Below are 225,636 nucleotides of genomic sequence, written 5' to 3' on the forward strand. Positions count from 1 at the left end.
CGGCGACGGCGCGGAGCGCGCGGCCAGGTTGACCGCCGCGGTGCGCGAGCGCGGCCCGGGCGTCTCGATTCTCGATGCGCTGCAGGCGTTCCTGACCACGCGCGGGCCGTTCGACCCGGCCCGGAGCCCGGAGTTCCGCCGCAGCACGGACCTCGTCATGCGGACGCCCGCGCTGCGCGCCTACGCCAGGACACTGTGGACCGGGAACGAGGCCGTACTGGCCGGCGTGATCGCGGAAGAGGCGTCGCGGCCGGCGGACGACCTCTCGGTGCGGGTGCTGGCCCGGTACGTCCTGGAGGTCCCCGACCTGGCCGCCCTGGAACCCGACCCGCGCGACGCGCTGAAGACCGCGTTCGACCACCTTCGGCGGGGCTGGCCGGGCTTCTGAATTTCGATATTTACATGATTAATCCGGCACGTTAACGTCGCTTTCATGAATACGGCGATCGCGGTGGCCGATCCGGCGCACCTGTCCGGCTTGGTGGATTCCGTGCACGAATTGTTCGCCGAAGACGGCGGACGGCACGACGACCGGATGGACCTCGGCTGGCCGGAACATGACGGACGGCGGTACTACTCGGCGCTGCTCGCCGACGATAACGCGCTCTGTCTGGTGGCCCAGCAGGGGAACGCCGTGGTGGGCCACCTCGTCGGCCGGCTCGGCGGAGGTCCGCCGCTGCGCGCGGATGCCGTCACGGCGGTCCTCGAGAGCGTACGGGTCGCGCCGAAGGTCCGGCGGGCGGGGGTTGGCTCCGCGCTCGTCGCGCGATTCGAATGGTGGGCGAGAACTCGCGGCGCCCGCCATTTCTCGGTGACCGCCTATTCGGCGAACACTTCCGCGATCGCCTTTTACCGGCGGCACGGATTCCGCGACCTGTCCGTCACATTGAGGGCTTCGCGGTAGGGCTGGCGCACCTTCGGCGGCAACATCCAGTTCCCGCCCTCTGCTGAGAAGACCTCATGGGGCGTTGTGGGCGGCACAGCCAGGTGAAGAAAGCGGTATCACGCGACGCTATCCGGCCTCGGGGGTTGCTCACTATGTGCCGGGGTCAGGCGGCTGCTTCGTGCCTGGTGTCACCGGCGGCGCCTTTCGTCCGGTTTTCTTGTAGTGGTGGCGGTGTTGTCGGGTACACCCGTCCCGTCGGTGTGGTGATCGTGCCGTCGCCGCCGGGTGCTGTGGTGTAGGTCCAGCCGGGTTCGTCTTTGAGACGGTGGTGCCGACGGCAGTACGGGGCCAGGTTCTCTTCGGCGGTGTGGCCGCCTAGCGCGAAGTCGTGGGTGTGGTCGATGTCGCTGTACTGCGACGGGCGGTGACAGCCGCAATACCACTAAGTTAAGCCGCTGGAGGCCGTAGGGTAATGGTCGGCGGGCCGGCGTGTCGGATGCTGTGGTCGGTGGGTTTTTTGACTCTGTAGCGGTTGTATCTGAGTCTCCTGAGGGCGCGTGGGTTTGTTCGGTGTCGCCGCGGCCGGTGGCGACGTTCAAGAATTTCAGTCGTCGTCTCCGCGCGTGCCTTTTTCAGTTTTTGAGGGGGAAAAAGCCGCCTGGCTTGTGACCTGGCGGCGGATGACGCGGAGAGTGCGCATGAACGACAATCGGTCGGGATCGACATCGGCTTCGTCGGCAGCCCGGCACATGAGCGCCCGTATGCTGTAGTGAGTCAGCAGCAACGCCCATATTTCTTGCCTGACCATCTCCGGCGATTGAGACCTCAGCACTCGCCCTGGCCCGCGTTGATGAGTCTTGACCTCATCAAGCAGGCTTTCGTACTCCCAACGCTCACTATAGGCAGTAGCTAACTCGATAGCAGGTATGTCTTCAGGGTCGAGTATTGAGGTGATCAGGCGAATGGTGTCATGTTCCTCGGTTCGCTCACGGTCGGGAATCTCGTATTCGACGACACGCACCACCATGGCCTGAGTCGTGTGCGGCATGGCACCGTCTCGGATCCGTGTGAGGATTTCCTTCTTGTGGTAGTTGCGTAATTTCGGCGGGAACACGGCCGAGAGGTAGGAACCGTCCGGCAGGACACGCGCGACCGGCAGCAGAAGATCCGACTTCACCCGCCACAGGGCATCGGCGCCGGTCTCGAGCGTCTCCTGCCAGGCAGGGAAGCTGTAGAAGCTGCGGTCGGCGGTGATGAGCATGTCTGCCTCGAACGAGCGGGTCAGCTCCTTGGCCAGGGTCGTCTCTCCGACAGGCGCACCGCCAAGCGCGGCATCGACGAGGACATGTGAGCCGCATTCGCCAAGCCCGACGACCCGCACGATCGGGTAGGCACTCGCATTCGGACCGTTGTTGGACCGATCAAACTCGGCGACGTTGGCCGCAGTGTCCGGAATATTCAACGCGCACCCGTCAATCGACATCAACCGCCACGATCTCAGCCATGCGCCTTTCGTGCCCGGGCCCGCCACGGGAACCGCTATATCCTCGAACAACTCCCGCAACGGCTCATCGCCCAAACGCCGCCGAGCCTGAGTGATCGCCGAGGTCGAAGGAACATGCCACGAATCCGACCACGATCTCATATCCTTCAAAGATCCCACGAGCTTACGCATCACTTCCTCGTAGTCATCATCGAAGAACAAGCACATCGCCATACAAAAACGAACCATCACATGGGCTGGCAACAGTCGAGATCGCTGCTCGCGACGCCCAGTTCTATTCAGCACGTCCTCAATGAAATCTCTCGGCACCACATCAGCCAAGACCCCCAGTGAAATCCGGTCCGTCAACCGAACGCCCGCTCCACCGTTTCCCAGCAATTTCACATGCCCAGTTCGACTCACCACTCAATACTACTCAATCCCGATACCCAAGGAAAGCAATTGCCAGGCGTGTTGCCCAATCATTTCCACTGCGCAGACACCCTTAACTTAGTGGTATTGGTGACAGCCGGGGTACCGGCACACTCGGTCCCGCGCCTGAACCAGATCGACGAGAGCCGCTGGTGGCCGGTAGCGGGTGCGGCCAACGCTGAGGACCTGCCCGGTGTCGGGCTCGGTGATGATCCGCCGCCACACCGGGGCGTGTCATGACAACCGTGTAAGTCAGAGGTGTACCAAGATCGACTCGCTGGTTTGGCGGTCGGAAAGGACACCGAGTGACTCAGGACACATCGTCTCGTGAGGGTGACGAGACGGCGGCGCGGCGGCTCGCGGACGCGTTCTCGCCGTCCACGATTGACGCGTTGCTGAAGGACGCGAAATCGGCCGGCACGCCGATCGACGGCGTGGACGGCCTGCTGAATCAGATGACCAAAGCGGTGCTGGAACGCGCTTTGCAGGCCGAGTTGACCGACCATTTGGGCTACGATGCCGGTGACCCGGCAGGCCATGGGTCCGGTAATTCTCGTAACGGAAAGTCCCGGAAAACTGTGTCGACCACGAATGGCCCGGTCGATATTGAGGTACCTCGTGACCGGAATGGCTCGTTCGAACCGGCTATCGTGCCGAAACGAGCACGGCGTATCGGCAACATTGATGACATGATCCTGTCGCTCTATTCGCGCGGTATGGCGACACGTGATATCGAGGCGCATTTACGTGAAGTGTATGGCGTGAACGCGTCTCGGGAATTGATCTCGAATATCACCGACGTGGTGGTCGACGAGATCAAAGCATGGCAATCGCGCCCGCTGGACGAGGTTTATCCGATCCTGTATGTCGACGGAATCCGGATCCGGGTCAAGGACAACGGGGTCGTCACCACCAAGGTCGCTTACCTGGCCATCGGGGTCGACGTGGACGGCCGCAAGCACGCCCTGGGATGCTGGATCCAGGACACCGAAGGAGCGAAGTTCTGGCAGAAAGTCTTGTCCGACCTGCGTAACCGAGGTGTCAAGGACATCCTCATCGCCTGCTGCGACGGACTGACTGGCCTGCCCGACGCGATTCACGCGATCTTCCCGGACACTGTCGTGCAGACTTGTGTTGTGCACGTCATCCGCAACGCGATGCGATTCGTGTCCTACGGCGACCGCAAGAAGATCGTCAAAGCGATGAAAGAAATCTATACCGCACCCACTCTCGAAGCAGCCGAGCTCGGCCTGGCCGAATTCGACAAACAATTCGGTACCCAATACCCGGGCGCTGTCGACGTGTGGCACAACGCATGGGACGAGTTCATCCCATTCCTCGACTACCCACCCGAACTCCGCAAAATCGTCTACACCACCAACGCCATCGAGTCTATCAACTTCCAACTCCGCAAAATCACCAAGAATCGCGGCCACTTCCCCGACAAAGACGCCGCAATGAAACTTCTCTACCTCGGACTCCGCAACATATCCAGTCAACGCGGTGGTGAATCAGGAACCGGAACACGCGGCTGGAAGGTGGCACTCAACACACTGATCGACATCTTCCCCGGACGCATACTCTTCTGATAACCTACAAATGTAAGCAATCACCTCTAGCTTACACAAAAAACGTGACAGGCTCCCACGCCGAGTTCGAGTCCGCCGCGAGTTCCCGTGCCAGCCACGCCGGGACCGTGCCACCACCCGAAAGTTCGGCGGGATCCTCGTTCAGTCCAGCCAGCGTCACCAGGTCCACATACAGGTAGACCACGGGTTTGATACCGCTGTCACCTGATGACCGGTTCAGCAGCCGATCGACCAGGACATCCGCACGCAACTGATCCAACGTCCGGACCTCATCGCCGCGACGGAGCTTCCGTGCTTGGTGGTCGAGGGAGGTGTAGATCGCCGATGCTTGTTCCACGGGCAGATCACACAGCAAGGTGGACATCGTCTCGTCCTGATGGACCAGGCAGATGTTACGGTCGCGCCGCCGCGCGCGGGATCTTCGCTCATATCCTTCGGCATCCACTTTCTGCACCACCCGATTCACGGCGGCCCGTAACGACGACGGATTCTTCCCCGCCAACCGCGTCGCGACAATCGCATCAACCTGACCGACCATCTCATCAGAAAGAGCTATCGTCGGCTCGAAAACCATCCGCGCCTTGAAACCGTCGATCTCTCCACGCCGAAATGCTGCGAACGTCTCCGGCAACCGGGTCGTCAGCGCCTGCGCCAACGCGACATCAGCCCCAGCGCGCCGCTCTGTCACCGACAACTCCAACGCCAGCTCGGCCACCACCGACCGGGCAGACCCACCCGCCGCCGCGAACAACGCGACATCAGCAGCCTGTTCGGCCTCCAACTGTGCAACTCGGATGGCCCGTTCATGAATCCGGGACAAAACATCGACGGCGTCATGTAAAGAAGAATCCCCATAACAACTCACCCCACAATTTTACCGACACCACCCACCAAAAACCTCACCGAATCGAGTGAACAAGCACCTTCATATCAACTATTAGGTCGCGGCTCATTCCGTCGAGATGTCCAGCACCGCCTGGCCGTCGAGCAGAGCCGTCACACGGACACTGACGGTGTGCCCGGCCGTGCCGAACTTGCCGCTGCCGCCGACGCCCAGGACGATTTCGCCGGTGTCCTGCCGCAGACGCACGGAATTCGGACTAACCGAGACGGTGAAGGGCATGCCGCTGACCGTCACGTCGGCGACGCCGGACACCTGGACCTGGCACTTGCCCGCCTGGCACGCGCCGAGGTCGGTGCCGTTGGCGGCCGCGGGCAGTGACGGGGGCGGCGAGCCGAGCGGCCGGCAGTTCGGCGCGACGTTGTAGGAGTTCGCCAGCACCTTGCTGCGCCCGGCGGCGGTCGGCAGGTCCGGGGTGGGCACGGTGATCGTCGCGAGTACGTCGATCACCTGCTGGGCCTGCGGTTTGAGCTGGTCCACCGACTGGAACGACAGGTCGGCCATGCCTTGGCCGTGCGTCGAGGGGAGCTTCGGCGCCACCGCCTGCAACGCCGCGAGCAGGCCGGTCCGATAGGCGTCGGCCTCCTTGACGCCGGTCGGCGCGAGCGGGGTGAGGGTGGCCGTCAGCTGCTCGACCTGGCTGCCGGCCGAGCCGATGAAGTTGCCCAGCTCGAACCCGCCGAAGCTCGCGAACCGCGGGTCGTCGCTGGCGATGTCGCCCAGTTTCTGCGCGCGCAGCGAGGTCACGGACGCGGTGGCGCTGCACATCGCATCGGACCAGGTGACCAGCGCGGGCGTGGGCGAGGCCGCGTCGACCGGGCCGAACTGGCGCACCGGCGCGCAGCCCGGCGCGACGTTGAACGACGCGTTCAGCTTGGCGTCCCCCCGCACCGCCTTCTGCAGGTCCGCGGCCGTCGGCTTGAGCGCGGTGGCCGCCTCGGCGACCTCACGGGCCTTGGCCAGCGGCTGCTTCGTGGTGGTCGGCGGAACCTTCTTTTGCAGTTCCCCCAAGGCTTTGTCGAGCGAGGCCACGTACGCGTCCGCGCCCTTGACCCCGGACGGCGGCACGTCCTTCAGCTGCCCGCGCACCTGCTCGGCGCCGGAGCCGGTGCGGCTGAGGTAGGAGTCGATGCTCGAGTCGAGGAAGTTCGCCTGGTCCGGGTCCGCGGCCGTGTGGTTCACCTCGTCGATCCCGGTGCGCAGGCCGTCGGCCGCCGTCACGGCCGCGCACACGGCCACCGACCAGCCGACCAGCGCCCGCGTCGCGGCGGGCACGGCAGGCAGCGGCGCGGGCAGCGCGTGCCCGCCCGTCGTGCACGCCGCCGCCGAGAATCCCAGCAGTGCCACCGCCGCGGCGGCCTGGCCCCTGACCCGCATGCCGTTCCCTTCCCTCGCCGAATGCGGGTCAGGTTAGGCGCGCCGGTCCGGGAGGGGTCCCGGACCGCAACGGCTGTTCAGCGCGCCGGTGCGAAATGCCGGTCCAGCTCCGCGAGCCGGGGCGCCAGCGCCTCGGAGGTGAGGGACGGGCGGCCGCCGGGGTGGGCGAGGGCGACCCCGGACGCGGCGACGGCCAGCCGCGCCGCGCGGCGGGGGCCCTGGCCGCGCGTGAGGCTCCATGCCAGGGCGGCGGTGAACGCGTCGGCGGCGGCGTCGGCCGGCGGGCCGCCCCGATGCGGCAGGAGCAGGTGCTGGTCCGCCCAGACGAACAGGCAGCCGAGCTCCGCCAGGTCCAGCACGACCAGCGCGGGGCCGAGCCGCAGCAGGCCGTCGGCCGCCCGCAGCGCGGCCTCCACGGTGTCGAGCGGGTACCCCGCGAGGAGCGCGCCGCTGGGCCGGTCGAGGCGCAGGACGTCGGTCGCGGCCAGCAGCCGGGCACGCATCAGCGGGTCTTCGCCCGGGCGGCCGTCGAGCACCACGCGCCGTCCCGCGGCCTGCGCGCACTCCGCAGCGGCGAGCGTCGCGTCGGCAGGCTGTTGCGGCTGGATCACCACGGTCCCGGCCGAGGCCAGCAGCGGGCGGGCCTCGGTGACGTCGTCCGGGGTCAGCCGGACGGCGCTCGGCACGTCTTCGAGGTAGCGCCACCGGCCGTCTTCGCCGCGCGCGTCGACCATCAGCCCGGTGGTGGTGCCCCGGCGCCGGATCACCCACCCGGTGTCGACGCCGCCGGTGCCGGCCTGCCGCAGCAGCCGCTCGGCCGGCTCGTCGTCGCCGACGACCCCGAGCAGCCCGACCGACGCGCCGAGCTGCGCGAGCCCGACCGCGATGTTGGCGCCCTTCCCGCCGAGCAGCTCCCGGCGCTCCCGCACGGGCGCGCCCTCGGACCGGCCGGAAACGAGCACCACCAGATCGCGCGAGATCTGGCCGACCACGGCCACGTCAGCTGTCATGGGCGGGGGAGTACCCGCCGCCGCGGGGTTCAAGCGTCGATTCATGGGCCTGTACGGGTGGTTTTCGTGCCGCCGGACGGCCGATTCCCGCCCGTTCGGCCGCGGCCGCTCACCCGGCCGCGAGCCCGGCGCCCGGGTCGCGGGAGGGGGGCGGGTTTACAAGATCGGCCGGGGTTCATAGGATCCGGCGGCCGGACGTGCCGCGGGTGCCCGCGGTCCCGGCAGGGTGGAGGTCTGCATGGCTCGCACGGAGCCCGGCGACAACAGTGACAACAGCGATCTGGATTCGGTCGCGAAACTGGTGAGCCTGTCGATGACGGCCCCGATGCCGCGCATCTCCGGGGAAGAGCCGCCGCTCGTCGCCACGGGCGGACCGGCCGAGCCGTCGACCCGGCCCCAGCCCGCCGTCGGCCAACTGCCCGCGGAGCTGGACGCGCTGATGGGCGCGCCGGAGCCCGGCGGGCGGGCCGCGACGGCACCCCCGGAAACCGGGAGGCGGCCGGCTCGGCGTTTCGTGATCGCCGGTGCCGCGGTGGTGGCGCTGGCCGGTCTCGGCACCTGGGCCCTGTGGCCCGCCCCGGTGAACGGGACGGCGGGGAAGCCCGCCGAGGTGCCCGCCGCGCCGTCGTCGTCCACCGCGCCGCCCGCGATCGCCACGATGAGCGCCAGCCCGGAGCCGCCGGCCGCGTCCGACGAGGTCTCGCACACGACCGTGCGGACCACCGAAGCGCGGCGTGCCCCGAGCAAGGCCCCGGGCGGTGGCGCGCCCGCCTCCAAGACCACTTCGGACGATCCGCTGGCCGACTACTTCAGCTCGGCCGTCAACTCCTACATCCAGCAGTGGAGCGACCAGCAGGGCCCGCCGCGCCGCCACTAGTGATCTCCGGTGCGGCGAAAGCGCTGGTGCGGCCGGTTCCCGTAACGCGGCGCCGCTGAATGGGCGACCTCGCGTAACCGTCGGGTGCCGGAGTACTACTCTGGGTGGGCCAAAGCTGCCCCCCGAGCCTGCCTTGCGAGGTCGCCATGTCCACCGCTCCGCCGTCCACGCTCTCGCCCAGCCAGGTCCCGGTCGGAGTGGATCCCTCCCGGCCGAGCGTCGCGAGGATCTACGACGGCTTCCTCGGTGGCAACCACTACTACGAGGTCGACCGCGCGGTCATGGACAAGATCAGCGCGGCCGTGCCCGAGGCCGTGCACATCGCGCGCGGCAACCGCGGCTTCCACAACCGCGCGCTGCGCCTGCTGGCCAACCAGACCGACATCCGGCAGTTCCTGGACTGCGGCTCCGGCCTGCCGACGGCCGAGAACACCCACCAGATCGTGCAGCGCTCGCACCGCGACGCGCACGTGGTGTACGTGGACAACGACCCCGTGGTGCTCGCGCACGGCCGCGCGCTGCTGGCCGAGAACGACTACACGCACATGGTCGAGGCCGACATCTTCCGGCCGTCGATGGTGCTGGAGAACGAGACCGTGCGGGAGTACATCGACTTCTCGCAGCCGGTCGGCCTGCTGCACATCGGCACCATGCACCACTACGAGGGCGACGGCGCCGTCGAGGTGATGCGCGAGTACATCGACGCGCTCGCCCCGGGCTCCTTCGTGGCGCTGGCGCACTTCTACGACCCCGAGGTCGAGGAGCTGACCGCGGTCGCCAAGCGGATCGAAGAGATCCTGGTGTCCGGCCCGCTGGGCGCCGGCCGCTTCCGCACCAGGGTGGAGATCGAGGCCATGATGCCGGGCCTGGAGCTGCTGCCCCCGAACGCGACGTCGGGCCCCGGCCTCTCGGTCGCCGACGAATGGTGGCCGGACGGCCCGCGGCTGACCGCGCTGAGCGAGTCGGCCCGGTGCGTGGCCGGCGTCGTCGGCCGCAAGCTGTAACCAGCCTTTCCCTCGATCCCCGGTGGCCCTGAGCTGCCGGGGGATCCGGTGTGTCCGGGGCCGGAAAAAAGTTCGGACGGTCAGGTCGAGAACCCGTGCCCGGCTCCGTCCCCGCTGTGAACGTGACCAGAATGGGTCGCACCAGCACCGAGGAGAACACGATGGCCAAGTACCTGTTGCTCAAGCACTACCGCGGCGCTCCGGCTTCGGTCAACAACGTGCCCATGGACCAGTGGACCCCCGACGAGATCTCGGCGCACATGCAGTACATGCGCGACTTCGCGACCCGGCTCGAGGGGACCGGCGAGTTCGTCGACAGCCAGGCGCTGGCCCCCGGGGGGACGTTCGTCCGGTCCGACGGCGAGGGGCGCCCGCCGGTCACCGACGGCCCCTTCGCCGAGACCAAGGACGTCATCGCCGGCTGGATGGTGATCGACGTCGACAGCTACGAGCGCGCCCTCGAGCTGGCCGGGGAGCTGTCGGCCGCACCCGGGGCGGGCGGAAAGCCGATCCACGAATGGCTTGAACTGCGCCCGTTCCTGACCGAGCCGCCCACCGTCACGGAGTGACAGAGTTGATGGACGAGGCCCTGCTCCGGAGCCTCACTCCGAGTGTGCTGGGCATCCTCGTCCGCCGCGGAGCCGATTTCGCGGCGGCCGAGGATGCCGTGCAGGACGCGTTGATCGAAGCCGTCCGCGTCTGGCCCGACGACCCGCCGCGGGACCCGAAGGGCTGGCTGGTCACTGTGGCCTGGCGCCGGTTCCTCGACGCGACCCGGGCCGATGCCGCCCGCCGGCGGCGTGAGGACGTCGTCGACGAGGCCGGCTCGGATGCGCCCGTGTCCGGGGTGGACGACACGCTCCAGCTCTACTTCCTGTGCGCCCACCCTTCGTTGACGCCGTCGTCCGCGGTCGCGCTCACGCTGCGCGCCGTCGGCGGGCTGACCACCCGTCAGATCGCCCAGGCCTACCTGGTGCCGGAGGCGACGATGGCGCAGCGCATCAGCCGGGCCAAGCGGACCGTCTCCGGCGTGCGGTTCGCCCAGCCGGGCGACGTCGCCACCGTGCTGCGCGTCCTGTACCTGGTCTTCAACGAGGGCTACTCCGGTGAGATCGACCTCGCCGCCGAGGCCATCCGGCTCACTCGCCAGCTCGCGGCCTCGATCGACCGTCCCGAGGTGGCGGGGCTGCTCGCCCTGATGCTGCTCCACCACGCCCGGCGCGCCAGCCGGACCGCGCCCGACGGCAGCCTGATAGCGCTCGCCGAGCAGGACCGCGGCCGGTGGGACACCGCGTTGATCGCCGAGGGCGTCGAGATCCTGCAGGCGGCGCTGGCCCGCGACCGGCTGGGCGAATTCCAGGCCCAGGCCGCGATCGCGGCCCTGCACGCCGACGCGCTCACCGCCGAAGAGACCGACTGGGTGCAGATCGTCGAGTGGTACGACGAACTCGTGTGCCTGACCGAAAGCCCGGTCGTCCGGCTCAACCGCGCGGTGGCCGTCGGCGAGGCGGACGGGCCGCGCGCCGGGCTGGCGGCGCTCGCGGAGCTGCACGACTCGCTGCCCCGCCACACCGCGGTGGCGGCGTACCTCCACGAGCGCGACGGCGACCTCGCGACGGCGGCCCGGCTGTACGTCGAGGCGGCCGGGAAAGCGCCCAACCTGGCCGAGCGGGATTACCTGACGCGCCAAGCCGCCCAGCTCAACACCCGCCGGAGCCACTGACGGGAATCAGCCGGACAGCGTGCGTGGCGCGGTGGCGAGCACGTGCCGCCGGAACGTTTCGCTCGCCGGGGGCAGGTCGCGCCCGGCGGGCCAGGCCAGCCCGATGTCGCGCGCCGCGTGGACGTCGGTGAGGCGCAGGTGCGGCACCGGGTACGCGGCGGGCGAAGGCGCGAACGTCGCGGTGTGGGGGAGCGGCAGCAGCGAGACGCCGAGGCCCGCCGTGACGAGCCCGCGGAGCGTTTCCACTTCTTCGCCCTCGAACCCGACGCGTGGGCTGAACCCGGCCTCGGCGCACAGCCGCTCGGTGGTGTCGCGCAGGCCGTATCCGGGGCGTAGCAAGATGAACGTCTCCTCCGCGACGTCGGCGAGCCGCACCTGCTTGCGCCGCGCGAGCCGGTGCCGGGGCGGCACGGCCAGCAGCAGCGGCTCCTCCAGGATCCGTTCCCACCGGATCAGCGGGTGGCCCGGGTCGCCGCTGGTCAGCACCAGGTCGGCGGTGCCGTCGAGCAGCTCGCGGACCAGCCCCTCCTCACCGTGCTGGCGCAGCTCGAAGCGCGCCCTCGGGTGCTGGGCGCGGAAACTGCCGAGCACCGGCGGCACCAGCCACGTGCCGAAGGTGTGCAGGAACGCGAGCGGGATCAGGCCCGCCTCCGGGTCGACCGCTTCGGCGATGGCGCGCAGGCCCTCGTCGTAACGCTCCAGGATCGCGTCGACGTGCCCCGCGAACGCGTGTCCCGCCGGCGTCAGCCGCAGCGCGCGGCCCGAGCGTTGCAGCAGCTGCGCGCCCGCCTCCCGCTCGATCCGGTGCAGCGCCCGGGAAAGCGCGGGCTGGGTGAGCCGGGCGCGCGCGGCCGTGTCCGTCACGGTCGCGCCGCGCGCCACCTCCTGGAAGAGCCGCAGTACGTGCAGGTCCATGCGATCCATACTGCCACGGCATGTTTTCCAGGAAAATCAGGCATTGGACGCATGGCAGCGGATCGGCGACGCTGGAGGCAGGGATAGCGGACATCAGGAGGACGACATGGCCACTGTGGCCGAACAGCTCGTGCGGACGCTGCGGGACGCGGGCGTCGAGCGGATCTACGGCATCGTCGGCGACAGCCTCAACCCGGTGGTCGACGCGGTGCGGCGCACGGACGGCATCGAGTGGGTGCACGTGCGCCACGAGGAGACCGCGGCCTTCGCGGCCGCCGCCGAGGCCCAGGTGACCGGCAAGCTCGCCGTGTGCGCGGGCAGCTGCGGACCGGGCAACCTGCACCTGATCAACGGCCTGTTCGACGCCCACCGCAGCGGCGCGCCGGTGCTGGCGATCGCGTCGCACATCCCGTCCGCGCAGATCGGCACGGGCTTCTTCCAGGAAACGCACCCGGAGCAGCTGTTCACCGAGTGCAGCCACTTCAGCGAGCTGGTCTCGCAGCCCGAGCAGATGCCGCGCCTGCTGCGGATCGCGATGCAGACCGCGGTCGGCAAGGGCGGGGTGTCCGTGCTGACCATCCCGGGCGACGTCGCGGACCGCAAGGCGCCGCAGGCCGGTGTGGAGAACGTCCGGCTGGTGCCGCCGTCGCCCGCCGTGCCGCCGGCCGACCAGATCGAGGAGCTGGCGCGGCTGCTGAACTCCGGCGAAAAGGTGATGCTGTTCGCCGGCGCGGGCACCCGCGGCGCGCACGACGAGGTGATGGCGCTGGCCGAGCGGCTCGCCGCCCCGGTCGGGCACTCGCTGGGCGGCAAGGAGTGGATCCAGTACGACAACCCGTTCGACGTCGGCATGAGCGGGCTGCTGGGCTACGGCGCCTGTTACGACGCGATGCGCTCGGCCGACCGGATCGTGTTGCTGGGCACCGACTTCCCGTACGACAACTTCCTCCCGCAGGCCCGCACGATCCAGGTCGACCGCGACCCGGCGCACCTCGGCCGCCGCACCCCGCTGGAGCTGGCCCTGCACGGCGACGTCAAGGAGACGATCAAGGCCGTGCTGCCGCTGCTGAAGGAGCGCGCCGACCGCTCGTTCCTGGACCGGATGCTGCGTGAGCACGTCCGGAAGCTGGAGAAGGTCGTCGACGCGTACACCACGAAGATCGAGCACCGCCGGCCGATCCACCCGGAGTTCGCCGCGTCGGTGCTGGACGAGCTGGCCGACGACGACGCCGTGTTCACTGTGGACACCGGCATGGGCAACGTGTGGGCCGCGCGCTACCTCACGCCGAACGGCCGTCGGCGCGTGATCGGGTCGTTCCGGCACGGCAGCATGGCCAACGCGCTGCCGCACGCGATCGGCGCGCAGTTCGCCCAGCCCGGCCGCCAGGTCGTTTCGCTGTCGGGCGACGGCGGGCTGGCGATGCTGATGGGCGACCTGCTGACGCTGTCCGCCTACGACGTGCCGGTGAAGGTGGTGGTGTTCAACAACGCCACCCTCGGCATGGTCAAGCTGGAGATGCTCGTCGACGGGCTGCCGGACTTCGGCACCGACCACGCGCCGGTGAACTTCGCCGCGATCGCGCAGGCGTGCGGCATCCACGCCACGCGCGTCGAGGACCCGCGGGACGTGAAGGACGCGCTGGCGAAGGCGTTTGTCCACCCCGGACCGGCGGTGGTCGAGCTGGTGACCGACCCGAACGCGCTGTCGATCCCGCCGCGGATCACCGGCGAGATGGTGCGTGGGTTCGCGCTCGGGGCGGGCAAGACCGTGCTCAACGGCGGGGTCGGCAAGATGGTGGAGCTGGCCCGCACCAACCTCCGCAACGCGCCGCGGCCCTGAGTTTCACCGCGCCCCGTCCATCAGATCCCAGAGCGACGCCCACTGAGTGGCGGTCAGCGAACGGGGCAGGGTGGCGGGGCGCAGGCCGTTCGCGGCCAGCCACGCGTTCGCGGCGCGGCGGCTCAGCCGGCCCGTGCGGGGCAGGATCCCGGCCAGCCCGTGGCCGCGCCCGGTGAAGACCTCGCGCACGAACTCTTGGTACGGCGCGGGTTCCGCGACCAGCGGCGCCGGCCGGCGGCTGATCGTCAGCACCCCGCCGTCCACCCCGGGCACCGGGTGGAACGCGCGGGCCGGCACCCGCGCCAGCACCGCGAACTCGTACCACGGCCACCACGCGGCGGTCAGCTGCGTGGCGCCGCCGATCCCGGCGCGGCGGCGGGCGACCTCCCACTGCACCAGCAGCGCGGCAGTGTCCCAAGTGGACTGGGCGAGCAGCCGGCGCAGCGCCGCGGTGGTGAGGTGGAACGGGATGTTGCCCACGACCGTGTGCCGTTCGCGGGGAAAGCGGTGGCGGAGCAGGTCTCCGGTGACGACCGTGACGTTGCCGCCGGTTCGCGCGGCCAGTCGCCGGGCGCGGCGCGGGTCGAGTTCGACCGCGGTGATCTCCCGGCCGGAGCGGCTCAGCGGGACGGTCAGCGCGCCGTCGCCGGGACCGAGTTCGACGATCGGGCCGGTCGTGGCGCGGACGGCCGCGCAGATCGTGGTGATGGTGGCGCGGTCGACCAGGAAGTTCTGGCCGAGCTCGTGCCGTCCGCCGACGGGTGAGGCAGGCATGGGGGTGCACTCCACAGTGGAACTAGGTCCGGGGGGACAAAAGTGGAGCCGGGCAGCACGAGGAGCCGCACCGGCTGGGGCCGGAGTGCGGCGGAGCAGGCCGAACGAGGAGTCGGGTCCGCCGCTCAGGAGCAGCGGATCCGGATCATTGCGAAGACACCCATGGCGCGGACGTTAGCAAGCCGGGGGCGGTGGGCGCGCGCCCTTTTCCGCCGTCCCCGGCCGGCGGGGAATGCGCCCCAATGTGGCGTTGGTTGCGTTGGACGCACCGAACGCCACATTGGGTGCGCTGGACGCACCGAACGCCACATTGGGGCGGACCGGAGCAGGCTCAGTCGGTGAAGGCGACCGAAGCGGCGAGGTCCTTCTGGGTTTCGAGCGCGGCGAGGCGTTCGGTCAGGGCGGCGTGGACGGCGTCGTAGGAGTCGGTGCCGAGGGTGAGCCGCAGCGGTGGGACCGGGAGCCGGGTGGTGTCGTAGACGGCGGCCGCGACCTTGGCCGGGTCACCGGTGAGGATGCCGTCGTTCTGCAGCCAGCGCCGCATCTCGCCGACCGGGGTGTCGCGGTAGGCGTCCGTTTCGGTGGTGTACTGCAGGGCCGAGACGAAGCCGGTGCCGGTGCCGCCGGGCTCGACGAGGGTGAAGTGGACGCCGAACCCGGCGACTTCGCGGCTGACACCCTCGGTGAAGCCCTCGAGCCCCCACTTGCCCGCGTGGTAGGCGCTGGAGATGGGGGCGCCCATCTGGCCGCCCATGCTGGAGATCTGGACGATCCGGCCGCCGCCCTGTTCGCGCATCGGCTTCAGGAACGCCCTGGTGATCCGGATCGGCGCGTGCAGCAGGGTTTCGAGCTGGTGCTCGACCTGCTCGTGGGTCATCTCCTCGGTGGCGCCCATGACGCTGTAACCGGCGTTGTTGACCACGATGTCGACCGGCCCGGCCGCGAGCACCCGGCCGATCACCGCGTCGATGTCCGCCGGATGGGTCACGTCGAGGATCTCCACGGTCAGGCGGTCGCCGTATTCGTCGCGCAGGTCGTCGAGCGCGGTGGGACGGCGGACGGTCGCGGTGACGCGGTCGCCTTGGCGGAGGGCGTGTTCGGTGAGCTGACGGCCCAGTCCGCCGGAGGCTCCGGTGATGAACCAGTGGCGTACGGCCTTGTCCGCGAGCGTGGGCATGGGTGTCCTCGGCTAGAGTGGATTCGGAATGCGTTCCGCTTCAGCTTAAGCGGAATGCGTTCCGGAATGCAACCGCGCCCCGGCCGTTCGAAGGACCCCGCATGCCCCCAGCACCCCGCCGGACCAGGAGTGACGCCCGGCAGAACCGGGAACGCCTGCTGGAGGTCGCTGCGCAGGTCTTCGCCGAGCAGGAGCTGGACGCCGCGCCGGCGGCCATCGCCAAGCGCGCGGGCGTCGGGGTCGGCACGCTGTACCGCCACTTCCCGACGCGGGAGGCGCTGATCGACGCGGCCTACCAGCGTCAGCTGACCATGGTGTGTGAAAAGGCCGCGGAACTCCTGCCGGGCCGGACGGCCGCCGAGGCCATGCGCGAGTGGATGGAGCACTTCGTCGCCTACGCCACGGCCAAGTACGGCATGGCCCAGGCGCTGAACACGGTCATCGCCTCGGGCACTGACCCGTACGCCGACAGCCGCGCGCTCCTGACCGATGCCGTCGGCACCCTCCTGGCGGCCGGTGCCGCTGACGGGAGCCTGCGCACGGACCTCACCTCGGAGGACGTGCTGCTGTTCATGGGCGGCATCGCCCAGTCCGCGGGCCAGGCCGGCAGCCGGGAGCAGTCCGCGCGGCTGGTCGGCCTCCTGCTGGACGCGCTTCGGCCGTTCGAAGGGGGACGACGTGCGTGAACTGGCCGGCCGGATGCGGGCGGTCGACCCCGGCGCCGGGGCGGCGTTGCAGGTGGTGGCCCATTTCGACGCGCTGGTGGAGGCGCGCGCGGGTCTGGAGGTGACCGTCCGGACGGCCGCCGTACTCGCCGGCTGCCCAGCGGGCCTCGCGGTCCCGGCGCGACGGCTGCTCCTGCGGGTGGAACCGGACGGCCGCCGCGCCGACGGCGAGCCCGGGGGAGTGGTGACCCCGGTGCCGGGGCACGAGGGCGCCGTCACGTGGCTGGAACGCGAGCCGCCCGGGGACGCGGAGTTCGACCGGGTCGTGCTGGATCGGCTTGCTGCCACGGCGGGGATTGTCTTGGACCGCACGGGGACTGGGGTGTCCGAAGTGGACCCGGGTGCGGTGGAGGTGGTGCTGGACGCGGGCGCGGGCGAGGCGGCCCGGGTGGCTGCGGCGCGGCGGCTGGGGCTCGCGGTGGACGGTGAGTTCGTCGTGACGGTGGCTGTGGGTGTGGCGGGGCAGCGGCCGTGGACAGCACGGCTCGGCGACGTCGAGGCGACGATCGAGCCCGCGGGCCAGGTCCGGCCGCCGCGGGGGCAGCGGTCGGCGACCGGGCCCGTTGTCGGGGTGCGGGAGTTGCCGTTGTCGTATCAGCAGGCGCGGGTCGGCTTGCGGCTCACCGGCGAACCCGGTCCGTCCCATGTGGACACTGCGGCGCTGGGCGGTTTGCTGGCGCTGGCAGACGGCTGTGACTCCCCGTCGGCCGTGGCCGAGGTGGCGTTGCTGGAGCGGGTGACGTCTGCGTACTCCTGGGCATTGGCGACGCTCACCTCCGTCGCGGCCGAAGCCAGTCTTCGTAGCGCGGCCGGGGTGCTGCATGTGCACCACTCGACCCTGCAGAGCCGGGTCGAGCTGGTGGAGCATCGGCTCGGCTACGCGGTGACCACGCCCGCCGGCCGGACTCGGCTGACGATCGCGCTGGCGTTGCGGCTACTGCGCCGCAACCGCTGAACCACCATCGGACGCCAAACCGCCACGAGGCGGGAAAAAGCCGCCACCCGACGGCTGCCCCGCCACCCCGCGCACTCCTACCGTGATCCTGCCCCAGAGCCACCGAGGAGAACCCCCATGCCACATCCCCCGTTCGACCCCGAGATCGCGGCGGCGCTGGTCGCGATCAACGCGGCCCTGCCGTCGTCGATCACGCCGGACCTGGTCGGGCAGCTGCGCGAGCTGACGGCGGCCGGGCACACACCGTCGCTGGACGAGATCCGCGACCGGGTGGACGTCGAGGAGACGAGCGCAGGCGACGTGCCGTTGCTCGTGCTGCGGCCGAAGAACACAGACCCGGCGATCCCGTTGCCCGGCCTGTACTTCCTGCACGGCGGCGGGATGATGGCCGGCACCCACCGCACCGGGATCGACTGGGTGCTGGACTGGATGGCGGAGATCCCGATGGTCGCCGTCAGCGCCGATTACCGGCTCGCGCCCGAGCACCCGCACCCCACTCCCGTCGAGGACTGTTACGCCGGGGTGTGCTGGGTCGGCGACCACCTCAAGGAACTCGGCATCGACCCCGCACGGCTGGTCGTCGCCGGGGGCAGCGCGGGCGGCGGGCTCGCGGCGGGCACCGCGTTGCTGGCGCGCGACCGGGGCGGCCCGGCGTTGCGCGGCCAGCTGCTCGTCTGCCCGATGCTCGACGACCGCGCGATCACGCCGTCCAGCACGGAGCTGGTCGGCGAAGGCGTGTGGGACAGCGTCTCCAACGCCACCGGCTGGTCGGCCCTGCTCGGCGACGCGGCGGGCGGCGAAGGCGTCTCCCCGTACGCCGCGCCCGCGCGCGCCGCCGACCTCTCCGGACTCCCGCCGGCCTTTGTCGAGGTGGGCGCCGTGGAAACGTTCCGCGATGAGGCCGTCGCCTACGCGTCGCGCCTCTGGCAGGCGGGCGGCCAGGCCGAACTGCACGTCTGGCCGGGCGGCTGCCACGGGTTCGACGAGGTCGTGCCGCACGCGCCGATGTCCCGCGAAGCCCGCGCGTCCCGCGTCAACTGGCTGCGGCGCGTGCTCGCGGAGTGAGCGCTACCGCCGTGACGTGCGCGAGGCCTTGAGGAACTCGCGGTTGAGGTTCGCGATGCTGGTCAGCGGGATGCCCTTCGGACAGGACGCGACGCACTCACCGGTGTTGGTGCAGCCGCCGAAGCCCTCGGCGTCCATCGTGTCCACCATGTCCAGCACGCGCTGCGCCCGCTCGGGCTGCCCCTGCGGCAGGGTGTTGAGGTGCGCGACCTTGGCCGAGGTGAACAGCATGGCCGAGCCGTTCGGGCAGGCGGCGACGCAGGCCCCGCAGCCGATGCAGGTGGCGTTGTCGAAGGCGAGGTCCGCGTCCGGCTTCGGCACCGGTGTCGCGTGGGCATCCGGGGCGCTGCCGGTGGGCGCGGTGACGTAACCGCCGGACTGGATGATCCGGTCGAAGGCCGACCGGTCGACGACGAGGTCCTTGATCACCGGGAAACCCTGGGCCCGCCAGGGTTCCACGTCGATCACGTCGCCGTCGGCGAACGAGCGCAGGTGCAGCTGGCAGGTGGTGGTCCGCTCCGGCCCGTGGGCCCGGCCGTTGATCACCACGCCGCAGGAGCCGCAGATGCCCTCGCGGCAGTCGTGGTCGAACGCGACCGGCTGCTCGCCCGCCTCGACGAGGTCCTCGTTGAGCACGTCGAGCAGCTCCAGGAACGACATGTCCGGGCTGGCGTCGGAGATCGGGTAGTCGACCAGGCGGCCCTCGGCGTCCGGTCCGGCCTGGCGCCAGACGCGCACGGTGAGTTTCATGTGTAGCTCCGCTGAATCATGTGTAGCTCCGCTGGGTGGGGTGGACGTGCTCGAAGGTCAGTTCTTCCTTGTGCAGCACGGGTTTCTCCCCGTACTCCCAGGCCGAAACGTGGCTGAAACGCTCGTCTTCGCGCCGGGCCTCGCCGTCGGGGGTCTGGTACTCCTCGCGGAAGTGCCCGCCGCAGGACTCCTCGCGCACGAGCGCGTCGAGCAGCAGCAGTTCGGCCAGCTCCAGGAAATCGGCGACGCGGTTCGCCTTCTCCAGCTCCTGGTTCAGCTCCGCGCCGGTACCCGGAACACGGATCTCCCGCCAGAACTCCGCGCGCAGCTCGGGCACGCGTTCGAGCGCCTTGCGCAGGCCCTCCTCGGTGCGGGACATGCCGCAGAACTCCCACATCAGGTGGCCCAGCTCGCGGTGGAACGAGTCGGCGCTGCGGGTGCCGCCCACCGACAGCAGCCGGTCGATCCGCGCGCGGACCTGCGTCTCCACTTCGGTGACGGCCGGGTCGGCCTGGCCGACTTCGGCGAACCCGCCGCGGGCGATGTAGTCGTTCAGCGTGGACGGGAGGACGAAGTAGCCGTCCGCGAGGCCCTGCATCAGCGCGGACGCGCCGAGGCGGTTGGCGCCGTGGTCGGAGAAGTTGGCTTCGCCGATCACGAACAGGCCCGGGATCGTGGCCTGCAGGTCGTAGTCGACCCACAGGCCGCCCATCGTGTAGTGGATGGCCGGGTAGATGCGCATCGGGACCCGGTACGGGTCCTCCGCGGTGATGCGCTGGTACATGTCGAACAGGTTGCCGTACTTGGCTTCCACGGCCGGGCGGCCCATCCGCGCGATGGCGTCGGCGAAGTCGAGGTACACGCCGAGCCCGCCGGGGCCGACACCGAAACCGGCGTCGCAGATGTTCTTCGCGGCGCGCGAGGCGATGTCACGCGGGACGAGGTTGCCGAAGCTCGGGTAGATCCGCTCGAGGTAGTAGTCGCGCTCGTCCTCGGGGATCTCGCCGGGCGGACGCGGGTCGCCCGCCTGTTTCGGCACCCAGATGCGGCCGTCGTTGCGCAGCGACTCGCTCATCAGCGTCAGCTTCGACTGGTGCTCGCCCGAGCGAGGGATGCACGTCGGGTGGATCTGGGTGAAACACGGGTTCGCCAGGTACGCGCCGCGCTTGTGGGCGCGCCAGATGGCGGTCGCGTTGGAGCCCTTGGCGTTGGTGGACAGGTAGAACACGTTGCCGTAGCCGCCGCTGGCCAGCACCACGGCGTCGGCCAGGTGGGTGGTGACCTCGCCGGTGACGAGGTCGCGCGCGACGATCCCGCGCGCCCGCCCGTCGACCACGACCAGGTCGAGCATCTCCGTGCGCGCGTGCAGCTCGACGTTCCCGGCGTCGATCTGCCGCGACAGCGCCTGGTACGCGCCCAGCAGCAGTTGCTGGCCGGTCTGGCCGCGCGCGTAGAACGTGCGCTGCACCTGGACGCCGCCGAACGAGCGGGTGTCGAGCAGCCCGCCGTACTCCCGGGCGAAGGGCACGCCCTGCGCGACGGCCTGGTCGATGATCTGCGCGGAGACCTCCGCCAGCCGGTACACATTGGACTCCCGCGAGCGGAAGTCGCCGCCCTTCACGGTGTCGTAGAAGAGCCGGTACACCGAGTCGCCGTCGTTGCGGTAGTTCTTCGCCGCGTTGATGCCGCCCTGCGCGGCCACGGAGTGCGCCCGGCGGGGCGAGTCCTGGAAGCAGAACTGGATGACGTGGTACCCCTGTTCGGCGAGCGTGGCGCCCGCCGAGCCGCCGGCCAGCCCGGTGCCCACGACGATCACGCGGTGCTTGCGCCGGTTCGCCGGGTTCACCAGCTTCGCGGAGAACTTGCGGGCGGCCCAGCGGCTCTCGATCGGGCCGTCCGGCGCCTTGGCGTCGGCGATCGGCTCGCCCACGGTGTATTCGAGCATCTCAACTCACCCATCCCGTCATGACGGCGATCGGCACGATCATGAAGCCGCCGGTGATCACCACGGCGAGCACGCTGCCGACCGTCTTGAGCGTCCGGTCCCGCGAGGCGCTCGTGATGCCCAGGGTCTGCGCCGCGCTCCAGAACCCGTGATTGATGTGCAGGCCCAGCATGAGCAGCGCCACGAGGTAGATGACGTCGACCCACCAGACTCCGAAGTCCGCGACGACGTTGTGGTACGGCTGGTCCGCCACGAAGTCCCGGTTCGCCACGCCGACCGTCAGGTCGAGGATGTGCCAGACGATCTAGATCGCCAGCGTCGCGCCGCCCCACCGCATGGTGTGCGTGGCGAACGTCGCGCGCGGCCGCTGCCCGTGGACGTACCGCACCGGCCGGGCCTTGCGGTCCCGCCGCGACAGCTGCACCGCCGCCATGACGTGCAGCACCAGCGCGACGACGAGCACCGCCCGCTGGATCCAGAGGAACCAGGAGTACGGCAGCACGGGCTCGCCGATCGTGCGCAGCCAGCTCGAATAATGGTCGAACGTGCCCGCGCCGAAGAAGATCTTGAGGTTGCCGGCCATGTGCGCCAGCAGGAAGACGACGAACAGCAGGCCGGTCGCCGCCATCACGACCTTCTTGCCGATCGTCGAGTCCCAGAAGTGCCGCAGGGCCGGCTTGGTGCGCCGCGCCGTCGCGAGTTCACGTGCCACGCGTTCGACGGTAGGTCCGGTTCGATCAGAGGGCAAACACATGATTTCTCTTGTCACGAGAGTCTGTGACTATGATGGTGGTGTGCAGTTCCAGCAGCTGGCCTACTTCGTCGCGGTCGCGGAGACGCGCCACTTCACGCGTGCGGCGGAGCAGGCGCGGGTGGCGCAACCCTCGCTGTCGCAACAAGTTCGGGCACTGGAGCGCGATGTCGGCGCCACGCTTTTCCACCGCATCCGCGGCAACGTGACGCTCACGGAGGCGGGGGAGACGCTGCTGCCGATCGCGCGCCGCATCCTCGCCGAGACCGAGACGGCGTACCGGGCGATCCGCGAGCTGGACGAGCTGGGCCGGGGCCGCGTCCGGCTCGGCGCGACCCCGAGCCTGTGCACCGGCCTGCTGCCGGCGATGCTCGCCGCGTTCCGCCGCGCGTACCCGGGCATCGAGCTGGTGCTGCACGAAAGCGGCTCGCGCGACCTGCAGACCGAGCTGTCCGAGGGCGCGCTGGACCTGGCGATGATCGTCGACTCCCGGGTCCACGACGACCCGCGGCTGTCGAGCACCCCGCTGTTCGTGGAGGAGCTGGTGGTGATCTCGCCGAAGAGCGCGCGGCCGCCGGTGCGCGGCCGGCTGGCGATCGGCGACCTGCGGGACCGGCCGCTGGTGATGTTCCGGCGCGGGTACGACCTGCGCGAGGCGACCGTGAACGCTTGCCGCGCCGAGGGTTTCGACCCGGTCTTCGCGATCGAGGGCGGTGAGATGGACGCCGTGCTGGAGCTGGTGCAGGCGGGCATCGGGCTCGCCGTGGTGCCGAGCACCGTGGTGGGGGACCGGTTCCGGATGACGCAGTTCACCGAGCCCGGGCTCAGCCGCGTGGTGCGGCTGGCCTACCGCCGTGACGTCGAGCAGCCGCGCGCGGTCCGGGCGCTGCAGGACGGCATTGTCCGGTTCCTGCACGGCGAAGGTGGGGTTGGTCACCTTCCGCCGGGCACGCGGTCCCTCGTCGGAGCATGATCGACTCGGGTCGCCGAGAGAGGGAGATGCCGGAATGGCAGGAGCGCTGAACGAGCAGTCGGCCGTGCGGGTGCTGGTCTCAGGCGGGGTCCGGCTCACCTACGTGGTGGACGGCGCGATGGGACTCACCCCGGCCGGGTTCTTCCCGGAGGTGCCGGAGTCGTACTGGACCGAGCACCCGGAGGCCCTCGACAGCGCGGGCCGCGTCGCGATGTCGGCCGGCGGCCTGCTCGTGGAGCGCGACGGCCGGGCACTGCTGATCGATGCCGGGCTCGGGGTGGTGAGCCGGGAAATGGGTGTCGGCGGCGCTTCGATCGGCTTCGCGGATTCCGGGGCACTGCCGGAGACGTTGGCGGCGCTGGGAATCGCGCCGTCGGACGTCGAGGCGGTCGCTTTCACGCACCTGCACGTGGACCACGCCGGCTGGGCTTTCGAGGACGGTCAGCCGTTTTTCCCGGCCGCCCGCTACCTGGTCGCGGCCGAGGAATGGGCGCCGCACGGGCGCGGCGAGACGATCCCGGGCGCGCCGTCGCGTGAGGCCGTGCTCGGCCCGCTCGAGGGCCGGCGCACCGAGATCGCCGACGGCGAGGAGGTCTTCCCGGGCGTGCGGGCCCTCGTGACGCCCGGCCACAGCCCGGGCCACACCTCGTTCGTGATCGACGCCGGGCCGCTCCGGGTGATCGCGTTCGGCGACGTTTTCCATTTCCCGGGCCAGATCGCGCACCCCGAGTGGCCGTCGCGCCCGGACGTCGACGCCACGGGCGTGCTCGCCGCCCGCCGCCGGCTGGCCGCCGAACTCGCGCTCCCGGACACGGTCGGCTTCGCCTGTCACTTCGGGGACCAGGTGTTCGGCCGCGTCGTCCCCGGGCCGGACGGGCTGCCGTCCTGGCAACCGGTGGCGGCGGAAGCGGTCCTGCCCGCGCCGCGGGTCCTGCCGGACTGAACGTTTCCCGGACTCCTGGGGAAGAATGGCGGGATGCCGGAGATCTCTCGGTTGCCGCCCGCGGCAGCACTGGCTTGGCTGGCGCTGCTGCTGGCCGGGTGCAGCACGCCGTCCGGGCCCGCGCAGCCGTCCGGGCCGGCGCTGTCCGCCGCCGACGGCACCAGGCTCGACGCGTGCGCGAACGGACGGTGCGAGGTGGTGGTGCGCGCCGCAGACCAGGTCCCGCTGCCGTCCGGCGCCGGGTTCCGGGTGCAGAGCGTCGGCGCGGACGGGGTGACCATCGCCGTCTCCCGGGACGTCGCCGTCCAGACGATGTGCCTGGCCGGGTGCACCCAGTCGCAGTCGGCGGCCGACGACTACTTCCAGCTCGACCCCCGGGCCTCGGTCGAATTCGGCGGTCGCTCGATCTCGGTCGAAGCCGTCTCCGGCGACACGGCGAAGCTTTCCGTCCTCGGCGCTTGAGCGGGACGGGGCAGACCGGGATCTCAGACGAGGTCGGTGACGGTGCCCCGGATGCCGAGCAGCGACTTCCCGTACACCTCCGCGCTGACCTCGGGGTTGACGATCGCGTGCCGGCTGCCGGTCTCGCTGTCACGCCAGATGCGCTGCAACGGGTTGGCCTCGGCGAAGCTGCCCGCGCCGTGGACGGACATCAGGATGCGGATGGCCTCGCGGGCGTTGACCGCGGCCACCCCGGTGTCCATCCGCATGCGGGCGCGGGCGTCGTAATCGGGATAGGTGCCGCGCGCGGCGGCCTCGTCGATCTCGGCGGCGGCCCGGTAGGCGTGCAGGTGCGCGGAGTCGATCAGCGACGCGGCCTGGGCCACGGCGAGCTGCGTGGTGGGGGCGACGGCCTGGTTGTCGTAGAAGGTGTAGGTCATGGTCCGGCGGGGCGCCTTCTCCACGACCAGGTCGAGAGCGGCCTGGGCCAGGCCGAGCTGCGGGCCGGCGAGCACCAGCGCGGACACCGGGATGAAGGCCGAACGATAGACCGCCTCGTCGGTGTGGGGCGTCGCGTAGTGGCCCTCCACGGCGTCCGGCATGGCCAGGTAACGGTGGCCGGGAACGAAAACCTCGTCGGCGACCAAGGTGTTGGACGCGGTGCCCCGCATGCCGGTCACGAACCAGGTGTCCTCGACGGCCAGCTCCGGCAGCGGGACCAGGATCATCCCCGGTTCGCGGTCGTCGCCTGTCCCGCGGAGCACACCGAGAATCGCCCACTGGGCATGGGCCGAGCCCGACGCCGGGCTCCAGCGGCCGCTGACGACGAAGCCGCCGTCGACCTCGCGGGCGGTACCGGTGGGTGCGAGGACACCCGCGATCCGGGTGCCCGGATCCCCGGCCCAGATGTCGTCCTGGGCCTGGCCCGGGAAAAGCCCGGCATACCACGAGCACACGTTGAGCAGCGTCGTCGACCAGGCCGTCGACCCGCACGCTCGCGCGATCTCCCGGGACACCTCCAGACAGGTCCGCAGGTCGGTCTGCAGACCGCCGTAGCGGGCCGGCTGCAGGATCGACAACAGCCCGGCGCCGGCGATGGCCTCGATGTTCTCCTCCACCACCAGCCGGTCGCGGTCCGTGCGGCCGGCGTTGCCGGCCAGCAGCGGGAGCAGCTTCGCGGCGCGATCCACCAGCTCGGCACGCAGCTCACGGTCGGCGGCGGTGGCTCCGGGACGGTCCAGGGCGATCTGCATCGGTGCACTTCCTTCGGCTGGGGCGGTCATACCGCCGTCCCGGCGTGAGCACGCCGAGGCGGTCGGAGTTCCCACCCAACTCCCGGGCCGGGGGATTCGCTTGGTCCCCGGGTCCAACATCCGGTGGCCGGGCTGGACGCCGGGGCCTGGCCCGATTCCGCGCACGGGCGTAGCACCTCTGGATCGGCAGCCGGGTCACGTGACCGGCGAGCCGGGCAGCGGCCGGTGCTGATGGCGCTCCGCGGGCGTGGCTCCGAGGACCGCCTCCCCGATCTCTTCGGCCAGGAGCAGCGCGGCCTGGAGCCGGAAGCCGCGATCCGCGATCTCGCCGCCGATGACCTCCTGCGCCCGCTTGACGCGGTAGGCCACCGTGCCGCGGGCGATGTGCAGCTCCCGGGCGACGCGGACGAGGCTCCGCTCGGCGGACAAGTAGTGCAGCAGCGTGGTGCGGAGCGCCTGCATCATCTCGCCGGGGCCGGTCAGCGCGCCCAGCTCGCGGCGCGTGAACTCCCTGGCCGCCTCCAGGTCGGCACTGAGCAGTACCGGCAGGACGACATCGTCGTAGCCGGTCACCCGCGGGCGATCCGCGCCGTTGACACCACGCAGCCACTCGGTGCGGGCTGCTTCCCGGTGCGTCCGGCAGAAGCCCTCGACCCCGGCGGCCGGTGCGCCCAGCGCGGCTCGAAGCCCTTCCGCGACATCGAGGTGCCGGTGCTGTACCGAGCTTGTCGAAGCTGGGCCTGCCGAAGCTGAGCCTGCCGAAATCGTTCCCCAGGCCCAGACCCGGCCCGCTCCGACCGGCACCACCAAGGTGGTGCCGGCGCCGCTCTCACGCAGCAGCTCCTCGGCCGCCGAGTGCAGCCGGGGGTCCTCGGTCGGGGCTTCGGCCCACACGATCGCCCCGACGTGGGTGCCGGCCAGGTTGTAGCCGAGTGTGCGGGACGCCGCCGCGGCATCGGTGGCCTCACCGGCCAGCAGCGCGCGGACCGTCGCCGCGCGGGTGGCGGCCGCGCTGGTGACCCAGCGGTCGTATTCCGCGAGGTACTCCTGGGCCATGCCGTCGGAGAGCCCGTCGACGAAACGGAACAGCTCATCGCTGACCTGCTTCATCTCCTGGCTGAGCCGTTCCGGCCCGACCAGCTGTTCACAGGCCCGCAGATACGCCTGTGCCAGCTGGGCGTGCCCGATCCGGATCGCCCGCAGGACCCGGTCCAGCGGGATGTTCCGGCGCACGAAGTCCCGGATCCCGGCCAGCGACGCGTCGCTGACCGGCGCGAGATTCGCGGACGGCTCGGCGAGCACCAGCAGCGCCTGCAGACTCGCGGCCTCGCTGCCGCGTCGCAGGACCTCGTCCGCGGTGCTGCCACCGGTGAACGGCGGAATCTCCGCCAAGATGCGAGCGGCGGCGATCCCGCCCTGCTCGATGGCCCAGCACACCGGCTGCTCGCCGACGCGTGCCACCGCGCCGGCCACGGTCACGGCCGAGCTGGCCGCCTGGGCCAAGCCGATCCCCTTCGACGGGACCAGCGAGGCCAGCCACGCACGTTCGCCGTCCACGATCTTCACCATCCTCACTATGTCTGTGGTCGCGCCGACCAACGGGCGAACGGGATCCTGAGCTCGCGGACCAAGCGGCCGCCCCGCGGGCCGGAGTTGACTTCGTGATGGCCGGACGCGGTGATCCACGCATCCGGACCGGCGGACTCGGACACACTTGGGAGGCGCGTGATGATCGACCGGGAGACCTTCGTCGAGCTGATGAGCGGGGTGTGCGCCCCGGTCACCGTGGTGACGGCGACGACCGCCGACGGGCGACCGCACGGCAGCACGGTGTCGAGCTTCGCCTCGCTCTCGCTCGACCCTCCACTGGTGAGCTTCGCCCTGGACCGCGCCTCGGGGCTGCTGGCCCACCTCCGGCCGGGCGGCCGGGTGGGGGTCAACATCCTTGCCGCGCACCAGCAAGAGCTGGCCTCGGCCTTCGCCCGGCCGCACCGGGGACCGGGCCTGAAGTTCGACGGCGTCACCTGGGCCCTCCGCGCCGGACTGCCCTACCTGCCCGGGTCCGCCGGCTGGACAGCGGGACGGGTCGAACGCCATGTGGACGGCGGTGACCACGTCCTGCTCGTCGTGCGGGTCGAGGAGGCCGAGCCGACCTCCACCGCCCCGTTGATCTACGCGCGCCGGGTCTTCGGCACGCACTCCCGTCTCGCGGTCGCGAGTTGAGCACCTCCTGCCGGGTTTCCTCGTTATGGGCGTGTCAGCCGGGCCTGGCCGGCCTGGTTCGGCTCGTCGGTCGCGACGCTGATGAGCAGCTGGGCCGTGTGGGCGATGTGGTCGCGCAGCAGTGCCGCGGCGCGGTCGGCGTCGCGGGCCACGGCGGCGTCCAGCAGTGCCTGATGTTCCCCGGTGAGGTCGCGGTCGGGTTCCTGGCCGAACGAGACCGACCACTGGAGGTAGAGCTCGGCCTCTTCGCGTAGCCCGGTGGCCGTGGCCAGCAGCCGGTGGTTGCGGCACCCGGCCAGCAAGGCGGTGTGGAACGCGGCGTGCGCGGCGGACCACGCGTTCGCCGGGGGGCCCGCGTCGTCCTGGGTCAGGAACTGCGTGCGCTTGAGGAGGTGGTGGGCGGCGACCGCGGCCGCTTCCCAGGCCATGTCGCCGTCGCGCACCGACAGCCGCAGCACCAGCGATTCGATCTCCAGCCGGGCGTCGGTCAGCTCCGCGAGGTCCTCGTGGGACAGCGGCATGACGCTGAAGCCGAGGTTGGACTGGGTCCGCACGAAGCCGTCGGCGACCAGGCGGGTCAGCGCTTCCCGGGCCGCGCCGACGCTGGTTTCGTACCGCTGGCACAGATCCGGGAACTTCAGCCGCTCGCCGGGGACCACGCGGCCGCCGAGGATGTCCTGGCGCAGGCGCTGGTACACGCCGTCCGCGCGGGTCGAACCGGTGCCTGTCATGCCGGCCACCCTACCAAGATTCAACTACCGATGTCAGATTCGAAAGTTCATTGACATCTCGAACGTGGGCGCGTAGTCAGGAAGTACCTCGAACGAAGCGGGCGGTATGGACACAGTTCACGATGTGGTGGTCGTCGGCGCCGGCCCGGTGGGGCTCGCCGCGGCCAGGATGCTGGGCGGGCGCGGGTTTTCCGTGCTGGTGCTTGAGCGATGGCCGGAGCCGTACCCGCGGCCGAGGGCCGTGCACTTCGACGACGAAATCGGCCGGGTGTTCCAGAGTCTGGGCCTCGCCGAGCCGGTGCGGGCGATCTCCGAGGCCGTGCCGGACCACTACGAGTGGCGTAACGCCGCCGGCGCGTCCCTGGTCCGGATCGACTGGTCCGGGCGCGGGCCCGGCGGCTGGCCGACGGCGAGCTTCTTCTCTCAGCCCGACCTGGAGAAGGTGCTCGCGGACGCCGTCGAGGCGATGCCGAACGTGACCCTGCGCCGCGGGGCCGAAGTCGTCGGCGTCGAGGAACAGGCCGAGGACGTCCTGGTGACGTACACGACCGCGGCCGTCAAGCACCGCAGCGCGCGGGCCCGGTTCGTGATCGGCTGCGACGGCGCGAACAGCTTCGTCCGCGAGCGCCTGGGCGCGGCCTTGCACGATCAGGGTTTCTTCTACGACTGGCTGATCGTCGACACCATCCCCCTCGACGAGCGGGACTGGTCGCCGCAGAACTGGCAGCTGTGCGACCCCGCCCGGCCGACCACGATCGTCTCCGGCGGCCCCGGCCGGCGCCGCTGGGAGTTCATGCGGCTGCCCGGCGAAACCCGCGACGAGCTCAACACCGCCGACAAGGCCTGGGAACTGCTTGAACCCTGGGGGCGCACGCCGGAGAACTCACGCCTGGAACGGCACGCCGTCTACACTTTCGCCGCCCGCTGGGCCGACCGCTGGAACGGTGGCCGCCTGGCGATCGCGGGCGACGCGGCCCACCAGATGCCGCCGTTCGCGGGACAGGGCATGTGCTCGGGTCTGCGCGACGTCGCCAACCTCTGCTGGAAACTCGAGCGGGTGTTGCGCGGCGAATCGGGTTTCGCCTTGCTGGACACCTATACCTCCGAACGCAGCGTCCACCTGCAGCACGCGATCGCGATGTCCGTCGAGTTGGGACGCGTCATCTGCGTCCTGGACGAGCAGCAGGCCGCCGACCGCGACGCCCGCATGATCGCCGGAGACGCCGACCCGGCTCGTGTCCTTCCCGTCTCTGCCCTGCCCGTGCTCGGCGACGGCGTGCTCGCCGACAGCCCCGCCACCAGCACGCTGCGCGGCACTCTGGCTCCGCAGTTCCCGGTCGGGCGCGACGGTCATCGAGCGCTGCTCGACGACGTGACCGGCTACGGCGCCGTGCTGCTGACCCGCGCCGAGGTGAGCGACAACTTCGGCGGGCGCGCCTTCACCATCGGCGCCGGCCTGGGTGACCCGGACGGGGCGTGGACGCGCTGGTTCGAAGCCCACCACATCCAGGCGGTGCTCATCCGGCCCGACCACTACGTCTTCGGCGCCGTCACCGACCTCGCCGACACCAAGGAACTCATCACCCGGTACGGCGACCTCGTCCGTGCCCGGACCACTCCAGGAGAACGGATCTCATGCGTCTAGCCAACATCGACCACCGGGCCGCCCTCGTCATCGAGCAGGACGGTACCGAGAAGTTTCTCGACATCGCCCACGCATCGGACGGCCGATGGGGCCCGGGCCTGCCGGAGGTCTTCCAGAACTGGGCCGACGTCACCGCCTGGGCCGCCGGACCGAACGTGCCGGCCGGTCAGTGGGCGCCGGTCGACCGCACCCGTCTCGGCGCGCCTTCGCCCGCGCCACGGCAGGTTTTCGCGGTCGGGCTGAACTACCACGCGCACGCCGCCGAGTCCGGGTTCACCGCGCCCACCGAGCTGCCTCCGGTGTTCACCAAGTACGTGTCGAGCTTCTCCGGGCCCGACACCGAGGTCGCGCTGCCGCCCGAGGGTGACGTCGACTGGGAGATCGAACTCGTTGCCGTCGTGGGGCGGGAAGCACGCGATGTGGCCGAAGCCGATGCCTGGTCGTACGTCGCCGGGCTGACCGCGGGCCAGGACCTGTCCGAGCGGATCACGCAGCTGCGGGGCCCCGCGCCGCAGTTCGGCCTCGGCAAGTCGTTCAACGGATTCTCCCCGCAAGGCCCCTGGCTGGTGACCCCGGACGAGTTCGCCGACCCCGGCGACCTCGAACTGGGCTGCGCGATCGACGGCGAAGAGGTCCAAAAAGGACGGACCCGGGACCTGATCTTCGGCATTCCCCGGCTGATCGCCGCGCTGTCGGAGAACGTCACGCTCTACCCGGGGGACGTGATCTTCAGCGGCACCCCGGCCGGCGTCGGGATGGGCCGCGAGCCGAAACGGTTCCTGCGGTCCGGCGAGCGGCTGGACAGCTGGATCGAGGGCATCGGCGAACTGCACCAGACGTTCGTTTCCGCCCCGGCCGCGAAGTAAGGAGACCGTCATGGCACTGCACGGGCTGGGCCAGGTCGTCATCGGCGTGCCCAACGTCGCGGAGACCATCGCCTACTACACCGACTTCGGGCTCCAGCACCAAGGGGACGGCGCCTTCGCGACCCTCAACGGGGGCGACCAGCTCCGGATCGTCCACGCCCCGACCCGCCGGCTGGTGGAACTGTCCATCGCGGCCGACGACCCCGACGACATCGCGGCGATCGGACGGCGGCTGCGCGCCCACGACCTGCTCGTGGAAGAGACGGACACGGTCGTGCGCACCGTCGAGCCGGTCACCGGGACGAGGGTCCGCGTCGCGGTGCGCCCCCGGATCGTCGTGCAACCCCCGGTACCGGCGACGCTCTACAACGGCCCGGGCCGGATCGACCGGTGGGGACGGGCGCCGTTCATCGCCCGGACCGGGCCGGTGCGGCCGCACAAGCTCGGCCACGCGGTGCTCGGCAGCACCGACCTGGAGACGACGATGCGGTTCTTCACCGAGGGAATCGGCTTCAAGGTCAGCGACTACATGGGTGACAAGGCCGCGTTCCTGCGCTGCTCGGTCGAGCACCACAACGTGCTGGTGATGGCCGCGCCGGTCAATTTCCTGCACCACACCAGCTGGCAGGTCGACGACGTCGACGACGTCGGCCGCGGCGCGCACGCGATGCTCGAAGGCAACCCGGAACGCCACATCTGGGGACTCGGACGGCACTACGCGGGCGCGAACTTCTTCTGGTACCTCAAAGACCCGGCCGGCAACTTCTCCGAGTACTACTCCGACATGGACACCGTCCCCGAGGACGAACTGTGGAGCCCCGAAGTACTTCACGGCCTGCAAGGGCTCTACTCCTGGGGACCGCCGCCACCCCCGTCGTTCCTCGAACCCGACGACCTCGCGGCCCTGATGACCGGAGCCCATTCCGCCGGCTCACGGTGACACGGGGCCAAGGAGCTGACCGGCGGGCGTGCGGCGAGGGTCGGGAATCCTCGCCGCACGCCCGTTTTCCGGTCAGCTGCGGCCGAGCATTTCGGCGGTCAGGATATTGCCGCCCAGGCCCCAGCCGCCTTCGGTGACCTCGTCGACCAGGACGAGGGTGGTGGCGCGGGCGCGCTCGCCGTACACGTCGGCGTAGGCGTCGGTGACGGCGTCGATGAGCTTCTTCTTCGACTCCGGGGTCAGGGTGTCGGCGGGGACCTTCAGGTTGGCGAACGGCATGACCGATGTTCCTTTCGTACGGGGTGATGGGATTTTCGTTGTGCGGCGTTGGGGGACAGCGGGTCCTCGATGCCGACGGCCGTCAGATGATCCCGCCGTTGGCCCGCACGACCTGGCCGTTGACCCAGCGCCCGCCCGGTCCGGCCAGAAACGCGACGACCTCGGCGATGTCGGCCGGGGTGCCGAGCCGTTCCAGCGGCGGCTGCTTGGCCAGGCGTTCGATGGTCGCCTCGTCTTTGCCGTCGAGGAACAGGTCGGTGGCGGTGGGGCCGGGAGCGACGGCGTTGACGGTGACGTCGCGGCCGCGCATCTCCCGCGCCAGGACGAGGGTCATGGCCTCGACGGCGCCCTTGCTGGCGGCGTAGGCGCCGTAACCGGGGAACTGCAGGCCGACGACCGAGGTGGACAGCATCACGATCGCGCCGCCCGGGCGGATCCGGCGCGCGGCCTCGCGGGCCACGACGAACGTGCCGCGGATGTTGGTGCGGTGCAACGCGTCGAGGTCGGCGAGATCCAGGTCGGCGATCGGGGACAGCGACAGGCGGCCGGCGGAGTTGACGACGATGTCGACGCCGCCGAAGGACTGCGTCGCGGTGTCGAACAACCCGGCGACCGCGTCCTCGTCGGCGATGTCGGCCCGAGCAGCCACGGCCTCCCCGCCGGCCGCGGTTATCTCGTCGACGACCTGTTTCGCCGCCGCGTCGTGGCCGGCGTAGCCGACGACGACGGCCTGTCCGGCGGCGGCCAGGGTGGTGGCGATGGCGCGGCCGATGCCCCGTGAAGCGCCGGTGACGACGGCGACTCGTCGGTCGGTCATGAGTCTCACCTCCAAGATCAATAGTGGCGATAGCGTGATTTCGTTTCGCCGATATGGCCAAGGTAGCAGAGGGTTCCGATCGTCGCTAGCGATGTGACGTATCATTGATTTCATGAGCGATGCCTCCCGCCGCCGGCCCGGTGCCACCGGCCCGGCCGACGACCCCGCCGTCCGTGCGGCGCTGATCGGAGCCGCCGAGCGGCAGCTCGCCGCATCCGCGGACGGTGACATCGCCACCCGCGCGGTCGCCGAGGAGGCGGGGGTGACCCAGCCGGTGCTCTACCGGCTCTTCGGTGACAAGCGGGGCCTGCTCGACGCTGTCGCCGACACTGGTCTTGAGCGCTACGCACTGCGGAAGACCGAACTCGAGGCCACTGACGACCCCGTCGCCGACCTGTACGCCGGCTGGGACGATCACATGGCCTTCGCCGCCGACAACCCCGCGCTCTACCAGCTGATGTTCACGCCCCGCCCGCAGTCGGCCGCGACGACCTACCAGCGCATCCTGCACCTGCTCGAGGCCACCCTGCTGCGCTGCGCCGCCGTCGGCGCCTTGACGACGACGCCGCGGCTGGCCGCCCAGCTGATCCTGCCCGCCAACATCGGCGTCGCCCTCGGCCGCATCGCCCAGCCCGGGCTGTTCGACGATCCGGCACTGTCGCACCGGGCCCGCGACGCCGTCTTTTCCACCATCCTCACCGACCCCGTGGCGCTGAGCGGACCGGACCCTGTCCGCGCCGCCGCCCGCCAGCTGCGCTCCCAGCTCTTGCTCACCGGAACTGACCGGCTGGAACCGGTGGAGACCGCCCTGCTGGACCGCTGGCTGGACCGCATCGACCAGCCCAGCTGACCACCGTCGGCACCGTGCAGTCCGGGCACGAGAAGGCGCCCGTTTGAGCCGGACGGGGCAGACCCGTGGACACCACCCACCACCGGTGCTATAACCGGACTACTCCATACTGCATACAACATACTGTCGAGTGGGTGACGTGATGTCCGAGCCCCAGACCGTCCTGCCGGTGCGAGAAACGCGAGAGACGCCCGAGGTGCGAGAAGTCCGCGACGTCTACGGGCGGCGGTACCGGGTGGGGGAGAGCGACCGGCAGCTGATCGGCCGGTCGCGGACCTGGATGGTGTGGCTCGGCGGGGCGGCGATGTTCGCGGCCGGGGTGCAGCAGTACGGGTTCGGCGTGATCGCGCCGGTGCTGACCGGCGCGCACGGCTGGACGTTCGCCGAGGTCGTCGTGTCGCTGGCGCTCTGGGCGGTGTGCCAGGCGAGCGTCGCGTTCCCGGTCGCGTGGCTGCGTGACCACGGCAAGCTCCCGCCCGCCGTGGCGGTCGCCGTGGGCGGGGCGCTGTGCGCGACCGGGCTGGTGACGCTCGGGAACGCCTCCAGCCTGACCACGGTGTTCCTCGGCTACTCCGTGCTCGGCGGCATCGGCACCGGGCTTGTGTACGCCACCTGCGTCGGCGCCGTGATGAGCTGGTTCCCCGACCGGACGGCCGCCCGCGTCGGCGCGGTGAGCGGCGCGTTCGCCTACGGCAGTGTCCCGTTCGTGCTCGTCGCGGGCTTCGGGCTTTCGATCGGCAACCGCGCGGTGCTGCTCGACGTCACGGCGGCGGTGGTGCTCGTGGTGATCGCCGGGGCCGGCGCGCTGCTGCGCTTCCCGCCACGTCACTGGTGGCCCGCCGAGCCGGACCCGCGTGTGTGGGCGCTGGACAAGGTGCGCAACCGCAGCGTCTCGGCCAACCGCCCGGCGGTGCGGCACTACCGGCCGGCCGAGTTGTTTCGTTGTGGCACAACGCTTTCGCTGTACCTGACGGTGGTGCTGGCAGCCGCCGTGCTGCTGTTCGACCTCGCCTACCTGGCCACGTCCGTCGCCGAGCAGGGCGGCGGGCCGGGCCTCGCCGCGGTCGCGCTCGCGGTGCTGGCCGGGGTCACCGGCACCGGCCGGGTGCTGCTCGGCTGGCTGTCCGACCGGTTCGGCCGCCGCCGCGTCCTGCGGCTCGCGCTGGTGGCCGGCGGGATCGGGCAGCTGGTGCTGTCCTACTCCGGCGAGCACCACCACGCCGCCGGGCTGGTGCTCGGCGTCGCGCTCGCCGGCCTCGGCAACGGCTGCTGTTACACGCTGCTCGTCGGGCTCGTGCGCGAGTACTTCGGCGAGGAGTCGATGATGCAGAACTTCGGCGTGCTCTACAGCGCCAAGGCCGCCGGCGCGGTCCTCGGCGTCGGCCTGGCCGCGATCGTGGTGACCGCACACGGCTACTCCGGCGCGTTCGCCGTGGCGGCCGCGCTCAGCCTGGCCGGCGCCCTGCTCACCGGACGGCTCACCCAGCCGGGCCGGCCGAAGTCCTTGCTGCCCGCGGATTACCGGGGCTGAATGACCAGTCCTGGGCGGCCGGGTTGGTCCCCGGCCGCCCACCGCCCGTTAGCTCGGGCGACCGGCCCCGATGCGGTCGAAGGTGAACGGGCGCAGGGTTTCCGGCCGTTCCCCCTTCAGCGCCCAGTCGGCGAACGCTTCGCCCACGGCGGGAGCGAGGGCGAAGCCGTGGCCGCTCCAGCCGGTGCCGACGAAAACCGAATCCAGGCCGGGCACCGTGTCGATCACCGGGATCAGGTCGATCGTGCTGGTGTCGGCCCGGCTGTTGTCGACGGCGAGGACTTCCGCGCCGTCCAGCGCCGGGAGAGTGGCGGACAGGTCGGCCAGCGTGCCGCGCAGGACGGCGGGATCGGTTGTGCCGACACCGGTGGCGGGGTCCCAGCCGCCGGGCCGGCCGCCGGAGAGCATCACCGAGCCCTCGTCGGTCATCTTCACCGACAGCGACCGCCGGGCGTGACCGATCTGGTGATTCAGCGCGAACCCGGGCGGCGGGCTGACGAAGGTGATCTGGGTTGCCTTCTCCCACAAGGGCAAGGTCAAGCCGACCGCGTCGCCCAGCAGGCGCGGGATCGCCCGGTTCGCCGCGAGGATCACGCCGCGAGTGGCGCGCAGGCGGTCGCCGGTCTTCAGGCGCAGGACGACCGAGCCGTCCTCGTCCGGTTCGATCCCGGCCACCTCGGTGTGCTCGCGGACGGTGGCGCCCAGACCCGTTGCCGCCGCGGCGAAAGCCCTGGTCGTCGCGGGATGGTCGGCGGTGCCGTCATGCGGTGTGTAGAGCCCGAACCGCACGTCGTCGGCGATCCCCGGCTGCATCTCGTCGAGCCGGTCCCGGTCGGCGATCTCGCACGCCACCCCCGCCGCCCGCTGGGCCTGGACCCGGGCGGGCAGGCTCTGCCACCCGGAAGCGCCGGCGATCTCGACGTCGTAGAGGGTGAGCCGGCCGTTGCAGTGGTAGCCGGTCGGCTCTCCGAGGAGCGCGTCCAGTTCGGGCCACAGGTCCTGGGCGCGACGAGCGAGCGGCAGCTCCCGGAGATCACGCCCGCCGACGCGGACCCCCCGGCGCCCGGGGCCACCGGAGGCGCCGGACGCGAGTTCGTTCGCTTCCAGCAGCGTGACCTCGGCGCCGCGGCCGGCGAGGTTCCAAGCGGTGGCGGCGCCTACCACGCCGCCGCCGACGACGACGTATTCGACCGAATGCACGAGCGATCCTTTCATGTCAGCTGACCCTTTCCAGAAAACGGCGGGTCCGTTCGTGGTGCGGGGAATCGAGAACCTGCCCGGCCGGGCCGTGCTCGACGATTCTTCCCTGGTCCATGAACACCACGGTGTCCGCGACCTGGCGCGCGAACCCGATTTCGTGCGTGACCACGATCATGGTCATTTTGTTGTCGGCCAGGTCGCGCAGTACGTCGAGCACTTCGCCGACGAGTTCGGGATCCAGCGCGCTGGTCGGCTCGTCGAACAGCATCAGGTGCGGTTGCATGCACAGGGCGCGCGCGATCGCGACCCGCTGCTGCTGGCCACCGGACAGCTGGGCCGGGTAGTCCGCGTGCTTGTCCGCCAGGCCGACCCGGCCGAGCAACGTCCTGGCCCGCTCGATCGCCTGGTCACGCGGGGTGCCCTGAACGTGGATCGGCGCCTCGATCAGGTTCTGCAGCACCGTGAGATGGCTGAACAGGTTGAACTGCTGGAACACCATGCCGATGTGCCGGCGCGCCCGGCGCGTCTGCCGCGGCGTGGTCTCCACCAGGTCCCGGCCGACCCGGCGGTAGCCGACCAGCCCGCCGTGCACGTGAATGGTCCCGGCCTGGAACTTCTCCAGATTGTTGATACACCGCAGCAGGGTGCTCTTGCCCGATCCGGACGGGCCGATCAGGCAGACGACCTCGCCGGGCGCCACCACCAGGTCGACCTCGTGGAGCACGTGCAGGGAGCCGTACAGTTTGTGTACGCCGCGAATTTCGACCGCGGGCAGTTCGGTCATCGTCCCGCCTCCAAGGTGAGCCGCGACAGTTTCCGGGAAGCCGCCGCGGGAATTCCCGCCCTTCCCCGATTGAAGTACTGCTCGACATAGTGCTGCCCGACGGTCAGGAGCGCGGTCAGCACGAGGTACCAGAAGGTCACCACGAGTAGCAACGGGATGGTTTCGTAGGTCCGGGCGTAAATGATCTGCGCGCTGTAGAGCAGTTCCGGCATGGAAATAACGCTGATGATCGAAGTCGTTTTCACCACGTTGACGAACTGGTTGGTCAACGGCGGCACAATCGCCCGCATGGCCTGCGGGAGAATGATGCGCCGCATCATCAGGACGCTGGACATGCCCAGCGCTTCGGCCGCTTCCCGCTGGCCGTGCTCCACCGAGACCAGCCCGGCCCGGAAGATCTCCGCGCAGTAGGCCGCCTCGTGCAACGTGAGCCCGATGATCGCGGCGCCGGCGACCGTGATGACCGCGTTGGTGCCCACGGTGAACAGGCTGGGGCCGAGCGGGATGCCGAGGGAGATCTCCGGGTACAACGCGGCCAGGTTGTAGAGCAGCAGCAACAGCACGAGCAGCGGGGTCGCGCGGAACAGCCAGATGTAAGCGGCCGAAACCGCGTTGAGCACCTTGTTCTGCGACTGCCGCATGACGGCGAGGATGATCCCCGCGACGATCGACAGCGCCATCGCGATCACCGCTATCTCGACGGTCCGGCCGAGGCCGGCCAGGATCGCGGGGTCGAACAGGTAGTGGCCGAAAGCCGGCCAGGCGAAGTTCTCGTTGGTGAAGGCCGACCTGAGCACCAGGGCGACGACCAGGACGACCACCACGCCCGCGGCCCAGGTTCCGTAGCGTTTCCGGGACAGGATCCGGGCCGGGGGATCGGCGGTTTCCGGGGAGGTCACGGGATCCGGCATCGTTTTCACGACCTTCCCTTCAGGATTTCCGTGGTAGCGAGATCATTTTCCTGGAGGTCCCATTTCTCGAGGATCCTGCGGTAAGTGCCGTCGTCCATCAGTTTCTGGACGGCATCGTGGACGGGGGCGGTCAGGGGTGAGGCCTTCGCGAAGGCGACCGCGACGAGCGCCCGCTTGTACTGGCCGGCGAGGCGGAACTGCGCCGGCGACTTGTTCGCCACGTACTGGGTCAGCGAGATCGAGAAGTACAGGACGTCGATCCGGCTGCTGCGCAGGGCCAGCACCGCCGCGGTCCCGTCCGGGAACAGGCTGAGCTGCCAGCCGGGGCGGCCGGCCTTGGCGCAGGTGCCGTCCGCCTGTTCCAGCTGGCCCTGCTGGACGGACCCGATCACCACGCCGACCGTGCGCCCGCAGAGGTCCGAATAGGACTTCACCGGGAACGTGCTGCTGCTCCTGGTGAGAAAACCCTGCCCGCCGTGGTAATAGGTGACGAAGTCGGCGTTCTTCCGCCGCTCGTCGGTGGGGCTCAGCGACGCGAGCACCATGTCGTAGCGCCCGGCGGCGAGGCCGGGGACGATCGCGTCGAGGCTGGTCGGGACGGGGTCCGCGGCCAGGCACAACACGTCGGCGATCGCCTGGCTCATGTCGCGGTCGAGGCCGACGATCGTCTTGTTGTCCTCGGCGTGGTACGCCATGGGCGGCGTGCTCGGGACCATTCCGACCAGCAACGCCCCGCGCTGGCGCAGCGGTGCGGGCACGGTCGCGGCCAGGGCCGGATCGCAGCGGCCGTGCGGACGGGTCGTCAGCGCCGGGTCGGCCGTACCGGACAGGCTCAGCCCGCAGCCGGTCAGCGTCAGGGTCAGTACCAGGGACCACACGATGGCCCACCGGGTTCGTCGCATTTCACCACCACCTCCGCCGCCGAGTGGCGTCGTCCGGGTCTGCGTGATGTAGTGTGTACTTCATGAACTCACGAAAGTCTAGTGGTGACTAGATGGAGCCTTCGTTGATGAAGCGGATCGCCCAGGTCCGGGACCAGCTGGGCGCGGGTGGTTTGCGGGTGGTCGACTTCTTCGCCCTGCACCCCGCCGAGGCCTCGGTGTTCTCCGCGCAGGAGATCGCCCGCCAGGCGGACGTCAGCGACGCGACGGTGATCCGGACCGTCAAGCAGCTGGGCTACGGCGGGCTCGGCGAACTGCGCCGCGCGGCGGCCGCCGTGCTCAACCCGGTCCGCGACCCGGAACAGACCCTGGCCGAACACCTGACCCAGTCGGACGACAGCAGCCAGCTCCTGGCCAAGATCAGCCTCGACGCCGCGCAGATCGCCCGCGCCCTGCCCCGCACCGTCCCGGCCGAGGCCCTCGAGACCGCCGCCCGGATCCTCGCCGCCGCCGCGCACACGCTGGTCGTCGGTTACGGTTCCGCCCGCCCGGTGGCCGATTCGCTGTCGCTCGGCCTCCGCCGCATCGGCCGGGTCGCCGCCGCGACCGGCCTGACGGGCTACAACTTCGCCGACGAGATCGGCCAGCTCCGCGCCGACTCGGCGTTGGTCGTCATCGCGCCGCTGCGCCACGTCCGCGAGCACGACGTCGCGATCAGCGAGGCGGCCCGGATCGGCTGCCCGATCGTGCTGATCACCGAGGTGCTGGCCAGCCATTTCGCCGACCGGGTGGACACCATCCTGGTCACCCCGTCCACGGAGAACCTGTTGCCCAGCGCGCACATCGGGCACCTCCTGCTCGTGGACGCGCTGCTGCTTTCCGTCGCCGCCACCGAGCCGGACCAGGCCCTGGACAGCTGGAAGACGACCAACCGCCTGCGGGCCGAAATCGTCGACGGCTACCTGGACGTGCCGCTGAGCCGGTCCACCGCTTCGCGGGCCACCCAGCCGCGTCCCGGCAATACCGTGGATTGAGCCGAGTGGCACGTCGCCCGAAACGCGGCGTGCCACTATGTCCGGATGTCACAGCCTCCGAGTGCCGTTGCGGTGACCGAGCTGGGTTCGGCCCGCGGCGTCCGTTGTGAAGTAGCGCGGACAGCTGAGCCGTGGCTGCTCGGCACCCCCGCCGAAGACCGCGACCCGGAGATCTCCCGGAGGCTGCGCGACACCGTGATCGACTCCCTCACCACCGGCCCGGCTCCCGTCACGGATCCTGGCCTGGCGTCCCGGGCCCTCGCACTCGACGCCGCCCTCGCCGCCACCGAGCGGCCGCCCCTCCGCCCCGCCGAAACCGCCCTGCTGCGCGACTGGCTCGACCAGCTCGCCCGCTGACCCTCGGCGAGAGCCGGTTACGACAGAACTGCGACCCGACGGGGACAGCGCCCCGACACCGGAGCAGCAGGGTCGAGGGCATGACTTCAGTTCAGCCGGTCCAGACCGCCCGGCCGGCCGCCGGTGGCAAGACGCACCTCTCCGCGTTGGACGGGTTGCGGGGCCTGGCCATCCTGGGGGTCCTGCTGTTCCACACCGGACACCTGCCCGGCGGTTTCCTCGGCGTCGACCTGTTCTTCACGCTGTCCGGTTACCTCATCACCGACCTGCTGCTGCGGGAAGTGCGCTCGACCGGCGGCGTGTCACTGGTCGCCTTCTGGGGGAGACGGGTCCGCCGGCTGGTGCCCGCGCTGGCGGCCATGCTCGTCGGCGTCACCGTGCTGGTCTGGGTAGTCGGGCCGCCGGACCTGGTGCGCACCACGCTTTCCGACGGCCCGTGGGTGCAAGCGAACCTGGCCAACTGGCACCTGCTCGCGGAGTCGGCGAGCTACTGGGACCGGTTCGGCTCGCCGCGGGTCTTCGAGCACCTGTGGAGCATCGCGGTCGAGGAGCAGTTCTACCTGGTGTGGCCGTTGTTGCTGCTGATCATCGTCCGATGTGGACGCCGTAGGCTGGACTCCCGGGTCCTGATGCTCGCGGGCGTGGTCTCGGCGGTGTCGTTGCTGCTGATGATCATGCTCGTCGACCCGGCGGACCCGACCCGCGTCTACACCGGCACCGACACCCGGGCGTTCTCGCTGGTGCTGGGCGCGATGGTCGCCACCCGACCGGTGCGCGCCCTGCTGGCCCGGGTGACCGGCCGGTGGGCGGGCGTGGTGACGGGCGTGCTGGTGGCGGGAATCGGTACGGCGTGGGCACTCGTCGACGGCGACGGCTCGTTGTGGCTTTACGAAGGAGGGCTCTTCGCGCTGTCGGCGGCGGCCGCGCTGCTGATCGGGCTGTGCGTGCAGACGCCGGACTCGGCGGTCGCCAAAGCCCTGGCCTGGCGGCCGGCACGATGGCTGGGGCTGGTCTCCTACAGCCTCTATCTGTGGCACTGGCCCGTGATAGTGCTGCTGTCCCCGCAGCGGACCGGGCTGACGGGGTGGGCGTGGACCGCGGTGGTGTTCGCCGTGTCGATCGGCGTGGCCGCGGTGTCGAAGTACTTGATCGAAGACCCGATCCGGTTCCGGGCCGGGTGGGCGAAGGGGCGAACCGGGCTGCTGGCGTTCGTGGCGCTGATGATCGGGCTGGCCGTGCTGTGGCTGGCGCTGCCCGCTCCGGCGCCGGTCACCATCGACCTCACCCGGCTGGGCTAATCAGCGGACAGGTCCGCTCCTGGTCCGATTCCGGGGTGGGCCGCGTGAACCGCACCTGCGCCTTGGTGGCCTTCGATTCCCCGCTCTGCCGGGAAAGGCCCAAGGCGGTGCACACGATCTGGTCGATGCCCAGCGGCGTCACGTCCTCGATGGTGAGCGGGACCGTCAGCCGGATCACGTCGAACGCGGTGGCCGCCCCGGCCTTGGTGGTCCCCGCCGACGCGATCTCCGTGTGCAGCGGGGCGTCCGATCCCGGTCCGTCCAGCAGCAACGCCATCGCCTCGGGAATCGTGCCGAGGCTGCCCGTCGGCCGGAACTGCGGCTGGAGCCGCTCGTGCGCGTCGACGAAGTACAACGTCACTCCGGGCGCCAGGCCGGTCGGCGCCTGTCCCGCGTCGGTCACCCCGGCCGGCTGGACCCCGCAGCCCGCGAGCAGGCCACCGCCCGTGAGCAGGAAAACCGCCGCCGCCCACCAGGTTCGCTTCACCGGTCCTCCAGATCCCTCGGCAGGTGCAGCACGAACCGCGCCCCGCCTCCTTCGGCGTCGCCCGCGGTGAGGTCGCCACCGTGCAGGCGGGCGTTCTCCAGCGCGATCGCCAGCCCGAGCCCGCTGCCCGGGGTGCGGCTGCGCGCGGCGTCGGCCTTGTAGAAGCGGTCGAACACGTGCGGCAGCACCGATTCGGGCAGGCCCGGTCCGCGGTCGGTGACCTCGATCAGGACTTCCTCGCGGGTCGCCGAGACCTGCACGCGCACCGGCGGTTCGCCGTGCCGCACCGCGTTGCCGACCAGGTTGGCCACGACGACGTCCAGCCTCCGCCGGTCCGACCGCAGCCGGAGTTCCTTCGGTGCCACCAGTTCCACCCGGTCCAGCCAGCCGCGGGCACGCAGGCAGTCGCGCACCGCGCCGGCCACGTCGACCTCCTCCAGCCGCAGCTGCGCGGTGCCGGCGTCGAAGCGGGACACCTCCATCAGGTCTTCGACGAGCCGGACCAGCCGGTGTGTTTCGGCGATCGCCAGCTGCGCGGACTCGCGGGCGTCTGGTTCGGCTTCCTCGGTCGTGTCAGCCAGCACCTCCACCACCGCGGTCAACGTGCTCAGGGGAGTGCGCAGCTCGTGGGAGACGTCCGCGGCGAACCTCCTGGCGTCGGCCTGCATCCGCTGCATCGCCACCATGGAAGTCTGGACGGACTCGGCCATTTCGTTGATGGTGACGGTCAGTTCGGCCAGCTCGTCGACGCCCTTCGGCGGCGACCGCGCGTCCAGGTCGCCGGCGGCCAGCTTCCGCGCGGTGTCGCGGACCTCGCGCACCGGGCGCAGCACACTGCCCGCCGCCAGCAGCGCCAGCAGGACCGCCAACGGCACCGCCACCGCCGCGGTGATGCCCGCGGACCGGGTGAGGCTGTCGATCTGCTGCTCGACGCCGGTGAGGTCGCGCACGGCGTACACCTCGATGCCCGACGGGGTGCGCGCACCGTCCGGCGCGGTGATCACCATCGGCGTGCCGACCAGGAGCCAAGGCGTGTCGCGGGCGACGATCCGCTCCGTGACCAGCCGATTCCGGCCGCGCACCGCGTCACGCAGCCCTGCGGTGACCAGATCGGTGTCGGCGCCGTCGGCGGCTCGCAGGTTCTGGTAAGTGACCAGCGTGTCCGGGCCGACGGCCGCGCGCAGCTGGTCCAGGGTGCCCTGGTTCGGCGGGTAGGTCAGCTGGGGCGTGATCGCGGCGATCTGGCCGGTGAAGGCCGAGGTGAGCTGCTGCTGGGTACTGGTGACCAGCGCGGTGCTCGCCGACCTGGCGCTGGCCCAAGCCGCCGCGGCCGCGCCGAGCACGGTGACCAGGACAAACGCGACCAGCAGCCGGGCGCGCAGCCCGCGTGGCCACAGGCGTCTGCTCACAGCGGCCCGAACCGGTAGCCGAACCCGCGCACCGTCTGCACGTACTCCGGGTTCGCCGGATCGGCCTCGATCTTCGCGCGCAGCCGCTGCACGCAGTTGTCGACCAGCCGGGAATCGCCGAGGTAGTCGTGCTCCCACACCGTTTCCAGCAGCTGCTGCCGGCTGAACACCCGTCCGGGCGCGCCGGACAACGTCAGCAGCAGGCGCATTTCGGTCGGCGTCAGCGGCACGGGCTCGCCGTGCATCGAAACCGTCAGCGACGCGGTGTCGAGGCGCAGGTCGCGGTGCACCCGCAGGCCGTCGGGGGTGCCGGGGCCGCGGCGCAGGACCGCGCGGATCCGCGCGTCGAGCACGGTGGGCTGCGCGGGCTTGACCACGTAGTCGTCCGCGCCCGCCGCCAAGCCGCCGACGACGTCGAAGTCGTCCCCGCGCGCGGTCAGCATGATCACCGGCACCTCGCCGGCGGCCCGGATCCGGCGGCACACCTCGAATCCGTCGATGCCGGGCAGCATCACGTCGAGCACCACCAGGTCCGGCCGGGCCGCCCGCAGCTCGTCCAGGCCGTCCTCGCCGGTGTCGGCCGTGCGGACGTCGTGGCCGTGCCGCCCCAGCGCGAGCTGGAGCCCGCGCCGGACCAGGGGATCGTCCTCGATCAACAGGATCGCTGCCACCCGTCCAGTATGGACAAAGCCGCGACCGCCCGCCGACCGCGAAGGCCTCCTGCGACACAACCGGGACACGAACGCGGAGGCGCCGGGACACGGCGACGGCACCGTCGAAGCCATGACCAAGACACGAAACCTCGTCTTCGGCCTGGCCGGGCTGTCGCTCCTGCTGGCCGGGGCCTGCTCCGGCCAGCCCGCCGCGCCCACCGGTGCCGCCGGCGGCACCGGCGCCGGGCAGCCGAAAGTGCTCTTCACCGGCGACTCCATCGCCGCCGACGAGGCACTCGCCCTGACCGCCGCGTTCCAGGCCGGCGGCACCCCGTTCGAGTCGATCGCCGAGGACGGCGGCGGGAACGTGCTCGGGCCGTTCGCCGACAAGAACTGGGAGAAGCTGCCCGGCCAGATCGCCGCCGCCAAGCCGGCCGTGGTCGTCTACCAGATCACCACCTACGACTGGGGCAGCCAGCCGGAGCAGCAGGCCGCCTACGACCGGCTGCTGACCACGGCCACCGGGGCCGGCGCGAAGCTGGTCTTCGTCACCATGCCGCCGATCCGGCCCGACGACTTCTACCAGCCGCGCATGGCCGACCTCGGCCACGCCAGGGCCGCCGCCCAAGCGGTCGCGGCGGGCTCGTCGGGGCGGGCCACGGTGCTCGACGCGAGTGCCGTCTGGGGCAGCGCCTACCAGCAGACTCGCGACGGCAAAGCCGACCGCAGCTCCGACGGGATCCACCCGTGCCCCCAGGGCGCGGCCCGCTTCACCAGCTGGCTGCTCGGCGAGCTGGCGAAGGTGAACCCGGGTATCACCCCGCCGTCGGCGGAGTCCTGGGCCAACACCGGCTGGGCCGCCGACGCCCGGTTCAAGGGCTGCTGAGCTTCGATCCGGAGGTGAGCCGCGCCAGCAGCGGCGCGGCGATCTCCTCGACGGTCTTGCCGTCCCCGCGGCCGCGCGCCAGGATCCGGGCGGTCAGCTCGCCCGGTCCGGCCCGCAGACGGCAGAGGGTGAGGTCTCCGTCCGGAACGGCCCGCACATACCGTTCCAGGGCAACGGATTCCCCGACATCGCCGACGAGGTACTCGGCCCCCTCGGCCCGGAACGTGGGCCAGATCGCCGCGAGGTTCCGCGCTTTCGTCCGGTGGTTGCCCGGATCCTCGGCCGGTTCCGGCCGGACGAAGCCGAGCTGGTCGAGGTCCGCATAGGCCACAGTGGACTCCGAGGCGGCGATCGTGGCGAACACCTGTGGCTGACCGGACCGCACGGAACCTCGCCGGGATGGTGCCGAACTACCGCGACGCCGGCGTCCAGCTGACGGCTGAGGAGGGCGAGCTGCGAAGCGGTTCCTCGGCCGGCCGGCTCACTCATCTGGTGGACGCGGCGGTCCAGGTGCCGGCGGAGCTGGGCCGGGCCGACTTCGCGGATCTGCGCCTCGACACGGTCACGGTGCCTGCCCGTGATTTCGTGCCCCCTGCGGTCCGACCCGGCCAGCCACCCGTCGCGACCGGGCCCTTCCCCATAGCCGGGAAGGGCCCGGGCGCGGTCAGCGGTTGGTGGAGTACGAGTGCGCGCCGGTGCCGGCGAGCTTGCCGCCGTCGACGATCAGGTACTCGTCGCGGATCGGGGTGCCGTCGAACCACGACTCGAGGATCTCGCGGGTGCCCGCGGCGTAGCGCGTCTGCGCCGAAAGCGACGAGCCCGAGATGTGCGGCGTCATGCCGTGGTGCGGCATGGTGCGCCACGGGTGGTCGGCCGGGGCGGGCTGCGGGAACCAGACGTCGCCCGCGTAGCCGGCGAGCTGGCCGCTCTCCAGCGCGCGCACGATCGCGTCACGGTCGGCGATGCGGGCGCGGGCGGTGTTGATCAGGTACGCGCCGCGCTTCATGGTGGAGATCAGGCTGTCGCCGAACAGGCCCTCGGTCTCCGGGTGCAGCGGGGCGTTGACGGTGACGACGTCGCAGTGCGGCACCATCGCGGCGGCGTTCTCGTGGAAGGTCAGGTTCAGCTCGCGCTCCACCTCCGCGGGCAGCCGGTGCCGGTCGGTGTAGTGCAGGTGGACGTCGAACGGCTTGAGCCGCTTCAGGACCGCCAGCCCGATCCGCCCGGCCGCGACCGTGCCGACGTGCATGCCCTCCACGTCGTACGAGCGGGCCACGCAGTCGGCGATGTTCCAGCCGCCGTCGAGCACGGTCTGGTACGACGGCAGGTAGTTGCGCACCTGCGACAGGATCATCATCACCACGTGCTCGGCGACGCTGATGCTGTTGCAGTAGGTCACTTCGGCGACCGTGACGCCGTGTGCGATCGCCGCGTCGAGGTCGGTGTGGTCGGAGCCGATGCCGGCGGTGACCACCAGCTTGAGGTTCTTGGCGCGTTCGAACCGCTCGGCGGTCAGGTAGGCGGGCCAGAACGGCTGGGAGATCACGATGTCGGCGTCCGGCAGCTCGCGGTCGAAGACCGAGCCGTCCCCGTCCTTGTCGGACGTCACGACGAGCTGGTGGCCCTGCGACTCGAGGAACTTCCGCAGCCCCAGCTCGCCGGAAACGCTGCCGAGCAGCTGTCCCGGCGTGAAGTCGACCGCCTTCGGGGTCGGCAGGGTCTGGCCGCCGGGGTAGCCGCCGAGCTGGGGGAGCCCGTCACGGGCGTAGCTCGTGGGGTACCCGTCCGCCGGGTCGTCGTAGAGCACGCAAAGCACCTTTGCCATGATGTGTCTCCCGAGAGAATTCGTTGGCATTCAATGGCTTTGACCCTCCTCTCTCGCGCGCGGGAGGTCAAAGCGTTCGTGCCTATCCGGGCATAGGCCGCGGCTATCAAGCGGGCCCGAGGAAACGCGCGAGGACACGCTCCAGCGTCCCCCGGACGTCGGCTTCGGCGGTCACGTCGAGCAACGCGCGGGCGAGGATCGGCTCGGGGTCCCGGTCGGCCAGCACCAGCCCGATCTGCGGTGAGTGCGCCGGTTCCTCCAGCGGCACCACGCGCATGCCCGGCGGCACACCGAACATGTGCAGCCAGGCGTGGGAGATCACGCTGGACCACCGCCGCGACGCGACGTGCGCGTAGAGCGCGGAGACGGTGTCGGTCTCGATCGCCGGCACCACCGTCGCGCCGGCGGTGGCGAACAGCCCGTCGAGCACCCGGCGGTTGCGCATCTGCCGGCCCAGCAGGCACAGCGGGAGGGTGGCGACCTCGCCCCAGCGGACGACGTCGCGGGCGGCGAACTCGCCGTCCCGGGGCGTCAGGAGGAGGTAATGCTCCTCGTAGAGCGGGAAAGTCCGGACGGCGCCCAGCTCCTCGTCGTCCACATAGGTCAGTGCGATGTCCAGCTCGAACTCGCCGAGCCGCCGCGTGATCTCCCGTGAGGACAGGGATTCGAGCGTCACGCGCGCGTGGGGGTGGCGTTCGCAGAACGGTGTGGTCAGCAACGTCGCGGCGGTCAGCGCGGTGGGGATCGCCCCGACGCGCAGCACCCCGGAAAGGCTGTGGCGCATGGTCGACAGGTCGTGGCGCAGCCCGTCGCACTCGGCCAGGATGCGGTGGGCCCAGAGCAGCACGCGCTCGCCTTCGGGCGTCAGCCCCTCGAACCGCCGCCCCCGCCGCACGATCGCGGTGTCGAGTTCCTGCTCCAGCTTCCGGATCCCCGCCGACAACGACGGCTGCGACACGTGGCACGCGTCAGCGGCCCGCGCGAAATGCCGCTCCCGCGCAAGCGCGACGAGGTACTCCAGCTGACGCAGCAACACTCCGCCGATCATGCCCCACCACCCGCGGAACGGGAAGCGTCACCCCAGCACCCGCGGAACGCGGAAACGTCATTCCAGCACTCGCAACACCGCGGCGACGGCCGGGGAAATCTCTCCGCCCGCCCACCACGCGGCCACGTCCCACCGGGGCCCGCCGCCGGCGAACCGCCGCACCCGCAACTCCGGAAACCGCCCCGCCACCGACTCCGGCAGCAGACAGCCCCCGAAGTCGTGCCGGACCAGTTCCGCCGCGGCCTCCACCTCACTCACCTCACACGAAACCACCCGCGCGACGCCCGCCTCGCGAAAAGCCCGGTCAGCGACCGCCCGCACCGCCCACCCCGGCGCGAAATCCACCACCGCCAGCCCGGCCGCCTCGGCGACCGTCACCGCCCCGCCCTCGGACGAAGGCGCCGTGACCAGCACCATCTCCTCCCGCCGCAACGACCGCCTTACCAGCCCGTCAGTGGAATCCCCGGCAACGGAAACCCCCATCATCACGTCCACAGTGGACTCCCGCACCGCCGCCCGCAGCTCGTCCGGATGCGCCATCCGCACCTCCGCCCGTACCCCCGGATGCTCGCGCCGCAGCTTGGCCAATGCCCGGTGCGGCTCGGCCCAGCACCCGGGCACCACACCGACCCGCACGCAGCCGCTGACCTTCCACCGCGCCCCGTCGACGGTCGCCCTGGCCTGTTCGGCCGCCTCCAGCGCGGCGCGGGCGGCGGGCAGGAACGCCGTGCCGGCGGGAGTCAGCGCGACCCGGTGGGTCGTGCGTTCGAACAGCGCCGTGCCGAGGTCCCGCTCCAGTGCGCGGATGACCGTCGAGACCGTTGACTGCACGGTGTGGAGGCGCAGCGCCGCGGCGGTGAATCCGCCTTCCTCGGCGACCGCCACGGCGATCTCGAGCTGCCGCAGGTCCATCCGTCCTCCCGGGGTTCGGTCCCGCTCAGGAGGGGAGCGGGAGCAGTTCGGCCTCGCCGCCGTCCCACTCCGGCGGGATCACCGCGAGCGCGTCGGCCAGCGCCGCGCCCCACAGCGAGCCCGGCCGGTCGTGGCCGGTGGGGGTGGCCGTGGAGCCCGACCGCGTGACGGCGACGAGCTTCGTGTCCTGATGGTGCGGCGTGACCGGCCCGGTCAGCCGCGCGGTGAGCGGGGCCGGCACCCGGTGCCCGCCGAGCGTGGCGAGCAGCGGCGCCAGCAGGGTCAGCCCGGCCGCCAGCGCGGCGAACGGGTTGCCCGGCAGGCCCACGACGCACCGGCCGTCCAGCAGCACCGCGAGCAGCTGCGGGTGCCCGGGACGGCACGCGACCCCGTTCACCCGCACGTCGGCCCGCAAGGCTTGCAGCACTCCACGCAGGTGGTCGGCGGGACCGGCGGACGTCGCGCCGCAGACGACCACCACGTCGGCGTCGCCCTCGGTGAGTGCCGCGGTGAGGCCGTCCGGCCGGTCGGCCAGCCAGGTTACTAATCCGACCGGAAGTAGGCGGATACGGGCTGCAGCCGATCTGCTTGTAGGGACCCGTTTCCGCCGTGGCTGTAGTCGGATTGGTAACGAACGGCACAGTAGCCCGTGCTCCTCGGCGCCGGCGGCCCGCAGCAGGCCCGGCAGCATCGGGCCGATCGCGTCACGCACGCGTCCGGGCCGCGGGCGTCCGGACGTCTCCAGCTCGTCGCCGGTGACGACCACCGCCACCCGCGGGCGGCGATGCACCAGCAGCGTGTCGTGGCCGGCCTGGGCCGCCGCGCCGAGCCCGGCCGCGGTCACCGTGGTGGCGGTGGCGAGCAGTTCTCGGCCTTCCGGGCAGTCCTCGCCGCGACGGCGGACGTGTTTGCCGTCGGGCACGGTCCCGGCCACCCGCCGTCCTTTGTGGACGGCGTGCTCGACCGGCAGCACCGCCCGCGTGCCCGGCGGCACCGGCGCCCCGGTGGCGATCTCGACCGCCGTGCCGGGCCGCAGCGGCGACGGGTGCGGGACGCCGCCGGCCCGGACCGCGCCCACGACGGTCCACGGCCCGGTCCCGGCGACGGCGTACCCGTCCATCGCCGAGTTGTCGTACCCGGGCAGCGCCACCAGCGCCCGGACCGGGCTCGCCAGTGCCATGCCGAGCGCGTCGGCCAGCGGCAGTTCGACCGCTTCCAGCGGCTTCACCGCGTCCCGCGCGGCCTGGCGCGCGTCGGCCCAGTGCATCCGTCCTCCTCAAACAGCGCCGTCAAACAGCGCCGTCGACTTCCGTCATGGCCCCGGTCCGCTCGTCGTAGACGAACCCGCGCACGGACGCGGTGTGCGGCAGGAACGGGCTGCACCGCACCCGCCGCAGGCACTGCCGGACGTCCTGCGCCGGATCGCCGAACGACTCGGCCGACCAGGGCGGCCGGATCCCGGTGCCCGCCTCGACCTGCCTCGCGAACTCGGTGTCGGTGAAGGTTCGCATGCCGCAGTCCTCGTGGTGGACGAGGATCACCTCACGCGTGCCGAGCAGCCGCTGGCTGACCGCCAGCGACCGGATTGCGTCGTCGGTGACGGCGCCGCCCGCGTTGCGGATCACGTGCGCGTCGCCCTCCTCAAGGCCGAGGAGCCGGTAGACGCTGATGCGCGCGTCCATACAGGCGACGACCGCGACCCGCCGCCGCGGCCGCCGCGTCAGCCGGGTGTGGTCGAGCCGGTGGTGATAGCCGCGGGCGTGGGCGACCAGCGCGTCGATTTCGCCCACGGCTAACGGGCCAGCACTTCGCGGACCAGCCGCGCGGTCTCGCTCGGCGTCCGCCCGACACGGATGCCCGCCGCCTCCAGCGCCGCCTGCTTCGCGGCCGCCGTGCCCGCCGAACCGGAGACGATCGCGCCCGCGTGGCCCATCGTCTTGCCCTCGGGCGCGGTGAAGCCGGCGACGTAGCCGACCACGGGCTTGCTGACGTTGTCGCGCACGTACGCGGCGGCGCGCTCTTCGGCGTCGCCGCCGATCTCGCCGATCAGCACGATCACGTCGGTTTCCGGGTCCTTCTCGAAGGCCTCGACGGCGTCGATGTGCGTCGTCCCGATCACCGGGTCGCCGCCGATGCCGATGCAGCTGGAGAAGCCGAGGTCGCGCAGTTCGTGCATGAGCTGGTAGGTCAGCGTGCCGGACTTCGACACCAGCCCGATCCGGCCGGGCCCGGTGATGTCGGCGGGGATGATCCCGGCGCCGGCCAGCCCGGGGGAGATCAGGCCGGGGCAGTTGGGCCCGATGATCCGGGTCTTGCCGCCGCGGGCCACGGCGTGCGCCCAGAACACCGCGGCGTCGTGCACCGGCACGCCCTCGGTGATCACCACGGCCAGCTCGATGCCGGCGTCGACGGCCTCGATCACCGCGTCCTTGACGAACGGCGGCGGCACGAACAGCACCACCACGTTCGCGCCGGTCGCGGCCATCGCGCCCGCGACGGTGCCGAACACCGGCAGGTCGTGCCCGCCGATGGCCGCGAACTGCCCGGCCTTGCGCGGGTTGACGCCGCCGACGACGTTCGTGCCGGCGTCGAGCATCCGCTTCGTGTGTTTCGTGCCCTCGGCGCCGGTCATGCCCGACACGACGACACGGCTGCTGCGGTCGAGGAAAATCGCCATTGCTCAGGCCTCCGGGTTGGCGGGGACGGTGGCCAGCTCGGCCGCCGTGCGGGCGGCGTCGTCCATCGTGGCCACGACGGTGACCAGCGGGTGGGCCGCCTCGGCGAGGATCCGCCTGCCCTCGGCGACGTTGTTGCCGTCGAGCCGGACGACCAGCGGCTTGGTGGCGCGGTCGCCGAGCAGGGCGAGCGCCTTGACGATGCCGTCGGCCACCGCGTCGCACGCGGTGATGCCGCCGAACACGTTCACGAACACGCTGCGCACGTCCGGGTCGCCGAGGATCACCCCGAGCCCGGCCGACATGATTTCGGCCGAGGCGCCGCCGCCGATGTCGAGGAAGTTCGCCGGGCCCACGGCGCCGGCCTCGGCCGCCGCGTCCGCGACTACGTCCAATGTGGACATCACCAGCCCCGCGCCGTTGCCGATCACGCCGATGTCGCCGTCGAGCTTGACGTAGTTGAGGCCCTGCTCGTGGGCCTGGCGCTCCAGCGGGTCGCCGGCGGCGGCGTCGGTGAACGCGGCGTGCCCGGGATGGCGGAAGCCGGCGTTCTCGTCGAGGGTGACCTTGCCGTCGAGCGCGACGATCTCGCCGCTCTTCGTGCGCACCAACGGGTTTACCTCGACGAGCGTGGCGTCCTCGGCGACGAAGACCTCCCACAGTCGCACGAGTGCGTCCGCGACACCCTCGGCGACCTCGGCCGGGAATCGGGCGGCGGTCACGATCTCGCGCGCCTTCTCCGCGTCGACACCGGTGAGCGCGTCGACCGGGATCCTGGCCAGCGCGTCCGGCTTGGTGGCGGCCACCTCCTCGATCTCCATGCCGCCTTCGACCGAGGCCATCGCGAGGAACGTCCGGTTCGCGCGGTCCAGCAGGAACGACGCGTAGTACTCCTCGGCGATCTCACTGGCTTCGGTGACCAGGACCTTGTGCACGGTGTGGCCCTTGATGTCCATGCCAAGGATGTCTTCGGCCGCCTGCTCGGCGTCGTCGGGCCGGGCGGCCAGCTTGACGCCGCCCGCCTTGCCCCGGCCGCCGGTCTTCACCTGCGCCTTGACCACCACGGTGCCGCCGATCGCGACGGCCGCGGCGCGGGCTTCCTCGGGGCTCGTGGCGACCCGGCCGCGGGGGACCGGTACGCCGCGGGCCTCGAAGAGCTCGCGCGCCTCGTGCTCGAAAAGATCCATCGGAGTCCTTCCTGCTTTCGGCTGGGGTGCTGCCCTGAAGGCCACCTTCAGGGACCTCTGTGCCCTGAAGGTGGCCTTCAGGGCACATGGATGCCCTCATGGTGGCCTTCAGGGCATCGGCGCCGCGATCGGCTCCGCCACTTGGTGAATCCGATCACCGCGGCCGGGAAAAACCTGCGGATGGGCCTGGACAGCGGGCAACTCTGAGAGTAATCCTAATGCCTACCTCATACGGTATGCAATCTACAGTTTGTCGCGAAGGTGCCGCTGACCTGGAGGGATGGCCACCCCTGGCGGACAGCCCAGCGACGAGCGCACCGCAACGAGCGCACGGATCAGAGAGGTCCGGCGCGAGAGCAGAGGAGTTGAGTCATGGCGCCAACCACGACGGGCCAGAACGTCGACCAGGGCCGGGCCGTCCCGAGCGCGAACGGCGCCCCGGCGGCCCCGGACACCATCTCCGGCGGGCACCTGGTCGCCAAGGCGCTCAAGGCCGAGGGCGTCGACACGATCTTCACGCTGTGCGGCGGGCACATCATCGACATCTACGACGGCTGCGTGGACGAGGGCATCAACGTCATCGACGTACGCCACGAGCAGGTCGCCGCGCACGCCGCCGACGGCTACGCGCGGATCACCGGCAAGCCCGGCTGCGCGGTGGTCACCGCCGGGCCGGGCACGACCGACGCGGTCACCGGCGTGGCCAACGCGCTGCGGGCCGAGAGCCCGATGCTGCTGATCGGCGGCCAGGGCGCGCTGGCGCAGCACAAGATGGGGTCCCTGCAGGACCTCCCGCACGTGGACATGATGACGCCGATCACCAAGTTCGCGGCGACCGTGCCGTCCACCGCGCGGGCGGCGGACCTGGTGTCGATGGCGTTCCGGGAGGCGTTCGCGGGCGCGCCCGGGCCGTCGTTCCTGGAAATCCCGCGCGACGTCCTCGACGCGCGGGTGCCGCTCGCGAACGCGCGCATCCCGAAGGCGGGCCAGTACCGCGCGTCCACGCGCAACGCGGGCGACCCGGCTGACATCGAGAAGCTCGCCGACCTCTTGGTACACGCGAAGAAGCCGGCGATCCTGCTGGGCAGCCAGGTCTGGACCACGCGGGCGACGGAGCCGGCCACCGAGCTGGTGCGCTCGCTGAACATCCCCGCGTACATGAACGGCGCCGGCCGCGGCACCCTGCCGCCGGGCGACCCGCACCACTTCCAGCTCTCGCGCCGGTACGCCTTCGACAACGCCGACGTGATCGTCATCGTCGGCACGCCGTTCGACTTCCGGATGGGCTACGGCAAACGGCTCTCGCCGGACGCCACCGTGGTGCAGATCGACCTCGACTACCGCACCGTCGGCAAGAACCGCGACATCGACCTCGGCATCGTCGGCGACGCCGGGCAGATCCTGGCCGCCGTCTCCCAGGCCGCCTCCGGCCGCGTGGACACCGGCGCGGTCGCGCGCAAGCCGTGGCTGGAGGAGCTGCGCGCGGTGGAGGAGAAGGCGAAGCAGAAGCGCCTGCCGCAGCAGCATTCCGACGCCAACCCGATCCACCCGTACCGGCTGGTGCACGAGATCAACGAGTTCCTCACCGAGGACTCGATCTACATCGGCGACGGCGGCGACATCGTCACCTTCTCCGGTCAGGTCGTGCAGCCGAAGTCGCCGGGCCACTGGATGGACCCGGGCCCGCTGGGCACGCTCGGCGTCGGCATCCCGTTCGTCCTGGCGGCCAAGCACGCCCGCCCGGACAAGGAGGTCGTCGCGCTGTTCGGCGACGGCGCGTTCTCCCTCACCGGCTGGGACTTCGAGACGCTGGTGCGGTTCAACCTGCCGTTCGTCGGGATCGTCGGCAACAACTCCTCGATGAACCAGATCCGCTACGGCCAGGCGCAGAAGTACGGCCTCGCCCGCGAGCGCATCGGCAACACCCTCGGCGACGTCCGGTACGACGAGTTCGCCCGGATGCTCGGCGGCTACGGCGAGGAGGTCCGCGACCCCGCGGACATCGCGCCGGCTCTGCAGCGGGCCCGCGAATCGGGCAAGCCGTCGCTGATCAACGTCTGGGTCGACCCGGACGCCTACGCCCCCGGAACCATGAACCAGACGATGTACAAGTAGTCGGAGGCCGAAATGGGAAAGGCACTTGAGGGCGTTCGCGTCCTCGACATGACCCACGTCCAGTCAGGACCGTCGTCGACCCAGATCCTCGCGTGGCTCGGCGCGGACGTCATCAAGCTCGAGACCCCGGGCCGCGGCGACATCACCCGCGGGCAGCTGCGTGACCTGCCCGGCGTGGACAGCCTGTACTTCACCATGCTGAACGCCAACAAGCGCAGCATCACGCTGAACATGAAGAGCGAAGAGGGCAAGAAGGTCTTCACCGAGCTGGTGTCCTCTGTGGACGTACTGGTGGAGAACTTCGGCCCCGGCGTCGTCGACCGGTTCGGCTTCCCGTGGGAGAAGCTGCACGCCATCAACGAAAAGCTGGTCTACGCCTCGATCAAGGGCTTCGGCCCCGGCCGGTACGCCGACTTCAAGGCGTACGAGGTGATCGCGCAGGCCATGGGCGGGTCGATGAGCACCACCGGTTTCGAGGAGGGCCCGCCGACGGCGACCGGCGCGCAGATCGGCGACTCGGGCACCGGCATCCACCTGGTGGCGGCGATCCTGGCCGCGCTGTACCAGCGTACGAACACCGGCCGTGGGCAACGGGTTCAGGTCGCCATGCAGGACGCCGTGCTGAACCTGTGCCGGGTGAAGCTGCGCGACCAGCAGCGCCTGGCGCACGGCCCGCTGGGGGAGTACCCGAACGAGGTGTTCACCGACGAGGTGCCGCGCTCGGGCAACGCCTCCGGCGGCGGCCAGCCGGGCTGGGCGGTGCGCTGCGCGCCCGGCGGCCCGAACGACTACATCTACGTGATCATCCAGCCGGTCGGCTGGGCGCCGATCACGGAGCTGATCGGGCAGCCCGAGCTCGCCGTGGACCCGGAGTGGGCCACCCCCGAGGCCCGGCTGTCCAAACTGGACAAGGTGTTCGCGCTGGTCGAGCAATGGACGGAACAACACACGAAATGGGAGGTGATGGAGCGGCTCAACGCGCACAACATCCCGTGCGGCCCCATCCTCTCCACCCGCGAGCTGATCGAGGACGAGACGCTGGCCGAGCTGGGCACCGTGGTCGAGGTGCAGCACCCCGAGCGCGGCGCGTTCAAGACCGTCGGCTGCCCGCTGAAGCTGTCCGACTCGCCGGTGGAGATCGAACGCTCGCCCTTGCTGGGCGAGCACAACAACGAGGTGCTCGGCGAGCTGGGCTACGGACCGCAGGACCTCGACCGGCTCCGCACCGCAGGCGTGATCTGAAGGAGAGCAGCGAATGACCACGGGAACCGACCGCGCCGCGGTCGAGAAGATCCTCGCCGAGGCCGCGGCCGAGGGACGCAGCTCGCTGACCGCGCCGGAGGGCCGGGCGGTCTGCGAGGCCTACGGAATCGCCACCCCGCGGGAACGGCTCGCCGCCACGGCGGACGAGGCGGTGGCCCAGGCCACGGAGATCGGCCTGCCGGTGGTGCTGAAGATCGTGTCGCCGGACATCCTGCACAAGACCGAGGCCGGCGGCGTGCTCGTCGGCCTCCGCACGGCCGAGGACGTGGCCGAGGGCTTCGCCACCATTCTCGCGAATGTCAAGGCGTACAACGCGAAGGCGAAGATCCTCGGTGTCCAGGTACAGCAGATGCTGACCTCCGGGCAGGAGGTGATCATCGGCTCGGTCAGCGACCAGACCTTCGGCAAGGTCGTCGCGTTCGGCCTCGGCGGCGTGCTCGTGGAGGTGCTCAAGGACGTCACCTTCCGGCTGGCCCCGACCAGCACCGAAGAGGCACTGTCCATGGTGGACGGGATCGCGGCGGCGGAGATCCTCAACGGCGTCCGCGGCGCCGAGGCGGTGGACAAGGGCGCGCTCGCGTCGATCATCCACCGGCTCGGCCGCCTGGTCACCGACTTCCCCCAGCTGGCCGAGGTCGACCTCAACCCGGTGCTGGCCACGGCATCCGGCGCGACCGCGGTCGACGTCCGGATCCTGGTCGACCCGGACGCGGCGAAGGAGCCGCTGCGGTTCAGCCAGGAGGAGATCCTGGCGTCGATGACCCGGATCATGAAGCCGGCCGCCGTCGCGGTGATCGGCGCGTCCGCCGAGGCGGGCAAGATCGGCAACTCGGTGATGAAGAACCTGGTCAACGGTGGCTACGCGGGCGAGATCTACCCGATCAACCCCAAGGCCACGGAGATCTTGGACCGCAAGGCCTACGCCAGCATCGCCGACGTGCCCGGCGACGTGGACGTGGCGGTGTTCGCCATCCCGGCGAAGTTCGTGCCCGCCGCGCTCGAGGAAGCGGGCGCGAAGGGCGTCGCCGGGGCGATCCTGATCCCGTCCGGCTTCGGCGAGACCGGGAACATCGAGCTGCAGGACGAGGTCGTGGCGATCGCGCGCAAGCACGGCGTGCGTGTCCTCGGGCCGAACATCTACGGCTACTACTACACGCCGGAGAACCTGTCGGCGACCTTCTGCACGCCCTACGACGTCAAGGGCGGCGTCGCGCTCTCCTCGCAGAGCGGCGGCATCGGCATGGCGATCCTGGGCTTCAGCCGGTCGGCGAAGATGGGCGTGTCCGCGATCGTCGGCGTGGGCAACAAGGCGGACATCGACGAGGACGACCTGCTCACCTTCTTCGAGCACGACGACAACACCCAGCTGATCGCCATGCACCTGGAGGACCTGAAGGACGGCCGCTCGTTCGCGGAGACGGCCAAGCGGGTCTCGCTGAAGAAGCCGGTGGTGGTGCTCAAGGCCGGCCGTACGTCGCAGGGCGCGAAGGCGGCCAGCTCGCACACCGGCGCGCTGGCCGGCGACGACAAGGTCTACGACGACATCCTGCGCCAGAGCGGCGTGGTCCGGGCGCCCGGGCTGAACGACATGCTGGAGTACGCCCGCGGCATCCCGCTGCTGCCCACGCCGAAGGGCGAGAACGTCGTCATCATCACCGGTGCCGGCGGTTCGGGCGTGCTGCTGTCGGACGCCTGTGTGGACAACGGGCTGTCGCTGATGGAGATCCCCGCCGACCTCGACACGGCGTTCCGGAAGTTCATCCCGCCGTTCGGCGCGGCCGGCAACCCGGTGGACATCACCGGGGGCGAGCCGCCGTCGACCTACCGGAACACCATCGCGCTCGGGCTCTCCGACGAGCGCGTGCACGCCCTGATCCTCGGCTACTGGCACACCATCGTCACGCCGCCGATGGTGTTCGCCGAGCTGGTGGTCGACGTCGTCGAGGAGTACCGCCGCAAGGGCATCCACAAGCCCGTGGTCGCTTCGCTGTCCGGCGACGTCGAGGTCGAGGAGGCCAGCGACCACCTGTATGCGAACGGGATCGTCGCCTACCCGTACACGACCGAGAAGCCGGTGACGGTGCTCGGCGCCAAGTACCGCTGGGCGAGGTCCGCGGGACGACTCTGAAATCCTCCACAGGGGCTGGTCCTACCCGAGCGAAAGGACGAAGATCCACCGCACGCCGCGCTAGAAGAGGGAACCGAAGTCAACGGTGACGAAAGAGAACTCTCATGACCGCAGCCCAACCGACTTACCAGGAGATCATCGACGACAACGGCCGGGTCTACCGGATCGGCGAGAGTCCCCGCGACATCCTGGGGCGCTCACGCAGTTTCATGGTCTGGTTGCCCTGGATCGCCATGATGGCGGTCAGCGTGTTCGAGTACGGCTGGGGAGCCGTCGAGGGAACACTCGAGGATAAATACGGCTGGTCCCTTTCGGACGCGTTCTGGCTGGCCAGCATCTGGGCCGTCTTCCAGGCGGGGGTCGCGTTCCCCGCCGGGCGGCTGCGCGAAAAGAACATCGTCTCGGCCAAGACCGCCATGCTCGCCGGCGCGGTCCTGAGCGGGATCGGCTACTTCACCATCGCGCACAGCGGAAACCTGACCATCGCGTTCATCGGGTACTCCGTGTTCGGCGGGACCGGCGCCGGACTGGTCTACGCGACCTGCATCAACATGGTCGGCAAGTGGTACCCGGAGAAGCGCGGTGCCCGCACCGGTTTCGTGAACGGCGGTTTCGCATACGGAGCGGTGCCGTTCATCTACCTGTTCAGCGCGTTCCTCGGCCACGAGAACGTGACGATCACGCTGGACGCGATCGGGCTGTACATGCTGCTCGTGGTCGGGATCTGCGGGTTCCTGTTCAAGGACCCGCCGAAGAACTGGTGGCCCGCCGAGGTCGACCCGATCGCGTGGATCAAGGGCAAGGCCGTCGGCAACGCGAAGGGCCTGGCGAAGAACCCGCCGGCGGTCAAGCAGTTCACGCCGATGGAGGCGATCAGGACCGGCATGCTCCCGCTGATGTGGGTGTGCCTGATCGTGATCGGCGGCGTTTCGCTGTTCGGCATCAACTTCCAGGTGGACTTCGCCAAGGAGAGCAACTTCGGCGCGTTCGTGGCCGCTTCGTCGGCGGGCATCCTGGCGGTGGTGAACGGCGTGGGGCGCGGCCTGGTCGGCTGGGCCTCGGACCGGATCGGCCGCAAGGCCACCCTGTTCTGGGTGCTGGTGGTCGCGGCCGTGGCGCAGTTCGGCGTGATGTGGTCGGGCAACGCGCACAGCCTGTTCTGGTTCATGGTGTTCGCGGTGCTGACCGGCTTCGGCAGCGGCGCGTTCTACCCGCTGTTCGCCGCGCTCGTGCCGGACTACTTCGGCGAGAACCACAACGCGACGAACTACGGCCTCGTCTACAGTGCCAAGCTGATCGGCGGGGTCGGCGGCGGTGGCCTGGCCGCGGGCGTGATCACCGCCTGGGGCTACACCGGCGCGTACATCCTCGCGGGCTGCATCGCGCTGCTGTCCGCGTTCCTGACCCTGTTCCTGAAGCAGCCCGGCCGCCGTTCCGGCCCGGGCACGACGGAGCGGGTCACCTCGCCGGACGTGGCCGCCCGCGCCACGCCGGCCACCGGGAGCGCCGGCAGCTGACGCTTGCCGGAGCACCGGGGAATGCGCCCCAATGTGGCGTTCGGTGCGTCCAACGCACCGAACGCCACATTGGGTGCGTCCAACGCAACCAACGCCACATTGGGGCGCGTCCGGCCGTTGCCTAGGGCCGCTCGTGGAACGCCTGCCGGGTGCGTTCCGTGTGCTGGGCCATGATCTTCTCCGCTTTCCCGGTGTCCTTCGCGGCGATCGCCTCGATTAGCTCGGCGTGCTCGTGCCAGGCGTCGTGGCCCCGCGGCCGGGCGATGGGCGTGTAGTACCAGCGGACCCGGCGGTCGACGAGCGCGATCAGCTCGGCGAGCACCGCGTTGCCGGTCAGCTCGGTGACGTAGGAGTGCAGGTCGGCGTTCGCCGTGACGAGCCCTTCGGCGTCGTCCGCGGCGAGTGCTTCCACCCCGGCGTTCTGCAGCTCCCACAGCCGCGCCACGTGCTCCTCGGTGGCGCCGGCGGCGGCGAGCCGGGCGGAGTGGGTCTCCAGCACGGCGCGGACGCCGAGCAGCTGGTCGGCCTCCTCGTCGGTGGGCATGTGCACGAAGGCGCCCTGCGCGGGCCGCAGGTCGACCCAGCCCTCGGTCTGAAGTCGTTGCAGCGCCTCGCGAACGGGCTGCCGGCTGACCCCGAGGTACTCGGCGAGGTCGGCCTCCACGAGGTGCTGGCCGGGTTCCAGCGTGCGGTTGATGATCAGCTCGGCCAGCGCGTCGTACACCACCTGGCGCAGCGGCGCGGGCCGCTCCACGCGCTTGGGGGAGTTGCCGGAGAGCGACCCCTTCGCCGTGCGCCGACCGGTGGGCCCGCGCTCGGGCAAAGGGGAGACGGTCTGGGACACGAGGCACCTCGGGTGGTCAGGCGGAAACGGCTGGTTCGGGAAGTCTGCAGTCAGAATACAGCTTTTGGTATGCAAAATCCCAACGCTTCACTCTGTGGCTTGGATCTCACCCGAAGTGGATCAATCGGACCCGCCGGAAATAACGCTGTGTGCCCGTTTAGTCCGGATCCACTGGGCTGCCCGGGTGTCATCGGCGAACGTCATGACCAGCCTCTGGCCTCGGGTAACTCTCCCGGGATACTGTATACAATCACTGCGTTCGACCGAGCGGGAGGCACATCATGCGGGTGGCTGTTCTGGGTGCCGGTGCGATCGGCGCGTACGTGGGCGCGGCGCTGCACCGCGGTGGCGCCGACGTCCATCTCGTCGCCAGGGGTCCGCACCTCGCGGCGATGCGCGAGCACGGGGTGCGGGTGCTGAGCCCGCGCGGCGACTTCACCGCGCACCCCCACGTCACGAACGACCCGGCCGAGGTGGGCCCGGTCGACTACGTCTTCCTCGGCCTGAAGGCCCATTCCTACCCGGGCTGCGGGCCGCTGCTGGAGCCGCTGCTCGGTCCGGCGACCGCGCTGGTCGCCGCGCAGAACGGCATCCCGTGGTGGTATTTCCACGGCCTGGCCGGGCATCCGCTCGCGGGGCGCCGCGTGGAGACCGTCGACCCCGGCGGGGCGACCAGCGCGGTGCTCGCGGTGGAGCGCGCCGTCGGCTGTGTCGTCTACTGCTCGACGGTGATCGAGGAGCCGGGCGTGATCCGGCACCTGGAGGGCACCCGGTTCTCCCTCGGCGAGCCGGCCGGCGGCCGGTCCGGCCGCTGCCTCGCGCTGTCGGAGGCGATGGTCGCGGGCGGGCTGAAGGCGCCGGTGGAGCCGAACCTGCGCGACGACATCTGGGTCAAGCTGATGGGCAACGTCGCCTTCAACCCGCTCAGCGCGCTGACCAGGGCGACCATGGCGCAGATGTGCGAGCACGACAACACCCGCGCGCTCGTCGCCACGATGATGACCGAGACGCTCGCGATCGCGCGGGCGGCGGGCGCGGATCCCCAGGTCTCCGTGGCGAAGCGGATCGACGGCGCGTGGCGCGTCGGCCACCACAAGACGTCGATGCTGCAGGACCTGGAGGCGGGCAAGCCGCTGGAGATCGACGCGATCATCGGCGCGGTCGTCGAACTGGCCGCGCTCACCGGCGTGCCCGCGCCGGCGCTGCGCCACGTGCACGCGGCCATCGGGCTGCTGAACCACACGGCCACCGCCGTCCCGGTCGGCTGAGGAGGGCCGTGGAGCACGTCCGGCTCACCTCGCCGCTGGTGCGGGACTCGGGCGTGCTGCGGCCGTCCACTTGGGACGAAGCGCTCGACCGCGCCGCCGCGGTGCTGCGGCACACCCTGAAGACCGGCCGGCCGTCCGTGGAACGCCTTGTGGTGCAGGACTTCCTGACCTCGTCGGCGCTGCTGGCCGATGTCGTGCTGCCGGCCTCGATGCTCTGCCAGATCCCTGAACGGAAATCGGAGGTCCGTCGATGCCTGCTGCCGAAGAGGTCGCACGAGTGGTGGCGGGAGTAGTCGCCCCGGCCGCGGCCGGCGGTGACCGGCTGGCGCGGTTCCCCCGTGCGGCCGTCGATGCCTTGGGACGCAAGGGAGTTCTGGGCATGACGGCGTCGCGGCGACTGGGCGGCGGCGGGCGCGGGCTGGCCGAAGCGGCCCGGGTGGTGGAGCAGGTCGCGCGCGTCTGCGGCGGCACGGCCACCGTGCTGCGCGCGCACTTCGCCGCTGTCGCGGTGCTGGAGGCGCACGGTGACGCGGCGGTCCGCGCGGAGGTCGCCGCCGGTCGGCACCTGAGCACGCTGGCGCTGTTCGACGCCGGTCCCGGCCGTCGGCTGCTCGCGCCCGAGGGCCCGTCGCACCGCCACGGCGGGGTGGTCGACCTGCACGGGCGCAAGGCATGGGTGGTCGCCGCGGGGGAGGCGGACAGCTACGTGTGGGCCGGCCGACCGGCGGCCGGGCGTGGTGCCGCGACGCTCTGGTTCGTGCCCGGCCACGCGCCGGGACTGCTGGTGCCCGACCACGACGGCGGCATCGGGCTGCGCGCGAGTGCGGCGACCACCGTGCTGGCCGATCCCGTGCAGGTGCCCGAGACCACCATCCTCGGCGCGGACGGCGGGGGCGCCGACGTGGTGCTCGACCTGGCGCTGCCGTGGTTCCTCGGGCTCGGCGCGGCGGTCGTGCTCGGCCTCGTGGAGGGCGCGATCGCGGAGACCGCGGCGCAGCTCGCAGCGGGCCGGTGCGGCTCCGGCGACCCCCGCACGGACCTGGCCCGGATGCGGCTGCGCGCCGACGCCTTGCGTGTGCTGCAGGACGACGCGTTCGCCACCTGCAGCTGGGACCCCGCGCACGCGTTGCCGAAGCTGTTCCACCTGTGCCTCGCCGCCGCCGAAGCCGTGACCGCGGTGACCGAGCAGGCGATGAAGCTCTGCGAGAGCGCGGCGTTCAGCGGTGACGGCGGCATCGAGCGCCGCTTCCGCGACGCGCGGGCGAGCTGCGCGCTGGAGCCGACCGTGGACACCGTCGTTGGCCTCGCGGCGCGCATGAACGCGGACTTCGCCGCCCCGGCGCGGATCGGCGAACTCGACCCGGCCCGTTGACCGCACCCGCCGCCGCCAGCTATTCTCGATATACGGAAGGAACCTTCCACGATACGAAATCAACGGCTGTCGGGTCCCTAGGGTTCTCCGGGACCGGCGGTCGAGGGCTGTGAGGTATATCGATGACTGGTCCTGACGGCGGGCGGCATTCGCTGCCCTACACCGCCAACCTGTCGATCCTGTTCACCGAGCTCCCGCTGCTCGAGCGCGCGCAGGCCGCTCGGGCAGCGGGCTTCACCGCCGTGGAGTTCTGGTGGCCGTTCGACGTCGCCGACCCGCGGCCGGTGGAGGTGGAGAAGTTCGTCCGCTCGATCGAACAGGCCGGCGTCCGGCTGACCGGGCTGAACTTCTTCGCCGGTGACATGGCCGCCGGCGAGCGCGGGCTGGTGTCGTGGGTGGGGCGCGAGGCGGAGTTCGCGGTGAGCCTGACCATCGCGATTGGCATCGCCGAGCGGCTGGGCTGCCGCAGCTTCAACGCGCTGTACGGCAACCGGATCGAAGGCGTGGAACCGTCCGAACAGGACGAACTGGCGCTGGTCCAGCTGGGCACCGCCGCCGGGGCCGCGGCCGGGATCGGCGCGCAGCTGGTGCTGGAGCCGCTGTCCGGGATGCCGAGCCACCCGCTGAAGACGGCCGCGGACGCCGTCGCGGTGCTGGACAAGCTGGGGCTGGAGAACGTCCGGCTGCTCGTGGACCTCTACCACCTGGCGGTCAACGGCGACGACCTCGACGCCGTGATCGCCGAGCACACCCCGCGCACCGGGCACGTGCAGATCGCGGACGCGCCGGGCCGGCACCAGCCGGGCACGGGGGAGCTGGACCTCGAGGGCTACCTGGAAAAGCTGCAGGCGGCGGGTTACGACGGGCACGTGGGGATCGAGTACAAACCGGACGGCCCCACCGCCGAGTCGCTGGCCTGGCTGCCGCTTGAGCGAAGGGGAAACTGATGGGCAAGCTGGGATTCATCGGCCTGGGCGTGATGGGCACGCCGATGGCCGCGCACCTGGCCGCCGCCGGGCACGAGGTGAGCGGCTTCGACCTCAACGCCGACGCGCGCGCCAAGCTGGAAGCCGCGGGCGGCCGCGCCGCCGCCGACGTGGCGGACGCGGTGGCCGGGGCCGAAGTGGTGATCACCATGCTGCCGGACCACCCGCAGGTCGAGCAGGTCGTGCTCGCGCCGGGCGGGGTCCTGGACGCGGTCGCGCCGGGCACGCTGCTGGCCGACATGAGCACCATCCGCCCGGAGACGTCGATCGCGGTTGCCGAAGCCGGTGCGGCGAAAGGGATCCGGGTGCTGGACGCGCCCGTGTCCGGCGGGCAGGCTGGGGCCGAGCAGGCCGCGCTGTCCATCATGGTCGGCGGTGAGGCGGCCGACTTCGCCGTCGCCCGGCCGTTGTTCGAGGTGCTCGGCAAGACGATCGTGCACGTCGGCCCGCACGGCGCGGGCCAGGTGGTGAAGGCGGCCAACCAGCTCGTCGTCGGCGGCATCTACGGATTGGTGGCCGAGGCGATCGTGCTGCTGGAGGCGTCCGGGGTGGACGCGGGCACCGGGCTCGACGTGCTCGCGGGCGGGCTGGCCGGCAGCCGGATCCTGGAGCTGAAGCGGAAGTCGATGGTCGCGCGCGAGTTCAAGCCCGGCTTCCGGATCGACCTGCACCACAAGGACATGGGCATCGCGCTCGCCGCCGCGCGGCAGGCCGGCGTCGCGCTGCCGCTCACCGGGCTGGTCGCCCAGCTCGTCGCCGCCGGGCGGTCCATGGGCTTCGGCTCGCTGGACCACTCGGCGCTGCTGAAGGTCGTCGAAGAGCTGTCCGGCCGCTCGTCACAGGAGGTTTGATCATGACCAGAATCCCCGCGATGGAAGCGGTTGTCGACGTCTTGGCCGACGAGGGGGTGGACGTCGCCTTCGGCTGCCCGGGCGCGGCGATCCTCCCGCTGTACCAGGCGATGCAGGGCCGTGGCATCGAGCATCTCGTGGTGCGCCACGAGGAGGGCGCGACGCACATGGCCGACGGCTGGTCGCGCACCACCGGCAAGGTGGGCGTCGCGATCGGCACCTCGGGCCCGGCCGGCACGAACATGATCACCGGCCTCTACACCGCGCACGCCGACTCGATCCCGATCCTGTGCATCACCGGGCAGGCGGCGTCGTCGAAGCTGCACCAGGAGGCGTTCCAGGCCGTCGACATCGTCGAGATCGCCAAGCCGGTCACCAAGTGGGCGGTGCAGGTGAAGGAGGCGGCGCAGCTGCCGTGGATCTTCCGGGAGGCGTTCCGCGTCGCGCGGTCCGGCCGGCCCGGGCCGGTGCTGATCGACCTGCCCATCGACGTGCAGAAGCAGCTGATCGAGTGGGACTCCAGCATCGACTCGGCGCTGCCGGTCAGCCCGGTGCTGCCGTCGCCCGCGCGCGTCGAGCGGGCGCTGGACATGCTGCTCGCCGCCGAGCGCCCGCTGATCCTCGCCGGTGGCGGCGTGGTGCTGGGCGAGGCCAGCCCGCAGCTGCGCGCGGTGGCCGAGCGGCTCGGCGTCCCGGTGGGTGTCACGCTCATGGGCAAGGGCAGTTTCCCCGAGGACCACGAGCTGTTCGCGGGTATGGCGGGCATCCAGACGTCGCAGCGCTGGGCCAACGCGGCGTTCCTGGAGGCCGACCTGGTGCTCGCGCTGGGCGCCCGCTTCGGCGACCGGCACACCGGCGAGCTGTCGGTGTACCGCGGCGAGCGGAAGTTCATCCACGTCGACATCGAGCCGACGCAGCTGGGCAAGGTGTTCGGCCCGGACCTCGGCGTCGTCTCCGACACCGGCGCGTTCCTCGACGCCCTGCTGTCCGCTTTGGACGGTCGGGCGGCCGGAGTTCGGGACCGCGCCTGGGTTTCGCGCATCGGCGACCTCAAGGAGGAGCTGCCGCGCCGCGAGGACTTCGACAGCACGCCGATCAAGGCGCCGCGGGTGTTCAAGGAGATCAACGAGTACTACGGCCCGGACACCTACTTCGTCACCGCGATCGGGCTGTACCAGATCTGGTCCGGCCAGTTCCAGCGCGCGCACCTGCCGCGGCACTACCAGGTCTGCGGCCAGGCCGGCCCGCTCGGCTGGGAGATCCCGGCCGCGATCGGCGTCAAGAAGGCCCGCCCGGACGCCGAGGTCGTCGGCGTGGTCGGCGACTACTCGTTCCAGTTCCTGGTGGAGGAGCTGGCCGTGGCCGCGCAGTATGACGTCGGCTTCGTGCTGGTCATGCTCAACAACGAGTACCTGGGCCTGATCCGCCAGGCCGAGACCGGCTACGACATGAACTTCCAGGTCGACATCCACTACGACGACTTCGGCGCCGACAACGTGAAGATCATGGAGGCCTACGGCTGTTCCGGCACCCGCGTGGTGGACCCGGACGGGATCCGCTCGTCGCTGGAGTGGGCCCGCAAGGAGGTCGACCGCACGCACCGCCCGGTGCTCGTCGAGATCATGATCGGCCGTGAGGACAACGCGGCAATGGGCGCGGCCCTGGACTCGGTCAAGGAGTTCGAGAGCGCCTGAGCCTGGCTTTGGGGCGTGGCGCGGCTTCGCTGCGCCACGCCCGGCCGGTTACGAGAGGGCGGCCAGCAGTCCGAAGTAGACGGCGCCGCCGACCACCGCGCCGAGCAGGGCCCCGCTCACCACCTGCGCGGCGGTGTGGGCGGCCAGCTCGACGCGCGACCAGCCCACCCACGCCAGGAACGGGACCAGCAGGAGCAGCCACGGCCCGCAGACCCAGATCAGCATCACCGTCGCCCCGGCCGCGACCACGGCGTGGATCGAGATCTTGAACTTCAGCGCCGACGTGATCCCCAGCGCCACGACCAGGCAGGCCAGCTCGGCGGCGGTGAGCGCCACCATCTCGTGCGGCGCGCCGCCGGCGATCAGGATGACGAACCCGGCGGCCAGCGAGGCGAAGCAGAACGCGAGCGGCACCAGCCGCCCCGCCCGGTTGGCGACATGGTGGCCGTCCCACTTCCCGCGCCGGGCCCCGCGCACGATGACGGCCATCGGGATCAGCGACCCGGTCACGCCCACCACGAGCCTCCACAGCAACGCCGCCCCGGCCCGGTGCCCGGTCACCTGCCACGCGACCACCAGCGGCAGCCCGAGCGCCCACACCCACGGCGCGAGCACCTCGGTCCCGACCCGGGCGAACACCCGCCGCCTGCTCCGGTTGCCGGACACGGAAGGCACGGTGGACGACATGGGTGCTGGTCTCCTCGGTTCGGTCACCGCCGGCGGGGTGCTGCCGGCGTGGCGCCGATGCGACCACGGCGATCCTGGCGTTGCCGGTGTCGCCGCCGGCGGTGCGGGGTGTTGCCGGGCGCAGCGATGTTACCGAGGCGGGGCCGGAGCGTGGGCGGTGGTGCTCTGGGGGTAGTGCGGTCCGTCCGCCCGGCTCTGTTCTCCGCGTCCGGAACCGGCGTTGTCCGCGCGGACGAGCCACCACTGGAGCACCCGCAGCACGAGCGCGAGCAGCACACACAGGCCCACCAGCAGCAACGACCAGCCGAAGTCACTCATTCACAGCCTTCTCTCGTGAGGGACGAGAGTCAGCCTGCCGACGCGTGCGGGCCGCCGCCCGCGGTGCTCACGCTTCCTTGACAGCGGGGGCGGCGATGTTGACGTCAGCCGCCGGGTGGGCGTGGATGAGCGCGCGGGTGAGCCGGGGGAGCGCGGCCGAGAGGCGGTGCTCGGCGGCGTGCGCGATGCCGTGCGCCTCCGCCAGCGATCGTGACGGATCGACGCAGACCTGGGCCTCGGCGGCGAGCGAGTGCCCGATCCAGCGCAGCCGCACCTCGTCCACGCCGACGACGCCGGGGGTGTCCGCCAGTGCGTGCTCCGCGTCGTCGACCAGGTGCGGGTCCACGGCGTCGAGCAGCCGGCCGAACACCTCCCGCGCGGCGTCGCGCAGCACGACGACGATCGCGGCCGTGATCAGCAGGCCGACCACCGGGTCCGCCCAGGTCCAGCCGACGAGCGCCCCGCCCGCGGCCAGCACGACGGCGAGGCTCGCGAAGCCGTCGGTCCGCGCGTGCAGCCCGTCCGCGACGAGCGCCGCCGAGCCGATCCGCCGCCCGACCCGGATGCGGTACCGGGCGACCAGCTCGTTGCCCGCGAAGCCGATCACGCCGGCGAGCGCCACCCAGCCGGCGCCGGTCATCGCGCGCGGGTGCACGAGCCGGTCGACGGCCTGCCAGCCCGCGAGCACCGCGGACCCGCCCATGACGAGCAGGATCACCAGGCCGGCGAGATCCTCCGCGCGGCCGAGGCCGTGCGTGAATCGGCGGGTCTCTTTCCGGCGCGCCAGCAGGAACGCGACGGCCAGCGGCACGGCCGTCAGCGCGTCGGCGAAGTTGTGCAGCGTGTCGCCGAGCAGCGCGACGGAACCGGTGAACGCCACGACGACGAGCTGCGCCGCCGCGGTGGCCAGCAGCACCGCGAACGACAGCCACAACGCCCGCATCCCGGCACGGCTCGCCTCGAGCGCGCTGTCGACGAGGTCGCCGGAGTCATGGCTGTGCGGCTTCAGCGCGTGGCGCAGCTTGGCCCACCGCGTCGGCGGGTGCCCGTGTCCGTGCCCGTGGGTGGTCATGCCGGAACGGTAGCAGAACGCATGAAGACGTGTTCATGTCTAGGGTGGTGTTCTAGGCTCCTTGCTCATGGGACACGGGGTCGAGGGCCGGCACAGCCCGGCGGGGCCGCTGGACGCGACTTCCGCGGCGGCGGTCGCGACGACGTTGCAGGCGCTCGCCACGCCCAGCCGGCTGCTGATCCTGAGCGCGCTGCGCCAGCAGCCCCTGGCGGTCGGCGACCTGGTGGAGGCGGTCGGCATGGAGCAGTCCGCGGTGTCGCACCAGTTGCGGCTGCTGCGGAATCTCGGGCTCGTCGTCGGCACGCGCAACGGGCGCAGCATCGTCTACAGCCTTTACGACAGCCACGTCGCGCAGCTGCTCGACGAAGCCGTCTACCACAGCGAGCACCTGCGACTCGGCTACGTCGACCGGCCGGGCGAGACCGGCTAGCGACCGGCGACCCGTGTGCCCGGGACGAACTGGCCCAGGCGCCTATCAGGGCGTTCCGTTCGACGGCGTCCCGGCCGCCGACGGGCCGGGCGTCACGGTCTGACGCCCCGAGCCCGCCGCCGGAGTCCTCGCCGCCAAGGCTTGTCGGCGCCTCAGCCGATGCAGAACTCGTGGCCTTCGATGTCCTGCATCGCGATGCAGGACTCGTTGACGCCATCGGCAAGCAGCACCTGGTTCTTGACGACCTTGCCTTCCGGTACTTGCTGTGAAGACGTAGGAGCTGGACGGTCACTCTATGACCGAGCGGAGTTTGACCGGGTACGTGGCACTGTACTGCCGGATCTCGGTGGATCGCGCGGGCCGCAAAGAGGGCGTCGCGGCGCAAGAGTGATGGGGACGGAAGTACGCGGCGGAGATGTGGCCGGGCATACCGGTGCGCGTGTTTGCGGACAACCACCTCACAGCGGCCGAGAACGACGTTCACCGGCCGCAGTAAGAGCTACTGCGTGAGGCGATCGTCCGGGTCGAGGTCGCGCACCTGTGGACGGTCGAGCAGTACCGGGTTGAGCGCTGGGAGATCGCATGGTTTCAGCTGGCCGCGATGATGGACGCGGCAGGCATCGCCGAGTTGCACACCAACCGGGACGGCATCGTCCGGGTACGCGATGACGTAGCCGGGATCAAGGCCGTGCTGGGTGCCGGTGAGGTGCGCAGACTCAAGCAGCGGATCAATGACACGTTGGCGAAAAGGGCCGCACTCGGCGAGCCTGCGGGTAGCCGCCTGTTCGGCTACAAGCACGCCAAGACCGAGGACGGCACCAAGACCTACGCAGCGGTACCGGATGAGGCCGACGCAATCCGGCAAGCGGCCGAGTGGGTGCTCTCGGGGTGGTCGCTGTCCAACATCGCGGCCGAACTACGGCAGCGCGGGTTGCGCGGCGCGCACGCGGTGAGATCACCGCAGGTTCGGTGCGGGGCATGATCGTTGCTTCGACGATCGCGGGGCAGTGGGTGTAACGGGGCCAGATCGACGGCAAAGGCACCTACCCCATCGGTATCCAGCACAAGGGCAACAAAGGACGCCGCTACCTGCTGACCGGCGGCCTGGCCGTGTGCGGGGTGTGCGATCACAAGCTGATCGGCTCGCTCAAGCAGATGGGCAAACGGCATTTGCCGTACCTGAATTGCCATCCGAACACGGGCGGCCGAGGGTGCACCGGGATCATGTTGGAGGGCACAGAAAAGTACGTGCTTGACCAGTTGTGGGCCAAGCTGGACAAGCCTGAGTTTCTGAACGCGATCGCGGCCGACGCGCACGCCGCGTGCCGCGACGGGATCGCCAAGTCGCTGGATGGGTTGGACGCACGGCGGACCGAGCTGGCCGAGCTGCCACCCCCGGTGTTCAATGTGGACATCGCGGGCGCGCGGTAGGCGCGGCCGGACATGACGTTGGACGAACAGCGGGAGTTCGTGCGGCTGTTCATCGAGAACCACGGGTGTTCGATCCGGACTCCCGGGTCAAGATCAAATGGCGGTCGCGGTAACCTCTCCGATCTCCAACGCCGGTTCGCTGCTGTTTCAAGCAGTCTCAGATATCTTTGGCCGGGCGCTGCGGACGTGGCTGCTCACTTCCCACGGCCGTGCCTGCAGTAGCGTCTCTGACGCGTTGCCGTGCCATGGCGCGGCTCTCACAATGCGTGCTGCCTTCGCCAGGGTGTGAGCGTCGCCCGCGGCACGGATCGAGCTACCCGGGCCGTGCTCGCCGTGTGCCTTCTCCGAACCCGGGTTCCCGGGTGCGGCGGTCATCAGGTGCCGCCCGGATCATCAGAGAGGGACCATCCCCCACTCCGCGATACCCCGTCATCTGAGCCGTTGTCCGGGTTGTCGCCGGAGTGGGTCCCCGGCGTCCCTGACTGGCGTTTCTGCTGGTGAGGGCAGGGACTTTCGGGCAGGGGCAATGCGATGAACACCGGCAAGACAACGGCAGCGGTGCACCTGGTGCGCGGCCTGAGCCAGGCCGGCTACCGGGTCGGTGCGGCCAAGGTGACCGGCACCGTTTCCTACGAGGACGTCCTCGCCATGCACGATGCGGGCGCGGTCGTCACGCACGACTTCACCGACTGCGGATACGCCACCACCGTCGGGTTGGGCATCGGCCAACTGCGTGGCCTGTTCGGCGGGCTGATCGCCGAACTCACCCGTGGCGGCAGCGAGGTCATCGTGATCGAGGTCGCGGACGGACTGCTGCAAACCGAAACCGCCGCGCTGCTGCGCGACGCCGAGTGCCGGCGCTGGCTGGACGGCGTGCTGTTCGCCACCCGCGACGCGCTCGGCGCGATCGAGGGCGTGCGCAGGCTGCGGGAATGGGGTCTGCCGGTGCTCGGACTCAGCGGCGTACTCACCTCGTCGCCACTCGCGATGGCCGAAACCCGTGACACCGTGAACCTGCCGATCTACCTGTCCACCGAGATCTTCGAATCCGGCAGGAGCGGCGCAGGCCTGCTGTCCGACCCGGACACCGCCATCGGACTGCTACGAGTGGTGGACGGACGGACCGACATGCCGTGACCAGCCCCGACGACTCGGCCCCACCGCCGGCAGGCCGGCAGTTCGACATGCCGAGTGCCATCGGGGCCGGCCGGCGACGGATGCTGCTCTGGCTGGTGCTGGTCGGGGTGGCGCAGTCGACATGCGTGGTCGCGTTCGCCGTCCTGCTGCGCGTACTGGTCGACCACGTCGAGCATCCGGCGCGGACCGTCGTGCGGCAGGTCGGCATCTACGCGCCGATCGAGCGGTGGTCCACGAGCTGGCTGCTCATCGCGCTCGCGGTGACCTCGGCAGTGACGGTGTTGCTCAAGGCGCTCAGCCCGCCGATGGGGGAGCGCCTCGCGCAAAGCTACGTGCATGCTGTTCGGGTCCGGCTGTTCGATCATGTTTCCGGCAGCCAGAACTGGGCGGCGGACCGGCGCGCGGTCGGCGTTACCGTGCTGCGGTTCACCGGTGACTCGGCAGCGCTGCGCAACTGGGCGGGCGAAGGCGTTGCCGCGCTGGTGGTCGACGGCGTTTTCGTGGTGTGCACGATGGGCGTGCTCGCGGTCATGCTCCCGGCGGCCGGCGCCGCCGCGGCCGGCTGGCTGGTGATCTGCCTCGGGGTCGCGCTGCTGTTCGGCAGGGCGTTGCGGAGCCGGGTCAGGGAGGCGCGTCGGCAGACCGGCCGGTTGGCCTCCTTCGTCAACGAGCGAGTCACCTACGCGGCGGTGATGCAGTCGCTCGGCCGGATTCGCCGGGAGCGTCGCCTATTGTCCCGGCACAGCAGGCGATTCAGCGAGGCGATGGTCCGCCAGGCCGGCTCGGTCGGCAGGCTCGTCGCGACGGCCGAGGCGGCCAGGATCGGGATCGTGGTCGCGGTGATCGGTGCCGCGGTCGAGGTCGGCGCGCGGGCGGACGTCATCACCTCGCTGGTATCCATCGCCGGGTTTCTCGGCGGCCCGCTGGTCTCGCTGACCCAGGCGCAGGAGGCCTGGCAGCGCTCGAAGATCGCCCGCCTCCGCATCACCGAGGTGATCGGCACCCCGGCCCTGCTCAGCCCGCCGGAGAAGGCACCGAAACTGGCCGACGGGCCTGGGCGACTGGAACTGGTCGATCTTCGGTTGCCGGGTGTGCGCTCCGGCGCGGACGCGGTTGTCGAACCGGGACAGCGGGTCGCGCTGCACGGTCCGCCCGGCGCCGGCAAGTCACTGCTGCTCGCGGTGATCGCCCGGCTGCACTCGGCCGACGGCGGCTCGGTGCTGCTGGACGGGCAGGATCTCGCCACCCACGATCCGGCATCGGTGGGAAGGGCGATCCGGCTGGTCACCCCGGACCTGCCGCTGCTACGCGGCACTGTGCGGGTCAACCTCGGCCACGGGAACGTGCCGCAGCGAGACCTCGACGAGTCGACTGCGACCCGGCTGGACGCGCTCGCGGCCTTCCAGCACCGGTTGGAGACCGCGCTCGCCGAGTCGCTACCGCACGGTCTCGCCACCCGCGTCGGCGAGGGTGGCCACGGCCTGTCCCGCGCGGGCCGGTACCAGGTCAGCCTGGCGCGGGCGTTGCGCGGCGCGCCTCGGGTGCTGCTGCTGGACTGGCCGGCCTCGGAGACCGCGCTCGCCGAGGACCTGCTCGACGAGCTGTTCGACAGCTACCCCGGCGTGCTGGTCTGCGTGACCGGCAACGCCGACCTGCCTGGCCGCGCCGATCTGCACTGGAGCGTCGAGGCGGAAACCCTGACCGTGCACAAAGCCTGCCACCCGATCATCCGGGATGTTGCACCTCCTCTTGGCTAAGAGGGGAGGACCCCTGTTACCTGATCCGTCGAAATCGTTCTGTCTACCGAAGGCAAATTCTTTTGCCCGTAGGGTGTGCCGTAGGCGTTGTTCCCCACATTGACCGGAACAGTGACACCTCCGTCAATCGGCGACGCCGGCCGGTCCACGTCCGCGCTCATGAGGGCGATTCTGTTGACCGCCAGGGGGGTGGTGGATTCGGACCAGACCGCGGCGTGTGTGGTGTGGGCGCTGGTCTCGGAGCCGCCGGCGATCCTGCCCACGCTGTTGATGGACGAGCCGGCGCTGCCCATGCCGCCGGCCAAGGTCCTGAGGTCGGTCGGGGTGCCGTAGTTCCCGCTACCGTCGCGCATCCACATCACCGTGTGCAGATCGCCATCGGCGAGTTCAGCGGTGCCGACGACGGCCCCGGCGGAGTTGATCCCGTTCGCCGCGCTGGTGCCCCCGTTCGGGAGCGTGCCCAGGTCGATGGCGCTGGTGTAGCCGGTCGCGGTGGATTTCCACACCACGGCGTGCACCGTGCCGGTGCCGGTCTCCGCGTAGCCGGCGATCGTGCTGGTGTCGATCTCCAACGCGACGCTCAGGTTGCCGCTGGGAAGGGTGCCCAGGTCGATCGGCGGTTTGTAGCCGGTACTGGTGGGCTTCCACACCACCGCGTGCGTCTTGCCGCCGGTGTCCGCGACACCCGCGACGTTGCCGGCGTCGTCCACGGAGGAGGCAATCGAGGTGTGTCCGCCGGCCAGCACGCCCAAATCCACGGCGCCCGCGTAGCCGCCGAGCAGGCCGGGCTTCCACGCGGTCGCGTGGGTCGTGCCGCCGAGCGCTTCCGAACTGCCGGACACGACACCGCCGGCGTTGACTCCGGTGGCGGAGCTGGTGGAGCCGCCGAGCAGGGTGCCGAGATCGAGGGGGCGGTTGTAGCCGGTGCCGGCCGGGGTCCAGACGACGGCGTGCAGGTCGTCAGCGGAGGTGATCGAGTGGCCGGCGACGATGCCCGCCGCATTGATCGCGGTCGCGTCGCTGTCGTTCTCGAGCGCGCCCAGGTCGAGCGGGGTGCCGTAGCCCCCGCCGGCGACCGGCCTCCAGACGACCGCGTGCGTCTGTCCGCCGGTGAGCTCGGACACGCCGACGATCAGGCCCGGACTGGCGCTGCTGATGGCGGCGGCGCGGCTGTCGTGGCCGCCGGGGAGTGTGCCGAGGTCTGTCGGTGCGGTCGCCGCTGCCGCCGGGGCTGGTGGCCCGATCAGGCAGATCACCAGTCCGGAGACCGCCGCGATGGCGAGTATGCGCATTCTGGTGCGGATCCAGCGGGCCGGCGTCGCCGGTAGCCGCAGGAATTCGTCGGGCATTTCGAACCCTTTCACGCTTACGTTGGTGCAGCGAATTTTCCGTCGGCGGCTACGCGCTCCCTTCCCTGTCGTTGCAATATATCTGCACGCACTAATGATTTGTCAGGCGTGCTGCGACGAGTTGACTCGATCGAATGAATGCGCCCTCGTTCGATTAGAGTTTGTCCGCGATAATGAAATGTGGTGATACTGTCGCGTGATTTCTGAGGGGCTCGATGTGGATCTTGCTATTGAGGTGAAGATGACCCACTGTCCGGCTGCGTTCGCGCAGCTAACTAAATATACCAACCTGCGCCACGATCGAGTGAAGATCGCGAACAGCCATCACGCTGGCCCAAGAGTGCGTCACTCGCTCGATGAATTGACGGAAATTTTGGCCGCAGTGTAGCGTGATATCGGAACTCTCTGGGATTGTTCCTAATTTAATTAAGGGGCAAATGTGCGCAAGAGAAACGTAATTGCCACGATGGTGACGTTTGGGGCTATGTTACTTTCCGCGAGCGCGTTCGGCGGAGCTTCGGCCACCGCGGCACCGGCCGCGCCGACCGGTGTGCCACTGCCACCGTCGTCGTGCTCTGCCGTGTACTTCGACATCGAACTCGGCCAGGGGGTCGACGTCTTCTGCAACCAGGCGCCGGCCACTTACCAGGTGATTGCCCAGTGCAACAACGGCGTAGAATTCTGGTCGTCGGATGGCACGGTGACCGTGGCGTATGCCGCACCGTCGATCGCCCTCTGTCGTGGTGGACTGCTCGCTCCCGCGGAGATCATCAGCTATTACGTCATCGAGTAGGCGAATTTCGGCGGCAGTGCCCGGCGGATTGACCGCCGGGCACCTGTCGTGTGCGTGGGGCGTGCCTCAGTCGAGGCAGAACTCGTGGCCCTCGATGTCCTGCATCACGATGCAGGACTCGTTGATGCCATCGGCAAGCAGCACCCGCTCGCGCACCGCGCCGAGCGCGATCAGCCGGGTGCACTCGGCCTCAAGAGTGGCGAGGCGCTCGTCACCCACGAGCCCGGTGCCGACCCGCACGTCGAGGTGCACCCGGTTCTTGACGACCTTGCCTTCGGGAACGCGCTGGAAAAACAGCCGCGGGCCCACCCCCGTGGGATCAACGCAGGCAAACGCCGAACCCTGACTCTCGGGCGGCAGCGAGCGATCGAACTCGGCCCAAGAGGCGAACCCCTCCGGCGGCGGCGGTACGACGTACCCCAGCACCTCGCACCAGAAACGAGCGACCCGCTCAGGTTCCGCGCAATCGAAGGTGACCTGGAACTGCTTGACTGACCCCATCGGTCCACCATAGTGGGCGCGCGCCGCGCACCGAGACCCCGGATGTCATCGCCGCGCGGGCCGCGGTCCCGCGTGGACACTGCGTGACTCACCCGATACGGGGGATGCGCCGGGCTGCGTGACGGTCCTCCGGGCGGTATCGGGCCTTGATGTGGACGCGTTCGCCCTGCGGGCCGAGGATGCTGAGGAACTCCACTGGGCGCTCGTCGGCGTTGCCGAACCAGTGCGGGAGGTGCGTGTCGAATTCGGCGACCTCGCCGTCTCTGAGGACGAAGTCCTTGTCGCCGAGTATGACGCGCAGGCGGCCATTGAGGACGTACAGCCAGTGGTAACCCTCGTGTGATCGCGGATCGGGCTCGCGGCCGTCGGTCAGACCGGCGGGGACGATGTGCTTGAACGCCTGCAGCCCGCCGGGATTGTGCGTCAACGGGAGGACGGTCATGCCGTTGCGGGTCCGCGGCCGCGGATGCACCCGGGGGTCGAGCTCGGCCGGGGCGCCGACCAGCTCGTCGATCGGCACCTGGTAGGCCCTGGCCAACGGCAGCAGGAGTTCCAGGCCCGGTTTGCGGTGCCCGGACTCCAGCCGCGACAGGGTGCTGATCGGAATTCCGGTGGTCTCCGACAAGGCGCTCAGGGTGGCGCCGCGGCGGCGGCGCAACCCCCGCAACCGGGGCCCGACCGCGGCCAGCACGGCGTCGACGTCCTCGCTCATGCGTTCACTCTGCCCCGCGCTTTGCGTTTTCCGCAAAGAACTTTGCTTCATTGCCAAAGTGGGCGGACTTTGGGGTTGGCAACAGCCGCCCCGCGCGGACCGCCCAGGAACCAACGAGAGGCCGAACGCCATGGACACCCGACGCTGGGACGAGATGTACCGCAGCCGCGACCGGATATTCAGCGGTAACCCCAACGGAGTCCTCGTCGCCGAGACCGTCGGCCTGCCACCGGGCCAGGCGCTCGACGTCGGCTGCGGTGAAGGCGCCGACGCACTCTGGCTGGCCCGCCACGGCTGGCAGGTCACCGCGGTCGACGTGTCCGAGACCGCCCTGCGCCGTGGCGCCGCCGCCACCGCAGCTGCCGCCACCGCTGCTGCCGCTGCCACGGACATCGCCGCCGCTGAGATCGCCGCTGCCACGGACATCAAGAGCCGGCTGGCGTGGGCACGAGCCGACCTCACCGTTATGCCGCTCCCAGCTGCCTCCTTCGACCTGGTGTCCATCCAGTACTTCCCGCTCCGGCGCGAGCCGGGCCACGCGGTGCTGCGCGGCCTGCTGAACGCCGTCGCCCCTGGCGGCACCCTGCTCTTCGCCACCCACGCCCTCGCGGATCCGGCTCCTCGTCAGGGGGAGGACCACCGCAACGACCACGGGGAGGGCTTCGACCCCGCCGACTACTACCAACCCGACACCATCGCCCATCTCCTCGACTCCACCTGGAACATCCTGACCAACGAAACCCGCCCCCGCGTCACCCCCGCTCCCGCCGGCACACACCACACCCACGACGCCGTCCTGCGAGCACAACGCCTGCCCTGAGGTCGACTGTCGTGTGTGGACAGTCCGAGCTGAAGCAGAGAGCCGGACCGTGCGAGCCCAACCGCGGGGCGTCAGAACGGCGGATCGCCAGCCCCGGCGCTCGCGGTGGCCGGAGTGGTGGACCAAGTGCCGTCGGAGCCTTCCGGAGACGCCGAGGTGGAGCGGGCGACGCGGTTCACCGTGGTGGTGGCGTAGCGCAGCGACGGGCCGATCTCGTCCACCTGGAGTTCGACGACCGTGCGCTTCTCGCCCTCTTTCGTTTCGAAGGAGCGCTGCACCAGGCGGCCCTGCACGATCACGCGGGTGCCGCGCGTCAGCGACTCCGCCGCGTTTTCCGCGGCCTGGCGCCACAGGCTGCAGCGGAGGAACAGCGCCTCGCCGTCTTTCCATTCGTTGGTCTGGCGGTCGAGGGCGCGCGGGGTCGACGCGACGGTGAAGCTCGCGACCGCGGCGCCGGTGGCGGTGAAACGCAGCTCCGGATCGGACGTGAGGTTCCCGACGACGGTGATGACGGTGTCTCCGGCCATGGCTCTTCTCCTGGGTTCCCGGCGGCGCCTCGGGGCGGGCGGCCGCTCTCGGGAGACAGGAGACCATCCGGGTACGACAATTTCGGGCCGCCGGACGTCACCCCATCAGGTGGTTCGGTGGCTGTCCGGCCGGCCACCGCGCCGGAACGGGCGGGGATCAGCACCCCGCGGACGAGCGTGACCTGGCGCTTTCCGCGATCGCCCGCCTGAACCGTCCCGGTTCCCGCCGTTCGGCCGTTGTCCCGCGGCCCCGGGCGGCGGCACCATGGCCAGGCCGCCGAAGCCGAAGGGAACCGGATGAGGACGTGGACGAAGACCCGCGCGGTCGTGGTGACAGTGCTGGCCGCGTCGGCCGTGGTCGCGGCCCCGGCGACGGCCGCGACCGGGCCCGCGACGGACTGCTGCGGCGGCCCGTCGTCGTGGACGACCGGGGACAAGTCCGCGCTCGGCACGGCCGCGGCGGGCACCGCGAGCCCGGTCTGGTACACCGTCGCCAACGGCGTCACGTCGGAGGTCTTCTACCCGCGCGCCGATGTCCCGAACATGCAGGACATGCAGTACGTCGTCACCGACGGCTCCTCCTTCGTCGACCTGGAGCGCGACGCGACGGACCACGTCGTCTCGATGCCCGATGAGAAGGCGCTCGAGTACACCGTCACCAACACCGCGAAGAGCGGCAAGTACCGGATCACCACGACCTACCTGACCGACCCGGCCCGCGCGACGCTCGTGACGCGCACGCGCTTCCAGTCGCTCGACGGCGGCAGCTACCGGCTGTTCCTGCTGGCCAACCCGTCGATGGCGGGCGGCGCCGCGAACGACACCGCGTCGTGGGACGGCACCGGGCTGGTCGCGAGCGGGACGGAGAACCTGTTCGGCACCAGCACGACGGTTGTGTCGTCGCTGCAGTCCTCGCTCGGCTTTTCCGCGCACGACAACGGGTATTCCGGCGCGGCCAGCGACTGCCTCACGGACCTGCGCGCCGACAAGACGCTGAGCAACCAGTTCGACGGCGTCTCCGGCGCCGGCAACGTCGTCCAGTGTGGACAGATCCCGGTCGCGGCGGACACCACGTTCACGGTCGCGCTCGGGTACGGCGCCAGCGCGGCGGCCGCGAGCGGGGCGGCGAGCGGTTCGCTGTCGAGCGGGTTCGCGAGCCTCGAAAGCGGCTACCGGTCGGGCTGGAACTCCTACGTCGGCGGCCTGAAACCGGCCCCGGCCAGCGTCTCCGGCGACACGCAGCGGCGCCGCGCGTACTACGTGGCCGCGATGGGGCTGCACGCCGCCGAGGACAAGACGCACCCGGGGGCGAGCGTCGCGGGCCTGGCCACGCCGTGGGGTGACGTCGTGAACGGCGACAGCCTCAACGACGGTTACCACCGCGTCTGGGGCCGTGACCTGTACCAGCAGGCGACCGGCCTGTTCGCCGCCGGCGACACCGCGCAGCCCCGGCGGATGGCGGAGTTCCTGTGGAACTCGCAGTGGATCGGCTCGCCGACCGCGGGCGACGGCACGACGTACGCCGCGGGCGCGTTCCCGCGCTACAGCCCGGTCAGCGGCGTCGCCGGGGCGAGCGGGCAGCTGCTCGGCTGCTGCGAACAGCTGGACCAGGACGCCGACGCGATCGTGCTGGCCTGGCTGACCGGGCTCACGGACTCCGCGACGTACACGAAGGTCAAGCTCACCGCCGAGCACATCCGGACCACCGGCCCGGCCACCACGGAACGGTGGGAGGAGCAGGCCGGCCGCTCGCCGTCGTCGATCGCGGCGGAGATCGCCGGGCTGGTCGCGGCGGGAGCGATCGCGCGGGCCAACGGCGACACCACGAGCGCGGCGACGTGGGAGTCCACCGCGGACTCCTGGCGCGGCTCGCTCGACTCGTGGACGGTCACCAGCTCCGGCTACTGGGGCGGGCACAAGTACTACGAACGGATCGAGAAGGGCACCGACCCCGACGACGGCGGCCAGATCTGCTTCGACGAAGGCTGTTTCTACGAGCACGACGTCGTCGACTTCGGCTTCCTCGACCTGGTCCGGCTCGGCATCCGGCCGGCCGCCGACCCGACCATCGCGGCGTCCGTCACGGCCACCGCGGCGGCCTCGGACAGCAACGCGCCGATGCCGGTCACGCTGCCGGACGGCGACGTCTACTTCCACCGCTACCCGCACGACAACTACGGCGAGAGCACCACGGCGTGCACCGGCTGGCCGGCGAACGGCCCGCAGCGCTTCGGGCGGCTGTGGCCGGTGCTGTCGGGGGAGCGGGGCGAGTACGAGCTGGCCAACGGCCGGTCCGCGGCGGTCTACCTGAAGTCCATGGCGGACGCGGCGAACGACGGGTACTTCGTGCCCGAGCAGGTGTGGGACCGCGCCGCCGCCGCCTGCTTCGGCCTCGGCCGCCCGACGGGCAGCGCCGCCCCGCTGATGTGGGCGGAGGGGCAGTACCTGCGGCTGGCGCAGAGCATCGACGCCGGGCACAACGTGGACACGCCTTCGGTGGTGAAGGACCGCTACGGCACCTGAGTCACACTCCACCCCAGGCCCGCGACCAGCTGCCGGTCAAGCCCGCGACAAGGGCGTGCTCACGAGGCAGACTGCGTGGATGAAATCACGAACCGGTGGCATGTGGTGGGGGACGGCGATCGAGGCGCCGGACCCCGGTGGCTTGGCGAGGTTCTACGCCGAACTCCTGGGCTGGCACATCGGGCACGATGAGCCCGGAACGGCCGTCGTCGCCGCCTCTCCGCAAGGACCTTTCTTCGTGTTCCAGCAGGCGGACGGTTATCGCGCTCCGGTCTGGCCGCCGGCCGCCGGGGACCAGCGTCCGATGATGCACTTCGACTTCCAGGTCGGCGATCTGGACTCGGCGGTCGCCGAGGCAGTGGCCCTGGGAGCCGTTCTGGCGGAGCACCAGCCACAGGAGAACGTCCGGGTGCTCTTCGATCCCGCCGGCCACCCCTTCTGCCTGTGCTTCGACGGGGCATGACCCGGCTCGGATCAGCACCGGAACGCGAGTAGCACGAGCCGTCAGACGGACGCTTCGGCAGCCGTGAAGGTGAGCGTAAAACTCGCCTTCTGGGCCTGGAGCCGATACTGCGGCAGCACCCCCGGCCCGCATGACGCCGTGCCGAGCCCGTGCTGCGCGAGGTCGAGGTTCAGGTGCACCAGCTCGCCCGGCTCGAGGTCGACGGTGTGCCGGGCCGCGTCCAGGTCCTCGCTGGTCCACCGGCGGGCGGTGAAGTCGAACAGCGGCTCCCCGTCGATCCGGATGCCGGCGCCGCCCGATGACCGAAGCTGCAGCCAGCGCGTGTCGGCGCGGTTGCCGTTCTCCTGGGGGTAGGTGTACGGCGTCTGCAGCTCGTCGACAGCGCGCGCGAAGCGGCCGACGCGGGCGGCCTGCCTGCTGTCCGCGTACGCCTCGCCCGGTCCGGCGCCGAACCACTCGACGGCGTCGAACGAGCCCGGCACCGCCATCCGCAGGCCGAGCCGGGGCAGGGTGCACGGCCACTCGCCGTCGGGCTCGACCTCCACGCGCAGCCGCAGCCGTTCGGCGTCCGCGGTCCAGTGGTAGCCGGCGAGCAGGCCGAAACCGAGGCCGGGCGGGGCGACGCGGGTGCACACCACCAGCTCGGCGTCCCGCAGCTCGACGGCGGCGACGCGGTGCTGGAGCCGGTGCAGCCCGGCCGCGCGCCACTGGCTTTCCTCGGACGGTGCCGAGCCGCGGTCGTTGTCGGTCGGCGCACGCCAGAGGTCGAGCCGCGGCCCGTGGACGCGCTGGCCGCCGAGCGCGGTGAGCAGGCCCGTCGCCGCGTCGAAGGTCCCGGCGCCGAGGCGTAGCTCAGTGCCGGAATGGTGCAGCGCCGCGCCGGTGGCCGCAGGGGGCGGCATGGGCGCGGGGGCGACCGAGAGCTGGCCCCACGCGACCACGTGCCCGGCGGGTGCCCACGCCGTGGGGCCAGGGAGAACAGCGCGGACGGTCAGCCAGCCCTCGCCCGTGACGTCGGGCAAAGCCGGCAGCGGGACGTCGGCGCTCTGTCCAGGGTGGACGGACGGCACGGCCAGCTCGCCGGACGCCACGGTGACACCGTCCTCCTCGTACACCCACGAGAAGGCAAGATGGTCCAGGGAAACGAAGTCGTAGTGGTTCGCCACGCGGATCCCGCCGGCGGCCGCGGTGATCCGCACCGGCTCGAACACCTTCGCGAACTCCAGCAGCGCGGGCGACGGCGTCCGGTCGGCGTGCACGACGCCGTCGATCACGAAGTTGCCGTCGTGGATCTGCTCGCCGAAGTCGCCGCCGTAAGCGAAGTAGGCGCGGCCCTCGGCGTCACGCCGGGCCAGGCCGTGGTCGATCCACTCCCAGATGAACCCGCCCTGGCAGCGCGGGTACCGCTCGAACAGCTCGCGGTACTCCAGCAGCCCGCCCGGGCCGTTGCCCATCGCGTGCGCGAACTCGCACAGCAGGAACGGCAGCGCGCGGCGGCGTTCGTTCGGGTCGTCCCGCCGGCCGATCCGGTCGACCTCCGCGTGGTCGGCGTACATCCGGCTGTACACGTCGACGTACTCGCACTCGAAGTCGCCCTCGTAGTGCACCGGCCGCGAAGGGTCGCGCTCGCGCGTCCACTGGGCCGACGCCGCGAGGTTCCGGCCGGTGTGGGCCTCGTTGCCGAGCGACCACAGCACGATCGACGGGTGGTTCTTGTCCCGCTCCACGGTGCGGCGCATCCGGTCGAGGTAGGCGTCCGTCCACTGGGGATCGTCGCTCGGGTTCCCCGCCCAGCCGAGGTCGCCGAAGCCGTGGGTCTCCAGGTCGCACTCGTCGACCACCCACAGGCCATGGAGGTCGCACAGTTCGAGGAAGTACGGGTCCGGCGGGTAGTGGCTGGTGCGCACGGCGTTGACGTTGTGGCGCTTCATCAGCTCGATGTCGGCCAGCGCGAACTCGCGGGGCAGCGCCCGGCCGGACTCCGGGTGGTGCTCGTGCCGGTTGACGCCGCGGAACAGCACCGGCGAGCCGTTGACCTTGACCTGGCCGTCTTCGATCACCACGGTGCGGAACCCGATCCGCACCGGCACCCGCTCGGCGGCGGTGTGCACCACGCCCTCGTACAGCCGCGGCGACTCGGCGCTCCACGGCTCGACCGGCAGCTCGGTCACCTCTCCTGCGGGGAGGCTGTCGACGCCCAGCTCGGGCACGCTCAGCAGGACGCCGTCCGCGGCCGTGACCGACAGCGTGCCGCGGCCGGTGACGTGGTCGTAGCCGGCGTGCAGCTGGTAGTCGGCGATCCCGCCGGACGGCCGGGACAGCAGCGTCACGTCCCGGAAGATCCCGGACAGCCACCACATGTCCTGGTCCTCCAGGTAACTGCCCGCGGACCACTGGTGCACGCGCACCGCCAGCACGTTGCCGCGCGGGCGCAGCAGGTGCCCGACGGCGAACTCCGCCGGCAAGCGGCTGCCCTTCGTGACGCCCAGTTCCTCGCCGTTGAGCCAGACGCGCCCGCACGAGTCGACGCCGTCGAAGCGCAGCACGGCCGGCTCGTCCGGCCAGTCCGCGGGCAGGTCGAAGCTCAGCCGGTGGTCGCCGGTCGGGTTGTCCGACGGGACCTCGGGCGGGTGCACCGGGAACGGGTAGCGCACGTTGGTGTAAGCCGGTTTCCCGTGCCCGTGCAGCTGCCAGTGGGCGGGCACCGGGAGCGTGTCCCACGCCTGGTCGTCGAAGTCCTCGCGGTGCATGCCCTCCGGCGCGGCCGCGAGGGAGGGGGACAGGTGGAATCGCCACGTCCCGTTCAAGCTCACCGCACGCGCGTCCGAGGTGAACGCGGCGCGCGGCGCGGCCGAACCGCGCCCGGGTGCGGGGTCTTCGAAGTACGACGGCGACATGGCTTCCTTTTCACTCCTTGCGGTTCAGCCCTTGAGGGCGCCGGCGGCGATGTTGCGGATGAAGTGCCGGGCACCGAAGAGGAACACGATGACCAGCGGGACGATCGCGACGAGCGTGCCCGCCATGACCACGCTGTAGTCCTTGACGTACAGCCCGTTCAGCTGCGAGAGCGCGACCTGCAGGGTGACGTGGTTCGAGTCGATCAGCACCACCAGCGGCCACAGATAGTCGTTCCAGGCGTTGACGAAGGTGAAGATGCCGAGGAACGCCAGCGCGGGGCGCAGCACCGGCAGGCCGACCGACAGGTAGGTGCGGAAGAACCCGGCCCCGTCCATCCGCGCGGCCTCCAGCAGCTCGTCCGGGATGGCGCCGCGCGCGTACTGGCGCATCCAGAAGATGCCGAACGCGTTGGCGGCGGCCGGGATGATCAGCGCCTTGAGGTCGCCCACCCAGCCGAAGTGCGCCATCAGGTCGAACTGCGGGATCGCGGCCAGCTGCGTCGGCACGACGAACGTGGCCAGCAGGATGCCGAAGAGCACCGAGCTGCCGGGGAAGTCGTACTTGGCGAAGGTGAACGCGGCCAGCGAGTCGAAGAACAGCACCAGCAGCGTCGTCACCACCGCGACGATCAGCGTGTTCAGCAGCGAGCCGAAGAAGTCGATCTTCGCGAACACCTGGCCGATGTTGTCGAACAGGTGGCCGCCGAAGGTCAGCCGCGGCGGGGCCGCGTAGATGTCGGCCGTGGTGTTGGACGCCATTACGGCCAGCCAGTAGTAGGGGAACAGGGTGAGCAGCGCGCCGACGATGAGCGCCACGTACGTCACGACGCGTCCGCGAGTGGTGGTCATCGGACCGTCTCCTTGACCTGGCCGCGGGCCGGCCGCTGGACGAGCCGCCAGTTCAGGATCGAGAACAGCACGACGACGACGAAGATGCCCCAGGCGATCGCGGCGCCGTAGCCGAAGTCGTTGTCCGCGAACGCGGTGTTGTAGAAGTAGAGGACCATCGTCAGGCCGGCGCCGTCCGGGCCGCCGCGGTTGCCGAGCAGCACCTGGGACTCGGTGAAGATCTGCATCCCGCTGATCGCCGACATCACCACGGAGAACAGCAGCACCGGGCGCAGCAGCGGCAGGGTGATGCGGAAGAACGTCTGCACCGGCCCGGCGCCGTCGATGCGGGCCGCCTCGAACACGTCCGGCGGGAGCGCCTGCAGACCGGCCAGGAAGATGATCGCGTTGTAGCCGGTCCACCGCCAGATGATCATGATCGAGATCGCGCCGCGGATCGCCCACGGGTCGGTGAGCCACTGGACGTGGTCGATCCCGACCAGGCCGAGCACCCAGTTGAGGATGCCGAAGTCGCTGGAGAAGATCGAGCCGAACACCAGCGACATGGCCACGATCGAGGTGACGTTCGGCAGGAAGTACGCCACCCGCAGCACGCCCTTGAAGCGCACCGACGAGTTGAGCCCGAGCGCGATCAGCAGCGCGAGCACCGTCATCGGGACCGTCGACATGACCCAGATGACCAGGGTGTTGCCGATCGACTCCCAGAACGTGGCGTCGCTGAGCAGGAACCGGAAGTTCTCCAGCCCGACGAACTTCATCGGCCCGACGCCGTCCCAGCGCTGCAGCGCGAGGTACAGCGAGTACAGCACCGGGTAGATGCCGAAGACCGCGAACAGCAGGAAGAACGGCGCGATCGCGAGGTACTGCGGCAGGTAGCGCCAGCGCTTCCGGCGGCTGACGGGGGCGTGGCGCGCCGGCGCGGTGGCGGGGGCGGGCAGGATCGCGGTCACGAGAGCACCCCCTGACGGCGCAGCAGCCGTTCGACCGAGGACCGCGCGTCGTTCCACGCCTGTTCCGGGTCCTTGCCGGCACTCTCCACAGTGGTCAGTGCGTCGGTGTAGGTGTCGCTGATCGTGATGTCCCAGGGACTGAAGTAGACGGGCTGCACCTCACGGGCGGTCTTCGAGAACACGTCCATGGTCACCTGGCCGCCGAAGAACGGCTCCGGCGCGAGCAGCCGCGGGTCGGTGTAGACGGACGGGCTGGGCGGAAACAGGCCCAGCTCCAGGTACGTCTGCGGCTGGTTCGCGGGCGACTGCAGCCACTTCACCATTTCGAACGCCGCGTGCGGGTCGGGGCAGTACTTCGTGATCGCCAGGAACGAGCCGCCCTGGTTGCCCGCCCCGCCGGGGGCGCGGCAGACGCGCCACTTGCCCGCGGTCGCGGGCGCGGACTGCTTCAGCTCGCCCGAAATCCACGAAGCGTTGACGAAGCTCAGCTCCTTGCCGCTGTTCCAGGCGGCGTGCCGGTCGATGGACTCGCCGTTCTGGCTCTGCGAGCCCGCGTAGCCCGCGGTGAGGCCCAGCCGGAACGCCTTGACCGCGCGGTCCCACGCCCGGCGCACCTGCGACTGGTCGTCGAGGTAGTGGTTGTCGCGGTCGAAGTACTTCCGCGGCTCCTGGGCCAGCGAGTAGGTGAACACGGTCTTGGTGTCGGTGATCAGGTAGCGGCCGGGCAGCTTCTTCTGCGCCTGCACGCCGAAGTCGAAGTAGTCGTCCCAGGTGGGCACCGCGGCCGCGACGTCGTCGGGCTCGCTCGGCAGGCCGGCCTGGGCGAACAGGTCGTGCCGGTAGTACAGCGCGGCCGGGCCGACGTCGACGGGGAAGCCGAGCTGGAACCCGTCCGGGCTCGCGCCGGCCTGCCACTTCCACGGCAGGTACTCGGGTTTCGACTCCGCCGCGCCGAGGGTGTTGAGGTCGACGAAGTGGTCGGTGTCGGCGAAGTAGGTCGCGATGTCGTCGCCGAGCATGGTGATGTCCGGCAGGTAGGCCTCGCCGGCCAGCGCGGCGAGCAGCCGCTGCTTCAGCTCGCCGCTGACCTGCGACGGCGTCAGCTTGTCGGCGGCGAACCGCCGCACGGCCTCGCCGAGCACCTGCTCGGACAGGCCGTTCGAGGTGTACCAGAGCGTGATCCGCCCCGGGTTCGCGGTGGTGGGACTGGTGCAGGCGGCGGCCCCGAACGCCGCGGCGCCGAGGGCGGCCGCGCCGGTCAGGAACCTTCGTCGAGTCAACGTCATCGGGGACCCTCCGGACAGGTCCGTGAACGTTCCCGTGAACGTTCACGAATTGCCGGGAAGCATGCTTGAGCAGGCCCGGCGTGTCAAGAACCCGGGTTCGCGGGAGACGGGGTTTCAGGCGGATTCGCGCAGCAGCAGCCGGGCGCGGACGACCAGGTCGGCCGCGGTCAGCGGGGTGGCGCCGGTGAGCAGGCGGGCGGCCTGGTCGATCGCCAGCGCGCCGAGGGCGCGGGTGTCGAGGGCGACGCTGCTGAGCGCGGGGTGCACGAGGGTGCCGAGTTCGAGGCCGTCGAAGCCGATCACCGCGAGGTCGGCGGGCACGGCGCGGCCGAGCCGGCGGGCCGCGCGCAGGGCGCCGATGGCGATGATGTCGTTGAAGGTGAACACCGCGGTGAGGTCCGGGTGCGCCCGCAGCAGCGTTTCGAGCGCCGCCGCGCCGCCGTCGACGGACTGGGCGGCGCCTTCGACGGCACCGGCGTCGAGGCCGTGCGCGGCGGCCGCGGTGGCGAACCACTCGCGGCGGATGCTGGGCTCGGCGCGCCCGGCGTGGTCGAGCATCCCGATCCGCCGGTGGCCCGCGGCGACGAGGTGCGCGATCGCCTCGGCGACGCCCTCGGAGCCGTCGATACGGATGGAGCTGAACCGTGGCGTGTGGTGCTCGCGGCCGATCAGCACGACGGGGATGCCGCGGGTGAAGCGGTCCAGCTCGTCCTCGGGCTGGCTGAAGTAGCCGACGACGGCGTCCACCTGGGACGCGATCACCTGCAGGGTGCCGAGTTCCTCGGCGGCGCTGTCCGCGGTGTCGTAGACGACGACGTGCCAGCCCCGGCCCCGCGCGGCCTCGAGCGCGGCGGCGGCGACCTCGGTGAAAAACGGGTTCCGCAGGTCGGGGATGACCAGGCCGATCGTGGTGGTGTCCTGCCGCACCAGGCCGCGGGCGAAGCGGCTCGGCCGGTAGCCCAGCTCGCGGGCGGCGTCGAGCACGCGCTGCTTGGTGGCGCCGTCGATCTCGGCTTTGTCGTTGAGCGCGCGGGAAACGGTCTGGCGGGAGACGCCGGCGCTGCGGGCGACGTCGTGGATCGTCACCTTCCGGGACGCCTCCGACGAGACCACCGTGAACCTCCCGTCGCCGGCGCGGGCGCACCGGAGGGTCCGAGTATGCCCGCACCGGGCACGCCGGGCCGGAAGCCTCTCCGGCCCGGCGTGCCCGGTGCGGGGGCACTGCCGGTGGTGCGGGTCAGACCTCGGCGTCGGCCGGGCGGCGGCGCGACACGAACCGCCAGCCGAGCACGAGCACGACCACGATCGCCGGGATCGAGTAGAACGCGATCTTCTCGGCGCCGTCGGAGAAGCCCATCAGCACGACCACCAGCACGAGGAACGCGAGCGTGGCCCAGTTCGTGTAGGGCGCGCCGGGCATCCGGTAGCTCGGCCGCTCCAGCTCGCCGCGCAGCGCGGCCTGGCGCATCCGCAGCTGCGAGTAGATCAGCGTGGCCCAGGTGGCGACCACGCCGAGCGAGGCGACCGCGATCGCGATGTCGAACGCCTCCGACGGGACGATGTAGTTCAGCACCACGCCGAGCACGTAGGCGATCGAGGTGAACAGGATGCCGCCGTAGGGCACGTGGCGGCTGTTCATCTTGCCGACGAACTTGGGCGCCTCGCCCTTCTCGGCCAGCGCGCGCAGGATCCGGCCGGTCGAGTAGAGGCCGGAGTTGCACGAGGACAGCGCGGCGGTCAGCACCACGGCGTTCATCACGTCGCCGATGCCGCCGATGCCCAGCCGCGAGAAGACCGTGACGAACGGGCTCTCGTCGCCGTTGTAGAACGGCCAGGGCAGCAGCATCGCGAGCATCAGCACCGAGCCGACGTAGAACACGGCGATCCGCCACACCACACCGTTGATGGCCTTCGGCAGCACCTTCTCCGCGTCCTTGGTCTCGCCGGCGGCGATGCCGACGACCTCGATCGCGGAGTAGGCGAAGATCACGGCCTGCAGGGTCATCAGCGCGATGCCGATGCCGGCCGGGAAGAACCCGCCGTGGTCGGTCAGGTTGTGCACGCCGGCGGGGGTGCCGCCGATGTTCGCGCCAGTGAAGACCAGCCCGAGCGCGGTGACCAGGAAGACCACGATCGCGGTCACCTTGACCACGGAGAACCAGAACTCCAGCTCGCCGAACAGCTTGACGCTGAGCAGGTTCACCGCCATCAGCACGCCCAGCGCGACCAGCGCGGTGATCCACTGCGGCAGGTCGGGCAGCCACTTGTGCACGTAGATCGCGACCGCGGTGATCTCCGCGATCCCGGTCATCGCCCAGTTCAGCCAGTACATCCAGCCGGAGACGAAGCCGGCCCACGGCCCGATGAACTCGCGGGCGTAGGTGACGAAGCTGCCGGAGGACTGCCGGTGCATGACCAGCTCGCCCAGGGCCCGCATGACGAAATACGCGGCGATGCCGCAGATCGCGTACGAAAAGACCAGCGACGGGCCGACCGTGTGGAGCTTGCCGCCCGCGCCGAGGAACAGCCCGACGCCGATCGCGCCGCCGATCGCGATCATCTGCACTTGGCGTTTGCCGAGTGCCTTGGTGTAGTTGTCACCCTTCTCGGTGACCACTGTGGAATCCATGGTTGCGAGACGCTAGCGGGCAAGAGGCTAGTGACCAAGCGCACCAAGGAAGACTTAAGGTGTGCGAGAGATCACGTTAGTCGAACTACTCGAAATCGGGTTTTCGATTTGACAAACCCGCGGCCGGTCCGGCCGAGATGATCTTGGTGCGTTCGGGAACACTTCGGTGGCCGCGCGGACAGAACGCCGGGCGCGGCGCGGCGGGGCCGGTTACCTTCGCGGGGTGACCTCCGAACTGCCGGCCTCCCAGCTGTCGGCGTCCATTGTGGACGAGATCGAGCAGCTGAAGGGCACCTTCCCGGATCAGTACAATCGGCGCAGTACCGCCGGGCCCACGCTCGCGGCGTCTGCTACGACACCGAGTTCGTGCCGTCCGGCGTCGTCGCCGACCTGACCACGGCGGCGCACCTGCGGGGCGAGCCGGTCCGGGCGACCGTGCGGTTCTCCCACGCCGACACCAACCCGCACCTGCCCGACGCCGACCGGGCCGTGCGCGGCTTCGCCACCAAGTTCCACCTGCCCGGCGGCGGCACCACCGACCTCGTCACGATCAACCTCGACCGGTTCATCGCCTCGACGCCGGAGGACTTCCTGCACCTGCTGAAGGCCGCCGGGCCGGACCCGGAGACCGGCACGCCCGACCTGGCCAAGGTGCAGGCGCACGTCGCCGCGCACCCGAGCGCCGGCCCGGCCCTCGCGGCCGCCGCGAAGCTGCCGACGCCGCGGAGCTACGCCCGCGACGACCTACTGGGCCGTGCACGCCTTCCTCTGGCGCGGGTCCGACGGCGTCGGCCGGCCCGTGCGCTACCGCTGGGAGCCGGTGGCGGGGGAGGCCGTGCTCGGTGAGGGCGAGGGCACGGACTGGTCCGCCGCCCACCTCGCGGAGGAGCTGGCCGAGCGGCTGGGGCAGGGCCCGGTGGAGTTCACGCTGAAGGTCCAGCTGGGCGAGCCGGGCGACCCGACCCACGACTCGACCCTGGTCTGGCCGGCCGAGCGGGCCGAGCTCACCGCCGGGCGCCTGGCGATCACGGCCGAGGTGACCGATCCGGAGCACTGGGCCGCGCAGGTCTTCGACCCCACCCAGCTGACGCCCGGCATCGAGCTGTCCGACGACCCGGTGCTGGCCGCCCGCAGCGCGATCTACGCGGTGTCCTACGACCGGCGCAGCCACAGCCGCTGAACTGCCCCGGCGCAGGTGGTGGCTGACCGTCGCCGCGGAGACGCCGAACGAGGTAGCTGCTTTCCGCAGCAATTGCCCGCCCCCGGTCAGACGAGCCGGTCCATCGTCGTCGCGGCCTTGAGCCCGGAGCCGGTGAGGACGACGACGGTCGTCTCGCCGGGCGCGATCACCCCGCGGGCGCGGAAGACGTCGACCGCGGCGGCGGCCGTGGCGCTGGTCGGCTCCGCGTAGAGGCCGATGGCGGCGAGCCCGCGCGTGGCACCGGCGATCTCGTCCTCACCGATCGCGACGGTGGTGCCGCCCGACCGCCGGATCGCGGCGAGCACCTCGGGCAGCCGGACGGGCTCGCGGATCGCGGTGCCCTCGGCGATCGTCGGCGCGAACGGCCGGGGCGCGGCGCCGCGGAAGGCCGCGTCGATCGGCCCGCAGTTGGCCGGCTGGGCGACGAGCAGGCGCGGCCGTTTCGCGATGGCGCCGGCGGCGAGCAGCTCACCGAAGCCGAGGTCGCAGCCGAGCACGATGCTGCCCGCGCCGGCGACGGTGACGACGTTGTCCGGTGCGGTGAAGCCGAGGTCCTCCCACAGCTCGTAGGCGAGGGTTTTGGTGCCCTGTAAGAAGAACGGGTGCCAGTTGTGGCTCGCGTACGTGGTCTCGCCGGACCGGCGCAGCGCTTCGGCCGCGGTGTCGTCGCGGGTGCCCGGCACCAGCTCGACCTTCGCGCCGTACGCACGGCTCTGCAGCACCTTCGCGGGCGACGTCGACTCCGGCGCGAGGATCGTCGCCGCGATCCCGGCCGCGGCGGCGTAGGCCGAGACCGACGAGCCGCCGTTGCCGGAGCTGTCCTCCAGCACCGAGGTCACCCCGGCCTCCGCGAGGACGGACAGCAGCACGCTGCTGCCGCGGTCCTTGAAGCTCCCGGTGGGGCTGAACCACTCGAGCTTGAACCGGGTGCCGTGCCCGCGCCACGGCAGCTCGACCAGGGGAGTGCAGCCCTCGCCGGGCGAGATCGGGCGCCGGATGCCGCCGGGCAGCGCCGCGCGGTACCGCCACAGCGACCTCGTGGCGGTGTCCACGTCCGCCCGCGTGATCCCGGGCATCGGCTCGACGCTCAGCGGCGCGCCGTCGTCGCCGCGCCAGCGCAGCGGGTCGAGGGGATAGCGGCGATCGGAGCGCGCGTCGACGTAATCCACGGTTGGACATTCTGTTCAGATCTGGACTGGATGTCAATCCGGCCGGTCACGCCGCGTCCCGGAATCAGTCGCCCGGTCACCGGAACGAGTGGCTATCCACAGTGGACACCGGGCAATACGGTGGACGCGAGCGCGAGGAGGGCTGCATGACGGCGACCGCTGAGGTCACACAGGAGCCGGTGCCGGCGGGCGCCGGGATGTCACGGCGGAAGATCAACGCGGTGTTCGGCGCGGTTTTGCTGGGCATGCTGCTCGCGGCGCTGGACCAGACCATCGTGGGCACCGCGCTGCCCACCATCGTCGGGGACCTCGGCGGGGCCGGGCACCTGTCCTGGGTGGTCACGGCGTACCTGCTGGCCGAGACGATCATGACGGTGGTCATCGGCAAGCTGGGCGACCTGTTCGGGCGCAAGCTGATGTTCCAGCTGTCCGTGCTGATCTTCGGCGTCGGGTCGTTCTTCTGCGGGTTCGCCGACAGCATGACGTGGCTGATCATCTGGCGGGCGGTGCAGGGCCTCGGCGGCGGCGGGCTGATGGTCACCTCGACCGCGCTGATCGCCGACGTCGTGCCGCTGCGCGAGCGCGGCAAGTACCAGGGCGCGCTCGGCTCCGTCTTCGGCGTCGTCACCGTCGCCGGGCCGATGCTGGGCGGCTTCTTCGTCGACCACCTGTCGTGGCGGTGGGCGTTCTACGTCAACATCCCGCTGGTCGTCGTGGTGCTGGTGGTCGCCACGGCGGTGATGCCGAACGCGCGCGCCGTGGTCAAACCGGTGATCGACTACCTCGGCATCCTGCTGATCGGCCTGGCCGCGACCGGGCTGACGCTGGTCACCAGCTGGGGCGGCACCACGTACCCGTGGGGCTCGGTGACGATCATCGGCATGGCCATCGGCTCGCTGGTGCTGCTGGGCCTGTTCGTGCTCGTGGAGCTACGGGCGAAGGAACCGATGCTGCCGATGCGGCTGTTCCGGAACCCGGTGTTCACCGTCGGCGGGATCATGAGCTTCGTCGTCGGCTTCGCCATGCTGGGCGCCCTGTCCTATCTGCCCACCTACATGCAGTACGTCCAGGGCGTGTCGGCCACCTCGTCCGGCGTGCGGCTGCTGCCGATGGTGCTCGCCCTGCTGTTCGCCTCGATCCTGTCCGGCAACCTGGTGAGTAAAACGGGGCGGTACAAGATCTTCCCGATGCTCGGCGCCATCGGCATGACGGCCGGGCTCTACCTGCTCTCGCGCCTCGGCCCGCACACCGGCTTCTGGGAGTCGGCGCTGTACATGGCCGTGCTGGGGCTGGGGATCGGGCTCGGCATGCAGGTGCTGACCATCGCCGTGCAGAACACGGTGGACTACCGCGACCTCGGCGTCGCCACGTCCGGGGTGACGTTCCTGCGGTCCATCGGCAGCTCGTTCGGCGCCGCGATCTTCGGCACGGTGTACGCGAACCAGCTCGCGCCGAACGTCGGGAAGGCGCTCGCCGCGCACCCGCTGCCACCCGGGGTCGACCCGCGGGCAGTGCAGGTGCCCCAGGCGCTGCACCAGTTGCCGGCGAGCGTGGCGGAACCGGTGATCGGGGCGTACAGCCAGTCGCTGCACGTCGTGTTCCTCTCCGCCGCGCCGGTCGGGCTCGTGGCGCTGGTGCTCTCGTTCTTCCTCAAGGAGATGCCGCTGCGGGACACCTCGCGCGCGGCCGCGCCGGACCTCGGCGACGGCTTCGGCATGCCCGAGGCGCGCGACCACGACCGCGAGCTGGAACGCGCGATCTCGACGCTGTTCTTCCGCGAGCGGCGGAAGGTCGCGCCCGCCATCGCCGAGCGCTCCGGCGCGGAGCTGGACCACGGCGGGCTGTGGTGCCTCGTGCAGGTCCACCTGCGCCAGCGCCGCGGCGAACCGGCCACGCTGACGGCGATCGGCGAGCACTACAGCGTGCCCGCGCAGGTCCTCGAGCCGGCGTTCGCGCGGCTGGAGCTGACCGGCTACCTGAGCTACTCCGGCGGCGGCTGGGCGCTCACCGAGAGCGGCGAGCGGGAGTTCGGCAAGCTCGTGCGCGCGTGGAAGGACTGGATCGCCGAGCGGCTCGCGGACTGGGGCCCCGGCGGCCGGGAGGAGCTCGACGCGGCGATCGGCCGGGTCGCGGCCCGGATGCTCGACCAGAGCCGCGACAGCGAGCGCGGCGGGCGTCACGCGCTGGTGTGACCGGGTCGCACGTTTCTCACAGCGCCTTAGCATCGCCGTAACGGGAGTGCTCTAGAGTCCCCAGACCATGTCGGTGGATGAGTCAGTGGTCACGATGCCGGAGGACGCGGGCAGTCGCGTCAAGCCCCGGTCGCACAGTGCCGTACGGTCACGCTCCGTGCGCTTTCGATGGTTGCCCTGGGCCGCGGCCCTGCTGGGCCTGCTGACGTTCCTGCTCGTGCGCGGGAGTTTGACCGACGACGGTTACATCACGCTGTCCTACGCGAAGAACCTCGCGCTGCACGGCGAATGGGCCCTCGTGCCGGGCAGCACGGCGAACTCGGCCACCTCGCCGCTCGACGTGCTGCTGCTCGGCCTGCTCACGTTCGTCACCCGGATCACCGGCGCGGCGCACCCGGTGTTCGCGCTCGGCGCGCTGACCGTGCTGTCGAGCGGCGCGCTCGGCTGGGCGTGGCTGCGGCTGACGCGCGCGTTCAAGCTCGCCTCGTGGGTCGGGCTGCTCGGCGTGGTCGTGGTCGTGGTGAACCCGTTCCTGCTGTCGGCGACCGGGCTCGAGGTCCTGCTGGTGCCGGCGATCCTGATCTGGCTCACCGTGTTCGCGGTCGAGGGCAGGCCGGTGCTGTTCGGCGTGGCCGCCGCGCTCACCGTGCTGACCCGGCTGGACCTGATCGTGTTCGTCCTGGTCATCACCTTCTGCTCGGCGGGGATCCGCAAGCACTTCTGGCGCGCGTTCGGCACCGCGGTGCTGGTGGCCGCGCCGTGGTTCCTGTTCAGCTGGTTCGCGCTCGGCTCGTTCATCCCGGACACCCTGGTGATCAAGCAGGACCAGGACGGCCTGTTCGGCGCCTGGGGCTACTTCAGCGGCCCGATGATGTACTTCCTCTACCAGCCGGTGACGGTGATGCTCACCTTCGCCTCGGCGCTCGTCGGCGTGGTCGTGCTGCTCGCGTGGCTGGGCGTGCGGTTCGCGCGGCGGTGGGAGGACTTCCCGGCGCTCGCCCCGGTGGTCGGGCTCGGCGCGGGCGGGGTCCTCTACTACATCGTCTACTCGACGCTCGGGGTCGGTCCCTACCACTGGTACTACGTGACGCCGGTGGTCACCACGGGCATGTTCGGCGTGCTGCTGGCGGGGGTGTGGCTTTCGAAAGCCGAGGAGAGCCCGGAACTTCGCCCCGGCCCGCCGCGGCTGGCGCTCGGCCTCGCCTGGGTCGTCGTGGCGAGCACGATCGTGCTGGACCTGGCGCAGGGCGTGCCGTGGCCGTCGCCGGTCATCTTCGGCAACTGGGCCAGCTCGACCGACTACGCCCGGGTCGGCCAGGCGCTCGGCAAGCGGCTGAACGGCGCTTCGGTCGCCGGGCCGGGGGAAATCGGCACGCTCGCGTACTACTGCGACTGCCAGATCCTCGACGTGTTCTCCGACCGCAGCCAGGTCGCGGACATCGTCCGGAAGCGGCTCGCGGACAGCGGTGAGGTGACCCGGCTCGGCCTGCGCATCAATTACCACTGGTTCGATCGGGCGCAGCAACCGCGCCCGGTAGACTACCGGCTCCTCTACGACAAGGGCCCGGCTTCCGGTCCCGACTCGTGGACGGTGTACTCGGCGGCCAAGGGTGTCGGCCACTTCACGCTGGTGCGCGCGTAATGCGCATCGGCCCGACCCCGCGAGGGAACCCGACCCGTGCCCTTGACCGAATCCGTGCCCGCAGACCCCGGCTCCGCCGTCACCACTGAGAGCCCGCGCGACGGGCGGCAGTGGCTGCTGCCCGTCGTCGTCGCGGTGCTTTCGGCGGGCGCGTTCGCCCTCTTCCGGCCGCACCTGATCGACGACACGTTCATCACGCTGTCCTACGCCCGGAACCTCGCGTTCCACGGGCACTGGGGCCTGATCGAGCTGGGCACGTCGAACACGGCGACCTCGCCGCTGAGCGTGCTGGTGCTCGGCGCGCTCACCTTCGTGGTGCGGAACGCCGTGCTCGCCGCCGGGATCCTCTACGTGCTGTGCCAGGTGGTCATCGCCGCCGGGCTGCGGCGGGTGGGGGACCGGGCGGGCCTGCCGTCGTGGTTCTCGCCGCTGGCCGTCCTGCTGCTCACGGTGAACCCGCTGCTGATCTCCTCGATCGGCCTCGAGGTGGAGTTCGGCGCGGCGGCGGTGGTGGCGCTGCTGGTCTTCGCCGTGGAACGGCGGCCGGTGCTGCTCGGCGTGGCCGCCGGGGTGCTGGTGCTGATCCGCGTGGACCTGGTGCTGCTCGCGCTGGCGATCTTCTTGCTGCGTAAGCGGTTCTGGGCCGGGATGGGCAAGTCGGTCCTGGCCGCGCTGGTGGTCACGGTCCCGTGGTTCGCCTTCAGCTGGGTGGTGCTCGGCTCGGCGGTGCCGGACACGCTGATCATCAAGACCCTGCAGAAGTCCTGGGGCGCCTACGACTTCTCGAACGGCCCGGTGCTGTACGCGGGCGAGTACCCGTGGGCGACCTGGCTCTCGTTCCTGCCGGCGGCGCTCGGCGCGTTGGCCTTCCTCGGCTGGCTGGCGACGCTCGCTCGCCGCGGCCCGGCCTCGGCCGCGCTGCTGCCGTTCGGCGCGCTGGTCCCGGCCGGGGTCCTGCACTACCTGGCGTACTCGCGGCTGCACGTGCCGCCGTACCACTGGTATTACGGGCCGAGCATCGTCGTCACCACGATCTTCCTGGCCGCGGCGGTCGCGGCGCTGGCCGGGCGCGCGCCGGTGCCGTTACGCCGGGCCGGGGGGATCCCGGCGGCGCTGGCCGCCGCCGCGCTCGTGGTCGCCGGGGTGGGGAACTACGTCTCGACCGGCCTGCCGCGGGCGTTCGCGCCGATCATGTCGAACCACACCACCACCGCGCAGTACGAGCAGATCGGCGCCGAGCTGGGCAAGCTCGTCGGCCGCGGGACGGTCCGCAGCGGCGGGGAGATCGGCGTGCTGGCCTACAGTTGCGGCTGCTCGATCGTCGACCTGTTCGACGACCGCGGCGCCGTCGGCCCGGCCATCGAGCAGCGCAAGGCCACCACGAGCGAGCTCGGCCAGAAGCTGATCGATCTGAACTTCGAGTACTTCGACTACGGCGTTCCGCCGATCACGCCGGAATTCGCGCTCACCCCGACGCGGCTGGGGCAGCCGGCGCCGGCGAACGCGTTGGCGCACTGGCGGATCGCGTCCCCCTGGGCGGGCACGCAGGAGCTGTACCTCGTACGAGCGGACGGAGCCTGAGATGCACACGATGACCCCCGTGGCGGAAGCCGGGGAAGTTCCGAGACCCGGCCGCGGCCGGTCCCTGCTGTGGCCGGCCGCGGCCGCCGTCGTCTCCGCCGTGGTGTGGCTGGGCGTGCGCGGGAGCCTGATCGACGACTCCTACATCACGCTCGGCTACGCCCGGAACCTCGCGGAGCACTTTCACTGGGGCCTGGTCGGCGCCGAGACGGCCAACTCGGCCACCTCGCCGCTGAACGTCATCCTGCTCGCGCTCGGGGGCACGCTGACCAGGGTCGCCGGCGGGCAGGTGCACCCGGTGGCCGGAGCCGGCATCGTGTTCGTCGCCGCGATGACGGCCGTCGGCTGGTCCTGGGCGCGGATCGCCCGCGCGTTGCGGCTGCCGTTCGGCACCGCCGTCGCGGGCACCGCGGCAGTACTGGTGAACCCCTTCGTGCTGTCGGCGACGGGCCTGGAGGTGCAGCTGATCTCGGCCGCCCTGCTGCTGCTCACGGCATACGCGCTGGAGGGCCGCGCGGTCGGCTTCGGCGTGGTCGCCGGGTTCGCCGTGCTGGTGCGGCTGGACCTGGTCATCTTCGTGGTGCTGCTGGCGCTGGGCGTGGGCGCGCTGCGCCGCCGGCTGCTGCCGCTGGTGGCGGTCGCGCTCGCGGTCTGCCTGCCGTGGTTCGTGTTCAGCTGGTTCGCGCTCGGCTCGGCCATCCCGGACACGTTCCTGATCAAAACCACCCAGGGCGCGTTCGGCGAGTACAGCTACGGCAACGGCCCGGCCTACTACCTGGACCCGAAACGCTGGAAGGCCACGCTGGTCTCGTTCGCGCCCGCGGTGGCGGGGCTGCTGGTGCTGCTCGCCTGGCTGGGCCGGCTCGGGGTCAGGCGTCGCGGGGCCGAGCGGTTCGGTCCGGTCGGGGTACTCGGCCTCGGCGGGCTGGCCTACTACGCGGCGTACTCGGGCCTCGGGGTGCCGCCGTACCAGTGGTATTACGTGGCGCCGATCGTCGCGCTGACGACCGTCTTCGTGGTGGGTGCCGGGTATCTCGCCACGCTGGCGCGGGGACGGGCCGGGCTGCGCGGGACCGCCGTGACAGTGGCGGGCCTGGCGGCCGCGGCGGCGGTGCTGCCGGCCGGGTACCTCGACGTGCACCGGGGCGTGCCGTGGACGACGCCGCCGATCTTCGGCAACTGGTCGACCTCGGCCGACTACGCGCGGGTCGGCCGGGCGGTCGGCGCACTGGTCGGCGACGGCACGGTGGCCGCGCCGCCGGAAATCGGGACACTGGCGTACTTCTGCGAGTGCACGATGGTGGACACCTTCGCCGACCAGGGCCGGGTGGTCCCGCTCGTGGACGCGCGCATCGCGGAGTCCGGCGCGGTGGGCGGCTTCCTGCTGCGGCTGGACTACCACTGGCTCGACCGCGCGCAGCGGCCGCGGCCGGTGGACTACCGGCTGCAGTGGAGCTGGACGCCGATCTCCGGCCCGGACACCTGGCAGCTGTACTCGCCGGCCACGGGTGACGGCTGGGTGCGGCTGGTCCGCGCCTGATCGCGGGCGGCCGTACCAGCGGCTACCGTCACCACCATGGCCAAAGACTCGGCGGTGGAGCTCGAGGTCGGGGACCGGACGGTGCGCGTCTCGAGCCCGGACCGGGTGTACTTCCCGGCGCGCGGCGAGACGAAGCTCGACCTCGTCCGGTACTACCTCTCCGTCGGGGACGGGATCGTCCGCGCGCTGCGGGAGCGGCCGTGCATGCTGCACCGGTTCCCGTCCGGCGTCGCGGGGCAGAAGGTGCACCAGAAGCGGGTGCCGAACGGCGCGCCGCCGTGGCTGGAGACCGTGCGCGTGCACTTCCCGCGCTACGGCCGGCACGCCGACGAGCTGTGCGTGACCGAGCTGGCCCACGTGGTGTGGGCGGTGCAGATGTCCACTGTGGAGTTCCATCCGTGGAACTCGCGCCGGGCCGACACGGAGCAGCCGGACGAGTGGCGGATCGACCTCGACCCGATGCCGGAGTGCGGGTTCGACACGGTCCGCCGGGTCGCGCACGTGACGCACGAGGTCCTCGACGAGCTCGGCGCCGTGGGCTGGCCCAAGACCTCCGGTGGCAGCGGGCTGCACATCTACGTGCGGATCGAGCCGCGGTGGGGCTTCGCCGAGGTGCGCCGCGCCGCGCTGGCGTTCGCGCGCGAGGTGGAGCGGCGCGCGCCCGACGAGGTGACCACGACCTGGTGGCGCAAGGACCGTGACCCGAAGAAGCTGTTCGTGGACTACAACCAGAACGCCCGCGACCACACGATCGCCAGCGCGTACTCGGTGCGCGGCGTGCCCGAGGCGACGGTCTCGACGCCGATCCGCTGGGACGAGGTCGACGACGTCGAACCGCGCGAGTGCACCATCGCGACGGTGCCCGCGCGGTTCGCCGAGCTGGGCGACCTGCACGCGGGCATCGACGACACGGCGTACTCCCTGGACACCCTGCTGGAGTGGGCGGACCGCGACGGGCTGGAAGCCGAAGAGTCCTGAGTTGTTGGCCCTGAAGGCCACCTTGAGGGTCGTATCGGCCCTGAAGGTGGCCTTCAGGGCCGGGCGTGCCCTCATGGTGGCCTTCAGGGCACGTCCACCAGCTCAGAGCCGTTCGATGATGGTCGCGTTGGCGAGGCCGCCCGCCTCGCACATCGTCTGCAGGCCGTAGCGGCCGCCGGTCTGCTCCAGCACGGACAGCAGGCTCGTCATGAGCCGCGCGCCGCTCGCGCCGAGCGGGTGGCCGAGGGCGATGGCGCCGCCGTTGACGTTGACTTTCGCCAGGTCGGCGCCGATCTCGGCCTGCCAGGCCAGTACCACGCTGGCGAACGCCTCGTTGACCTCGAAGGCGTTGATGTCGGACAGCTTCAGCCCGGCGCGGTCGAGCACCTTGCGGGTGGCCGGGATGACGCCGGTGAGCATGTACAGCGGGTCGTCGCCGACGACGGCGAAGGTGTGCAGCCGGGCGCGGGGCTTGAGGCCCAGCTTCTTCGCGGTGTCGCTGCTGGTGATCAGCACGGCCGCGGAGCCGTCGTTGATCGGCGAGGCGTTGCCCGCCGTCACGTGCCAGCCGAGCTGCGGGAAGCGCTGCTCCCAGTGATCCGCGCGGAACGCCGGCCGGAGGCCCGCCAGGATCTCGGGGGTGGTGCCCGGGCGCACGGACTCGTCCGTGGTCACGTCCACCAGCGTGCCGTCCGGCCCCGGCGCCTTCAGTGCGGCGACCTCACCGGCGAACTTCCCGTCGTGCCAAGCCGAAGCGGCCCGGCGGTGGCTTTCGGCCGAGTAAGCGTCGAGCTGCGCGCGGGTCAGGTTCCAGCGCTCGGCGATCAGTTCGGCGCTGATGCCCTGCGGCACCAGGCCCTCGGGATAACGCGCGGCGACCCCCTGGCCGAACGGGTCCTGGCCGGCCACCTGGCTGCCCATCGGCACCCGGCTCATGGACTCGACACCCGACGCGACCACCACGTCGTACGCGCCGCTGATCACCCCCTGCGCGGCGAAGTGGATCGCCTGCTGGCTGCTGCCGCACTGACGGTCGACGGTCACCGCCGGCACCGACTCCGGCAGGCCCGCGGCGAGCGCGGCCCAGCGGGCGGTGTTCATGCTCTGCTCGCCGATCTGGCCGACCGCGCCGCTGATCACGTCGTCGATCCGCGCCGGGTCGATGCCGGTCCGCTCCACCAGTGACCGGAGGACGTGCGCGTGCAGGTCGACCGGGTGCACCCCGGCCAGCCGCCCGTTCGGCTTGCCCTTCCCGATCGGCGTGCGTACCGCGTCGATGATGACTGCGTCCGTCATGAGCCTGCCTCCTCGTCGAGAACTCAGTTCTACGCCGAGTCGGTTGGAAAAGACAACTGGCTGGACGTACGTTGTCGGACACCTCACAGTCCAGCGTTGACGTGCTAGGTTGGGTTTTCAATCTCAGGTGTGCGGAGGTGGCTCGGATGGCGGCGCGCGGACGCGAGTGTTCGATCGCGGAGGCGCTCGAGGTGGTCGGCGAACGGTGGAGCCTGCTCGCCCTGCGCGAGGTCATGCTGGGGGAGCGGCGGTTCAACCAGATCGCCGAGAACACCGGCGCCAGCCGGGACATCCTCGCCGCCCGGCTGCGCAAGCTCGTCGATGCCGGCGTGCTGGAGAAGCGCCAGTACGAGGACCATCCGCCGCGGTTCGAGTACCGGCCGACCGAGGCCGCCCGCGCGCTGCAGCCGATCCTGCTCGGCCTGATGCAGTGGGGCGACAAGTACGTCCACCAGGGCCCGCCGCCCACCGTGTACGAGCACGACTGTGGTGAAGAGCTGAAGCTGGCCACGGTCTGCGCCCACTGCGGCGAGCCCCTCAAGGCGGGCTCGACCCACACCGTCCGCCTCGGCGCGGTGCGGTAACCGCCTCTTCTCGATCACCAGGACACGCCGCGCGGCCCACCGGTCGCGCGGCGTGTCCTTTTCGTGCGCCGCGAACCGTTGACTTGGGCTCGACCGCACTGTAATTCTTGAACGAATCAGTGCAAGAAGACGACAGGTCACTGAGAATCAGCAGCAGCACCGAGGAAGATCTCGCCCCCTCAACGGAGAGGTGCCCGGTGAAGACGGTCCCCGCTGCGCGCGCGCCGCCCGTGCGCACCCCCCGCGCATATCCCCGCGCCTCGTGTTCTCCTCGCTCCCGCGCCCGGCCGCGGGCCCCCCGTCTCCCCCTCCCCACGGACCTGAGGAAAGCTCATGAGACCGAAGCGACTGTTGCCGCGCGCGGCGACGTTCGCCACCCTGTCCCTCCTCTTCGCGAGCACCGCCGTGCTCGTCCCCGCCACCGGCTCGGCCGCCCCCGCGGCCACCGCGAGCAGCTCCGCGTCGTCGGCGGCGGCGCTGAACGACGGTGACCAGGACACCGTCTGGCAGAGCGCCGCCCTGCCGCAGTGGGCCCAGCTCGACCTGGGCCACGCGAGCAGCATCGACGGCGTCACCCTGAAGCTGCCCGCGGGCTGGGCGGCCCGGAAGCAGACCCTCACCCTGCTCGGCAGCCTCGACGGCGAGCAGTTCTCCACGATCGAGAGCTCGGCCGGCTACACCTTCGACCCGGCCGCGAAGAACACCGTCGACCTCCACTTCGCCCCGACCATGACGCGGTACGTGCGGGTCGACGTCACCGGCAACAGCGGCGCGCCCGTCGGACAACTGTCCGAAGTGGACGCTCACCCGTCCGCCGTGGGCCCGGCCGCTGCCGCGACGTACACCGCGTCCAGCTCGCTGGGCGCGTACCCGGTGGCCAACGCGACCGACGGAAACCAGGCCAGCTACTGGGAAAGCGCGAACAACGCCTTCCCGCAGTGGGTGCAGGCCGATCTCGGATCGGCGGTCAGCACCAGCCAGGTGGTCCTGAAACTGCCGACCGGCTGGGAGGCCCGCACCGAGACGCTCTCGGTCCAGGGCAGCACGGACGGCTCGTCGTTCAGCACGCTCGTCGCCTCGGCGGGCTACCGCTTCGACCCCGCGTCCGGCAACACCGTGACGGTCGACTTCTCCGCGACGACCACGCGGTACGTCCGGCTGAACATCACGGCCAACACCGGCTGGGCCGCCGCGCAGCTCTCGGAGTTCGAGGTGCACGGGCCCGCGACGGGTGACACGCAGGCGCCGTCCGCGCCCGGCAACCCCGCCCTCACCCAGCCGGCCACCGGGCAGATCCGTCTGACGTGGACCGCCGCCACCGACAACGTCGGGGTGACCGGCTACGACATCTATGCCAACAACACCTTGCGAAGCAGCGTTGCGGGCAACGTGCTGACCTACACGGACAGCCAGCCCGACGGCACCACGGTGGCGTACTTCGTGCGCGCCAAGGACGCGGCGGGCAACCAGTCCGGCAACAGCACGACCGTGACCCGCACCGGCAGCCAGGCCGGCACGAACCTCGCGCTGGGCAAGGCGATCACGGCGTCGTCCACGGAGTTCACCTTCGTCGCGGCGAACGCGAACGACAACAGCCTGACCACCTACTGGGAGGGCGGCGGCGGGACCTACCCGAACCTGCTCAGCGTCGCGCTCGGCTCGAACGCCGACGTGAACCAGGTCGTGGTGAAGCTCAACCCGGACGCCTCGTGGGGCAACCGCAGCCAGACGTTCGCGATCGAGGGCCGCGAGCAGGCCTCGTCGGCGTTCACCACGCTGGTGGCCGCGGCGAGCTACGCGTTCAGCCCGGCCAGCGGCAACACGGTGACCATTCCGGTCAGCGGCCGGGTCGCCGATGTCCGCCTGCGGTTCACCGCGAACACCGGCGCCGGCGGCGGACAGGCCGCGGAGTTCCAGGTCTTCGGCGTGCCCGCGCCGAACCCGGACCTGACCGTGACCACCCTCGGCTGGACGCCGGCCGCGCCGGTCGAGTCCGACCCGGTGACCGTCTCCGCGACGGTGCGCAACGCCGGGACGCTGGCCTCCGGGGCCACCGACGTGAACCTGTACCTGGGCACCACGAAGGTGGGCACCGCGCAGGTCGGCGCGCTCGCGGCGGGCGCGTCCAGCACCGTGTCGGCGAACATCGGCACGCGTGACGCGGGCAGCTACCAGCTCACCGCGAAGGTGGACGAGGACAACAAGGTCATCGAGCAGAACGAGGGCAACAACAGCTTCACGGCGCCGAACGCGCTGGTCGTCACCCCCGTGCAGAGTTCCGACCTGGTGCCGGCCACCGGCTGGACGCCGAACAACCCGTCCGCGGGCAACACCGTCACCTTCTCCACGTCGCTGAAGAACAACGGCTCGGTCGCTTCGGCGAGCGGCGCGCACGGGATCACCGTGACCGTCTCGGACGCGACCAGTGGCGCGGTGGTCAAGACGCTCACCGGCTCGTACTCCGGCGCGATCGCGGCCGGCGCGTCGACCGGCGCGGTCAACCTCGGCACCTGGACGGCGGGCAACGGCAAGTACACCGTGAAAACGGTCGTGGCCGTGGACGCCAACGAGCTGCCGGTGAAGCAGGCCAACAACACCGTGACCCAGTCGCTGTTCGTGGGCCGCGGCGCGAACATGCCGTACGACTCGTACGAGGCGGAAGACGGCGTGGTCGCGGGCGGCGCGCAGGTGATCGGGCCGAACCGGACGATCGGCGACCTCGCGGGTGAGGCCTCCGGCCGCAAGGCCGTCACGCTGAACTCGACCGGCAGCTCGGTCGAGTTCACCACGCGGGCGTCGACGAACACCCTCGTCACGCGGTTCTCCATCCCGGACTCCGCGGGCGGCGGCGGGATCACCTCCTCGCTGAACGTCTACGTCAACGGCACCTTCCTCAAGGCGATCGACCTGACCTCGCACTATTCGTGGCTCTACGGCGCGGAAACCGGCCCGGGCAACTCGCCCGGCGCGGCCAGCCCGCGGCACGTCTACGACGAGGCGAGCCTGCTGCTCGGCACCACCGTGCCGGCGGGCAGCAAGATCAAACTGCAGAAGGACGCGGCCAACAGCACGAACTACGCGATCGACTTCGTGAACTTCGAGCAGGCGACCGCGCAGGCCAACCCGGACCCGGCGCACTACGCGGTGCCGGCCGGCTTCACCCAGCAGGACGTGCAGAACGCGCTCGACAAGGCGCGGCAGGACAGCACGCTCACCGGCGTCTACCTGCCGGCGGGCGACTACCAGATGTCGGGCAAGGTCCAGGTGTACGGCAAGGCGCTCAAGGTCGTCGGCGCCGGCCCGTGGTTCACCCGGTTCCTCGCGCCCTCGGGCCAGGAGAACACCGACATCGGGTTCCGCGCGGACGCGACGGCGAACGGCACCACGTTCTCCGGCTTCGCGGTGTTCGGCAACTACACGTCGCGGATCGACGGCCCCGGCAAGGTGTTCGACCTCTCGAACGTCTCGAACCTGACCATCGACAACATCTGGGTGGAACACCAGGTGTGCATGGTGTGGGGCACCAATGTGGACGGCACCACGATCCAGAACTCCCGGATCCGCGACACCTTCGCCGACGGGATCAACCTCACCAACGGCAGCACCGGCAACCACGTGACCAACGTGGAGGCCCGGTCCACCGGTGACGACAGCTTCGCGCTGTTCGCCGCCACCGACAACAACCCGGGCAACCAGTTCGACAACGTGTTCGAGAACCTCACCGCGCTGCTCCCGTGGCGCGCGGCGGGCCTGGCGGTGTACGGGGGTTACAACAACACCTTCCGCAACCTCTACATCGCCGACACGCTGGCGTACTCCGGCATCACCATCTCGTCGCTGGACTTCGGCTACCCGTTCCTCGGCTTCGGGCCACAACCGACGACGGTGCAGAACGCGTCGATCGTGCGGGCCGGCGGCCACTTCTGGGGCGCGCAGACGTTCCCCGGGATCTGGATGTTCTCGGCGTCGAAGGAGTTCCGCGGCATCCGGGTGTCCGATGCGGACATCAGCAGCCCGACCTACAGCGGCATCATGTTCCAGACGAACTACGTCGGCGGGCAGGCGCAGAACACGTTCCAGGACACCCAGCTGACCAACATCAGCATCACGGGCGCCCAGCGCAGCGGGGACGCGTACGACGCGAAGTCCGGCTTCGGGCTGTGGGCCAACGAGCTGCCGGAGGCGGGCCAGGGCCCGGCTGTCGGCTCGGTGAGCTTCACCAACCTGACGATGAGCGGCAACTACCAGGACATCAAGAACACGACCAGCACCTTCACGATCAACCGCAACTAGTACCGCGAGTCAAAGTCCGTCAAGGCCTCCTTACCAGCGTCCCACGCGGGTAAGGAGGCCTTGACGGACTCCGCACCAAGGACGTGAGTGATGAGCGCTGCCGGGCAGCCCGCTGTCGTGCCAGGATGGCCGGGTGCAGCCGCCCGGGGCGGGCGGCGGAGGCGGGAAGGTGGCCGGCGTGCCGGAACGGATCCTGGTGACCGGGGCGACCGGTCAGCTCGGCAGTGTGGTCGTGGAGCGGCTGGCGGGGGAGCGCCTGCGCGCGCTGAGCCGGCGGCGGCACACCGGGAACGCGGCGGCGCGGGACGGCGGCGGCGCGAGCTGCCCGGGTGGCGATCGCGGCGAGGATCGTGACGGCTCGGGCGGCGGTCGCGGTGCGAATGGCCCGGGAAACGGCGGCGGCGTGGACTGGGTGGTCGGCGACCTGCGGACCGGGCGCGGGGTCAACACCGCGCTGGCCGGCGCCGACGTGGTCGTCCACTGTGCCACCGACTACTGGGCCACCGATTACCGGCGCGAGGTCGAGACCGTGCGGACGCTCGTGGAGGCCGCGCGCTGGGCGGGGACGTTGCCGCACCTGGTGTACGTCTCGATCGTCGGCGTGGACCGGGTGCCGCTCGGGTACTACCGCGCGAAGCTCGCGGCCGAGGAGCTGATCGCGGGCTCCGGGCTGCCGTACACGATCCTGCGCGCGACGCAGTTCCACGCGCTGGTCCGGACGATCCTGGCGGGCGCGGCCCGGCTGCCGGTCGTCCCGGCGCCGAACTGGCGGTTCCAGCCGGTGGACGTCCGCGACGTCGCCGGGCGACTGGCCGAGCTGGCCGTCGGCGATCCCGCGGGCCGGGTGCCCGACTTCGGCGGGCCCGAGGTGCGGCCGGCCGCGGACCTGGCGCGGGCGGTGCTCGCCGCGTCCGGGCGCAGCCGCCGCGTGCTGCCGGTTCGCTTACCGGGCAAGCTTTTCGGCGCCTACGCCGCGGGCGGCAACCTCGCGCCGGACCATGCGGACGGCGTGATCACGTTCGACCAGTACCTGGCGGAGCGGACGGATCCGGCGGCGTTGCGTTACCGCTGACCTCCCGCGGGGTCACCAGGAGCTTCAGCACGTCGCTGAACAGCGTGTCCGGCACGGCGGCGGCCTCGACACCGCGCTCCACGGCCAGCCCGTTGGACAGCGCGAGCACCACCACCGCCAGCTGCTCCGGCGGCAGCGGCAAGTCGAGGCCGTGCTGTGACGCGGCTTTGGCTATCGCCGTGGTGACGGCTTCGCGCAGCTGGGCGCGACGCCGCGCGAGTCCGCTGTGGACGGTCGGGTTCCGCATCGCGATGCCCCAGTACTCCAGCAGCAGCCGGTGCCACGTCGCGTCGGTGTCGATGCCGCTCGCCAGCCGCGCGCCGGCCTCCGCGGTGGCCTCGTCGAGGTCGGCCAGGTCGCTGAACACCGTGGTGGCCAAGTGCATCCGGTCGACGATGTGCTCCTCCATGATCGTCAGCACGAGGTCGTCGCGCCCGGAGAAGTTCGAGTAGACCGCGCCCTTGGTCAGCCCGGCCGCGGCCGCGATCTCGTTCAGCGACGTCGCCGCGATGCCCTGGCGGGCGAACACCTCGGTGGCGGCGTCGATGATCCGACGCCGGGTTTCGGCCCGGGCCGGGCGGCGGCGTGGGGCAGGAGAGGCAGCCATGGCCGTCACGCTACAACCCCCTCACCTGGAGGTTTTTCATTGACTGTGATCCAGGTCATCTGGTAGGCATCTCACTCGATACCGGTCGGTATCGAGTAGGAGGTCTCGTGCCCACTGTCAGCGTCGACATCCGCCGAAAGCTCTCCGCACTCGCCAGCACGCTCGCCGCCGTGGCGCTCACCGCCACGGCCCTGACCGCGGCCGCGCCGCCCGGGGCCGCCGCCGCGCTGCCGCCGAACCCCGCGGACGACCCGTTCTACGCCCAGCCCGCGCCGTTCCCGGACGCCGCGCCGGGCACCGTGCTCGACTCGCGCCCGGTCACCATCCGCGCGCTCACCCTGCCCGTGCCCGTCCAGGCGTGGCAGGTGAAGTACCGCTCCAACGACACGCGCGGCAACCCGATCGCGGACGTCGCGACGGTCCTGCAGCCGTCCGGCCCCGCGCCGTCCGGCGGCCGGAAGCTCGTGTCGTACCAGACCGCGCAGGACGGGCTCAGCACCGACTGCGCGCCGTCGTACGCACTGGCCACCGGCACCGCGCTCCCAGCCGAAGAGCTGGCGCTGATGCTTCCGCTGGCGGCTGCCGGGTACACCGTGGTCACGGCCGACTACGAGGGCCCGAACTCGGAGTGGACCGCCTCGGTCAACACCGCCCACGGGGTGCTCGACGGCATCCGCGCGGCCCAGTCGTTCGGCCCGGCCGGGCTCGCGGGCCCGGCCACGCCGACCGGGCTGATCGGCTACTCGGGCGGCGCGCTCGCGAGCGAATGGGCCAACGAGATCCAGCCGTCCTACGCGCCGGAGCTGAAGTTCGCCGGCGTCGCGGCCGGCGGGGTGCCCGCGGACCTCGGTTACGTCGCCCGGCGCATCGACGGCGGGCCGTTGTCCGGGATCTACATCGGGGCCGCCGTCGGCCTCAGCCGCGCGTACCCGGAGATCAACACGGACCAGCTGCTGAACGCCCGTGGCAAGCAGGCCTGGGCCGACACCGGGAAGCAGTGCATCAACCAGTTCAGCGTGAGCCAGGCGTTCCGCCGGATGAGCGACTACACGACGGTGCCGCAGCTGCTCGACGTGCCCGCGGTGAAGCAGGTGATCGCCGAGAACACCATGGGCCGCTTCAAGCCCGGCTCGCCGATCTACTTCTACCAGGGCATCTTCGACGAGCTGGCGCTCACGCCGCCGGTGGACAAGCTGGTGAGCACCTATTGCGCGCAGGGGGTTCCGGTGCAGTACAACCGGATCCCGGTCGGCGACCACGTCACGGTCGCGGTGCAGGGCGCGCCCGGCGCGCTGGCCTACCTGCACGACCGGCTGAACGGCAAGCCCGCGCCCAGCAACTGCTGAAGCGCGGCGGGCGGTGCGTCACGGCCGGGGGAGGGCCGGAACGCACCGCCCGCGTCAGCTCTGCACGAAGAAGTGCCAGCCGACCCACCACCACGCGAGCACGAGCGCGATCCGCGTCGAGCGCTTGCGCATCAGCGCGGCCAGCACGGTGGTGAGCGGCGGGATCTTCTTCGGGAACAGGTGGCTCGCGCCCCACAGGGCCACGGCGGCGAACACGATCACGCCGAACCCGATTTCGGTGACTAGCCTGCTGTTCACGCCCGCCTCCTCGCCGCGGCGGCGCGCAGCATGGCCAGGCCGGCGGCGGCCCAGACGCCGAGCGCCAGCGCCTGCACGACGCGGTTGTCCAGCATCGGGTCGACCAGGTCGCTCATCGTCGGATGGGTGAGCGAGAGGCCGCCGGCCGCCTGCTCGTAGACGAACGAGACCAGCTCCCAGACACACCAGCCGACGGCCACCGCGACCCAGACCCAGCCACGCCGGGGCGCCGGGTCCGTCGCGGGCACGGACGGCTCCCGCCACTCGAGGACCAGCGCGCCGAGGCCGATCGCGGAGACGGTCAGGAGCATCGGCACGGTCTCGCGGCCGAACACCAGCGCCACCAGCGCGACGGCCACGACCAGGCTGAGCCCGGGCAGCCGCGCGGGCGCGCCCAGCATCGCCGAGTCGCCCAGCCCGGCGGCGCCGTGGCGCTCGGTGAACAGCAGCAGGACGGCGGCGGCGAAGAAGATCAGCGCGTCGGCCGGCGCGCCCCGGATCCAGTGCGCGAGCGCGGCGATCACCAGCCCGGCGACCGGCAGGTCCACGGCGAGCCGGCTGCGGTCGTACTCGGCCGGGCGGTCTTCGGGAGAGTGGAAAGCCATCTGCGACGTGCCCCTTCGCGTGCCGGTCCTGCCCCATGGCAACACCGGATCGGGTGCTCGGCTTCCCCTGACGGGTGTGATCTGGTCGCTGTCCCCTGTTCTGGACAACCGCGGTTCCCGCCGTTCGGCGTGGACGTTAATTCGGAAGATTCTTGACCGGGTTCGGGCAGACATCATATGTTTGCCGGGCTGCACGACCACAGTCACGACCGCATCCCGACCGGTTTCCGCCTTCAACGCCGAACGGACCCGTCATGCCGAACCTCCCTGTGCCCCCCACCCGGCGGACCTTCCTCAAGCTCGGCGGAGCGGTGGGCGCCGGCTTCGCTTTGAGCGGGTTTCGCCCGTTCACCGCGCAAGCCGCGCCCGCCCGCCCGGCGACCGCGGACCTCGTCGCCGACCCCGCCGCGACCACGCTCTGGTACCCCGCGCCGGCGGTGGAGGAGCACGTCATCGAGCAGGCCCTCCCGATCGGGAATGGTCGGATCGGTGGCCTGGTCGGCGGAGACCCCGCGGCGGACTTCCTCTACTTCACCGACGCGTCGCTCTGGACCGGCACGCTCAACGACGAGCTGGACTCCGACGGCCAGTTCCCCTACGAGCGCGTCCAGTTCGGCAGCTTCGGCCTGCTCGCCAAGGTGCGGCTCAAGATTCCCGGGCACACCGGGGTGTCCGGCTACCGGCGCGCCCTGGACCTGAGCAACGGGCTGGTCACCGCGACGTACGGCGTCGGGGGCGCGAAGTACCGGCGTGAGGTCTACGCGAGCCATCCCGACGACGTCGTGGTGATCCGGCTGAGCCAGCAGGGCGGCGGCTCCTACACCGGCTCGGTGACGCTGGAGGGGACCCGCGGCGAGACGCCGACGGCGGGCGACGGGGTCGTCTCGCTCGGCGGCAAGTTCGACAACGGGCTGAAGTACGCCTCCGTCGTCACCGCCGCGAGCCGGGGCGGCCGGGTCGCGGTCAACGGCACCGACGTCACCTTCACCGGCTGCGCCGAGGTGGTGATCGTGGTCTGCGGCGGCACCAACTACGTGCCCGACGCCGCGCGCGACTACCTGGACGCGGCGGCGGAACCGTCCACAGTGGCCGCCGGCAAGGCGAAGGCCTCGGCCGCCGCGTCCGGCACCGCGCTGCTGGCCACGCACGTCCAGGACTACCGGCGGCTGTACGAGCGGATGACCGTCGACCTGGGACGGTCGCCGGACAGCAAGCGCGCGCTCGACTCGTGGTCGCGCCTGACCGCGCGCCACGCCGATCCCGCCACGCCCGACCCCGAGCTGGAAGCCAGCTACCTGCAGTTCGGCCGTTACCTCGTGATCACCGGCTCGCGCGACAGCCTGCCGATCAGCCTGCAGGGGCTGTGGCTGAACAACAACACGCCGGACTGGATGAGCGACTACCACACCGACATCAACATCCAGATGAACTACTGGCTGCCCGACCGCGCCGGGCTGTCCTCGTCCTTCGCCGCGTTGGCCGACTACTGCCTGGCGCAGCTACCGTCCTGGAGCGACACCACGCAGCGGCTGTTCAACGACCCGCGCAACCGGTTCCGCAACTCCAGCGGGAAGATCGCCGGCTGGGCGGTGGCGTTCTCCACCAACATCTACGGCGGCTCCGGCTGGTGGTGGCACCCGGGCGGCAACGCCTGGCTGTGCAACAACCTGTGGGACCACTACGCGTTCACCCAGGACCGCGCCTACCTCGCCCGGATCTACCCGCTGCTGAAGGGCGCGTGCGAGTTCTGGGAGTCCCGGCTGATCGAGATGACCGTGGACGGCAAGGTCGTGCTCGTCGACGACGCCGACTGGTCGCCCGAGCACGGCCCGCAGGACACGAAGGGCAACACCTACTCGCAGGAGATCGTCCACAACCTGTTCGGCCACTACCGGGAGGCGACCGAGCTGCTCGGCCGCGACCGCCCGTACGGGAAGACGGTCTCCGGCCTGCAGGCGCGGCTGCACCTGCCGACGGTCAGCCCGGTCACCGGCTGGCTGCAGGAGTGGCTCTCGCCGGACAACCTCGGCGAGACGGCGCACCGGCACCTCTCGCCGTTGATCGGGTTCTTCCCCGGCGACCGGATCACCACCGACACCGCTCCGGCCGAGCTGCTGGACGGGGTGCGGAACCTGCTCGTCGCGCGCGGCATGGACAGCTTCGGCTGGGGCTGCGCCTGGCGGTCGTCCTGCTGGGCGCGGCTGAAGGACGCCGACCGCGCGTACCAGCTGTTCCTCACCGTGCTGCGGCCCTCGGTGGACAACGGCAACGGCACGGCGGCGAACTTCTTCGACATGTACAGCCAGGGCAGCTACACGATCTTCCAGATCGACGCGAACCTCGGCGCGCCGACCGCGATGCTGGAGATGCTGCTGTACTCCCGCGCCGGCGTGATCGAATTCCTGCCGGCGCTGCCCTCGGCTTGGGCGGACTCCGGGCGCGTGACCGGGATCGGCGCGCGGGGCGGGTTCGAAGTGGACCTGGAGTGGCGCCACGGCAAGGTCACGAGGGCGACCGTGCGCAGCGTCGGCGGCACCGAGACAGAGCTGCGCGCGGGGAGCTGGAGCCGGAAGATCAAGCTCCGTCCGCACCAGTCGGTCACGGTCACGCCGCACTGAGCCCGCGCGTCTCGACGGTCCGCTCTCGAACGGTATAGCGTTCAACTATTCGAGGGCGGGCTGGTCCGGGAGGCAGTATGAATATTCTGTTGTGGGTTTTCGCGGGCGTCACCGCGGCGGTTTACCTGGGCGCGGGCGGCATGAAGCTGGTGACGCCGCGGGAGAAGCTGCTGGAGAACCCGAACCTGGGCTGGGTCAACGACTTTTCGGCCGGAGCGGTGAAGCTCATCGCGCTCGCCGAGGTGCTCGGCGCGATCGGGCTGATCCTGCCCTGGGCGCTGGACATCGCGCCGGTGCTGACGCCGATCGCGGCCGTCGGCCTGGTGATCGTGGCGGCCGGCGCGATCGTGGTGCACGCGCGGCGCAAGGAGCCGAAGGCGGTGCCGGTCAACGTGGTGCTGCTGGTGCTGGCCGCTTTCGTGGCGGTGGGCCGCTTCGCCGGGTGACCAAACTGGACCGGCGTCCCGGTCACCGGTCACCGCTCGCCGGGCGCGCCTGGCCGCGCTCCGGCCCGCGTTCGGCGCGCCCGGCGGCCGGTGCCCGCCGCGGCCGCGGGAACTGGCCTACCCTGGGGGCCTGAACAGGGACGGGAGGCCCGCCGGTGGACGTCGACCTGCGGAAGGTCCGGTATTTCGTTGCCGTGGCCGAGGAACTTCACTTCGGCCGGGCGGCGGAGCGGCTGCACATCGCGCAGCCCGTGCTGTCGCGGCAGGTGCGCGCGCTGGAGGACGAGCTGCGCGCGCAGCTGTTCGTCCGGGACCGGCGTTCCACGGAGCTGACCGCCGCCGGGCGTCAGCTGCTGGAGGACAGCCGGCCGCTGCTCGCGGCGGCGGACGCGCTGAAACGGCGCGTGGCCCGGGCGGCGCGCGGCACGGCGAGCTTCACCATCGGCTTCATGCCCGGCATCACGGTCACCGAAGCCGTGCGGGCGCTGACCGCCCGCCACCCCGGGCTGGAGGTCGAGCTGGTCCGGACCACCTGGGACGACCAGACCGAGGTGCTGCACGACGGCCGGGCGGACGTCAGCGTGGTCCGGCTGCCGGTCGAGCCGCGCGGCCTGTCCGTGCGGCCGATGTTCGAAGAGCCCCGCGTCGCGGTGCTGCCGGCCACGCATCGCTTGGCGGGCAAGGAGTCCGTGAACATCACCGACCTCGCCGCGGAGCACCTGCTCAACGATCCCGACGCCGTGCCGGAGTGGCGGGACATCGCCGAGGAGCTGCGGGTCGGCGGCCGGCCCCGGGCGCACGGGTTCCACAGCATCGAAGAGAAGCTGGAGCACGTCGCGGCCGGGCTGGGGATCGCGATCGTGCCACTGTCCACTTCGGAGTACTACACCCGGGCGGACGTGGCGTGCGTGCCCGTCGCCGACCTCCCGCCGAACCAGGTGAGCCTGGCCTGGATGGCCTCCCGCCGCTCGCGGCTGATCCACGACTTCGCCGAGATCGTCACGGCCTGAGGCCCGGTGGGGGAGCCGGGCGGGCTGCTCCGCTTCAGCACGTCGACTGCGAGCGCTTGTGCTTGTGGCGTATTTAAGGTATTCCTTAAATGCACTGCTGGACGGGCCCGAGGAGGGGACGAGCACGACGATGGAAACCCTGGATCGCACCCTCGGCGCGCTCGCGCATCCGGTGCGCCGCGAGATTCTCGACCGGCTGACCGCGGGGCCGAAGTCGGTGACCGAGCTGGCCGAACCGTTCGACCTGTCGCTCCCGGCGGTGTCGATGCACATCCGCACCCTGGAGAAGGCCGGGCTGGTGACCAGGAGCCGGGACGCGCAGTGGCGGCCCTGCGCCCTCGCCGCCGAGCCCATGGGCGAGCTGTCGGAATGGCTCGAAGGCTACCGCCGGTTCTGGGAGCAGAGCCTGGACCGGCTCGACGCCTATGCGCAGACCGTGAAACGGGGGGAATCCGCCGATGCCGCGCCCACTGAGGATTGAGGACGCGCTGCTCTCGCCGCGCGAGGTCGTCGTCACCCGCACCGTGAAGGCCGAACGGAGTCTGGTGTGGCGGCTGTGGACCGAATCGCGTCATCTCGCGCAATGGTGGGGGCCGCACGGCTTCACCAATCCGGAGTGCGCGATCGACCCGCGGCCCGGTGGCCGCCTGCGCATCCTGATGCGCTCGCCGGACGGCGACGAGTACCTGAACGTCGGCACCCTGCAGGTGATCGACCCGCCGGCGCAGATGGTCTTCACCGTTGCCCTGCTGAATCCGGACGGCAGCCGCCGGCTGGAAAACCGCGTCACGGCCGATTTCGCCGCCCGTGGCCCGGAAACCGAGGTGACAGTCCGGGTAGAAGTACTGCACGCCACCCCCGAAGCGCGGGAAAACCTCGCCGGAATGAGCGACGGCTGGACCGACAGCCTGCACCGGCTGTCAGTGCTTGCCGAGGAAGGAACCGTCTCATGAGGCGACTGGTATTGAAGATGTCGATGAGCTTCGACGGGTATGTCGCCGGGCCCGGCGGTCAGATCGACTGGATCATGCGCACCCTCGATCCCGAGGCCACGGCCTGGATCGAGCAGACGCTGTGGCAGGCGGGGGCCCACCTGGTCGGCCGGCGCACCTACGCCGACATGGCCGGCTACTGGCCGACGTCCACCGAACCGCTGGCCGCCCCGATGAACGCCATCCCGAAGATCGCGTTCTCGCGATCCGGCACCCGGGAATCCGAGCCGACAACCGCGTTGCGCAATGCGGTTGACGCGCAGCGCGAGGCCGGGCTGCCCGTCGTGCCGCCGGCCGACGGCTGGGACGACACCCGCGTACTCGGCGCCGACCTCGCCGCGGAGATCGCGGCGCTCAAAGCGGAACCGGGCAAGGACCTGCTCGCCCACGGTGGCGCTTCCTTCGCCCGGAGCCTGGTCGAGCTCGGCCTGATCGACGAGTACCGGCTGCTCGTTCACCCGGTCGTGCTCGGCTCCGGGCTCGCGCTCTTCTCCGGGGTGGCCGCGTTCGACCTCACGGCCGTCCAGACGACGACGTTCTCCAGCGGGATCGTGGGAGTCGTTTTCCGGCCGGCGCGGTAACGTCGTGTTCAGATTCGCCGGGCCTCCGCAGTGGACACCGGGGGAGTGGCCTCGACCCCGTGCAGGACCGACGCCAGGATCTCGGCGCCGCGCACCACGCGGGGGCCCGGGCGGTTGAAGTAGGACGGGCCGTCCAGCAGCCAGACCTCGCCCGCGCGGACGGCGGGCAGCTGGTCCCAGCCGGGCAGCCCGGTGAGCAGGGGCAGTTCGGCAGCGGTGCGGTCCGGGGCGAAGCCGCACGGCAGTACCAGCAGAACGTCCGGGCGGGCGGCGACCACGGCGTCCCACGGCATCGGCCGGGTGTGCTCGCCGGGTTCGGCCAGCAGCGGTGTGCCGCCGGCCGCGGTGATCTGCTCGGGCACCCAATGCCCGGCGGGCCACAGCGGGTCGAGCCATTCGAGCGCCACCACCCGAGGGTGCGGCCGTCCGGCGACGCTCGCGCGGACGGTGTCCAGCCGCGCCGACAGCGCCCGCACCCGTTCGCGGGCCAGCGCGGGAACGCCCAGTGCGTCGCCGAGAGTCGTGACGCAGCCGAGCACTTCGGCCAGCCGCCGCGGTTCGAGGCTCAGCACCCGCGGCCCGGCGTCGAGCATCCGCACGGCCTCGGCGACGCGGGTGTAGGAGACGGCGCAGACCTCGCACAGGTCTTGCGTGAGGACCAGGTCGGGGGCGAGCCCGGCGAGCCGCGCGGTGTCCACGGAGTAGAGGGACGAGCCGCGGTGCGCCGAGCCGCCCACGGCGTCGGAGATCTCGCGGCTGGAGAGCACCGCGTCGTCCAGATCGGCAGCGGTGACCACGGGGACCGCCTCGACGCCCGGCGGCCAGTCGCACTCGTGGGTGCGGCCGACCAGGTCATCGAGCCGGCCCAGCTCCGCGACCAGGTCGGTCGCGGCCGGAAGGAGCGAGACGATCCGCATGCGTCCACCGTAGACCCGGCTACGGGAGACTTCTGTATAACGCCCTATACGGCCTGGCGCTCGCGTCGAGACTGGAGCGTCGGTTCCGGCAGGACCAAAAGCCGCACGGACTCAGTGGCCGAACGACCCGATGTCACCGTTGGCGGTGGCGACGCCGTAGCCGCTCGCGTCGGCCTCCTTGATCACCTTGCCGTCCACCTCGATGCTCACGTGGATCGAGCCGGAGCCGCCGGCCTGGGCGATCACGCTGACCAGCTGGAACGCCTGGCCGTCGGGCAGTTCGATGCTCTTCTGCCACGGCAGCTTCACGTTCGATTCGGTGCTGCTGGAGGTCATGCCGTCGTTGGTGTAGCTGATCGTGCCGGCCTTGCCGGTCCCGGTGACCTTGTAGACGACGGTGTGCTTGGCGGCTCCGTTCGGGGCGCCGGCCGCGGGCGCGCCGAGCGACGCCACGGGCGGCGCGGCCGGCAGTGAGTTCGCGGTGTCCGTGACGGCCTTGCCGAACGCGGCGACCCAGACGATGCAGATGACCAGGCCGAGGGCCGACACGATGATCCCGGCGAGGGCGAGGCCCTTGTTCGTCGCCCCGCCCTTGTTCGCCCGGGCGAACCCGAGGATCGACAGGATGAGCCCGACGATCACCAGCGGCCACGCGACCACGCCGATGAACGGGATGGGCGAGAAGACCAGGCCGATAAGGCCGGTCACGAACCCGGCGGTGCCGAGGCCGTTGCGGGGGAGGGCGGCGGGGTACGGGGCCGCGGGCGGGTAGGGCTGCTGACTGGTCACGGTGATCCTCTCGAATGGGTCGAGTGGTCAGTCGCGGGCCTGGGCGGTTTGTTACGGTCCGTTACAGGTTCGTGTCGTCGGCACACGGTCGCGCCGGCTCAGAGCGCCTCGTCCAGCGCGGCCAGCAGGGAAGACGCCCGCACATCAACGTCCTCGGCCTGCAGTTCGTTGGTCGTGAAGGAAAAACCCACCCCGCGCGACGGCCACGCTCCGTGGCGGCCGCCGCCGGCGCCGGAGTGGCCGAAGGCGGCCGGGTCCGCGGTCGAAGGGCCGTAGGTGCCGATCGGGTCGGCGAGTTCGTAGCCGAGGCCGAAGCGCAGGGGGCGGTCGTTGATCGCGTCCACGCCCTCGGACCAGGTGCGCGTCGCCTGGGCCAGCACGGCGGCGGGCGCCAGCGCGCCGGTCAGCAGCAGGTCGTACAGCCGCGCCATGGCAGGGGCCGTGGCGACGGCGCCGCCGGCCGCGAGTTCGGCACCGCGGTAGGCGGGGGAGTTCATCGTGTCGGTCGAGTCCAGCAGGCCGCGGTACATGCGGGAAACGATCTGCCGCCGCTCGGGATCCTGCAGGAACGTGCTGATCCGGTAGCCGGGCGCGCGCCGCAGCGTCGCCACCGGGACCGGCTCCGGGGTGCCCAGCCGCAGGTCGAGGCCGTGTGGCGCGGCCAGCAGGTCGTGCACCAGCTCGCCGACGCGTTCGCCGGTGACCCGCTGGAGCAGCTCGGTGACGAGGTAGCCGTAGGTCAGCGCGTGGTAGGCCACCTTCGTGCCCGGCGTCCACAGTGGACGTTGCGCGGCGAGGGCGGCGGCGTTCGCCGCGTTGTCCGCCATCGGCAGGTCCGGCTCGACGTAGGGCAGGCCCGCCGAGTGCGCCAGCACCTGCGACACCGTCACATCCGCCTTGCCGGCCGCGGCGAACTCCGGCCAGTACCGCGCCACGCGCTCGCCCGGGCCCAGCAGCCCGCGCGCGGTGAGGATCGCGACCACGGTCGCGACGATTCCCTTGGTACCGCTGAAAACCACGACCCGGGTGTCCCGCGCCCACGGCACGCCGGGCGCCGCCGACCCGCCCCACAGCTCCACGACCGGCTCCCCACGGCGTACGACGCTGAACGCCACGCCGCCCGACGAAGCCGCGACGATGTCGGCGAACGCCGAGCGCACCGCCTCGAACCCGGGCCGTACTTCGCCGTGGACCGTCATAACCGCGGCGTATTCGCCAGCAGCTCGCGGGTGTAGGAATGCGAAGGGGCCCTCAGCACGTCATCGACCGTACCCTCCTCCACGATCTCCCCGCCGCGCAGAACGGCGACGCGGTCGGCGACTTCGGGCGCGAGCGCGATGTTGTGCGTGACGAACAGCATCGCCATGCCCAGCTCCCGTCGCAGTTCGCCGAGCAGCTCGACGATCGTGGCCTGCACCGAGACGTCGAGTGCCGACGTCACCTCGTCGCACACCAGCACGTCCGGCGTCGTGACGAGCGCGCGGGCGATCGCGGCCCGCTGCCGTTCCCCGCCGGAGAGCTGGTCGGGCAGCCGGTTCGCCAGCTCGCGCCCGAGCCGGACCCGGTCCAGCATCTCGGCGACGCGGTCCCGTCGCTGCGTCCGCGACAGCGAAGTGAGCCGTACCAACGGAACCTCGATCGACTGCGCGATGGTCTTGCGCGGGTTCAGCGACGAGAACGGGCTCTGGAACACGTACTGGATCCGCCGCCGCTCGTCGTTGCTGCGCTGCCGGGTGGCGGCCGCGAGCGGCGTGCCCTCCAGCGCGACGGTGCCGGTGTACTCCCGCGCGAGCCCGGCGATGCACTGCGACAGCGTGGTCTTGCCGGACCCGGATTCGCCCAGCAGCAGCACGCATTCGCCGCGTGTCACCGAGACGTCGACGCCGCGCAGCACCTGCAGGTCGCCGAAGGAGACGTGGATCCCGCGCGCCGCCAGCACCGCGTCCGACGGCGGGGGAGCGGCGCCCGCGTCCGCGTCGAGGTCGGGCACCACCGACAGCAGACGCCGGGTGTACGCGTGCGCCGGCCGTCGCAGGACCTGCTCCGCGGGCCCGGTCTCGACCACGTCGCCCTGGTACATCACCGCGACCCGGTCGGCCAGCTCCGCCACCACGGCCAGGTCGTGCGTGATGTAGAGCGCCGCGACGCGGTGCTCGGCCGTCAACGAGCGCACGGTCTCCAGCACCAGCGCCTGGGTCATCACGTCGAGCCCGGTGGTCGGCTCGTCGAGCACGACCACGCTCGGCCGGCAGGCGAACGCCATCGCGATGCCCACGCGCTGCTGCTGCCCGCCCGAGAGCTGGTGCGGGTACCGGCGCCGGTAGGCCTCGTCCGCGGGCAGCCCGACCTCGGCCAGCACCTCGGCCACGCGGTCCTCGACCGGGCCCGGATAGCCGTGCGTCTCCAGGACTTCCGCGATCTGCAGGCCGATCCGCAACGCCGGGTTCAGCGACAGCGCGGGGTCCTGCGGGATGTAGGCGATCACGTTGCCGCGCAGCTTCCGGCGCCCGGCGGCGTCGAGGGCGAGGATGTCGACGGGCTCGCCGCCGCGGGGGCGCACGGTCACCGCGCCGCCCGCGGAGACCAGGCCGCGCCGGAAGTGCCCGAGCGCGGCCAGCCCGGCCGTGGTCTTGCCGGAGCCGGACTCGCCGACCAGCGCGAGCACCTCCCCGGGCGCGATCGCGTACGAGACGCCGCCGAGCACGCGGCGGCCCGCCGCCGTCCGGACCGCCAGCCCGGTCACCTCGAGGGCGAGCGCGGCGGGGCCGGTCGAGTGCTCGGTCATGAGCGGGCCTCCCGGGTGCGCCCGGCCGCGGCCGAGGCGAGCGAGTCGAACACGAGGTTGGTGCCGACGGCGAGCAGCGCGATCGCGACCACCGGCAGCAGCACGCCCCACGGCTGCACGACGAGCGCGATCCGGTTCTCGTTGATCATCAGGCCCCAGTCGGCCGTGGGCGGCTGGATGCCGAGGCCCAGGAACGACAGCGACGCGATGTAGCCGATGGAGCAGATCAGCCGCAGGCCCAGCTCCACCATCATCGGGCCGGTGATGTTCGGCAGGATCTCGCGCAGCAGGATCTGCCCGCGCGGCACCGCGTACATCTCGGCCGCGCGGACGTAGTCGTTGTCCCGCACCTCGACCGTGGCCTGGCGGGCGACGCGCGCGGTGCGGGGCGCGTGCGTCAGCCCGATCACCAGCACCAGCAGCCAGCCCTTCGGCCCGATCACCGCGATCGCGAGCAGCGCGATGACCAGCTGGGGGAAGGACAGCAGGACGTCGTTGCCACGCATCAGGATGCTGTCGAGCCAGCCGCCGCCGTAGCCCGCGACCAGGCCGAGCAGGGTGCCCAGCACCATGCCCAGCACAGTGGCGAGCACCGCGTACAGCAGCAGGGTGGTGCCGCCGGCCAGGAACCGGGTGAGCACGTCGCGGCCGAGGCCGTCGGTGCCCGCGATCCCGTCCGGCTTGAACGGCTTGCCCGCGAAGTCCGTGGCGCTGTAGCCGGTCAGCACCGGGCCGAGCCACGGGCCGAGCAGCGCCACCAGCACCACGACCCCGGCGAGCACCGTGCCGACCTTGGTCTGCGGGAACGCCCAGGCCGTGCGCCACAGCCCGGCGGCTTTCACCGGTACTTCTTCGGACACGGCGGGCACAGTTTCCACGGCGGTCATCGGACAGCCTCCAGTGTCTTGCGGGACACCCGCACCCGGTCGGCGGCACGAGCAGGCTGCCGCGATTGTGTGCTCATGCCGCCTCCGTCCGCAGCTTCGGATTCGCCAGGATGCCGACGACATCGGCGAGCAGGTTCACCACGATGTACACCGCGGCGATGATCAGCGTGATCGCCTGGACCACGGCGACGTCACGCTTGGCCACCGCGTCGATCAGCGCCTGGCCGATGCCGGGGTAGCGGAACAGGAACTCGACCACCACGGCCCCGCCGGCGAGCCAGGCCAGCTGCACCGCGACCACCTGCGCGACCGGCCCCACGGCGTGCGGCAGCGCGTGGCGCACCAGCACGGTTCGCTCGCGCAGGCCCTTGAGCCGGGCCATCTCGACGTAACCGGAGTCGAGGACGTCGTTCATGGTCCCGCGCATCATCCGGCTGATGTAGGGCGTCACCACCAGCACCAGCGTCACCACGGGCAGCACGAGCTGGCCCGGCTGCCGCCACACCGCCTCGCCGGGCGGCGTGAGCGTGACCGACGGCAGCACCTTGAACACCGTGGTCGCGAACAGCACGATCAGCGACACGCCGATGACGAACTCCGGCAGCGCCGCGATCACCAGGCTGATCCCCGACACGGCCTGGTCGGCCGCCCGGCCGCGGCGCAGCGAGCTCCAGGTGCCGAGCGCGAGGCCGAGCGGGGCGGCGATCACGGCGGCGAGCACCAGCAGCAGCAACGACGCCGAGACGCGGTCGCCGAGCAGCGCCGTCACCGGGCCCTGGGTGGAGGTCGACGTGCCGAGGTCGCCGGTGAGCAGCCCGCCCAGCCAGTCCAGGTAGCGCTGCCAGACCGGCTCGTCGAGGTGCAGCTGGTGCTGCAGCGCGGCGATCCGCTCCGGCGTCGCCTGCTGGCCGAGGATGGCGCGGGCGGGGTCGCCCGGCAGCAGCAGCGTCGCGACGAACACCAGCAGCGTCACCAGCCACAGCACGGCGAGGCTGACCAGCAGGCGTTTGACGATCAGGCGGGTCATGCCGCACCTCCTCCGGCTGTGCCGAGCCAGGCCTCACGGAACTGGTAGCCCGACAGCGAGACCCCGGTCCGGTCGGGCACCAGCCCGGCGACGTAGGCCTGGTGGGCGTCCACCTGGTCGACGAAGCCCCAGACGATCAGCCCGCCCCGGTCGTACTCGATCCGCTGGGCCTGGCGCAGCAACGCGTCCCGGGCCTGGGTGTCCACAGTGGAGCTGGCGCGGGTGACCAGGTCGGTGAACTCCGGGTCGCTCCAGTGGGTCTCGTTGTACGGCGACTTCGGCAGCGAGCCGTTCGCGACCTGCGGCAGGTAGTTGCGGGTGTACCAGAAGTCCTGCGCGAAGTCCCAGGACAGGTAGTTCTCCCCGTAGAACGTGGTGGTGTCGAGCTTGCGGATGCGGACATTCACCCCAGCCGCCTTCGCCTGCTGCTGGAACACCTGCGCCGCCTCGACCGCGCCCGCCTGGATCGGCGCGGTGACCAGCTCGATGTCGAGGTCCGGCTTCCCGGCCGCGGCCAGCAGCTGTTTCGCCTCGTCGATGTTCTGCTTCCGCTGCGGCAGTTCTCTCGCGTACGCGGGGTCGAACGGCGCGTACAGGTCGTTGCCCACCCGGCCCTGGCCGCTGAGCACCTGGTTGATCATCTGCTCGCGGTCCACCACCAGCCGCAGCGCCTGGCGCACCCGCACGTCGTCGAACGGCGGCCGGTCCACGCGCATCGTGAACGGCAGCCAGGTGCCGGTGCCGGAGGTCAGCACGCGCATGCGCGGATCGCTGCGCAGCACGTCGACCAGCGCCACCGGGACCTGGTCGATCGCGTCCACCTGCGACGACAGCAGCGCGTTGATCCGGGCGTCGTCGTCGGCGAAGTTGATCAGCACCAGCTGGTCGGCGTAGGGCTGGCCGGGCCGCCAGTAGTGCTCGTTGCGCACGAACGTGCTCTGCAGCCCGGCGGTGAACCGGTCGAGCCGGAACGGCCCGGTGCCGATCGGCCGCTTCACGTCGAAGTCGGCCGGCACGATGCCGAGCGAGTACTGGCCGAGCAGATCGTCGAAGCCGGCGTTCGGCTCGGTCAGCCGGAACTCCACCGTCATGCTCCCGGACGGCACCACCTCGCCGAGCATGGTCAGCCCGGCGGCGCCGCTCTTCGGGTCCTTCGGGTCGGTGATCCGCTTGAACGTGGCCACCACGTCGGCGGGCGTGACCGGGCGGCCGTCGTGGAACTTGACGCCCTCGCGCAGCACCGCGGTCCACGTCCGGGCGTCGGCCGACGAGGTCAGCGACTGCGCCACCACCGGCTGCAGCCGGTACTCGTGGTCGCGGATCAGCAGCGGCTCGTAGAGGTTGATCACCCGCGCGATGTCCGGGTTGGTCGCCGGGATGTGCGGGTCGAGGGTGTCGGACGCGCCGCCGCCGGTGACGCCGACGCGCAGCGTGCCGCCGCGCCGCGGTGGACCGGTGGGCGCGGCGGCCGCGACGCCGCTCCCGCCGCACGCCGTGAGCAGGGGAGCGGCGCCCAGAATCGCGGCACCGCCGACGGCCGCGGTCAAGAACCGGCGGCGGGACAGGGAATTCGGCTTACTGTGCTGTTCGGTACTAATCCGACGGCAGCCACGGCGGAAAAGGGTTTCTTCGAGCAGATCGGCTGCGGACCGTGTCCGCCTGCTTTCGGTCGGATCAGTACATCGTGCTTCCATAGGAGTCTTTTCGGTGGGGACGGTGTTCGGGAGGTTCAAGCGATCGCGCGCCCCGCGTAGTCCGGGACCGGGCTGGCGTACTGGCGGAGCCGCTCCGCGATGTCGTCGGGGAACGGCGAGGCTCTGCCGCCGGCGACGTGCAGGCACAGCAGTTCTTCGGTGGCCACCAGCTCGTCGGCGACGCGCATCTCGTGGCACAGCCGGGTTTTCTTCGCCCCGACCGACAGCACGGACGTGGCCACCTCCAGCTCGGCGTCCGCGCCGACCTCACGCAGGTACCGGACGTGGGCCTCCACTGTGTACAGCGAGGCGCCGGTGGCCGTGCGGTACGCCGGGTCGAGGCCGGTGGCGTCCATCAGCGCGGTGGTGGCGTCGCCGAAGACGAGCACGTAGTAGGGCTCGGAGAGGTGGCCGTTGTAGTCGATCCACTCCGGACGGACCCGGTCGCGGTGGACCAGCGGCTCACCCACGGCGAGCCCGCCCGACGGCCTCCTGGATCGCGATGATCGCCCGGTCGCGCTCGGCGACGAGGTCGGCAATGGTGCGTTCACCCGCCTCCTCCTCACAGCCCTCGACTACGGCGTCGCGCAGCTTCTTGGTCAGCTCGGGCGCGTCGAGGCGGGTCCACGGCGATTTCAGCGACGGCCCGAAGTGGTCGAGCATGTGCGCCATGCCGCCCTCGCCGCCGGCCAGGTGGAAGGTGAGCATCGGGCCGTGGGCGGGCCAGCGCAGGCCGGGCCCGTCGGTGATCGCGGTGTCGATCTGCTCGACGGTGGCCTCGCCGTTCGCGACCATGTGCAGGGCCTCGCGCCACAGCGCCTCCTGCAGCCGGTTGGCGATGAAGCCGGGCACCTCGTCGTCCATGGTGATCACGGTCTTGCCCACGCGCCGGTAGAACGCGCTCGCCCACTCGACCGCCCACGGCGACGTCAGCTTCCCGCCGACGACCTCGACCAGCGGGATCAGGTACGGCGGGTTGAATGGGTGGCCCACCACGAGCCGCTCCGGCGTCTTCGCCGCGACCTGCATCTCGGTCATGCCGTAACCCGAGGTCGACGACGCGACGACCACCCCGGCCGCGGTGACCGCGTCGATGTCGGCCAGCAGCTTCTGCTTGAGCGCCAGGTCTTCCGGCGCGCTCTCCTGCACGAACCCGGCGCCCTCGACGGCCTCGGCGAGCGTCGCTGTGACGATCAGGTTGTCCCGGCTCGCCCCCTCGGCCAGGCCGAGGCTGGTGAGCGCGGGCCACGCGGCGTCGACCAGCCGGGTCAGCTTCGCGGCGGCGTCCGGCGCGGGGTCCCACGCCTGGACCCGGAAGCCCTGGGCGAGGAAGTGCGCGACCCAGCCGCCGCCGATCACCCCGGCGCCGACACAGGCGACGGTGTCCACCGTGTCCACTGTGGATACGTCAGGCATGGACCCGCTCCTTCAGGCCGAGGATCTCGCGGGCCCGGTCCGGCCCGACGACGGTGGCGCCGAGGTCCCGGACGATCCCGACGGCGCGCTCGACCAGCTGCCCGTTGGTCGCCTTGACCCCGCGGGCCAGGTACAGGTTGTCCTCCAGGCCGACCCGGACGTGCCCGCCGAGCAGCACCGACTGCGCGACCCACGGCATCTGGTCCCGGCCGATCGCGAACGACGCCCACTGCGCGCCCTCGGGCAGCATGTTCACCATGGCCTGCAGCAGCCCGGGGTCGGCGGGCGCGCCGTACGGGATGCCCATGCAGAGCTGGAACAGCGGCGGCGCGTCGATCAGGCCCTCCTCGACCATTTTGGACGCGAACCACAGGTGCCCGGTGTCGAAGATCTCCAGCTCGGGCTTCACCCCGAGTTCCTGGACGCGCCGGGCGCCGATGCGCAGCATGTCCGGAGTGGACACGTAGAGCTGGCTGCCCTCGCCGAAGTTCAGCGAGCCGCAGTCGAGCGTGCAGATGTCGGGCAGCAGCTCCTCGACGTGGGGGAGCCGGTCCAGCGCGCTGACCAGGTCGGTGCCGTCGACCGGCTTGAGCGGGTCCTCCTGGTCGAGCACCAGGTCGCCGCCCATGCCGGCGGTCAGGTTGACCACGACGTCCACATCGGACTCGCGGACCAGCCGCACCGCCTCCCGGTACAGCGCGACCTCCCGTGAGGGCGCCCCGGTGCCGGGCTCGCGGACGTGGATGTGCACCACCGCCGCGCCGGCGTTGGCGGCCTCGATCGCGCTGGCGGCGATCTCGGCGGGTGTGACCGGCACGTGCGGGCTCCGGCCGACGGTGTCCCCGGCGCCGGTGAGGGCGCAGGTGACGATGACCTCGTGGTTCATCAGGCTCCCTTGACGATCGACCTTTCGATGAAGTCGTGCAGGTGCGCGCGCATCGTGGCCACGGTGCTGCCGGGCTTGTGGGTGAGCACCTGGATGCCGAGCCCGTCGATCAGCGCGGTGAGCTGCTCGGTGGCGGCCTCCGGGTCGGTCACGTGGAACGCGTCCTGTTCCTGGCCGGTGCGGATGGTCATGAGGATGGTCCGGTGCCAGCGGTCGTACGAATCGGTGTACAGCGACCGCAGCGCCGGGTTCAGCGAGACCTCGTTCCACACCTGCAGCCAGACCGACCATTCGGCGTGCAGCACGCCGTCGGCCGGGAGTTGCAGCTCGACCAGCTTCAGCAGCCGGTCGTGGGCGCCGTCGACGGCGTGCAGCTCGGCGACCTGCCGGTCGAACGCGAGCTTCACGTTGCGCCGCAACGCTTCGTTGAGTACTTCGGTCTTGCTCGGGAAGTGGTAGTGGATGGTGGCGGTGCTGGTGCCGCACGCCTTCGCGATGTCCGCGATGCGCACCCGGTGGTAGCCGCGCTCGGCGATCAGCCGCCACGCGGTCTCGAGGATCCGCCGTCTCGGCTCGGACTGCCGGTGGTGCCCGGGATCGCTGGCCGGGCGCGCGGCCGGCGCGGGGACCGCGGTGACGGTCTTCGCGTCGTCGCTGCCGTTGAGCAGCCAGTTGACCGTGACGCCGCAGTACTCGGCGACGCGGACCAGCTCGTGGGGCGAGAACCGGCGGGTGCCGGTGAGCGCCTTGGACAGTTTCGTCTCGTCGAGCCCGATGGCGGCGGCGAACTCCCGCTGGGCTCCCGGCATGGACCGGATCAGCTCCCGGACCCGCGCCCGCAGCTGCTCCGTCTCGTCCATGCCGGAAGACGGTAACCCGGCGTTGCGATAATCGCAATACTCACACCGGCGGCCGCGGCTCGGGATAGCAGATCGCTGCTGCGAAAGGGAATTGCGACCGCCTCTTGACTGTCGGGTCAGTCGGGGGCGAATTGCCACCGGGCCGCGGTACGGCTAGCGTCCCCGCTGTCCGGTCCTCCCGCCGCGCCACCAGGAACACCATGACCGCCGCGTCCCCCAGCTTTGTCCGCACCGAAGTCTTCGACGGCGTGCTCGTCGCCACCGTCGACCGTCCGGGCGGCAACGCCATGGACCTGCACGTGAGCCGGGCGCTCTTCGAAGCGCTGATGCGGTTGAGCCAGGATCCCGGGCTGCACGCCGGGGTGGTCACCGGCGCGGGCCGCGAATTCTTCTGCGACGGCTGGGACCTGACCCCCGGCACGGGCGGGTTCGCCGGGGTGCACGACCTGTTCCGCGTCGGCAAGCCGGTGATCGCCGCCGTCAACGGCCTCGCCCGCGGCGGCGGTTTCGAGCTGGCGCTGGTGGCCGACCTGATCGTGGCGGCCGACCACGCCGAGTTCGCGCTGCCGGACCCGCCCGCGGGGGTGCCGGGCGAACTCCCGGAAGAGCTGGCCCGCGAGCTGCGCCGCGGCGACGGCCGGCTGACGGCGGCGGCCGCGGCGCGCTGGGGGCTCGTCCACCGTGTTGTCCCCGCGGGCACGGAACTTTCGGTGGCCCTGGACCTCGCCCACCAGCTCGCCGCGGCGCCCGGCGCGGCCGCGGTGGTCAAGGAGATCGGCCGTGGCGCGGGGGAGCCCGAGGACGCCACTCAGTAGGTGACGCCGCGGTGACGGCACCCGGCGATGCTCTACCGATGTTCGAACAGCCGAAGGCTGCGCGCGTCACCACGTCGGCCGAGCGCGACCAGCGGGCCGTGGCCGAGGTCATCGGAAGGCAATCTCCGGAGATCGTGACGGACGTGGTCGCTTCGCCGGGGCATCCGCTGGATGACCGGCTTCGCACCCGTGCCGAAGGAGCGTTCGGCCACGACTTCAGCCGGGTCCGGGTGCACAGCGACGGGCGGGCCGCGGAGTCCGCCTACCGCGTCGCCGCGTCCGCGTACACCCTTGGTGACCATGTGGTGTTCGCCGGCGGCGCCTACCGGCCGGACACGATGGCCGGCCAACGGCTGATCGCGCACGAGCTCACCCACGTCGTGCAGCAACAGGGAGCACGTCCTGGGGCGATCCCGGCTTTCGGCGCGCCGGAAGGCCACGCGGAGCGGGAGGCGGCAGTGGCGGGCGACCGCGTGGCCGTCGGGTCGCCGGTCACCGTCGCGCACCGGGGCGGCGCCGTCATCGCCCGTGCCCCGGACCTGGGCGACCTGGCGGGATTGTCGAACGCACAGCTGCAGGACGAGTACCTGTCGGCGCTGTCCAGGCTCGGCAGTCGGGGAGGCCTCCGGCCCCGAGGCGGCCAGCCTCGCGGGTTACGCCCAGCGGCTGCGTGCGGCGATCGACGTCCGGGGCGGGGCGGTGGCGCAGCGACCGACGCCCGCGGACCTGTCCCGGCAGGTGCTGAACCAGCGGGGTTTCTCCTCGGCCGCGCCCGGCCGTGGCGCGGAAGCCAACAAGGTGCCGGAGATCGACCCGGCCGGGGTGGGCAAGCCGCTGGGGCCCGGCTACCAGACCAACGGCGTCGTCACCATCGCCGACCAGCAGGGAAACCAGGTCGCGACCGAACTCGGCCAGTACCGGGGCGGTGGCGCGGACCACGCCGAAGGCCAGGCGGCGGTCGCGCTGCGGGCGCGGCTGCCCGCCGGTTCTGTCCCAGGTGGACGGATCACGGTGGCGGTGGACCAGGTGCCGTGCCCGAGCTGTCAGGCCCGCCTTCGGGCGCTGGCCGAACATCTGGGCGCGCAGTCGATCGAGGCGTACGGCCCGGCCCGCGCTTCGCTGACCGGTCCTGGTGACGTCTCGACCAAGACCGCGGCCCGGACGGCGGCCATCGGCACGCCGGAAGGCGGTGCACCGCGGCCACCGGTCCGCACAGAACTGTTGTGGGGCAAGACGATCACGCCCGGGCCGGGTCCGGCCGGCTCCGCGCCACCCGTGGCCGGGACGCCACCGGCCACCGTGCCGAAGCCGGCCGCCGAGCCCGTCGGCCCGGTGCGCCCGGAACCGGCCGCACCGTCCGGCGGCACCGTGCCCGAGGTGGTCCGGCTGCCCAAGACGGCCGGGGCCGCCAAAGGGACGGAGCCCGCCGGCGGCCTGCGGGAGGGCGTGGAGGGGATCGCGGGGAAGGCCTTCGAGTTCGTGGCCGTCCTCGACGTCATCATGATGGTGCACAAGGGGGCGCTGGAGACCCCGGTGGGCACCATGGTGATCGACCCTCGCAAGTACTTCAGGTACCGGCTGAAACGGGACCTCAAGATCGACGTCGACCAGCTGGAGGGAAAGGTCATCGAGGAGAACGGCGAGAAGTTCATCGTGGTCGGCGGGATGCCCTACCCCTATGACGAGGTCACGCACCAAGCCAAGTCGTGGGAGACCTATCAGGAGCCGGTCAAGCCGCGCTCCTGAGGCCCGCGGCTCAGCGTTCGACGACCGTGAACCGCCGCAGCTCCAGCGCCGGGTTCTTCGCCCGCACCTCGGCGATCCGGGCCGCCGTCACCTCGGCGACCGCGGTCCCCGTCTGCTCGCCCAGCGAGGCGACCACCACGCCCATCGGGTCGACGACCAAACTGGTGCCGGACCCGGTGGGCGCGGCCTGGCCCGCGGCGGCGACGTAGACGGTGTTCTCGATCGCGCGCGCCCGCACCAGCGTGCTCCAGTGGTACTCCTTCAGCGGCCCCGGCACCCACTCCGCGGGCAGCAGCACCACCTGCGCGCCCGCGTCCGCGAGCCGCCGCGTCACCTCCGGGAAACGCAGGTCGTAACAGGTCTGCAGGCCGAAGGTGAGGCCGTCGACCTCGAACGTCTCCGGCGCGGTGATGTCCCCGGCCTTGACCACGTCGGACTCGCGGAAGCCGAACGCGTCGTAGAGGTGGATCTTGCGGTACAGCGCGGTTATCGCGCCGTCCGGACCGGCCGCGACGAGTGTGTTCGAGATCCGCGAGCCGCCCGGTAAAGCCTCGTTCATCCCGGCGACGACGGCGACGCCGCGGTCCTTGGCGAGGTCGCGCAGCCCGGTGACGAAGGCGCCGTCGAGGTCCTCGGCGGAGGCGACGAACCGCTCGTCCATCGCGGGCACGGTGAACATGGTGTACTCGGGCAGCAGCACCAGCCGGGCACCGCGGCCCGCGGCCTCGTCGACCAGCCGGGCCACCGCGGCGAGGTTGGCGGGCTTGTCGTCGGTCGGGGTGAACTGCGCGACGGCCACGTGGACCATGGGGGAGTGTCCTTTCCGGATCGGGCAGGCGTTCAGTGACCGCCAATATCTGTGTGCACCGTGTATACACGGCGGATATCGCCCGGTCCAGGGGTGTAGGCTCGCCACGCGCCGACGCGGGCGCCGGACGAGGGGAGAGGCATGACCACCACCGCACCGGGCACGGTCCCGGTCGAGGGCGGCGGACCGGCTCGGGATCGGGTGTACGCCTGGCTGCGCGACGGGATCATCTCCGGCGCGCTGGAAGGCGGCCGCTTCCTCGACGAGCTGTGGGTCTCCGGGGTGGTCGGCGTGTCCAGGACACCGGTGCGCGAGGCGTTCCACCGCCTGGAGGCCGAGCGGTTCATCAGCCTGCTGCCGCGCAAGGGCGCGCAGGTCCGCACGGTCACCGCGCGCGAGCTGGAAGAGGTCTACCAGAGCCGCCGGCTGATCGAGGGCCACGCGCTCGGCGAGGTCTGCGCCGCCCGGACGGGCGCGCCGGCCGAGATGGCCGGGCTGATCGAGGAGATGGACCGGGCCGGGAAGGACCGCGACTGGTTCGCCGTCTCGGGCCTGGACCGCCAGTTCCACCGCGCGATCGTCAACGCCGCGGGCAACACCGTGCTCACCGAGCTGTACGACACGCTGCGCTCACGCCAGCAGCGCGTCGCCGTCCGCGCGCTGGAGGCCCGGCCGGAGCGGCTGTCGATCATCGACGCCGAACACCGGCAGCTGGTCGCCGCGATCGACGGGCACGAGGAGGCCGCGGCGCGGCGCCTGCTGAACGAGCACCTGCGCCCGGTGCCCGAGGTGGTCTCCGCGCTCGAGCGCGCCTGAAGCCGGGGGGAATCCGGTCCCGCGGTGCGGGACGGCGGCGTGCGGCCGGGCCGGATGATAGGAATGGCCGGTGACCGAACCGAACCTGATCGACGCCGCCGCGGACGAGTCCGTCACGCTCACCAGCGAGCTCATCCGCATCGACACCACCAACACCGGCGACCCCGAAACCCTCGTGGGCGAGCGCGCCGCGGCCGAGTACGTCGCGGAGAAGCTGACCGACGCCGGCTACGAGATCACCTACGTCGAGTCCGGTGGGAAGAACCGGCACAACGTCGTGGTCCGGCTGCCCGGCGCCGACCCCTCGCGCGGCGCGCTGCTGATCCACGGCCACCTCGACGTGGTCCCGGCGGACCCGTCCGAGTGGTCCGTGCACCCGTTCTCCGGGGCGGTGCAGGACGGCTACGTCTGGGGCCGCGGCGCCGTGGACATGAAGGACATGGTCGGCATGACGCTGGCCCTGGCCCGGCACTACAAGATCAACGGCATCGTGCCGCCGCGCGACCTGGTGTTCGCCTTCGTCGCCGACGAGGAGGCCGGCGGCAAGTTCGGCGCGCAGTGGCTGGTGGAGAACCGGCCGGAGCTGTTCGAGGGCGTCACCGAGGCGATCAGCGAGGTCGGCGGCTTCTCGATCACGCTGAAGGACAACGTCCGCGCGTACGTGATCGAGACGGCCGAGAAGGGCATCCGCTGGATGAAGCTGCGCGTGCGCGGCACCGCGGGCCACGGCTCGATGATCCACCGGGACAACGCCGTCACCAAGCTCGCCGAGGCGGTCGCGAGGCTCGGCCAGCACCAGTTCCCGTTGGTGCTGACCGATTCCGTGCGCGAGTTCCTGGCCGGCGTCACCGAGATCACCGGCTGGGACTTCCCCGAGGACGACATCGAGGGCTCGGTCGCCAAGCTGGGCAACATCTCCCGGATGATCGGCGCGACCCTGCGCGACACCGCGAACCCGACCATGCTCACCGCCGGCTACAAGTCGAACGTCATCCCGTCGGTCGCCGAGGCCGCGGTGGACTGCCGCATCCTGCCCGGCCGCATCGACGCGTTCGACCGCGAGCTCGACGAGCTGCTCGGCCCGGACATCGAGAAGGAGTGGATGGAGCTGTCGCCGGTCGAGACCACGTTCGACGGCGCGCTGGTCGACGCGATGACGGCGTCGGTGATCGCCGAGGACCCGGGCGCCCGGGTCCTGCCGTACATGCTCTCCGGCGGCACGGACGCGAAGTCGTTCCAGCAGCTGGGCATCCGCAACTTCGGCTTCGCGCCGCTGAAGCTGCCCGCCGACCTGGACTTCTCCGGGCTCTTCCACGGCGTCGACGAGCGGGTGCCGGTCGAGGCGCTCAAGTTCGGCACCCGCGTGCTGGACCGGTTCCTGCGCTCCTCCTGATGCCGGACTTCACGCTCGCCGACGGGACGCCCCTGCACGTCGTGCGCCGGGGCGACCCCGAGGCGGCCGTGACCGTGCTGCTCCTGCACGGGTACGCGCTCGACCAGCGCAGCTGGGACCGGATCGCGCCGGTGCTCACGGCCGCGGTCGACGAGCCGCTCGCGGTGGTCAGCTACGACCACCGCGGGCACGGCCGGTCCGGCCGCGCCCACCGGGGCACCGCGACGATGGCCCGGCTCGGCGACGACCTGGCGGAGGTCATCGAGCACGCCGTGCCGGACGGCCGGGTGCTGCTCGTCGGCCACGACATGGGCGGGCTCGCGATCATGTCGCTCACCCAGCGCCACCCGGAGCTGTTCGCCCGCCGCGTGGCCGGGCTGGTGCTGCTCGCGACGTCGTCCGGGCGGCTGGCCACGGAGGCGTCGGCGGCGTGGCCGAACGCGCTGGGCAAGCTGGCGCAGGACCTGGAAATGGTGCTCGGCGGCAAGCTGTACGGCCTGGTCCGCGAGCACACCAGCCGCGCGGTGAGCGCGGGCCTGCGCTGGTGGCTGTTCGGCGACGACCCGGACCCGGAGCTGGTCGAGCTGACCGTGAAGATGATCCGCGGCAACTGGCCGCACACCGTCGCGCAGTTCCGGCCGGCGCTCGACGCGTACGCGCGGGAGGCGGCGCTCTCGCGCGTCGGCGGGCTGCCGGTGACGGCGATCGTGGGGGAGCGGGACCGGATCGTCGCGGCCGACGACGTGGAACAGCTGGTCGGCGGCCTCACGAACGGCACGGCGGTGGTGCTGCCGGGCGTCGGCCACGTCGTCCCGCTGGAGGCGGCGGCGCAGGTCGTGCCCCGGATCGTCGCGCAGGTGCACGCGACCTACCGACAAGACTCCGATTCTTGACAACTTGCCTTTTCGGCAGCACGATGACCGCATGTTTCCCGTGGCGGTGATCGAAGACGCGGCGGCGGCCGAGGTTTCGCTGGACCCGGTACGGGCGCGGCTGCTCTCCGAGCTGGCGCAGCCCGCGTCGGCGACGATGCTCGCGGCGCGCGTCGACCTGCCGCGCCAGAAGGTCAACTACCACCTGCGCGCGCTGGAAAAGCACGGGCTCGTGGAGCTGGTCGAGGAGCGGCGGAAGGGCAACGTCACCGAGCGGATGATGCGGGCGACGGCGGCGTCGTACGTCATCTCACCGGCGGCGCTGTCGGCCGTGCAGCCGGACCCCGCGCAGTCGCCGGACCGGCTCTCGGCGCGGTGGCTGCTGGCCGTCGCGGGCCGGCTGGTGCGCGACGTCGGGATCCTGATCGGCGGCGGGGCCAAGGCCCGCCAGCGGGTGGCGACGTTCGCGCTCGACGGCGAGGTCCGGTTCGCCTCGGCGGCCGACCGGGCGGCGTTCGCCGAGGAACTGGCGGTGGCCGTGACCGCGCTGGTGGGGAAGTACCACGACGAGACGGCCGAGAAAGGCCGTCCGCACCGCGTGGTCGTGGCGGTGCACCCGAGCGTGCCGGACGCGCCTGCGCCGTCGCCGGAAGACCGGAAGTCCTGACGTGGGCAAGGAATTCGAGATCCGGGAGTCGGCGGAGATCGACGCGACGCCGGAGGAGGTCTGGGCCGCGATCGCGACCGGGCCGGGCATCGACTCGTGGTTCATGGGCCGCAACGAGGTCGAGTCCGGCCTCGGCGGCACCGTGCGCGGCGCGTTCGCCGGTTACGAGCCGGAGTTCTCCATTCGCGAATGGGACCCGCCCGCGCGCCTGGCCTACGGCGACGAGCCCGGACCGGACGGGCGCAAGATCGCGTACGAGTTCCTGGTCGAGGGCCGCGCGGGCGGCAGCTCCGTGGTCCGCTGCGTCACGAGCGGCTTCCTGCCCGGGGACGACTGGGAGGACGAGTTCGAGGCGATGACGGCCGGCGGGGCGCTGTTCTTCCGCACCCTGGTGGAGTACGTCGGCCACTTCACCGGCCGGTCCGCCGTGCCGGTCACGGCGTTCGGCCCGCCGGTGGTGGACTGGGACCGCCTGTGGGCCGGGCTCGGTTCGGCGCTGGGGCTGTCCGCGCGGCCCGCCGAGGGCGACCGCGTGCAGATCTCGCGTGACGGCGGATCGGTCGACGGGGTGGTTTACGCCGTGAACGACCAGGCCGTGGGGATCCGCACGGCGGACGCGCTGTACTGCTTCATGCAGGGCTTCCGCGGGCCGCTGGTAGCGAGCCACCACGTGTTCGCCTCGGGGCTGGACACCGCGGCGGAGGAGGAAAGCTGGCAGCAGTGGCTCGGTGACCTCAAGATCTCGTGAGTGTTGAAGACGGTTCTAACCGTCATAGGCACTCACGAGGTTGACTAGGTGGCGAGCCCGGGGAGCCGGTCGGTGGCGGTTCGCTTGCGGCGTAACCAGATCCGGCGGGTGCCGTCCGCGTAGAGGCGCACGTTGCGCAGCTCCCACCCGGCGAACTCGGCGTGGATGGACAGCTGCACCATCGCCGCCCGGCGGGAAACCCCTGGGGGCAGCCGCAGGCGGCGGTACTCCCAATCCCCTTCGACCACCGCCTCGTCGACCGTTGTCATGGCTGGATCACCTGGGTCCCTTCTCCGGCGGCCGAGCCCACGATCACCCGGCCGGTCTGCTCGTCGACGCCGACCGAATCCGGCTGGCGCACGGTCGGGAAACGGTACTTCTCGGTCGGTTCGCCGCCGCGGACGTCGAACCCGACCACCTCGTTGGTCCCGGTGAGGGTGACCCACGCGAGGCTGCGCTGCTTGTCGTAGGCGATGCCGTAGATCCCGCCCGGCACGGGGTAGCGCTGCCGCAGGATCAGCGGGCCGGTGGAGAACGCCAGCAGCGCGCCGGCGCGGGCGTCGGTGACCAGGACGCGGCCGTAGGAGTCGGCGACCGCGTTCGCCGCGCCGTCTCCGGCCCGCAGGCCCTCGCCCATCGTCCCGGCGTTCACGTCGACGCTGAACACGGCCGTGCGCAGCCGGTCCAGCACGACCACGTTCTGGCCGGTGTCGACCACGTCGTCGGCGCTGTAGAGCTGCCCGGTGATGGTCTTGGTGACGGCGCCGTTCGCCAGTACCTCCACGGCCTTGCGGTCGCGGACGGCGACGATAGTGTCCGCGCCGTCGGTGACGCCGGCCGAGGGCTGCCCGGCCACCGGCTCGGTGCGCAGCTGCCCGCCGGGCAGCGTGATCCGGGCGAGCACGCCCTTCGTCGGGATGCTCGCGAGCGCCTGGCCGCCGGAGGCCGACAGGCTCTCCGCGGGACCGGGCAGCGGCACGGTGATCTTGGGCGCGCCCAATGAGCCGAGGTCGTACACCTGCACTGACGGCGGCTTCGCGAGCGCGACGACGAGCGTGTGGCTCTGCGCGTCGGTGGCCACCGCGGAGACCTCGGGCGTCGGCAGGACCTGGCCGGCGGGCTTCGCACCCACCGCGGGGGAGACGGCCGCCTTCACCGCGACGGGGTTGTTCACCACCTGCAGCGAGTCGGTGTTGTCCTGACCGGTGGACGAGCACGCGGACAGCGCCAGGGCACCGGCCAGCGGGATCGCGATCCGCGACGCGGCGGTGAGCCGACGCACCTTGAAGCCTCCTGCTTTCCTTCGGCGAGGTGTCCTCACCAGCATCCCCCACGATTCCCGTGGCGTCACGTCCGTGTCACTCAACAGACACCTGCGCTTCAATGCGGCCCCCGTTCCGGGTAACCGGCCTCGATGGCGCTGACGTCGTCGAGCGCGCTCCGGATGGCCGTCGGCAGTTTCAGGTTTTCCGCCGACAGCGAGCCGGTGAGCTGCCCGGTGTCGCGGGCGCCGACCACGGGCGCGACCACCCCCGGCCGGTCGCGCACCCAGGCCAGCGCCACCACCAGCGGCGAGGTGCCCAGCCCTTCGGCGGCGGTGGCGACGGCCTGCACGATCCGGGCCGCGCGCTCGGTGCGGTGGTGCTCGACGTACCCGGCGAAGACGCTGGACGCGCCGCGCGAGTCGGCGGGCGTGCCGGTGCGGTACTTGCCGGTGAGCACGCCCCGGCCGAGCGGCGCCCACGGCAGCAGCCCGATCCCGTGGTGCCCGGCGGCCGGCACGACCTCGCGCTCGATCCCGCGCTCCAGCAGCGAGTACTCGAACTGGCCGGCCACGATCGGCGCGAGGGCGGCGGCCTGGGCGGCGGCGGTGGCGAGCTGCCAGCCCGCGTAATTGGAGACGCCGACGTAGCGGACCTTCCCGCTGGTCACGGCGTACTCGAGGGCGGCGAGCGTCTCGTCGATCGGCACGCACGCGTCCCACGCGTGCAGCTGCCAGAGATCGATGTGGTCGGTGCCGAGCCGGCGCAGCGAGCCGTCCAGCGCGGACAGCAGCGCCCCGCGGGACGCGCCGCCGCCGAACGGGCCCTCGGTGCGGCGGGCGACGGCCTTGGTGGCGACCACGACGTCGTCGCGCGGCACCAGGTCGCCCAGCAGGCTGCCGAGCAGGCGCTCGCCCTCGCCCTCGGCGTAGATGTCGGCGCTGTCCACGAGCGTGCCGCCCGCGTCGACGAACGCGACGAGCTGGCTGGCCGCCTCGTCGGCGTCGGTGTCGCTGCCCCAGGTCATCGTGCCGAGGGCCATCCGCGATACCCGCAGACCCGAACGGCCGAGCTGTCGCTTCTCCACGACGGCCGAGCCTAGTGGTCGCGCCCGCGAGGACTTGACCAAGGTGACGCCGTGTCGCGGCCGAGGCGCCCGTTAGAGTCCCGTCCGTGCAAATCGGACTCAGTCTGGGCTACTGGGGCGCGGGGGACCACATCGCGAACCTGGCCTTGGCACGGCGGGCGGACGAGCTCGGCTACGCGGTGGTGTGGGCCGCCGAGGCCTACGGCTCCGACGCCGTCACGGTGCTCAGCTGGATCGCGGCGCGCACCGAGCGGATCGACGTCGGCGGCGCCGTGCTGCAGATCCCGGCGCGCACCCCGGCGATGACCGGCATGACGGCCGCGACGCTCGACACCCTCTCCGGCGGCCGGTTCCGGCTCGGGCTGGGCGTTTCCGGCCCGCAGGTGTCGGAGGGCTGGCACGGCGTGCGGTTCGCCGACCCGCTCGGCCGGACCCGGGAGTACGTGGAGATCGTCCGCGCGGTCCAGTCGCGACGGCGGGTGCGGTTCGACGGCGAGCACTTCCGGCTGCCGCTGCCGGACGGCCCGGGCACGGTGCTGGGCCTGTCGTTCCGGCCGGAGCGCAAGCAGGTCCCCGTGTACCTCGCCGCGATCGGCCCGGGCAATCTGGCGCTGGCCGGTGAGATCGCCGACGGCTGGCTGCCGGTGTTCTTCGCACCGGAGCACGCGGGTGAGCAGCTGGCGCGGATCCGCTCGGGCGCGGACGAAGCGGGCCGGACGCTGGACGGCTTCGACGTGGCCCCGATCGTGCCGCTGGTCGTGGGGGAGGACTGGCGGTCCTGCGCGGACGCGGTGCGGGCGCACGCGGCGCTGTACCTCGGCGGCATGGGCAGCCGGGAGAAGAACTTCTACAACCGGCTCGCCGCGCGGATGGGCTTCGAGGCCGCGGCGGCCGAGGTGCAGGAGAAGTACCTCGCCCGGGACTACGAGGGAGCGAAAGCGGCTGTGCCGCTGGACTTCCTCGACGCGACCTCGCTGCTCGGGCCGGTGGACCGCATCGCCGGGCGGATGACCGAGTTCGCGGGCGCGGGCGTGACGACCCTGTCGGTGACCCCGTTCGGGGACGCCGGCGGGCACGGGGCGGCGCTGAAGGCGGCCGTCGAGGCATACGAACTGGCGGGAGTGGCTTGATGGGGTGGTTCGAGGCGCTGGTATTGGGCCTGGTGCAGGGGCTGACGGAGTTCCTGCCGGTCTCGTCCAGCGCGCACCTGCGGATCGTCGCGGCACTGGCCGGCTGGGACGACCCGGGTGCCGCGTTCACCGCGGTCACCCAGATCGGCACCGAGCTGGCTGTGGTGCTGTACTTCGCGCCGAAGATCGGCCGGATCCTGCGGGCCTGGTTCTTCTCGATCTTCCGGAAGGACTGGCGCCACGACCCGGACGCCCGGCTCGGCTGGCTGATCATCGTCGGTTCGCTGCCGATCATCGTGCTCGGCCTGCTGCTGCAGGACCAGATCGACAGCGCGTTCCGCGATCTGCGGATCACCGCGACGACGCTGATCGTGTTCGGCCTGATCCTGCTGTTCGCCGACCGGGTGGGCAAGCAGCGGCGCGGGCTCGACGACCTGACCGTGCCGCACGGCCTGGGCTTCGGCTTCGCGCAGGCGCTGGCGCTGATCCCCGGCGTCTCCCGCTCCGGCGGCACGACCAGCGCCGGGCTGCTGATGGGCTACACCCGGGCGGAGGCGGCGGAGTACTCGTTCCTGCTCGCCCTGCCCGCGGTGTTCGGCTCCGGTCTGTACAAGCTCACCGACATCGGCAAGAACGGCGAGACCGCCCAGTGGGGGCCGACCATCCTGGCGACCCTGGTGGCGTTCGGCGTCGGGTACGTCGTGATCGCGTGGCTGATGTCCTATATCAAGACGCGCAGCTTCGTGCCGTTTGTCGTGTACCGGCTCGTGCTCGGCGTGGTGCTGTTCGGGCTCGTCTTCGGCGGGGTGCTCGACCCGGGCGCGGGCCCGGTCGGGAGCTGACCGGCGGAGATCACCGGTTAGGGTGGCGTCGTGAGTACGGTCATCTTGCTGCGGCACGGGAAGTCCACCGCCAACGGCTCGGGGGTGCTGGCGGGGCGCACGCCGAAGGTGGGCCTCGACGACACGGGCCGGGCCCAGGCGGACAAGCTGGTGGAGCGCCTGGCCGGCGTGCCGGTGGCCGAGCTGGTGGTCTCGCCGATGCTGCGCTGCAAGCAGACCGTCACCCCGCTCGCGGCCGAGCGCGGGCTGGCCAAGACCGTCGAGCCCCGGCTGTCCGAAGTGGACTACGGCGAGTGGACCGGCCGGGAGCTGAAAACGCTGGTCAAGGAGCCGTTGTGGCGGGTGGTGCAGGGGCACCCGTCCGCCGCGGTGTTCCCCGGCGGTGAGGGGCTGGCCGCGATGCAGGCCCGCGCCGTGGCCGCGATCCGCGCGCACGACGCCCGCATCACCGCCGAGCACGGCGACCACGCGGTGTGGGTCGCGTGCAGCCACGGCGACGTGATCAAGGCGATCCTGGCCGACGCCCTCGGCCAGCACCTCGACGCGTTCCAGCGGATCGTGGTGGACCCGGCGTCGGTGTCGGTGATCCGCTACACCGAAACCCGCCCGTTCGTGCTGCGGGTCAACGACAACGGCGGCAGCCTGGCCGGCATCGCCCCGCCGCCGCCCAAGGCCAAGCCGGCGAAGCGCGGCCGCCGGGCCAAGGCCGGCGAGAGCGACGCCGTGGTGGGCGGCAGCACCGGGCACTGAGCGCGCCCGTCCGGACGCACGGCGTCGAGGGGCGGGGGCCTGGGGCGAAGTGATCCTTTCGTCGGTCGGCGAACCCGTAGGGTGGGCGGGACCGACGTGAAGAACCAGGAGCACAACCCGATGATTTCGCCGGAGAACCCGTTCGCCGCACCGAGCGAGCTGCCGTACGCCCTGCCGCCCTTCGACCGGATCGTGGTGGAGCACTATCGCCCCGCGTTCGAGGAGGGGCTGAGCCGGCACAGCGCCGAGATCGAGGAGATCGCGGGCAACACCGAGGACCCCACGTTCGAGAACACCGTCGTCGCGCTGGAGCGGGCAGGAGACCTGCTCGACCGGGCCGGCGGCACGTTCTTCAACATCGTGGGCTCCAACGCCACCGACGAGATCCAGGACATCCAGGCCGAGCTGGCCCCGCGGCTGGCCGCGCACGCCGACGCGATCCACCTGAACCCGCGGCTGTTCGGCCGGATCAGCGCGCTGTACGAGCGCCGCGAAAGCCTGGGCCTCGACGCGGAGTCGCTGCGGCTGCTGGAGCGCCGCCACACCGACTTCAGCCGCGCCGGCGCGGGCCTGCCCGAGGCGGACCAGGAGAAGCTGCGCAAGCTGAACGGCGAGCTGTCCACCCTGCAGACCCGTTTCCAGCAGAACCTGCTGCGCGACACCAACGACCTGGCCGTGGTGATCGACGACGCCGCCGAGCTGGCCGGCCTGGACGCGGGCACGATCGCGACCGCCGCCGAGACCGCCTCGGACCGTGGCGAGGAGGGTAAGTACGTCCTCTCGCTGACCCTGCCGACCGCGCAGGCGGCCCTGGAGTCGCTGGAGAACCGCGCGGTGCGCGAGCGCATCTTCACCGCGTCGGTCTCCCGTGGCAACCGCGGCAACGAGCAGGACAACAACGCCGTGGTCGCCGAGATCGTCCGGCTGCGCGCCGAGCGCGCGGCCCTGCTCGGCTACCCGAACCACGCCGCGTACGTGATCTCGGACGAGACGGCCAAGACCGCCGAGGCCGCCGCCGGGCTGCTGGAGCGCCTGGCCCCGGTCGCCGTCGCGAACGCGCGCACCGAGGCGGCCGAGCTGCAGCGCCACCTCGAGGCCGACGTCCCGGGCGCGACCCTGCAGCCGTGGGACTGGGCGTTTTACGCCGAGAAGGTCCGCCGTGAGCGCTTCCAGGTCGACACCGCCGCGCTGCGGCCGTACTTCGAGCTGAACCGCGTGCTGCACGACGGTGTCTTCTTCGCCGCGAGCCAGCTGTACGGGCTGAGCTTCACCGAGCGCCACGACCTGCCGAAGTACCACCCCGAGGTGCGGATCTTCGAGGTCTTCGACACCGACGGCAGCGGCCTCGGACTGTTCCTGATGGACTACTACACCCGTGAGTCCAAGCGCGGCGGCGCGTGGATGAACAACTTCGTGGACCAGTCCGGGCTGCTGGGCGGCAAGACGGTCGTGGTGAACGTGCTCAACGTCAGCCGGCCGCCGGCGGGGGAGCCGACCCTGCTGACCTTCGACGAGGTCACCACCGCGTTCCACGAGTTCGGGCACGCGCTGCACTCGCTGCTGTCCGGCGTGGAGTTTCCGACGTTCTCCGGCACCAACGTGCCGCGCGACTTCGTCGAGTACCCCTCGCAGGTCAACGAGATGTGGATGCTGTGGCCCGAGGTGCTGGCCAACTACGCCAAGCACCACGAGACGGGGGAGCCCCTCCCGGCCGAGCAGGTCGCGAAGCTGGAGGCCGCCGCGCAGTACGGCGAGGGCTTCAAGACCACCGAGTACCTGGCCGCGTCGCTGCTCGACCTGGCCTGGCACCGTCTCGGCGTGGACGACCGCGTGGACGACGTCCAGCGCTTCGAGGCGGACGCGCTGGAGAAGGCGGGCGTCGCGCTGGAAAGCGTGCCGCCGCGGTACCGGACCACGTACTTCAACCACATCTTCGGCGGCGGCTACAGCGCCGGGTACTACTCCTACATCTGGAGCGAGGTGCTCGACGCCGACACCGTGCAGTGGTTCACCGAGAACGGCGGCCTCAAGCGCGAGAACGGCGACCACTTCCGCGGCACCCTCCTGGGCCGCGGCGGCAGCGTGGACCCGATGGCGGCGTTCAGCGCGTTCCGCGGCCGCGAGCCGGAGATCGAGCCGCTGCTCAAGCGGCGGGGGCTCGACGAAGCCTGAGTAGACTGTATAACGGCCTATACGGCCCGGGTCCTTTGTGGACCCGGGCCGTATAGGTTTGCCAGAACGGCACCATGGTTGACCTGAACTACAGCCAGGACGTGCCCTTCGACCTCACCATCGACCCGATCGCCGAACGGCCCGGCGCGGTCATCTCGGAATGCCGGTTCGGCAACGTGGAAGGCGATCCGGTCACCGGGTACCTGGTCACCCCGGCGAACCCGCCGCGGCACCAGGCCGGCGTGGTCTACCAGCACACGACCGGTGGACGGGAGGCGTTCCTGCCGGAGGCGATCCAGCTGGCCGAAGCGGGAGCGGGCGGGAGTGCGCTCTGCCTGCCGTTCGTCGCGGTGCGTTTCGTGGGTGACGCGGCTCCGGCGCCCTTGCTGTTCCAGTTCGCACGCTTCGACATCGGCGTCACAGCAGCCGAATCCGAGGAGTTCTACGCGGCGGCCAGCGAACCCAAAGAGCAGCATTGGTACGACACCGGGCACGTGGTGAACGATGTGACGGCCGTCGCCGACCGGGCCAGGTTCCTGGCCAGGCATCTGGATCTGCCCGCGTTGCCAGGTGTTGTGGCCCAACGGATCGGCTGAGATCCGGGCTAACGGGGCAGCTGGTCCAGTCCCAGCGGCGCCGGTGGCGGCAGGGGAGCGTCCTCGTCGGGGGAGCCGGCCCGGAACGCGCGCAGGAAGTACGCCACGAGCCGGCGTGAGGTGGCCAACGCGGTGGCCGGGTCGATGCTGGTGGTGACGCCACAGTTGGCCAGCAGCACCATGGTCAGGTCGCTGGGGTGGAAGTCCGCGCGCAAGTCTCCCGAGGCTTTGGCGCGCCGCACGACTTCGGCGAAGCCCTGCTCGGCCCGCTGGCGCACGCGTTCGAAGTCGATGGCGTCCGGGAAGGCCGTGAGAAAGGCTTCGGTGAAGCCACGGTCGGTGGCCTGCGCCGTGCAGACCTTCTCGATCATCCGGCTGAAACCGTGCCACGGGTCGGGGTCCGCGAGCGCGTCGTCGACCACCCCGGAACAGGCGGCCAGCTCGTCCGTGAACACCTCCGTGACCAGCGCCTCCCGGGTCGGGAACCGCCGGTACAGCGTGGCGACGCCGACTCCCGCGTGCCGGGCGATCGTGCTCATCGGCACGTCGATGCCGCGTCGCGCGAACATTTCGCGGGCCGCTTCGAGCACTCGGCTGCGGTTCTCCCGGGCGTCGGCACGCAGCATCTGAGAGGTCTGCGCGGGCATTGTTCTCACCTCCGCCGAAGTGGACGACAGCTTCCAGTTGACGCGTTAGCTTAGCAAGGAAATGGAAGGTGCGTTCCACATAGGGGAGTGAAGTGGGCGAGACGATGCGCGCGGCCCGGTTCGACCGTCACGGCCCCGCCGACTTCACCGGCGAGGTGGTGTCCGCCGCGCCGGGCCTGAACGCAGGCGACCGGGTCTGGGGCTTGATGCGCGCCGGCGGGGTGGCGGCCGAGTACATCGCCGCCGACCCGGACCGGCTTTCGTTGGCACCGAAGGGATTCGACCTGGTCGAGGCGGCGGCGCTGCCGGCGGTGGGTACCACGGCGATCACGGCGTTGCGCGACAAAGCCCGGCTGAAAGCGGGGGAGCGGCTGCTCGTGCGGGGCGCGGCCTGATAGTGACGGTCGCGTTCGACACCGGCCACCCGGTGCGGTCGCTGGCCGTCATCGCGGCGTCCACTGTGTACGGCTCGAAGCGGATGCGGTTCTTCGGCGGCAATCCGCGCCGTCCCTTGTTCGACGACCTCACCCGGTACGTCGAGGAGGGCGCGATCCGCCCGGTCGTCGACACGGTCCACCCGTTCTCCGACATCGTCGGTGCCCATCGAGCCTTGGAAGCGGGCGGCGTGCGGGGCAAGCATCTGGTCCGGGTGCTGGCCGAGGACCCGGTGTAGCCCTGAACACACGCGCTTGACCTTCACATGAATGTGAAGGCCTGAGGCTCGCGGTGCGGCCGGAAAGCGGCCGCTGTGCACCTGCGATGAGGAGGACCCGTTCGTGGTCTCGATCGATGTCCCGGCTTTCTACCAGGAATGGGCGAACCGCAGCGGCGGTGCCTTCGACGCGGCCGTGGGGGAGGGGAGTGACACGCTGGAGGACGTCCGGCTGGCCTACCGGAAGTTCTTCCAGGACCGCTTCCCAGCGCCGGACGGGGTGACCTTCGAGCCGGTGGACGCAGGCGGGGTGGCCGTCGAGTGGGCGACCCCCGCGGACGCCGTCGCCGGACGGCACCTGGTCTACCTGCACGGTGGTGCCTACCTCGTGGGCGACCCGCAGGGCTACCGCGGTTTGGCCGGCACTCTCGCCCGCCGCCTGCGCGCCCGCGTTCTGGTGCCGGACTACCGGCTGGCGCCCGAAGCGGTCTTTCCCGCCGCTGTCGAAGACGCCGTCACGGCCTACCGCTGGCTGCTGGATCACGGCGCTGCGCCGGAGAACGTCGTGGTCGCCGGCGACTCCGCCGGTGGCGCGATGGCGGTCAGCGCCCTGGTTGCCGCCCGAGACCAGGGACTGCCGATGCCGGCCGCCTCGATCGCCATTTCCCCCTGGGCGAACCTCGAACACACCGGGGCCACGATGCGCACACTCGACGGCATCGACCCGTCCGTCAACCGTGCGGGGCTCCGCCGCGCGGCGGAGCTCGTCCTCGGCGGCGCCCCGCAGGACAGTCCGCTGGCCTCACCGGTCTTCGCCGACACCCGCGGACTGCCCCCGGTGCTGATCCAGGTCGGCGGCCACGAGGTGATGCTCAGCGACGCCGTCAGACTGGCGGCCAAGCTGGCGGAGGACGCCGTACCCACCCGGCTGGACATCGCGCCCCTGATGGGCCACGTGTGGCATCTCCTCGCCGGCCACCTTCCTGCTGCGGACAAGGCGGTCACGGATGCCATGGCCTTCGCCGAGGAGCACCTTCCGGCCGCATGAGCTGATAAAGTGTATAACGCCCTATACGGCGGGCCGATGAGGGAAAATCGCCGCAGTAAGCAGCGAAGTCACCTTCAAAACCAGCTAAGAAAAAGCGAGGATCACCGCGGCATAGGTCTGCTCGGGATCAAGTCCTTCGGTGTCCAGCACTGTGCACTCGGGCCGGAGCGCGAGATACCCGGCGACGTGGTCGTGGATCCGGTCCAGTAGCCGGAGTCCGCCGTTCTCGGCCAGGATGTCGTCGATCTGGTGGTGCGGGCTGGAGTCCACGGTGGACGCGCGGGTGGAGTAGCGGTCGAAGGCGTGCTGTTTCGGTGCGGTGAGCACGATTTCGCGGTACTCGGCGCCGCTGGCGCGGGCGGCGGCCTCGAAGCCTTCGACCTCGTCCAGCGCGGTGGCCAGCTGGGGCAGGACGACGTCGTGGCCGGCGCGCAGGTGGGTCTCCGCCATGGCCACGGCGAGGCGGCGGCCGACGGGAAGCGTGGCCCAGAAGCCGGTGCGCCAGCCGCCGATCAGCGGGAGCAGCTGGTCGGTGTCGAGGTCGAGGGCGCCCGGGTGCCGGTCGGCGTAGAGCCGGGCCACAGTGGACTTCCCGATGCCGGACGGGCCGTTGAGGTGGATCAGTCGGGGCATCCGCCGACCCTAGCGACGGCGAAGGCCGCCCGGAATGGTTCCGGGCGGCCTTCGCCGGGTCGGGATCAGGCTCAGATCAGGCCGAGCTTCTTCACCGCGTCGCGCTCTTCGGCGAGCTCCGCGACGGAGGCGTCGATGCGGGTGCGGGAGAACTCGTCGATCTCCAGGCCCTGGACGATCTCGTACTTGCCGCCCTTGGCGGTGACCGGGAAGGACGAGATGAGGCCTTCCGGGACGCCGTAGGAGCCGTCGGAGACGACGCCCGCGGAGGTCCAGTCGCCCTCGGGGGTGCCGGTGACCCAGGTGTGGACGTGGTCGATGGCGGCCGACGCGGCGGACGCGGCCGAGGACAGGCCGCGGGCCTCGATGATCGCCGCGCCGCGCTTGGCGACGGTGGGGATGAAGGTGTCGGCGAGCCAGGCCTGGTCGTTGACGGCCTCGACGGCGCTCTTGCCGGCGACCTCGGCGTGCGCGATCGACGGGTACTGGGTGGCGGAGTGGTTGCCCCAGATGGCGACCTTCTTGAGGTCGGTGACGGGCACGCCGAGGCGCTTCGACAGCTGCGCGAGGGCGCGGTTGTGGTCGAGGCGGGTCATCGCGGTGAAGCGGTCGGCCGGCACGTCGGGGGCGTGGGCCTGGGCGATGAGGGCGTTGGTGTTGGCCGGGTTGCCCACGACGAGGACGCGGATGTCGTCGGCCGCGCCGGCGTTGATGGCTTCGCCCTGTGGCTTGAAGATGCCGCCGTTGGCCTCGAGGAGGTCGCCGCGCTCCATGCCCTTGCTGCGGGGGCGGGCGCCGACGAGCAGCGCGATGTTGGCGCCGGAGAAGGCCTGCTTGGGGTCGTCGAAGATGTCGATGCCGGCCAGGAGGCCGAACGCGCCGTCGTCGAGCTCCATCGCGGTGCCCTCAGCCGCCTTGACCGCCTGCGGGATCTCGAGGAGCCGCAGCTTCACCGGGGTGTCCGGGCCGAGGAGCTGACCGGACGCGATGCGGAACAGCAGCGCGTAGCCGATCTGGCCGGCTGCACCGGTGACGGTGACGTTGACAGGGGCTTGGGTCATAGCGGGTTCTCCAGCTTGAGACGACTTTGGCTAGTACCTGGATGCTAGCCTCCCCGGCCGCGGCTGTTCGGGTGCGTCCAGTCACTCTCCGGTGGGGCACGTGGTGTGCGGTGCCGCGCCCCGCGTCGCCGGGTCGGATGGCGGCGCGGGGCGCTGGTCTCAGCTGCCGATGAAGGACCGCAGGTAGGCCGTGGTCGGGGTGCCGAGGCCGGTTTCGGTGTCGAACCCGGGGCCGACTTCCGGGGGGACGATCCCGTCGGGTGTTCCGTCGGCCAGCTGGCTGGCGAGGATGCTGTAGAGGGTCGGTGTGTTGTTTCCCTTGTCGTCCGGCCGGTAGGAGACGGTGGTCGGGACGTTTCCGTCCGGCCGCCGGTAGGTCGTGACGTCGCGGAACGCGGGGGAGTTGGCTCGCTGGTACATGATCGGGTTGGCGAAGCCGAAGGGTTTGCCGCCCCTCGCTTGCTGGGCGAGCGCTTGCACTCCGGCGAACAACGGGGTGGAGAGGCTGGTCCCGCCGTATTTGTGCTCGGTGTACAACCAGGTGCCGGGGTCGGTGGTCGGTGAGCCGCCGAGCGCGGTGCCGCCGACCAGGAGGCCGGTCACGGGGTCCGCGTCCATGGCGACGTCGGGGCCGACCCGGTTGTGGCTGCCGTCCGGGCCGGTGGCGAGCTGGTCCGGGACGACGCCGTGCTGGTACCACGGCTCCGGCCGGTCGCCGGCCCGGCCGCCGCCGGTGCCCCCGTCGCTCTGCATCGCTTGCCAGGAGGCGCCGTCCGGGGACAGCGCGCTGGTCGCGTCGCCCCAGCCGGTTTCCCAGGACCGCTTGCCGTCCGGCCCGATCGCGAGCGAGGTGCCGCCGACCGAGGTTTCCCAGGGGCTGTTGGCGGCGGGGTTCAGCCAGTCGCCGCGGCCGTCGTCGGTGATCTTGAAGCCGCCGTCGCCGGAGCAGAAGTAGAATCCGACGCCTTGCAGTGCGCCTTCCTGGAACACCTGGTCGTAGGCCTTTCGCATGCCTGGCACGGGATCGAAGCCCAGTGACGCCGAAACGATGCTGGCGTTCGTGCGGTCGAGGACGTAGGTCAGGCTGTCGAGGAGGTTGGTGCCCTGCGCGGTGGATTCCCCGATCGCGACGATGTTCGCGTCGGGGGCGAGGCCGTGTACGGCCTCGGCGTCGATCGTGGCCTCGATCGCGCCACCGTCGCGGGGGTCTTCGTCGGGTGAGCCGTCCGGCGTCGGTACGGCGGTGAGCTGCCCGGGGCGGAGCGGTTGGGTGCCGACGTGTTTCGACCAGGTGTTGATGTCCTGTTCGAGGGTGTTCATCGGTCCGGACAGCACGGCGACGGTTTGGCCGGCGCCGGTGAGGTTGAGGCGGTCGAGTCCGTAGGCGCGGCGCAGTTGCTGGGGTGTGTATCCGCACGGGGCCAGCGGTGGCGTCGCGCCGTTCGCTTGTGGCAGTCCCTTCGCGGGCAGTTCGCCCCAATACTTCGAACAGGTTGCGGCCTGGCCGGCGTCGATGTGCGGGGTGCGCACGGCGCGTTGCGTGGCCGCGGTCTTGGCTTTGGCGTCCCTGATGAGGATGGTGTCCTGCCCGACGCCGAGGACCAGGGGGCCGAGGCCGGCCGGCACGCTCAGCTCGGTGCTCGGGATGAGGTAGTGGCCTTGGATGTGGGTCTCGGGAGGGAAGGTGTAGTCGTGGAAGGTCACCGCGAAGGCGGCGTTGAGCTGAGCGAACGTGCCGGTCACCCGCAGCTGCCGCCAGTCGGGCCGCGACACGTTCAGGCCCGCTGAGGTCAGCCAGTCGCGGACGTGGCCGACCTGGGCGGGATCGAGCTGGTGGAGTTCGCGGATCCGGTCCCGGCTGAGGAACCGGCCGTAGCCGGGGCTGTGTGGATCCGACATCGCTTTCGCCTGGGCGGCCAGCGCGGCCGGGTCTTTGACGGCGAGGTAGATGCTCTCGGACACCGGGGTGCCGGCGGGTACCGCGCCGTGGTCGATGAAGTCGTACGTTCGGCTGGTGCCGGCCAGGGCGACCCGGCCGGGCGCGGTACCGGCCGTCGCGGTCCCGGCGATGGCGAGTGCCGCCACGCAGGACGCGGCGATCATCCACCGAATTCGCGGCTTGTGCAAAGCGCCTCCTCGAAGATCATGATCCGTCGGGGGAGGCTAGTGAGGGGGTAATTCGGATTACGTAAGCGGGGGTTCTTATCTTTTCCTTATCTGCTTTCCGATAAGGCGGCCGTTAACCGAGGGCGGGCATTCCGCCTATGGCGCTGAGGGTGGTGCCGTTGACGTAGCTGGCGGCCGGGGAGGCGAGGAAGGTGACGGCTCCGGCGATTTCCTCGGCGCCCGCGAGGCGTTGGAGTGCGACGGCCTTTCCCGCGAATTCGAAGGCGTCGCCGAAGGCGGCGGTGCCTTCGGTGCGGGTGGGGCCGGCCGCGACGGCGTTGACGCGGACGCCGGCCGGGCCGAATTCCGCGGCCCAGACCCGGGTGAGGGATTCCAGGGCGGCTTTGGTGGCGCCGTAGACGCCGGTGCCCAGGCCCGGTGTGGTGGCGGCGCCACTGCTGATGTTGATGATGGCGCCGTGTCCACGGTGGACCATGGCGGGTGCCAGGGCTTGGACCAGGAGGTAGGGGGCGCGCAGGTTGATGTCGATGTGCGCGTCGAAGGTCGCCTGGTCGGTGTCGGCGGTGCGGGCGAAGTGGAAGATGCCCGCGTTGTTGACGAGGATGTCGATGTCTCCGGCGCGTTCGGCCAGGGCGGTCACCTCGGCGGGGTCGGAGAGGTCGGCGAGTTCGAACCGGGCGGAGCCGTGCAGCGCTTCGATGCGCCTGACGGTGTCGGCGGCCCGTCCACGGTCGCGGCCGTGGACGATGACGTGGGCGCCGCGTTCGGCCAGTGCCAGTGCGCTGGCGCGGCCGATTCCGGCGGTGGCTCCGGTGACCAGTGCGGTCTGGTGGGCGAGGTCCTTGTTCATGGTGGTGCTTCTTTCTGTTCAGCGGGAGACGGGGTTCGTGATCAGGCGGGGATGCGGCGCGCCCAGGTGCCGAAGAGGATCAGGGCGGTCAGGGGGAAGGCGGCTGCGACGAGGAAGGTCGTGGACAGGCCGTTCTCCAGGCTGCCGGTGCCGGTGAGCACGCTGGTCAGGATGGCCAGGCCCATACCGCCGCCGAGCTGTTGCAGGCCCTGGTTGAGGCTCGCGGCCGCGCCGAGGTGTTCGGCGGGCGCCTGGTGCATGATGACCGCGGTGACCGGGGCGAAGGTGGCGCCGGCGCCCAGGCCGAGCAGGACCGAGGGCAGCAGCACCGTGACGATCGAGGTGTCCGGGCCGGCTTCGGCGGCCACGAGCGACATCCAGGCGATGCCCAGTACGAGCCCGGTCAGCCCGGCGACGCCGATGACCCGTTCCCCCAGCCGTGGCAGCAGCCGGGGGGTGAGCTGGTTGGTGATGATCAGCCCGAGGGTGAAGGGGACCAGGGCCAGTCCGGTCTGGATGGGCGTGAAGCCGAGCACCTGCTGGGTCAGCAGCGTGGTGAAGAACAGGAAGCTGACCTGGCCCGCCGGAATGACCAGCATGGACAGCAGCGGTCCGGCGCTGCGCATCGAGGCGAAGAACGCCAGTGGCATCACCGGGTGCGGGTGCCGGCGCTCGACCAGGACGAGGGTGATCCCGGACAGGGCGGCCACGGCGAACGCCCCGAGGACGACGGGACTGGACCAGCCGCGCTCGGCGGCGGAGGTGAAGGCGAAGACCAGGGCCGCCATCGCCAGGGTCGAGGCCGCGGCACCGGTGATGTCCAGCGAGGTGCGTCGGCGTGGCAGCTCGGGCAGGCGGCGCAGCGCGCCGGCCAGGACCAGGATGCCGATGGGCGCGTTGACGAACATCACCCACTCCCAGCCCAGCGTCTGGGTCAGCACGCCACCGGCCAGCAGGCCGACCGCCGCGCCGCTGCCGATCGCCAGCACGAACATCGACAGGGCGCGGCTCCGCTGCGGTCCGGGTGTGGTGACGCCGATCAGCAGCACCATCACGCTCGGCGCGGCCAGCGCCGCACCGACACCCTGCACGGCGCGCGCGGCCACCAGGACCGCCGCCGTCGAGGCCAGCCCTCCCGCGACCGAGGCGACGATGAAGACCGACACTCCGATCAGGAGCGCCCGCCGCGGGCCGATCAGTGAGCCGACCTTCCCGCTCAGCAGGATCAGCCCGCCGAAGGACAGCGCGTACGCGGTCACGATCCACGACAGGCTCGCGCTGGAAAAGCCCAGCTCGCGGCCGATGCCGGGCAGCGCCACGTTCACGATCGAGGTGTCGACGACCAGCATCAGCTGCGTCAGCACCAAGATCACGACCGCTACCGTCACCGAGCCGCGCGGCACGGCCACCATCGGGCGGGCCGCCTGCTCACCTGCTGGTCCGCCGGGTCCGTCCACGGGTGCGGTGGACGTGCTGCCTCTGGTCATCCGTTGTTCTCCTGTCCTGGAGGGCCCCTCCGGCGGGGCTCCTGCGACCAAGATCAGGGCAGCGCGCCGATGTGGCAAACATCCTTGCCGCGGTGGCAAGATCGAGGCATGGACGAGGGCACAGCAGCGACCATGGCGGCAGTCGGTCCCCGATTGAGGGCCCTGCGCACCCGTCGCACCATCACGCTGACCCAGCTCGCCGAGACGACCGGCATTTCCCTCAGCACGCTCTCGCGCCTGGAATCAGGACAGCGTCGCCCCACCCTCGAGCTGCTGCTGCCGCTCGCCCGGGAGCTGCACGTGGCCATCGACGAGCTGATCGGCGCACCCCACACCGGAGACCCGCGGCTGCACCTCAAACCCGTCACCCGCAACGGCATGACGCTCCTGCCGCTGACCAGGCGCGCCGGGAACCTCCAGGCCTACAAACTGATCATCTCCCCGCGGACCCGGCCGCCCCAGCCCGAACAGTCCAGCCACGAGGGCTACGAATGGCTCTACGTCCTCGACGGGCGCCTGCGCCTGGTCCTGGGCGACAACGACTTCACCATGGGACCGGGCGAGGCCGCCGAATTCGACACCCGCACCCCGCACTGGTTCGGCAACGCCGACGAACACCCCGTCGAAGTCCTGACCCTCTTCGGCCACCAAGGTGAGCGCGCCCACCTGCGCGCCCGCCCCACCCCGGCCGGGCGCCGGCCGGAAGCCCCCGCGGACGGCCGCCGCTGAACACCCCTGTGGCCAGTACGACTTGGTACGAAGGGATGTGCTGGGCATTCTCTCGGAGGGTTTCCTCGCTGCCGCTGCGCGCCGGCCCGGACGTCGTGGGGCATGGCCGCACGATCCGCGTGTGGCTTCCGGCGTACGTGGTGTTGTCGCTGGCGGGAGCGGCGTTGCTCGTCATCACGCCGGGAGAGGTCTTCGACCGCATCGTGCCCTACCTCGTCGCGTCGGACGTCCTTTCTGCCGTGCGGTTTTACTCTCTCCGGTTACCTCTTCTTCTTGGCCTGAACGGACTGCGGTACTTCGGCGGCCGTCAGTCAGCGGGTTCGCCGAACCAGCGGGCGAGGTGGTCGTCGAGGTCCGGCTGATCGTCGCCGATCCAGGCGACGTGGCCGTCGGGGCGGAGCAGGACGCACGGAACATCCAGTGCCGCAGTGGGATCCGCGAGGTGGTCGACCCGGTCTGACCAGCCGCCGGCGGTCAGGCGTTCGGTGCGGTCCAGTAGCAGGCCGCGGCCGCGATGCAGCAGATCGTAGAGGCGGCCCTGTTTCAGGTCGATGTCGCGCAGGCGGCGGCCGAGCAGGTCGGGGCCCGCGCCGAAGTCGTAGCGGATATCGATCGCGGTGATCTTCTCGGTCAGGTAGCGGTTCACCTCGTTGAAGTCCATCAGTTCCGTGAGCAGCCTGCGCACGGCCCGCGGGCCCGGTTCGGTGGACGACAGCTCCATCTGGGCGCGGGTGTTGTCCAGCACGGCCTCGGCGACCGGATGACGTTCGGACTGGTAGGTGTCCAGCAGTGTTTCCGGCGCCCAGCCGCGGACCTGCGCGGCCAGTTTCCAGCCGAGGTTGAACGCGTCCTGAACGCCCAGGTTGAGGCCCTGCCCGCCGGTGGGCGGATGGATGTGGGCCGCGTCGCCGGCCAGCAGCACCCGTCCGGCCCGATAACGTTCGGCCAGCCGGGTGGCGTCCCCGAAGCGGGACAGCCAGCGCGGGGAGTGCACGCCGAAATCGGTTCCGGCGATGGTGCGCAGCTGTTGTTTGAAATCCTCGAGGGTGGGCGGTTCCGCGCGGTCGCTGACTCCCGTGGCGGGGACGACGACGCTGTAAACCCTTTCGCCGAAGGGCCGGAGCCAGAATCGCTGATGGGTCTCGCGGATTTCGGTCACCTTGGCGGCGATCTCTTCCGGCGGCACGCCCACTTCTATCTCGCCCATCAGGGTCTCGGTCCGTGCGGGCTCGCCGGGGAAGCCGACGCCGAGCAGTTTCCGCACCGTGCTGCGCTCGCCGTCACAGCCGACGAGGTAGCGCGAACGCAGCTGTTCCCCGCCGGCCAGCTCGACGGTCACCCCCTCGCCGTCCTGCTCGAAACCGGCGACCGCGCAACCACGCCGGACCTGCGCACCCAGTTCGATCGCATGGTCTTCGAGGAGGCGAACGATGACCGGCTGCGGAATGCCCAGCAGATAGGCGTGCGCGGAATCCAGGTCCTTCGGCGCGGGTTGGGGAATGGCGGCGAAGAAACCGCCGGCCGGACGCTTTCTTCCCTGCTGGACAATGCGATCCAGCAGTCCGCGCATCGCCATCAGCTCAAGACTGCGAATATGCAGACCGACTATGCGGACGAACGAAACGGGCTCGGTTTCCTGCTCCAGAACGAGTACCCGCACATCGTGCAGCCGCAGCTCGGCGGCCAGCATCGCACCAGCCGGCCCGCAGCCGGCGATGATCACGTCGAACATGAGGGGCGGTGAAGAGTCCATGGGTGCTGCCTTTCGGGAGTGCCTTGTGGTCGAGGCGCTCCCGGCGACACCTACGTCAATCGCCCGGCCGTGACGGGACGGGGAGCACCCACATCGATCCAGCGTTCATGGGTCTCACCTCCTCAGGCGGCGTCACGGTCGACCGCAACCTACAAGCCCGGCCATCGCTCCGTCCAATCCTTTCCCCGCCACGTGATCACCCCGGGCGGACCGCGGCCTCGATCTGGTCGAGCTGCGCGGCGAGGATCTCTTCGAACGCGGCGCGGCGGTCCACCCCGAGAGGACGGACGTCGCGGGCGAAGTGGGCCAGGGCCGGGAAGCGTTCAGGGTCGGCGCCGAGGACCGCGACGCGGAACAGCTCCATGCCCTGTTCGTGCTCTTCGGGCGTGACGGTGCTGACCCCGGCCTCGGAGGCGATCAACGCGGCGATGAGGACCGCGATCCGGTGGTAGCGCGCCGGGATCTCCTCGTCGGGCAGCCCCGACGCGCGCAGAGCCTGCAGTGCCTCTTCCATGACCAGCCGGGAACCAGCGCCGCTCGACGCGTAGCGTCCCCAGACCGCGGCGAGCTGAGGCTGCTGGCCGAAGGCCTCTCTCAAACGCAGGGCCAGGGCCGTGATGCGCTGCTTCCAGTCGCCCTCGGGGTGGTGGCCGTCCATGGCGGTCAGGAGGATCCGGTCGGCGACCGCGCGCAGCAGTTCGGTCTTGCTGCGGAAGTGCCGGTAGAGGCTGGAGGAATCGGTCCCGAGCACCGCGGCGAGCTTGCGCACGCTGAACGACTCGGTGTCGCCCGTGCGCAGCAACTCCGCCGCCGCGTCCAGGATCGCCTCGGTCGACCAGCGCTTTCGGCCTGTCATCTCGCCCCTCTCGCCGGGACCCATCCTAACTTGTGCACTTGGTGTTGCACGCACCGCGTGCATAATGGGATCCGAGGGGCCCGGCAGCAAGCGGGCCACCGGTGCGTGGAGCACCCACTGGGGAATACGAGAGGACGCCTGTCGTGAAGAATCCGCTGGATCCCGCCGACCTGAACGCCGCCCTGGAAAACGTCCACCGTGCCGGGATGCCAGGCTTGTTCGCCGAAGTGTGTGAAGGCGACCAGGTCTGGCGCGGCGCCGCCGGAGTCGCCGATGTCGCCACCGGCAGCCCTGTCACCGCCGGCCTGCGGCACCGGGTCGGCAGCATCACCAAGACCTTCACCGCCGCCGCGGTGCTGCAGCAGGTCGAGAGCGGTCAGATCGGGCTCGACACACCGATCGGCCACTACCTGCCGAAGCTGGTCCCCGGCGAACGCGGCGACGCGATCACGGTCCGGATGCTGATCAACCACACCAGCGGCCTCGCCGAGTACCTCCCCTACGCCTACCCGTCCCTCAAGGCTTTCCCCGCCCTCGCGGACACCGGGCCCCAGAGCCTGGACGACCACCGGTTCACGCGGTTTCACCCCACCGAACTGATCGAAATGGGGGTCACCGCACCGGCCGCCGGCGCCCCGGGCGGCACTCCGGGGCTGTACTCCAACACCAACTACCTGCTCCTCGGCGAACTCCTGGAACAGGTCACCGGCACTACGGCCGAGCACTGCATCACCCGCAACGTCATCGAACGCGCCGGGCTCCGGAACACCGAGCTGCCCACCGGGCCATCCGTCAACGGGCCGCACTCGCGGATCTACGAGGCGTGGTTCGGCATGATCGAGCCGCCGCGCGACTACAGCGTCTACGACATGTCGTGGGTGGGGCCGGCGGCCTCGCTGATCTCGACCGTCGCGGACCTCAACCGCTTCTTCCGCCTGCTGCTGGCCGGCGAGATCGTCAGCCCGTCGTCGCTGGCACAAATGCAACGCACCGTCCCGGTCGTCTCCCAAGAGGGAAAGATCATCGACTACGGCCTCGGCCTGCACCCGATGGCGGCTCCCGGCCAGCGCACCTTCTGGGGCCATGGCGGCACGGTCTGGGGTGCCGGAGCACTGGCCATGACCCGGGCCGACGGCAAGCGCCAGCTGTCCGTCGCGGTGAACCTGCAGCGGTGGAACCGGCTCGACTCCTCCGGCCAGCCGCAGCCCCATCCCATCGACGCCGCGCTGGCGGCTCTCTACCGCGTGGCGATGTACGGCTGACCGGGCGTCGCTACGACAGCGACGGGTGCACCGCATCGACGGCGAAGACACGGCCGAGGGCGATCAGGCCCTCGTCGAGGTGGCTGAGGCTGGAGAGCACGGCGCGGGTTTCGGCGTCGTCGATGCGGTCGGCCACCGGGGTGCCGTCGTCGCGGACGAGCTTCTTCGACGGGGTCGTGTTCGGGTGGCGGACGGCTTCGCCGATGACGTCGACGTTGGCGAGGATGCGGCCGGTGAACTGGTCGAGGCGTTCGGCGACCGGCCCGTCGAGCTGGCCGGGCTGGGCGCGGGCGGCGACGTGGCGGGCGCGGAAGGCGATGCCTTCGAGCGTGGTGAGCACGTGCCAGCCGTAGTCGCGGCGGGCGCTGCGGAGGTTGATCGGGTGGGTGAGGGGCTCGATGGTCTTGCGGACCTGCTCGACGGCGCGGTCGAGGTCGCGGGACATCTCGATGATGTTGACGTTGTCCCGGCCCGACAGCAGGCGTTCGGCGGACTCGAGGAACTCGTGCAGTTCGTCGAGCACGATGGCGATGTCGTCGAGCATCACCGAGCGGGTGCGGACGGGGACGATCACCAGGGCGGCCAGCAGGCCGGAGGCAGCGCCGACGGCGGTCTCGGCGACCCGGATCCAGAGCACCTCGATGCTGAACGTGCCGAGCAGGCTGTAGAGCAGGCCGAGCATGCTGGTGACGAAAAACGCCATCAGGAACTGCGAGACGCGGGACATGTAGACCATGCCGAACACACAGACCAGGATCAGCGCGAGGATCGCGATGGTGTCGCCGCTGACGAGCAGGGCGAGCACCACACCGCCGACGATGCCGATCAGGGTGCCGCCGGTGCGGCGGACGCCTTTGACGAAGCGCGCGCCGGCGCTGGAGGTGCCGATGAACACGACGAAAACGGTGAGCACGGCCCAATACCAGCGCTGGTGGGAGATGAGCTGGCCGGCGAGGACGGCGAGCCCGCCGCCGACGACGGCCTGGATCGCGCTGCGGGTCTGGTTGTCGTAGGCGAACGCGCGGGTGGGCTCGGGCTCGTCGGCTTCGGTTTCGTCGAGGGAGAAGTCCACGCCCCGCCCGTTGGCGGCGACGCGCTGGGCGCGGTCGTCGGCCACGGCGAGCTCGGCGATGGCGCGGCGGACCCCGTCCCCGGGCTTGGCGTTCCGGTCGATCCGGCTGCCTTCCACCAGCATGCGGCTGTATTCGCCGGTCTCGCTGATCAGGGGCAGCTCACGCGGGTCGCGTTCCATCAGCGAGCGGAACTTCGCCAGGCGCCCGAGAAGATCCTCGGCGACGCCGGTCTGGAGGCTCTCGGAGCAGGTGCGCTGCACGGTGATGGTGAGCCACTGGACGGCGAGCTCGACTTCGATGGCGCGGCGGCGGAGCTGGTCGGCCTTGCGCTCGTCGACGACGTCGGGCGCGTTGTCCTCGATCAGCAGCACCGACTCGTGCAGACGGGCGAGCGCCGTGCGGATCTGACGGTCGGCGCGGTCGCCGCCGGCGGCGGTGATGTAGGCCTCGGTGGCGCGGATGGCGGCGGCGACGCGGGCGCGGAACGCGCGGCGGATGCGGATGAACTCGCTCTCGGCGTTGCGGCGCAACAGGACGAAGCGGACCAGCGCGTTCGCGGCCACGCCGATCAGCATCGCGATGAGCAGCTGCGGAACCTGCTTGAAGTGGGCCTGCAGGAACATGGGGAAGAAGAACAGGAAGAACATCATCGAGCCCAGCGCGGTGCCGCGGGGACCGAAACGCTGGACGTAGACGGCGATGAAGATCAGCAGCACGAAGATGATGCTGTCGAGCGGCGGGTAGGCGGCGCCGAGGCTGGCGAGGGTGATGGAGCAGGCGCCGACGACGGCGGCGAGGCAGAGCGTGACGGCCTGGCCGCCGCTGGTCGGGTCGTTGACGGTGAAGGCGCTCATCATCGCGGCGATGGCGGCGACCAGGCTGGTGGTGAGCGGGTAGTGCAGGGGCTGCAGCGCGAGGATCGCGATGATGATGCCGAGCACGGCGGAGCCGGCCAGCCGCAGCCGGATGAAGCCGGGGTCGGCGGCCGCCAGCCGGTCCAGGGCGGCGTTGCGGAGGTCGGCGATCATCGGGCGAGCAGCTCCCACTGGGCGAGGGTGACGCGGCGGCGGGTCGAACCGGTGACGCGCAGGCGGTAGCGCGCGAAGGCCGCGGGGGTGGCGAGGGTGAACGGGCGGGTCTGGCGGCGCCAGCGGAACAGCTCGCCGGCGCGTTCGTCGAGCACGGTCCAGCGCCGTCCGTCGGCGGAGCCTTCGAGGACCCAGCCGGTCGGGTCGCCGCCGCGGGCGCCGGAGGTGAGCGTGTACATCGTGACCTCGCGGGGCGGACCGTCCACGAGGAACTCGACAACCGGGGTACGGGTGGCGAAGGTGTCCTCGGTGCGGCTGGTGTCGTCGATGAGCGCGGTCGCGGGGCCGTCCGGGCTGTGGACGGTGCCGCGCAGATCGGTCAACGGGGCGGGCGGGACCGCCGTGACGGGTTCCGCGCCCCAGGTGCCGGGCTCGGCGCGGACGTCGAACTCGAGCACGGCGCCGCCCGCGAGCACGGCGTGCGCGACCGTGGGCGAGGAGTGCGGGGCGCCGTCGATGGTGAGGCCGTGCACGTACGGGGTGTCCGTCGTGGCGGTGGCGCTTGGTGCTCGGATGACCAGGTCCTTCCCGTTCTCCAGGTGCAGGGTCGCGGTCCGGAACAGGGGTGTGCAGAGCGCGTACCGCGGGGTGCCGACGGCCAGCGGGTAGAGGCCGAGTGCGGTGAAGACATACCAGGCGGACATCTCGCCGTTGTCCTCGTCCCCCGGATAACCCTGGCCGAGCTCGCTGCCGAGGTAGAGCCGGCGCAGGACTTCGCGGACGGTGCGCTGCAGTTTCGCGGGCGCGCCGGCGAAGCCGTAGATGAACGGGATGTGGTGCGACGGCTGGTTGGAGTGGCCGTACTGGCCCATCCGGACGTCGCGGGCCTCGGTCATCTCGTGGATGAGGCCGCCGTACGAGCCGGGCTTGCGGCCCGTCTCCGGGGTGCGGAAGAACTCGTCGAGCTTCGCTTCGAGCCCGGCGGGCCCGCCGTGGAGGGCGGCGAGGCCGGGACCGTCGTGGGGCACGGAGAAGGCGGTGTTCCAGGCGTTGGTCTCGACGAAGTCGCCGCCCCAGGCCTGCGGGTCGTAGCCCTCGGCCGGGAAGTGGCGGCCGCCGTCGAGGGTGCGGCCCTGGAAGAAGCCGATGCGCGGGTCGAAGTGGTTGACGTAGTGCTGGGCCCGTTGGCGCAGGTAGGCGGCGTTGTCGGCGAAGCGGCGGGCGCGGTCGCCTTCGCTTTCCCGGGCGAGGGCGTCGGACAGGTTGGCGAGGCCGAAGTCGTTGAGACAGCCCTCCAGCGCCCAGGACAGTCCTTCGCGCACCGAGGTCGGGGTGTAGCCGAGGAACGGTGAGCGGTGGAGTCCCTTGCGGCCGACGCCGGCGCGGGGCGGGGCGACGGTGGCGTTCTTCAACGCCGCGTCGTAAGCGGATTCGACGTCGAAAGTGCGGACGCCCTTGAGATAGGCGTCGGCGAAGGCGACGTCGGAGCTGGTGCCGGTCATCAGGTCGGCGTAACCGGGGGATGACCAGCGGGCGATCCAGCCGCCTTCGCGGTACTGCTGCACGAAGCCGTCGATCATGCGGCCGCAGCGCTCGGGCGCGAGCAGCGCGTACGCGGGCCAGGTGGTGCGATAGGTGTCCCAGAAGCCGTTGTTGACGTACAGCTCGCCGTCGACGATCCGGGCGCCGGTGCGGCGGCGGGTGCTCGGGCGGCGGCCGCGCAGCACCGGGCTGGCGTGCCGGATGCCGTCGGGGGTGTTCTCGTGGGCGGTGTTCGGGTAGAGGAACAGCCGGTAGAGGCTGGAGTAGAACGTGGTCAGCTGGTCCTCGGTGGCGCCGTCCAGCTCGACCCGGCCGAGCAGCTCCTGCCAGCGCTCGCGGGCACGGTCGCGGACCTGTTCGAAGGTGGTGCCGGCCGGGATCTCCAGCTCCAGGTTGCGTTTCGCCTGCGCGAGGCTGATCAGTGAGGTCGCGATCCGCACGGTCACCTCGGGCGCGTCGAAGCTCAGCTGCCCGGTGACGGTCCGCCACAGTGGACGGCGGACGCGGCCGCCGCCGCCGGCCGGGGTGTCGGCCTGGGCGTAGACGAACATCCGCCGCGCCCCGGTGGAGAGCCGGCTGCGCACCCAGGTGTGGCCGGTGACAACGCCACTATCCGGATGGACGCGCAGGCCGCCGCGGTTACGGGCGTTGTCGAACAGCACCCAGCCACGGCCCTCGGGGAAGGTGAACCGGAAGATCGCGGCGTGCTCGGAGGGCGCGAGGTCGGCCGTGACCCCGCCGGCGAAGCGGACGCCGTAGTGGTGCGGCCGGTCGGTCTCGTCGTCGTGGGAGAACGCCAGCGCGCGCCGCTCGGGGTTCGGCTCGACCGGGCCGGTGCCGGGCATCAGCTGGAAGGTGTGCCGGTCGCCCATCCACGGGCTCGGCTGGTGGCTGAGCGCGAACGCCTGCAGCCGCGGCGAGTTCCGCGCGTCGTTGTGCCGGTGGTAGGAGTAGATCCAGTTCAGCGCGCGGGCGTCGGTGACCGGGGTCCAGAAGTTGAACCCGTGCGGCACGGCGGTGGCCGGGAAGGTGTTGCCGCGGGAGAACTCGTTGCTGGAGTGGCTGCCGCGGGTGGTGCGGACGTGGTCGACCGGGTCCTTGGCGGGGGTGTGGTGCTCGGCGACCCGGACATCGTCGAGCCAGCCGTCGACGGCCTCGCCACCGGGCGGCTCGGTGACCAGCACGATCCGCCGGACCCGGCGGCCGGCGAACTGCCCGAGCGGGTGGCGGACCAGGTTCCACTGGTCGACCAGCAGCGTCTTGCCCCGGCCCTGCCCGGCCGCCGAGATCCCGGCCGTGGTGCCGTCGTCGAACTCGACGTCCAGCGCGACGAACGTGGCCCGGTAGGACGGCACCGGCCGCTCGCCGACCGGGAAGACCACGTAGGACAGTGCACTGTGGGCGGTGACCGGCAGGTCCATTTCGAACAGCACGATGCGGCCGGCGCGGCCGTACCGCAGCGCGCGCAGCCCGGTGAACCCGACACCGGTCTTCGCGGTCGGCGACCGGTCCGGCCCGCGGCCCACCCGCAGGCTCGTGGTGACCGGCTGTGGTTCACCGGTTTCGAAGGAGGAGAAGAACCCGGTGCTCGTCACGCACTCACGGTAGTGGCTCGGGTGCCCGGGCACCCGGTGATCGTCTTCCGCGTGGCGTTTGCGGCCGCTGCGATGTAGCCGAGTCTCGGCTGCCCTGAAGGCCACCATGAGGGCATCTACGTCCCTCATGGTGGCCTTCAGGGCAGCCGGAGCAGCCCGGCGTCGGTCGGGCGGAAGCCGCACGCGCCGAAGTAGAACGGGCGCAGGTGCGGTTCGAAGTCCACGTGCAGCCACTCGCACCCGGCGGCGCGGGCCCCGTCCGCGGCGCGGCGCACCAGCTCGGTCGCGATCCCGCGGCGCTGGTATTCGGGCCGGACCTTCGGGTCGAGCAGGAACGCGTGGTCACCCCCGTCCCACGCGACGTTCGCGAAGCCCACCAGCCGGCCGTCACGGTGGGCGCTCGTCCAGCCGAGGCTGTGCCCGCGCACCCGGTCCCACCAACCGGCCTCGGGCCGTCCCCCGTGCGAGACGGTCAGCTCCGCCAGCTCGGCGTCCGCCAGCTCGGCCCGCCACCGGTAGTCGATCTCGGATCCCATCCGCCCGACGCTGCCACGCCCGCCCGGGCGCGAGCCACCGGATTTCCCGGCCCGGACAAGCAGGCCCGGACAAGACGGTGGCCCCCTCCCGGACCGGGAAGGGGCCACCGTCTTGTCTGCCGAGGCCGGCTACGGCTTCGCGCACTGACCCGCGGACGGGCCGCGGACCGTGTTCGCGAGGGTGTTGTCCGTCGGCGCCGGGGTGTTGCCCGTGCAGGCCAGCGGGCCGCCCACGGTGCTGCTGGCCAGCACCGTGCCGTGGTTGCCCACCAGCGTCGCCGGGCCGCCGATGTCGGTCAGCTCGATCGACACCGAACCCGTCGTGCCCGTGATCGCCACCGGGCCCGCCACCTTCGTGCGGTTCAGCACCACCTGCGCCGCGCCGGTCGCCGCCAGCGGGCCCGAGATCGAGCCGCCGCGGACCACCAGCGAAGCGCCGCCCGACACCGTGACCGGGCCGGACACCGTCGCGCCGTTGAGGCACACCGTGCCGCTCGACACCGTCAGCGGGCCCTTCTGCACCCCCGTCAGCGTCTTCGTGCACGACGCGTCCGGCCGGCCCAGCAGCTCGAACTCGGCCAGCGACGCCGCCGGACCGGTGGTCGCGGTGACCTCCAGCCGGTAGTAGGCGTAGTGCGCCGGGTTCTTCACCGCGAACGCGCGGGTCTGCTGCCGCCACGGGAACGCCTGGCCGGTCTGCTGGTCGGCGACCGCCCACGTCTTCCCGTCGTACGAGCCCTTCAGCACCCAGCTCTTCGGGTCACCCGCGCCCTTCGGCGAGGTCAGCGTGTAATGCGTGACCGCCTCGTCCGTCGAGTTCAGCTGGTACTGCACCGCACCCGTCACCTTCGCCTCGGTGCCCGAAGTGTTGTCCACCAACGCCGTGGCGTCAGAACCGTCCGAAGTGGACAACGTGCCCCTGCCCGGCCCGGTCTCGTCGTGCAGCGGCGTCGGGGGAGCGTTGCCCGTGGTGATCGACTTCGGCGCGTCGTTCGGGCCGGTGCCCCACTGCGACGGGTTCGGGCCCATGTCGAAGTCCAGCGTGCCGCCGTGGGCCAGCAGGTCCTGCGCCACCGTCGTCGAGGTGTAGGCCTTGCCGTTGACCTTCAGGCCCTGCACGTAGACGTTCTTCGCGTTGTTCTTCGGCGCGTTGATCACCAGATCGCCACCGGGCAGGTGCACGGTCGCCTTGGTGAACAGCGGCGACCCGATCGCGTAGTTCGGGCTGCCCATCTGCAACGGGTAGAAGCCCAGCGCGCCGAACACGTACCACGCGGACATCTCGCCGTTGTCCTCGTCGCCCGCGTAACCCTGGCCCAGCTCGCTGCCGGTGTAGAGCCGCGAGAGCGCCTCACGCACCTTGGCCTGCGTCTTCGACGGCTGACCCGCGTAGTCGTACATGTAGAGCAGGTGGTGCGAGGGCTGGTTGGAGTGGCCGTACTGGCCCATCCGCACGTCCCGCGCCTCCCGCATCTCGTGGATCGCGCCACCGTAGGTGCCGGGGAAGTCCGCGGTCTCCTGGTCGGCGAAGAACTGGTCCAGCTTGTCAGCCAGCTTGTCCTTGCCGCCGTAGAGGTCCGCCAGGCCCTGACCGTCCTGCGGCACCGTGAAGGCCATGTTCCAGCCGTCGGTCTCGGTGTAGTCGCCACCCCACACGCGCGGGTCGTAGTCGGCCTTGGACTTGGTGAACTTCCCGCTCGCGTCCTTGCCCTGGAAGAACCCGACACTCGGGTCGAACAGGTTCACGTACTGCTGCGCGCGGCTGGTGAAGTACTGGTAGTTCTCCAGGTACTCCGGCTTCCGCGGGTCACTCGCCGGGGCCTGGTCGTACATCTTCTTCGACAGGTTCGCGATGCCGAAGTCGTTGACGTAGCCCTCCATCGCCCACGAGAAGCCCTCACCGGTCGAGTTCGGCGTGTAGCCGAGGAAGATCGACTGGTCCAGCCCCTTGCGCCCGACCGCCGAGTTCGGCGGCGTCACGGTGGCGTTCTTCAGCGCCGCGTCATAGGCCGACTTGACGTCGAAGTTCGTCACGCCCTTGAGGTAGGCGTCGGCGAACGCGACGTCGGAGCTCGTGCCCGTCATCAGGTCCGCGTAACCGGGGGAGGACCAGCGGGCGATCCACCCGGCGTCGCGGTACTGCTGCACGAAACCGTCGACCATCTTCCCGGCCATGTCCGGCGAGAGCAGCGAGTACGCCGGCCAGGTCGTGCGATAGGTGTCCCAGAACCCGTTGTTCACGTAGGTCTGGCCATCGACGACCTTCGAGCCCGTCTGCGTCGCGGTGTCCGCGCCCGCCTTCGGCGACACGGGACTGGCGTACTTGTACACCGGCTTGTCGGTGGTACCGGTGTTCTCGAAACCCTCGTTCGGGTAGAGGAACAGCCGGTAGAGGTTCGAGTACAGCGTCTCCAGCTGGTCCTTCGACGCGCCCTGCACCTCGATCACGCCGAGCTGCTTGTCCCACGCCTGCTGCGCGGCGTCGCGCGCGGAGTCGAACGACACACCCGGCCCAGCCTCCATCGCCAGGTTCTTCTTCGCCTGGTCCACGCTCAGCAGCGAGGTCGCGATCCGCATCGTCACGGTCTTGTCCGCGCCCGCGTTGAACCGCAGGTAACCCGTGACGTTGTCCCGGCCCTGCCCGGTCAGCTTCGCCCCGGCCGTCACCGGCTTGTCGAAGGTGGCGTAGACGAACATCCGCCCCGCGCCCGCCGACAGCCCGCTCTTCGCGTCCGTGTACCCGCTCAGGGTGCCCGTGGCCGGGTCGAGGGTGAGCCCGCCGGAGTTGTTGACGTTGTCGAAGATCAGGCTGGAGTCGTTGCCCGGGAAGGAGAACCGCATGACCGCCGCGTGGTCGGTCGGCGCGATCTCGGTCTTGATCCCGTTCTGGAACGTGACGCCGTAGTAGTGCGCCCGCGCGACCTCGTCGTCGTGCTTGAACGCCAGCGCCCGCGCGTCCCGGTTCGCGTCCGGCACCCCTGCCGCCGCCGACGGCATCACCTGGAAGCTCTGCCGGTCACCCATCCACGGGCTCGGCTCGTGGCTCACGCTGAACGCCTGCAACGCGGGCAGGTTGTCCGTGTTGTTCTGCGAGTGGTAGTTGTACAGCCAGCTGGCCGACCCGGCGTCCGTCACCGGCGTCCAGAAGTTGAAACCGTGCGGCACGGCGGTCGCCGGGAAGTTGTTGCCCCGCGAGAACGTGCTGTTCGCGAGCGTCCCGCGCGTGGTGAGCACGTTGTCGCTCGGGCGGGTGCTCGCCGGCGGCGTCGGCGTGGCCGAGACCTTCACGTCGTCCAGCCAGCCCTGGAAGATGCCCGGGCCGTTCGGGTTGTCGTAGCCCACCAGGATCCGGGCGATCGTCTTGCCCGGCGCGACCGTGCCGATCGCCGAGCGCACCAGGTTCCACTGGTTGGCGTAGAGCACCTTGCTCGCGCCCTGGCCCTGCGGCGACAGCGGGAACCCGTACTGGTCCGTCGCGCCCAGCGAGCTGAGGTACGTGCCGTCGGTGAAGGCCAGGTCGATCGCGACGTTCGTGCTCGGGTACTTCAGGTCGCCGGTGACGAACTGCGGCTGCACCTTGTACGACAGCTCGGTGGAGGGCACCACCGGGATGTTCACGTCGAAGACCTTGTTGTACGACCAGCCGTGCCCGGCGACGGTCTGGCTGCCGGAGTAGCGGAACGCCTTCTGGCCGGTGAAGCCCACCCGGTTCTTGTTCGTGTAACCGCTGGTGGGGCCGGAGTCGACGAAGCTGCGCATGTTCGGCAACGGCGGCGGGGCCGGGTCGTCGTTGGCCAGCAGCAGCTCCGAGAGCTGCAGTGCGGTGTCCCCGTGGTCACGGGTGACGTCGAGGCGGTAGTACTTGAACGCCTTGCTCGCCGCGGCCAGCTTGTAGTCCTTCTGCTGGAGGCGGTTCTCGAACGTCTGCCCGGTCTGCTTGTCCAGGTCGAGCCACGCCTTCGCGTCGTCCGAGCCCTGCAGCGTCCAGTCCTGGGGGTCGCGGCCGGGGAAGTCGTTGGCCGAGCTGATCGCGTAGTGCGTGATCGACGTCGGCTCCGACAGCGTCACCTGCGCCCACGCCGTGGGGTCCCACGACAGCCACTTGGTGTCCGTCGTGCCGTCGACCAGGTTGGCCGCGACCTCACCGCCGTCGGTGTTCTCGCTGCTCGCGGTCACCTCGGTCACCTTGCCGCGGATGTCACCCGGGATCGCGGTGCCGTTCGCCCCGTTCACCCCGGACGCGCGCGGCTTGCCCGCCGCATCGGTGTCAACGGTGTCCTGCCACGTCGGCTGCGGGTCGTTCGCCTCGAACGACGACGAGAAGTCCGGTGGTGCCGCGGCTTCGGCGGTGGCCGCGGTCACCGGCAGGGCGGCCAGTCCGGCGGCCGCCACCACCGCGACCAGCACGGCGTGAACGGGTCTGGCGCTTCGGGGCATCATTGCTCCAGGCTTGTCGGGACGATCTTCACGCGCCCGCGCACAAGGGAGACCGGCGGCGGCGCGCGGCAAGCGAAACCCGGGTGTGACATCGATGTCAAGTCCCGGCGGGCAAACCTGGCCGGAAACAGACAACGCCGGACGTAACCCAGCTGGTGCGTCCGGGCGGACGGCGTACGGACGGAGCGGGTGGCGGGCGCCTTACTCGCACCGCGGCTGGGGGAACGGCTGCGGGTACGACCCGTTCGACGCGGAGGCGTTCGCCCGGAACCGCCCGCTACCCCGACGATCCCGAGGTGCCTCAGCCGCCGAACCCGCGGAAGACCCCGTCCGCACCGGCAGCGGAGGTGAAATCCTGCCAGTCCATGTTGCCCAGCGAGATGTTGTTCTCCACCGACCACAGCTCCGCCGGGATCACCCGGAGCCGCCCGTTGCCCTCCGGCCTCACCCGCACGACCAGCAGCGCCCACTCCGGCGCCCGCGCGGTCAGCTGCTCGACGGTCGCGTCCCGGTACACGGCGTCCCACCCGTCCTGGTCGGCGAAGTCCGTGCGGATCAGCAGGCCGGCTTTGGTGTCGGGCAGACGCTCCACACGCCCCATCAAACTCCAGGCGCCCGCCGGCCGTCCCCGGTATAAGAGAAGAATGGCCGCAGATCGAATCGACCCCGACGAAGACGCCCGCCGACGAGCCGGGACCGCGCTGGCCGCCGGGGATCCCACCGGATGGTTCGAACCGCTGTACGCCGCGGCGGAGACCGGGGACGCCGTCGTGCCGTGGTTCCGCGGAGAGCCGTGCACCGAGCTGGCCGCGTGGGCGCGCGACAACCCCGGCGACGGCAAGCGCGCACTCGTGGTCGGCTGCGGCATGGGCGACGACGCCGAGCTGCTCGCCGAAAGCGGCTACGACACCGAGGCGTTCGACGTCTCGCCCAGCGCGATCAAGGCCGTGCTCAGCCGCTTCCCGGACACCCGCGTCGCCTACCGCACCGCGGACCTGCTCGACCCGCCCGCCGAATGGCGCCACGCCTTCGACCTCGTCGTCGAGATCCTCACCGTGCAGGCCCTGCCCAAGGACGTCCGCGGCACCGCCATCGGGTCGGTCTCGGGCTTCGTCGCCACCGGCGGCCTCGCGCTCGTCGGCGCGGTGGCGGAGGAGAGCATCGACCTGGCTTCCTGGGCCGGGCCGCCCTGGCCGCTCAACCGCGCCGAAGTCGAGTCCTTCGCCCGCGACGGCGTCACCCTCACCTCCCTCGACCGCATCCGCGACGGGAAACGCTGGTGGGCCGAGTTCACCCGGGAGGCCTGACATGACCGGCAATCCGATCATCGACCGGTGGCTCGCCGAACAGGCCCCGCAGCTGCCGGAGGCGGACCAGCTCAGCGCCCTGCTCGCGGCGACCAACCTGGGCCACGCCTACCCCGACGACGTGCTCGAAGCCTGGGGACACGAGGTCGTGCTCGCCCGCCGCGTCGTGGACCAGTCGGAACCGGCGTTCATCGCCGAGGCCCGTCGCCAGGGCTGGTCCTGGGAGCGGATCGCCGAACGCCTCGGCCTGCCCGACGCCGAAACCGCCGAACAGCGCCAGGCCGTGCTCGAAGCCGAGCTGATCCGCACCCATCCGCAGAACCTGCCCGGCGCCTGGCGCCCCTAGACGTCAGCCGGCCGGCTGCCACACCCAGTTCTGCCGCTCGTAGGCCACCCGGAAACCCAAGCGAAGCATGTTGTGCAGCGAAGAGTTGTGACCGCCGTCGGTCTCCGCACCGGTCTCCGAAACCAGCAGACGGCACCCCAGCTCTCCCGCGGTCCGGGCCCTCGCGACCAGGAGCCCGGTCTGACCGCCGCGGTTACGGGCCTCGGGGAGCACCGCGGCGCCGAACAGCTGAGCCGTTTCGCCGAAGCGGTACACGGTCGCGCTGCCCACGAGTTCCTCGCCCAGCCAGGCAGCCTGGGGATACCAATCCGGCTGCGTCACGGTGGCGGCGGCCATCCCGGAGTAATGCTCCTCCGGCATGCCGAACGCCCGCATCATCACCGACGCCCACCGGCCGGCGTCACCCGGCTCGACCGGGGCGACCCGCAGGCCGTCCATCGGCCGCCGGTCCGGGGCGCCGGCCCGGGCCACCACCTCGTCCACCTCGGCCACGAGCTTCACCCACGACGATCCGGCCGTGATGCCCTCGCGCGCGCGGATTTCCGCCCAGTCCTCCGGAAGCACGGAGGCCACGAGCTGGAGGACAGCCAGCGGGGTGCCTTCCGCCCGGTAGAACGCGCACACCTCGGCGATCAACTCCCCGGTGACCGCGGCGGTGCGGCCGAAGCCGAGGGCCTTGCTCCAGTACCGCGTCGGGTCGTTCCGCATCGACACCGCCACAACGTCCCCGATGCGGGTGGCATTCAGGCCGAGCGCCGCGCGTACGGCCTCCGGCGCGCCGGTCTCGAAGTGAAACAGCGCCTCCGCCTCGGAACTCTCGGTTACCGACAGCGGCACAGTTTCCTTCACAGAGCTACCTTCTTCTCGTCGGATGCTCAGCAAGACTCCAGGAACCGCTTCAGCACCCGCGTCCCGAACCGCAGACCCTCCACCGGCACGCGCTCGTCCACGCCGTGTGCCATCGCGCGGTACGGGAAGCCCGGCGGCAGCCACAGGGGAGCGAAGCCGTAACACGCCATGCCCAGCTTCGTGAACGCCTTCGCGTCCGTCCCGCCGCCCATGCAGTACGGCACCACCACCGCCGCCGGGTCCTCGGCGCGCAGCGCGGCCGCCATCGCGTCGAACCACGGCGAGTCCACCGGCGCCTGCACCGGCGGCTGGTGCGCGACGAACTCGCGCGTCACCCCCGGGCCGAGGAGCCCGTCCAGCTCCGCGAACAGCTCGTCCTCCGTGCCCGGCAGCACCCGCACGTCCACCTGCGCCGTCGCCGTCGACGGGATCACGTTCACCTTGTAACCGGCGGACAGCATCGTCGGCGTGGTGCTGTTGCGGACCGTCGGCACCACCAGCGAGCCCGCCGGGCCCAGTCGCGCCACCGTCGCGTCCACGGCCTCGCCCGAGGACAGGTCCACCGGCACGCCCAGCGCCTCGCCGGTGCGTTCCAGGAACGCCCGCACCGTCGGCGTCAGCCGCACCGGCCACCGGTGCGCGGCGATCCGCTGCAACGCGCCGACCAGCATCGTCACGGCGTTCTCGTCGTTGGGGCGCGAACCGTGCCCGGCCCGGCCGCGCGCGGTCAGCCGCAGGTGCGCCGTGCCGCGCTCCGCCGTCCCGACCGGGTACAGCCGCACGGTCCGGCCGTCGGCCGCGGGCACGTGATAGGTGTAGCCGCCCGACTCGCTGATCGACGCCACACAGCCCTCGAAGAACTCCGGATGCGCCTCGACCAGCCAGTGCGCCCCGAAATCGCCCTTGTCCTCCTCATCGGCCACGAACGCCAGCACCAGGTCCCGGCGCGGCCGCAGCCCCGACGCGACGGCCGTCAGCACCATCGCGCAGAAGTCCTTCATGTCCACCGCGCCGCGGCCCCACAGGAACCCGTCGCGCACCTCGCCGGCGAACGGCGGCACCGACCAGTCCGCCGCGTCGGCCGGCACCACGTCCAAGTGCCCCTGCACCAGCAATCCCGGCAGTGACGGGTCGGTGCCCGCGATCCGCGCGAGCACGTTCGCCCGCCCCGGCGCCGACTCCACGATCTTCGCCGGCACCCCGTGGCGCTCCAGGAACGCCGCGACGTACTCCGCCGCGTCCCGTTCCCCCTCGGAGTCGCCGCCGCCGCGGTTGGTCGTGTCGAACCGGATCAGGTCCGCGCACAACCCCACCACGTCGACGCCGCCCGAAGAGTCCCCAGAAAAGTCCACTGTGGAGTCAGCCATAAATGCCCTGCACCGCCCCGCCCGCGATGGCCGTGACCACCTTGAACGCCTTCATCGCCTCGGTCATGCTCGGCGCGTCGAACCCGACCCGGCGGGTGCCGATCTGCTCCACGGTCGGGATCACCGCCGTCGCCTGCGCCAGGTGGCTCGCGTCGAACTCCACCTCGATCCGGTGCCGCCCCGGCGCCCGCTCCAGCCGGCCCGCCAGGGCCATCGACTCCGCGGCACCCGCCTTCAGCAGGCCCGCGGTGCGGGCCGGGGGCAGGCAGATCGCCGCGTACCGGCTCACGCACTCCTTCACCTGCACCAGCTCGGCCTCGGGGGAGTAGTCCCGCGCGTCCTCACAGGTCCGGTCGTCCCCGCTGACCAGCAGCACCGGCACGCCGTACTCCGCGGCCATCGCCGCGTTCAGCCTGCCCTCGCTGGCCGGCACGTCGTCCAGCCACACCCCGGTGATCTGGTTCTCCAGATAAGTGTGCGACAGCACGCCGTCGAACCCCGCGCCTGCGTGGTAACCGAGGAAGACGACGCCCTCGACGCCCGAATCGATGCCCTGCATCATCGACAGCGGCTTGTGCCGCCCGGTGAGCATCCGCGCCCGCGGGTCCAGCTCCTCCAGCAGCAGATTCCGCTGCGAGGAGTGCGCCTCGTTGACGAGCACGTCGGTCGCGCCGGCCTCGAACAGCCCCGCCAGCACCGCGTTGACGTCGCCGGTGAACAGGCGGCGGAACCGCTGCCACTGCTCGGTGCCCGGCACCACGTCGTCGGTCCAGGTGACGCCCGTGGCGCCTTCCATGTCCGCCGAGATCATGATCCGCATGCGGGGCACTCTAGTCATCCTACGTCCTGCCCGTCGCGACACTCCGAACGTCACGTAGGGTCACCGCCTACGGTGCATAACGATCGAGCACGCACCGTCGCCGCAACATATTGCGCGCTTGCACCGGTATGTGGTTACTTTTCGGCCTTGGGGTGGCTCGGGGCTAGACGATGGGGTGGTCTACAAGTGCGGATCAAGCACGTTCGACATGGGGTGAACCGCGTAGTCGCGGTCCTGACGGCGGGAACGCTGGCGATCCTGCCGCTGGCGGGCACCGCCGCCGCGCAACAACAGGTCCACCAGCAGCAGCCCGCGCAGCCGAAGGTGCTGCGGGTGGCGCTGACCACCGGGATCGACCACCTGAACCCGTTCACCGCGTCGCTCGCGGCGTCCACCCAGGTGGGCCGGTTCATCTACGAGTTCCTCACCATCCCGTCCGCCGACAAGGCCGAGGCCTCGCCCGCGCTGGCCGAATCGTGGACGACCTCGCCGGACAAGCTGACCTGGACGTTCAAGATCCGCCAGAACGCCAAGTGGACCGACGGCCAGCCGGTCACCGCCAAGGACGCGGCGTTCACGTTCAACCGGATGCTCACCGACGAGACCGCGCGCACCGCGAACGGCAACTACGTCGCCAACTTCCAGACCGTCAGCGCGCCCGACGACAGCACGCTGGTGATCAAGACCAAGGCCGTGCAGTCCAGCATGGACCTGCTCGACGTGCCGATCGTGCCCGAGCACGTGTGGGCGCCGATCAAGGACCTGAACGACCCGAAGACCGACGACCTGTCGGTGGTCGGCGTCAGCGACGGGCCCTACCAGCTCACCGAGTACAAGCAGAACGAATACCTCAAGTTCAAGGCCAACAAGGGCTACTGGCGCGGCGCCCCCAAGGTCGACGAGCTGCAGCTGCTGATCTTCAAGGACGTCGAGTCCGCGGTGAACGCCCTCAAACAGGGTGAGGTCGACGTGATCAACCGGCTCACCCCGACCCAGTTCGACGCGCTGCAGGGCCAGCCGAACATCGCCACCAACAAGGCGCCCGGCCGCCGCTACAACGAGATCAACCTCAACTTCGGCGTCGAGAACAACGAGAACAAGCCGATCGGCAACGGCAACCCCGTGCTGAAGGACCTCCGGCTGCGCAAGGCGATCGCACAGGCCATCGACCCCAAGACCATTGTGGACAAGGTGATGGGCGGCTACGGCCAGCTCCCCGGCGGCGTCATCCCGCCGATCTACACCGCCTACCACTGGGACCCGACGGCAGCCGAGGCGACGAAGTTCGACATCGCCGCCGCCAACACCGCGCTCGACCAGGCCGGCTACGCCAAGGGCCAGGACGGCATCCGCGTCGCCCCCGGCGGCGCGCGCCTCGAACTGCGCCTGACCGGCCACGCGAACCGGCCGTTCGACCAGCGCACCGCCCAGTACGTCAGCGGCTGGCTGCACGACATCGGCATCTCGGTCAAGCAGGAGCTGGTCTCCGACGAGGAGCTGAACGACCGCACCAACGCGGGCAACTACGACCTCGCGATCTCCGGCTACGCCACCAACCCGGACCCGGACTACGCGCTGGCGCTGCACACCTGCGCCGGCCGGCCGAACGCCGAGGGCAAGGGCGCCACCACCGACACGTTCTTCTGCGACCCGCAGTACGACGCCCTCTACGCCAAGCAGCTGACCGAAACCGACCCGGCCACCCGCGCCGGCTACGTCAAGCAGGCCCAGGCGCGCCTCTACAGCCAGGCCGTGAACGTCGTCCTCGACTACGACAACTCGCTCGAGGCCTACCGCTCCGACAAGTTCTCCAGCTTCGAGAAGCAGCCGCAGCCCGACGGCTCGATCCTCGAGCAGACCGGCTACTGGGGCGTCTACGGCGCCGTGCCGGCCGGTTCCGAGGCCGTGGCCGCCGACAGCGGCGGCTCGAACACCGTGCTGTGGATCGTGATCGGTGTCGTCGTGGTGATCGTGCTCGTCGGCGGCGGCGTGCTGATCGGCCGCCGCGGCAAGTCCGCGGACGACCGGGAGTAGCACCCCTTGTCCCAGGCATTCACCTCCGGCCAGGCCTCGGCGCTCGCCGACCCCGACGAGCGCCGAGGCGGGACCGGCACCCTCCGGTTCGTCCTCACCAAGGTCGCCGAAGCGGCCGCCAGCATCGTGCTGGTGATCGTCCTCGGCTTCTTCCTGTTCCGGCTGCTGCCCGGCGACCCCGTCGCGTTCATGGCCCGCGACCGGCCCACCGACCCCGCCCAGATCGCCGAACTGCGCCAGCAGCTCGGCATCGACAAGCCCGTCCTCGCCCAGTTCGGCAACTACTTCGTCGGCCTCTTCCGCGGCGACTTCGGCACCTCCTACATCGAGCGCCGCCCGGTGCTCGACATGATCGGCGAACGGCTCTGGCCCACCGTGCTGCTCGTCGGCAGCGCGACCGTGCTGGCCATCGCGCTCGGCCTGTGGCTCGGCATCCGCGCCGCGTGGAAGCGCGACAGCTTCTTCGACCGCGCCCAGACCGGCATCGCGCTCACCCTCTGGTCGGTCCCGCAGTTCTGGCTCGGCCTGCTGCTGCTGGTGGTCACCAACGGGGTGTTCCCCAGCCGCGGCATGCACTCCCCGGACGCCGGGCCCGGGTTCTTCGCCCAGGGCCTCGACGTCCTGCACCACCTGGTCCTGCCGTGCGTCACGCTGCTCGCGGTGTTCTACGCCCAGTACATGCTGGTGATGCGGTCCTCGCTGCTGGGGGAGATGAACGCCGACTACCTCACCACCGCCCGCGCCAAGGGCCTGCGCGAGGACATGGTCCGCCGCCACCACGCCGTGCCGAACGCGCTGCTGCCCACCGTGACCCTGGTGTTCATGCAGTTCGGCATGGTCGTCTCCGGCGCCGTCACGGTGGAGGCCGTGTTCAGCTGGCCCGGCCTCGGGCAGCTGACCTACGACGCCCTGCACGGCCCGGACCTGCCGGTGCTGCAAGGCGTGTTCGTGGTGCTGGCCAGCGCCGTCGTCCTGATGAACATGCTCGCGGAACTGCTCTACCGCGTGCTCGACCCGAGGGTGCGTACCGCATGACCGCGCCAGCACTCCCCGAGAGCGCCCGCGCCATCGCGTGGCGCCGCCGCCGGGCCGGCATCGCCCGCACCTGGCACGAGTTCGCCACGCAGAAGGCCGCGCTCACCGGCCTGTGCCTGCTCGTGCTCACCGTCCTGCTCGCCGTGCTGCTCCCGGTGGTCAGCAACGCCGACGGCCTCGACGTCACCAAGGCGACCGGCCACCCGCTCAGCCCGCCGGACGGGCAGTTCTGGCTCGGCACCGACATCGACGGCCGCTCCGTGCTGCTGATGACCTTGTGGGGCACCAGGATCTCGCTGCTCGTCGGGTTCTCCGCCACCGTGCTCAGCGTGCTGATCGGCACCGTCATCGGCGTCACCGCCGCGCACTTCGGCGGCTGGGTCTCCACGGTCCTGCTGCGCTTCACCGACTTCTTCCTCGTGCTCCCGTCACTGGTGCTCGCCATCGCGCTGTCCGCGGTGCTGCCCCAGGGCGTGTGGACGATCATCGTGGCCATCGGCCTCACCGCCTGGCCCAGCACCGCCCGGCTGGTGCGCGCCCAGACCCTCACCATCGAGAGCCGCCCCTACATCGAGCGCTCCCGGGCGCTGGGCGGCGGCCACCTGCACGTGGTCGGCAAACACGTGCTGCCCGGCGTGATGCCGCTCGTGCTCGCCAACACCACCCTGGTGGTCGGCAACTCGATCATCGCGGACGCGACCCTGTCGTTCCTCGGCGTCGGCGACCCCAGCTCCATCTCCTGGGGCGCCATGCTCGAGACCGCGCTCAACAACGGCGCCGTCAGCCGCGGCGCCTGGTGGAACCTGCTCCCGCCGGGTATCGCGATCGTGCTCGTCGTCCTGTTCTTCACCCTGGTCGGCCGCGGGCTGGAGACGGTGCTGAACCCGAGGCTCAAAGGACAACACTCGTGACCGCCCTGCTCGAACTCAAGAACCTCGGCGTCACCTACACCACCGGCGGCGGCGACGTGCCCGCCGTCCGCGGCGTCGACCTGCGCCTCGACCCCGGCGACACCCTCGGCGTCGCGGGGGAGTCCGGCTCCGGCAAGTCCACCGTCGCCATGAGCGTGCTGCGGCTGCTGCCGCGCAGCGCCAAGATCACCGGCGAGATCCTGCTCGACGGCGAGGACATCACCGAGATGCGCTGGGGACGGCTGCGCACGGTCCGCTGGGCCGAGGCGTCGGTGGTGTTCCAGGGCGCCATGCACGCGCTCAACCCGGTCCACCGCGTCGGCGAGCAGATCGCCGAGCCGATCCGGCTGCACCCGCCCGAAGGCAAGGCCCCCACCGAAGCCCAGGTCCAGGCCCGCGTCGCCGAACTGCTCGAACAGGTCGACCTGCCCCGCTCCCGCGCCGGCGCGTACCCGCACGAGCTGTCCGGCGGGCAGAAGCAGCGCGTGATGATCGCGATGGCGCTGGCCTGCTCGCCCCGCCTGGTGATCGCCGACGAGCCCACCACCGCCCTCGACGTGATCGTCCAGGCCCAGGTCCTCGACCTGATGTCACGCCTGGTCGCCGAGCACAACATCGGGCTGATCATGATCAGCCACGACCTGTCCGTGCTCGCCGCCACCTGCCGCCGAATCGCGGTCATGTACGACGGGCAGGTGGTCGAGGAGCGGCCCAGCGCCGAGCTGATGTCCACACCCCGCCACGAGCACAGCCGCGCGCTCGCCGCCGCGTTCCCCACCGTCGGCGACCCGGTGTCCCGCTTCGCCCCGGCCACCAGCACCCCGCTGCCCCCCGAGCCCGAAAACCGGGCCGGGCCGGACGCGCCACCACTGCTGGAAGCCGAAGACCTGCACGTCACCTTCCGCGACCGCACCGGCAAGCGCATCAACGCCGTCGACGGGGTCGACCTCGCCGTGCGGCGCGACGAGATCGTCGCGCTCGTCGGCCAGTCCGGCTCCGGCAAGACCACCCTCGCCCGCACCCTGCTCGGCCTCCAGAAGGCCGATTCCGGCGCCGTCCGCTACGACGGCAAGCCCATTCCCGCGGGCGGCGACGGCCTGCGCGCCTACCGCCGCCAGGTCCAGCTCGTGCTGCAGGACCCGACCAGCGCGCTCAACCCCGCGCACACCGTCTACGAGGCGGTGGCCGAGGGACCGCGTATCCACGGCCTCCCCGACGAGCGCGCGACCGTGGTCCGCGCGCTCGAGGCCGCGGAACTGCGTCCAGCGGAGAAGTTCTTCGACCGGCTCCCGCACGAACTGTCCGGCGGCCAGCGGCAACGCGTCGTCATCGCCGGCGCGCTCGCCCTCGACCCGTCGGTCGTGGTCGCCGACGAGCCGGTCGCCTCGCTCGACGCCTCCGTGCGCGGGGAGATCCTCGGCCTGCTGCTGCGGCTGCGCCGCGAACTCGGCCTGGCCGGCCTGGTCATCACCCACGACCTGGGGCTGGCCTGGAACATCGCCGACCGCGTCGCCGTGATGTACCGCGGGAAGCTCGTCGAAACCGGTACCGTCGAACAGGTTCTGCTCGACCCCCAGCACGACTACACCAGGTCACTGCTGGCCGCGCTGCCCGGCGGCACCGCCCAGCGCGCCACCGCCTGAGCGCGCGAAGCGGACTTTTCCGCCACAGAAAGCGGAAAGCCCGCTTCGCCCCGCCACCCCGATATGGGCGAACACCTGAACGAAGACCGATCCCGGCGGGAGCCCGGGCGGTGACCAGAAACTCCACCCGGTAATCTCCTGGATCGAAATGGCGACCACCACCGACTCTGCGCAACCGTCCGCGGCCAGCCCGCTGGACGAGCGGCTTCTCGCGCCCACAAGGTTCCCGTACCGGACCATCGCGATGGGCACCATCGGCACCACGCTGCTCATGCTCGCGGCCCTCGGCGCCGGCGGCATCCTCATCCGCGACCCCGTCCTCGGGCACGGGCCGCTGTCCTGGATCCGCTACGGCCACGGCCGGGCCCTGGCGAACGCGCTGCTCTACACCGGCTTCGGCCTCGTCGTGTGGGCCTGGGTGCGCCTCGGCCGCTACGTGCTCGCCGGCCGCATCGGCAGCCGCCCCATCCTGGTCGCCGCGCTGTGCTGGATGGCGCCGCTGCTCGTGTCGCCGCCGCTGTTCACCCGCGACGTCTTCTCCTACCTGGGCCAGGGCGCCCAGCTGCTGTACGGCCTCGACCCGTACGCCAACGGCCCCGCCGAACTGCACGTGCTGCCGAACGTGGTGCAGAACGTCCACCCGCTCTGGCAGACCACACCCGCCCCGTACGGGCCGCTGTTCCTGCTGATCTCCAAGTGGATCGTGGCGATCACGCAGGACAACATGATCGCCGGCGTGATCCTCACCCGCCTCGTGCTGCTGATCGGGCTCGGCATGACGCTGTGGGCGCTGCCCCGGCTGGTCAAGCACCTCGGCGGCAAGCTGCCGGTGGCGCTGTGGCTCGCGGTCGCCAGCCCGATGATGGTCATCCACCTCTTCGGCGGCCCGCACAACGACCTGATGATGCTCGGCTTCCTCACCATCGGCATCGTCGCCGCGCTCGAGCGCAAGTACGTGGTCGCCGTCCTGCTGATCACCGTCGGCATGCTGATCAAGCCGACCGCCGCCGTGGCGCTGCCGTTCCTCGTCTGGATGTGGGCGGCCCACATGTCCGGCGAGTCCAAGGTGAAGAACTTCTTCAAGGCCGGCGCCGCGTCCGTCGCGCTGTTCCTGCCGGTGTTCGCCGCCGGCACCTGGATCTCCCTCGGCTCGCTCAACCTCGGCTGGTGGTCCGGCCTCAAGGCCCCGCAGCTGATCGCGAACTGGCTCAACTTCCCGACCGGCATCGGCGAGGCGATCTACAACCTCGTGCACCTGGTCGCGAACGTGCAGCCCTCGCCGTTCGTCACGGTCACCCGCGCCATCGCGATGGTCGGCCTGGCCGCCTTCGGCATCCGCCAGTGGTGGCTCGCCCGCAGCGGCGGCAAGGAAGCCGTCTTCCGCGCCGCGATCACCATGCTGGCCGTCGCCATCCTCATGCCGCCCACCCTGCCGTGGTACCTGACCTGGGGCTTCGTCCTCTTCTCGGCGTTCGGCTGGCAGCGGCGGCACCTGTCGGTCGTGGTCGCCGTGTCGGTCTTCGTCACCCTCGTCTACTACCCGACGGGGGAGCAGGCCCTCTACGACTGGTGGTTCATCGCCATCGTCGTGCTGGTCAGCCTGTACGCGGCCGCGTCACTGCTGCGCCCGGACCCGCTCGGCCTGTTCGCCGCCTGGCGCAAGCCCGACGAGGAGTTCCTGCCCAAGGAAACCCCGGTACCGGCGCGCGACTAGGAACGCCGTCAAGGACTCCTTGCCTACCCTCAAGGTAGGCAAGGAGTCCTTGACGGCTCCAGATCAGTGCTGCGGGCTCAGCCCCGCCACGGCCAGCCCGAACAGCCGGTCCGCCCGCGTGGCCGGATCGGAGTGGTGCTCCGTGGCCAGCACGACGCCGACGGCCAGCGTGATCAGGTCCGAGACCGTGACCCCGGCCGTCACCGCGCCATCCTGCCGGGCGCGGCTCAACAGCGGACCCGCAGCCTCTTCCAGCGCCATCGAGCACGAGCTCTCGTGCACCGAGTCGGGTCCGGCGCCGTCGTAGGCCAGCGCGGCCGCCAGCCCCCGCGCGGAGACGCAGTACGCGACGACGTCACCCAGCCATTCCAGCAACGCCTCCCGGCTGTCGCCCCGACCGGTCAGCTCCTGAGCGCGCACGCACAGCGCCTCGATCCGCGTCCGGGAAACCGCCTCCACCAACGCACGGCGAGTGGGGAAGTGCCGTCGCACCGTCGCCGAGCCGACCCCGGCCGTGCGGGCGATCTGCTCCAGCGACGCACCGGCCCCGTGGACGGCGACCTCCGCTTCGGCCACGGCGAGGATGCGCGTGTAGTTGCGCCGGGCGTCGGCGCGCTGGTGGTCAGGCATGGTCTGCTCTCCGAGGGTTGCTAAGTGGCGGGCCCCGCCGTATCGTAGCGGAACAGAAACGGCGGGGCCCGCCATTTAATTCGATCACCTGTTTCGTTCGACCAGTACCGAGGAGCACCATGTCCACAGAGTCCGCGCCCGCCCTCGTCACCGGTGCCACCGGCCGTCAGGGCGGCGCCACCGCCCGCGCCCTGCTCGCGGCCGGCGTTCCCGTCCGGGCGCTGGTGCGTGATCCGGCCACCGCGGGGGCGAAGGCCGTCGAGGCGCTCGGCGCCGAACTCGTCACCGGCGACCTGCGCGACCGCGATTCCGTGACCCGCGCCGCACAGGGCGCCCGCGCCGTGTTTTCCGTGCAGATGCCCGCTTTCACCGAGGAAGGCTTCGATTTCGACGGCGAGGTGGCCCAGGGCGTCAACCTCATCGAGGCCGCGAAGGCCGCCGGAGTGCCGCAGTTCGTGCACACCTCCGTCAGCGGCGCCGGCCGGCAGACCGAGGTTCCCGGCTGGGCCGAAGGCCGCTGGGTTTCGATGGAAGGCACGCTGGGCGCCAAGACCGCGATCCAGGACCGGGTCCGCGCCGCCGGCTTCCCCCGCTGGACGCTGCTCAAGCCGGCCTTCTTCATGGAGAACTTCTTGCCGTCCATGGGTTTCCTGTTCCCGCGCGGCGTCGAGGGCGGCATCGTGAGCGTCATCAAGCCCGACACCCGGGTGTCACTGGTCGCGGTGGAGGACATCGGCACGGCGGCCGCCGCGGCCATCGCCGCGCCGGAGCGATTCGACGGCGTCGAGCTGGAACTGGCCGGCGACTACCGCTCGATGACGGAGATCGCCGAAGCCCTCTCCCGCGCCCTGGGCGCGTCCTTGTCCGCACCGGACCTGACCGAGGAGGAGGCCCTCGCCGCCGGAATGCCCGCCATGGGCGCCACGCACGAGTGGCTGAACGTGGCCGGACAGCCGGCCCGTCCCCAGTTCGCGACGGACCTCGGCCTCCCGCTCACCAGCTTCGAAACCTGGGCGCGGCACCACCTGCGGGCAGACGCACGCGTGGAGTAGAATTCCAGGCGTGGCGAGTGACGTGGAGTCCTATTCCAAAGGGGCCTTGCTGAGCAGGTCACGCGTCGCACTGCCTTCACTCCGGCCCAGCGAGCGACGGGTGCTCGAATGGTTGATTGCCCATCTGGGCGAAGTGCCGAGCTTGAGCGTCGTCGATGTTCAGCGGGGCACCGGAGCGGGCGCGGGAACGGTGATCCGCACTTGCCAGGCCGTGGGATTCCACGGCTTCCACGAGTTCCGGATCGCCGCCGCGCGCGAAGGCCGCTACGACGAGCCCGCCGAGCCGGACAGTCTCGCGGGCTACCAAGCTTTGCGAACTGTCGAGCGAGCGGCGTCGGAGTCGGTGCGGCACGTTTCGGCGACCGTGCCGGAGGCGGACTTCGACGCCGCGGTAGCGACCTTGACGGCTGCCGACCGCCTGCTGGTTTTCGGCGCCGCGATGTCGGGACCGATCGCGGCCGACGCCGCCTACCGCTTCCGGATGGCGGGCTGGTTCGTCGACGCGCCGGCGGACGAAAGCTCGGCGCGGGTCGCCGCCCGGCAGCTGACCCGCCACTGCGCTTGCCTGCTGTTCAGCCACACCGGGGCAACAAAGGTGACTCTTGACGTCGCGGCTCAGGCGCGTCGAGCGGGAGCCGCGGTAGTCGGCGTGGTGTCGCAGAGCAACAGCGCACTCAGCGAAATCGCCCCGATCACTCTTGCCGTGGCGGGAGACGACGGTGGCGCGCTCGGCATCGCCACCGGATCACGGCTGGCGCAGCTCGTCATCACGCACAGCCTGCTCACCGCGGCCGTGACCGCCAAGGGTCCGGCGGCACGGGCAGCGCTCGACCGAGCGGCAGAAGTAACCCATGAATCAGTCTTGTAGGAGTGAACCCGTGAAGATCCGGTCGTTCTCGGAAACCGACGCTGAAGCGGTCGTCGCGCTGTGGACCGAAGCGGGTTTGACCAGGCCGTGGAACGACGCCGGGGCTGACGTGCGGCGCAAGCAGGCCATGCAGCCGGAGATGTTCTTCGTCGCCGAGGACGACGGGCGAGTGGCCGGCGTGGTCATGGCGGGCTACGACGGGCACCGCGGCTGGATCCATTACCTCGCCGTCTCGGACGACTACCGGGGAACAGGGCTGGGCCGCACTCTCGTCGAGCACGCCGAAACCGCGTTGGACGCGCTGGGATGTCCGAAGGTGCAGCTGCAGGTCCGCCCGGACAACACCAGCGTGATCGAGTTCTACCGGCATCTCGGCTATACGACCTATGAGGCGATCAACATGGGAAAGCGCCTCGTCGTTGATGGCCCGGCCGCCACGCAGAGCACCGAGCCGCCGGCCGTTGCTACCGCCTAGTCCTTGGCGAACGCGGCGCCGTAAACCGGGCTCACCTTGTCCAGCAAAGCCATTTGCGTCTTCGGCCCGCTCGACTTGGTGTCCCGGCCCGAAAGCCCGGGACTGCTCACCGCGCTTCGCCGCCGCGTCCCACGGCTGCGCCGCACCGCACGCGTTCACCAGCCGCAGCGGCGTCGTCGAGCCGATCACGTAACGCCGGGACGGCGTTACGAGCCCGCCCACCCGCGCCAGGAGTGCACCAGCGTCGACACCACGGCGTGCTCCGGCGGGTGGGCGGCGTACTGCTCGTACTTCGCCGCCAGCCACCGCAGCGGCTCCGCCCGGTCCGGCTGATCCAGGACCCGGGCGACGCCGTCCGCGCGGGCCCACCACAGCTGCGACCAGTCCTCGGCGTACTCGTCGACCAGGAAGCACACTGCCGGGTTCTCGGCGATGTTCGCCAGGCGCCGCAACGCCGTTGTGGTCTTCGGCTTGTGGTCCACGGCGAACACGACCGTGTCGCCGTGCACCGCGAACGTCACCGGAACCAGGTGAGGCACGCCGTCCGCGTCGGCGGTCGCCAGCCGCGCGACGCGCGCGGACTCGAACCGGGCACGGGTGTCCTCAGCCGACAGTCGCATACCGAAACCGTAGCGTCAGGCCAGGCGAGCGTCAGGCCAGCGCGGGGGAGTCCAGTGCCAGCGTGCCCAGCTCCACGTCCAGCGACGCCCGCGCGCCCAGCGGCAGCGTCGGCGAGGACGCCACGTGGCCGAACCCGAAGTTCCCCAGCACCGGCACGCCCAACGGCGCCAGCCGCTCCAGCAGCAGCGACCGGACCTCCGCCGGGTCCCCGCACGCGGCCCACGAACCCAGCACCACCCCGCGCACGCCGTCGAACCAGCCCGCGCGCAGCAGCTGCGTCAGCATCCGGTCCAGCCGGTAGACGCTCTCGGTCACGTCTTCCAGCAGCACGATGCCGTCACGCGCCGAGCCCTGCTCTGCCGTCCCGATGCCCGACGCCAGCAGCGACAGGTTCCCGCCGATGAGCACCCCCGACGCCCGGCCCGGCACCAGCACGTCCGGCTCCGCCGCCCTCAGCGCCCGGTGCCGCTCGGGCTCGAACAGCGTCCGCCGCAAGTGCTCCGCGGCGAACGCGTCGAACAGGACACTCGCCGGCATCGGCGAGAACAGCGTGTCAAGTCCTAAATGGACCGAAACGGCGCGGTGCAGCGCCGTCACGTCGCTCGACCCCGCCAGCACCTTCGGCCCGGCCGCGCGCAACGCGGGCCAGTCGACCAGGTCCAGCATCCGCTGCGCGCCGTAACCGCCCCGGGCGGCCAGCACGCACTTCACCTCCGGGTCCAGCCACGCCTCGGTGAACTCCGCCGCGCGGGCCGCGTCCGGCGCCGACAGATAGCCCGGCGCGGAAGCCCGCACGGACGCGCCGGCCCGGACCTTCAAACCCCAGCCCCGCAGCACCGGCAGCGCCGCCTCCAGCAGGTCCGGCGGCACCGGCCCGGACGGCGCCACCAGCGCGATCGTGTCCCCGGCTCTCAGCCGCGGCGGTCTCACCGCGACAGCCCCAGCTTCGGCACACCCGGCGTCGGGAACCCGAACACCTGCCCGTAGAACGACAGCTCCGCCTCCAGCGCCGCGATGATCGTCTCCGCCTTGCGGAACCCGTGCTGCTCACCCTCGAACCGCAGGTACGCGTGGTCGACGCCGCTGCCGGCCAGGCTCGCGACGAACCGGTCCGCCTGCTCTGGCGGGCAGATCTCGTCCTCCAGCCCCTGCAGGAACAGCACCGGCCCGGCCAGCGAGCCCGCGTGGGTGATCGGCGAGCGCTCCCGGTACCGCTCCAGCGTCTCCGGGTACGGCCCGACCAGGCCCTCCAGGTACTGCGACTCGAAGTCGTGCGTCTCGCCGCCCGCGCCCGTCCACGTGGCCAGGTCCAGGATCGGGAACTTCACCGTCGCCGCCGCGTACGTCGTGGTCATCGTGATCGAAGCGGCCGAGGTGAACCCGCCCGCGCTGCCGCCGCGGATCGCCAGGCGCGCGCCGTCGGCGATCCCTTCGGCCACCAGCGCCTCGGCCACCGCCACGCAGTCGCCGACGTCCACCACGCCCCACTGCTCGCGCAGCCGCTCCCGGAACACCCGCCCGTAGCCGGTCGAGCCGCCGTAGTTCACCACGACCACGCCGATGCCGCGGCTGGTCAGGTACGCGAAGTCCACGAACAGCGAATCGTCCATGTGCCCGGTCGGCCCGCCGTGCACGTGGACCACGAACGGCGGCAGCTCACCCTCGGGCGCGGTGAAGCCCGGGTTCGACGGCGGGAGCACAAACGCCGGGATCGCCGAGCCGTCGGCCGCGGTGAACACCCGCTCCTCGGCCACCGGCAGGTACTCGGCCGCGGGCAGGCTCGCCGGCTGCGGCGTCAGCTCGGTCCAGGTCCCGCCGGCCAGGTCCACGCTCACCACCGCGCGCTCACGCCGTGGGCCCGCCGCGATGCCGGTCACCGAGCCGCCGTCCACGACCAGCCCGGCCGCCGACCAGCTGGTCAGCTCCCCGGCCACCGAGGCGACCGGGGTCACCGAGCCGTCGTGCTCGTCGAGCACGGCCAGCCGCCCGGCGTTCAGCACCGCGTGCCGCCCGCCGCCGAGCGGCGCGAACCAGCGCGCGCCGATCTGCCACAACGCGCTGCCCAGCTCCGCCGCCACCGGGGCGAGGTTCACCACGGACCCGTCGAGCCCGATCCGGTGCAGGTTCCACCAGCCGTCCGGGTCCAGCAGCGCGAGCAGGCGGTCCGGCGACTCCCACTCCAGCTGGCACACCGCGACGTCCGCGGCGCCGACCAGCACCCTGGCCTCGCCGAACGTGCCGTCCGCGGCGACCGGCGCGACGAACAGCTCCGTGCCGTCCCACGGCATCGCCGGGTGGTCCCACGCCAGCCACGCCGCGTGCGCGCCGTCCGGCGACAGCTGCGGCGCGGTGAAGAACCGGTGCCCGCCGACCAGCACCCGCTCGGCACCGTGTCCGGAGATCGCGACCAGCTCACGCTCGATGTCGGTGCGCCGGGGTCCGGTACTGCGCTCCCGCACCGCCCACACCTCACCGCCCGGCCCCGGCTGCAGGTCGCTGTAACGGACTCCCTGCGGCTGAGCGGGTTCCGGCGTCAGCGCCGTGGTCTCCCCGGAGGCCAGGTCACGGGCGTACACCCGCTGATCGGCCCAGTGGGTGAAAACGACGGTGTCACCGGTCACCAGCCACGGCCGCCCGCCGTACTCGTGCACCCGGTTGCGGACGTTCCACGGCGCGGGCAGCACGTCCTCCACGCCGCCGTCGGCCGTCCGGCGCACCAGCGCCACGCGGCCGCCCTCCGCGGGCCGCGCCTCGGTCCACCACAGCGCGTCGCCGACCCGGCCGAGCCACGAGGGGCCGCCTCCGGCCGCCGCCGCGTCCGCGGCCGAAACGGGTGAAGTCCAAGTTCCATAAGGAGAGATCTCTGGCACCCGAAGAGCCTAACGGCGATCCGCAGCGTGGCCGCACACGCACGCAGCGCGCTGAAATCCCGGTCAACCAGGGGCGGCGGATGCCGATCATGCCCGCGTGGCTTAGGGTCGTAAGTGCTATGTCTCGCGTAATCCACGTCTTCCGCAAGCCCGACCGGTTCGTCGCCGGGACCGTCGGCGAGCCCGGTGATCGCACGTTCTACCTCCAGGCGTCGGAGGACGTCCGGACGATCAGCGTCACGATCGAAAAACAGCAGGTCGTCGTCCTCGCCGAGCGCCTGAGCGCGTTGCTCGAGGAAGTCGCCAGCCGCTTCGGCGCCGACGTCCCCGACGACGTGCCCGACGACCAGGTCGACGTGGCTCCCTTGACCGTGCCGGTCGAAGAGGAGTTCCGCGTCGGCACCATGGGCCTGGGCTGGGACGCCGACTCGGGCGCCGTCGTCGTCGAGCTGCTCGCGATCACCGAGGGCGAGGTCGACGAGACCGTCGTCCTCGACGACACCGAGGAAGGCCCCGACGCCGTCCGCGTGTTCCTCACCCCGGTGGCCGCGCGCGCCTTCGCCGAGCGGGCCGACCGCGTCGTCAACGCCGGCCGCAAGCCGTGCCCGCTGTGCGCCGAGCCGCTCGACCCGGCCGGGCACATCTGCCCCCGGCAGAACGGCTACCGCCGCGACGTCGACGTGGCCGAGGACTGAGGCCGCCCGTGGCGAGCAGCCCACCCGGACCCGCCGACCCCGGTGCCCGCGAATTCGTCACGCACGGCCGCATCGACGTCGAAGGCCGGCTCGTGGACGCGTCCAACGTGACGCTGTTCTGCGCGATCGAGCTCAACGGCGTCACCGGCCAAGTGGTGTACAAGCCGGTTTCGGGGGAGCGGCCGCTGTGGGACTTCCCGGACGGCACGCTCGCCGGCCGCGAGGTCGCCACCGCGATGATCTCCGACGTCTCCGGCCTCGGCGCCGTCCCGCCGACCGTGCTCCGCGACGGGCCGTTCGGCCCCGGCATGGTCCAGCTGTGGGTCGAGACGGGGGAGAACGAGGTCGTCGACGTCTGCGCGCCCGAAGACGTCCCGGACGGCTGGCGCACCGTGCTGCACGCCCACGACCGCCTCGGCGACCCCGCCGTGCTCGCGCACGCCGACCACCCGGGCATGCGGGAGCTGGCCGTGCTCGACATCGTGGTCAACAACACCGACCGCAAGGGCGGCCACCTGCTGGCCGGCACCGACGGCCGCGTCTACGGCGTGGACCACGGCATCTGCCTGCACACCGACCCGAAGCTGCGCACCGTGCTGTGGGGCTGGATCGGCGAGCGCGTCCCGGACGAGGCCGTCGAGAAGCTGCGCAAGCTGCGGTCCGAGCTGGACGGCAAGCTCGGCGCGGACCTCGGCGAGCACCTCACCACCTTCGAGATCCGCGCCCTCGGCCAGCGCGCCGACTTCCTGCTCGCCGAAGGCGTTTTCCCCGAGCCCGGCGACGACTGGCGCGCCATCCCCTGGCCCTTGTTCTGACGGCGCTGGTCCTGATGACGGCACCGTTCCGATGACGGCGATCCTCGACGACGCGGCCCGCGCCCGCCTCATCGACCGCTTCGGCCCGCAGGTCGGCCCGTGGTGCGACGCGCTGCCCGTGCTCGTCGCCCGGCTCGCCGAACGATGGGGCCTGACCGTCGTCGGCGCCCGGCCGGGCAACACCGGCCGCACGCTGATGTGCCGCGGCCCCCAAGGTGACAGCCGGGTGCTCAAGCTCTGCCCGGACCAGGAGGTCTCCGCCGGAGAGGCCACCGCCCTGCAGACCTGGGCCGGCCTCTCCCGGGTGGTGCAGGTCCTCGAGGTCGACTTCGAGGCAGGCGCCGTGCTGCTGGAAGGCCTCGAACCGGGCACCCAGCTGACCGGGCGCGGCGCGGACGTGCCGTGGACCGAGGTGGCGGACCTGCTCGCCCAATTGCACAGCGTCCAATTACCGAGCGTCCCGGCCGCAGGCCCGTTCCCCTCGCTGGCCACCCGCGTCGGGCTGATGTTCGACCTGGCCGAACGCCGCCTGCGCGGCTCGGCCGCCGAACCCCGGCTGCCGCTGGAGCTGCTGCACCACGCCCGCGTCCGTGCCGAAGACCTCGCCACCGGCGGCCCCACCGCGCTCCTGCACGGCGACCTGCACCCCGGCAACGTCCTCGACGCCGGTCCCGCGCGCGGCATCGTCGCGATCGACCCGCGGCCGTGCCTGGGCGACCCGGCCTTCGACGCCGTCGACTGGGCGCTGCTCCCGATGGCCGCCGGCGGCACCCTCGACGACGGTGTCACCAAGCTCCCGGACCTCGACGCCGACCGCGTCCGTGCCTGGTGCGCCGCGCTCGCCCCGCTCGTCGCCATGGCCCCGCTGCGGGCGGGCGCGCCTACGCCGTTCACCGACGCCCTACTGGAGATGGCGCGCTGACCGGCGTGGCGGCAGGACGCGGGTTACCCGGCACCACTAACTTTCGGAACCGTGCGCTCCCATTCGTATGACGACGTGCTGTCGGGCCCGCGGAAGCGGAAGGTGCCCGAGGTCCCGGCGGAACCCGGACTGGTGGTCGAGGACCCGGCCAGCGGCTACTGCGGCGCGGTGGTGAAGATCGAGTACGGGAACGTCGTCCTCGAAGACGCGCGCGGCCGCCACCGGGTGTTCCCGCTCGGCCCGGCGGCGTTCCTGCTCGAAGGCAAGCCCGTCACCCTCGTCCCGGCGAAGAAGGCCGCGGCGCCGGTGAAGCGGGTGTCCGCGTCCGGCTCGGTGAAGGTGCAGGGCCTGCAGGCCCGCGTCGCCCGTGACTCCCGGATCTGGGTCGAGGGCAAGCACGACGCCGAGCTGGTCGAGCGCGTCTGGGGTCACGACCTGCGCGTCGAAGGCGTGGTCGTCGAGCCGCTGGACGGCGTCGACGTCCTGTCCGACCGCATCGCCGAGTTCGGCACCGGCCCCGGACGGCGGCTCGGCGTGCTCGTCGACCACCTGGTCGCGGGGAGTAAGGAGTCCCGCCTCGTCGAGCAGGTCCGCGACGAGCAGGTGCTCGTCACCGGCCATCCGTACGTGGACATCTGGCAGGCCGTGAAGCCGTCGGCCGTCGGCATCCGGGAGTGGCCGAAGATCCCGCGCGGGATCGAGTGGAAAGTCGGCATCTGCGACGCACTGGGCTGGGGCGAGACCTACGAAGGCTGGCAGCGGGTGCTGGCCGCGGTGAGCAGCTTCCGGGACCTCGAAACGCCGCTGATCGGCGCCGTCGAACGGCTCATCGACTTCGTCACCGAACCGGCGGAGTAGGCCGATTATGTCCTGTTTGTCCAAGGTCACGCGTCGGTCACGTCGGGTCACCTGCCCGGTGCGAACCGGCGCGATCTGAGAGCATGAGGCCATGGCAGCGGCTCTGATCTGGCTGATCATCGGCATCGTCCTGATGATCGCGGAAGTGCTCTCCGGCGACTTCGTCCTGATCATGCTGGGGGTCGCCGCGTTGCTCGGCGCCGGCTCCGAGGCGATCACCGGGAACCTGTTCATCGACGTCGCCGTGTTCGCCGTCAGCTCGGTCGGGCTGATCGTGCTCGCGCGCCCCGCGCTGAAGCGCCGCTTCCTCGCCGGCTCCCATATAGCCACCGGCATCGACGCGCTCGTCGGCGCCCGCGCCGTGGTCGTGTCCACAGTGGACTACGATGCCGGCCAGGTGAAGATCGGCGGCGAGGTCTGGTCCGCCCGCGCCGTGCACGAGGCGCAGCCGCCCATCGCGCCCGGCACCAGTGTCACCGTCGTCGAGATCTCCGGTGCCACCGCGGTGGTGGACATCCTCTCGTGACCACGAAACGTCCAGGAAAACGGTACTAGGTAAGGGGAAAATCTCTTGTCGACAATAGCGATCGTCGTGGTCGCGCTGCTGGCCCTGTTCGTCATCATCACGGTGGTCAAGGCGATCATGGTGGTGCCCCAGGCGCAGTCGGCGGTGATCGAGCGCCTCGGCCGGTTCCGCACGGTCGCCTCGCCCGGCCTGACGTTCCTGGTGCCGTTCCTGGACAAGGTCCGCGCGCGCATCGACCTGCGCGAGCAGGTGGTCTCGTTCCCGCCGCAGCCGGTGATCACCGAGGACAACCTGACGGTGAACATCGACACCGTCGTGTACTTCCAGGTCACCGACTCGCGCGCCGCGGTGTACGAGATCTCGAACTACATCATCGGCGTCGAGCAGCTCACCACCACCACGCTCCGCAACGTGGTCGGCGGCATGAGCCTGGAGGAGACGCTGACCTCCCGCGACGCGATCAACACGCAGCTGCGCGGGGTGCTCGACGAGGCCACCGGCCGCTGGGGCATCCGCGTCGCCCGCGTCGAGCTGAAGGCGATCGAGCCACCCGCGTCGATCCAGGACTCGATGGAGAAGCAGATGCGCGCCGACCGGGAGAAGCGCGCGATGATCCTCACCGCGGAAGGCCAGCGGGAGTCCTCCATCAAGACCGCGGAAGGCCAGAAGCAGAGCCAGATCCTCTCCGCGGAAGGCCAGAAGCAGGCGGCGATCCTCGCGGCCGAGGCCGAGCGGCAGTCCCGCATCCTGCGCGCGCAGGGTGAACGCGCCGCCCGCTACCTGCAGGCGCAGGGCCAGGCGAAGGCGATCGAGAAGGTGTTCGCCGCCATCAAGGCCGGCCGCCCGACGCCCGAGGTGCTCGCGTACCAGTACCTGCAGACCCTGCCGCAGCTGGCGCAGGGCGACGCGAACAAGGTCTGGATGATCCCCAGCGACTACGGCAAGGCCCTCGAAGGCTTCGCCCGCGCGCTCGGCGCCCCCGGCGACGACGGCGTCTTCCGTTACGAGCCGCCGAAGGACGACAGCCCCCAGCGGCCCGAACTCGAAGACGAAGAGGTCGCCGGCTGGTTCGACACCTCCACCGACCCGAAGGTCGCCGAGGCCGTCGCCGCCGCGGAAGCCGTGGCCCGCAAGGAGGTTCCGGGCCCGCTCGGCTCCGAGCACCCCCGCCGTGCCATCGGTGCCGTGGTCCCGGCCGCGCCGGTCGAAGAGGAAGAGGACGAGATCCCGGCCCCCGCGCCGCAGCCCTCGACCCCGCCGCCAGGGGTCCAGCAGCGCCCGCAGCAGGCCCCGCCGTCGCTCCCGCAGCCGCAGCAGCCGCCCACCCCGCCGGGCGGCCCGTACCAGGGCCCGCCGGCCCAGTTCGGCGGCGGCCAGCCGGGCCAGGGCAGCGGCCCGTTCCCGCAGCAGGGCCCGTTCGGCGGCCCGCAGGGCGGACCTCCGCCGCAGCAGCGCTGACACACGCCCCAATGTGGCGTTGGTTGCGTTGAACGCACCCAATGTGGCGTTCGGTGCGTCCAACGCACCGAACGCCACATTGGGGCGCTCCGGACCTCAGCGGGCGTAGACGCTCGGGTCGGTGATGTCGGACTTCGACCGGTCCGGCAGCGCGATCACACACAGGACCGTGACCACGGCTGACGCCACGATGTAGATCGAGATCGAGTACGGCGTGCCCGTCTCGTGCAGCAGCCAGGTCGCCAGCAACGGCGCCGGGCCACCCGCGAACACCGACGCCAGCTGGTAACCGAGCCCCGCGCCGCCGTACCGCAGATGCGTCGGGAAGCTTTCGCCGATCAACGCGGCCTGCGGCCCGTACTGCATCGCGTGCGCGACCAGCGAGACGATGATCGCGACGAAGATCAACGCGTGCCCGGCGTGGCTCAGCACCGTGAAGTAGGGGAAGGCGATCGCGGCCGTCAGCACGGAACCGGTGAGGTAGACCCGTTTTCGCCCGATCCGGTCGGACAGCTGGGAGAACACCGGGATCAGCACCAGCTCGGCGGCGGCGCCGACGAGCACCGCGTTGAGCACGAACGTGTTGCTGAAGTCCGGTCGCTGCACCACGTACACGAGCACGTAGCTGGTGAACAGGTAGAACGGCAACTGCTCGCTGAACCGCAGCCCGGCCGAGAGCAGGATCTCGCGCCAGTGGTGGCGCACCGCGTCCTTCACCGGCGCGCGGGAGGTCTTCTTCTCCGCCACCACCGCGGCGAACATCGGCGTCTCCAGGATCCGCAGCCGGATCACCAGGCCGATGCCCACGAGCACCAGGCTCAGCAGGAACGGGATCCGCCAGCCCCACGCGTCGAAGTCCTCGCGGGAGAGCGTCGCCGACAGCAACGTCATGCCGCCCGTGCCGAGCACCAGCCCCACCGGGACGCCGACCTGAGCGAAGCTCGCCAGCAGCCCGCGACGGCGCTGGTCACCCCATTCCATCGCGAGCAGCACCGAGCCGCTCCACTCACCGCCGATCGCGATGCCCTGCACCAGCCGCAGCAGCACCAGGATCAACGGCGCGGCGAACCCGATCGACGCCGTGCCCGGCAGCACCCCGACCACGGCCGAGGACAGGCCCATCAGCAGCAGCGTGACGATCAGCGTGGTCTTGCGCCCGAGCCGGTCGCCCCAGTGCCCGAAGATCGCCGCGCCCACCGGCCGCGCCGCGAACCCGACCGCGTAGGTCGCGAAGGACTGCATCACCCCGGCGTAACCCGTGGACGAGGGGAAGAACAGATGCGGGAAGACGAGTGCCGCGGCCGTGTTGTAGAGGAAGAAGTCGTACCACTCGATGGTCGTGCCGATCGACCCGGCGAAGGCCGCCCGCCGCACTTGGACCCGGCGGTTTTTAGCGGAAGCGTCGGCTGACCGGGTGACTTCGTTGTCGCCTAGAACCATGTTTCGCACACCTCTCATGACTGGCGTCACACCATAGTGTGAGGTATGCGTGAGCGTTTGACGACTAGGTGACTGTCCGCTCCCACCGGACCTCACCGTCCTCGACGATCCCGGTCGGCGTGAGCCCGACGCGCCGCGCGACGGCGGCCGAGGCGGCATGCCCCGGGTGGATGTGCGCGAAGACGCCGGTGACGCCCTGCGCGTCCAGCCAGCCGACCACCAGCGCCGCGGCTTCCCGGGCCAGCCCCTGGCCCTGCCGCCGCGCGTCGATCACCCACGCGACCTCCGCGGACGCACGGTCCCGGCCGGCGGTCGCCTGCACGAACCCGGCCGCCAGCCCGTCCCCGGTATGGCGCACCACCCAGTTCAGCCACCACTGGCTCCCGTCCTCGGACCGCCCGACGGCCTGCCGGGCATACCGGGCGCGCAGCTCGTCGAGCGTCGGTGGCTGGCCGCCCGTGAAGGCGTACAGCCGCGGGTCGGCCAGTACGGGGTGCATCTCGTCGGCATGCCCGGCTCGCAAGGGTTCCAGGCTCAGCCGGACACCGGTCAGCGGCTCGGCCCGCAGCTCCTCCATGACCCGGAGCCTAGTGCCGGAAAAGGGGCTCTCCTCGGTGTTTTCACGCTGTAACACGTGCTCAGCGTGCTGGCGGACGGGGCCCGGCTACCATCGGGCACCGTGACGGATCCGAAACCGCTGCGCGCCGACGCCCGGCGTAACCGGGTCAAAGTGCTCGAAGCCGCCGAGACGGTGTTCGCGGCCAAGGGCACCAGCGCGCCGACCGAGGAGGTCGCGCGCGAGGCCGGCGTCGGCGTCGGCACGGTGTTCCGGCACTTCCCGACCAAGGAGGCGCTGCTCGAGGCGGTCCTCCACGCGCGGCTGCATCGGTTCGTCGACGAGGCGGAGGCGGTCGTCGCGCAGAACTCGGCCGACCCGGGCGCCGCGTTCTTCTCGTTCCTGACCAGCTGGGTCGAGATGTCCAGCGCCAAGACCGCCTACTTCGAGGCGCTCAGCGCGGCGGGCGTGGACGTGGAGTTCGCCGGGCACGAGATCGGCGTCCGGCTGACCGGGGCACTCGGCGTGCTGCTGAGCCGCGCGCAGGAAGCCGGCGCGGTGCGGGCCGACCTCGTCGTGGGCGAGCTGATCCCGGTGATCATCGGCACCGCCAAGGCGGCCGAGCACGTCGGCGCCGACGGCGCCCTGCGCGACCGCATCATCTCGGTCCTCTTCGACGGCCTTCGCCCGGCCGTCGCACACCACCGGGCCTGAGCGGCGGCGGCCGTCTATCGCGGTCAGTTGTGTGGGGAGAAGGCCGAGCCGACCGGTTCCAGCGTCGGCCGCTTCGGGCTGAGGGTGTCGCCGGAGGACTCGCCGCGCAGCCGCCGCTGCACCCACGGCATCGCGTGCTCACGGCTCCACCGCAGGTTCTCCGCCCGCCGTTCGCGCGCGCTGAGCTCCGGCCGCGGGCCGAGCCGGGCCGGAGTGAGATCGTGCTCCACCCCGAGCCGGCCCAGTAAGTCGATCGCGATCTCGTTGTGGCCCAACCCGTTCAGGTGCAGCCGGTCCGCGGACCACAGCCGCCGGTCGCGCAGCTGCCGCATGGCCCACATGTCCACCAGCAGCGCGCCGTGCCGGGCGGCGATACCGCGGACGTGCTCGTTGTAGATCGCGACGCGGCCGCGGATGGTGCGGAACAGCGCGTCCTCGACCCCGTCGACGCCGGTGAAGAGCACAACCCGCGCGCCGCCGGCCCGCAGCCGCTCGACGGTGCCCTCGTAGGCGTCGGTCAGCGCGTCGACGTCCACCTTCGGGCGCATCAGGTCGTTGCCGCCCGCGTACAACGTGACCAGGTCCGGCGCCATGGCGAGCGCCGGCTCCACCTGCTCGGCCAGCACCTGCGACAGCAGCTTGCCGCGGATGGCGAGATTGGCGTAACGGAACTCCGGGTCCCGCGCGCCCAGCACCTCGGCGACGCGGTCGGCCCAGCCCCGCACGCCGTTCGGCGCCGAGGGGTCCTCGTCGCCGACGCCCTCGGTGAAGGAGTCACCCAAACAAACTAAGCGGTTGGTCACAGCCGTGATCCTAACGCAGGCCACGACGCGGTCCGCGTCGGCTGAAGCGTGGCCAGGGAAGGGATCGGCGGTGCCGGGGCCGACCGGGCGTCGCGGGCGTCGAACCGGACCCCCGGGACAAGAACGGCGTCCGGCGCGTTCCGGCCCCCGCCGGGGATCTCGCCAAGCCGGGCCGTTGCGGGGAGACTGAGCGCCATGACCATCCCGGAACGTCCTGCTGAAGGGGCCCGCTGACCATGCACTCCGCAGGCCTGGTGCTGCACCCGCGACGGGACTCGGCGGCGGCCGTCGCCGCGGTCCTCGGGTGGGCGACCAACCGGGGCATCGAGATCCTCGGCATCGCGGACGAGATCGACCGGCTGGACTGCGCCGCCGTGCCGGTCACGGCCGCCGAGCTGGGCAGCCGGTCCGACCTGGTGGTCAGCCTCGGCGGCGACGGGACCATGCTGCGCGCGATGCGGCTGGCCGACCGCCAGCGCGCCCCGGTACTCGGTGTCAACCTGGGCAAGCTCGGCTTCCTGGCCGAGGTCGACGTGCCCGACCTGCCCGGCGCGCTGTCGGCCATCGACGGGCAGGACTTCACCGTCGAGCCCCGCCTGGCCGTCGACGCGACGCTGCGGGGCCAGACCGTGACCGCGTTCAACGACGTGGCCGTGGTCCGGGTGCCGGGGGACGGCAGCGCCGTGGTCGCGGTGCGGGTCAACGACCAGCCGTTCGTCAGCTACGCGGCCGACGCGGTGATCGTGGCCACCCCGACGGGCTCGACCGCGTACAGCTTCTCCGCCGGCGGCCCGATCACCAGCCCGGCCGTCGAGGCGTTGCTCGTCACACCCGCGGCGCCGCATTCGGCGTACAGCCGCGGTGTGGTCCTGTCCGTGCACGACACGGTGGCGCTGGAGGTGCTGCCCTCCAGCGGCCGGCTGGCCGTCGAGGTGGACGGGCAGGTCGCCGGGTACGTCGAGCCTGGTGACAGCATCGACCTGCGGTCCCGGCCCAGCGCCGCGCGGGTCGTCCGGCTCGGCATGACCACGTTCTTCCAGCGCGCCCGCCGCAAACTGCGCCTCACCGACTCCGCGGAGATCCCGTCCGTCTGGCCCGGCGATCGTGGCCTTTCGGGCGATGATCTGCCGATCGGGTGAACTTTTTACCAGTGCCGTCCGTCTAGGGAGTTGTGAAGAACAGTTCCGGCCGACGGCCGGCCCGTCACGGCGCGATGGCTCTTGCCATCGTTGTCGGCGCGGGCCTGGCCGGCGCCTACGTCAGTGTTCAGAAGGTGGAGGCGGCGGACGCGCACCCGGAGGCCTCGGGCGCAACCGGGCAGAGCGCCCAGCCCGGGTCCGGGGCCGGGCCCGCACCTGGACCGGCGCTGCCCCCTCGCGTGGTGCCGTTCAACGCGAAGCTGCACTCCGACAACATCCCCCTGCCGACCGGCGGGGTGCGCAGCGGCGGCTGCAGCGGCTCGCTGATCGCCTCGGACTGGATCATCACCGCCGGGCACTGCTTCCACGACGTCAACATGGTCCGCACCGGCGGGAAACCGGACTTCACGATGAACGTGACCATCGGGAAGGTCACCAACGCCGACCCGCGCGGGCACGTGGTGCAGGTCGTGGACGTGCGCCAGTCGCCGGTCAACGACCTCGCACTGGCCCGGCTGAGCACCCCGATCACCGACATCAAGCCGCTGACCCTGCCGGACCGCGCGCCGAAGGTCGACGACCCGCTGTCCTTCGCCGGCTGGGGCGCGCTCTCGGCCACCGACACCGTCCAGTCCGACCACCTCAAGCACGGCCGGTTCACGGTGAAGAAGGTGCACCAGTACGAGCTCGAGATCGACTCGATCGACCCGCGGACCGTCGAGAACAGCCCGTGCCCCGACGACTCCGGCTCGCCGTACTTCATCCCCGACGGCGACCAGAACGGCCAGATCGTGGCGGTCGAGAACAACGGCCCGGACTGCCCCCAGCCGGGCCTGGAGACCACCGCCCGCGTCGACGCCGTGATCGGCTGGATCCACAAGCAGATCGACGGCTCCTGAGCGCCGGCGGGCCGGTCGCCTACGTGTCGAGCAGGGCCGGAACGAAGATGTCGTCCGACGTGAGCAGGCGCTGCGACAGCCCCTGTTCGTGGTGGTACCGCAGGAACGTGTCGACGGCTTTCCGGTTGGCGCCGAGGCCGTAGGGCCACCAGTCCTCGCCCAGCAGCGCGCGGTTGTCCGAGAACAAGCCGCTGAACCAGGGCGTGATCACGGACATGTGCTGCTTCGACGCGCCGGCCCGGTACTGCCGCTGCACGATCTCCTTGGCCTCGGAGAACGCGCGGTAGACCGCCTGGACCAGTCCGGGTTCGCCGACGAGTTCCCGGCGGATCGCGACCGCGTGCATCATCGGGAAGATGCCGGTGCGGCGGTAGTAGTCCTGCTCGGTCGACCGGTAGTCGGGGAACAGCCGCCGGATCTTCGACGAGCCGTTGAGCAGGGCCTGCGGGACGTCGACCGACAGAAGGGCGTCGATCTCCCCGTCTTCGAGCATGGCGCCGAGGGTCTGGTCGCCCTCGGTGTGACGGACCTCGACGCCGTCCGGGACGGGCTGCGGGATCCAGTCGAACGCCGGGATCGGGTGATCGGTGCCGCCGACGATCCAGCTGATCCGGTCCGGAGTGACGCCGTACTCCTCGGCGAGCACGCCCTTCATCCACACGCCGGGGTCGCTGCCCCAGAGCGCGAACTCGCCGACGGTCCGGCCGGCGAGGTCTTCCGGCTTCTCGATTCCGCTGTCGGCGTTGACGAACAGGGACGAGTGGCGGAAGTTGCGGTTCGGGAAGATCGGCAGGGCCAGGAACGGCGAGTCGAGGTCGAACGTGCGCAGGAAGTAGGTGAGGCCGTACTCGGCGATGTCCAGCTCGCCCTTGGCCATTCGGCGGAACACGTCGGAGATGAGGGGCGAGGTGACCAAGGTGGCGTCGACGCCGTCGATCGGGACGCGCCCGTCGAACATCGGCTCGGTGTGCTCGTAGCGGTAGACGCCTACCTTGAGGTTCAGGCCGGTCATGTCGTAGTCCTTCTGTTCAGGTGTCGAGCAGATCCGGCGCGAAGACGTCCTCAATGGACAGATGCCGGGTCGAAAGTCCTTGCTCGTAGTGGTAACGGTGGAAGGCTTCGATCGCGTTGCGGTTCTTGGCCACGCCGTACGGGTACCAGTCGTCGCCGAACAGGCGCCGGTTCTTCTCGAAGAGCTCGAACACGAACGGCGGCATGGTCTGGACCTGAAACGTCCGCCGCGCGTTCTCGTACTTCGCCATCGCGGCGTTCTTGGCGTCGAGGAAGCACTCGTACACAGCCCGGGTGAGCTCCGGGTTCCGCGCGACCACGTCCCGCCGGATCACGACGAGGTGCATCATCGGGAAGATGCCGGTACGGCGGTAGTAGTCGCGCGCGAGCGGCTCGGAATCGGGGAACAGCCGCCGGACCCGCGGTGAGTCGTCGAGGAAGCACTGCGGGGTGTTCGCGGAGATCAGCGCGTCGATCTCACCGGTCTCGAGCAGCTCGCTCAGGGACTTGTCCGCCTGCGCCTCCGTCACGTCGACGCCGGCGGGATGCAGCAGATCGGTGAAGTCAAAGGGTTTCATCGGCGCGTTGAGCCCGCCGATGACCCACCGGCTCTGTCCGGGGGAGTAGCCGTACTCGTCCGAGAGCAGCCCCTTCGCCCAGACCCCGGAATCCTGCCCGTACGTCCCGAACTCGCCGATCGTCTTGCCGGCCAGGTCACCCGGTTCGTCGATCCCGCTGTCGACGTTGACGAAGATCGCCGAGTGCCGGAAGACATGGTTCGGGAAGATCGGCAGGGCCAGGAACGGCGGCTCGTCGAGCTCCAGCGTGCGCAGGTAGAACGTCCACCCGAGTTCCGAGACGTCGTACTCGCGGTCGCGCAGCATCCGCCCGAAGATCTCCGGGATGGTCGCGGCGCTGGAGAATTCGGCGGTGAAGCCCTGGGGCTTGGTCTCGCCGTCCAGCAGCGGTTGGGTGGTGTCGTACCGGAAGGTCCCGATACGCAGGTCCGGATCACTCATGTGCCGCCTCCGTCGTTCGGTGGACACATTCGATCCTCGTGACGACGCGCTTGAGCGGCCAACACCATCGCGGTTCACTCGATACCGGATGGGTATGGTGACGCGATGGACCTGCGGGAGCTGCGGTACTTCGTCGCGGTCGCCGAAGAACGGCACATCGGACGGGCCGCCGCGCGGCTCCGGATGACGCAGCCGCCGCTGAGCCGGACCGTGCAGCAGCTCGAGGCCGACCTCGGCGTGACGCTGTTCCACCGGATCCCCCAAGGGGTGGAGCTGACCGAGGTCGGCCAGACCCTCTACGACGACGCCCGCGCGCTGCTGGAGCAGGCCGATCGTCTCGAAGCCCGCATACGCTCCACGGCTGGCCGCGCCACGCTGACGGTCGGATCGCTGGCCGACACCGCCGAGCTCGTGGGCGGGCGGATCGCCTCGGCGTTCCGGCGGCAACACCCGCAGGTGTCCGTGCGTTTCCACGAGGCGGACCTGGGCGATCCCAGCGCCGGGCTGCGCGCCGGGCTGGTCGACGTCGCACTGACCCGGCTGCCGTTCGAGGACACCGGCCTGCGCAGCCACCTCCTGCACGCCGAACCGGTCGGACTCGTCGTCCGCGACGACGACCCGCTCGCCGGGCAGGCCTCGGTGCGGCTGGCCGACCTGCCCGACCGGCGATGGGTGCGGCTACCGGCCGACACCGACCGGGTGTGGCGCGAGTACTGGACCGTCGCGACGGCCGCCACCGACGAGGACGCGCCGATGCGCACCATCCAGGAATGCCTGCAGGCCGTGCTGTGGAACGGCATGTCGGCACTCGCCCCGCTCGACCAGGTGACGCCCGCCGGACTGGTCACCGTGCCCGTCACCGACCGGCCGCCGAGCCGGCTGGTGCTCGCCTGGCCGGCCACCCGTCCGTCCCCGCTGGTCGGTTCGTTCGTGCGGATCGCGGCCGAGGTCTACCGCCGCAAGACCGGCGACGCGGCGGCCGCTTTCGGGGCGTAGGCGGGCAACGCGCTGAGGCTGAAATCCACGGCTTCGGCGCCGTACTCGAACATCTGGCGCTCGTAGTCGCCGACCGCGCCGAGGAGGTCCTGACGGCCCTCGGCGGCCTCGATCAGGCAGCGGCGCAGCAGGTCGGCGTCGCGCAGGGCGGTGTTCGCGCCGTTGCCGCCGGTCGGGGAGGTCGCGTGGATCGCGTCGCCGAGCAGCGTGACCGGGCCGGACGCCCAGCGCTCGCGAGGCTCGACCACGCGGATGGACAGCAGGGTGCTGTTGTCCGGGTCGGACTGCTCGACGAGCGCCTGCAGGTCCGGGTGCCAGCCGTCCATTCTGGACAGTGCGGCCTCCTGTGGGGTCGCAGCGCCGAGCGAGCCGTTCGACGGCAGGATCATGGCCCAGCGCACGTAGTCCTGGACATCGGGGAGGGTCACCTCGGGCGCCAGCTGCTCGGCCGCCTCCTTCGGCGGGGTGCGGAACCGCATCGCTCCGAGCAGCAGGCTCACCCCGTCACCGCTGATCTTCGAGCCGAAGGCCCGTGACAGTCCGGCAAAGCGCTCGGTCAGCGGCGTGCGGCCGATGACGAACCGGACGCCGGTGTCGGTCGGGGTGGTCCGCGGCGACAGCACCGAGCGGACGGCGGAGCCGACCCCGTCCGCCCCGACCAGCAGGTCGGCGGTGGCCGGGCCGCCGTGGGCGAACCGGGCTTCGACCTTCCCGTCGGCCAGCACGTCGTAGCCGGTCAGACCGGCCCCGGTGTGCACGGTGAGCCCGGTCAGCAGCAGGTGCCGGAGCACGTGCCGGTCGACCACGGTCCCGGTCCGGCCGGGGCCGAGCTCGCCGATCTGGTTCAGCTGCGAGTCCAGGATCAGCCGCTCGCCGTAAGCGTCACCGACGATCGCGTCCAGCAGCGGGTGCCATCGCGCCGGCAGGCAGCCGCGCAGTGCTTCGAACCCGACCGGGTTCAGCACGAGCCGGTAGCCCTGGAACCGCGCGGTGATCGCCGGGTCCCGCTCGTACACGTCGGCGTCGATCCCGGCACCACGCAGGCCCTGCGCCAGGCACAGACCGCCGAGACCGGCTCCGGCCACGGAAACTCGCATCACACAACCTCCAGAACAGACCTGCCGAACCCGATACGAACAGTGTTCGACGTTGACGAACTAAGTTCTACTCGGGGAACTTAGTTCGTGTCAAGGTGTGGGTGACCGGGTCGTCCACAAGGTGGCCTGCCGGTCTCGATCAGGGATGCCCGGAGGCTGACGGGCTCGCCCCCGCCGGCCTGGCCGTTACTTCAGGGCGTTCGCGGCGAGCCGCAGATCTGTGAAGGCCCGGTCGAGGTGGGTGTGGAGATCGTCCGTGCGGTCGGCTCCCCAGCGGCGGATCGCTATCGAATACGTGTCCATGCCGACCTGCGCGCACAACGCCGCGGGCTGCTCGGCGACGCCGCGGGCGCGGAGGGCGTCGGCCATCGCGCCGACCAGGGCCGCGCTCTTGGCCAGTGCCCGTTCCTGCAACGCCGGAGTCGCGGCGATGACCGGATGGCGCCGCTCGGTGACCGGGAGGTTCTGCTCGATCAGCGGCACGGCCTGGTGGAACGCGGCCCGCAGGGCAGGCAGCGGCTTGGTGCCGGCCGGCACCGCGGCGACCGCGTCGGTCAGCAGCTCGCGCAGCTGCGCCTCGCCGTCGAAGAAGACCTCGCGTTTGTCGGCGAAATGGCGGAAGAAGGTCCGCTCGGTGACCCCGGCGCGGGCGGCGATGTCCGCGGTCGTGGTCTTGTCGTAGCCGCGCTCCAGGTACAGCTCGAGCGCGGCCTCCTGGAGCCGCAGCCGCACTTCGTCGGAGTTTCGTGGCACGTCCGCGAGCCTAACAATCGTCAGTTACTGACGCAACTTTGCGTCAGTAACTGACTCATTGTAATGTCAGTTACTGACACTCGATCTCGTCAGTAACTGACCAAAGCCCAGGAGGTCACCCATGACCGAACACGCTCCCGCGATCAGCACCATGCGGACGCTGCGCTTCCACGAGTACGGCGAGCCCGCCGACGTCCTGCGCCTGGAGACCGCGCCGGTGCTCGAACCTGGACGCGGCCGTATCCGCGTCACCGTGCACGCGTGCGGGGTGGCCCCAGCGGACTGGGCTCTGTGCCGCGGCCTTTTCGCCGGAGATCTGCCCCGGGGCATCGGGTGCGATGTCTCGGGCACGGTCGAGGCCGTCGGCGAGGGCGTCGCGGACGTCGAAGTCGGCGACCTCGTGTTCGGCACCGCCGACTTCGCCGGCCAGTCCAGCGCCGGCACCGCGGACCGCGCCGTCATGGATCGCTGGTTCGCCGTCCCCGAAGGACTGGACCTCACCCAGGCCGCCGCGCTGCCGATGGCGTTCAGCACCGCCTACTGGCACCTCGCGCGGCTCGGCCTGTCGTCGAACCACACGGTGCTCATCAACGGCGCCGGAACCACCATCGGCTACGCGGCCGTGCAGATCGCCCTCATCCGCGGAGCGCGGGTGATCGCGACCGCCGGGGACACCTACGCCCAGCAGCTGCGCGACCTCGGGGCCACGGTGGTCGGCTACGGCGACGGCCTGGCCGACCGGGTCAAGGCCATCAGCGACCACCCGGCCGACATCGTCTTCGACACCGCACCCGCCGGCGGTGCGCTGCCCGACCTCGTCCAGATCGCCGGCGGCGACCCCAAGCGTGTCCTGACCTGTTCCGACATCATTGCGGCGCAAGCGCTCGGCGTACGCGACAGCTTCCACGAAGACCCCGCAACGGCGACCGATGCCGAGCGTTTCGGCGCCATGCCCGAGTTCGCGCAGCTGGCCGCCGAAGGCAAGTTCGCCGTGCCGGTCGCCGGGACTTTCCCCCTCGACGAGTGGCGCACCGCCCTCAAGATCAGCCTCACCGGCCACGCCCACGGGAAGCTCTTGCTCCTGCCTGGCGGCGCCCGCGGCTGATCGGCGTGCTTTTGGCGACAATCTGTCGTAATCTTGACGACAGATTGTCGCGTAAAGGAGTGTGGAGTCGTGCCGGAACGAACCCAGAAGCTGATCGTCGTGACCGGAGCCTCCACGGGCATGGGTGCGTCGGCCGCCCGTGAACTGGCTCGTCAGGGATTCCACGTGCTGGCCGGCGTGCGCCGCGACCAGGACGCCGACGCCATCCGGACGACCGGCATCGAGCCGGTCATCCTCGACATCACCAAATCCGAACACGTGAAGGCACTCGGCGCGAGGGTCGCCGCCGACCCGCGCGCGCTGCACGCGCTCGTCAACAACGCCGGAATTCAGGTGAACGGCCCGGTCGAAGCCCTGCCGATGGCGCAGTGGCGGTGGGTGTTCGAGGTCAACCTGTTCGGCCACATCGCCGTCACTCAGGCACTTCTGCCCGCGCTGCTGCGCAGTAAGGGCCGCGTGATCAACATCAGCTCGGTCGGCGGCAAGGCCGCCATGCCCACCTACGGCGCGTACGCGGGCGCGAAATTCGCGCTGGAGGCGGTCAGCGATTCGCTCCGCCGGGAGGTCTCGCCGCTGGGCGTGCCGGTGGTCGTGGTCGAGCCCGGCGGCGTCCGCACGGAGATGGCCGCCCGCGGGATCACGACGGCGAACCACCTGGCCACCCAGATGACACCCGAGCAGGACGCGCGTTACGGCAGCCTGGTCCAGGCGACCAACTCGCTGATGTCCTCCGGCACCGAGTCGGGCCTGACCGCCGACGCCGCCGCCCGGGTCATCGCGAAGGCCGTGACGACCCGCAGGCCGCGCACCCGCTACACCATCGGCCGCGACGCCGCCCTGATCACCCGCCTGACCCGGTTGCTGTCCGACCGCACGCTCGACCGCGTCATCGCCGCCAATCTGCGCCGCCACTACCCGAAGGGAGCCACCGCATGACCCTCCGGCACCCGGGGCCGGAAGGCCGCCGTAGTGGGGGAGGATGACCGGATGCCGAGGATCCGGGGAGCCAGCATCGGCGAGCACCACGAGATGGTGTGGGCCGACCTCGCCGAGGCGATGCGACAGCTGCTGGTCGAGCGCGACTACGACTCGATCAACATGGGCCACCTCGCGGCCCGGGCCGGGCTCGCGCGCAACACTCTGTACAACTACGCCCGAGACAAGAGCGCCTTGGTTTTGGCGCTGACCGAACGGGCGGGCCGGCCCACGGTCGAGCGGGTGGCCGCGATCGCCGCGCGGTCGGCGGACCCGGCCGCGGACCGGCTGCGGGAGATCATCGAGGCGGTCCTGGAGGCGTTCACGGACCAGGTCGTGCAGCTGATGTTCCGGCCGGGCTTGGTCCCGCCGGCCGCGGAGGAGCCGAAGGGGCCGGACAGCCCGTTCCACGCGATCGTGGCCGAGGTGGAGAACGTCGTGCGGGACGGCATCGCACGCGGAGAGTTCCGCGACGTCGGCGACGTGCACCTCGCGGTGGAGCTGTTGTCCGGTGTCATGCGCGCGGGCGCCGAACACCTCGGCCGGGATCCGGGCGCCCTCGCGCCCACGGTCCGGGCGGCGCGGGAGATCGTCCTCGCGTCCCTGGCCCGCGGCTGAGAAGCCTTACGCCGACAGCAAAAGCGCTCGCGGGTCCGTTCAGCGGCCGGTAGACCTGGGGCATGCGGGCACGCTACGACGACATCGCCGACTGGTACGAGCGGGAGTTCCTCGCCGGGCAGGGCGACGACGACCCGTTGGAGGTCGGGTCCGCGCTGGCGACGCTGCTCGGCCCCGGCAGCGGACCGTGCCTGGAAATCGGCTGCGGCACGGGCGTGCACGCCGGCACGGTGCGCGCGCTCGGCCGCACGCCGGTGGGCGTCGACCTGTCGGGGGAGATGCTGCGCTACGCCAAGCCCCGGCTGCCCGTCGCCCGCGCGGACGCCGAGCGGCTGCCCCTGCGCGACGGCTCGGTGCCCGCGGCGGTCGCGGTCCTCGTGCACACCGACATGCCCGGCTACCCGGCCGTGGTGCGCGAGGCCGCGCGGGTGCTGGAGCCCGGCGGGGTGTTCGTCCACATTGGAGTGCACCCGTGCTTCTGCGGCGGCTTCGCCGATCGGTCGGACCCGGCCGCGCTGGTCGTGCGCCGTGGTTACCGCGAAAGCGGGTGGACCACCGACTCGTGGACCGACCAGGGACTACGCGACAAGGTGGGCGCCGCGCACTGGCCGTTGCCGGACCTGCTGTCGATGTTCCTCGACGCCGGTCTCGTCCTGGACCACTTCACCGAAGGCGGCGGGGACAGCCCGCTCCAGCTTTCGATCCGGGCGCGGAAGCCGTGGGGGCTCATTTCGGACGAACGAGCCCCCACGGAGCCGGTCAGCTGACGGCCGCGCCGAACCACCGGGGCAGATGCTCCTGCAGATCCTGCTGATCTTCACCGACCCAAGCCACGTGCCCGTCCGGCCGCAGCAGTAGCGCGGGCGCGTCGAGTTCCTCGCTGACGTCGACGACGTGGTCGACCCGGTCCGCCCAGCCCGCGACCGAGAGCCGGCCGGTCTGGTCGAGCAGCAGACCGCGGCCTTCGTGCATCTGCTCGTAGAGCCGGCCGCGCTTCAGGGGCACGTCGCGCAGCCGGCGGCCGAGCAGTTCGTGGCCCTCGCCGAAGTCGTACCGGATCCCGATCGCGGTGATCTTCCCGATCAGGAACCGGTTCACCTCGTCGAAGTCCATCAGCTCCGACACCAGCCGGCGCAGGGCCCGGGGGCCCGGCTCGAGGGACCTCAGCTCGACCTGTGCCCGGGTGTTGTCCAGGACGTCGGCGGCCACCGGGTGCCGTTCGGCCTCGTAGCTGTCCAGCAGCCCGTCGGGCGCCCAGCCGTTGATCTCGGCGGCCAGTTTCCAGCCCAGGTTGAACGCGTCCTGGATGCCGAGGTTGAGCCCCTGCCCGCCCATCGGCGGGTGGATGTGCGCCGCGTCGCCGGCCAGCAGCACCCGGCCGACCCGGTAGTGCTCGGCGAGCCGGGTGGAGTCGCCGAAACGCGAGAGCCAGCGCGGCGAGTTGATGCCGAAGTCGGTGCCGGCGATCTCCTGCATCTGCTGCTTCAGGTCGTCCAGGGACGGCGGGATCGTGCGGTCTTCGGCCACCCCGGCGGCGGGCACGACCATGCGGTACACCCCGTCCCCGAGGGGGATGGCGCCGAACCCCCCGCGTTTCTTGTAGATCTCCATCACCACGGGCATCATCTCGTCCTCGGGCACGGCGATCCGCACCTCGCCCAGCAGCCACTCGTTCTTGGCGGGCTCGCCGGGAAAGCCGACGCCGAGCCGCTTGCGCACCGTGCTGCGGCCGCCGTCGCAGCCGACGAGGTAGCGCGAGCGCAGCTGCGTGCCGTCGGCCAGCTCGGCGGTCACCCCGTCGTCGTCCTGGGTCAGCCCGACCACTTCGCGGCTGTACCGGATCTCGGCGCCCAGCTCGACGGCGTGCTCGTTCAGCAGGCGGTCGGTGGTGGTCTGCGGGATGCCGAGGACAAACGGGTACGTGGTGTCCAGCCGGTCCGGCTGCGGCTTGGTGATGCCGGCGAAGAATCCACCGACCGGGTGCTGCGTGCCGAGCGCGAGGAACGGCTCCAGCAAGCCGCGCTGGTCCAGCACCTCGATGCTGCGCGTGTGCAGGCCCTGCGCGCGGACGATCTTGGTCGGCTCCGCGTCCCGCTCCAGCACGAGCACGTCCACGCCGTGCAGCCGCAGCTCACTGGCCAGCATCATGCCGGTCGATCCGCCGCCGGCAATGATCACGTCGAACAAGAAAACCCCCGTTTACCGATGTAGATTTCCGCAGGCACTGGCTTCGAGCGGAGATTCTGCGGCATCACCCGGGCCTTGCCGCAAGCCCCGGGGTGCGCTATAAGTTGGAAGAGGCGAGGAGCGCGAGTGGCTCCTCGCCTTTGCTGTTTCTCGTCCCGTGTGGACGGACAAGCCCCGGTTGAGGCCTATGCGCTGACCTGACGGGCGCGGTGCTCGGCGACGGCCACCCGCGTCCCGCAGCGGGTGGAGCAGTAGCGGCGGCGGCCGTTGCGCGAGGTGTCGACGTAGGCGACCCCGCAGCCCGCCCGGGCGCACAGCCCGAGCCGGTCCGGTTCTTCGCACACCAGGTGCGCCAGGCCGCCCGCGGTGTAGCCGTAGACGCGCTCGACGCCGCCGGCGTCCTTGCTGGAGTAGTGCAGGTGCGGCGGTTTGCCGTCGTGGCACGAGATGTACGGGCGGCACGCCGCGGTGGTGAGCAGGTCGTTCACCAGGTCGACGCGCTCGGCGGGCGGGGCGCCGAACACCTGCCACAGCCGGCGGCCCCACGCCAGGATCAGCACGGCCTCGTCACCGGTGACCTCGGTCAACGACATCGCGTGGGTACGCGCCATGGCCATCACATCGGCGGCGCCGGCGTCGTCCCGCAGGCTCAGGGTGGCCAGGTCGGCGGCCACCTGGGCGCCCGACCCGCCGTAAGGGTTGAAGTGCACTGAATCATTACATCATGCTCGGGGCATGGAAGAAAACCGCTGCCCCCGCTGCGGCTGGCCCCTGGCCGAGCTGCCCGCCTCCGCGACCGTCCCCGGCTCAGCCGGCAGCCGCGCCGACTACGTCCGCTGCCTCTGCGGCAGCTGGCTCGCCCGCGTCAACGGCGTTGTGGTCGGCGCGACCCGGCCCGTCAGCCGGTGACAAGCCGCGGGGGACGGCGCCCGTTTCGGTGGCATGGGCTACGTGCCCCGTCCGGCCGGATCGGCGCGGCCCGCACGCCGTCCGAGGCGGCCGGACGCTGGGCCGCGACCACGTCGACCCGCGGAGCCGATCCCGGGGAGATCACCGGTGAAGTCGAGGAGCGGAAGCGATCCAGGCGCAGCGCGGGCAGCAGGGTGCCGTCGGTGAGCGTCAGGTCCGAGGCCTTCGTCCCCGGCCAGCGGATGGGCCTCGCCCGTCCGGGATAGTGGTGGGTGAGCTCGGATATCCGGCCGTCCAGCTCCAGGATGGTGAGCACTTCGAGGGTGCATGGTCGTCCCGCAGGATTCGCGACTGGGCTCCCGGTCCCGCTCGTACATCTCGACGCGCCCCGGCCGCATCGAATCACCGGCCCAGGTGGCGGGAGAGCCACTCCAGGATCCGGCCCGGCGCCCTCTGAAAGTGCAAGTACCCGTCCCAACGGCGAGTGGTGCCGCGGATCCAGAACAGCTCCTTCGGCACGTCCGCGGGGATGGCGTCGAACACGGACTGGACGTCCGACGGCCTGGTCATGACGTCGTCGTAGACCTGGTAGAGGAACGTCGGCACCCGGACGCAACCCGCTGCGGCGACCGGGGACATCTCGTCGAGGCCGAAGCCGGTGCGGAGCCTGATCAGCCGGTCCAGCTCGTCCATCCTCCCGGCCGGGATGCCGAGCCGTTCCAGCCTCGGCTCCAGGAGCGCGCGGGGCGACGCCGGCTGGCACGCGACCAGGCAGCGGACGTCCGCGAACTCCTGCGGGGCCCGCTGCATCGCGAAGAACGTGGCGTTGGCGCCCAGGCAACGGCTGAACAGCGCGATCCTCGCCCCTCGCAGGTCGTCACGCGATCGCGCGTACCGCAGGGAACCCACGACGTCGCGCGATTCGAACCTGCCGCTGGAGGTCACGCCACCGTTGGCGGCGCCGCTGAGGCCGAAGTTGCGCAGGTCGTAGGCGAGGACGTGGTAGCCGGCGGCGTGCAGGATCGCGAGGTCCGGCACCAGGTCGACCTCGATGTCGTTGCCGGTTTCGGCGTTGGCCGACCGCCAGGGCTCCAGGTGGGACGGCAGGCCCGAGCGGCTGAAGAACCGCGGATGGTTGACGATCACGATGCGGTCGGAGCCCGGCGCCGGGACCAGCCAGCCTTCGAGCGGCGTCCCGTCCTCGGAGGGGAACGTGACGTCCTCGAAGTCCAGCCCGTGCTCGGCCGGGGAGCGCAGCACCGGCGAACGCGGCGAAGTGCTGAAACGGTCGGCGATGGTGTCGAGCATGGTCAGGCCCCCGTACGCGTCATGCCGCCGTCGACGTGCAGGATCTGGGCGGTCATGAAGTCGGCGTCGTCCGAGACCAGGAAGGCCAGCGCGTTGCCGAGGTCCGCCGGGACCGACTGGCGCTTGATGGTCTGCAGAGCGGTCACCCGGGCGAACACCTCGTCGGCGGTCGGGCCGTTTTCCCTGGTGCGGCCCAGAAAACCCTCGGTCGGCACCAGCCCGGGCGCGATCGCGTTGACCGTGATTCCGCTCTCGCCGAGTTCGTTGGCGAGAGCCCGGGTCAGCGCGTGCACGGTGCCCTTGCTGGTCAGGTACGCGAGGTCGCGGTTCTGCGTCAGCGTGATGCCCGAGCCGGTGTTGACGACGCGGCCCCATCCGTTGGCCCGCATGCCCGGCGCGAACGCCCGGGCGAAGAGCAGGATCGCCTCGACGTTGACCGCCTGCACCTTGCGCCACAGCTCGATCGTCAGGTGGTCGAGGTCGGCGAGCGGGAAGATTCCGGCGTTGTTGACGAGGATGTCGCAGCGCCCGTACCGGTCGAGGACCGTGCCGGCCACCGCGTCGACCTGAGCCGGATCGCTGATGTCGCACACCAGGCCCAGATGGTCGCCGCCTTCCAGCTCCTGCACGGCGTCGGACGGGTCGTCGATGTCGACCGCGACCACGTTCGCGCCGTCCGCGGCGAGCCGCCGGCAGTACGCGTAGCCGATGCCCCGTGCCGCCCCGGTCACCACCGCCGTTTTTCCCTTAAGCGCCACGGGTGAATTCCAGGCCGATCTGGCGCGCGATCCCGAAGTAGTCCTCCAGGTGCCAGGTCCGCACGATCCGGCCGTCGACCATCTGGTGGAAGTCGGCCGACCGGAACTCGACCTCGTCACCGGCGCCCTCGACGCCGAGCAGCTCCCCGGTGTGCTTCGCGCGGGTGACCGCCCGCACCGCGACCCGGTCGCCGCTCTCCACGACGTCCTCGATCTCCGTGGTCAGGTCGCTGAACGCGCCGCGGAGGTGCGCGATGGTGCCCTTCCACCCCTCCGGGCCGCTCCCGGTACGCAGGGCCGGGAAGGTCTCCCAGCCGGCGGCGAGGGCCTCGTCGACCAACGCCGGGTCACCGGTGGTGAGGGCCTGATAGAAGCGGCGGACCGCGATTTCGTTGTCACTAGCCATGAATCTCACGTTAGGCGCGGGCGCCCTCGGCGATCAAAGACCTGTTCCGGACCACGTAATACGATCGAGGCATGACCGACCTCGACCTTCGGCTGGTGCGGTACTTCACCACCGTCGCGTCACACCTGCACTACGGCCGGGCCGCGGCCGAGCTGCGGATCGCGCAGCCCTCGCTGAGCCGGCAGATCAGCCAGCTCGAGGCCCTCGTGGGTGCCCGGCTTTTCGACCGCACGCGGCAAGGCACCCGGCTCACCGAGGCAGGAGCGGCCTTCCTTCCTCGCGCGCACGACCTGTTGCGCTCGTCCGAGGAGGCCACGGCCGCCGCCCGGGCCGCGGCGCAGCCCAGCCGGATCACCATCGGCTACACCGTGGGCCTGGTCGTCACCCCGGCGGTGCGGAACCTGCGGCACAAGCACCCCGACGCCGACGTCCGCACGCTGCACCTGGACTGGAACGAGCCGGCCGACGCCCTGCTCGGCCACAGGGTCGACGCGGTGATCACGCGACTGCCGCTGTCCACGGACGGCCTGCGCGTGACGACGCTCTACGACGAGCCGAAGCTCCTGCTCGTCCCGGCCGGGCATCGGCTGGCGGGCAAGGAGTCGGTCACGCTCGACGACATCGGGGACGAGCCGATCCCGCGCTTCGCGGACCCGGAGTTCGACGCGTACTGGCGCATCGACCCGCGGCCGGGCGGCCACCCCGCGCCCGACGGCCCCGTGGTCGGGACCGTTGAGGACAAGATCGAATGCATCGCCGCCGGGCAGGCCGTGGCCGTCGTCCCGGCCGGCCTGCACTCGGTCGGCATCCGCCCCGATCTGGCCTCGATCCCGCTGCACGGCGTCGAGCCGAGCCACGTCGTCGTGGCCACCCGGGCCGCGGACGGCAGCGACCTGGTCGCCGCGTTCCGCGCGTCGGCCCATGACTGCCTGAGCGGTTAGCCAGTGGCCGTCAAGGCCTCCTTACCCGCGTGGGACGCGGGTAAGGAGGCCTTGACGGCGTACGTTGCCCAGCCCGGAAGTCACCAGTGCGAGGGACGAGAGAGGCCCGGCGGCAGTTTCGTCGCGGCGTCTCCACGGGCGGCGTTGACCTGTGACTGGGTGAGGAACAGGCTGCCGGTGAGGTCGGCCCCGCGGACGTCCGCGTCCCGCAGGTCCGCGCCGATCAGGTCGGCCAGCCGCAGGTCGGCGTCGCGCAGGTCCGCCGCGATGAGGTACGCGCCACGCAGGTTCGCGCCCCTGAGGTCGGCGCCCTTGAGCTTCGCGCCCATCAGGTCGGCCCCGCGCCGGTCCTTCTTCTTGCCGGGAACGGCTGCGCGCACCAGCTCACTCGTGCGCAGGAGCAGCACGTTGACGCGCCCGCGCTGCTCGCCGACGTCGAGCGTGAGCAGGGTGCCGGGGTCGCTCGCGGCCAGCCGCTCGGTCTCCTCGAGCGCGGTCCCGAGGTCGCCGTGCAGCTCGCGGGTGGCGTCGAGGCCGCGGGCTTCGGTGAGGTAGGCGAGCAGTTCGTGCAGCTGCCGCATCACCGGCAGCGCGGCGAACATCTGTTTGGCCGTCCCGGGCTCGTCGCGCCAGCTGCGCCCGCCGAAGGTGATCTGCGAGATCCGCTGCCCGGCGCCGAAACAGTCGTAGACGGAGCAGCCGGGGAACCCCCGTTGCCGCAGCTTGTCGTGGATGCCGCAGCCGAAGTCCGGCTCGAGGTTGTGGCACGGGTCCCCGGCGGCCTTGTCGATCGCGAAGTCGGCGGAGCGCGTGAAGGTGAGGGCGACGCAACAGAGCCCGAAGCAGCTCGCGCAGTCCGCCTTCAGGGCGGCGGTCTCGGGCACGGGTCACTCCTGCTGCTGGACGGTTCCCCGAATCGTACTGATCGGCCGGCGCGGGTCCTCGTGACGTCAGGAGTCCTCGGGAAACCAGCTGCTCGCGACGAGGTCGACGGCGCTGCGTTCGGGGGCGCGGGCGGCGTGGTCGTAGGTCTGCTGGGTGGTGTCGATGCTGCTGTGGCCGACGTCGGCCTGGACGTGCACCAGCTGCGCGCCCGCTTCGACGGCCGTGGTGACGTAGAAGTGCCGCAGCGCGTGCGGGTGCATGGCCCCGGCGATGGTGGCCAGCTCCGGGCCGCCCGCGACAGTCAGACGGCGCAGCAGCTGCCAGATCGCCTGCCGCTGGAACCGGCGCCCCGTCCTGGTCTCGATCAGCGGGGACTGCGGCGCGGGCCGCGGAATCCGGTGTGCGACGGCTGTTTCGCGTGACGCAGCCGCTTCGTCGCGCGCGGACAGATAGGCGGTCAGCGCGTTCTCGGCGGGCACGCTGAGGTAGACGACGCGGGTCTTGCCACCCTTGCCGAGCACCCGCAGCGCCCGGCGGCCGCGCGTGACGTGCAGGTCGGCGCGGTCGAGGTCGCACAGCTCGCTGACCCGCAGCCCGAGCGTGAACAGCGCGACCACGGCGACCGCGCGGGCGGTGTCGAGCAGACTCGCCCCGCGACGGCGCGCCCCGGCCGCGGTGTAGAGCGCGCGGACTTGGCGCGTGGTGAGCGTGACGGTGCCCGACGTGCTGGCCGCCGCCACCGCGAGCCCGAGCCGCCGCCGGTTCAGCGCCGCGGGGTTCCCGGCCACCAGCCCGAGGTCGGCGAGGTAGCCGTAGAGCGCCTTGACGGTCGCGAGCATCCGATCCCGGGTCGCGGGCGCCGCCCCGGCCGTGGCGAGGTCGTCGAGCCAGCCCTTGACGTGGGCCGAGGTGGCGGCCACCGGGTCGACACCCCGGGACGCACACCAGCGGAACCAGTGGTGCGCACGCAGTCTTCCGCGCGCGGCGGGTGGGGGAGCGGTGCGGGTCTGGCCCGAGGTTGGCGCCGGAGTCGAGTAACTGGGTCCGCCGGAGGCTGTTGTCGCTCGCGCGTCTGCAGCGTTGGTCGTATCGAGGTGAAGGGCGTCCGCATACTCGAGGACGGCGGTGGCCCAGGCTTCGCGGACAGTCCGGGCGTTCTCTCCTGCGGCTCCCGGAAGAGGTTCCTGGCCTGCTCCTGTCGGAGTGCGGAGGCCGGGACGAGCCCAGCCGGCGAGATCCGTCGCCGAGATGGGCAGGCCGAGCCCTTCGGCGTAAGTGCGACGGGTGGCCTGGTTCCCGTAACCGGTGAGCCAGTCGGCAATCGCGGCGAGGAGCCGGGCGGGATCAGCGACCCCCGGCCACGCCTCGACGTCCGCCGACAGGGGGTACCCAGTTTTCGGCCCCGTCGAGGGCGCACCGATCGGCCCCACGATCTCACTCACCGCTGCCATCCCCATCACTCTGCGTCGACCAATTCCCGCCCTGCTGATCTTAGCAACAAAAGCTCTGTTCTGTAGCTAACCTCAATTCTCAGTTAGATAACCACAACCTCGATTAAGGGTTAGATAACTGATCGGATAGGCTGTAGAAGTGCCTGAAGAAGCCGTGATCGAGGACCGGACCACCACCGCGCTGTGCGGGTTCCGTGAGTGCCGAGCACCGTTGCCGCCGCCGGGGCCGCGGGGCGGGCGGCCGTTCGAGTTCTGCCCGGACCGCCGCTGGCCCGGAGACCGGACCTGCAAACAGCTCGCCGCCGCGGACCAGGCGTTGCGGGACGCGCTGGGCGACTCGGTGTCGCACGTGGGCCTCAAGGACGCCGCCGCCGAGTTCACCCGCGCCGCCGCCGGGCTGGGGGAGCCGCTTCAGACGTTGCGTAACGCGCTGGACAGCGTCGCCGCCCGCGCGCAGGACGAGGTGACGGCCGCGCTGACCCGCGCCGAGCAGGCCGAGGCCCGCGCCACCGAAGCCGACGGGTTACGGCAAGCGGCGGACGCGCGTACCGCGGAAGCGGAACAAGCCGTGAACACCGCCGAGGATTACGCGCACCAGCAGCAGGAGCTGGCCATGGCTGCGGACGCCCGCGTCGCCGAGGCCGTCAAGGCGCGCAAGGCCGCCGAGCTGGCGCAGGCGCGCGCCGAAGCCGTGGCCACCGGGGCTGTCGAGCGCGCCGACCTGGCCGCGGAAGAGACCCGCGCCGAACGGGCCCGTGCGGACCGGCTGACCGCGGAGCTGGCCGAGCGTTCCGAGCAGCTCGCCGTCCGCGCCGCCGAACGCGACGCGGCCCTGACGAGCCTCGCCCAGGCGCGCACCCGCGCCGACGAGACCCGCGAATCACTGACCGCGCAGCTCACCCAGTCGGCCGCGGAGCTGACCGAGGCCCGCGCGCGGGCCGAGGAGCTGGAGAATCGCCGTCACACCACCGAACGCGAGCACCGCGCGGAATCCGCGACCGCGGCGGAAACGCTGGCCGAGGAGCGCCGCCGCGCCGCCGTCCTGTCCGACCGGCTGGTGGAGAGCCACGCCCGGCACACGCAGGAGCAGGACGCCCTGCGCGACAAACTGACCCGGGTGCACCAGCTCGTCCTCGCCGAACCCGCCGAGGAGCGTGACCTCCGCGGTGAGCTGCTGACCGAGCTGCTCACCCTCCGTACCGATGGAGGATCTGACTCCCCACCACGCTGAACGCCTCGCCGCACACTCCGCAGGTGATGTCGCCGAGGTCGAAGACGGACAGTGCCGCGCGGATCCGGCGGGGTTTCTCGCACCGGCAGACAGCGGCGAAGTAGTTGGCGCCGCCACGGTGGGCGCCGCGGCCGTCGACCGGGGCGACGTTCACCGGCGGGGCCGGCGGCAGGACCGGCTGATCGGGGTCGCCGAGTTCGTCAGGCGGCGGCGCGACGCGGCTCTGGGCCCGCTGCGCGACCTCGGTTTCGGTGTGGCGCCACACTTTCAGCGCGTTTTCGAGGACGGCGAGCTGAGCCTGGTAAGACGCCACGGTCACGGGCAGCGCGGTGGTGACCGACCAGCCGATCCGGTCGGCCTGCTCGGCCTTGACGCCCAGCTCGTGGGCCAGGGCGGCGAACTTCTTGTTGTGGTACCGGCCATCGCTGACGTCGACGATGTCGCGGGTCGCGGCGAGGCCGTGCGCCGCCTCGTGCAGGGTGGTCCCGAGGATCTCGGCCGCGGGACGGCGCAGCCCCTCACCGCCGAGGAAGAACTCCGCCCGCGGCTCGTGCCCGTCGCCGACGTGCCAGCGGGACCGCGCGAAGTGGCCGTGGATCTCGGTGGTGGTGCCCATCGTCCCGGAGGCGAGCACGAGGATGGCGTCGGGCACGTCCGGGTGCCGGCGCCGGATCTCGGCCCAGAGCTGCTCCATCGCGTGCATCACGCGCGTTGTCGGCCCCAGTTCGTCCACCGGGTCATGGTGGCAAATCTCCCCGCTTAAGCGGTAACCGGCTCGCCGTGATCACGACGCATCACGGCGCGACACCGTTGAGCACCTGTTCCAGGCCGGTCTCGAACTCGGTGTCCCGGTCGGGGTGGGTGGTCTCGCGGACGACGCGTTCCAGGGTGGGGTAGCGGCCGGTGGCGAACACCCGGTCCAGGTAGGGCCCGGACGCCTGCAGCCACTGGCCCTCGTCCTGGCCGGAGGCGCGTTCGACGCGACGGCCGGTGACCTCGTCGCGGACCGCGCCGATGACGTAGGAGTTCACCGTGTGCATGGCCTGCATCGCGGCCTCGAGGCGGCCGAAATCGCCCAGCGCGGCGAGTGACGCCTCCATGTAGGCCAGCGCGTTCGGGCCGAGATTGGGGCGGCCGCCGATCAGGTCGGCGAACCATTCGTGCCGGTGGGCGAGGTGGCGGAGGGACTGGGCGATGCCACGCAACGCGGTCCGCCAGTCGTCGTCCGGGTCGGGCCGGTCCAGTTCGCCGTACATCGCGTCGGCCATGAGGTCGAGCAGCTCCTCCTTGGTGTCGAGGTAGCCGTAGAGCCGCATGGGGCCGGCGCCGAGGGCGGCCGCGACCTTGCGCAGCGACACCGCCTCGAGGCCGTCCGCGTCGGCCAGTTCGCAGGCCGCGGCGACGATCCGCTCGCGGCTCAGCGGACTGGGCGCGGGGCGGGCCGGCGGCTCGGGCCGCTCCCACACGAGCTCGCTCATCGTTCTCCTTCGGTCGACGGGGGTAACGATACAACGCCCGGTGCGATACAGTGTATTGTAGAGATACATCGTATCGAAGGAGTGCTTCATGACCCACATCGCCATCGCCGGAGCCGGGCTCGGCGGCCTCACGCTCGCCCGCGTCCTGCACGTCCACGGCATCGAGTCCGTGGTCTACGAACGCGACGCCTCGCCCACCGCCCGGGTCCAGGGCGGCAGCCTCGACCTCACCGTCGAGGCCGGCCAGCGCGCCCTGCACGAGGCCGGCCTGACCGGCGAATTCCGCGCCATCGCCCGGCCGGAGGGCCAGGACCTGATGGTGTACGACCACACCGGCGCCCTGATGCTGCGCAAGGACACCCCGGACGACGCCCCGCCGTTCGACCGTCCCGAGGCCGACCGGCCGGTCCTGCGCAAGCTGCTGCTCGACTCGCTGCCGGCCGGCACCGTCCACTGGGGACAGGCCGTGGTGGAGGCGGTGCCGCTGCCCGGCGGCCGGCACCGGCTGCGGCTGTCCGACGGCACGACCGCCGAATGCGACCTGCTCGTGGGCGCGGACGGCGCGTCGTCCCGGATCCGCCCGCTGGTCACGCCCGAGGAGCCGGTGCACTCCGGCGCGAACGCCGTCTCGCTGTTCATCCGCGACATCGACCGCGACCACCCCGTGCTGGCGGAGCGGGTCGGGCGCGGCAGCTTGATGGCGATCGGGACGAACCGCACCCTCTCGACCCAGCGCAGCGGCGACGGCAGCGTCCGGGTCAACCTGACGGTGCGCGGCGACGAGGACTGGTTCACCACCTCGGGCATCCCGTTCGACGACCCCGCCGCCGCCCGCGAGGAGCTCAAGCAGCTGTACACGGGCTGGGCGCCGGAGTTCGTCGAGCTGGTGGACGCGACGACCGGCCCGCTCGCGCAGGTCAGGGTGGCCGCGCTGCCGGTGGGGCTGAGCTGGGAGAACGTCCCGGGAGTGACGCTGCTCGGGGACGCCGCGCACCTGATGTCGCCGTTCGCCGGCCTGGGCGCGAACCTGGCGATGATCGACGGCGCGGAGCTGGCGCTGGCGATCGCGGCGGGCACGCCGATCGCGGGCTTCGAGGCGAAAATGCAGGCCCGTGCGGCCGAAGCCGCCGCGGAGTCGGCCGCGAACCTCGAGGTGTTCCTGTCCCCGCGTGGCGCCGAGGGCGTGGCGGAGCTGATGAGCCGCTGAGCGCCGTCGGCCTGGAGTAGCTTCCTCGGGCAGCTACTCCAGGCTGCGGTGCTGCTCGGCCGGGTGATCGCCACGAGCGAACCCCGCACGCCGTGAGCGAACGGCGCCCCGCCGGCGGTCTCGCACGCCCTACGTTCGGTCACGACAGGGATCCCAACGCAGGCAGGAGAAAACGATGACGCTGGCCGCGGTACCCGCGATGCAGGTCCAGGGTGGACAGTCGCTGAACGAGTCGGTGTACGAGCAGTTGCTGCGCGACCGGATCGTGTTCCTCGGCACGGAGGTCACCGACGAGGTGGCGAACCGGATCACCGCGCAGCTGCTGCTGCTCGCGGCCGACGACGCCGAGAAGGACATCACTTTCTACATCAACTCACCCGGCGGCTCGGTCACCGCGGGCATGGCGATCTACGACACGATGCAGCTGGTGAAGCCGGACGTGGCCACCTGGGGGATGGGGTTCGTCGCGTCGATGGGGCAGTTCCTGCTGTCCTCGGGCACACCCGGCAAGCGGCACCTGCTGCCGAGCACGCGGCTGGTGATGCACCAGCCGTCGGCGGGGATCTCGGGCGCGGCCAGCGACATCGCGATCCAGGCCGAGGTGTTCGGGAAGATGAAGCGGCGCATGGCCGAGATCACCGCGCGCCAGACCGGGCAGACGGTCGAGCGCATCACCGCCGACGCGGACCGTGACCGCTGGTTCGACGCCGAAGAAGCGCTGGCGTACGGCTTCGTGGACCACGTGGTCGCCGGCGAGCAGGCGGCGACGGCCTGAGCTTGGTCCCGGTGCCGAAGCCACGCGTGGGGTACGCGGCTGCGGCATCGGGGCTCAGGCGGGGACGCGGGTGCGGTACTGCTGGGGGCTGCGGCCGTACTCGCGTTTGAAGGCGGTGCTGAGCGCGAACGAGCTGCCGTAGCCGACCTGGCGGGCGATCGCGCCGATGGTGGCGTCGGGCTGCTGGCGCAGCAGGTCCGCGGCCAGCGCCAGTCGCCACGCGGCGAGGTAGGCCATCGGGGGCTCGCCGACGGTGCCGGTGAAGCGGCGGGCCAGCGCGGCGCGGGAGACGCCGGTGCCGGCGGCGAGGCCGGCCACGGTCCACGGCCGGTCGGGCTGGTCCTGCAGCAGCCGCAGCGCCTGGCCGACGACCGCGTCCTCGTGCGCCCGGTACCAGGCCGGCGCGGCGGAATCCGGGCGGGCGAACCAGGTGCGCAGCGCGGCGATGAGCAGCAGGTCCAGCAGCCGGTCGAGGACGGCTTCCTGACCGGGGTCGTCGCGGCCGATCTCCTCGGCGAGCAGGGGCACGAGCGGGCTGTCCCAGTCGTCCGCGCGCACCACCAGGATCTGGGGCAGCGCGGCGAGCAGCCGGCGGGACACCTCGCCGACGGTCGGGTAGGTGCCGGTGAGCAGCACGGTCTCGCCGCCGCCCGCGCTGCCCCAGGTCCGGACGCCCGCGTCGGCGAGGTCGGTGAGGTGCTCACCGTCGGGAGTCCGGCATTCCTGCCCGGGCAGGATCACGGCCTGGGGCGGGGTGGCCGGGTCGTCGGCGAACAGGTACGGCTCCGGGCCGCGGGCGATCGCGATGTCGCCCGCGACCAGCCGGACCGGGGCGCCGTGGTCGGGCACGATCCACGCGCCGCCGGTCACCACGGCCACGAGCGTGAGCGGGGCGCGGTCCTCGATGCGCAGCGACCACGGCGGGCGCAGCACCGAGCGGAGCAGGAACGCCCCGTGCGCGCGGGGGCCGTCGAGCAGGGCGGCGAGCGGGTCCATGTCCACCATCGTAGACGCTGAAACATGATATCGAGCCGATGAACCATGGAGAGTCTCACTCGGCTGAGCTTGACTCGCTGTCATGACTTCCGAGACGACAACCCTGGTCCTGGGCGGCACGGGGAAAACGGGTCGGCGCGTGACGCGGCTGCTGGCCGAGCGCGGCGCCGAGGTGCGGCCGGTCTCGCGCGGCAGCGAGCCGCGGTTCGACTGGGCGGACGAGAAGACGTGGGAGCCGGTGCTCGATGGCGCCGGCGCGGTGTACGTGACGTTCTATCCCGATCTGGTGGTGCCGTGGGCGGCGCCGACGGTCCGGGCCTTCTGCGCGCGGGCGGTGGCTCGCGGGGTGCGGCGGATCGTGCTGCTGTCCGGCCGCGGTGAGGAGGCCGCGGCGGTCAGCGAGCAGGTGGTGCGCGAGTCGGGTGCCGAGTGGACGGTGCTGCGCGCGAGCTGGTTCTTCCAGAACTTCAGTGAGGACTTCCTGCTCGGCCCGGTGCTCGACGGCGAGATCGCGCTGCCGGCGGGCTCGGTGACTGAGCCGTTCGTGGATGCCGGCGACGTGGCCGAGGTCGCCGTCGCGGCGCTCACGACGGACGCGCTGGTGGGCCGGACCGTGGAGCTGACCAGTCGCCGGCTGCTGACCTTCGCCGACGTCGCCGCCGAAATCTCCTCGGTCACGGGGCGGGATGTCCGCTACCGTCCGGTTTCTGCCGGGGAGTTCGTCCGGCTGGTGACGGCGTCGGGGGTGCCGGCGGACGAGGCCGCGATGCTCGCCGGGCTGTTCGCGCGGGTGCTGGACGGGCGGAACTCGTCCGTCACGGATGACGTCGCGCGAGTGCTGGGGCGGCCGGCGCGGGACTTCGCGGATTACGCGCGGGCCGAGGCGGAGGCCTGGGCGCGATGACGGTTTTGGCTGTGGGGAAGGAACGCACGATGTTCTCGGTGTCCGGAGTGGTCCTGGTGGCGGCGATCGTCGCGGCGGGGCTGATCGCGGGTCTGTTCTACGCGTACGCGGTGTCGGTGATGCCCGGGCTGGCGCGGGCGGACGACCACACGTTCGTCACCGCGATGCGGCAGATCAACGTCGCGATCGTCAACGGCTGGTTCCTGCTCACCTTCCTCGGCGCGCCCCTGCTGGCCGCCGCGGCCGCGGCGTTGCACCTGCCCGCGGACCGGCGTGCGGCGCTGCCGTGGCTGATCGCGGGTTTTGTGCTGCTGCTGGTCATGGTCGTGATCACGGGGGCGGTGAACATCCCGATGAACAACGCGCTGGAGAACGGCACCGCGAGCCTGGCCGAGCTGCGGGCCCGGTTCGAGACCGGCTGGGTGCGCTGGAACCTGCTGCGCGCGCTGGTGTCGACGGCCGGCTTCGGGTGCCTGCTCGGCGGGTGGCTGGCGCGGGGTCGCTGAGCGTCTTCGTGAAGCGGCCGGTCAGGCCTTGGCGTCGATGCGGCCGTACGAGGCGGTGTGCTTCTCGAACGCTGCGCGCGCCTCAGCCCAGGCTGGGTCGGAGGTGTCGGCCGCCGAGCGCAGGTAGGCCCACGTCAGGCGCTGGGTGATCGCGAGCAGTTCGGGGCTTTCGTCGTCCGTCTCCTTCAGGTCGTAGCCCGTGATCCCGCCGAGGAAGTGCTTGGCACCGAACAAAGTCAGCAGGTAATCAGCGCCGGGGCTCTGGTGGTAGGGGTCGGCGTGCCACTCGGCTCCGCGCACGGTCAGGGCCGGGTTGACGTCGGCGTCGCCGTACGCGACCAGGGCCCGGGTCGTCATGGGGGAGAAGTCGAGGTCGAGTTCCGGGTAGGCCGCTCGGACGGCGTCGGTGAGGCCGTCGCCGTTGCCGGTCGGGGCCAGCAGCAGGCCGGCCTTGATGCGCGGCTCGGTGAGGTCCTCGTCGCTGGTGTTCCCGTCGGCGTCCTTCAGCCGCGCGCCGAGCAGCACGGCGATGGTTTGCGCGCCGCCGGAGTGGCCCACAGCCAGGACAGTGCCGTGGTCGAGACGCCCGGTGAGGCCGGGAACCTGCTGCTCGATCTCGGCGAGGCGGTCGAGGATGAGCTTCATGTCGGCGACGCGGGCGCGCCAGAACATCGGGTGGCCCGGCTTCTCGGGGTCGAGGCCGAAACCCCCGATCTTCGAGCTGAGGTGAGTCGGCTGCAGCACCGCGAAGCCGCGCGCCGCGTAGAACTGCACGATCGGGTCGTAACCGTCCTTGGACGCCAGGTAGAGGGAGGCGCCGCCCCCGTGGGACAGCAGGACGACCGGCAGGTTTTGGCCGCCTGCGGGTGCAGTGACCCGCAGTTCGAGCGGCAGGCCCCGGTCCGGGGACGGCAGGGTGACCGTGGTGACGGCGAGACTGGGGTCCGGGTCGGCGACGGGGATGTTCACGGCGTCGCTGATCAGGTTGTTCATGCGGGGCTCTCCTTGGTGCCGCGGGACGGCTGCGGCTAAAGTGGAACATCGTTCAGCTGACGATAGTATGGAACATCGATCCGTTTTGCCAAGGAGGTGCGCATGGCCACTCATTCGCACGGGACAGCGGCCCGCCCCGTGCGACGGGATGTGCAGCGCAATCTCGATGCACTGCTTACGGCCGCCGCCGAAGTGTTCGTGTCGGACGGCGTGGACGCGCCCGTGCGGCGGATCACCGCCAAGGCGGGGGTGGGCATCGGCACGCTGTACCGGCACTTCCCGGAGCGTTCGGACCTCATCGTCGCGGTCTTCCGCCGGGAGGTGGACGCCTGCACCGCGGCCGCCCCGGCCCTGGCGGCCACCTGCGAACCCGTCGAGGCCCTCGTCCGCTGGCTTGAGCGCCTGGCGGAGTTCGTCGCCACGAAGCGCGGGCTCAAAGCCGCCCTGCACTCCGGCGATCCTGCCTACGAAAGCCTGCCCGCCTACTTCAAGGAGCAGTTCCTGCCCGTCATCGAGGAGCTGACCGGTGCCGCCGTCGCCTCGGGGGACATCCGTCTCACGATCACGCCGTACGACCTGTTGCGCACCATGGCCGGCGTCGTCGACCCGGAGGACGACGCCTACACGAAACGCATGATCACCCTGGTCGTCGACGGCCTGCGTTACCGGGCCTGATCCGGGACCGGCACGACACCGGCAGGGGAGCGGTGCCGGTCCAGAATCCCCGCGACGATCCTCATCAGCCGGTCCCCCGTCTGATCGATGCTTCCGTTCTGCGCGCTGACTTGCGCGCCTTCCAGTACGAAGGTGATCTCGGCCGCGGTCTGCTCGGGATCGGGCAGACCAGCCTCGGCGCACAGGCCGGCCAGCCTGCGGGCCTGGCGGGCCTTGTGCTTCTCGATCACTTGCCGTGCGGGATGGGAGCGGTCGGGCAGCTCGGCGATGGAGTTGATGAACGGGCAGCCCCGGTGGGAGATCGCCGGCAATCCCTCGGCGATGAAGCGGGTCACGCCCAGGATCTGTTCCCTGGGCCGGCCCGGGTATTCGGCTTCGACCCGGTCGAACGCCGCCTGGTAGTCGGCGGCGACGATCCGCAGCCACTCCGCGACCAGTGCGTCCTTGGTTTCGAAGTGCCGGTAGATCGCCGTCTTGGTGGTCTCGGCCTTCTCGGCGATCGCCTGGACGCCCACCTGCCGGATCCCCTCGTTCTGGAAGAGTTCCTCCGCCGCGTCGAGGATGCGCTCACGTGGCGGCAGTTTCGCCACCCGGCTCGGCCTTCCGGCAGTTGATGCCATGACTGCTCCGTGACCTCCGGTCGGTGGTGGACCTCTCATCCCCGGTTACGGTACCAGTCCGTCCCATGCGATACCGTTCGGTATCGTTAGGTACTCAACGGTATCGCTTGAGGGAGCAGAGCAGTGAGAGTTACCGAGTACGTGAGCTTCGACGCGGTCGGGCTCGCGGAGCTGGTGGCCAAAGGCGAGGTGGCCCCGGCCGAACTGGAAGCCGCCGCGCGCGAGGCTGCGCAGGCGGTCAATCCTCAGGTCAACGCCATCGTGGAGACCTGGCCGGCCGACGACGAGCCCCGTCCCGGCAGCACACCGCTGGCCGGGGTCCCGTTCCTGATCAAGGACATCGGGGCCGCCATGGCCGGGAGGCGCATGGAGCTGGGCAGCCGGCTCGCGGCCGGCAACGTCGCCGGCGCTGACTCCTCCCTGATGCGGCGCTTCCGTCGCGCCGGCCTCGTGACGTTCGGGCGTACCGCGACACCGGAGATGGCTTACAGCATCACGACGGAACCAGCGCTGTACGGCGCGGCCCGCAATCCGTGGGACCTGGAGCGGAGCGCGGGCGGATCCAGCGGGGGCGCGGGCGCCGCTGTCGCGGCCGGGGTGGTCCCGATCGCGCACGCCACCGACGCCGCCGGTTCGCTCCGCATCCCCGCCGCCTACAACGGCCTCTTCGGGTTGAAGCCCACCCGTGGCCGGGTCTCCATGGGCCCCGGCGTCGACGAGGTCTTCGGCGGCCTGGCCGTGCACGGCAACGTCAGCCGCACGGTGCGCGACAGTGCGGCGCTGCTCGACCAGATCCGCGGCCCGGAACCGGGTGATCCCTACTTCGCGCAGCAGCCGTCCCGGCCGTATGCGGAGGAAGTCACCCGCCACCCGGGCTCGCTGCGGATCGGCGTCCTCACCCAGTCCTGGGGCGGACGCCGCACCACCGCACCGGTGGCCGACGCGCTCTCTCGCACCGTGCGCCTGCTCGAATCCCTCGGCCATCGGGTGGAGGAGGCCGAGGTCGGCCTCGGGGCCGGCTGGGAGGAGTTCGTCCTGGCCAACGCCCGCCTGTTCACGGTGAATCTCACGGCTTCGGTCGACGAGCTGGCTGCCGCGTTCGGCCGGCCCATCGACTCCGCGACCCTCGAGCCGGTGACCCTGGCCAGCTACCACTACGGGCAGCGGGTCAGTGGCGCCGAGTTCGTCGCCGCTCTCGCGATCCGGAACCGGGCCGCCCGGAGCCTGGCCCGGTACTTCGACGCTCACGACATCCTGCTCACCCCGACCTCGCCGGAGCTTCCCCTGCCCTTGGGCACCTACGCCGAGGGCGCGGAGGCGCTGGACGGCCTTGGCTGGATCGACCGCCTCAACGACCGCTCGCCGTTCACCACGGCGTTCAACGTCGCGGGCACACCCGCCATGTCCGTGCCGGTGACGGCCGACGTCGAGACGGGGCTCCCGATCGGTATGCAGTTCGCTGCCGGTTACGGGCTCGAAGGCCGTCTCTTCCGCCTCGCCGGACAACTCGAACAGGCCTGCCCGTGGTCGGGCCGGACCCCCACGGTGTGGGCCGGGAACTCCACGGATCGCTGAGGGTTTCTCTTGGGCGCCCGGCAGCCGACTGACCCTGTCGGACAGGGCTCGGCCCTGGTCCAGCGGACCGGTCCGGCGGGGTCAGCCGGCGAGGCGGAAGTACAGGTCGGTCTCCCAGTTCGTCGCGTCGGGCTCGATGCGTGGGTCGGTGCGGTAGACCTCGAGGCGGCCGGCCCAGTGCTCGCCGTCGGTGGTCTCGGCGCGGTCCCAGTGCACGCCTTCGCGTTCGCCCCACTCCAGGACGGCGGCGGTCGCGGCGTAGAGCCCGTCCGGTGCGCCGTGGTGGGTGCTCATGGCGTACTTCCCGCCGGGCACGACGCCGGTGAAGTACTCGTCGCCGAGGTCCACGGGCTCCTCGACCGGGACGCAGGCCTCCACGGTCAGGCTCGTCATGCCGGGCGCGATCACGAGGTAGCGGAAGAACGGCGCGCCGGCGGGCGTGACGCCCCGGGCGGCGAGCGCGCCCACGATGGCACTGATGCGGTGGGCGACTTCGCGCAGGCCTTCGGCGGTGACGGTGTCGCGGAACCCGGCGTAGCGCTGGGCCGGACGGTCCACAAAGGACGGCATAGCTGGTCTCTCCTTGGTGCTCAGCCCAGCATGGGGCGGACTTCGATGCTGCCGTAGGTGGCGGCGGGGTGGCGGGAAGCGAGATAGACGGCTTCGTCGAGGTCGGTGCAGTCGATCACGGCGTAGCCGCCGATCTGCTCCTTGCTCTCGGCGAACGGGCCGTCGCTGAGCTGGACGCCGCCGTCACGGACGCGGACGGTGGTGGCGGTGGCTGGTGGGTGCAGGCCCCCGCCACCGACGAGGTCGGCGCCGCGGTCGCGCAGCTCGTCGGTCCAGCCGCCGCAGCCGGCGGTCTTCTGCTCTTCGGTCGGCTCTTCACCGGCGATCATCAGCAGGTAGCGCACGGGTTCTCCTAGTGCTGGTCGAGGACGGCGATGAGCTTCTCCGCGAACGGACCCGGCTCGCCGGCGAAGCCGCCGTGGTCGCCGGGGAACGGGACGGCCTTCTGCCCGAGCTCGCGGGCAAGCTCGACGCCGGCGACGTGGGCAGGGGTGCCTTCGGCGGCGGCACCGACTCCGATCACCAGACGGGTGGCGGAGGCGCGCAGGGCGTCGAGGTCGGGCTCCCAGCGGCCGATCGCCTCCATCAGGTGGCCGAAGAAGAAGCCGAGGTTGGCCTGCATCCGTTTGCCCTGCTCGATTTCCGCGGGGGTGGGGTCGGCAGGCGGGGGCGGGACCTCGAAGCCGGTGCCGGCCATGAACGCGGCGAACGCGGCTTCGGTGCCGTGCTCGCGGTAGATCGCGGGGATATCCGGGCCGTCGGTGAGCATCTCGCCGAGGTAGCGGCTGACCGGAGGCTCGTGGGCGACCAGGGTGCGGACCTCACCGGGGTAACGCTTGAGGTGCTCGAGCATCGTGATGGCGCCGCCGCTGTTGGCGAACACGTACGCGGGTTCGCCGCCGATCTCGGTGAGCAGGCGGTGCACGTCGTCGGCGTGGTCGCCCACCAGATCGGGTCCCGGCTCGCCGGTGACGGTGCTGCGGGAGATGCCGCGCGGGTCGAACGTGACCACGGTGTAGCGGCCGGTCAGCAGGGGGCGCAGGCCGGTGAACGCGGTGGCGTCGGCCGGGCCGCCGGGTACCAGGAGCAAGACCGGGCCGCCGCCGGTATCCGGCCCTTCGATGTCGTAGTGAAGTTCGGTGCCGGGCACACGCAGTGTCTTGCTGATCATGGGTTGTCCTTCCGTCGTGCGGGTCGGTTCGTCCAGCCGACGAACGGAGCGGGCCGGAACCGACACCTCGGCCCTGTGGCTTTCCGAGCCGGGGATTTCCGGGCCGCGGATTTCCGAGATCCTGCGACTGAGGTAGCCGCGTTCGGTTTCGGTGCCGGCCAGTGCCAGCGCTTCGGTGTACGCGGCGCGCGCCTCGGCGGTGCGGCCGAGGCGGCGCAGGAAGTCGGCGCGGGTGGCGGGCAGCAGGTGGTAGCCGGCCAGGTCGCCGCGGGCGGTCAGCTCGTCGGCGAGCTCGAGCCCGGCCGCGGGGCCCATGGCCATGCCGACGGCGACGGCGCGGTTGAGTTCGACCACCGGCGTCGGCAGGTGTTTCAGCAGTTCGCCGTAGAGCCCGGCGATCTGCGGCCAGTCGGTGCCCTCGGGGGCGTGGCAGGCGGCGATGGCGGCCTGGATCTGGTAGCGCCCGGGTT

At 71.2% G+C, this 225,636-nt stretch carries 216 protein-coding genes and 5 pseudogenes (2 of these 221 only partly in view); 112 read left to right on the plus strand and 109 right to left on the minus strand.

The genetic code is table 11. From position 1 onward, the window contains the following. Together OG943_RS11375 and OG943_RS11380 are read left to right on the plus strand one after the other, a co-directional pair. Positions 1-388, plus strand: partial view of a TetR/AcrR family transcriptional regulator gene (locus OG943_RS11375; protein ID WP_328609694.1) — the 3' portion only. Its footprint begins 191 nt before the window's first position; 388 of the gene's 579 nt are visible here — the last part of the coding sequence; its start codon lies beyond the left edge, outside the window; its stop codon occupies positions 386-388. Between the two features lie 45 nt (positions 389-433). Then, complete coding sequence (locus OG943_RS11380; protein WP_328609695.1) at positions 434-904, plus strand: GNAT family N-acetyltransferase; 471 nt, start codon at positions 434-436, stop codon at positions 902-904. A gap of 586 nt (positions 905-1,490) precedes the next feature. Here OG943_RS11380 and OG943_RS11385 read toward each other — a convergent pair. Beyond that, positions 1,491-2,774, minus strand: a complete 1,284-nt coding sequence (locus tag OG943_RS11385) for an IS4 family transposase (protein WP_328612033.1) — start codon at positions 2,772-2,774, stop codon at positions 1,491-1,493. A gap of 332 nt (positions 2,775-3,106) precedes the next feature. Between OG943_RS11385 and OG943_RS11390 the strand changes: the two genes are divergently transcribed. Beyond that, complete coding sequence (locus OG943_RS11390) at positions 3,107-4,390, plus strand: IS256 family transposase (protein WP_328609696.1); 1,284 nt, start codon at positions 3,107-3,109, stop codon at positions 4,388-4,390. A 31-nt stretch (positions 4,391-4,421) separates the two neighbouring features. Here the strand turns inward: OG943_RS11390 and OG943_RS11395 are convergent, their stop codons facing one another. From OG943_RS11395 to OG943_RS11405, 3 genes are all read right to left on the minus strand, one after another. Then, positions 4,422-5,255 carry a DUF222 domain-containing protein gene (locus tag OG943_RS11395; RefSeq protein WP_328609697.1) on the minus strand — a complete coding sequence of 278 codons (834 nt, stop codon included), beginning with the start codon at positions 5,253-5,255 and terminating at the stop codon, positions 4,422-4,424. Between the two features lie 84 nt (positions 5,256-5,339). Next, positions 5,340-6,668 carry a hypothetical protein gene (locus tag OG943_RS11400; protein WP_328609698.1) on the minus strand — a complete coding sequence of 443 codons (1,329 nt, stop codon included), beginning with the start codon at positions 6,666-6,668 and terminating at the stop codon, positions 5,340-5,342. Positions 6,669-6,745: 77 nt separating this feature from the next. After that, complete coding sequence (locus tag OG943_RS11405; protein WP_328609699.1) at positions 6,746-7,678, minus strand: PfkB family carbohydrate kinase; 933 nt, start codon at positions 7,676-7,678, stop codon at positions 6,746-6,748. A 238-nt stretch (positions 7,679-7,916) separates the two neighbouring features. Here OG943_RS11405 and OG943_RS11410 point away from each other — a divergent pair, with 238 nt between their 5' ends. From OG943_RS11410 to OG943_RS11425, 4 genes are all read left to right on the plus strand, one after another. After that, entirely contained in the window at positions 7,917-8,555 is a 639-nt protein-coding gene (locus OG943_RS11410; protein WP_328609700.1) for a hypothetical protein, read from the plus strand. A 146-nt stretch (positions 8,556-8,701) separates the two neighbouring features. Beyond that, a complete protein-coding gene (locus OG943_RS11415) occupies positions 8,702-9,559 on the plus strand; it encodes an SAM-dependent methyltransferase (RefSeq protein WP_328609701.1) in 858 nt (285 codons plus the stop codon). A gap of 161 nt (positions 9,560-9,720) precedes the next feature. Then, a complete protein-coding gene (locus OG943_RS11420) occupies positions 9,721-10,128 on the plus strand; it encodes a YciI family protein (protein ID WP_328612047.1) in 408 nt (135 codons plus the stop codon). An 8-nt stretch (positions 10,129-10,136) separates the two neighbouring features. Then, the gene (locus tag OG943_RS11425; protein ID WP_328612048.1) at positions 10,137-11,282 is read left to right on the plus strand and encodes an RNA polymerase sigma factor; all 1,146 of its coding nucleotides are present in this window, start codon (positions 10,137-10,139) and stop codon (positions 11,280-11,282) included. A 6-nt stretch (positions 11,283-11,288) separates the two neighbouring features. Here OG943_RS11425 and OG943_RS11430 read toward each other — a convergent pair whose 3' ends face one another. Next, entirely contained in the window at positions 11,289-12,197 is a 909-nt protein-coding gene (locus tag OG943_RS11430; protein WP_328609702.1) for a LysR family transcriptional regulator, read from the minus strand. 106 nt (positions 12,198-12,303) lie between these two features. Between OG943_RS11430 and OG943_RS11435 the strand changes: the two genes are divergently transcribed. Beyond that, entirely contained in the window at positions 12,304-14,037 is a 1,734-nt protein-coding gene (locus tag OG943_RS11435; protein ID WP_328609703.1) for a pyruvate dehydrogenase, read from the plus strand. A gap of 3 nt (positions 14,038-14,040) precedes the next feature. Here the strand turns inward: OG943_RS11435 and erm are convergent, their stop codons facing one another. Next, the gene (gene erm / locus OG943_RS11440; protein ID WP_328609704.1) at positions 14,041-14,811 is read right to left on the minus strand and encodes a 23S ribosomal RNA methyltransferase Erm; all 771 of its coding nucleotides are present in this window, start codon (positions 14,809-14,811) and stop codon (positions 14,041-14,043) included. Between the two features lie 331 nt (positions 14,812-15,142). Beyond that, positions 15,143-15,988, minus strand: a complete 846-nt coding sequence (locus OG943_RS11445; RefSeq protein ID WP_328609705.1) for an SDR family oxidoreductase — start codon at positions 15,986-15,988, stop codon at positions 15,143-15,145. A 101-nt stretch (positions 15,989-16,089) separates the two neighbouring features. On the opposite strand from OG943_RS11445, the gene OG943_RS11450 reads away from it, so the two are divergent. The 3 genes from OG943_RS11450 to OG943_RS11460 all read left to right on the plus strand — a co-directional run bounded on the left by OG943_RS11450 (position 16,090) and on the right by OG943_RS11460 (position 18,733). Then, complete coding sequence (locus OG943_RS11450; RefSeq protein WP_328609706.1) at positions 16,090-16,674, plus strand: TetR/AcrR family transcriptional regulator; 585 nt, start codon at positions 16,090-16,092, stop codon at positions 16,672-16,674. Continuing rightward, the gene (locus tag OG943_RS11455; protein WP_328609707.1) at positions 16,667-17,668 is read left to right on the plus strand and encodes a helix-turn-helix domain-containing protein; all 1,002 of its coding nucleotides are present in this window, start codon (positions 16,667-16,669) and stop codon (positions 17,666-17,668) included. Before OG943_RS11450 ends, OG943_RS11455 begins: the two co-directional genes overlap by 8 nt. Before the next feature lie 117 nt (positions 17,669-17,785). After that, on the plus strand, positions 17,786-18,733 hold the full coding sequence (locus OG943_RS11460; protein ID WP_328609708.1) for an alpha/beta hydrolase: 948 nt from the start codon (positions 17,786-17,788) through the stop codon (positions 18,731-18,733). A gap of 3 nt (positions 18,734-18,736) precedes the next feature. Here the strand turns inward: OG943_RS11460 and OG943_RS11465 are convergent, their stop codons facing one another. The 3 genes and pseudogenes from OG943_RS11465 to OG943_RS11475 all read right to left on the minus strand — a co-directional run bounded on the left by OG943_RS11465 (position 18,737) and on the right by OG943_RS11475 (position 22,182). Continuing rightward, entirely contained in the window at positions 18,737-19,483 is a 747-nt protein-coding gene (locus tag OG943_RS11465) for a succinate dehydrogenase/fumarate reductase iron-sulfur subunit (RefSeq protein WP_328609709.1), read from the minus strand. A 16-nt stretch (positions 19,484-19,499) separates the two neighbouring features. Then, on the minus strand, positions 19,500-21,428 hold the full coding sequence (locus OG943_RS11470; RefSeq protein ID WP_328609710.1) for a fumarate reductase/succinate dehydrogenase flavoprotein subunit: 1,929 nt from the start codon (positions 21,426-21,428) through the stop codon (positions 19,500-19,502). Between the two features lies 1 nt (position 21,429). After that, positions 21,430-22,182: pseudogene (locus OG943_RS11475) on the minus strand (succinate dehydrogenase cytochrome b subunit). A gap of 40 nt (positions 22,183-22,222) precedes the next feature. Between OG943_RS11475 and OG943_RS11480 the strand changes: the two are divergent. Genes OG943_RS11480 through OG943_RS11490 form a run of 3 tightly spaced genes read left to right on the plus strand, consistent with a single transcriptional unit; the run spans position 22,223 to position 24,557 of the window. Then, the gene (locus OG943_RS11480) at positions 22,223-23,152 is read left to right on the plus strand and encodes a LysR family transcriptional regulator (protein ID WP_328609711.1); all 930 of its coding nucleotides are present in this window, start codon (positions 22,223-22,225) and stop codon (positions 23,150-23,152) included. 34 nt (positions 23,153-23,186) lie between these two features. After that, positions 23,187-24,095, plus strand: coding sequence for an MBL fold metallo-hydrolase (locus OG943_RS11485; RefSeq protein ID WP_328609712.1), 909 nt, complete (start codon positions 23,187-23,189; stop codon positions 24,093-24,095). Positions 24,096-24,128: 33 nt separating this feature from the next. Then, on the plus strand, positions 24,129-24,557 hold the full coding sequence (locus OG943_RS11490) for a hypothetical protein (RefSeq protein ID WP_328609713.1): 429 nt from the start codon (positions 24,129-24,131) through the stop codon (positions 24,555-24,557). A 23-nt stretch (positions 24,558-24,580) separates the two neighbouring features. Here the strand turns inward: OG943_RS11490 and OG943_RS11495 are convergent, their stop codons facing one another. Together OG943_RS11495 and OG943_RS11500 are read right to left on the minus strand one after the other, a co-directional pair. Continuing rightward, positions 24,581-25,789 carry an acyl-CoA dehydrogenase family protein gene (locus OG943_RS11495; RefSeq protein WP_328609714.1) on the minus strand — a complete coding sequence of 403 codons (1,209 nt, stop codon included), beginning with the start codon at positions 25,787-25,789 and terminating at the stop codon, positions 24,581-24,583. Positions 25,790-25,984: 195 nt separating this feature from the next. Then, positions 25,985-27,355, minus strand: a complete 1,371-nt coding sequence (locus OG943_RS11500; RefSeq protein WP_328609715.1) for a PucR family transcriptional regulator — start codon at positions 27,353-27,355, stop codon at positions 25,985-25,987. A gap of 162 nt (positions 27,356-27,517) precedes the next feature. Between OG943_RS11500 and OG943_RS11505 the strand changes: the two genes are divergently transcribed. After that, on the plus strand, positions 27,518-28,012 hold the full coding sequence (locus tag OG943_RS11505; RefSeq protein WP_328609716.1) for a flavin reductase family protein: 495 nt from the start codon (positions 27,518-27,520) through the stop codon (positions 28,010-28,012). A 23-nt stretch (positions 28,013-28,035) separates the two neighbouring features. Here the strand turns inward: OG943_RS11505 and OG943_RS11510 are convergent, their stop codons facing one another. Next, complete coding sequence (locus OG943_RS11510) at positions 28,036-28,743, minus strand: GntR family transcriptional regulator (RefSeq protein ID WP_328609717.1); 708 nt, start codon at positions 28,741-28,743, stop codon at positions 28,036-28,038. A gap of 106 nt (positions 28,744-28,849) precedes the next feature. Between OG943_RS11510 and mhpA the strand changes: the two genes are divergently transcribed. From mhpA to OG943_RS11525, 3 genes are read left to right on the plus strand one after another with little or no spacing between them, the layout of a single operon-like run. Continuing rightward, a complete protein-coding gene (gene mhpA / locus OG943_RS11515) occupies positions 28,850-30,388 on the plus strand; it encodes a bifunctional 3-(3-hydroxy-phenyl)propionate/3-hydroxycinnamic acid hydroxylase MhpA (RefSeq protein ID WP_328609718.1) in 1,539 nt (512 codons plus the stop codon). Beyond that, on the plus strand, positions 30,379-31,254 hold the full coding sequence (locus OG943_RS11520) for a fumarylacetoacetate hydrolase family protein (protein ID WP_328609719.1): 876 nt from the start codon (positions 30,379-30,381) through the stop codon (positions 31,252-31,254). The genes mhpA and OG943_RS11520 overlap by 10 nt, the downstream gene beginning before the upstream one ends. A 10-nt stretch (positions 31,255-31,264) precedes the next feature. Further along, positions 31,265-32,194, plus strand: a complete 930-nt coding sequence (locus tag OG943_RS11525) for a VOC family protein (RefSeq protein WP_328609720.1) — start codon at positions 31,265-31,267, stop codon at positions 32,192-32,194. A gap of 72 nt (positions 32,195-32,266) precedes the next feature. Here the strand turns inward: OG943_RS11525 and OG943_RS11530 are convergent, their stop codons facing one another. Together OG943_RS11530 and OG943_RS11535 are read right to left on the minus strand one after the other, a co-directional pair. Then, complete coding sequence (locus tag OG943_RS11530) at positions 32,267-32,473, minus strand: 4-oxalocrotonate tautomerase family protein (RefSeq protein WP_328609721.1); 207 nt, start codon at positions 32,471-32,473, stop codon at positions 32,267-32,269. Between the two features lie 82 nt (positions 32,474-32,555). Beyond that, positions 32,556-33,290: an SDR family oxidoreductase gene (locus OG943_RS11535; protein WP_328609722.1), complete on the minus strand. Its 735-nt coding sequence runs from the start codon at positions 33,288-33,290 to the stop codon at positions 32,556-32,558. Between the two features lie 112 nt (positions 33,291-33,402). On the opposite strand from OG943_RS11535, the gene OG943_RS11540 reads away from it, so the two are divergent. Together OG943_RS11540 and OG943_RS11545 are read left to right on the plus strand one after the other, a co-directional pair. Continuing rightward, on the plus strand, positions 33,403-34,140 hold the full coding sequence (locus OG943_RS11540; RefSeq protein WP_328609723.1) for a TetR/AcrR family transcriptional regulator: 738 nt from the start codon (positions 33,403-33,405) through the stop codon (positions 34,138-34,140). A gap of 169 nt (positions 34,141-34,309) precedes the next feature. Continuing rightward, complete coding sequence (locus OG943_RS11545) at positions 34,310-35,671, plus strand: OFA family MFS transporter (protein ID WP_328609724.1); 1,362 nt, start codon at positions 34,310-34,312, stop codon at positions 35,669-35,671. A gap of 48 nt (positions 35,672-35,719) precedes the next feature. Here OG943_RS11545 and OG943_RS11550 read toward each other — a convergent pair whose 3' ends face one another. Genes OG943_RS11550 through OG943_RS11565 form a run of 4 tightly spaced genes read right to left on the minus strand, consistent with a single transcriptional unit; the run spans position 35,720 to position 39,468 of the window. After that, positions 35,720-36,871: an NAD(P)/FAD-dependent oxidoreductase gene (locus OG943_RS11550; RefSeq protein WP_328609725.1), complete on the minus strand. Its 1,152-nt coding sequence runs from the start codon at positions 36,869-36,871 to the stop codon at positions 35,720-35,722. Positions 36,872-36,887: 16 nt separating this feature from the next. After that, complete coding sequence (locus OG943_RS11555) at positions 36,888-37,655, minus strand: amino acid ABC transporter ATP-binding protein (RefSeq protein WP_328609726.1); 768 nt, start codon at positions 37,653-37,655, stop codon at positions 36,888-36,890. Then, entirely contained in the window at positions 37,652-38,566 is a 915-nt protein-coding gene (locus OG943_RS11560) for an amino acid ABC transporter permease (RefSeq protein ID WP_328609727.1), read from the minus strand. The genes OG943_RS11555 and OG943_RS11560 overlap by 4 nt, the downstream gene beginning before the upstream one ends. 5 nt (positions 38,567-38,571) lie before the next feature. Beyond that, entirely contained in the window at positions 38,572-39,468 is an 897-nt protein-coding gene (locus OG943_RS11565; protein WP_328609728.1) for an ABC transporter substrate-binding protein, read from the minus strand. Between the two features lie 107 nt (positions 39,469-39,575). Here OG943_RS11565 and OG943_RS11570 point away from each other — a divergent pair, with 107 nt between their 5' ends. From OG943_RS11570 to OG943_RS11580, 3 genes are all read left to right on the plus strand, one after another. Next, positions 39,576-40,481 (plus strand): MurR/RpiR family transcriptional regulator, encoded by a 906-nt coding sequence (locus tag OG943_RS11570; protein WP_328609729.1) that lies wholly within the window; start codon positions 39,576-39,578, stop codon positions 40,479-40,481. Between the two features lie 45 nt (positions 40,482-40,526). Next, positions 40,527-40,838, plus strand: coding sequence for a hypothetical protein (locus OG943_RS11575; protein WP_328609730.1), 312 nt, complete (start codon positions 40,527-40,529; stop codon positions 40,836-40,838). Positions 40,839-40,918: 80 nt separating this feature from the next. Then, a complete protein-coding gene (locus OG943_RS11580) occupies positions 40,919-42,136 on the plus strand; it encodes an acyltransferase family protein (RefSeq protein WP_328609731.1) in 1,218 nt (405 codons plus the stop codon). On the opposite strand, the gene OG943_RS11585 is transcribed toward OG943_RS11580, so the two are convergent. Genes OG943_RS11585 through OG943_RS11595 form a run of 3 tightly spaced genes read right to left on the minus strand, consistent with a single transcriptional unit; the run spans position 42,120 to position 44,703 of the window. Then, complete coding sequence (locus OG943_RS11585) at positions 42,120-42,623, minus strand: hypothetical protein (RefSeq protein WP_328609732.1); 504 nt, start codon at positions 42,621-42,623, stop codon at positions 42,120-42,122. The two genes, OG943_RS11580 and OG943_RS11585, sit on opposite strands and share 17 nt — an antisense overlap. Then, positions 42,620-44,032 (minus strand): HAMP domain-containing sensor histidine kinase, encoded by a 1,413-nt coding sequence (locus OG943_RS11590; protein ID WP_328609733.1) that lies wholly within the window; start codon positions 44,030-44,032, stop codon positions 42,620-42,622. Before OG943_RS11590 ends, OG943_RS11585 begins: the two co-directional genes overlap by 4 nt. Next, positions 44,029-44,703, minus strand: coding sequence for a response regulator transcription factor (locus OG943_RS11595; protein WP_328609734.1), 675 nt, complete (start codon positions 44,701-44,703; stop codon positions 44,029-44,031). The genes OG943_RS11590 and OG943_RS11595 overlap by 4 nt, the downstream gene beginning before the upstream one ends. A 112-nt stretch (positions 44,704-44,815) precedes the next feature. Here OG943_RS11595 and OG943_RS11600 point away from each other — a divergent pair, with 112 nt between their 5' ends. Further along, on the plus strand, positions 44,816-45,571 hold the full coding sequence (locus OG943_RS11600) for an SGNH/GDSL hydrolase family protein (protein WP_328609735.1): 756 nt from the start codon (positions 44,816-44,818) through the stop codon (positions 45,569-45,571). On the opposite strand, the gene OG943_RS11605 is transcribed toward OG943_RS11600, so the two are convergent. The 8 genes from OG943_RS11605 to sucC all read right to left on the minus strand — a co-directional run bounded on the left by OG943_RS11605 (position 45,558) and on the right by sucC (position 53,218). Further along, positions 45,558-45,956 carry a hypothetical protein gene (locus OG943_RS11605; RefSeq protein ID WP_328609736.1) on the minus strand — a complete coding sequence of 133 codons (399 nt, stop codon included), beginning with the start codon at positions 45,954-45,956 and terminating at the stop codon, positions 45,558-45,560. The genes OG943_RS11600 and OG943_RS11605 overlap by 14 nt on opposite strands. Before the next feature lie 279 nt (positions 45,957-46,235). Continuing rightward, positions 46,236-47,396 carry an NAD-dependent formate dehydrogenase gene (locus tag OG943_RS11610; protein ID WP_328609737.1) on the minus strand — a complete coding sequence of 387 codons (1,161 nt, stop codon included), beginning with the start codon at positions 47,394-47,396 and terminating at the stop codon, positions 46,236-46,238. A 106-nt stretch (positions 47,397-47,502) separates the two neighbouring features. Continuing rightward, positions 47,503-48,444: a LysR family transcriptional regulator gene (locus OG943_RS11615; RefSeq protein WP_328609738.1), complete on the minus strand. Its 942-nt coding sequence runs from the start codon at positions 48,442-48,444 to the stop codon at positions 47,503-47,505. Between the two features lie 57 nt (positions 48,445-48,501). Beyond that, on the minus strand, positions 48,502-49,356 hold the full coding sequence (locus OG943_RS11620) for a LysR family transcriptional regulator (protein WP_328609739.1): 855 nt from the start codon (positions 49,354-49,356) through the stop codon (positions 48,502-48,504). Between the two features lie 25 nt (positions 49,357-49,381). Further along, on the minus strand, positions 49,382-50,623 hold the full coding sequence (locus OG943_RS11625) for a molybdopterin molybdotransferase MoeA (RefSeq protein WP_328609740.1): 1,242 nt from the start codon (positions 50,621-50,623) through the stop codon (positions 49,382-49,384). A 22-nt stretch (positions 50,624-50,645) separates the two neighbouring features. Continuing rightward, entirely contained in the window at positions 50,646-51,146 is a 501-nt protein-coding gene (locus tag OG943_RS11630; RefSeq protein ID WP_328609741.1) for a beta-class carbonic anhydrase, read from the minus strand. A gap of 2 nt (positions 51,147-51,148) precedes the next feature. Continuing rightward, entirely contained in the window at positions 51,149-52,033 is an 885-nt protein-coding gene (gene sucD, locus OG943_RS11635; RefSeq protein ID WP_328609742.1) for a succinate--CoA ligase subunit alpha, read from the minus strand. 3 nt (positions 52,034-52,036) lie between these two features. Continuing rightward, the gene (gene sucC, locus OG943_RS11640) at positions 52,037-53,218 is read right to left on the minus strand and encodes an ADP-forming succinate--CoA ligase subunit beta (RefSeq protein WP_328609743.1); all 1,182 of its coding nucleotides are present in this window, start codon (positions 53,216-53,218) and stop codon (positions 52,037-52,039) included. Between the two features lie 372 nt (positions 53,219-53,590). On the opposite strand from sucC, the gene OG943_RS11645 reads away from it, so the two are divergent. The 4 genes from OG943_RS11645 (at position 53,591) to OG943_RS11660 (ending at position 60,241) form a co-directional block, all read left to right on the plus strand. After that, the gene (locus OG943_RS11645) at positions 53,591-55,333 is read left to right on the plus strand and encodes a thiamine pyrophosphate-binding protein (RefSeq protein WP_328609744.1); all 1,743 of its coding nucleotides are present in this window, start codon (positions 53,591-53,593) and stop codon (positions 55,331-55,333) included. A 12-nt stretch (positions 55,334-55,345) separates the two neighbouring features. Then, a complete protein-coding gene (gene frc / locus OG943_RS11650; RefSeq protein ID WP_328609745.1) occupies positions 55,346-56,575 on the plus strand; it encodes a formyl-CoA transferase in 1,230 nt (409 codons plus the stop codon). 13 nt (positions 56,576-56,588) lie between these two features. Continuing rightward, entirely contained in the window at positions 56,589-58,724 is a 2,136-nt protein-coding gene (locus OG943_RS11655; RefSeq protein WP_328609746.1) for an acetate--CoA ligase family protein, read from the plus strand. Positions 58,725-58,828: 104 nt separating this feature from the next. Then, complete coding sequence (locus OG943_RS11660) at positions 58,829-60,241, plus strand: OFA family MFS transporter (RefSeq protein ID WP_328609747.1); 1,413 nt, start codon at positions 58,829-58,831, stop codon at positions 60,239-60,241. Between the two features lie 121 nt (positions 60,242-60,362). Here OG943_RS11660 and OG943_RS11665 read toward each other — a convergent pair whose 3' ends face one another. Continuing rightward, the gene (locus OG943_RS11665; protein WP_328609748.1) at positions 60,363-61,085 is read right to left on the minus strand and encodes a GntR family transcriptional regulator; all 723 of its coding nucleotides are present in this window, start codon (positions 61,083-61,085) and stop codon (positions 60,363-60,365) included. 281 nt (positions 61,086-61,366) lie between these two features. Here OG943_RS11665 and OG943_RS11670 point away from each other — a divergent pair, with 281 nt between their 5' ends. The 6 genes from OG943_RS11670 to gcl all read left to right on the plus strand — a co-directional run bounded on the left by OG943_RS11670 (position 61,367) and on the right by gcl (position 67,256). Next, on the plus strand, positions 61,367-62,353 hold the full coding sequence (locus OG943_RS11670) for a 2-dehydropantoate 2-reductase (protein WP_328609749.1): 987 nt from the start codon (positions 61,367-61,369) through the stop codon (positions 62,351-62,353). An 8-nt stretch (positions 62,354-62,361) separates the two neighbouring features. Continuing rightward, positions 62,362-62,646 carry a molybdopterin-dependent oxidoreductase gene (locus OG943_RS11675; protein WP_328612380.1) on the plus strand — a complete coding sequence of 95 codons (285 nt, stop codon included), beginning with the start codon at positions 62,362-62,364 and terminating at the stop codon, positions 62,644-62,646. Further along, positions 62,604-63,725 carry an acyl-CoA dehydrogenase family protein gene (locus tag OG943_RS11680; protein ID WP_328609750.1) on the plus strand — a complete coding sequence of 374 codons (1,122 nt, stop codon included), beginning with the start codon at positions 62,604-62,606 and terminating at the stop codon, positions 63,723-63,725. The genes OG943_RS11675 and OG943_RS11680 overlap by 43 nt, the downstream gene beginning before the upstream one ends. Before the next feature lie 122 nt (positions 63,726-63,847). Then, positions 63,848-64,672, plus strand: coding sequence for a hydroxypyruvate isomerase family protein (locus OG943_RS11685; protein WP_328609751.1), 825 nt, complete (start codon positions 63,848-63,850; stop codon positions 64,670-64,672). Beyond that, positions 64,672-65,562: a 2-hydroxy-3-oxopropionate reductase gene (locus OG943_RS11690; protein WP_328609752.1), complete on the plus strand. Its 891-nt coding sequence runs from the start codon at positions 64,672-64,674 to the stop codon at positions 65,560-65,562. The genes OG943_RS11685 and OG943_RS11690 overlap by 1 nt, the downstream gene beginning before the upstream one ends. A 2-nt stretch (positions 65,563-65,564) precedes the next feature. Continuing rightward, the gene (gcl, locus tag OG943_RS11695; RefSeq protein ID WP_328609753.1) at positions 65,565-67,256 is read left to right on the plus strand and encodes a glyoxylate carboligase; all 1,692 of its coding nucleotides are present in this window, start codon (positions 65,565-65,567) and stop codon (positions 67,254-67,256) included. A gap of 48 nt (positions 67,257-67,304) precedes the next feature. Here gcl and OG943_RS11700 read toward each other — a convergent pair whose 3' ends face one another. The 3 genes from OG943_RS11700 to OG943_RS11710 form a co-directional block, all read right to left on the minus strand. Next, positions 67,305-67,943 carry a hypothetical protein gene (locus tag OG943_RS11700; protein WP_328609754.1) on the minus strand — a complete coding sequence of 213 codons (639 nt, stop codon included), beginning with the start codon at positions 67,941-67,943 and terminating at the stop codon, positions 67,305-67,307. A gap of 129 nt (positions 67,944-68,072) precedes the next feature. Further along, entirely contained in the window at positions 68,073-68,261 is a 189-nt protein-coding gene (locus tag OG943_RS11705) for a hypothetical protein (RefSeq protein WP_328609755.1), read from the minus strand. 67 nt (positions 68,262-68,328) lie between these two features. Beyond that, the gene (locus OG943_RS11710) at positions 68,329-69,333 is read right to left on the minus strand and encodes a cation diffusion facilitator family transporter (RefSeq protein ID WP_328609756.1); all 1,005 of its coding nucleotides are present in this window, start codon (positions 69,331-69,333) and stop codon (positions 68,329-68,331) included. 67 nt (positions 69,334-69,400) lie between these two features. On the opposite strand from OG943_RS11710, the gene OG943_RS11715 reads away from it, so the two are divergent. After that, the gene (locus tag OG943_RS11715; RefSeq protein ID WP_328609757.1) at positions 69,401-69,763 is read left to right on the plus strand and encodes an ArsR/SmtB family transcription factor; all 363 of its coding nucleotides are present in this window, start codon (positions 69,401-69,403) and stop codon (positions 69,761-69,763) included. A gap of 152 nt (positions 69,764-69,915) precedes the next feature. Here the strand turns inward: OG943_RS11715 and OG943_RS48325 are convergent. Next, positions 69,916-70,029 (minus strand): annotated as a pseudogene (locus tag OG943_RS48325) (VOC family protein); the annotation flags it as partial. 335 nt (positions 70,030-70,364) lie between these two features. On the opposite strand from OG943_RS48325, the gene OG943_RS11720 reads away from it, so the two are divergent. The 4 genes from OG943_RS11720 (at position 70,365) to OG943_RS11735 (ending at position 74,088) form a co-directional block, all read left to right on the plus strand. Then, the gene (locus OG943_RS11720; RefSeq protein ID WP_328609758.1) at positions 70,365-70,745 is read left to right on the plus strand and encodes a hypothetical protein; all 381 of its coding nucleotides are present in this window, start codon (positions 70,365-70,367) and stop codon (positions 70,743-70,745) included. Between the two features lie 137 nt (positions 70,746-70,882). Continuing rightward, positions 70,883-71,194: a hypothetical protein gene (locus OG943_RS11725; protein ID WP_328609759.1), complete on the plus strand. Its 312-nt coding sequence runs from the start codon at positions 70,883-70,885 to the stop codon at positions 71,192-71,194. A 531-nt stretch (positions 71,195-71,725) separates the two neighbouring features. Continuing rightward, entirely contained in the window at positions 71,726-72,331 is a 606-nt protein-coding gene (locus tag OG943_RS11730) for a hypothetical protein (protein ID WP_328609760.1), read from the plus strand. A 47-nt stretch (positions 72,332-72,378) separates the two neighbouring features. Beyond that, positions 72,379-74,088, plus strand: a complete 1,710-nt coding sequence (locus OG943_RS11735; RefSeq protein WP_328609761.1) for an ABC transporter ATP-binding protein — start codon at positions 72,379-72,381, stop codon at positions 74,086-74,088. Here the strand turns inward: OG943_RS11735 and OG943_RS11740 are convergent. Next, the gene (locus tag OG943_RS11740; RefSeq protein ID WP_328609762.1) at positions 74,085-75,437 is read right to left on the minus strand and encodes a hypothetical protein; all 1,353 of its coding nucleotides are present in this window, start codon (positions 75,435-75,437) and stop codon (positions 74,085-74,087) included. The genes OG943_RS11735 and OG943_RS11740 overlap by 4 nt on opposite strands. A gap of 439 nt (positions 75,438-75,876) precedes the next feature. Between OG943_RS11740 and OG943_RS11745 the strand changes: the two genes are divergently transcribed. Further along, complete coding sequence (locus OG943_RS11745) at positions 75,877-76,230, plus strand: hypothetical protein (RefSeq protein ID WP_328609763.1); 354 nt, start codon at positions 75,877-75,879, stop codon at positions 76,228-76,230. A gap of 66 nt (positions 76,231-76,296) precedes the next feature. On the opposite strand, the gene OG943_RS11750 is transcribed toward OG943_RS11745, so the two are convergent. Both OG943_RS11750 and OG943_RS11755 read right to left on the minus strand, forming a co-directional pair. Next, positions 76,297-76,731 (minus strand): VOC family protein, encoded by a 435-nt coding sequence (locus tag OG943_RS11750; RefSeq protein ID WP_328609764.1) that lies wholly within the window; start codon positions 76,729-76,731, stop codon positions 76,297-76,299. A gap of 88 nt (positions 76,732-76,819) precedes the next feature. Further along, the gene (locus OG943_RS11755) at positions 76,820-77,443 is read right to left on the minus strand and encodes a helix-turn-helix domain-containing protein (protein ID WP_328609765.1); all 624 of its coding nucleotides are present in this window, start codon (positions 77,441-77,443) and stop codon (positions 76,820-76,822) included. A 130-nt stretch (positions 77,444-77,573) separates the two neighbouring features. On the opposite strand from OG943_RS11755, the gene OG943_RS11760 reads away from it, so the two are divergent. After that, positions 77,574-78,263, plus strand: coding sequence for a class I SAM-dependent methyltransferase (locus tag OG943_RS11760; protein WP_328609766.1), 690 nt, complete (start codon positions 77,574-77,576; stop codon positions 78,261-78,263). 71 nt (positions 78,264-78,334) lie between these two features. On the opposite strand, the gene OG943_RS11765 is transcribed toward OG943_RS11760, so the two are convergent. Then, on the minus strand, positions 78,335-78,790 hold the full coding sequence (locus tag OG943_RS11765; protein WP_328609767.1) for a single-stranded DNA-binding protein: 456 nt from the start codon (positions 78,788-78,790) through the stop codon (positions 78,335-78,337). 297 nt (positions 78,791-79,087) lie between these two features. Between OG943_RS11765 and OG943_RS11770 the strand changes: the two genes are divergently transcribed. Both OG943_RS11770 and OG943_RS11775 read left to right on the plus strand, forming a co-directional pair. After that, positions 79,088-81,313, plus strand: a complete 2,226-nt coding sequence (locus tag OG943_RS11770; RefSeq protein ID WP_328609768.1) for a glycoside hydrolase family 15 protein — start codon at positions 79,088-79,090, stop codon at positions 81,311-81,313. Positions 81,314-81,392: 79 nt separating this feature from the next. After that, on the plus strand, positions 81,393-81,776 hold the full coding sequence (locus OG943_RS11775; RefSeq protein WP_328609769.1) for a VOC family protein: 384 nt from the start codon (positions 81,393-81,395) through the stop codon (positions 81,774-81,776). Between the two features lie 41 nt (positions 81,777-81,817). On the opposite strand, the gene OG943_RS11780 is transcribed toward OG943_RS11775, so the two are convergent. The 6 genes from OG943_RS11780 to OG943_RS11805 all read right to left on the minus strand — a co-directional run bounded on the left by OG943_RS11780 (position 81,818) and on the right by OG943_RS11805 (position 90,387). After that, the gene (locus OG943_RS11780) at positions 81,818-84,673 is read right to left on the minus strand and encodes a glycoside hydrolase family 2 TIM barrel-domain containing protein (protein ID WP_328609770.1); all 2,856 of its coding nucleotides are present in this window, start codon (positions 84,671-84,673) and stop codon (positions 81,818-81,820) included. Between the two features lie 24 nt (positions 84,674-84,697). Continuing rightward, positions 84,698-85,522: a carbohydrate ABC transporter permease gene (locus OG943_RS11785; RefSeq protein WP_328609771.1), complete on the minus strand. Its 825-nt coding sequence runs from the start codon at positions 85,520-85,522 to the stop codon at positions 84,698-84,700. After that, positions 85,519-86,472: a carbohydrate ABC transporter permease gene (locus tag OG943_RS11790; protein ID WP_328609772.1), complete on the minus strand. Its 954-nt coding sequence runs from the start codon at positions 86,470-86,472 to the stop codon at positions 85,519-85,521. The genes OG943_RS11785 and OG943_RS11790 overlap by 4 nt, the downstream gene beginning before the upstream one ends. Continuing rightward, on the minus strand, positions 86,469-87,758 hold the full coding sequence (locus OG943_RS11795) for an extracellular solute-binding protein (RefSeq protein WP_328609773.1): 1,290 nt from the start codon (positions 87,756-87,758) through the stop codon (positions 86,469-86,471). Before OG943_RS11795 ends, OG943_RS11790 begins: the two co-directional genes overlap by 4 nt. A 114-nt stretch (positions 87,759-87,872) precedes the next feature. After that, the gene (locus OG943_RS11800; protein WP_328609774.1) at positions 87,873-88,871 is read right to left on the minus strand and encodes a LacI family DNA-binding transcriptional regulator; all 999 of its coding nucleotides are present in this window, start codon (positions 88,869-88,871) and stop codon (positions 87,873-87,875) included. 124 nt (positions 88,872-88,995) lie between these two features. Further along, entirely contained in the window at positions 88,996-90,387 is a 1,392-nt protein-coding gene (locus OG943_RS11805; protein WP_328609775.1) for an amino acid permease, read from the minus strand. Positions 90,388-90,610: 223 nt separating this feature from the next. Here OG943_RS11805 and OG943_RS11810 point away from each other — a divergent pair, with 223 nt between their 5' ends. Genes OG943_RS11810 through OG943_RS11820 form a run of 3 tightly spaced genes read left to right on the plus strand, consistent with a single transcriptional unit; the run spans position 90,611 to position 91,567 of the window. Further along, entirely contained in the window at positions 90,611-90,781 is a 171-nt protein-coding gene (locus OG943_RS11810) for a hypothetical protein (RefSeq protein WP_328609776.1), read from the plus strand. After that, the gene (locus tag OG943_RS11815) at positions 90,754-91,233 is read left to right on the plus strand and encodes a catalase (RefSeq protein WP_328609777.1); all 480 of its coding nucleotides are present in this window, start codon (positions 90,754-90,756) and stop codon (positions 91,231-91,233) included. The genes OG943_RS11810 and OG943_RS11815 overlap by 28 nt, the downstream gene beginning before the upstream one ends. Next, the gene (locus tag OG943_RS11820; RefSeq protein WP_328609778.1) at positions 91,187-91,567 is read left to right on the plus strand and encodes a hypothetical protein; all 381 of its coding nucleotides are present in this window, start codon (positions 91,187-91,189) and stop codon (positions 91,565-91,567) included. Before OG943_RS11815 ends, OG943_RS11820 begins: the two co-directional genes overlap by 47 nt. 86 nt (positions 91,568-91,653) lie before the next feature. Here the strand turns inward: OG943_RS11820 and OG943_RS11825 are convergent, their stop codons facing one another. Beyond that, positions 91,654-92,757 carry a threonine synthase gene (locus OG943_RS11825; RefSeq protein WP_328609779.1) on the minus strand — a complete coding sequence of 368 codons (1,104 nt, stop codon included), beginning with the start codon at positions 92,755-92,757 and terminating at the stop codon, positions 91,654-91,656. Between the two features lie 146 nt (positions 92,758-92,903). Between OG943_RS11825 and OG943_RS11830 the strand changes: the two genes are divergently transcribed. The 5 genes from OG943_RS11830 to ligD all read left to right on the plus strand — a co-directional run bounded on the left by OG943_RS11830 (position 92,904) and on the right by ligD (position 100,690). Then, positions 92,904-94,949 carry an MDR family MFS transporter gene (locus OG943_RS11830; RefSeq protein ID WP_328609780.1) on the plus strand — a complete coding sequence of 682 codons (2,046 nt, stop codon included), beginning with the start codon at positions 92,904-92,906 and terminating at the stop codon, positions 94,947-94,949. A 157-nt stretch (positions 94,950-95,106) separates the two neighbouring features. Further along, positions 95,107-96,591, plus strand: a complete 1,485-nt coding sequence (locus tag OG943_RS11835) for a hypothetical protein (RefSeq protein WP_328609781.1) — start codon at positions 95,107-95,109, stop codon at positions 96,589-96,591. A gap of 36 nt (positions 96,592-96,627) precedes the next feature. Next, a complete protein-coding gene (locus OG943_RS11840) occupies positions 96,628-98,172 on the plus strand; it encodes a hypothetical protein (protein WP_328609782.1) in 1,545 nt (514 codons plus the stop codon). 10 nt (positions 98,173-98,182) lie between these two features. Then, complete coding sequence (locus OG943_RS11845; RefSeq protein ID WP_328609783.1) at positions 98,183-99,712, plus strand: hypothetical protein; 1,530 nt, start codon at positions 98,183-98,185, stop codon at positions 99,710-99,712. Positions 99,713-99,748: 36 nt separating this feature from the next. Continuing rightward, positions 99,749-100,690 (plus strand): non-homologous end-joining DNA ligase, encoded by a 942-nt coding sequence (gene ligD / locus OG943_RS11850; protein WP_328609784.1) that lies wholly within the window; start codon positions 99,749-99,751, stop codon positions 100,688-100,690. 102 nt (positions 100,691-100,792) lie between these two features. On the opposite strand, the gene OG943_RS11855 is transcribed toward ligD, so the two are convergent. Further along, positions 100,793-101,986 (minus strand): thiolase family protein, encoded by a 1,194-nt coding sequence (locus OG943_RS11855; protein ID WP_328609785.1) that lies wholly within the window; start codon positions 101,984-101,986, stop codon positions 100,793-100,795. 146 nt (positions 101,987-102,132) lie between these two features. On the opposite strand from OG943_RS11855, the gene OG943_RS11860 reads away from it, so the two are divergent. The 3 genes from OG943_RS11860 (at position 102,133) to OG943_RS11870 (ending at position 107,935) form a co-directional block, all read left to right on the plus strand. Beyond that, entirely contained in the window at positions 102,133-102,570 is a 438-nt protein-coding gene (locus tag OG943_RS11860) for a winged helix-turn-helix transcriptional regulator (RefSeq protein ID WP_328609786.1), read from the plus strand. A gap of 333 nt (positions 102,571-102,903) precedes the next feature. Then, a complete protein-coding gene (locus tag OG943_RS11865) occupies positions 102,904-106,863 on the plus strand; it encodes a discoidin domain-containing protein (protein WP_328609787.1) in 3,960 nt (1,319 codons plus the stop codon). 178 nt (positions 106,864-107,041) lie between these two features. Further along, on the plus strand, positions 107,042-107,935 hold the full coding sequence (locus OG943_RS11870; RefSeq protein WP_442874707.1) for an SDR family oxidoreductase: 894 nt from the start codon (positions 107,042-107,044) through the stop codon (positions 107,933-107,935). Here OG943_RS11870 and OG943_RS11875 read toward each other — a convergent pair. Continuing rightward, entirely contained in the window at positions 107,877-108,542 is a 666-nt protein-coding gene (locus OG943_RS11875) for a TetR/AcrR family transcriptional regulator (protein ID WP_328609788.1), read from the minus strand. The two genes, OG943_RS11870 and OG943_RS11875, sit on opposite strands and share 59 nt — an antisense overlap. 107 nt (positions 108,543-108,649) lie before the next feature. On the opposite strand from OG943_RS11875, the gene OG943_RS11880 reads away from it, so the two are divergent. Further along, complete coding sequence (locus OG943_RS11880; protein ID WP_328609789.1) at positions 108,650-109,888, plus strand: lipase family protein; 1,239 nt, start codon at positions 108,650-108,652, stop codon at positions 109,886-109,888. A 54-nt stretch (positions 109,889-109,942) separates the two neighbouring features. Here the strand turns inward: OG943_RS11880 and OG943_RS11885 are convergent, their stop codons facing one another. Together OG943_RS11885 and OG943_RS11890 are read right to left on the minus strand one after the other, a co-directional pair. Next, the gene (locus OG943_RS11885) at positions 109,943-110,146 is read right to left on the minus strand and encodes a DUF6186 family protein (protein WP_091613970.1); all 204 of its coding nucleotides are present in this window, start codon (positions 110,144-110,146) and stop codon (positions 109,943-109,945) included. Further along, a complete protein-coding gene (locus OG943_RS11890) occupies positions 110,143-110,751 on the minus strand; it encodes a hypothetical protein (protein ID WP_328609790.1) in 609 nt (202 codons plus the stop codon). The genes OG943_RS11885 and OG943_RS11890 overlap by 4 nt, the downstream gene beginning before the upstream one ends. Positions 110,752-111,005: 254 nt before the next feature. Between OG943_RS11890 and OG943_RS11895 the strand changes: the two genes are divergently transcribed. The 6 genes from OG943_RS11895 (at position 111,006) to OG943_RS11920 (ending at position 116,398) form a co-directional block, all read left to right on the plus strand. Beyond that, entirely contained in the window at positions 111,006-113,369 is a 2,364-nt protein-coding gene (locus tag OG943_RS11895) for a glycoside hydrolase family 95 protein (RefSeq protein WP_328609791.1), read from the plus strand. 77 nt (positions 113,370-113,446) lie between these two features. Continuing rightward, entirely contained in the window at positions 113,447-113,815 is a 369-nt protein-coding gene (locus OG943_RS11900; protein ID WP_328609792.1) for a DoxX family protein, read from the plus strand. 155 nt (positions 113,816-113,970) lie between these two features. Beyond that, entirely contained in the window at positions 113,971-114,825 is an 855-nt protein-coding gene (locus OG943_RS11905; RefSeq protein WP_328609793.1) for a LysR family transcriptional regulator, read from the plus strand. A gap of 130 nt (positions 114,826-114,955) precedes the next feature. After that, the gene (locus OG943_RS11910) at positions 114,956-115,306 is read left to right on the plus strand and encodes an ArsR/SmtB family transcription factor (RefSeq protein ID WP_328609794.1); all 351 of its coding nucleotides are present in this window, start codon (positions 114,956-114,958) and stop codon (positions 115,304-115,306) included. Continuing rightward, positions 115,284-115,778 carry an SRPBCC family protein gene (locus OG943_RS11915; protein ID WP_328609795.1) on the plus strand — a complete coding sequence of 165 codons (495 nt, stop codon included), beginning with the start codon at positions 115,284-115,286 and terminating at the stop codon, positions 115,776-115,778. Before OG943_RS11910 ends, OG943_RS11915 begins: the two co-directional genes overlap by 23 nt. Beyond that, positions 115,775-116,398 (plus strand): dihydrofolate reductase family protein, encoded by a 624-nt coding sequence (locus tag OG943_RS11920; protein ID WP_328609796.1) that lies wholly within the window; start codon positions 115,775-115,777, stop codon positions 116,396-116,398. The genes OG943_RS11915 and OG943_RS11920 overlap by 4 nt, the downstream gene beginning before the upstream one ends. A gap of 8 nt (positions 116,399-116,406) precedes the next feature. Here the strand turns inward: OG943_RS11920 and OG943_RS11925 are convergent, their stop codons facing one another. The 11 genes from OG943_RS11925 to OG943_RS11975 form a co-directional block, all read right to left on the minus strand. After that, positions 116,407-117,315 carry a cobalamin-binding protein gene (locus tag OG943_RS11925; RefSeq protein WP_328609797.1) on the minus strand — a complete coding sequence of 303 codons (909 nt, stop codon included), beginning with the start codon at positions 117,313-117,315 and terminating at the stop codon, positions 116,407-116,409. Positions 117,316-117,426: 111 nt separating this feature from the next. Continuing rightward, a complete protein-coding gene (locus OG943_RS11930) occupies positions 117,427-118,104 on the minus strand; it encodes a DUF4190 domain-containing protein (RefSeq protein WP_328609798.1) in 678 nt (225 codons plus the stop codon). Between the two features lie 98 nt (positions 118,105-118,202). Next, complete coding sequence (locus OG943_RS11935; protein ID WP_328609799.1) at positions 118,203-119,303, minus strand: serine hydrolase domain-containing protein; 1,101 nt, start codon at positions 119,301-119,303, stop codon at positions 118,203-118,205. Beyond that, positions 119,300-120,889, minus strand: a complete 1,590-nt coding sequence (locus OG943_RS11940) for an ABC transporter ATP-binding protein (RefSeq protein ID WP_328609800.1) — start codon at positions 120,887-120,889, stop codon at positions 119,300-119,302. Before OG943_RS11940 ends, OG943_RS11935 begins: the two co-directional genes overlap by 4 nt. Next, entirely contained in the window at positions 120,886-121,776 is an 891-nt protein-coding gene (locus tag OG943_RS11945; protein ID WP_328609801.1) for an ABC transporter permease, read from the minus strand. The genes OG943_RS11940 and OG943_RS11945 overlap by 4 nt, the downstream gene beginning before the upstream one ends. 73 nt (positions 121,777-121,849) lie before the next feature. Then, on the minus strand, positions 121,850-122,803 hold the full coding sequence (locus OG943_RS11950; protein ID WP_328609802.1) for an ABC transporter permease: 954 nt from the start codon (positions 122,801-122,803) through the stop codon (positions 121,850-121,852). Further along, positions 122,800-124,350 (minus strand): ABC transporter substrate-binding protein, encoded by a 1,551-nt coding sequence (locus OG943_RS11955; RefSeq protein ID WP_328609803.1) that lies wholly within the window; start codon positions 124,348-124,350, stop codon positions 122,800-122,802. The genes OG943_RS11950 and OG943_RS11955 overlap by 4 nt, the downstream gene beginning before the upstream one ends. A gap of 182 nt (positions 124,351-124,532) precedes the next feature. Continuing rightward, the gene (locus tag OG943_RS11960) at positions 124,533-124,967 is read right to left on the minus strand and encodes a thioesterase family protein (RefSeq protein WP_328609804.1); all 435 of its coding nucleotides are present in this window, start codon (positions 124,965-124,967) and stop codon (positions 124,533-124,535) included. After that, on the minus strand, positions 124,960-125,913 hold the full coding sequence (locus tag OG943_RS11965; protein ID WP_328609805.1) for a 3-hydroxyacyl-CoA dehydrogenase NAD-binding domain-containing protein: 954 nt from the start codon (positions 125,911-125,913) through the stop codon (positions 124,960-124,962). Before OG943_RS11965 ends, OG943_RS11960 begins: the two co-directional genes overlap by 8 nt. Further along, positions 125,906-126,799, minus strand: coding sequence for a 3-keto-5-aminohexanoate cleavage protein (locus OG943_RS11970; protein ID WP_328609806.1), 894 nt, complete (start codon positions 126,797-126,799; stop codon positions 125,906-125,908). The genes OG943_RS11965 and OG943_RS11970 overlap by 8 nt, the downstream gene beginning before the upstream one ends. After that, a complete protein-coding gene (locus OG943_RS11975; protein ID WP_328609807.1) occupies positions 126,799-127,659 on the minus strand; it encodes a TetR/AcrR family transcriptional regulator in 861 nt (286 codons plus the stop codon). The genes OG943_RS11970 and OG943_RS11975 overlap by 1 nt, the downstream gene beginning before the upstream one ends. A 200-nt stretch (positions 127,660-127,859) precedes the next feature. On the opposite strand from OG943_RS11975, the gene OG943_RS11980 reads away from it, so the two are divergent. The 3 genes and pseudogenes from OG943_RS11980 (at position 127,860) to OG943_RS11990 (ending at position 130,220) form a co-directional block, all read left to right on the plus strand. Then, the gene (locus OG943_RS11980; RefSeq protein ID WP_328609808.1) at positions 127,860-128,474 is read left to right on the plus strand and encodes an enoyl-CoA hydratase-related protein; all 615 of its coding nucleotides are present in this window, start codon (positions 127,860-127,862) and stop codon (positions 128,472-128,474) included. Positions 128,475-128,512: 38 nt separating this feature from the next. Further along, positions 128,513-128,812, plus strand: a pseudogene (locus OG943_RS48330) (eCIS core domain-containing protein); the annotation flags it as partial. A gap of 361 nt (positions 128,813-129,173) precedes the next feature. After that, positions 129,174-130,220: a hypothetical protein gene (locus OG943_RS11990; RefSeq protein WP_328609810.1), complete on the plus strand. Its 1,047-nt coding sequence runs from the start codon at positions 129,174-129,176 to the stop codon at positions 130,218-130,220. Positions 130,221-130,230: 10 nt separating this feature from the next. On the opposite strand, the gene OG943_RS11995 is transcribed toward OG943_RS11990, so the two are convergent. Continuing rightward, positions 130,231-131,028, minus strand: a complete 798-nt coding sequence (locus tag OG943_RS11995; protein ID WP_328609811.1) for a carbon-nitrogen hydrolase family protein — start codon at positions 131,026-131,028, stop codon at positions 130,231-130,233. A 141-nt stretch (positions 131,029-131,169) separates the two neighbouring features. On the opposite strand from OG943_RS11995, the gene OG943_RS12000 reads away from it, so the two are divergent. The 5 genes from OG943_RS12000 to OG943_RS12020 all read left to right on the plus strand — a co-directional run bounded on the left by OG943_RS12000 (position 131,170) and on the right by OG943_RS12020 (position 135,524). Next, on the plus strand, positions 131,170-131,844 hold the full coding sequence (locus OG943_RS12000) for a GntR family transcriptional regulator (RefSeq protein WP_328609812.1): 675 nt from the start codon (positions 131,170-131,172) through the stop codon (positions 131,842-131,844). Positions 131,845-131,914: 70 nt separating this feature from the next. Next, positions 131,915-133,237, plus strand: coding sequence for a M20/M25/M40 family metallo-hydrolase (locus tag OG943_RS12005; RefSeq protein WP_328609813.1), 1,323 nt, complete (start codon positions 131,915-131,917; stop codon positions 133,235-133,237). Next, complete coding sequence (locus OG943_RS12010; RefSeq protein WP_328609814.1) at positions 133,237-134,130, plus strand: alpha/beta fold hydrolase; 894 nt, start codon at positions 133,237-133,239, stop codon at positions 134,128-134,130. Before OG943_RS12005 ends, OG943_RS12010 begins: the two co-directional genes overlap by 1 nt. 31 nt (positions 134,131-134,161) lie before the next feature. After that, the gene (locus OG943_RS12015; protein WP_328609815.1) at positions 134,162-134,776 is read left to right on the plus strand and encodes a winged helix-turn-helix domain-containing protein; all 615 of its coding nucleotides are present in this window, start codon (positions 134,162-134,164) and stop codon (positions 134,774-134,776) included. A 1-nt stretch (position 134,777) separates the two neighbouring features. After that, complete coding sequence (locus OG943_RS12020) at positions 134,778-135,524, plus strand: SRPBCC family protein (RefSeq protein WP_328609816.1); 747 nt, start codon at positions 134,778-134,780, stop codon at positions 135,522-135,524. Between the two features lie 44 nt (positions 135,525-135,568). Here the strand turns inward: OG943_RS12020 and OG943_RS12025 are convergent, their stop codons facing one another. From OG943_RS12025 to OG943_RS12035, 3 genes are all read right to left on the minus strand, one after another. Next, entirely contained in the window at positions 135,569-135,793 is a 225-nt protein-coding gene (locus OG943_RS12025; protein ID WP_328609817.1) for a DUF5703 family protein, read from the minus strand. Beyond that, the gene (locus OG943_RS12030) at positions 135,790-136,806 is read right to left on the minus strand and encodes a YncE family protein (RefSeq protein WP_328609818.1); all 1,017 of its coding nucleotides are present in this window, start codon (positions 136,804-136,806) and stop codon (positions 135,790-135,792) included. Before OG943_RS12030 ends, OG943_RS12025 begins: the two co-directional genes overlap by 4 nt. A 98-nt stretch (positions 136,807-136,904) precedes the next feature. Then, positions 136,905-137,873, minus strand: coding sequence for an aldo/keto reductase (locus tag OG943_RS12035; RefSeq protein WP_328609819.1), 969 nt, complete (start codon positions 137,871-137,873; stop codon positions 136,905-136,907). A gap of 86 nt (positions 137,874-137,959) precedes the next feature. Here OG943_RS12035 and OG943_RS12040 point away from each other — a divergent pair, with 86 nt between their 5' ends. From OG943_RS12040 to OG943_RS12060, 5 genes are all read left to right on the plus strand, one after another. Further along, positions 137,960-139,003 carry an LLM class F420-dependent oxidoreductase gene (locus OG943_RS12040; protein ID WP_328609820.1) on the plus strand — a complete coding sequence of 348 codons (1,044 nt, stop codon included), beginning with the start codon at positions 137,960-137,962 and terminating at the stop codon, positions 139,001-139,003. Further along, positions 139,003-139,845, plus strand: a complete 843-nt coding sequence (locus tag OG943_RS12045) for an undecaprenyl-diphosphate phosphatase (protein ID WP_328609821.1) — start codon at positions 139,003-139,005, stop codon at positions 139,843-139,845. Before OG943_RS12040 ends, OG943_RS12045 begins: the two co-directional genes overlap by 1 nt. Positions 139,846-139,875: 30 nt before the next feature. Next, entirely contained in the window at positions 139,876-140,595 is a 720-nt protein-coding gene (locus OG943_RS12050; RefSeq protein ID WP_328609822.1) for a histidine phosphatase family protein, read from the plus strand. Positions 140,596-140,715: 120 nt separating this feature from the next. Further along, positions 140,716-142,767: a M3 family metallopeptidase gene (locus tag OG943_RS12055; protein WP_328612050.1), complete on the plus strand. Its 2,052-nt coding sequence runs from the start codon at positions 140,716-140,718 to the stop codon at positions 142,765-142,767. Between the two features lie 74 nt (positions 142,768-142,841). After that, a complete protein-coding gene (locus tag OG943_RS12060; protein ID WP_328609823.1) occupies positions 142,842-143,363 on the plus strand; it encodes a hypothetical protein in 522 nt (173 codons plus the stop codon). Positions 143,364-143,371: 8 nt separating this feature from the next. Here OG943_RS12060 and OG943_RS12065 read toward each other — a convergent pair whose 3' ends face one another. Next, positions 143,372-144,010, minus strand: coding sequence for a TetR/AcrR family transcriptional regulator (locus tag OG943_RS12065; RefSeq protein WP_328609824.1), 639 nt, complete (start codon positions 144,008-144,010; stop codon positions 143,372-143,374). A 92-nt stretch (positions 144,011-144,102) separates the two neighbouring features. Here OG943_RS12065 and OG943_RS12070 point away from each other — a divergent pair, with 92 nt between their 5' ends. The 3 genes from OG943_RS12070 to OG943_RS12080 all read left to right on the plus strand — a co-directional run bounded on the left by OG943_RS12070 (position 144,103) and on the right by OG943_RS12080 (position 145,710). After that, positions 144,103-144,405, plus strand: coding sequence for a hypothetical protein (locus tag OG943_RS12070; protein ID WP_328609825.1), 303 nt, complete (start codon positions 144,103-144,105; stop codon positions 144,403-144,405). A 2-nt stretch (positions 144,406-144,407) separates the two neighbouring features. Continuing rightward, positions 144,408-144,683 carry a zinc-binding dehydrogenase gene (locus OG943_RS12075; protein WP_328609826.1) on the plus strand — a complete coding sequence of 92 codons (276 nt, stop codon included), beginning with the start codon at positions 144,408-144,410 and terminating at the stop codon, positions 144,681-144,683. 103 nt (positions 144,684-144,786) lie between these two features. Beyond that, positions 144,787-145,710, plus strand: coding sequence for an alpha/beta hydrolase (locus OG943_RS12080; protein ID WP_328609827.1), 924 nt, complete (start codon positions 144,787-144,789; stop codon positions 145,708-145,710). An 84-nt stretch (positions 145,711-145,794) separates the two neighbouring features. Here the strand turns inward: OG943_RS12080 and OG943_RS12085 are convergent, their stop codons facing one another. The 5 genes from OG943_RS12085 to OG943_RS12105 form a co-directional block, all read right to left on the minus strand. After that, the gene (locus tag OG943_RS12085; protein WP_328609828.1) at positions 145,795-146,343 is read right to left on the minus strand and encodes an AAA family ATPase; all 549 of its coding nucleotides are present in this window, start codon (positions 146,341-146,343) and stop codon (positions 145,795-145,797) included. A gap of 71 nt (positions 146,344-146,414) precedes the next feature. After that, positions 146,415-147,404 (minus strand): malate dehydrogenase, encoded by a 990-nt coding sequence (locus OG943_RS12090; RefSeq protein WP_328609829.1) that lies wholly within the window; start codon positions 147,402-147,404, stop codon positions 146,415-146,417. Between the two features lie 159 nt (positions 147,405-147,563). Next, the gene (locus OG943_RS12095; protein WP_328609830.1) at positions 147,564-149,507 is read right to left on the minus strand and encodes a S53 family peptidase; all 1,944 of its coding nucleotides are present in this window, start codon (positions 149,505-149,507) and stop codon (positions 147,564-147,566) included. Positions 149,508-149,643: 136 nt separating this feature from the next. Continuing rightward, complete coding sequence (locus tag OG943_RS12100) at positions 149,644-150,381, minus strand: SDR family NAD(P)-dependent oxidoreductase (protein WP_328609831.1); 738 nt, start codon at positions 150,379-150,381, stop codon at positions 149,644-149,646. 41 nt (positions 150,382-150,422) lie between these two features. Next, a complete protein-coding gene (locus tag OG943_RS12105; protein ID WP_328609832.1) occupies positions 150,423-151,868 on the minus strand; it encodes an MFS transporter in 1,446 nt (481 codons plus the stop codon). Between the two features lie 108 nt (positions 151,869-151,976). Between OG943_RS12105 and OG943_RS12110 the strand changes: the two genes are divergently transcribed. Further along, positions 151,977-152,597: a helix-turn-helix domain-containing protein gene (locus tag OG943_RS12110; protein ID WP_328609833.1), complete on the plus strand. Its 621-nt coding sequence runs from the start codon at positions 151,977-151,979 to the stop codon at positions 152,595-152,597. A 307-nt stretch (positions 152,598-152,904) separates the two neighbouring features. Here OG943_RS12110 and rox (OG943_RS12115) read toward each other — a convergent pair whose 3' ends face one another. Both rox (OG943_RS12115) and OG943_RS12120 read right to left on the minus strand, forming a co-directional pair. Beyond that, on the minus strand, positions 152,905-154,329 hold the full coding sequence (gene rox / locus OG943_RS12115; RefSeq protein ID WP_328609834.1) for a rifampin monooxygenase: 1,425 nt from the start codon (positions 154,327-154,329) through the stop codon (positions 152,905-152,907). 217 nt (positions 154,330-154,546) lie between these two features. Continuing rightward, positions 154,547-155,206: a TetR/AcrR family transcriptional regulator gene (locus OG943_RS12120; protein WP_328609835.1), complete on the minus strand. Its 660-nt coding sequence runs from the start codon at positions 155,204-155,206 to the stop codon at positions 154,547-154,549. Positions 155,207-155,349: 143 nt separating this feature from the next. Here OG943_RS12120 and OG943_RS12125 point away from each other — a divergent pair, with 143 nt between their 5' ends. Further along, a complete protein-coding gene (locus OG943_RS12125; protein ID WP_328609836.1) occupies positions 155,350-156,468 on the plus strand; it encodes a serine hydrolase domain-containing protein in 1,119 nt (372 codons plus the stop codon). Between the two features lie 10 nt (positions 156,469-156,478). On the opposite strand, the gene OG943_RS12130 is transcribed toward OG943_RS12125, so the two are convergent. From OG943_RS12130 to OG943_RS12150, 5 genes are all read right to left on the minus strand, one after another. After that, on the minus strand, positions 156,479-158,569 hold the full coding sequence (locus OG943_RS12130) for an FUSC family protein (protein WP_328609837.1): 2,091 nt from the start codon (positions 158,567-158,569) through the stop codon (positions 156,479-156,481). Beyond that, entirely contained in the window at positions 158,566-161,706 is a 3,141-nt protein-coding gene (locus OG943_RS12135; protein ID WP_328609838.1) for a GH92 family glycosyl hydrolase, read from the minus strand. The genes OG943_RS12130 and OG943_RS12135 overlap by 4 nt, the downstream gene beginning before the upstream one ends. 137 nt (positions 161,707-161,843) lie before the next feature. Then, positions 161,844-162,242, minus strand: a complete 399-nt coding sequence (locus OG943_RS12140; protein WP_328609839.1) for a GNAT family N-acetyltransferase — start codon at positions 162,240-162,242, stop codon at positions 161,844-161,846. Between the two features lie 129 nt (positions 162,243-162,371). Further along, entirely contained in the window at positions 162,372-166,679 is a 4,308-nt protein-coding gene (locus OG943_RS12145) for a GH92 family glycosyl hydrolase (protein WP_328609840.1), read from the minus strand. Between the two features lie 301 nt (positions 166,680-166,980). Next, positions 166,981-167,271 carry a DUF6924 domain-containing protein gene (locus OG943_RS12150; RefSeq protein ID WP_328609841.1) on the minus strand — a complete coding sequence of 97 codons (291 nt, stop codon included), beginning with the start codon at positions 167,269-167,271 and terminating at the stop codon, positions 166,981-166,983. A 52-nt stretch (positions 167,272-167,323) separates the two neighbouring features. On the opposite strand from OG943_RS12150, the gene OG943_RS12155 reads away from it, so the two are divergent. Further along, positions 167,324-167,986 carry a class I SAM-dependent methyltransferase gene (locus OG943_RS12155; RefSeq protein ID WP_328609842.1) on the plus strand — a complete coding sequence of 221 codons (663 nt, stop codon included), beginning with the start codon at positions 167,324-167,326 and terminating at the stop codon, positions 167,984-167,986. Between the two features lies 1 nt (position 167,987). Beyond that, positions 167,988-168,332: a hypothetical protein gene (locus OG943_RS12160; RefSeq protein ID WP_328609843.1), complete on the plus strand. Its 345-nt coding sequence runs from the start codon at positions 167,988-167,990 to the stop codon at positions 168,330-168,332. 3 nt (positions 168,333-168,335) lie between these two features. On the opposite strand, the gene OG943_RS12165 is transcribed toward OG943_RS12160, so the two are convergent. Genes OG943_RS12165 through OG943_RS12175 form a run of 3 tightly spaced genes read right to left on the minus strand, consistent with a single transcriptional unit; the run spans position 168,336 to position 171,368 of the window. Then, positions 168,336-169,181, minus strand: coding sequence for a GNAT family N-acetyltransferase (locus OG943_RS12165; protein ID WP_328609844.1), 846 nt, complete (start codon positions 169,179-169,181; stop codon positions 168,336-168,338). A gap of 26 nt (positions 169,182-169,207) precedes the next feature. After that, the gene (locus OG943_RS12170; RefSeq protein WP_328609845.1) at positions 169,208-170,548 is read right to left on the minus strand and encodes a M20/M25/M40 family metallo-hydrolase; all 1,341 of its coding nucleotides are present in this window, start codon (positions 170,546-170,548) and stop codon (positions 169,208-169,210) included. Further along, entirely contained in the window at positions 170,541-171,368 is an 828-nt protein-coding gene (locus tag OG943_RS12175; RefSeq protein WP_328609846.1) for a M55 family metallopeptidase, read from the minus strand. Before OG943_RS12175 ends, OG943_RS12170 begins: the two co-directional genes overlap by 8 nt. Before the next feature lie 213 nt (positions 171,369-171,581). On the opposite strand from OG943_RS12175, the gene OG943_RS12180 reads away from it, so the two are divergent. From OG943_RS12180 to mptB, 5 genes are all read left to right on the plus strand, one after another. Continuing rightward, positions 171,582-173,402, plus strand: coding sequence for an ABC transporter substrate-binding protein (locus tag OG943_RS12180; protein WP_328609847.1), 1,821 nt, complete (start codon positions 171,582-171,584; stop codon positions 173,400-173,402). 6 nt (positions 173,403-173,408) lie between these two features. Beyond that, positions 173,409-174,437, plus strand: coding sequence for an ABC transporter permease (locus OG943_RS12185; RefSeq protein ID WP_328609848.1), 1,029 nt, complete (start codon positions 173,409-173,411; stop codon positions 174,435-174,437). After that, positions 174,434-175,348 carry an ABC transporter permease gene (locus OG943_RS12190; protein WP_328609849.1) on the plus strand — a complete coding sequence of 305 codons (915 nt, stop codon included), beginning with the start codon at positions 174,434-174,436 and terminating at the stop codon, positions 175,346-175,348. Before OG943_RS12185 ends, OG943_RS12190 begins: the two co-directional genes overlap by 4 nt. Next, positions 175,345-176,991, plus strand: coding sequence for an ABC transporter ATP-binding protein (gene nikE, locus OG943_RS12195; RefSeq protein WP_328609850.1), 1,647 nt, complete (start codon positions 175,345-175,347; stop codon positions 176,989-176,991). The genes OG943_RS12190 and nikE overlap by 4 nt, the downstream gene beginning before the upstream one ends. 148 nt (positions 176,992-177,139) lie before the next feature. Beyond that, positions 177,140-178,705, plus strand: coding sequence for a polyprenol phosphomannose-dependent alpha 1,6 mannosyltransferase MptB (gene mptB / locus OG943_RS12200; protein WP_328609851.1), 1,566 nt, complete (start codon positions 177,140-177,142; stop codon positions 178,703-178,705). Positions 178,706-178,768: 63 nt separating this feature from the next. Here mptB and OG943_RS12205 read toward each other — a convergent pair whose 3' ends face one another. Beyond that, complete coding sequence (locus OG943_RS12205) at positions 178,769-179,335, minus strand: TetR/AcrR family transcriptional regulator (protein ID WP_328609852.1); 567 nt, start codon at positions 179,333-179,335, stop codon at positions 178,769-178,771. Between the two features lie 119 nt (positions 179,336-179,454). Here OG943_RS12205 and OG943_RS12210 point away from each other — a divergent pair, with 119 nt between their 5' ends. From OG943_RS12210 to OG943_RS12220, 3 genes are read left to right on the plus strand one after another with little or no spacing between them, the layout of a single operon-like run. After that, the gene (locus tag OG943_RS12210; protein ID WP_328609853.1) at positions 179,455-180,387 is read left to right on the plus strand and encodes an NmrA/HSCARG family protein; all 933 of its coding nucleotides are present in this window, start codon (positions 179,455-179,457) and stop codon (positions 180,385-180,387) included. Between the two features lie 10 nt (positions 180,388-180,397). After that, positions 180,398-181,255, plus strand: a complete 858-nt coding sequence (locus OG943_RS12215) for a MurR/RpiR family transcriptional regulator (RefSeq protein WP_328609854.1) — start codon at positions 180,398-180,400, stop codon at positions 181,253-181,255. A gap of 10 nt (positions 181,256-181,265) precedes the next feature. Beyond that, on the plus strand, positions 181,266-181,730 hold the full coding sequence (locus OG943_RS12220) for a GNAT family acetyltransferase (protein WP_328609855.1): 465 nt from the start codon (positions 181,266-181,268) through the stop codon (positions 181,728-181,730). A gap of 206 nt (positions 181,731-181,936) precedes the next feature. Here OG943_RS12220 and OG943_RS12225 read toward each other — a convergent pair whose 3' ends face one another. Genes OG943_RS12225 through OG943_RS12235 form a run of 3 tightly spaced genes read right to left on the minus strand, consistent with a single transcriptional unit; the run spans position 181,937 to position 185,221 of the window. Then, positions 181,937-182,350 (minus strand): TIGR03668 family PPOX class F420-dependent oxidoreductase, encoded by a 414-nt coding sequence (locus tag OG943_RS12225; RefSeq protein WP_328609856.1) that lies wholly within the window; start codon positions 182,348-182,350, stop codon positions 181,937-181,939. A 31-nt stretch (positions 182,351-182,381) separates the two neighbouring features. Continuing rightward, positions 182,382-183,281 carry a S66 peptidase family protein gene (locus OG943_RS12230; RefSeq protein ID WP_328609857.1) on the minus strand — a complete coding sequence of 300 codons (900 nt, stop codon included), beginning with the start codon at positions 183,279-183,281 and terminating at the stop codon, positions 182,382-182,384. Beyond that, positions 183,278-185,221, minus strand: coding sequence for a prolyl oligopeptidase family serine peptidase (locus OG943_RS12235; protein WP_328609858.1), 1,944 nt, complete (start codon positions 185,219-185,221; stop codon positions 183,278-183,280). Before OG943_RS12235 ends, OG943_RS12230 begins: the two co-directional genes overlap by 4 nt. Positions 185,222-185,340: 119 nt before the next feature. Here OG943_RS12235 and OG943_RS12240 point away from each other — a divergent pair, with 119 nt between their 5' ends. The 6 genes from OG943_RS12240 (at position 185,341) to OG943_RS12265 (ending at position 190,495) form a co-directional block, all read left to right on the plus strand. Continuing rightward, positions 185,341-185,916 carry a DUF3090 domain-containing protein gene (locus tag OG943_RS12240; protein WP_328609859.1) on the plus strand — a complete coding sequence of 192 codons (576 nt, stop codon included), beginning with the start codon at positions 185,341-185,343 and terminating at the stop codon, positions 185,914-185,916. 8 nt (positions 185,917-185,924) lie between these two features. Beyond that, positions 185,925-186,731 carry an SCO1664 family protein gene (locus OG943_RS12245; RefSeq protein WP_328609860.1) on the plus strand — a complete coding sequence of 269 codons (807 nt, stop codon included), beginning with the start codon at positions 185,925-185,927 and terminating at the stop codon, positions 186,729-186,731. A gap of 31 nt (positions 186,732-186,762) precedes the next feature. Beyond that, the gene (locus OG943_RS12250) at positions 186,763-187,653 is read left to right on the plus strand and encodes an aminoglycoside phosphotransferase family protein (RefSeq protein WP_328609861.1); all 891 of its coding nucleotides are present in this window, start codon (positions 186,763-186,765) and stop codon (positions 187,651-187,653) included. 51 nt (positions 187,654-187,704) lie between these two features. Then, positions 187,705-188,511 carry a DUF3097 domain-containing protein gene (locus OG943_RS12255; protein ID WP_328609862.1) on the plus strand — a complete coding sequence of 269 codons (807 nt, stop codon included), beginning with the start codon at positions 187,705-187,707 and terminating at the stop codon, positions 188,509-188,511. Between the two features lie 91 nt (positions 188,512-188,602). Continuing rightward, a complete protein-coding gene (locus OG943_RS12260) occupies positions 188,603-189,037 on the plus strand; it encodes an NfeD family protein (RefSeq protein ID WP_328609863.1) in 435 nt (144 codons plus the stop codon). Positions 189,038-189,154: 117 nt separating this feature from the next. Further along, positions 189,155-190,495, plus strand: a complete 1,341-nt coding sequence (locus OG943_RS12265) for an SPFH domain-containing protein (RefSeq protein WP_442874782.1) — start codon at positions 189,155-189,157, stop codon at positions 190,493-190,495. 96 nt (positions 190,496-190,591) lie between these two features. Here OG943_RS12265 and OG943_RS12270 read toward each other — a convergent pair whose 3' ends face one another. Together OG943_RS12270 and OG943_RS12275 are read right to left on the minus strand one after the other, a co-directional pair. Then, a complete protein-coding gene (locus OG943_RS12270; protein ID WP_328609864.1) occupies positions 190,592-191,935 on the minus strand; it encodes an MFS transporter in 1,344 nt (447 codons plus the stop codon). Positions 191,936-191,999: 64 nt separating this feature from the next. After that, positions 192,000-192,512, minus strand: a complete 513-nt coding sequence (locus OG943_RS12275) for a GNAT family N-acetyltransferase (protein WP_328609865.1) — start codon at positions 192,510-192,512, stop codon at positions 192,000-192,002. Between the two features lie 102 nt (positions 192,513-192,614). Here OG943_RS12275 and OG943_RS12280 point away from each other — a divergent pair, with 102 nt between their 5' ends. Beyond that, positions 192,615-193,205, plus strand: a complete 591-nt coding sequence (locus OG943_RS12280; RefSeq protein ID WP_328609866.1) for a TetR/AcrR family transcriptional regulator — start codon at positions 192,615-192,617, stop codon at positions 193,203-193,205. 23 nt (positions 193,206-193,228) lie between these two features. Here OG943_RS12280 and OG943_RS12285 read toward each other — a convergent pair whose 3' ends face one another. Then, positions 193,229-194,008 (minus strand): SGNH/GDSL hydrolase family protein, encoded by a 780-nt coding sequence (locus OG943_RS12285; RefSeq protein ID WP_328609867.1) that lies wholly within the window; start codon positions 194,006-194,008, stop codon positions 193,229-193,231. Between the two features lie 236 nt (positions 194,009-194,244). On the opposite strand from OG943_RS12285, the gene OG943_RS12290 reads away from it, so the two are divergent. Both OG943_RS12290 and OG943_RS12295 read left to right on the plus strand, forming a co-directional pair. Further along, a complete protein-coding gene (locus OG943_RS12290; protein WP_328609868.1) occupies positions 194,245-195,147 on the plus strand; it encodes an NAD(+)/NADH kinase in 903 nt (300 codons plus the stop codon). A 32-nt stretch (positions 195,148-195,179) separates the two neighbouring features. Then, on the plus strand, positions 195,180-196,046 hold the full coding sequence (locus tag OG943_RS12295) for a S1 family peptidase (protein WP_328609869.1): 867 nt from the start codon (positions 195,180-195,182) through the stop codon (positions 196,044-196,046). A 19-nt stretch (positions 196,047-196,065) separates the two neighbouring features. Here OG943_RS12295 and OG943_RS12300 read toward each other — a convergent pair whose 3' ends face one another. After that, complete coding sequence (locus tag OG943_RS12300) at positions 196,066-197,058, minus strand: ABC transporter substrate-binding protein (RefSeq protein WP_328609870.1); 993 nt, start codon at positions 197,056-197,058, stop codon at positions 196,066-196,068. A 16-nt stretch (positions 197,059-197,074) separates the two neighbouring features. Next, on the minus strand, positions 197,075-198,076 hold the full coding sequence (locus tag OG943_RS12305) for a 4,5-dihydroxyphthalate decarboxylase (RefSeq protein ID WP_328609871.1): 1,002 nt from the start codon (positions 198,074-198,076) through the stop codon (positions 197,075-197,077). Between the two features lie 105 nt (positions 198,077-198,181). Here OG943_RS12305 and OG943_RS12310 point away from each other — a divergent pair, with 105 nt between their 5' ends. Beyond that, positions 198,182-199,072 carry a LysR family transcriptional regulator gene (locus OG943_RS12310; RefSeq protein WP_328609872.1) on the plus strand — a complete coding sequence of 297 codons (891 nt, stop codon included), beginning with the start codon at positions 198,182-198,184 and terminating at the stop codon, positions 199,070-199,072. Here OG943_RS12310 and OG943_RS12315 read toward each other — a convergent pair. After that, the gene (locus tag OG943_RS12315; protein ID WP_328609873.1) at positions 199,027-200,169 is read right to left on the minus strand and encodes an FAD-dependent oxidoreductase; all 1,143 of its coding nucleotides are present in this window, start codon (positions 200,167-200,169) and stop codon (positions 199,027-199,029) included. The genes OG943_RS12310 and OG943_RS12315 overlap by 46 nt on opposite strands. Before the next feature lie 186 nt (positions 200,170-200,355). Further along, positions 200,356-200,922, minus strand: a complete 567-nt coding sequence (locus tag OG943_RS12320; RefSeq protein ID WP_328609874.1) for a TetR/AcrR family transcriptional regulator — start codon at positions 200,920-200,922, stop codon at positions 200,356-200,358. A gap of 121 nt (positions 200,923-201,043) precedes the next feature. On the opposite strand from OG943_RS12320, the gene OG943_RS12325 reads away from it, so the two are divergent. The 4 genes from OG943_RS12325 to OG943_RS12340 all read left to right on the plus strand — a co-directional run bounded on the left by OG943_RS12325 (position 201,044) and on the right by OG943_RS12340 (position 204,387). Next, positions 201,044-202,027 carry an NADP-dependent oxidoreductase gene (locus OG943_RS12325; RefSeq protein ID WP_328609875.1) on the plus strand — a complete coding sequence of 328 codons (984 nt, stop codon included), beginning with the start codon at positions 201,044-201,046 and terminating at the stop codon, positions 202,025-202,027. Between the two features lie 69 nt (positions 202,028-202,096). Then, positions 202,097-202,963, plus strand: a complete 867-nt coding sequence (locus OG943_RS12330) for an SDR family NAD(P)-dependent oxidoreductase (RefSeq protein WP_328609876.1) — start codon at positions 202,097-202,099, stop codon at positions 202,961-202,963. Positions 202,964-203,014: 51 nt separating this feature from the next. After that, positions 203,015-203,620 carry a TetR/AcrR family transcriptional regulator gene (locus OG943_RS12335; protein WP_328609877.1) on the plus strand — a complete coding sequence of 202 codons (606 nt, stop codon included), beginning with the start codon at positions 203,015-203,017 and terminating at the stop codon, positions 203,618-203,620. Between the two features lie 62 nt (positions 203,621-203,682). Then, complete coding sequence (locus tag OG943_RS12340; protein ID WP_328609878.1) at positions 203,683-204,387, plus strand: class I SAM-dependent methyltransferase; 705 nt, start codon at positions 203,683-203,685, stop codon at positions 204,385-204,387. Here the strand turns inward: OG943_RS12340 and rox (OG943_RS12345) are convergent. Both rox (OG943_RS12345) and OG943_RS12350 read right to left on the minus strand, forming a co-directional pair. Then, a complete protein-coding gene (rox, locus tag OG943_RS12345; protein WP_328609879.1) occupies positions 204,380-205,807 on the minus strand; it encodes a rifampin monooxygenase in 1,428 nt (475 codons plus the stop codon). The genes OG943_RS12340 and rox (OG943_RS12345) overlap by 8 nt on opposite strands. A 185-nt stretch (positions 205,808-205,992) precedes the next feature. Beyond that, positions 205,993-206,517, minus strand: coding sequence for a CGNR zinc finger domain-containing protein (locus tag OG943_RS12350; protein WP_328609880.1), 525 nt, complete (start codon positions 206,515-206,517; stop codon positions 205,993-205,995). Positions 206,518-206,542: 25 nt separating this feature from the next. Here OG943_RS12350 and OG943_RS12355 point away from each other — a divergent pair, with 25 nt between their 5' ends. Continuing rightward, positions 206,543-206,716 carry a hypothetical protein gene (locus OG943_RS12355; protein WP_328609881.1) on the plus strand — a complete coding sequence of 58 codons (174 nt, stop codon included), beginning with the start codon at positions 206,543-206,545 and terminating at the stop codon, positions 206,714-206,716. On the opposite strand, the gene OG943_RS12360 is transcribed toward OG943_RS12355, so the two are convergent. The 4 genes from OG943_RS12360 to OG943_RS12375 form a co-directional block, all read right to left on the minus strand. Then, positions 206,706-207,032 (minus strand): hypothetical protein, encoded by a 327-nt coding sequence (locus tag OG943_RS12360; protein WP_328609882.1) that lies wholly within the window; start codon positions 207,030-207,032, stop codon positions 206,706-206,708. The genes OG943_RS12355 and OG943_RS12360 overlap by 11 nt on opposite strands. Before the next feature lie 86 nt (positions 207,033-207,118). Then, positions 207,119-208,024, minus strand: a complete 906-nt coding sequence (locus OG943_RS12365; protein ID WP_328609883.1) for an alpha/beta hydrolase family protein — start codon at positions 208,022-208,024, stop codon at positions 207,119-207,121. A 2-nt stretch (positions 208,025-208,026) separates the two neighbouring features. Next, on the minus strand, positions 208,027-208,782 hold the full coding sequence (locus OG943_RS12370; RefSeq protein ID WP_328609884.1) for an SDR family NAD(P)-dependent oxidoreductase: 756 nt from the start codon (positions 208,780-208,782) through the stop codon (positions 208,027-208,029). Next, the gene (locus tag OG943_RS12375; RefSeq protein ID WP_328609885.1) at positions 208,772-209,188 is read right to left on the minus strand and encodes an ester cyclase; all 417 of its coding nucleotides are present in this window, start codon (positions 209,186-209,188) and stop codon (positions 208,772-208,774) included. The genes OG943_RS12370 and OG943_RS12375 overlap by 11 nt, the downstream gene beginning before the upstream one ends. 71 nt (positions 209,189-209,259) lie before the next feature. Between OG943_RS12375 and OG943_RS12380 the strand changes: the two genes are divergently transcribed. After that, positions 209,260-210,129 (plus strand): LysR family transcriptional regulator, encoded by an 870-nt coding sequence (locus OG943_RS12380; protein ID WP_328609886.1) that lies wholly within the window; start codon positions 209,260-209,262, stop codon positions 210,127-210,129. Between the two features lie 80 nt (positions 210,130-210,209). Here the strand turns inward: OG943_RS12380 and OG943_RS12385 are convergent, their stop codons facing one another. Further along, positions 210,210-211,013 (minus strand): pentapeptide repeat-containing protein, encoded by an 804-nt coding sequence (locus OG943_RS12385; protein ID WP_328609887.1) that lies wholly within the window; start codon positions 211,011-211,013, stop codon positions 210,210-210,212. Between the two features lie 66 nt (positions 211,014-211,079). Continuing rightward, positions 211,080-211,934, minus strand: a complete 855-nt coding sequence (locus OG943_RS12390) for a tyrosine-type recombinase/integrase (RefSeq protein ID WP_328609888.1) — start codon at positions 211,932-211,934, stop codon at positions 211,080-211,082. 670 nt (positions 211,935-212,604) lie between these two features. Here OG943_RS12390 and OG943_RS12395 point away from each other — a divergent pair. Then, a complete protein-coding gene (locus OG943_RS12395; RefSeq protein ID WP_328609889.1) occupies positions 212,605-213,696 on the plus strand; it encodes a response regulator receiver protein in 1,092 nt (363 codons plus the stop codon). Here OG943_RS12395 and OG943_RS12400 read toward each other — a convergent pair. Both OG943_RS12400 and OG943_RS12405 read right to left on the minus strand, forming a co-directional pair. Continuing rightward, positions 213,653-214,429, minus strand: coding sequence for a hypothetical protein (locus tag OG943_RS12400; RefSeq protein WP_328609890.1), 777 nt, complete (start codon positions 214,427-214,429; stop codon positions 213,653-213,655). The genes OG943_RS12395 and OG943_RS12400 overlap by 44 nt on opposite strands. A gap of 61 nt (positions 214,430-214,490) precedes the next feature. Beyond that, on the minus strand, positions 214,491-215,174 hold the full coding sequence (locus tag OG943_RS12405) for a TetR/AcrR family transcriptional regulator (RefSeq protein ID WP_328609891.1): 684 nt from the start codon (positions 215,172-215,174) through the stop codon (positions 214,491-214,493). 88 nt (positions 215,175-215,262) lie between these two features. On the opposite strand from OG943_RS12405, the gene OG943_RS12410 reads away from it, so the two are divergent. Beyond that, the gene (locus OG943_RS12410) at positions 215,263-216,381 is read left to right on the plus strand and encodes an FAD-dependent oxidoreductase (RefSeq protein WP_328609892.1); all 1,119 of its coding nucleotides are present in this window, start codon (positions 215,263-215,265) and stop codon (positions 216,379-216,381) included. Between the two features lie 160 nt (positions 216,382-216,541). After that, positions 216,542-217,156, plus strand: a pseudogene (locus OG943_RS12415) (ClpP family protease); the annotation flags it as partial. 54 nt (positions 217,157-217,210) lie between these two features. Here OG943_RS12415 and OG943_RS12420 read toward each other — a convergent pair. Next, positions 217,211-218,152, minus strand: a complete 942-nt coding sequence (locus OG943_RS12420; RefSeq protein WP_328609893.1) for an AraC family transcriptional regulator — start codon at positions 218,150-218,152, stop codon at positions 217,211-217,213. Positions 218,153-218,234: 82 nt separating this feature from the next. Here OG943_RS12420 and OG943_RS12425 point away from each other — a divergent pair, with 82 nt between their 5' ends. Both OG943_RS12425 and OG943_RS12430 read left to right on the plus strand, forming a co-directional pair. Further along, a complete protein-coding gene (locus OG943_RS12425; protein ID WP_328609894.1) occupies positions 218,235-219,056 on the plus strand; it encodes an NAD(P)H-binding protein in 822 nt (273 codons plus the stop codon). A gap of 29 nt (positions 219,057-219,085) precedes the next feature. Then, a complete protein-coding gene (locus tag OG943_RS12430; protein WP_328612052.1) occupies positions 219,086-219,562 on the plus strand; it encodes an anthrone oxygenase family protein in 477 nt (158 codons plus the stop codon). 21 nt (positions 219,563-219,583) lie between these two features. Here the strand turns inward: OG943_RS12430 and OG943_RS12435 are convergent, their stop codons facing one another. Next, a complete protein-coding gene (locus tag OG943_RS12435; protein WP_328609895.1) occupies positions 219,584-220,555 on the minus strand; it encodes an alpha/beta hydrolase family protein in 972 nt (323 codons plus the stop codon). A gap of 102 nt (positions 220,556-220,657) precedes the next feature. Here OG943_RS12435 and OG943_RS12440 point away from each other — a divergent pair, with 102 nt between their 5' ends. After that, positions 220,658-221,230, plus strand: a complete 573-nt coding sequence (locus OG943_RS12440) for a TetR/AcrR family transcriptional regulator (protein WP_328609896.1) — start codon at positions 220,658-220,660, stop codon at positions 221,228-221,230. On the opposite strand, the gene OG943_RS12445 is transcribed toward OG943_RS12440, so the two are convergent. Then, positions 221,218-221,820 carry a TetR/AcrR family transcriptional regulator gene (locus tag OG943_RS12445; protein ID WP_328609897.1) on the minus strand — a complete coding sequence of 201 codons (603 nt, stop codon included), beginning with the start codon at positions 221,818-221,820 and terminating at the stop codon, positions 221,218-221,220. The genes OG943_RS12440 and OG943_RS12445 overlap by 13 nt on opposite strands. Positions 221,821-221,973: 153 nt before the next feature. Between OG943_RS12445 and OG943_RS12450 the strand changes: the two genes are divergently transcribed. Beyond that, positions 221,974-223,425, plus strand: coding sequence for an amidase (locus tag OG943_RS12450; RefSeq protein WP_328609898.1), 1,452 nt, complete (start codon positions 221,974-221,976; stop codon positions 223,423-223,425). 81 nt (positions 223,426-223,506) lie between these two features. Here the strand turns inward: OG943_RS12450 and OG943_RS12455 are convergent, their stop codons facing one another. The 4 genes and pseudogenes from OG943_RS12455 to OG943_RS12470 all read right to left on the minus strand — a co-directional run. Next, positions 223,507-223,995: a GyrI-like domain-containing protein gene (locus tag OG943_RS12455; protein ID WP_328609899.1), complete on the minus strand. Its 489-nt coding sequence runs from the start codon at positions 223,993-223,995 to the stop codon at positions 223,507-223,509. 20 nt (positions 223,996-224,015) lie between these two features. Continuing rightward, complete coding sequence (locus OG943_RS12460; RefSeq protein ID WP_328609900.1) at positions 224,016-224,339, minus strand: YciI family protein; 324 nt, start codon at positions 224,337-224,339, stop codon at positions 224,016-224,018. An 8-nt stretch (positions 224,340-224,347) separates the two neighbouring features. Continuing rightward, positions 224,348-225,166 (minus strand): alpha/beta fold hydrolase, encoded by an 819-nt coding sequence (locus OG943_RS12465; protein ID WP_328612053.1) that lies wholly within the window; start codon positions 225,164-225,166, stop codon positions 224,348-224,350. Between the two features lie 108 nt (positions 225,167-225,274). Beyond that, positions 225,275-225,636 (minus strand): annotated as a pseudogene (locus OG943_RS12470) (RNA polymerase sigma factor) (its annotated part continues 877 nt past the right edge of the window); the annotation flags it as partial.

The sequence above is a fragment of the Amycolatopsis sp. NBC_00345 genome (genome assembly GCF_036116635.1).
Classification (GTDB): domain Bacteria; phylum Actinomycetota; class Actinomycetes; order Mycobacteriales; family Pseudonocardiaceae; genus Amycolatopsis.

Excerpts from the sequence above, each read along its gene's own strand:
- OG943_RS11380 (WP_328609695.1), top strand. The coding sequence starts at position 434 with ATGAATACGGCGATCGCGGTGGCCGATCCGGCGCACCTGTCCGGCTTG.
- OG943_RS11400 (WP_328609698.1), bottom strand. The coding sequence starts at position 6,668 with ATGCGGGTCAGGGGCCAGGCCGCCGCGGCGGTGGCACTGCTGGGATTC.
- OG943_RS11405 (WP_328609699.1), bottom strand. The coding sequence starts at position 7,678 with ATGACAGCTGACGTGGCCGTGGTCGGCCAGATCTCGCGCGATCTGGTG.
- OG943_RS11410 (WP_328609700.1), top strand. The coding sequence starts at position 7,917 with ATGGCTCGCACGGAGCCCGGCGACAACAGTGACAACAGCGATCTGGAT.
- OG943_RS11415 (WP_328609701.1), top strand. The coding sequence starts at position 8,702 with ATGTCCACCGCTCCGCCGTCCACGCTCTCGCCCAGCCAGGTCCCGGTC.
- OG943_RS11420 (WP_328612047.1), top strand. The coding sequence starts at position 9,721 with ATGGCCAAGTACCTGTTGCTCAAGCACTACCGCGGCGCTCCGGCTTCG.
- OG943_RS11425 (WP_328612048.1), top strand. The coding sequence starts at position 10,137 with ATGGACGAGGCCCTGCTCCGGAGCCTCACTCCGAGTGTGCTGGGCATC.
- OG943_RS11430 (WP_328609702.1), bottom strand. The coding sequence starts at position 12,197 with ATGGACCTGCACGTACTGCGGCTCTTCCAGGAGGTGGCGCGCGGCGCG.
- OG943_RS11435 (WP_328609703.1), top strand. The coding sequence starts at position 12,304 with ATGGCCACTGTGGCCGAACAGCTCGTGCGGACGCTGCGGGACGCGGGC.
- erm (WP_328609704.1), bottom strand. The coding sequence starts at position 14,811 with ATGCCTGCCTCACCCGTCGGCGGACGGCACGAGCTCGGCCAGAACTTC.
- OG943_RS11445 (WP_328609705.1), bottom strand. The coding sequence starts at position 15,988 with ATGCCCACGCTCGCGGACAAGGCCGTACGCCACTGGTTCATCACCGGA.
- OG943_RS11450 (WP_328609706.1), top strand. The coding sequence starts at position 16,090 with ATGCCCCCAGCACCCCGCCGGACCAGGAGTGACGCCCGGCAGAACCGG.
- OG943_RS11460 (WP_328609708.1), top strand. The coding sequence starts at position 17,786 with ATGCCACATCCCCCGTTCGACCCCGAGATCGCGGCGGCGCTGGTCGCG.
- OG943_RS11465 (WP_328609709.1), bottom strand. The coding sequence starts at position 19,483 with ATGAAACTCACCGTGCGCGTCTGGCGCCAGGCCGGACCGGACGCCGAG.
- OG943_RS11470 (WP_328609710.1), bottom strand. The coding sequence starts at position 21,428 with ATGCTCGAATACACCGTGGGCGAGCCGATCGCCGACGCCAAGGCGCCG.
- OG943_RS11485 (WP_328609712.1), top strand. The coding sequence starts at position 23,187 with ATGGCAGGAGCGCTGAACGAGCAGTCGGCCGTGCGGGTGCTGGTCTCA.
- OG943_RS11490 (WP_328609713.1), top strand. The coding sequence starts at position 24,129 with ATGCCGGAGATCTCTCGGTTGCCGCCCGCGGCAGCACTGGCTTGGCTG.
- OG943_RS11495 (WP_328609714.1), bottom strand. The coding sequence starts at position 25,789 with ATGCAGATCGCCCTGGACCGTCCCGGAGCCACCGCCGCCGACCGTGAG.
- OG943_RS11505 (WP_328609716.1), top strand. The coding sequence starts at position 27,518 with ATGATCGACCGGGAGACCTTCGTCGAGCTGATGAGCGGGGTGTGCGCC.
- OG943_RS11510 (WP_328609717.1), bottom strand. The coding sequence starts at position 28,743 with ATGACAGGCACCGGTTCGACCCGCGCGGACGGCGTGTACCAGCGCCTG.
- mhpA (WP_328609718.1), top strand. The coding sequence starts at position 28,850 with ATGGACACAGTTCACGATGTGGTGGTCGTCGGCGCCGGCCCGGTGGGG.
- OG943_RS11520 (WP_328609719.1), top strand. The coding sequence starts at position 30,379 with ATGCGTCTAGCCAACATCGACCACCGGGCCGCCCTCGTCATCGAGCAG.
- OG943_RS11525 (WP_328609720.1), top strand. The coding sequence starts at position 31,265 with ATGGCACTGCACGGGCTGGGCCAGGTCGTCATCGGCGTGCCCAACGTC.
- OG943_RS11530 (WP_328609721.1), bottom strand. The coding sequence starts at position 32,473 with ATGCCGTTCGCCAACCTGAAGGTCCCCGCCGACACCCTGACCCCGGAG.
- OG943_RS11535 (WP_328609722.1), bottom strand. The coding sequence starts at position 33,290 with ATGACCGACCGACGAGTCGCCGTCGTCACCGGCGCTTCACGGGGCATC.
- OG943_RS11540 (WP_328609723.1), top strand. The coding sequence starts at position 33,403 with ATGAGCGATGCCTCCCGCCGCCGGCCCGGTGCCACCGGCCCGGCCGAC.
- OG943_RS11555 (WP_328609726.1), bottom strand. The coding sequence starts at position 37,655 with ATGACCGAACTGCCCGCGGTCGAAATTCGCGGCGTACACAAACTGTAC.
- OG943_RS11560 (WP_328609727.1), bottom strand. The coding sequence starts at position 38,566 with ATGCCGGATCCCGTGACCTCCCCGGAAACCGCCGATCCCCCGGCCCGG.
- OG943_RS11565 (WP_328609728.1), bottom strand. The coding sequence starts at position 39,468 with ATGCGACGAACCCGGTGGGCCATCGTGTGGTCCCTGGTACTGACCCTG.
- OG943_RS11570 (WP_328609729.1), top strand. The coding sequence starts at position 39,576 with ATGAAGCGGATCGCCCAGGTCCGGGACCAGCTGGGCGCGGGTGGTTTG.
- OG943_RS11575 (WP_328609730.1), top strand. The coding sequence starts at position 40,527 with ATGTCACAGCCTCCGAGTGCCGTTGCGGTGACCGAGCTGGGTTCGGCC.
- OG943_RS11580 (WP_328609731.1), top strand. The coding sequence starts at position 40,919 with ATGACTTCAGTTCAGCCGGTCCAGACCGCCCGGCCGGCCGCCGGTGGC.
- OG943_RS11600 (WP_328609735.1), top strand. The coding sequence starts at position 44,816 with ATGACCAAGACACGAAACCTCGTCTTCGGCCTGGCCGGGCTGTCGCTC.
- OG943_RS11610 (WP_328609737.1), bottom strand. The coding sequence starts at position 47,396 with ATGGCAAAGGTGCTTTGCGTGCTCTACGACGACCCGGCGGACGGGTAC.
- OG943_RS11615 (WP_328609738.1), bottom strand. The coding sequence starts at position 48,444 with ATGATCGGCGGAGTGTTGCTGCGTCAGCTGGAGTACCTCGTCGCGCTT.
- OG943_RS11620 (WP_328609739.1), bottom strand. The coding sequence starts at position 49,356 with ATGGACCTGCGGCAGCTCGAGATCGCCGTGGCGGTCGCCGAGGAAGGC.
- OG943_RS11625 (WP_328609740.1), bottom strand. The coding sequence starts at position 50,623 with ATGCACTGGGCCGACGCGCGCCAGGCCGCGCGGGACGCGGTGAAGCCG.
- sucD (WP_328609742.1), bottom strand. The coding sequence starts at position 52,033 with ATGGCGATTTTCCTCGACCGCAGCAGCCGTGTCGTCGTGTCGGGCATG.
- sucC (WP_328609743.1), bottom strand. The coding sequence starts at position 53,218 with ATGGATCTTTTCGAGCACGAGGCGCGCGAGCTCTTCGAGGCCCGCGGC.
- OG943_RS11645 (WP_328609744.1), top strand. The coding sequence starts at position 53,591 with ATGGCGCCAACCACGACGGGCCAGAACGTCGACCAGGGCCGGGCCGTC.
- frc (WP_328609745.1), top strand. The coding sequence starts at position 55,346 with ATGGGAAAGGCACTTGAGGGCGTTCGCGTCCTCGACATGACCCACGTC.
- OG943_RS11655 (WP_328609746.1), top strand. The coding sequence starts at position 56,589 with ATGACCACGGGAACCGACCGCGCCGCGGTCGAGAAGATCCTCGCCGAG.
- OG943_RS11660 (WP_328609747.1), top strand. The coding sequence starts at position 58,829 with ATGACCGCAGCCCAACCGACTTACCAGGAGATCATCGACGACAACGGC.
- OG943_RS11670 (WP_328609749.1), top strand. The coding sequence starts at position 61,367 with ATGCGGGTGGCTGTTCTGGGTGCCGGTGCGATCGGCGCGTACGTGGGC.
- OG943_RS11680 (WP_328609750.1), top strand. The coding sequence starts at position 62,604 with ATGCCTGCTGCCGAAGAGGTCGCACGAGTGGTGGCGGGAGTAGTCGCC.
- OG943_RS11685 (WP_328609751.1), top strand. The coding sequence starts at position 63,848 with ATGACTGGTCCTGACGGCGGGCGGCATTCGCTGCCCTACACCGCCAAC.
- OG943_RS11690 (WP_328609752.1), top strand. The coding sequence starts at position 64,672 with ATGGGCAAGCTGGGATTCATCGGCCTGGGCGTGATGGGCACGCCGATG.
- gcl (WP_328609753.1), top strand. The coding sequence starts at position 65,565 with ATGACCAGAATCCCCGCGATGGAAGCGGTTGTCGACGTCTTGGCCGAC.
- OG943_RS11700 (WP_328609754.1), bottom strand. The coding sequence starts at position 67,943 with ATGTCGTCCACCGTGCCTTCCGTGTCCGGCAACCGGAGCAGGCGGCGG.
- OG943_RS11705 (WP_328609755.1), bottom strand. The coding sequence starts at position 68,261 with ATGAGTGACTTCGGCTGGTCGTTGCTGCTGGTGGGCCTGTGTGTGCTG.
- OG943_RS11710 (WP_328609756.1), bottom strand. The coding sequence starts at position 69,333 with ATGACCACCCACGGGCACGGACACGGGCACCCGCCGACGCGGTGGGCC.
- OG943_RS11715 (WP_328609757.1), top strand. The coding sequence starts at position 69,401 with ATGGGACACGGGGTCGAGGGCCGGCACAGCCCGGCGGGGCCGCTGGAC.
- OG943_RS11720 (WP_328609758.1), top strand. The coding sequence starts at position 70,365 with ATGATGGACGCGGCAGGCATCGCCGAGTTGCACACCAACCGGGACGGC.
- OG943_RS11730 (WP_328609760.1), top strand. The coding sequence starts at position 71,726 with ATGAACACCGGCAAGACAACGGCAGCGGTGCACCTGGTGCGCGGCCTG.
- OG943_RS11735 (WP_328609761.1), top strand. The coding sequence starts at position 72,379 with ATGCCGAGTGCCATCGGGGCCGGCCGGCGACGGATGCTGCTCTGGCTG.
- OG943_RS11740 (WP_328609762.1), bottom strand. The coding sequence starts at position 75,437 with ATGCCCGACGAATTCCTGCGGCTACCGGCGACGCCGGCCCGCTGGATC.
- OG943_RS11750 (WP_328609764.1), bottom strand. The coding sequence starts at position 76,731 with ATGGGGTCAGTCAAGCAGTTCCAGGTCACCTTCGATTGCGCGGAACCT.
- OG943_RS11755 (WP_328609765.1), bottom strand. The coding sequence starts at position 77,443 with ATGAGCGAGGACGTCGACGCCGTGCTGGCCGCGGTCGGGCCCCGGTTG.
- OG943_RS11760 (WP_328609766.1), top strand. The coding sequence starts at position 77,574 with ATGGACACCCGACGCTGGGACGAGATGTACCGCAGCCGCGACCGGATA.
- OG943_RS11765 (WP_328609767.1), bottom strand. The coding sequence starts at position 78,790 with ATGGCCGGAGACACCGTCATCACCGTCGTCGGGAACCTCACGTCCGAT.
- OG943_RS11770 (WP_328609768.1), top strand. The coding sequence starts at position 79,088 with ATGAGGACGTGGACGAAGACCCGCGCGGTCGTGGTGACAGTGCTGGCC.
- OG943_RS11775 (WP_328609769.1), top strand. The coding sequence starts at position 81,393 with ATGAAATCACGAACCGGTGGCATGTGGTGGGGGACGGCGATCGAGGCG.
- OG943_RS11780 (WP_328609770.1), bottom strand. The coding sequence starts at position 84,673 with ATGTCGCCGTCGTACTTCGAAGACCCCGCACCCGGGCGCGGTTCGGCC.
- OG943_RS11785 (WP_328609771.1), bottom strand. The coding sequence starts at position 85,522 with ATGACCACCACTCGCGGACGCGTCGTGACGTACGTGGCGCTCATCGTC.
- OG943_RS11795 (WP_328609773.1), bottom strand. The coding sequence starts at position 87,758 with ATGACGTTGACTCGACGAAGGTTCCTGACCGGCGCGGCCGCCCTCGGC.
- OG943_RS11805 (WP_328609775.1), bottom strand. The coding sequence starts at position 90,387 with ATGGATTCCACAGTGGTCACCGAGAAGGGTGACAACTACACCAAGGCA.
- OG943_RS11830 (WP_328609780.1), top strand. The coding sequence starts at position 92,904 with ATGACGGCGACCGCTGAGGTCACACAGGAGCCGGTGCCGGCGGGCGCC.
- OG943_RS11845 (WP_328609783.1), top strand. The coding sequence starts at position 98,183 with ATGACCCCCGTGGCGGAAGCCGGGGAAGTTCCGAGACCCGGCCGCGGC.
- ligD (WP_328609784.1), top strand. The coding sequence starts at position 99,749 with ATGGCCAAAGACTCGGCGGTGGAGCTCGAGGTCGGGGACCGGACGGTG.
- OG943_RS11855 (WP_328609785.1), bottom strand. The coding sequence starts at position 101,986 with ATGACGGACGCAGTCATCATCGACGCGGTACGCACGCCGATCGGGAAG.
- OG943_RS11860 (WP_328609786.1), top strand. The coding sequence starts at position 102,133 with ATGGCGGCGCGCGGACGCGAGTGTTCGATCGCGGAGGCGCTCGAGGTG.
- OG943_RS11865 (WP_328609787.1), top strand. The coding sequence starts at position 102,904 with ATGAGACCGAAGCGACTGTTGCCGCGCGCGGCGACGTTCGCCACCCTG.
- OG943_RS11875 (WP_328609788.1), bottom strand. The coding sequence starts at position 108,542 with ATGGCTGCCTCTCCTGCCCCACGCCGCCGCCCGGCCCGGGCCGAAACC.
- OG943_RS11890 (WP_328609790.1), bottom strand. The coding sequence starts at position 110,751 with ATGGCTTTCCACTCTCCCGAAGACCGCCCGGCCGAGTACGACCGCAGC.
- OG943_RS11895 (WP_328609791.1), top strand. The coding sequence starts at position 111,006 with ATGCCGAACCTCCCTGTGCCCCCCACCCGGCGGACCTTCCTCAAGCTC.
- OG943_RS11900 (WP_328609792.1), top strand. The coding sequence starts at position 113,447 with ATGAATATTCTGTTGTGGGTTTTCGCGGGCGTCACCGCGGCGGTTTAC.
- OG943_RS11910 (WP_328609794.1), top strand. The coding sequence starts at position 114,956 with ATGGAAACCCTGGATCGCACCCTCGGCGCGCTCGCGCATCCGGTGCGC.
- OG943_RS11915 (WP_328609795.1), top strand. The coding sequence starts at position 115,284 with ATGCCGCGCCCACTGAGGATTGAGGACGCGCTGCTCTCGCCGCGCGAG.
- OG943_RS11920 (WP_328609796.1), top strand. The coding sequence starts at position 115,775 with ATGAGGCGACTGGTATTGAAGATGTCGATGAGCTTCGACGGGTATGTC.
- OG943_RS11925 (WP_328609797.1), bottom strand. The coding sequence starts at position 117,315 with ATGCGGATCGTCTCGCTCCTTCCGGCCGCGACCGACCTGGTCGCGGAG.
- OG943_RS11935 (WP_328609799.1), bottom strand. The coding sequence starts at position 119,303 with ATGACGGTCCACGGCGAAGTACGGCCCGGGTTCGAGGCGGTGCGCTCG.
- OG943_RS11940 (WP_328609800.1), bottom strand. The coding sequence starts at position 120,889 with ATGACCGAGCACTCGACCGGCCCCGCCGCGCTCGCCCTCGAGGTGACC.
- OG943_RS11945 (WP_328609801.1), bottom strand. The coding sequence starts at position 121,776 with ATGACCGCCGTGGAAACTGTGCCCGCCGTGTCCGAAGAAGTACCGGTG.
- OG943_RS11950 (WP_328609802.1), bottom strand. The coding sequence starts at position 122,803 with ATGACCCGCCTGATCGTCAAACGCCTGCTGGTCAGCCTCGCCGTGCTG.
- OG943_RS11965 (WP_328609805.1), bottom strand. The coding sequence starts at position 125,913 with ATGCCTGACGTATCCACAGTGGACACGGTGGACACCGTCGCCTGTGTC.
- OG943_RS11970 (WP_328609806.1), bottom strand. The coding sequence starts at position 126,799 with ATGAACCACGAGGTCATCGTCACCTGCGCCCTCACCGGCGCCGGGGAC.
- OG943_RS11975 (WP_328609807.1), bottom strand. The coding sequence starts at position 127,659 with ATGGACGAGACGGAGCAGCTGCGGGCGCGGGTCCGGGAGCTGATCCGG.
- OG943_RS11980 (WP_328609808.1), top strand. The coding sequence starts at position 127,860 with ATGACCGCCGCGTCCCCCAGCTTTGTCCGCACCGAAGTCTTCGACGGC.
- OG943_RS11995 (WP_328609811.1), bottom strand. The coding sequence starts at position 131,028 with ATGGTCCACGTGGCCGTCGCGCAGTTCACCCCGACCGACGACAAGCCC.
- OG943_RS12000 (WP_328609812.1), top strand. The coding sequence starts at position 131,170 with ATGACCACCACCGCACCGGGCACGGTCCCGGTCGAGGGCGGCGGACCG.
- OG943_RS12010 (WP_328609814.1), top strand. The coding sequence starts at position 133,237 with ATGCCGGACTTCACGCTCGCCGACGGGACGCCCCTGCACGTCGTGCGC.
- OG943_RS12015 (WP_328609815.1), top strand. The coding sequence starts at position 134,162 with ATGTTTCCCGTGGCGGTGATCGAAGACGCGGCGGCGGCCGAGGTTTCG.
- OG943_RS12025 (WP_328609817.1), bottom strand. The coding sequence starts at position 135,793 with ATGACAACGGTCGACGAGGCGGTGGTCGAAGGGGATTGGGAGTACCGC.
- OG943_RS12045 (WP_328609821.1), top strand. The coding sequence starts at position 139,003 with ATGGGGTGGTTCGAGGCGCTGGTATTGGGCCTGGTGCAGGGGCTGACG.
- OG943_RS12055 (WP_328612050.1), top strand. The coding sequence starts at position 140,716 with ATGATTTCGCCGGAGAACCCGTTCGCCGCACCGAGCGAGCTGCCGTAC.
- OG943_RS12060 (WP_328609823.1), top strand. The coding sequence starts at position 142,842 with ATGGTTGACCTGAACTACAGCCAGGACGTGCCCTTCGACCTCACCATC.
- OG943_RS12065 (WP_328609824.1), bottom strand. The coding sequence starts at position 144,010 with ATGCCCGCGCAGACCTCTCAGATGCTGCGTGCCGACGCCCGGGAGAAC.
- OG943_RS12085 (WP_328609828.1), bottom strand. The coding sequence starts at position 146,343 with ATGCCCCGACTGATCCACCTCAACGGCCCGTCCGGCATCGGGAAGTCC.
- OG943_RS12090 (WP_328609829.1), bottom strand. The coding sequence starts at position 147,404 with ATGACCCAAGCCCCTGTCAACGTCACCGTCACCGGTGCAGCCGGCCAG.
- OG943_RS12095 (WP_328609830.1), bottom strand. The coding sequence starts at position 149,507 with ATGATCGCCGCGTCCTGCGTGGCGGCACTCGCCATCGCCGGGACCGCG.
- OG943_RS12100 (WP_328609831.1), bottom strand. The coding sequence starts at position 150,381 with ATGAACAAGGACCTCGCCCACCAGACCGCACTGGTCACCGGAGCCACC.
- OG943_RS12105 (WP_328609832.1), bottom strand. The coding sequence starts at position 151,868 with ATGACCAGAGGCAGCACGTCCACCGCACCCGTGGACGGACCCGGCGGA.
- OG943_RS12110 (WP_328609833.1), top strand. The coding sequence starts at position 151,977 with ATGGACGAGGGCACAGCAGCGACCATGGCGGCAGTCGGTCCCCGATTG.
- rox (WP_328609834.1), bottom strand. The coding sequence starts at position 154,329 with ATGTTCGACGTGATCATCGCCGGCTGCGGGCCGGCTGGTGCGATGCTG.
- OG943_RS12120 (WP_328609835.1), bottom strand. The coding sequence starts at position 155,206 with ATGACAGGCCGAAAGCGCTGGTCGACCGAGGCGATCCTGGACGCGGCG.
- OG943_RS12130 (WP_328609837.1), bottom strand. The coding sequence starts at position 158,569 with ATGATCGCCGACCTCCGCAACGCCGCCCTGGACCGGCTGGCGGCCGCC.
- OG943_RS12140 (WP_328609839.1), bottom strand. The coding sequence starts at position 162,242 with ATGGGATCCGAGATCGACTACCGGTGGCGGGCCGAGCTGGCGGACGCC.
- OG943_RS12145 (WP_328609840.1), bottom strand. The coding sequence starts at position 166,679 with ATGCCCCGAAGCGCCAGACCCGTTCACGCCGTGCTGGTCGCGGTGGTG.
- OG943_RS12155 (WP_328609842.1), top strand. The coding sequence starts at position 167,324 with ATGGCCGCAGATCGAATCGACCCCGACGAAGACGCCCGCCGACGAGCC.
- OG943_RS12160 (WP_328609843.1), top strand. The coding sequence starts at position 167,988 with ATGACCGGCAATCCGATCATCGACCGGTGGCTCGCCGAACAGGCCCCG.
- OG943_RS12170 (WP_328609845.1), bottom strand. The coding sequence starts at position 170,548 with ATGGCTGACTCCACAGTGGACTTTTCTGGGGACTCTTCGGGCGGCGTC.
- OG943_RS12175 (WP_328609846.1), bottom strand. The coding sequence starts at position 171,368 with ATGCGGATCATGATCTCGGCGGACATGGAAGGCGCCACGGGCGTCACC.
- OG943_RS12190 (WP_328609849.1), top strand. The coding sequence starts at position 174,434 with ATGACCGCGCCAGCACTCCCCGAGAGCGCCCGCGCCATCGCGTGGCGC.
- mptB (WP_328609851.1), top strand. The coding sequence starts at position 177,140 with ATGGCGACCACCACCGACTCTGCGCAACCGTCCGCGGCCAGCCCGCTG.
- OG943_RS12205 (WP_328609852.1), bottom strand. The coding sequence starts at position 179,335 with ATGCCTGACCACCAGCGCGCCGACGCCCGGCGCAACTACACGCGCATC.
- OG943_RS12210 (WP_328609853.1), top strand. The coding sequence starts at position 179,455 with ATGTCCACAGAGTCCGCGCCCGCCCTCGTCACCGGTGCCACCGGCCGT.
- OG943_RS12225 (WP_328609856.1), bottom strand. The coding sequence starts at position 182,350 with ATGCGACTGTCGGCTGAGGACACCCGTGCCCGGTTCGAGTCCGCGCGC.
- OG943_RS12240 (WP_328609859.1), top strand. The coding sequence starts at position 185,341 with ATGTCTCGCGTAATCCACGTCTTCCGCAAGCCCGACCGGTTCGTCGCC.
- OG943_RS12250 (WP_328609861.1), top strand. The coding sequence starts at position 186,763 with ATGACGGCGATCCTCGACGACGCGGCCCGCGCCCGCCTCATCGACCGC.
- OG943_RS12260 (WP_328609863.1), top strand. The coding sequence starts at position 188,603 with ATGGCAGCGGCTCTGATCTGGCTGATCATCGGCATCGTCCTGATGATC.
- OG943_RS12265 (WP_442874782.1), top strand. The coding sequence starts at position 189,155 with ATGGTGGTGCCCCAGGCGCAGTCGGCGGTGATCGAGCGCCTCGGCCGG.
- OG943_RS12270 (WP_328609864.1), bottom strand. The coding sequence starts at position 191,935 with ATGGTTCTAGGCGACAACGAAGTCACCCGGTCAGCCGACGCTTCCGCT.
- OG943_RS12275 (WP_328609865.1), bottom strand. The coding sequence starts at position 192,512 with ATGGAGGAGCTGCGGGCCGAGCCGCTGACCGGTGTCCGGCTGAGCCTG.
- OG943_RS12290 (WP_328609868.1), top strand. The coding sequence starts at position 194,245 with ATGCACTCCGCAGGCCTGGTGCTGCACCCGCGACGGGACTCGGCGGCG.
- OG943_RS12300 (WP_328609870.1), bottom strand. The coding sequence starts at position 197,058 with ATGACCGGCCTGAACCTCAAGGTAGGCGTCTACCGCTACGAGCACACC.
- OG943_RS12305 (WP_328609871.1), bottom strand. The coding sequence starts at position 198,076 with ATGAGTGATCCGGACCTGCGTATCGGGACCTTCCGGTACGACACCACC.
- OG943_RS12310 (WP_328609872.1), top strand. The coding sequence starts at position 198,182 with ATGGACCTGCGGGAGCTGCGGTACTTCGTCGCGGTCGCCGAAGAACGG.
- OG943_RS12315 (WP_328609873.1), bottom strand. The coding sequence starts at position 200,169 with ATGCGAGTTTCCGTGGCCGGAGCCGGTCTCGGCGGTCTGTGCCTGGCG.
- OG943_RS12325 (WP_328609875.1), top strand. The coding sequence starts at position 201,044 with ATGACCGAACACGCTCCCGCGATCAGCACCATGCGGACGCTGCGCTTC.
- OG943_RS12335 (WP_328609877.1), top strand. The coding sequence starts at position 203,015 with ATGCCGAGGATCCGGGGAGCCAGCATCGGCGAGCACCACGAGATGGTG.
- OG943_RS12340 (WP_328609878.1), top strand. The coding sequence starts at position 203,683 with ATGCGGGCACGCTACGACGACATCGCCGACTGGTACGAGCGGGAGTTC.
- OG943_RS12355 (WP_328609881.1), top strand. The coding sequence starts at position 206,543 with ATGGAAGAAAACCGCTGCCCCCGCTGCGGCTGGCCCCTGGCCGAGCTG.
- OG943_RS12365 (WP_328609883.1), bottom strand. The coding sequence starts at position 208,024 with ATGCTCGACACCATCGCCGACCGTTTCAGCACTTCGCCGCGTTCGCCG.
- OG943_RS12375 (WP_328609885.1), bottom strand. The coding sequence starts at position 209,188 with ATGGCTAGTGACAACGAAATCGCGGTCCGCCGCTTCTATCAGGCCCTC.
- OG943_RS12380 (WP_328609886.1), top strand. The coding sequence starts at position 209,260 with ATGACCGACCTCGACCTTCGGCTGGTGCGGTACTTCACCACCGTCGCG.
- OG943_RS12405 (WP_328609891.1), bottom strand. The coding sequence starts at position 215,174 with ATGAGCGAGCTCGTGTGGGAGCGGCCCGAGCCGCCGGCCCGCCCCGCG.
- OG943_RS12410 (WP_328609892.1), top strand. The coding sequence starts at position 215,263 with ATGACCCACATCGCCATCGCCGGAGCCGGGCTCGGCGGCCTCACGCTC.
- OG943_RS12420 (WP_328609893.1), bottom strand. The coding sequence starts at position 218,152 with ATGGACCCGCTCGCCGCCCTGCTCGACGGCCCCCGCGCGCACGGGGCG.
- OG943_RS12425 (WP_328609894.1), top strand. The coding sequence starts at position 218,235 with ATGACTTCCGAGACGACAACCCTGGTCCTGGGCGGCACGGGGAAAACG.
- OG943_RS12430 (WP_328612052.1), top strand. The coding sequence starts at position 219,086 with ATGTTCTCGGTGTCCGGAGTGGTCCTGGTGGCGGCGATCGTCGCGGCG.
- OG943_RS12435 (WP_328609895.1), bottom strand. The coding sequence starts at position 220,555 with ATGAACAACCTGATCAGCGACGCCGTGAACATCCCCGTCGCCGACCCG.
- OG943_RS12440 (WP_328609896.1), top strand. The coding sequence starts at position 220,658 with ATGGCCACTCATTCGCACGGGACAGCGGCCCGCCCCGTGCGACGGGAT.
- OG943_RS12455 (WP_328609899.1), bottom strand. The coding sequence starts at position 223,995 with ATGCCGTCCTTTGTGGACCGTCCGGCCCAGCGCTACGCCGGGTTCCGC.
- OG943_RS12465 (WP_328612053.1), bottom strand. The coding sequence starts at position 225,166 with ATGATCAGCAAGACACTGCGTGTGCCCGGCACCGAACTTCACTACGAC.